The organism is Spiribacter salinus M19-40, assembly GCF_000319575.2.
Taxonomy (GTDB): Bacteria; Pseudomonadota; Gammaproteobacteria; order Nitrococcales; family Nitrococcaceae; genus Spiribacter; species Spiribacter salinus.
In genome coordinates this window covers 1,188,324-1,413,289 of sequence record NC_021291.1, presented here as the reverse complement: position 1 = coordinate 1,413,289, position 224,966 = coordinate 1,188,324, and the positions used below count along the sequence as shown (strand labels likewise).

Sequence of the window (224,966 nt, the reverse complement as noted above, 5' to 3'; positions counted from 1 at the left end):
TCGATCTTTGCGGGCATGGCACCGGCAGATGACCCGCGGTTTGTTGCCGTGGTCAGCCTGGATGAGCCAAGCGGTGACCAGTATTACGCCGGGCCGGTTGCGGGTCCGGTCTTCCGGTCGGTGATGGAAAGTGCCCTGCGCCTGTACAACGTACCGCCGGATGACATGATAGATGGCGAGACCCTGACCGCTGCGCGGGAGGTGCGCCAGTGAGCGGCGCCAGGTCAGCAAAGGCGCTTCTAGCGCCCTGGGTGGATTCCGCCGGGCTGGACGAGACTGCGCTCGCAGGCCTCACGATGACCTCGGGTGAGGTGGTTAACGGTGGCCTTTTCATGGCGGTTGCGGGGTCGGTGGGTCACGGCCTCGACTACGTGGATGAAGCCATTGCCAAAGGCGCAGCCCTGATTGCCTGGGAGCCCACGGATGATCTGGAAACGACCCAGGCGATTCGGCAGTGCGAGGCCGCTGGTGTATCGATGGTGGCCGTGCCAGAGCTCGCCCGCCACGCTGGCGCGATTGCGGCCCGCTACTACGACGAGCCGGCAGCGTCACTGCACATCATCGGTGTCACGGGGACGGACGGAAAGACCTCGGTGGCCCATGGCATCGCCACCGTGCTGGAGACCTTGGGTGTGCCCGCGGCGTTGATGGGCACCCTGGGCTGGGGCCGCGTGGGGCAGCTTACGACCGATAGCCTGACCACCGCTGATGCGGTAACGCTGCAGCGGCGATTTGCCATGTTACGAGAGGCTGGCGTGCGCGCGGTGGCGATGGAGGTGTCCTCGCACGCACTCGCCCAGCACCGAGTGGATGCGGTGCCCTTCGATACCGCGGTGTTAACGCATGTCGGCCGAGATCATCTGGATTATCACGGCAGCGTCGCGGCGTATCGGGCGGCCAAGCGGCGCCTGTTCACCCGGCCCGGCCTGCGACGTCAGATTTTGAATATCGATGATGATCTGGGCGCAGAGTTGGCGACCGCGGCGGACGCCCCGGGCGATCGCCTGACCTATGGCCGCACGGAGGCAGCGGATCTCCAGCTGCTGTCGGCCGAGCCGCGCCCCAGTGGCCTGATGCTGACGTTGCGGATTCACGGGCTTTGCCGGACCAGCGAGCTCGGCTTGATCGGCCCGTTTAATGCCATGAACGCCCTGGCGACGCTCGGTGCCGTACTCGATGGACAGCCTGCGGAGACCGCACTTGAGGCGCTGGCCCGCTTGCAGCCGGTGCCCGGACGAATGGAGCGATTCATTGCGCCCGGACGCCCCTTGGTCGTCGTGGACTATGCCCACACGCCAGGCGCGCTCGAAGCCGCTCTGCAAGGCGTGCGGCCGCACACGCGCGGTCGACTGATTTGTGTTTTTGGTTGCGGCGGTGACCGGGACCGCGGCAAGCGCGCACTGATGGGAGACATCGCCAGTCGACTCGCGGACGAGGTCAGATTGACCAATGACAATCCGCGCGGCGAGTCGCCAGACGCGATTATCGCGGAAATTCAGGCGGGATGCCGATCAGGTACCCCTTGCCAGGTGGAGAAAGACCGCCATACAGCGATCCAGCAGGCCATTGAGGCCGCCAAGCCCGGGGACACGGTCCTGGTGGCGGGTAAGGGCCATGAAGAGACTCAAGTGATCGGGCAACGGGTGTCGCGTTTCAGTGACCGTGAATCGGTGGGTGCGCTGCTGACGGGGGAGGCGGGCTGATGCGGCCGGTCAAGCTCCAGGCTCTGGCCAGTGAGATGGGCGGGCGCGTGACCCGGGGAGATGTCTCGGTGAGCGGCGTTGTTCTGGACTCGCGTCGCGTCCGGCCTGGTGATCTGTTTGTGGCGCTGCCTGGCCATCACGCTGATGGCCACGATTTTCTGGAGGCCGCCGCAGCGGCCGGCGCAAGCGCGGCACTGGTCACGCGTTTTACCGAGGTTGATCTGCCGCAATGGTGTGTGAGCGATCCCCGCCGCGTCCTGGTTGAACTGGCGTGTCAGGTCCGGTCGACGACCCACGCCGCTGTGGTGGGTGTCACCGGCAGTAACGGCAAGACAACGGTCAAGGAAATGCTCGCCGGCATCCTGGCGCATAGGGGTGCATGCCAGGCGACCGTCGGTAATTTGAATAACGAACTGGGGGTGCCGCTCACCCTTTGCAGTCTGGCCCCGGAAGATCGCTTTGCTGTGGTTGAAATGGGGTGCGGCCGGCCAGGGGACATCAATCTGCTGTCGAGCTGGGCACGGCCCGTTATTGGGCTGGTGACCAATGTTGGCCCTGCGCACTTGGGCGAGTTCGGCAGTCTGGAGGCCATTGCGCGCTGCAAGGGTGAGCTGTTTGCGGCGCTGCCGGCCGATGGCTGGGCCGTCATTAATGCCGATGATCCCTTTGCGGATACCTGGGAGCAGCAGGCCGCCCATTGCCACATCCTGCGATTCAGTCTGACCGGTCAGTCAGCGGACATTACCGGAACGGTTCGGGCCCCGGGCGTTCTGGCGATTGAACTGCCAGACATGGCCTCTCTCGAGGTTCATGTCCCGCTGCCGGGCCGACATAACCTGGCCAACGCCCTTGCGGCAGCGGCCGCGGCCTATGCGGCCGGCGCGACACCGGACGCTATCGTTGCTGGGTTGGAAGGGTTAACCCCCACCGCAGGTCGACTGCACACCCGCGCGGGTCGAGCGGGCAGTGTTTTGATCGACGACAGTTATAACGCGAATCCAGCCTCGTTGAGGGCAGCGCTGGAGACAGCCGCCGCTGAGTCGGGGCCACTCTGGCTGGTGCTGGGCGACATGGGAGAGCTGGGTGAGGCGGCACCTGACTACCATGCTGAGGCCGGGGCGCTGGCGCGTGATCTTGGCGTGGCCCGCTTGTATGCCACCGGCGCACTCAGTGCACTGGCGGCCGAAGCGTTTGGTGAAGGCGGTCAGACCTTCGCCAGTCGCACTGAGCTGATTGAGACGATTCGCCCGGATCTGACCGCGGGCTTACGCGTGCTGATCAAGGGCTCACGATCCGCCCAAATGGATGAGGTGGTTCAGGGCCTGGCCGCTGACCCGGAGCCGGGAGGTGCGCCATGCTGCTGATGCTTGCCGAGTATCTCGCTGGTTTTTACACCGCGTTCAACGTCTTCCAGTACCTGACGTTCCGGGCCATTCTCGGCACGCTGACAGCGCTTGGTATCGGGTTGATGGTGGGGCCATGGCTCATCCGGCGTCTGGAACGCTCTCAGGTGGGCCAGCAAATCCGTGAGGATGGCCCGGTTAGCCATTACTCCAAGGCGGGAACGCCCACAATGGGTGGCTCGCTCATGCTCGTCGGGATTGCGGTCGCTACGCTGTTGTGGGGCGATCTGGCGAGCCGACACGTTTGGGTGGTTTTGCTCACCACACTCGCGTTTGGTGCCATTGGTGGTGCCGATGACTGGCTGAAACTAACGCGTGGCAGCAGCGAGGGGTTGCGGGCGCGGACCAAATTCCTGTGGCAGACCCTCGCGGGACTGATGGCCGGGACTGCTTTGTACGTCACGGCCGTGACGCCGGTCGAGACCATGCTGATCCTGCCCTTGATCAAGGACTTCGCGATCCCGTTGGGCCTGTTGTTCATCCCCCTGACCTGGCTGGTTGTGGTGGGTGCCTCGAACGCGGTCAATCTCACGGATGGCCTGGACGGCCTGGCCATCATGCCGACCGTTCTGGTGGCCGGTGCCCTGGGCGTCTTTGCCTACGCGAGCGGCAATGTCAATTTCGCGGAATACCTTGGTATCCCCTATGTCGCCGGGGTTGGCGAGTTGATCGTCTTTGTGGGCGCGCTGGTAGGCGCCGGTCTGGCCTTCCTCTGGTTTAACACTTATCCCGCTCAGGTTTTCATGGGCGATGTGGGTGCGCTCGCACTCGGCGCGGCACTTGGCATGATCGCCATGGTGGTCCGCCAGGAGGTGGTGCTATTCATTATGGGTGGCGTGTTCGTTGCCGAGACCGTCTCGGTCATGCTGCAGGTCATCTGGTACAAGCAAACGGGACGGCGAATCTTTCGCATGGCGCCGCTTCACCACCATTTCGAGCTCAAGGGCTGGCCGGAGCCCCGGGTCATCGTCCGCTTCTGGATTATCTCGGTGGTCCTCGTCCTGGTCGGATTGGCGACGTTGAAGCTGCGGTGATGGAGGTGCATGCCATGGCCAAAACACCGGATAGGGCACTCGACGCGGTCGTCGTTGGGCTCGGCACGTCCGGTCTGGCTTGTGTGCGCCACCTGTCGGCCGCGGGCCATCGGGTGGCGGCGACGGACACCCGAGCTGAGGCTCCGCACGCCATGACCGTCCGTGAGGCGCATCCGGAGGTAGACCTCTCACTGGGTGGGCTCGACGAGACACTCCTGGAGCGGGCTGAAGAGATTGTCCTGAGCCCCGGTGTTGATGCCCGCCTGCCTGCCTTGAAGCGGGCCGCGGCGCGTCGCCAGCCCATCATCAGTGAGATTGAATTGTTCGCCCGGTCGGTCACGGCACCGGTGGTGGCGATTACCGGCTCGAACGGCAAGAGCACAGTCACGCGGATGGTTGGCGCCATGGCTGAGGCCGCGGGTGTCGAGGCCGCGGTGGGTGGCAACCTCGGCCAGCCAGCACTTGATCTTCTGGCGACCTATCCTGCGGCGCCGCTGTTCATCCTTGAACTCTCGAGCTTTCAACTCGAGCACACCGACTCGCTCACGCCGGTCGCCGCTGCCGTGCTCAATCTCAGCCCTGATCACCTGGATCGGTATGACGACATGGCCGCCTATGGCGCGGCGAAGGCCCGCATTCTCAAGGGGGCGGATCGCGCCATCCTCAATGTCAACGACGCGGCGGTCCGAGCCATGGCGCAGCGCGAGCAGACCACGGTCTGGTTTAGCGACCAGCCCGGTGATGCGCGTGCGAGCTGGGCGATTGAGCAGCGCGCGGGCGAGGCCTGGCTGTGCCGTTCAGGTGAGGGTTTAATGGCCCAGGCTGACTTGCCGCTCGCCGGACGGCACAACGCCATCAATGCGCTCGCCGCCCTGGCGCTCGGCGATGCGGCTGGCCTGCCGATCACCGCCATGGTGAGGGCGCTCCGTGGATTCTCGGGGCTGCCGCATCGCGGTGAGACGGTGGTCCAGCGCCAAGGCCGTACCTGGATTAACGACTCCAAGGCCACCAACGTCGCGGCCGCCGTTGCGGCGGTCAGCGGCATGGCCGAGCCGGTTGTGCTGATGGCGGGCGGTGATGCCAAGGGCCAGTCCTTCGAGCCCCTGACTGCTGCCATGGCATCGGCTGGCCGCGCGGCTGTCGTCTTCGGGCAGGATGCTGCCGCGGTGGCCGAGGCCCTGGCCGACGTGGTGCCGGTAGCGGTTGTGGCTGATCTCGACGCTGCGGTTGAGCGCGCGCTCGCGCTGTCTCGGCCGGGTGATGTGGTCTTGTTATCGCCCGGGTGCGCGAGTCTGGATCAGTTCACGGATTACCGGGCCCGCGGCGAGCGGTTCCGAGCGCTGGTGGAGGGACTGGCTGATGGCTGAAGTCATGCTCCGTCCGCGGCTGGAGGCCCTGCTGGGTCATCGAGGGAGTTGGTGGGCCGATCTCGATCGCTCCCTGCTCGCCGCGCTCGCGCTGATTCTCTCGCTGGGCCTGGTCATGCTGGCCTCCGCCTCGGTCTCCGTGGCTGAGGAGGCCGGTGCCGGGCCCCTGCATTTTCTTACCCGCCAACTGATCTTCCTGCCAGTGGCCCTCACCGGCGCGCTCATCGCGCTGCGCATACCGCTCGAGCGCGTTCAGGCGCTCGCCACACCGTTGATGCTGTTTGCCGTGTTCCTGCTCACGCTGGTATTGGTTCCCGGGGTGGGACACGAGGCCAATGGGGCGACCCGCTGGCTGCCCATCGGGCTTTTCAACGTGCAGGTCTCCGAAGTGGCCCGCGTGTTGCTGCTGGTCTATGTAGCGGCACAGATCCAGCGTCACATTGTGGAGCTCCAGCAGTCCCCGCGGCCGCTGATTGGCTTGGCACTGGTCCTGGTGGTGGTGGGCCTGTTGCTGCTCGCACAGCCCGATTTCGGTTCACTCGCCATCCTGATCGCGACCGTTGGGACGATGGTGTTCATCGCCGGTACGCCCCTGCTCGTGTTGATGTTGCTGGCCAGCGCAGGCGGCGTGGGCGCGGCCGCCTTGATCGTCTCATCGCCCTACCGCCTGGAGCGTTTGATCGCCTTCCGCGACCCCTGGGCGGATCCGTTCGATACCGGCTTTCAGCTCACCCAGTCGCTGATCGCTGTGGGGCGCGGCGAGTGGCTGGGCGTGGGCCTGGGCAATAGCGTGCAGAAGCTTTACTACCTGCCAGAAGCACACACCGATTTCCTGTTTGCCGTGCTCGCCGAGGAACTGGGTTTTGTCGGGATGGCCGCGGTGATTGCGCTGTTTGCCTTCGTGGTCTGGCGGGCCTGCCTGATTGGCGCGCGTGCCCTGCGCGGCGATGACGTATTTGCCGGTCTGCTGGCCTATGGCGTGGGGGTGTGGCTTGCGCTGCAGACCTTCGTGAACATGGGCGTGAATCTCGGCCTGCTTCCCACCAAAGGTCTCACGCTGCCTTTGATGAGTTATGGCGGCAGCAGTCTGGTCATGAATGCCCTTGCTCTGGGGCTGTTATTGCGGGTCGATTTCGAGCAGCGCAGAGCGGCGCGGTCGGCGAGCCGGATGCCGCGGCGGGGGGTGCCCACATGAGTGTCACGCCGGTCATGATCGTCGCGGGCGGCACCGGTGGGCATGTGTTTCCTGCCCTGGCCGTGGCGCGTGAGCTGGAACGGCGCGGTACGCCGGTCATCTGGCTTGGAACGCCAGGCGGCCTGGAAGCGCGTGTGGTGCCCGAGGCGGGCATTGCCATGGAAACCACCACGGTCCGCGGGTTGCGGGGCAACGGGTTGCGCGGGTGGCTGATGGCCCCGTGGATGATCCTGTTGGCTGTCCTGCAGTGTCGCGCCGTGATCCGTCGCCATCAGCCACGCTCGATGCTGGGAATGGGTGGTTACGTGACGGGCCCTGCGGGCCTGGCTGCGCGATGGCTCGGCTGCCCGCTGGTGATTCATGAACAAAATGCGATCGCCGGGTTGACCAATCGTCTCCTCGCGCGGCTGGCCAGCCGGGTGCTGACGGGGCTCGAGGCCGAGTTCAGTCATCGCGTGGCCGCAGAGTTCACTGGTAACCCGGTGCGTGAGGCCATTGCGGCCTTGCCGGCACCGACAACGCGTTATGCCGAGCGCCAGGGTCCCATGCGGCTGCTGGTCATGGGTGGCAGTCTCGGTGCGCTGACCCTGAACCGGATTGTGCCGGCTGCGCTGGCAAGGCTCCCGGGCGACCAGCGCCCCGAGGTGCGCCATCAGGCGGGGCCGCGCACGCTCGAGACAGCGCGCCAGGCTTATGCCGATGCCCGGGTGGAGGCCACGGTCAGCGCGTTTATCGACGATATGGCCGAGGCGTATGGCTGGTGTGATCTTGTGATCTGCCGGGCGGGCGCGCTCACGGTCTCCGAACTTGCCACCGCCGGGGTGCCTGCGATTCTCGTGCCGTATCCCCATGCGGTGGATGATCATCAAAGCGCGAACGCGCGCCGTCTGGTCGAAGCGGGGGGTGCGGAGCTGATCGCTGATGATCAGCTGGAGGCGGATCGCCTGGCAGTGCGCCTTGAACGGCTCCTGAGCGATCGCCGGGTACTGGCCCACATGGGGGAAGCGGCAGGCGCCTTTGGTCGGCCTGATGCCGCCACGCGGGTTGCCGATGTGTGTCTGGAGGTGGCGGCATGACGGCCGAGTGGACCGGTCTTGCCGCGGGTGGCCCCGGCGCCATGGGCCAAGTGCGGCAATTGCATTTTGTCGGCATCGGCGGAGCCGGCATGGGTGGCATTGCGGAGGTGCTGCTCAACCTGGGTTATCGGGTCAGTGGTTCCGATCTGCGCGAGAACGCCGTGATCCACCACCTCAAGGCCCTTGGCGCGGAGGTCAGAATCGGGCATGACGCCGCTCATGTGGCGGCAGCCGATGCGGTGGTCACCTCTAGCGCCGTCACTGCAGATAATCCCGAGGTACTTGCGGCACGGGCCCGGCGCCTGCCCGTGGTACCCCGTGCCGAGATGCTGGCTGAGTTGATGCGCTTCCGGTTCGGCATTGCCGTGGCCGGCACACATGGCAAAACCACAACGACCAGCCTGGTGGCCAGCATCCTCGCCGAGGATGCCCTCGATCCAACCTTTGTGATTGGCGGGCGTCTGAACAGCGCGGCCAGTCATGCGCGCCTTGGAGCCGGTCGGTACCTGGTGGCGGAGGCGGATGAGAGTGATGCCTCGTTCCTCTACCTCAGCCCCATGATGGCCGTGCTCACGAATATCGACGAGGATCACCTCGGCACCTATGGCGGTGATTTCGAGCGCCTGCGCAACGCCTTTATCGAGTTCATTCACCATCTGCCGTTCTACGGACTCGCGGTGTTGTGTGATGACGATCCCTATTTGCGGGGGCTGGTAAATGAGCTCGCTCGGCCGGTGCGCACCTATGGTTTCGAGGCAACCGCCGATGTGCAGGCCGTTGACGTGCGGGCCGATGCCGGCCGTAGCCATTTCACGGTCACGGGTACGAGCACCGAGCCACTCCCGATTACCCTGAATTTACCGGGGCGCCACAACGTCCTGAACGCACTGGGTGCCATCACCGTAGCGAACGCGCTGGGTGTGTCAGATGCCGCTATCCAGCGGGCACTGCAGGGGTTCTCGGGGATCGGCCGGCGCTTTCAGCAGCTGGGCGCGTTACCTGTGGCCGGGGGTGAGGCGCTGTTGATGGATGATTACGCCCATCACCCTCGAGAGATTGCCGCCGTCCTTGAGGCGCTGCGTAGTGGCTGGCCCGATCATCGACTGGTCATCGCCTTTCAGCCCCATCGCTACAGCCGCACCCGGGATCTGTTCGAAGACTTTGCCCGGGTACTCAGCGACGCCGATGTGCTTCTCGTGACGGAGGTGTATCCGGCTGGCGAGACCGCGCTGCCCGGGGCGGATGCGCGCAGCCTGTGTCGTGCCATTCGCCAGCGTGGGCAGGTCGATCCGGTGTTTGTGGAAGGCATCGATGAGTTGTGCGCGATCCTGCCCTCGCAGCTCCAGGCCGACGACATCCTGATCACGCTGGGCGCGGGCAGCATTGGCGGCGCCCTGCCGCGGCTACTGAACGGGGAGGCGGGCGAATGACGACGCTACGTGGACGCCTTCGCCACGACGTGCCCATGGCGCGCTACACCACCTGGCGCGTCGGTGGGCCGGCAGAGACCGTCTATGAGCCGGCCGATGCTGCTGATCTGGCGTGCTTCATGACGAGTGATCAGCGCCGCGAGCCCATGCTTTGGCTGGGGCTTGGCAGCAATCTGCTGGTTCGGGACGGCGGCGTGCGTGGCTCGGTGATTCGGCTGCATCGCGGGTTGAGTGACATCGAGGATCTGGGTGCTGGGCGGGTTCGTGTGGGGGCCGGTGTCCCGTGCGCCAAACTGGCGCGCTGGTGCGCAAAGCACGGCTATGCCGGGGGCGCTTTTTTCGCCGGTATCCCGGGCACGGTCGGCGGCGCCCTCGCGATGAATGCCGGCGCTTGGGGCGGAGAGACCTGGGCACAGGTAACCGCCGTGCAAACGGTGGATCCCCAGGGTGAGCTGCGCGAGCGAGGGCTTGAGGATTTTCAGACCGGTTATCGGACCACGCAGGGTCCGGCCGATGAGTGGTTTACCGCGGCATGGCTTGCGTTCGTACCCGGCGGTGACCCGGATACCCTGCAGGCGGAGATGCGCGGCCTGCTGGGTGAGCGCGCCGAAACGCAGCCGACGGGTCTGCCGAGCGGCGGGTCGGTCTTTCGTAACCCCCCTGGCGATCATGCAGCACGGCTCATTGAGGCGGCCGGTTTGAAGGGCACGCAAGAGGGCGGCGCCTGGGTCTCGGACAAGCACGCGAATTTCATCGTCCATCGTGGCGAGGCGCGGGCGGCGGATATCGAGCGCTTGATTCGCCGGGTGCAGCGGGTGGTCGAGGAGACCGCCGGCGTCGCGCTCGTGCCAGAGGTCCGCATTGTCGGGGAGGCCAGTGATGACATCTGAACACCGTCATCCAGAGGCTGCCGAGCTCGGTCGCGTCGCCGTGCTCATGGGCGGGAGCTCCGCCGAGCGATCCATTTCGCTGGCGAGTGGGGCGGAGTGCTTGGCTGCCTTGCAGAGTCGAGGCGTGCGGGCCGAGGCCTACGACCCGGCAAGCAATGGCCTGAACGGCTTGGGCGACTATGACCGGGCATTTATTGCGCTGCATGGGCCAGGGGGTGAGGACGGCGTGATTCAGGGCGCGCTGGACGCCTTGGGTGTGCCGTACACCGGCGCGGGTGTGCTCGGCTCGGCGCTTGGCATGGACAAGTTACGCAGTAAGCAGATCTGGCGGGCCATGGGGCTTGCCACCCCGGATTTTCGGGTTCCGCAAACGGCCGAGGCCTTGCCGGAGGTTGCCGAGGCGCTGGGTCTGCCCTTGTTTGTTAAACCGCTTCGGGAAGGCTCGAGTTTGGGGACGACCCGTGTGCGGGTCCTGGACGAGCTCGAGCCAGCCTGGCGGGCGGCACGGGCATTTGGCGATGACGTGCTCATTGAGCGCTGCATCGAGGGCAATGAATACACCGTCGGGATTCTGGATGGGGAAGCCCTACCCACCATCCGCATCGACGTGGTGACCGACTTTTACGATTTCGAGGCGAAGTATCGCTCCGAAGCAACCCGAATGGCCATTCCAAGCGGTTTGCCCGCGGTGGCTGAGGAGCGGCTGGCGGCGCTGGCACTGGAGGCCTTTGCAGCGATCGGCGCCAGCGGCTGGGGACGCGTTGATGTGATGACCGATGCCGCCGGCGAGCACTGGCTGCTCGAGGTCAACACCGTACCGGGCATGACCGATCACTCCCTGGTGCCCGCTGCGGCCAAAGCCCGGGGCATCGAGTTCGATGAATTGGTCTGGCGAATTCTGCTGACCAGCTGGAGGCATGGTGAAACACGGTGAGTGGCGGAATCTTTCAAGGTCGGCGGTTGCTGATGGTCCTCGCGCTGGGCATCGCTTTGACGGCGGCAGGCTCATTGGCGCTGGATCATTGGCCGCAGGAGGCACCGCTGCCACTGGAGACGGTGCGCTTCGATGGCGATCTCAACCGGGTACAGGAGGGCGACCTGCGCGAAGCCTTGGCGGATCAGCTGGACGGTGGGCTGCTCGGTGTGGATGTCGGGGGGGTACGGCGAGCTGTCGAGTCCCTTGCCTGGGTGGAGAGCGCGGCCGTTCGGCGGGTCTGGCCGGACACCCTGCGGATTACGGTCACCGAGCAGACCCCCGTGGCGCAATGGGGGGGTGCGGCGCTCATGAATGCGGAGGCGCAGGTCTTTCGCCCACGGACGCTGCCGGAGGGGCTGCCCTCGCTGTCCGGACCACCGGGCAGCGCAGCGCGGGTGCTCGCGAAGTATCAGCGCCTTCGGATCGATTTGGCGCCGCTGGGGCTTACCCCGTCGGGGCTCACCCTCGACGAGCGTCGGGCCTGGACGGTATCGCTCAAGGACGGCGGCACGCTTCGGCTTGGCCGCGAAGAGACCGAAGCGCGGATGGCCCGGCTGATCAACGCCTGGCCCCGCATGAAACAGGCGCAGTCGCGGTCCGTGGCCGTGGTGGATCTGCGCTATCCCAATGGCTTTGCGCTGCGCTGGCAGGACGAGGAATGAAACGATGACACGGAAAACCGAACGCAACCTGCTGGTTGGCCTGGACATAGGCACATCCAAGGTCGTGGCAATCGTCGGGGAGATGCAAAGTGATGGCGACGTGGAGGTCATCGGCATTGGTTCGCATCCCTCGCGGGGCCTGAAAAAGGGTGTGGTGGTCAATATCGAATCCACGGTGCAGTCGATCCAGCGTGCGGTGGAGGAGGCCGAGCTGATGGCCGGTTGCGAGATCCACTCGGTCTACGTGGGAATCGCCGGCAGCCATGTCCGTTCGCTGAATTCCCACGGCATCGTCGCGATCAAGGAAAAGGAGGTCACCCAGGGGGATATCGAGCGCGTACTGGATGCCGCTCGGGCCGTGGCCATCCCGGCTGATCAGGAGATCCTGCACACCCTGCCTCAGGAGTACATCATCGATAGCCAGGAGGGTGTCCGCGAGCCGATCGGGATGTCCGGTGTTCGCCTGGAGGCCAAGGTGCATATGGTGACCGGCGCGGTCAGCGCGGCCCAGAACATCGTCAAGTGCATTCGGCGCTGTGGACTCGAGGTCGATGATGTCATTCTGGAGCAGCTCGCTTCGAGCTACGCGGTGCTCACTGACGATGAAAAGGAGCTGGGGGTCTGCCTCGTCGACATCGGCGGGGGCACCACGGACCTTGCCGTATTCACCGACGGTGCCATTCGGCACACCGCCGTTATTCCGATTGCCGGAGACCAGGTCACCAACGACATTGCCGTTGCCCTGCGCACCCCCACTCAGCATGCCGAGGAGATCAAGATGCGCTACGCCTGCGCGCTCTCCCAGCTGGCGAGCACCGAGGAGACCATTGAGGTGCCCTCGGTGGGGGATCGGTCGCCGCGGCGGCTCGCGCGTCAGACCCTCGCCGAGGTGGTTGAGCCCCGCTATGAGGAGCTCATGACGTTGGTCCAGGCCGAGCTGCGGCGCAGTGGCTTCGAGGATCTGATTGCTGCCGGCGTCGTCCTGACGGGCGGCAGCGCAAAGATGGAAGGCGCCGTTGACCTTGCTGAGGAGGTCTTTCATTCACCAGTGCGGCTTGGCATGCCGCAGCACATGACCGGACTCACGGATGTGGTCCGCAATCCGATTTACGCCACGGGGGTTGGCTTGCTGCATTGCGGCCATCTCCATCGCGGCGAGCGTCATCCGGATTTCTCCTCGAACAGCCGAGGCTTTGCCTCGGTGTGGAGCCGGATGAAGGACTGGTTCAAGGGTAATTTCTGATTCGCATAGGAGGTCCAGCGATGTTTGAGCTAATGGATTCTTTCAACCAGAACGCGGTGATCAAGGTCATCGGAGTGGGTGGCGGCGGTGGTAACGCCGTCCAGCATATGGTCTCGGCCGACGTGGATGGGGTGGATTTTATCTGCGCCAATACCGACGCCCAGGCCCTGAAAAACAGCTCGGCGCGCACCGCGTTGCAGCTGGGTCAGGAGATCACTAAGGGGTTGGGCGCCGGCGCAAACCCCTCCGTCGGACGGGATGCCGCCGAGGATGATCGGGAGCGCATCAGCGAAGTGCTCGACGGCGCGGATATGGTCTTCATCACCGCCGGGATGGGCGGTGGAACCGGCACAGGTGCAGCTCCGGTCGTTGCACAGATTGCCCGCGAGATGGGGGTGCTGACCGTGGCCGTGGTCACCAAGCCGTTCCCCTTTGAGGGCAAGAAGCGAATGACCATTGCCGAAGAGGGTATCCGTGAGCTGGAGCGGGAAGTGGATTCATTGATCACGATTCCCAATGAAAAGCTGCTCGCGGTCCTGGGCAAGGACTTGACCCTGCTGAATGCCTTCAAGTCCGCCAACGACGTGCTGCTGGGTGCCGTCAAGGGCATTGCCGAGCTGATTACCCGACCGGGCCTGATCAACGTCGACTTTGCGGACGTGCGGACCGTGATGTCGGAGATGGGAATGGCCGTTATGGGCTCTGGTGAGGCCGGCGGCGAGCATCGGGCGCGGGAAGCGGCTGAACGCGCGATCGCGTGTCCGCTGCTGGAAGACGTCAACATCGCCGGTGCACACGGCATTCTGGTGAATGTCACCGCGGGTCTGGATCTGTCGATCGGTGAGTTCGACGAGGTGGGTAACGCCGTGAAGGAGTTCGCCTCCGAGGATGCCACGGTGGTCGTCGGTACGGTGATCGATCCGGAGCTCGAAGGTGAGTTGCGGGTAACGGTGGTCGCCACCGGCCTGGCGGCAACGAAGACAGAGGCCGAACCGGTCGCTGCGCCCAGGCTGGTGACGCGAACGGCGAATGGCGAGGTCGATTACGACGCCCTTGAACGGCCGGCCGTTGCGCGTAAGCGGGCAGCTGCTGGCGGTGGTGCGTCCGAGTCAGAAGGCGACATGGAGTATCTCGACATTCCCGCGTTCCTTCGGCGCCAGGCGGACTAGCACCACGCCGTGTCACTTAACATGATGTTTCTGTTACACTGGCGTGATAACTTTTGGGGGCGTAACCGCGGGACTGGCTGAGCATGATTCGACAACGCACGCTGAAGAACAGCATTCGGGCGACCGGTGTCGGCCTGCATACCGGTGAGAAAGTCTATCTCACCCTGCGACCGGCACCGGCCAATACCGGCATCCGCTTCTGCCGCCTGGATCTTGATCCTGTGGTGGAAATTGCCGCCCATCCCGAAAACGTTGGCGATACCGTGCTTTCCACTTGCCTGGTCAAAGATGGGGTGCGCGTTGCGACGGTTGAGCATCTTCTCTCCGCCATGGCGGGGCTGGGTATCGATAATGCCTATGTGGATCTCTCAGCGCCGGAAGTGCCGATCATGGATGGCAGTGCTGGCCCGTTCGTTTTTCTGATCCGATCCGCAGGCACCCAGGAGCAGGAGGCGCCGAAGCGCTTTGTGCGGATCACCCGCAAGCTCCTCATAGAAGATGCGGACGGCAAGTCGGTCAGCTTCGAGCCGCATGACGGGTTCAAGGTAGGCTATACGCTCGATTTCGACCATCCGGTCTTTAAATCGGGTGCCCGCACAGCAGAAGTCGATTTCTCATCGACGTCCTTTGTGAAAGAAGTGAGTCGCGCTCGAACCTTTGGTTTCATGCGTGACATCGAACAGCTCCGACAGAACAACCTTGCGTTGGGCGGCAGTCTGGATAACGCGATCGTCGTCGATGACTTCCGGGTCCTGAATGAGGATGGCCTGCGTTATCAGGACGAATTTGCCAAGCACAAGATCCTGGATGCGATCGGTGATCTCTATCAGCTCAACCGGAGCCTGATCGGCGCATTCCATGGCTACAAGTCGGGCCATGAGATGAACAACCGGCTGCTGCTGGCACTGCTTGAAAATGCGGATGCCTGGGAAGAGGTGACGTTCGAGAATGAAGCGGACGTGCCCATCGCCTACGACCAGCCCCTGCCGGTGACCTGAAGGCTATTGCCGGCGGCGTGTCGCTAGCCGGCGTAATGCTTCCGCCAGTCGCGGGTCATCACAGGCCCGGGCGGTTTCCTCCAAATTGTCTACAGCGCTTTCGCTTAACACCTGTTGGCGGGATGCCGGACGGTCGGGTGATCGCGGCGTCAGGATCCGGATCTGGATTCGCTTCGGCCGCTGGCCTCGCAGTTCGCCGGCCGCTTCAAGCAGCGCCTCCTGATGGCCACGCAGCGCTGTCGCCCAAACCGGGCTGTCTACAGCCAGCACCAGGGCGTCGGCGGATAGCGCGGCGACCCGCCAATGACCCTGCAGTCGATCAGGCAGCACGGCCGTCAGGGCCTGCATAGCACGGTCCAGCTCGCGGGTCTGGCGCCGAAGCCTGGCCAGATCCCCGCGCTGACTGTCGAGCAGTCTGCGAACCGGTGCGGGTCCACTCCGCTTGTCATCTGCCATGGCGCGTCCTGATTTTCAGCAGGTCAATGCGCTATAGTAACGCGTCATTCACCAGCGCCAATCGGACACCTCATGCTGAGCGGAATCGCAAAAAAGGTCTTCGGCAGCCGCAATGACCGTCTGGTCAAGAAGCTGCGCCGTCAGGTCGGTCGTATCAATGAACTTGAGCCCCGGATGCAGGCGCTCGATGATGAGGCGCTGCAGGCCCTTACGCCGGCGCTGCGCGAGCGGGTCGCCAACGGTGAAACCCTCGACGCCATTCTTCCGGAGGCATTCGCGGCCGTGCGCGAGGCGGCGAATCGCACGCTCGGTCTGCGTCACTTCGATGTTCAGCTGATCGGTGGCATGGTCCTGCATCACGGCCAAATTGCCGAGATGAAAACCGGTGAGGGTAAAACGCTCGTCGCCACGCTGGCCGCGTACCTCAATGCCCTCTCAGGGGAAGGGGTGCACATCATCACGGTCAACGACTATCTGGCCCGACGTGACTCGGAATGGATGGGACGGGTATTTCGGTTCCTCGGCCTCGAGGTAGGTGTCGTCGTGCCTGGCATGGATGGCGAGACCAAGCGCGCGGCCTACCAGGCGGATATTACCTACGGCACCAACAACGAGTTCGGGTTTGACTACCTCCGCGACAACATGGCCCTGCGTGCGGAAGATCGCATGCAGCGGGGCCGCCATTTCGCGATTGTCGATGAGGTGGACTCGATCCTGATCGACGAGGCCCGGACGCCGCTCATCATTTCGGGTAAAGCCGAGCAGTCGAGCGAGCTCTATCTCAGCATGAACCGGGTTGTGCCAGCGCTCGAGCGCCAGGAAGAAGAGAACGGACCCGGCGATTATTATCTCGACGAGCAGGCTCGGCAGGCCTTTCTGACCGAGTCGGGTCAGGAGCGTGCAGAGGTCCTGCTGCAAGATGCGGGCCTACTCGGCGAGGGCGAGAGCCTGTATGACGCGCGCAACATTGCTATGGTGCACCACCTCAATGCCGCGCTGCGGGCGCATACCCTGTTCCAGCGCGATGTGCACTACCTGGTGCGCGATGGCCAGATTGTCATTGTGGATGAGTTCACGGGGCGGGCGATGCCGGGCCGGCGCTGGTCAGAGGGCCTCCATCAGGCCATCGAGGCCAAGGAAGGTGTCGACATTCAGGCCGAGAACCAGACGCTGGCCTCCATCACCTTCCAGAATTACTTCCGGATGTACAACAAGCTCTCGGGCATGACCGGCACGGCGGACACGGAGGCCTACGAGTTCCAGCATATCTATGGCCTCGAGGTGGCGGTCATTCCGACGCATCGGCCAATGGTCAGGGCCGACCACCATGACCTGGTGTTCCTCAACCAAGACGACAAATACGCGGCCATCATCGACGACATCAAAGACTGCAACAGCCGGGGGCAGCCGGTGTTGGTGGGCACGACGTCCATTGAGAGTTCGGAGTTGATCTCCAGCGCCCTGTCCGAGGCGAAGATTCATCACGAGGTGCTGAATGCCAAACAGCACGAGCGTGAGGCCGGGATTATCGCCCAGGCCGGTCAGCCTGGCGCAGTCACCATCGCAACGAATATGGCCGGACGCGGGACGGACATCGTGCTGGGTGGCAATTTTGATGTGGAACTGGCGGATCTCGGTGACGCCACCGATGCCCAGATCGCCGCGCGGCGCGAAGACTGGCAGCAACGGCATGATGCCGTCCTCGAAGCCGGGGGACTGCACGTGATCGGTACCGAGCGGCATGAATCGCGGCGTATTGATAACCAGCTGCGGGGTCGCTCGGGTCGCCAGGGTGATCCGGGCTCCACCCGCTTTTTCCTGTCTCTGGATGACAGCCTGCTGCGGATTTTCGCCTCCGAGCGGGTCTCGGGCATGATGCAGCGCCTGGGTATGCAGGAGGGCGAGGCGATCGAGAGTGGCATGGTCTCGCGGGTGATCGAAAACGCCCAGCGCAAGGTCGAGGCGCACAACTTTGATATCCGCAAGCACCTGCTGGATTTCGATGACGTCGCCAACGATCAGCGCCGGGTGATTTACGCCCAGCGCAACGAACTGCTGGAGTCTGATGATATCTCCGGCACGATCGTTGACATGCAAAATGACGTGCTCGCCGGTCTGATTAATGCGCACATGCCCCCCGGCACGATCGAGGATCAGTGGGATGTCCCGGCGCTGGAGGAGGCTGTCCAGGCCCAGTTCGGCGTCGACGTCCCGGTCTGTCAGTGGCTGGATGACGATGAGGAGCTCGATCCGGAAGGCGTGCGCGAGCGCCTGGAGCAGGCGGTAGCAGCGCATTACGAAGACAAGGAGCGCTCAGTTGAGGCCATCGGCGTCGATATGCGCGAGGTGGAGAAGAGCTTCTTGCTGCAGGTCCTCGATAACCAGTGGAAAGAACATCTGGCCGCCATGGACTTCATGCGCCAGGGCATTGGCCTGCGTGGGATGGCACAGCGCAATCCGAAGCAGGAGTTCAAGAAAGAAGCCTTCCAGATGTTTCAGGAAATGCTGGAGGGGATTAAGCGCGAGACCGTGCGCATCCTGTTCAATGTGAATGTCCGCTCCCAGGAAGACGCCCAGGCGGCGGAGGCGCAACGGGAGCAGGAGCGAGCCCGGGCGATGCAGTTCCAGCATGCCGAGAGCAATGCGCTGGAGGGTGGTGGCACGTCCGAGGCCTCGGGCGCCGGTCGCGAGACCGAGCGTCAGCCGTTTGTGCGCGGCGAGCGCAAGGTGGGGCGTAACGAGGCCTGCCCCTGCGGCTCAGGCAAAAAATACAAGCACTGCCATGGCCGGCTGGATGGCTAGCGAGCGACCGCATGGCAGTGGGTGACGCGGCACGCCCAGTGCTTCACCCCGTCGCGGGTGTCCGGCTGGGGACGGTGTCAGCAGGCATTCGCCGCCCGGGTGAGCGGGATCTTGTCCTGATCGAATGTACCGGATCGGTTCGCATCGCCGGGGTGTTTACCCGTAATCAGTTTCGTGCGGCGCCCGTTCGCGCGGCCGAGGCCCACCTGGCCAGTGACCAACCCCGCTATCTGCTGATCAACACCGGCAATGCCAATGCGGGGACCGGTGCGGCTGGCGAGGCCGCCGTGCAGAGCAACTGCCAGGCACTGGCCGATACGATCGGCTGTCGACCAACGGAAGTTCTCCCCTACTCCACAGGCGTGATCGGGGAGCCGCTGCCTGCCGCCACGATCAATGCTGCACTGCCCGCGGTCCAGGCGGCGCTTGATGAAAATGGTTGGGCATTAGCGGCGGATGGGATCCGCACGACCGATACGCGGCCAAAGGGGCGCAGTCAGCAGATCGCGTTATCCGGCGGCACGGTGACCTTGACGGGGATTGCCAAGGGCTCGGGGATGATCCGCCCGGACATGGCGACCATGCTCGCGTTTATCGCAACCGATGCCGACATCGAGGCAGGGCTGCTGCGCCAGCTGCTGCGTGAGGCAACCGCTGTGAGCTTTAACCGAATCACCGTCGATGGCGATACCTCAACCAACGACGCCTGCACCCTGATCGCCACGGGCCAAAGTGATGTCGCGGTGGATTCGGATAGCGCAGACCGCGCGCGGTTTACCGAGGCATTGCAGGATTTATGTCAGGCGTTAGCGCGGGAAATCGTCGCGGACGGGGAAGGGGCAACCCGGCTCGTCAGTGTGGAGGTGATCGGTGCAAAGCGCGTCGCCGAGGCTGAGCGTGTGGCATTTACCGTTGCGGAATCGCCATTGGTTAAAACCGCGGTGTTTGCGGGCGATCCGAACTGGGGCCGCATCCTCGCGGCGGTGGGCCGGGCCGGTGTGGATGACCTGCAGGTAGACGGCGTTGCCATAGCTATCGATGGTCTGCCGATTGCCGATCAGGGCGGCGTGAGTCCGCGCTACGACGAAGCGCTCACCTGTGCGCGTATGCGTGCCGATGCCTTCACGATCACCATTGATCTTGGCCGCGGTGAGCAATCAGCGACGGTCTGGACCTGTGATCTGTCTTACGAATACATCCGCATCAATGCCGAATACCGGAGCTGAGGGGGTTAGCGGCGACGCCCTGCAGGTGGCGGTTGGCGTGGTTCGGGATGCGGCTGATCGTGTGTTGATCGCCCAACGCGCGCCGGCGCGGCATCAAGGCGGATACTGGGAGTTCCCAGGCGGAAAGATTGAGCCCAACGAGACCGCGGAAAGCGCGCTGACGCGTGAGCTTGCCGAGGAGTTGGGTATCACCGTTCAGGCGACGCGGCCGTTGATCTGTGTCCCGCATGATTACGGCGATCGCCGGGTTTATCTGAATGTCCTTGAGGTGCTCGATTACACCGGGGTGCCCGCTGGCCTTGAAGAACAACCCCTGCGCTGGCTTACAACGGATGCGTTGGATCCGGCGGCGTTTCCGGCGGCCAATCGCGCGATTATCAGCGCGCTCCAGTTGCCACTGCATTACGTGATCAGCCCGGACTGTACCGACCCGAGCGCCTGGCTTGCCGGCCTGCAAGCCGCACTTCAACGCGGTGAGCGGCTCATTCAGTTTCGCGTGCGAGCCCTGGCGGGCAGCGACCGGTCTGCGCTGGCCGCTGAAGCGCTCCGTCGATGCCATGCGCATGGCGCGCGACTGCTGATCAATGGTGATGCGGCGCTAGCGCGCAGCATTGGCGCTGAAGGGGTGCATTGGACGGCGGCACAACTGCAGCAGTTGTCGCGGCAGGACGTGCTGGCTGCCGGCGTGTCGGGCGGGTCCTGTCATTCACCGGCCGAGCTTGCCCTCGCCGAGTCACTCGGCCTGGATTTCGCTGTGCTGAGCCCCGTTGCGGCGACCCGGAGTCATCCGGAGGCGACCCCCTTGGGGTGGGGCCAATTCACACAATGGGTATCCGAGACCGCCTTGCCAGTGTATGCGCTGGGTGGCATGCGCCCGGATGATTGGGACCAGGCGCGCGCCGCGGGTGCGCAAGGCGTCGCCGGGATCAGTGGGTTCTGAGTTTAATCCGAGTCCTCGTCCGGTAGCTCGGCAGGCTCACCGGGAATGTGGTGGGCCTCCTCAAACCATTCCCCCAGATCGATCAGCCGGCAGCGCCGCGAGCAGAACGGTCGCTCGGGTGCCGCCTCACTCCAGGTCACCGTCGTGCCGCACTGTGGGCACGGGACCGTCGGTTTCGATTTAGATGACGCAGCGCTCAAGTGTGAAGGTGACATCGCGACTGACCTGTTGGGGACGTTCGCCCTTCTGGGGCTGGGTGAGGAAGCGGATATTCAGGTAGTGGCGGTTGCCGCTGATTTCGGGATAGCACTGACTCTGCTGATCCAGCAGGACGCGAAGCAACTGATAGGGAGTCGACTTATCCAGCGTGGTCTGGAAAGAACCGCCCTCGGCCAATTGCTCGACCGGGTCTGCGCTGCCTCTGAGCAGGCGCAGGACGAGCTCGGTCCCCTCGTCGATGAGCTGAAACGCATCATGCCAATCCCGAAGCAGGGCGCGGCGCTCCGCGAGCGGCGATTCCAGCCACAGGTGATAGGTGGGTAGATCGAAGGCACAAGTGCCACCGAGTACCCCCGCACGCTGCTCAATCGCCGTGAGGAAATCGTTTTCGCGCACGATGGCAGGAATGCCCGTGGGGGCCTCACGCAGGCGCTGGCTGACACTGTCGCACTCGCTGAGCACTGGGGTGAGCAAATGCTCGTCCACACCGGGTTTGGCCTGCAGGTTCTCGAGACTCGACTGCATACGATCGAGTTCTTTTTGCAGCTCGGAGCGAATGTCGCTTCGCTCCAGCAGCGCCTTCAGGCTGAGCAGCGCATCGACGGCGCAGCGCGTGTGCCAGGCTGAGCCGCCCTCCATACCAAAGCGCAGCTGGGCAAAGAAGAATTCAAGACGCAGGAACGTACGCATCCGCTCATTCAGCGGGTGCTCGTAGTTCAGGGTCTTTAGCCCTTGATCGTCCGCGTGCATGCAGGCCCCGTGTCCATCTACCTCCAGCATTGTCTATCACGAGAGGTAATGGCAGCAAATTACCGGTTTTTGTCGGCGATTGCTCGGTATTGGCGGTCGAGGGCGCTGACGGCATCATCCAGCGCCTCAGGCGTGGCGGTGTTGTCGATGACCTCGTCGGCGATGGCCAGGCGCTGTTCGCGACTGGCCTGACTCGCCAGCCTACGGGCGGCCTGGTCTGCGTCGATTTGTTCGCGTTGCATGAGTCGGGCGCGCTGTAATGAGGCCGGCGCGTCGACAACGAGCACGCGATCGGCCAGGTCCTGCCACCCGGTTTCGGCGAGCAGCGGGATAACGACCAGGGCATAGGGGGCCTCCAGCTCCCGCAAAGCGGCGCTGACGCGAGCACGAATCCGCGGGTGTGTGATGGCCTCGAGCTTTCTCCGGGCGTCCGCATCGGAGAAGATCTGTTCACTCAACGCCTGACGATTGGCGGTACCGTCGGCGTTCATGATGGCCTCGCCGAAGGTCGATCGCACGGCCGCGAGTCCTTCGGTGCCGGGCACGATGACCTCTCGCGCTAGCTGATCCGTATCGATGACGGGGACGCCGCGTGCGGCAAAGCGATCGCTGACCTGCGTTTTCCCGGCCGCGATACCGCCGGTGAGTGCGACGACCAGTGGCTGATGCGCGGATGAGTCAGTCAACGCTGGCGGCCTCCTGGTCGGTGCTCACGTGGATTACTCAACACGCGACACCGTAGCGCGATCCGCGGTGCCAGGCGAGTGTCTAGAGTGCCTGGCCCAGCCGGAAGACCGGCAGATACATCGCAAGGACCAGGCCACCGATCAGCAACCCCAGCAGGATCATGATCAGTGGCTCCATGGCGCTGGTCAGGGCCCGAGCTGCCTGCTCGGCTGCGGCCTCCTCACGATCGGCGATGCGCATGAGCATCCTCTCGAGCTGTCCGGACTCTTCACCGATAGCCACCATGCGCGCCATGGTCTCGGGGAAGCAGTGGCTGCGGCTCAGGGCGGTTTCCAGTCGCTGACCATCACGCAGCGACTCGCCCACGTGGTAAACCGCTTCTCGATAGGCGAGGTTGCCCATGGCCTGCGCAATCGCGGGCAGTGCTTCGGTGAGGGGGACGCCGGCGCTCGTCATGATGGCGAGCGTCCGGGCGAAACGGGCGGTCAGCAGGCGGCGCAGGACGCTGCCCGCAATGGGCATGCGCACGAGGGTGTGGTCTCGTAAGCGTCGCAGAGGCTGATAGTGCATGCCGAGCCATGCCATGACGCCAATCGCCGCAAGGAGCGTGGGCACCAGGAGCCAGCCGCCGCCACGCAGCCAGCCGGCCAGGCGGATGAGTTTACGTGTTAGGACAGGTAACTCGGCCCCAAAACTGGCGAACATCGACTCAAAGCGCGGCACCACCAAACCGATCAGCGTGACGCTGACCACGAGCGCGACCAGCAGGATCGTCGAGGGATAGACCATCGCTCGGCGCAGTTGCTGTCGGGCGCTAGCCGAGCGCGCGTGGTGCTCGGCAATGCGCGCCATCAGAGTGCTCAGCGCGCTGGCCTGTTCTCCGGCCCGAACCATGGCGCAGGTCAGTGGATCAAACAGCTGCGGATGACTGGCCAGTGCACGTGACAAGGCCGTTCCGGCCGCCACGTCTGCCCGAATGGTGCCCATTGCCCGCCGCAGTGGCCCGTTGCGGATTGCCCCAGCGGTCATCTCAAGGGCCTGCACCAACGGGATGCCAGCCTCGGTCAGCGTGGCCAGCTCGCTGAATAAATCCGCCAGCGCGGGTGCGGTTCCGCGTGGCAGCGACAGCATGACCAGTCGCTCGAGCCAAGCCGGAAGTGCGCTGGCCTCCTCAAGGGCAATCTCGCGTTCACGTAAATCACCGCGGAGCTGATGGACATCCAGGCTGGCCATGATGCCGCGACGGGGGCGGCCCTCCTGATCAATCCCGCGCCACAGAAACCGTTGCATGGCCACTAAAGACGGGTGACCCGATCAATCTCGGCGAGGCTAGTGGCGCCGGCGCAGACCTTTTCCAGGCCGGCAGTTCGCAGGTTAGCCAGGCCGCGTCGATGCGCCGCTGCCGTGATGTCTGCAGTGGAAGCGCCTTTGACAATCTGATCCGCGAGCGACGCGTCGATCGGTAGCACCTCATGAATCCCGATACGGCCGCTGTAGCCCTCAATACACCGTGAGCAACCAACCGGTTCATACACGGTGATGGGGTCCTGAATCGTGGCGGCCGCCGGCAGGCCAGCCGCCTCCGCGGCGCGGCGCGACAGGGTCAACGGCCGACGACAGCCAGGACAGAGCCGACGCACGAGGCGCTGGGCCACGATGAGACTGATGGAGGCGGCAATGTTCCAGGCCGGGATGCCCATGTTCAAAAGCCGGGTCACCGCGCTCGGCGCGTCGTTGGTGTGCAGGGTTGATAAAACCAGGTGGCCGGTCTGTGCGGCCTTGATCGCAATTTCTGCGGTTTCCCGGTCACGGATTTCGCCCACCATGATTACGTCCGGATCCTGACGCAGGAAGGCGCGCAATGCCTGAGGAAAGTCAAAGCCAATCCGTGGATTCGTCGAGATTTGATTGACGCCCGGCAGGTTGATCTCGACAGGGTCTTCCACCGTCAGCACATTGCGCGGCTCGGTATTGAGTTGCTGGAGGGCGCTGTAGAGCGTGACCGTTTTTCCCGAGCCGGTTGGCCCGGTGACCAGCACCATGCCGTGCGGCCGCTCAATGGCCGCCTGATAATGCTCGAGTTGGTCCTGACTGAAGCCCAGTTGCGTTGGGCAGAGGGCGGCCTGAGCCGTATCAAGAAGCCGAAGGACCAGTTTTTCACCATGCAGTGTTGGACAGACACTGACGCGGAAGTCCACGGCCTCGCCGTCCGGGGTGTGCAGCCTGAGCCGGCCATCCTGGGGCAGGCGGCGCTCTGCGATGTCCAGCCGGGCCATGACTTTCAGGCGTGCGCTGAGCCGGCCGGCCATACGCCCGGGTGGAGAGGCCACCTCATGCAGCAGGCCATCCCGGCGAAAACGGATACGGCACTGGTCATCAAAGGGCTCGACATGGATATCCGAGGCCTTTTCGCGGATGGCACGCAGGAGCAACCGGTTAATGGTGCGCACCACGGGTGTATCCGTGTCACCCGCGGGCGCGGCATCACGCACCTCGAGGGCTTCACTGGCCTCGTTCAGATCATGGTCTACGGCGCCGGCGAGCCGATTGATCTGCTCGCGCAGGGCGTCGTCTTCGGCCAGCACGGGTGTCGTGGGTAGGCCGGTGTGGAAACGGATCTCATCGAGGGCGGCGACGTTGGCGGGATCGGAGATGGCGACAGCCAGGGTGTCGCCGTCCTGCCGGAGTGGCAGGGCATGGTGGCGTCTCAGCAGCTCTGGCTCGAGGCGGGCGAGCGCTGCTGAGTCAGGGCGGAGCACTGTGGCATCAACCAAAGGCAATCCGAACTCCTCAGCGAGCAGGGCGGCCATGTCAGCGGGCGGGATGAGGCCGCTGTCGAGGAGATGTTGAACCAACGAGGTCCCGTTGGCCCGGGCGGTCGTGACGGCCTGGTCGATCGCGGCCGGGGTGGCCAGCGACTGGTTGATCAGCCGTCGGGCTAAGGTGGGACGGGCGGGTTGGCCTGACATCGAAGCTCCGACATGTGGAATGGGAGCTATCAGGAGACCATTGGGTGGGCAATCGCCGCCGTGAGCTGCGTCACGAAATGGACGGCCAATGGTGGAAGGACTTCGTCAATAATTGGTCGGGGTGGCGAGATTCGAACTCACGGCCCCTGCCTCCCGAAGACAGTGCTCTACCAAGCTGAGCTACACCCCGATTTGCCGACTCAGTGGTTGCGGCCGATCGAAAACCGCGCAAGCTCACTGAGTGCCGAGCGAAAGTCGCTGTCGGGAAAGGCCTGAAGGGCGGCTTCAGCCGCCTCGGCTTCCTGCTCGGCAAGCCCGCGAGTATAGGCAATCGACCCGGTCTGCGCAATCAGCTGAGTGACGGCCTCGATGTCGTCGCGGCCACCGTTTTCTACCGCCTCACGCAGGGTTCCAACGCTCGCGTGGTCAGCGTTCGCCAGGCAATGAATCAATGGCAGCGTCGGCTTGCCCTCCGCCAGGTCATCGCCGATGTTTTTGCCAATGGTCGCCGCGTCGCCATCGTAGTCGAGGGCGTCATCCGCCAGCTGAAAAGCGATGCCGAGGTGACGGCCGTAGGCAGCGCCTGCGTCCATCATGGCCTTGTCCCCATCCGTGGCGAGCATGGCGGCCAGTCGACAGCCGGCTTCAAACAGCACGGCAGTCTTCCGATAGATCACCTCGTGATAGCGCGCTTCGGTCACATCCGGGTCGTGGACATGCATGAGCTGCATGACCTCGCCTTCGGCGATGCGATTCGTGGTGCGCGAGAAGATACCCATGGTGGGCATATCATCCATCTCAACCATCATCTCAAAGGCCCGCGTATACAGAAAATCGCCAACGAGCACACTGGCCTCATTACCCCAGATCTGGTTGGCCGTCTCCCGGCCACGTCGCACGGCCGATTCGTCGACGACGTCATCGTGGAGAAGGGTCGCTGTGTGGATGAGCTCGACGGTCGCGCCCAGCAGGGCATGGCGGTCATCCTGGGGGTCGTGGCCGGCTGCGCGCGCCATGAGCACAGTAACCATGGGTCGCAGGCGCTTGCCGCCACCACCGATAATGTAATGACCCAGCTGGTTGATCAATGCGACGTCGGAGCGCAGGCGCGATTGGACGATGCGGTCGACCGCCGTCATGTCGGCGCTGATGCGCTCGCGAATCCGGGCAATATCCATCGGGAGTGTGCATCCCCTGGTGGGTGAGAACGGCATGCTAGAAAGGGGGGTGTGGGGTGTCAAGGACTTAACTCTGCTCTGGCAAGCGGAATTCGTTGACCCGCCGGGGGATTGTCGCTATCCTTTCGCGGCTTTGGATCAACCCTCTGGAGTTTTCGATGTACGCGGTAATCAAGTCAGGTGGCAAGCAGTATCGGGTCGCCGAGGGCGATGTTCTGCGCATCGAGAAACTGAGCGCAGAGACCGGTGAGACCATCAAATTCGATGAGGTCCTGCTTGTCGCCGACGGCGATAAAGTGCAAGTGGGTACGCCGCGCCTCGACGGCGGCAGCGTATCGGCAGAGGTCCTCGAGCAAGGACGGGCCCGGAAAATCGAGGTGGTCAAGTTCAAGCGCCGCAAGGACTATGAGCGCCACGACGGTCATCGCCAGCAGTACACCGAAGTCCGCATCACCGGCATCAAGGCCGGCTGATTCCGGCGCAACGAACGCGGAGACAGCACTCATGGCACATAAAAAGGCAGGCGGCAGTACACGGAACGGTCGCGACTCGCAATCCAAGCGGTTGGGCGTGAAGCGTTTCGGCGGCCAGGCAGTGGTTGCCGGCAACATTCTGATTCGTCAGCGCGGCACGCATTTCCACGCCGGTGAGAATGTTGGCGTCGGTAACGACCACACCCTGTTCGCCAAGGTGGACGGGCAGGTCGTCTTTGCGCGCAAGGGCCCGCACAAGCGGCGCTTTGTGAGCGTGCAGCCGGCGGGCTGACGCTGCACCCAGCGCCCCGAACCAGCCCCGCCCTCGAGCGGGGCTTTTTGATTGCGGCGGTACCCAGTCCATGAAGTTTGTTGACGAAGCCTCCATCAAGGTAACCGCGGGTGACGGTGGGAGCGGCTGTGTCAGCTTTCGGCGCGAGAAATACATTCCGCATGGTGGGCCGGATGGTGGTGACGGCGGCGATGGCGGTAGTGTCTGGCTTGAGGCCGACTCGGGTCTGAATACCTTGGCTGATTTTCGGCACCGTCGTCAGTTTGCCGCTGAACGCGGACGCGGGGGCCAGGGCCGGCAGATGGCTGGGCGGGCCGGTGAGGACGTGGTGATCGGGGTGCCCATCGGCACCCTGGTGCGTGACCGCGGGACAGACGAGGTCATGGGTGATCTCACCCGCCACGGCGATCGGCTGTGTGTGGCGCGGGGCGGCCGCGGCGGGATCGGCAATACCCACTTCAAAAGCTCCACCAATCGCGCGCCTCGGCAATCGATTCCCGGCACGCCGGGTGAGCGGCGTGAGCTGGCGCTCGAGTTACAGTTACTCGCGGATGTTGGCCTGTTGGGGCTGCCGAACGCGGGCAAGTCCACTTTGCTTCGCGCTGTCTCCTCGGCGCGCCCTCGGGTGGCCGATTATCCCTTTACCACATTGCATCCCGGGCTGGGTGTTGTGCGCATCGGGGTCGGCAGTAGTTTTACCGTGGCAGATATTCCCGGGCTGATTGAAGGAGCGGCCGAGGGCGCCGGTCTGGGAACACAGTTTCTGCGTCATCTCTCCCGCACGCGCTTACTGCTGCATCTGGTGGACGCGGCTGGCCTGTACGAGGATCGTGATCTTGCCGCGGAAGTGCGCAGTGTGTTGAAAGAGCTGGCCGCCTATAGCGAGTCGCTGGTCGCGCGCGAGCGCTGGCTGGTGCTGAACAAGGCTGATCTATTTCCGGAGGATGCACAGGCCGAGGTTCTGGAGAGTCTGCGCCAGGCCCTGGACTGGGCCGGGCCGGTTTTCTTTATCTCCGCGGAGACCGGCTCGGGCACTGAATCGCTCTGTCAGGCGGTGATGCGACGTCTCACTGAGATGGCGGAAGATGAGCAAGACCGCCCGGAGGGCAGAACATGAGCGTGCGAAAAACACTCACTGATGATCGCCGCTGGGTGATTAAGGTGGGCAGTGCGCTGGTGACCGACAACGGCCAGGGGCTGGACCACGAACGCATCCGTGATTGGGTACGCCAAATGGTGGCTGCCCGGGAGCGGGGGGTCGAGCTGGTGATGGTCTCTTCCGGCTCCGTCGCCGAGGGTGTCCAGCGGCTTGGCTGGCCGGAGCGGCCGAGTGCGCTCCATCAGCTGCAAGCGGCGGCCGCGGTGGGTCAAATGGGGCTGGTGCAAGCCTACGAGTCAGAGTTTCAGCGCTATGGCCTCAAAACCGCTCAGGTCCTGCTAACCCACGAGGATCTGGCCGATCGGCAGCGCTATCTCAATGCGCGGGTGACGCTGCGCGCGCTGCTCGAGCTCGGGGTCATCCCGGTGGTGAATGAGAACGACACGGTGGCAACCGAAGAAATCCGCTTTGGCGACAATGACACGCTCGCCGCGTTGGTCAGCAATCTCATCGAGGCGGATCTGCTGGTGATCCTGACCGATCAGCCGGGGCTGTTCGATCGCGATCCGCGCGCATTCCCGGAGGCCACCCTGGTTGATGAGGCGGCGGCGGACGATGCCGGTTTGCTTGCCATGTGCTCGGATGCCCCGGGCGTGCTGGGCAGCGGTGGCATGCGGGCCAAGGTGTTGGCTGCACGCCGGGCGGCTCGAGCGGGCGCGGCAACATTGATTGCCTCTGGGCGGGATACGGGCGTGCTGGAAGCGATCGCCACAGGTCATGCGCCGGGTACCCTGTTAACGCCTTCTCGTGAGCGTCTGGTGGCCCGAAAACAGTGGATTGCCGGGCAGCTTCAGGTGCAGGGGAAGCTGTGGCTGGATGCCGGTGCCGTCGCTGTATTGCGTGACCAAGGGCGCAGCTTGCTGGCTGTTGGCGTGACGGGTGTCGAGGGGGTGTTCGGCCGGGGCGACCTGGTGGCCTGCCTGGATCCGCAGGGCCAGGAAGTGGCCCGGGGTTTGGTCAACTACGACTCGTCCGCGGCACGGACGCTGGCCGGATCATCCAGCGATCAGATCGAAGCGCTGCTCGGGTACGTCACGGAGCCTGAATTGGTTCACCGTGACAACCTGGTGCTCACCGCTTAGCTAAGGCCCTTGATCTGCTGGGCAAGCCGGCTCTTGTGTCGGGCGGCCTTGTTTTTGTGAATCACGCCGCGGGTGGCCATGCGGTCCAGTACCGGGACGGCCTCGCCATACGCGGCTTCAGCAGCGGCGCGATCACCCTTGGCAATGGCCTCGGTGACCAGCTTGAGCTTGCTGCGCATCATGGAGCGACGCGCCTGATTGTGGCGACGCTGATTTTCGGCCTGACGGGCGCGTTTTCTGGCAGAGGCAATGTTTGCCAACGGGCTGCTCCTGTTGAATAGCTGGGTCGCGGAGAAAAGAGCGGTAATATGCGAAGCTTGCGACGAAATGTCAACTCTGACCGGTCTCAAAGCCGGCGTCGGGCATAGGGGTAGGGGACTTGCGCACCGGGTTGCTGCGCTCTGTAACGACTTTTGGCGGCTGGACGCTCGTCTCCCGCGTGCTGGGGCTCGCGCGGGATATTGTGCTGGGCGTGGTCTTTGGGCCATCTGCCGCGACCGATGCCTTTTTCGTGGCGTTCAAAATTCCGAACTTCCTGCGTCGTCTCTTTGCTGAAGGGGCCTTCCAGCAGGCATTCGTGCCGGTCCTCTCCGAAGCCAGGCAGGCCGGGGGTGATGCCGCCGTGCGCCAGCTTTTCGCGCGGGTCAGTGGCTGTCTGGCACTGGTCCTGCTGGCATTAACGCTCGTGGCCATGCTGGGCTCGCCTGGGCTGATCCGCGTCTTTGCGCCTGGTTTCGCGGATAACGCGGCGCAGTTAACGCTTGCAGGGGATCTGCTGCGCCTGACCTTCCCGTACTTACTGCTGGTGGCGCTCACCGCAGCGGCGGCGGCGGTACTGAATACCTATGAGAGTTTCGGCCCGCCAGCTTTTGCGCCGGTGCTGCTCAACCTGTGCCTGATCGGGGCGGCGGTGTGGCTCGCGCCAGCGCTTGAGACCGGCGTCATGGCCCTGGCCCTGGCCGTGCCCGTGGCGGGCGCGTTGCAGCTCGCGCTGCAGCTGCCCTTTCTCTGGAAGCGCGGGCTGCTGGCCTGGCCTCGGCCTAACTGGCAGGACCCCAGGGTACGACGCATTCTGCGGTTAATGGGGCCGACCTTGTTCAGCACGTCGGTTCAGCAAATTAATCTGCTGCTCGACACGATCCTGGCCTCTTTTCTCATCGTTGGCTCCATCAGCTGGCTTTACTGGTCGGATCGGCTCATGGAGTTTCCCCTGGGTGTTTTCGGGATCGCCCTCGGGACCGTGATTTTGCCGCGCCTATCCGGTGACTATGCCGCGGCCGGTCGTGAGCGCTTCAGCGCGACCCTCGACTGGGCGTTGCGCGTTACGCTGATTATTATCCTGCCAGCCACGGCGGGGCTCATCGTATTGGCCGAGCCGCTGCTCACCACGCTTTTCCAGTACGGACGCTTTACGGCAATGGATGTGGAGGCCGCCAGCTGGAGTCTGATGGCCTATGGTGTCGGCCTGTTTGGATTCGTGCTGGTGAAGGTGCTCGTACCAGGGTATTTCTCCCGTCAGGACACGCGCGGCCCGGTGCGCTGTGCGATCTCCGCCATGCTGGTCAACATGGGGCTGAGCGTGAGCCTGGTTCTGCTCCTGTTCGGTACGGGGGTTGCCCACGCCGGACTGGCCCTGGCGACGGGGATTGCGGCCTGGGTCAACGCGGGTCTGCTGTACCGGGGCCTTCGCCGCGATGGCGTGTATGTGCCGGGCCCGGGCTGGCGCGTGTTGATGACCCAGGCGCTGATCGCGGTCGCGGTCATGATGGCCGTGTTGGTTTGGCCGGCTCAACAGCAGGCGTTCTGGCTTGAGCAAGGGGTCGCTGGCCGCGTGATCGCGCTTGGCGGGCTGATCCTTGGGGGCGCGGTCGCGTATTTTGGGGTGCTGTTTGCCCTCGGGCTGCGCCCGCAGCACTTGCGGGAGCCGGAGGGCGAGCATGGCTGAACCCTGTGTGGCTGCCGTATACTGGGGGTTTAAAGTCTCGGCGCGATGGAGTTCTGCATGGAGCTGATACGGGGTGCCCATAACCTGCTGGCTCACCACCGCCCCTGCGTGGCCACCATCGGCAACTTTGACGGTATCCACCGAGGCCACCAGGCGGTAATCGAAGCCCTGCACGAGGCAAGTCGACGACTGGGCCTACCGGCCACCGTGGTGCTCTTCGAGCCACAGCCGCGAGAGTTCTTTGCGCCGGATCGCTCCCCAGGCCGGATCACTCGTTTGCGCGAGAAACTGCAGGTGTTGGAGGGGCTTGGCGTGGAGCGCGTGCTCTGTCTGCACTTCAACGCCCACTTGGCCCATCAGTCCGCGGAGGATTTTATTCAGTCGCTGATCATCGACGGGCTGGGTGTGCAATTCCTGATGGTAGGCGATGACTTTCGTTTCGGGCATCAGCGACGGGGCGATTACACCATGCTTCAGTCGGCCTCGGAGGCGAACGGCTTCGAGTTACAGCGGATGCCCACCGTGAGTCATGCTGGCGCCCGGGTAAGCAGCACCCGCGTAAGACAGGCCCTTGCGGATGGCGACCTGGCGCTTGCCGAGGCGTTGCTGGGTCGTCGTGTTCAAATCTCCGGGCGCATCGTTCGTGGCGAGGCGCTGGGGCGTCAGCTGGGTTGGCCCACGGCGAATCTGCGCTTTGGGCCGTATCCACCGCCCATGCGCGGTATTTTCAATGTCCTCGTCCACGGGCTGGGGACACCCTGGCCCGGCGTCGCCAGTTTGGGGACGCGGCCGACGGTGAATGGCATTGAGACACTGCTTGAGACTTACCTCATCGATTTCGAGGGCAATTTGTATGGCCGTCATGTCGATGTCGAGCTGCTGGCTTTTCAGCGCCCGGAGCAGCATTTCGATGGCCTGGAGGCCCTGACTCGTCAGATTGCCGCGGATGTTGCCGCGGCCCGTTCGTGGTTTGAGGACCACGGTCACTTAACTGCCAGCAATGCAGGATGAACCCGTGAGCGATTACAAGGACACCCTGAATCTGCCGAAGACCGACTTCCCCATGCGCGCCGGTCTCGCCAAAAGTGAGCCGGCGCGACTGGCCCGTTGGCGTGAGGAGGGGGTTTACCAGCGCATTCGCGAGGCTCGGGCAGGCCGCGAGCGCTACATCCTGCATGACGGCCCGCCGTATGCGAACGGCGACATTCACATCGGCCATGCCGTCAACAAGATCCTCAAGGACATTATCGTCAAAACACAGGGCCTGAACGGCTATGACGCGGTTTATGTGCCGGGCTGGGACTGCCATGGGCTGCCCATTGAGCACAAGGTAGAGCAGGACATCGGTAAAGCGGGTGACCAAGTCTCGCCGCGGGCGTTCCGAGATGCCTGCCGGGCCTTCGCTACCGAACAGGTCGCCGGACAGACTGAAGATTTCCAGCGTCTGGGCGTGCTCGGTGACTGGGATAACCCCTACCTGACGATGCGCCCGCAAACCGAGGCCAATATCCTTCGTGCGCTCGGTGAGATCGTGCGCAATGGTCATCTCAAGCGTGGCTTCAAGCCGGTGCATTGGTGCACGGACTGTGGCTCGGCGCTGGCGGAGGCCGAAGTGGAGTACGAGGATCACACCTCGCCGGCGGTTGATGTGCGCTTCGAGGCCCTTGATGCCGAGGGGATCGCCAGGCGCTGCGGTGCCACGGTGAGTGCCGATGATCAGCCGCTGTCGCTGGTGATCTGGACCACGACCCCCTGGACCATTCCGGCTAACCGGGGGGTCGCTCTGCATCCGGATCTCGACTATGTGCTGGTGTCAGTCGAGCACGGTCGCGAGTTACTGTTGCTGGCAGAGGCGCTGCACGAGACAGCGCTCGAGCGCTACGGGATCGAGCATTACGGCATTGTCGGGCGCTGTCTTGGCCGCCATCTCGAGGGCTTCAGTCTCAAGCACCCCTGGCTGGATCGCCAGGTCCCCGTCATTCTCGGCGAGCATGTCACCACGGAGGCGGGCACGGGGGCCGTGCACACGGCCCCGGCGCATGGCGTGGATGACTTTCATGTAGGCCAGCAATATGACCTTCCGCTCGATAATCCGCTGGACGATGACGGCCGATTCCTGCATGGGGATTTCAAAGGTCAGTTCGCTTTCACGGCGAACCGCGACATCGTCAAGCGCCTGGAGTCTGAGGGTGCTCTCATTCACCACGCGCCCTATCAGCACAGTTATCCCCATTGCTGGCGTCATAAAACACCGATTCTCTTCCGGGCCACACCGCAGTGGTTTCTCAACCTGGAGGCAGGTCAGGTTCGTGAAAAGACCCTTGCCGCCCTGCCGGGGGTTGAGTGGATTCCGGCCTGGGGTGAGGAGCGCATGGCGGCGATGGTGCGTAATCGCCCGGAGTGGTGTATCTCACGGCAAAGAAACTGGGGCGTGCCAATCGCCTTGTTTGTGGATCGCGAGACCGGCGAGCCGCACCCGAATACCGATGAGCTGATCGAAGCGGTCGCAAAGCGCATGGAAGTCGAGGGCATTGATGCCTGGTTCGATCTCGACCCGGCTGATCTGCTGGGCGAGGACGCGAGTCGCTACCAGAAGGTCACGGACATCCTGGATGTCTGGTTCGATTCGGGGACGACCCATGCCACCGTGTTACGGGATCGCGATGATCTGGGCTGGCCGGCGGATCTCTATCTGGAGGGCAGTGACCAGTACCGCGGCTGGTTCCAGTCATCGCTGCTGACCTCGATGATGATCAACGGCAAACCGCCTTACCGGAGCGTGCTCACGCACGGTTTCACCGTCGATGAGCAGGGCCGGAAGATGTCCAAATCGCGTGGGAATGTGATTGCGCCCCAGGAGGTCATGAATGTACTGGGGGCGGATATTTTGCGGTTGTGGGTCGCCTCTTCGGACTACTCCGGGGAGATCGCCGTCTCTGATGACATTCTCAAGCGCACGGCAGATGCCTATCGCCGCCTTCGGAACACGGCCCGGTTCCTGTTGGGTAATCTGAACGGCTTCGATCCGGCCACTAACGCAGTGTCACCCGAGGACATGCTGCCTCTGGATCGCTGGGCTGTTGATCGCGCCCGCCAGTTACAGGCGGTGATCCGTGAGGATGGTGACCGCCACGATTTCCTGCAGCTCTACCAGCGCGTGCATCATTTTTGTGTGTTCGAGTTGGGTGGCTTTTACCTGGATGTTATTAAGGACCGCCAGTACACCACGCCGGCAGACAGCCTCGCCCGGCGTTCTGCCCAGACGGCGATGTGGCACATTGCCGAGGCGCTGGTGCGCTGGCTTATGCCGGTTTTGTCGTTCACGGCCGATGAAATCTGGGAGCATCTGCCGGGTGAGCGCAACGGCCCCGTCTTTGCCGCCGAGTGGTATGACGGGCTCTCCAGCCTGGGTGAAGAGACGCTTGATCACGACTTCTGGGAAGAGATCCTGCAGTTGCGCGAGGTGATCGCCAAGCGCATCGAAGGCCTGCGTAACGAGCAGATGCTCGGCTCGACGCTGGAGGCCGAGGTCGATCTTTACTGCAGCGAGCCCTTGGCAACGCGCTGGGGTCTGCTGGGCGAAGAGCTGCGGTTTTTGTTGATTACCTCTGATGTGCGCGTCCACGCCCTGGAGGCGGCGGGTCCCGACGCGGAGTCAGGCCAACTTGAGGATGGCACGCGATTTCGCTTCCAGGTGCAGCCGAGCTCGCACGCAAAGTGCGAGCGCTGTTGGCACCGCCGGGCGGATGTGGGTGCAGACCCAGACCACCCGGCATTGTGTGGGCGATGCGTGACCAATGTGGCCGGCGATGGCGAGCAGCGACGGTTTGCCTGAAACGGCCCGGGCGCCCTCTGCCCTGTGGCCAGGCGTGAGCCTGGCCGGTACGGTGGTCATTGCCGATCAGCTGACGAAATGGCTGGCCCTGGCGCAGCTGGCCCCATATCAGCCGGTCGCCGTTGCCCCGGGGCTGAATGTCACGCTCGCCTTCAACCCGGGCGCCGCGTTTAGTTTTCTTGCCGCAAGCGGCGGTTGGCAGCGCTGGCTGCTGAGTGGGCTTGCCCTCGCCATCAGTGCTTATCTGGTGTACTGGCTGGCGGGTGTATCGCGCCGCGACCGACTCCAGATGCTGGGGCTGGCCGGGGTCCTCGGCGGTGCCATCGGCAATCTGATTGATCGGCTGTATCTGGGCGCGGTAGTCGATTTCATCGATGTCTACTACGGTGAGTGGCACTGGCCTGCCTTCAATCTGGCGGATTCCGCTATTACGCTGGGGGTCATCGCCATTTTATTGAGCGTATTAAGAGATTCGAGATCATGCAGGAAATAAGACTCGCCAACCCTCGCGGCTTCTGCGCCGGTGTGGACCGGGCGATCAGCATCGTCGAGCAGGCGCTTGAGGCATTTGGCCAGCCCATCTATGTCCGCCATGAGGTGGTGCATAACCGCACGGTGGTCGACGAGCTGCGGGACAAGGGCGCGATCTTCGTTGAAGCGCTGGATGATGTGCCGGAAGGCTCAACGTTGATCTTCTCGGCCCACGGCGTTAGCCAGACGGTACGGGATGAGGCTGTCGAACGTGGCCTGCATGTGTTTGATGCCACCTGTCCGCTGGTCACCAAGGTGCATATGGAAGTGCGCAAGCATGCCCGGGCGGGTCGCGAGGTGATCCTGATCGGGCACGACGGGCATCCGGAGGTCGAGGGCACGCTGGGTCAGTACGTTGGTGAGAAGGCCGCCCAAGGGGGCATCTATCTGGTGGAAACGCCCGAGGATGCGCGCGCGCTCAAGGTGCGTGACGAGGGTAACCTGGCCTTTGTCAGTCAGACGACCTTGTCCATGGACGATACGGCAACGGTGATTGAGGCGCTTAAAGCCCGCTTCCCGGCCATCGAGGCACCGCGTAAGGATGACATCTGCTATGCCACGCAAAACCGCCAGGATGCCGTGCGTGAATTAGCGGAGGATGTGGATGTGATGCTGGTGGTTGGCTCCCGCAACAGCTCGAATACTCGACGTCTCACCGAACTGGCGGACCGCATGGGCGTCGCGGCCTATCAAGTCGACCTCGCCGAAGAGATTGATCGTGACTGGGTTGCACAGGCCGATCGGATCGGTGTGACCGCTGGCGCATCCGCACCGGAGTCACTGGTCCGGGCCGTGATTGATCAGCTGGCAGCATGGGGTGCCCAACGCCCGGATCTGTCGGGCAGTTACACCGAAGACGTCGTGTTTTCCATGCCGCGAGATCTCTTGCGAGCCATTCCAAAGCGCGGCGAGATCAAGTCGGCGGTGGAGTCGTCTTAACACGGTGACCCATCCAGGTGATCGGATGATGGACTGATTCGGGCCCGTCCTGTTGCGCTCACCACCAGCGTAACGGCGTGTCCTGGGGTGGCGGTGCCGCCGCCATCACAGAGCAGCCAGGTTCCCATTTGTAACCCACCATTCGGCCGCTCGCTGCGACCGTCGCCACGATAGCCGATGGCCCTGCCAATCCCGGCGTTAGTGGATAGCGCAAAGCCTGGCGGGAGCGCTGGGGCATCCCGCAGCAGTGACTCGCCCGTCTCGCGTTGGCGGTTATGGTTCGTATCCACGAATACCGTCCAGCCATGATCCCAACCCGCCGGATGGGCGACCAGGGCCACCGGTTGTCCGCGCTGAATCGCCTGGGCCCGCGCATGGGTGAGGTCGCGATACAGCCGCTCACTGGTCTGCGTCAGGCGGTCTTTTTGTACCAGCCCGGAAAAACTCGGTAGCGCCATAGCCGTTAATAAGGCCATAAGGGCGACGGCTAGCAGGAGTTCCGTCAATGTGGTGCCATGCTGTGCCATGCGATGCTCTGTGCCGGAGGCCTTCTGTCGCATAATCTAGCGCAGCGATCGGGTGGGGTCGGCGCCTGTCTGATGAATGGCGGCAGGCTCTGGGCATGCGCAGGCTCGCTCGTTCATCCGCCGGTTTCACACTCATCGAGTTAATGCTCGCCCTGGGTATTCTTGCCTTGCTGGTGACGCTGGCCGTGCCGGCCTATCGGGCACCCATTGAGCGCGCCGAGCGCGCCCAGGCTGCGGCCTGCCTGATTAACCTGGGGGTGCTGCTGGAGCGTCATGCTGCCGTGACCGGGAGTTACGAGGACTTCTGGCCTGGCAAAGCCGAACTGGATTGTCGCTCGGCGCTGACGGATCGCTATCGTTTCGAGGCAGGCGTACCGGGGACAGCCACCTGGGCTGCGCAAACGCAAGCCGCGAATCGCTGGCAGCTAAGGGCTCGACGCCTGACCAGCGCGCCGGGCGATGTCTGCACGATTCTGGTGTATCAGGATGTGGGTCGCCGGGGTGCGATGACCGCATCGGGACAGGCCATCGAGGACCCCGATCGCCTCAATCGCTGCTGGCGGTAGCGCTTGTCTGCCCCGGGCGGCTCGTCTAACATTGCCTCTTTGCGGCCGGCGTAGCTCAGTTGGTAGAGCAACGCATTCGTAATGCGTAGGTCCGCGGTTCGAATCCGTGCGCCGGCACCACATCCCGCCTTTTTGCTCGGTACGGGCCTATCGGCCGAAGCCAAAGACCAACAGCAGCGCGAGTACCACGGCTGTCCACAGGGCCATTGAGCCGGTCGGCCAGCTACGCAGTGGCCAGCCACTGACGCGCATGGCCTGCGCGCGTTGTTCAGCGTGTCGCAGGATGCGCATCACCGCCTCGCGGCTCCCTTGATTGACGGCGCTGAACTGGTCGCGCGCGGCGCGCAGCCCGTGCAAACCCGGCACACGATAGAACCAGTCAAGGTCCAGGCTGATTTTCTCTTTCCCACCGAGTACGCGGATGAAGAGGAAAAACCCGAGGCCTGTGAACAGCAGCAGCTGCATTTCCTTGAGCAGGTGGCTCGCGGTGTAGGCGTCATAGTCCACCGCATAAGGCAGGATCGCGTAGAGCGGGCCGGGGACAATGCCGATCAAAAAGCACAGTAGCGCGGCGATGCCCATGGCAAGGCGCATGTTCAGTGGCGCTTCGGGCGGTCGCAGGCCGGCATCCCGGCCGAGGAAAGTGAAATACGGCAGCTTGAGCGTGGTGCTCATGAAGGTCCCCACGCCGGCGAGCATCATCAGCAAAAAGACCACGCCGCGGCCATCGACGGCTGCGGCCTCGATGATCATTGTCTTGCTGACAAACCCGCTGAACAGTGGGAACGCGGAAATCGACAGGCCGCCGACCATATAGAGCAGGAACGTGACCGGCATGCTGCGATACAGCCCGCCAAGTTCGGTGAGCCGGCTGCGCCCGGTCATCTGCAGCACGGCCCCGGCGCCCATCAGCAACAAGGCCTTATACAAGATATGAGTAAATGCATGGGCTGCGGTCCCGCTGATGGCGAGCGTGCTGCCAATGCCAACCCCCGCCACCATGTAACCGACCTGGCTCATGATGTGGTAGGAGAGCAACCGTCGGATGTCGTTGACGAGAAACGCGTAGGTGACGCCGTAAAGCGTCATGCCGACGCCCAGCCAAACCAGGAACTCGGTTCCAGGGAAGCCCCGGGCGAGCACGTAGACCGCGGTCTTGGTGGTAAAAGCACTCAAAAAGACCGTGCCGGTGACCGTGGCCTCGGGGTAGGCGTCGGGTAGCCAGGCATGGAGCGGCGGCGCCGCGGCGTTAATCAGGAATGCCGCCAGGATGAGGTAAAAGGCCACGCCCGCGTTGTCGATGGGCTCAAAGGCCAGACTGCCGGTGTGCAGGTAATAGGCGATCACGCCGACAAAGAGCAGCATCCCGCCGAGTGCATGGACGATGAGGTAGCGAAAGCCCGCGTCATACGCTGCCTGCTGGCGCCGGCGCCAGATGAGCCACACCGAGGCGATCACCATGACTTCCCAGAAAACATACAGGGTGACGAGATCGCCGGCGAGGACGGCGCCCAGTGCGGAGGCAGCGTAGAGCGTTGCCGCGACATGCTGTGCGGCATCGTCGACTTGCAGGGCGAAGAGGTTCCCGATGAGTAGGATGAGCGCGAAGATATAGGCAAATACGAGGCTGAGGCCGTCTACGCGCAGCGGCGTCAATTCCAGCCCGGCCAGGGTGAGGGTGGTGCGGGTACCCGACTCGAGACCGATCACCACAAAGAGCACCACGAGGGGCAGCGCCAGCTGCCAGACCTGGCGGGCGCGCCCTTGCAGCACGGCAAAGGGCAGCGCACCAAACGCCAGCAGCAAAGCCGGATGTAACCACGCGCCGATCATGTTGACGCCCCGTCGTCGTCACCTGTCTTGCGATAATAATCCGGTGACCGGTAGACCAGACCGAAGCCGATCGCCTTGTACACCCCAATGAGCACCAAGGCCCCCAGGAAGGCATACCCTGCGGTAAAGCCCGGGATCGTATCCCAGAAAAAGCGGCTGTAGGGACTGGGCTTGAAAAAATCGATCACCACCACGGTCACCATCAAGCCCACCATGAGCCATCGCAGTGCGCGTGCCCGACGAATGATCGCTTCCAGTAGGCGAGCGGTCGCGTTAACCCCAGTCATGAGGAAATCCCCATCTTCAGCATTTGAAGGGCAGGGTCAGCCAGTACAAAGAGCACAAGCGTGCCCGCTGCTGTCACCAGAAGCGGAATTAGACACAGCGCGGGGGCCTCCTGAATCCGGACAGGGGCTGCTGAATCTCCCTCGGGTAGCGGTTTCAGGAAGGCCCGCATGACCGGTGGGAGCAGATACGCGATATTGAGCAATGTGCTCAGCACGAAAGCCGCCACGATGACGTAATGCTCAGCGAGCCAGGCGCCGTTCACCAGATACCACTTGCTCCAGAAGCCCCCGGTCGGTGGTAGCCCAATGACGCAGAGCGCACCGATAAAAAAGGCAAGCATGGTCAGCGGCATGCGCCGGGCGAGCCCATTCATGCCACTCACGGTGTTGATGCCACTGGCCACATAGATCGCGCCGGCGCAGAAAAACAGGGTGATCTTGCCAAAGCCGTGCATGAGCATGTGCAGGCCGCCGCCGAGGGCCGAGAGCTCGGTAGCCAGCAAAGTGCCAGTGACGATATACGCCAGTTGACTCACCGTCGAATAGGCCAGCCGCGACTTGAGGTTGTCCTGATGGAGGGCAACGAGTGAGGCGGCGATCATGGTGAACACCGCGAGGTAGAGCATCACCGGCTGGGTGACGAGTGTGACGACGTAATCCAGTCCGAAAATGTAGAGCACGACGGTCAACACGCTGAACACACCGGCCTTGACAACCGCCACCGCGTGCAGGAGGGCAGAGACGGGGGTTGGCGCCACCATCGCGGCGGGCAGCCAGCGGTGAAATGGCATCAGTGCGGCCTTGCCGATGCCGTAGAGCAGGATGACCAGAAGGGCGGCGCCGGCACCCGGTCCGACTTGACCGGCGAGGATGCCACCGCTGGTGAAGCTCAGCGTTCCGGCGGCTTGCCAGATCCAGATCATGGCCGGGAGCATGAGCCCCACGCTGGTGACCAGCAGCAGGGCAATGTAGGTTCGGGCGCCGGCGCGTGCCTTGTCTGTTCCGGTGTGGGCGACCAGCGGGTACGTCGAGATCGACAGGATCTCGTAGAACACATAGAGCGTGAGCAGGTTCTCGGCAAAGGCGATACCCATCGTGGCGCCCAGGGCAATGGCATAACACGCCATGAACCGACCCAGGTGGTCATAGCCGCCTGCCCGCATGTAACCGATGGCATAGGGCGTAGCGGCCAGATAGAGCGTGGCGGCAAGGAGTGCGAACGTCAGGCCCAGGGGCTGAACGGCGAGTGTGATCGCAAGACCGGGTACCAGCTCGATGAGCGGCTGGATCATCGGGTCACCCAGGCCCAGGCGGATGATCGCGACGCTGACGACGGTCAGGAACAGAGGGATTGGCAGCAAAAAGCTCAGGGTATCGCGCAGGCGTGGCTGGCCGGCGGCCACCGCAATCGCCAGGGCCCCGAGAAACGGGATGATGACCGCTATGACCGGGCTCATGGCAGCGGCGCTCCGCCGGTTAGGGCCTGTGCGGCAGCGCTGGCGGCACCCACGGTGAGGCGCGTATCAATGCCGAAGTAAAAGTTCGCGGCCACGAGCATCCAGACCGGGACAAGAAGCCCCCACGGGACCTCTTTAACCACCGGTGCCCCCTCGGGGCGGGGCTGCAGCCAGACGATCTCAATGATCCGCGCGATGTAGATCAGCGCCATCAACGAGGTCACCAGAATCAGCACGACCAGCCAGAGCTGATCAGCCTCGATCGCGGCACTGATCAGATACCACTTGCTGATGAAGCCGGCCGTGGGCGGCACGCCGACAAGACTGACCCCGGCCAGGGCGAAAGCGGTCAGCGTCCAGGGCATCTGGCGGCCGATTCCGCGTAGCGCGTCCATGCGCAGGCTGCCGGTGCGATAGAGGATCAATCCCGCACTGGCAAAGAGGGCGGCTTTCATTAAGCCGTGATTGAACAGGTGCAGGAAAGCGGCCATCAGTCCGGCGACGGTGACCAGGCTCACGCCCAGCACCATGTAGCCCACCTGAGCGACTGAGGAGTAAGCCAGCATGCGCTTCAGGTTGTTCTGGAAGATCGCCAGCCATGAGCCCGCGAACATCCCAGCCAGTGCCAGCACCATGAAGCCGGTACTCAGTGGCAGGGCCATGAAGCTGTAGGCCGGCCCAAAAATATCGAAAATAAAGCGCAGCATCACATAGAGCGCGACCTTGGTGGCCGTCGCGGCCAGGAAGGTGCTGATCAGCGTGGGCGCATAGGTATAGGCGTTGGGTAGCCAGTGATGCAGGGGGAAAAGCGCGAGTTTGATGGACAGCCCGACCACGATGAACCCCAGGCCTACTTGCAGCGCACGGGATCCCTCGCCGACCGGCAGGCGCTCGGCCAAATCCACCATGTTGAGCGACCCGGTCAGGATGTACATAAAGGCGATACCGATCAGCAGAAAGGTCGCGCCGACCGTGCCCATGACGAGGTAACGAAAGGCGGCCAGCAGCGCGCGCCGGTCACGGCCGTGGGCGATCAGGCCGTAGGTGGCCAGCGAGGAAATCTCCAGAAACACAAAGACGTTGAAGACATCGCCAGTGAGCGTGATGCCCAGCAGCCCGGCGAGGGCGATGAGAAAGAGCCCGTAAAAGCTGCCCTGGCGCTCAGGGACTTCGTCATCCACCAGCGCCTTGCCCCAGGGAAGCAGTATCGCGGCCATGCCGGTGATCAACAGCGCGACGAAGGCATTGGCGGCATCGACCCGGTATTCGATACCGATGGGCGGTGCCCAGTCACCGAAGGCATAGCGCAGGGTTTCGCCATGGAAGACGGCGCCGAGGGTCATCGCGGCCAGCACAAAGGCTACGCTGGCACTGATCGTGGCGAGTGCCCAGGGTAGGCCACGGCCGGGCAGCAGCGCGCAGATCGGCCCGGCAATCAGCGGGACCAGAACAATGAACGGCATCATCTCGGTGATGGTGTCGATCATTCGGCGTCGTCCTTTTGCGCGGCATCGAGATCGTCGTCATCGATGCTGCCGAATGCCTCACGAATACGCACGGTGAGGGCCAGGCCCACCGCCGTTGTGGCAATACCCACTACAATGGCGGTCAGGATCAGGACATGGGGCAGGGGGTTGGAGTAGATGCTGACCCCGTCGCGCAGGATGGGCGTGGAGCCACCCAGAACCTTGCCCGCCGAGATAAACAGGATAAACACGGAGGTTTGGAAAATGCCCAGGCCGATGATCTTCTTGATCATATTCCCGCGGACGATCACGCAGTAGTAGCCGATCATCATCAGTACGACGACCGCCCAGTAGTTGAACAGGCTGAGGACGGTCATCGCTCGGGGTCCTCCGCCTCAGCATCGGGGTCAAGGCCCGCGGCAATGACCTCGCTGCGGCGCCGGGCGAACATCACGAAGAACAACATGACCACGGTGGCAACGGTCACGCCTACCCCGAACTCGACCAGAATAATGCCAGCCTGCTGGGCCGCATGGGGTGAGTCGAGCAGGGGGTCGAAGTCCAGAAACCGCCCACCCATGACCACGCCGAGGACACCCATCAGGCAGTAAAGCAGGACGCCGAGGCAGGCGAGGGTATAGATCAGCCGCTCGGGGATGATGCGCAGGCCGGTCTCGAGGCCGTAGATAAAGACGAACAGAATCCAGCCCGCCGCGAAGATGACGCCGGCCTGGAAGCCGCCACCGGGGGAGTACTCCCCGTGAAATTGCACATAGAGCCCGAAGAGCATGACCAGTGGGATCACGAAGCGGGCGACAACGACCAGAATGGCATTGTCTTTCATGAATCCCGCTCCTGATCGCGGCGACGACGCCGGGGTGGCACCGAGAGCAGCGCATAAACCGCGATGCCTGCGGTAAGAATGACGACCGCCTCACCCATCGTATCGATTGAGCGGTAACTCGCGAGCACCGCGGCCACCATGTTCGGTATGCCCATGTCCGAATAGGTCTGTTCAATGAAATACGGCCCCACGTGCTGATGCACCGGGTTATTGAAATCACCGAACTCCGGGAGATCGAAGGTGGCATAAATCAGAGCGGCCCCGGTGATCGTGACGATGATGAGCGCGGGAATGCTGTGGCCGGCGTGACGGTGTTCACGGCGCGGGACCAGGGTGAGGACGGCGAGAATGAGTACGGTGCTGATACCCGCGCCAACAGCGGCCTCGGTCAGGGCGACGTCACCGGCATCAAGCGTCGCAAACAACCCGGCGATGATCAGCGAGTAAATCGCGAACAGCATCGTCGCCTTCAGCAGGTCTCGTGTGAGGACAACGGAGACCGCAACAACGATCAGAAAGAGCAGCAGGACGATATCGATCAGGTGCTCGATGACGGGCCTCCTGAGGCAGCTGAATCCTCATGGGTGACCGGTTTCAGGCCGGCTGCCATCGCCGCCCGCGCAGTGGCGTGGGAAGCCGTCGGTGTCGTGAACAACAAAAAGAGCAAAATCAGCAGCAGCTTGAACGACAGCACGCTGATGCCGGATTGCAGCAGCAGGCCACCCATAATGAGCAGCGGTGCCAGCGTATCCGTGATGCCCCCGGCATGCAGGCGCGTGTAGACATCCGGAAAGCGCACAAGCCCAACGCCTCCGATCACGGCGAACGCCCCTCCACCGAGTAGCATGAGCGCGCTGGCGACATTCAGAATGCCCTCAGTCATGGCTGCCTTCTCCACTCGCGGCCAGATCGCCGCGCCGCACCAGTTTAAGAATGGCCACCACAGCGATGAAATTAATCAGCGCGTAGACAAGGGCCACATCGATCAAATCAGCATGGCCGGTAAAGTGGGTAATGAGCGCGATGAGCAGAACGGTCTTCGTGCCAACGACATTGACCCCCACGATGGTGTCGTAGACCGACGGCCCCTGAATGGCGCGCCAAACGCCAAAAGCCATCGTGGCGAAGATAGCCAGGATGGTGGCGAGGATGACGGCCTCCATTATTGCTGGCCCTCGAGCCAGCAGACACGGCGCGCCATCGCGCCGCCTCGCAGATCTTCAGCGGCCTCCGGCAGGAGTGCGTGCACCTCCAGGCGGTCGTCATCACTGCGCAGCCGTGTGGTGACGGTGCCCGGCGTCAGCGTGATGGAGTTACCGTACGTTACCCGCCCCACGCGCGTGCGCTGAGTGGCCTGTACTTCAAACATGCCGGGACGGATGCGCCCGGGCTGCAAAACCGCACGCGCGACCATCAGATTGGCGATCACGACCTGCCAGAGCAACCACCCCCAGTAGACCGGCAGGCGCCAGGACAGCGTGCCGGGGTCGTGCTCGGCACCCAGCACTTCCATCCGCTCCGTCAGCCAGACGACTAGCCCGACGGAGCCTGCTCCCAGGATGAATAACAAAGGCTTGTAGACCCCTGACAGGCCAAGCCAGAGAATCACCAGCATCAGGGTGAGCGAGATGAAATAGCGCATCCGCTGAAATCTACCAATCAACGGCGCCTGCCGCCAGCCATGACCACTCTGTCACCATTTCGCAATATAATCGCCGCTAAAGTGACATCGCTTTTTTTATAGGGAGTGGCAACGTGGCAAGCATTCTGCTGGTGGAGGACGAAGAGGCGATCCGGGAGATGATTGCAATGTCCCTGGAGCGGGCGGGCTATCGCGTGCGTCACGCCGAGTCAGCGGAGGATGCCGACGCGGCGATTCGACTGAGCCAGCCGGATCTGATTCTGCTGGACTGGATGTTGCCGGGCGAAAACGGTATCGATTTTGCGCGTCGTCTCAAGCGCGACCGGGCCACGCGGGATCTGCCGATCATTATGCTCACGGCTCGGGATGCCGAAGCGGATCGCGTCAAGGGACTGGATATTGGCGCGGATGACTACGTCGCGAAGCCGTTCTCACCCAAGGAGCTCCTTGCACGAATCAAGGCTGTGCTGCGGCGTGCCCAGCCGGCAGCCGGTGACCAACCGGTCGAAATCCGTGGCCTGCGGCTTGATCCCGTCAGTCATCGCATTGCGGCAGACGGACGGGCCGTTACGCTGGGGCCTACGGAGTACCGCCTGTTGCACTTCCTGATGACCCACCCGGATCGTGTATTCAATCGGGCGCAGCTTCTCGATAATGTATGGGGAGCGAACGTTTACGTTGAGGAGCGAACCGTCGATGTTCATGTCCGCAGGCTGCGCAAAGGGTTGGCGCCGACGGGTCACGACGATCTGGTGCAGACGGTGCGTGGGGCCGGGTACCGCTTCTCTGCCGAATAGAGGCGCCCTGCCATGTTGAGCAGTAATCCCTGGCCCGCGGCGCTGGCCCGGCTGCTGTTCGGCGGCGCCTTCTTTTTACTGGCCGGGCTGGTCACGGGTCATCTGCTCGCCAGCTTGCTGCTGGGTGCTGCCAGCCTACTGGTCTATAACGGCATACAGCTTTATCGACTCGAATACTGGCTGCGCCGGACGCGCAAACAGGCGCCGCCGGGTGCCGAAGGCGTCTGGGGTGATGTCTTTGAGGGGCTGAACCGCCAGCAGCAACGTCATCGACTACGGCGTCGCCGGCTCGCGATGCTCTTGCGGCGCTTTCGGGAAAGCGCCAATGCCCTGCCGGACGGCGCGATCGTGCTCAATGAATACGGCGAGATGCAGTGGTGGAATCAGATCGCGGCCCGCTATCTGCCGCTGAACTGGCCGCAGGATCAAGGCCAGCGCATTGCCAACCTTGTCCGTCACCCGGACTTTGCCGCCTATCTGGTCCGAGCAGACTGGAGCGAACCGGTCAAAATCCCGGCCCCGCAGGACTCGGATCGCACGCTTGAGATACGGATGGTGCCCTACGGCAACGATCAACAGCTGCTGTTGGCACGCGATGTCTCGCAGGTCCATCGCCTCGAGACAATGCGCCGCGACTTCGTGGGCAACATTAGCCATGAGCTGCGCACGCCGCTGACCGTGTTGCGGGGGATGAGCGAGCAAATGGCGGAAATGGCGTTGCCCGAGGCTGATGCACTGGAGCGACCGCTCGGCCTCATGGAACAGCAGATCGAGCGCATGAGCCGGTTGGTGGACGACTTGTTGATGCTCTCGCGCCTGGAGACTGAAGCCCCCGAGGCTGAGCACATGGCCCTGGATATGTCCGATCTGCTAAGCGGGGTCGCTGATGAGGCGCGCACGCTGAGTGACGGACGCCACGCCATTACGCTGACGGTCGATGAGGCGCTGACCATTCGCGGCGATCGGGACGAGCTGCGGAGCGCGTTTTCAAACCTGCTCACCAATGCGATTAAGTACACGGAACCGGGTGGGCGGATCGACGTGCGCTGGTTTGAGGCGGCGGGCGTTGCTTGCCTGGCCATTGCAGATACGGGTCGGGGTATCGCACCCCAGCACCTACCTCGTCTCACCGAGCGGTTTTATCGCGTAGACAGTGGTCGATCGACACGAGACGGGGGGACCGGGCTCGGCCTGGCTATCGTCAAACATGTGCTCTCGCGCCATAACGCCCGGTTGGAGGTAAACAGCGAACCCGGGGTGGGGAGCACCTTCTCGTGCATCTTCCCCGACCCGGTTCGTGAGGCCCAGCCCGCCTCCCGGGCGGATGACCGCGGCGCTTGAAGCATGGCTGCTCCTGCGGTCATGATGCTGTCATATTTCTTGCCTAGCCTCCTCGGAGCACTAACCTGAAGCACTACGAGGAGCGACCTCATGAAGACTTGGAAGACTACAGCCCTTGCCACTGCGGCTGCCGCACTGACCGGCATGACCTCCGTGGCCGTTGCCCAGGAGCGCGATCAGATTCGGATCGTTGGTTCCAGCACCGTCTACCCGTTCGCCAGCTACGTCGTCGAAGAGTTCGGCGCCACCACGAACTTCCCGACCCCGGTGATCGAGTCCACGGGCTCCGGCGGTGGTCTGCAGCTGTTCTGTGAGGGCGTTGGCGTCAGCACCCCGGATATCACCAACGCTTCCCGCCGCATGAAGCCCAGTGAGTTCGATCGCTGCCAGGACAATGGCGTGACCGAGATCACCGAGGCGCTGATCGGCTCGGACGGCATCGTCATTGCCCACAGCGCAGATAACGAACCGCTGGCCCTGACCCGTGAGCAGATCCTGCTGGCCGTGGCGGCCGAGGTGCCGCAGAACGGCGAGTTGGTTGAGAATCCGTACGACAGCTGGAACGAGATTGACTCCAGCCTCCCCAACGCTGAGATCGAAGTCCTGGGCCCGCCCACGACTTCCGGTACGCGTGATGCATTCGAGGAGCTGGTCATGGAGGGTGCCAGTGAGGCTGCCGGCTACCCGGAAGAGTATACCGACATTCGCTCCGACGGCGGTTACGTGGATTCCGGTGAGAACGACAACCTGATCGTTCAGCGGATCACCGAGAACAAGGATGCCGTGGGTATCTTTGGTTTCAGTTTCCTCGAGGAGAACAGCGACGTCGTTCAGGCCGCGACGGTTGACGGTGTCGAGCCGACCACGGAGTCCATCTCCACTGAGGACTATCCGGTGGCCCGGAGCCTCTGGTTCTACATCAAGGAAGCCCACGAGGGTGTCGTGCCGGGCATCGACGAGTACGTCAGCCTGTTCATGGACGACATCATGATCGGTACCGATGGCCTGCTCATCGAAGAGGGCCTGATCCCGCTGCCTGCCAGCCAGAGCGCCGAATGGCGTGAGCGGGTCGAGAACCGGGTTGATCTCCAGCGGAGTGATTTGGAGGGCTAAGGTGTCGCGACGCTCACAGGGAGTTGTGAGCACTTGACGCCGATTTCGTCGCTGTCCTGCTCAAGTGGGGCAGCGACGTCCTAACTCGAAGACCGGGGAATACGAGGACGCGTTTTGGGCATTGGAACCACCACATTGCTGTTGCTGCTCGCGCTTGCGCCGCTTGGCTTACTGGCCTTCCGTCTTGGACGCGGCAAGGCCATCGCGAAGATGGCTGCAGGGATCAGCATGCATTCCCGGCCACAGCAGTATGGCTGGTATTCAGTAGTGTGGATGGGCGTGCCGGCACTTGGTGTCGCCCTTGCTGCCGCGATTCTCAGTCTTTTCGGTGTGATTTCACCGGCGCGTGAGCTGGTGTTGATCGTTAGCGTTGCCGTGGCCGCGATTGGGCTTGCCCATGGCCTTCGGGCGATTCGCCCGGAGGTTCGCGCCCGTAACGTACTTGATAACACTGTCCGTTTCCTGCTCATGGGTGCGGCGTTGATCTCGATCATGACAACGATCGCCATCGTGCTGTCGATTGTCTTTGAGGCGATGCGTTTCTTTCGCGAGGTGAGCGTTTGGGAGTTTGTGACCGGCACGGTCTGGGCACCCGGGGATACGTTCCTCGAGGCCGCTGGCCGGGGCGACGAAGTTGAAGAAGGGACCTCCTTCTTTGGTTCGGTGCCGCTGTTTGCGGGCACCTTCATGGTCACAGCGATTGCTATGGCGACTGCCCTACCTATCGGGCTGCTTTCGGCGATTTTTATGTCCGAGTATGCCACGCGCACCCAACGCGGTATTGCCAAGCCGGTGCTCGAGATCCTGGCGGGCATCCCGACGGTGGTTTACGGCTTCTTCGCCGCCATCACGGTGACGCCCATCGTTGTCGATATCGCGGGCTTTTTCGGACTGGATGCGTCCTACAGCAATATCCTCTCTCCGGGTATCGTGATGGGCATCATGATCATCCCGTTCATTTCCTCGCTGTCGGACGATGTGATCAACAGTATCCCGCAGAGCCTGCGTGAGGGTGCCTACGCGCTTGGCACGACGCATTCGGAGACGATCAAGCAGGTGATCCTGCCGGCGGCGCTGCCTGGGGTGATCTCGGCCTTCCTGCTGGGGGTATCCCGCGCACTCGGCGAGACAATGATTGTCGTTATGGCCGCGGGGGTGCGCCCCAATCTCACCTGGAACCCGTTAGAGGATATGACCACGGTCACCGTGAATATTGTCTATGCCCTCACGGGTGATCAGGCATTTGACAGCCCCAAGACATTGGCGGCGTTCGCCTTGGGTCTGGTGCTGTTCATCGTGACACTCATGTTGAACCTGGTTTCCACCTACCTGGTGCGCCGGTTCAAGCAGAAATACGACTAGACGGGGCCTGGGATGCAGAGACGACTCACTGGATCAGCCAACGACCCGCGTATCCGGTCCCGTTACCGGACCGAATCGCGATTCAAGGCCTATACGATTACAGCGCTCTTCGTGGCGTTCGCTATCATCCTGGCGTTTTTTGCCGACATCATTACCCAGGGCTATAGCGCGTTCTGGCGCAGCGAAATTCAGGTCACGCTGGATTATAACGAGCGCGCCGAGCGAATCGGACGCTTTGCAATTCAGGAAGAGTTGCGGGAGGTCGTCTCCCGCGGCGCGGTTCGGTCCATTCCGCTGGAGATTCGCAACAACCCAGAGCTGGCGGGAAGCACGCGTGAGGTCTGGGTGCCGGTCTACAGCCGCGTCGATCAGTACCTGAAAGGAAACGAAGAGCTTGATCCAGAATTGGCACCCATTGTTGATCGGCTGGCGGAGGAAGATCGCATCCGCAATGTCTTCAACTGGGCATTCTTTACGTCGGGTGACTCGAAGCTCCCGGAGATGGCGGGTATCTTCTCGGCCGCCGTTGGGTCGATCCTGGTGCTGTTCGTCACCCTGGTTTTTGCCTTCCCCATTGGCGTGATGTCAGCGATCTATCTTGAGGAGTTTGCGCCGGACAACAAGCTCACGCAGCTCATCGAGGTCAATATCAATAATCTGGCGGCGGTGCCGTCGATCATCTTCGGCCTCCTGGGCCTGGCGGTGTTCATCAATACGTTCGGGGTGCCGCGATCGTCGGCGCTGGTCGGCGGATTGACCCTGGGCCTGATGACTTTGCCCATTATCATTATCAGCACCCGAGCCGCGTTGCGCGCCGTGCCCGACCCCATTCGCCTGGGGGCGTTTGCGATGGGCTGTTCGCGCTGGCAGGTGGTTCGGGATCATGTGCTGCCACTCTCGCTGCCCGGCATCCTGACCGGTACCATCATCGGCCTGGCGCAGGCCATGGGTGAGACAGCGCCGCTGATTATCGTGGGCATGATCGCTTACATTCCGGATGCGCCAACCAGTATCTTCGATTCGGCCACGGTGCTGCCCGCGCAGGTGTTCACCTGGGCGAGTGAGCCCCGCAAGGCATTTGTCGAGAAGACGGGTGCCGGCATCATGGTGCTGTTGGCCATTCTGCTTACACTCAACGCAACGGCCGTATTCCTGCGGCGGCGGTTTGAACGTCGCTGGTAGCGACTCGCGAGGACTTCATGGAAACTAAGAGCGAAAATGTGACGGCGGCGGAGACGCAGACCATGGCCGAGAACAACGACGCCACCACGCCTGAGCGCGCCAACGCGCCCGAGGTGAAGATGCGCGCTCGCGATTTAAACCTGTGGTATGGCGATACCCAGGCCCTGCATGACATTAGCCTGGACATGTACGCTCGCGAGGTGACGGCGCTCATTGGTCCGTCTGGCTGTGGTAAGTCGACATTCCTGCGCTGCCTCAACCGCATGAATGATTTGATTCCGCAGGTCCGCATCCAGGGTGATGTCACCCTGGATGACGAGGATATCTACGACGCCAGCGTTGATGTGGTGCAGCTACGTACCTTCGTCGGCATGGTGTTTCAGAAACCAAACCCGTTCCCGAAGAGCATCTACGAAAACATCGCTTATGCACCGCGCCTGCATGGCACCGGCACGTCACGCTCGGAGCTGGATGGCCTCGTTGAATCATCGCTCAAGCGTGCCGGCCTCTGGAACGAGGTGGCTGACCGCCTGCACACACCGGGCACGGAGCTTTCCGGAGGGCAGCAGCAGCGCCTGTGCATTGCTCGGGCCATCGCCGTGAACCCCGAGGTGATCCTGATGGACGAGCCGGCCTCGGCACTCGATCCACTCGCCACGGCGACGGTCGAAGAGCTCATTCACGAGCTCAAAGACAACTACACCATTGTCATTGTTACCCATAATCTGCAGCAGGCCGCCCGCGTCGCTGGCTACACGGCGTTTTTCCACATGGGCCAGATTGCGGAGTTTAACGACACGGATACGTTGTTCACCAATCCGCGCGAGCAGCGCACCGAAGACTACATTACCGGCCGATTCGGCTGAGCCCGCAGGAGCGGTACGCGACATGGACAAGAAAGGTTTTTCCCAGCACATCTCCCGGCAGTACAACGAGGATCTCGAGCAGATCGTCACCCGGGTCATGACCATGGGTGGGCTCGTGGAGCAGCAGCTGGAGGCGGCGCTGGAGGCGTTGGTCTCTGGTGACCAGGAAAAGGGTGAGCAGGTGGTCACGTCGGACTACCGCATCAATGCCATGGAGGTCGAGCTGGATGAGGCCTGCACGAACGTGCTCGCCCGTCGTCAGCCGGCCGCGAGTGACCTGCGCCTCGTCGTTGCTGTCATCAAGGCCATTACGGACCTCGAGCGCATTGGTGACGAGGCGGAGCGGGTCGGGCGGATGGCCCTGCACCTGCTGGATGAGGATCGCCGTCGCAGCCCCATGAGCGAGATTGGGGCGCTTGGCGAGCAGGTGAAAAACATGGTGCGTGGTGCCCTGGATGCCTTCGCGCGCATGGATGCCGAGCAGGCGGTGCGCGTGGCCCAGGAGGACATCAAGGCCGATGCGCAGTACGACGCCATCATCCGCAACCTGGTGAAATACCTCGAGGATAATCCGAAGTCAGTCCCCCCGGTGCTGGACATCGTCTGGGCCACCCGTTCGCTGGAGCGGATTGGCGACCGCTCCCGGAATATCTGCGAGTACGTGATCTACTTCGTGCGGGGCAAGGACGTGCGCCACACCAGCTTCGAGCAAATGGCCGAAGAGGCGACGGGCGACCGGCACTAGGCCAGCGCCCTCATGCGGTGCCGGCGATTAACCACTCCAGCAGGGCTTTCTGGGCGTGGAGTCGGTTCTCGGCTTCCTCCCACACCACACTCTGTGGGCCGTCGATGACCGCGGCGCTGACCTCTTCTCCTCGATGGGCTGGCAGGCAGTGCATGAAAAGCGCATCGTCTGCAGCCTCTGCCATGATGGCTTCATTGACCTGGTAGGGCCGGAAGGCGGCCAGACGGGTCGCCTGCTCCTCTTCCATTCCCATGCTCGCCCAGACATCGGTGACGACCAGATCGACGCCCTTCACGGCTTCTTCGGGGTCGATGATATGCCGCGTTGCCGGATAGGCGTCGAGGTCGGCCGGTATGTAGTCGGCTGGACAGCCAATGTGGAGCTGAAACCCCATGCGCTCAGCCGCCTGCATCCACGACCGACACATGTTGTTTCCATCCCCCATCCAGGCCACGGTGCGTCCGGTGATTGCGCCGCGATGCGCCTGCCAGGTTTGCAGATCGGCCAGGAGCTGACATGGATGATGGTCGTCGGTCAGCCCGTTGATTACCGGCACTCGGCAGGCGCTGGCGAACCGCTCGACGTTCTCGTGGGCAAACGTCCGGATCATCACCGCATCGACCATGCTGCACAGGACCCGTGCGGTGTCTTCGATGGGCTCGCCGCGGCCGAGTTGGCTGTCACGCGGTGACAGGAAGATCGCACTGCCCCCTAGCTGGGCCATACCGGCCTCGAATGCCACCCGGGTGCGTGTCGACGATTTCTCGAAGATCATGCCGAGCACTCGGCCCCGGAGGGGTTCATGGAGCGAGCCGGCATGATGCAGGGCGCGGAGCTCCGCAGCCCGGCGGAGCAGGGCTTCCAGCTCAGTTGAGTCCAGATCGGCCAGGGTCAGGAAATGACGGGCTGCCATGGGGAATGCTCCGGGTTGCGGTCAGGCGCCGGCAACAGCCGGGCTATCAGTTTCACGGGCCACCGCCAGAATCATGGGGGCGAGTGTGGAAACCAGCTGGTCGGCTTCTGCATCGCTCATGATCAGGGGGGGTAGCAGGCGAACCACCTGGCCGGCGGTCACGTTGATGAGTAGCCCGGCCGCCAGCGCCTGCGCCACGAGTTGAGGGCACGGGTGGGCCAGTTCGATGCCGATCATCAGGCCACGGCCCCGGATCTCGCGAACGCCGGGCTCGCCCGCCAGCCTATCCCGAAATCCCTCGCGTATTCGTGTGCCCAGGGTGGCCGCCCGTGCAGCCAGGCCGTCCGCCTCAATGACATCGAGGACGGCCAGCGCGGCGCGGGTGGCGAGGGGGTTGCCGCCGAACGTGGTGCCGTGGCTGCCAGGGCCGAGCACGCCGGTGGCTGCACCGCCGGCAATGCACGCCCCGATGGGTACGCCATTGGCGAGGGCCTTGGCCAGCGTGACCACGTCGGGGCGAATGCCGGCGTGGGCATGGGCGAACCACTGCCCGGTTCGGGCGACCCCGGACTGCACCTCGTCGAGCATCAACAGCCAGCCACGGTCATCGCAGATGCGCCGCAGTGCCGCCAGGTAGTCGTCATCAGGTACGACAATGCCGCCTTCGCCCTGAATCGGCTCGACGAACACGGCGGCGGTCTGCTCCGTGCCTGCGGCCTCGACAGCGGCCGGGTCGTTGTACGGCACACGGACGAAACCGGCAGGCAGCGGCCCAAAGCCGGTCTGTGCCTTGGCATTGCCCGTTGCCGCCAACGCACCGAGTGTTCGTCCATGAAAGGCATTCTCGGCCACGATGATCTCCGGCTGCTCGATGCCGCGGCGATGGCCATAAAGCCGGGCAAGCTTGATGGCGGCCTCTGCCGCTTCCGCCCCGCTATTGGCAAAAAACACCTGATCGAGTCCGGACAGCGCACACAGTCGCTCGCCGAGGGCGTTCTGATGCGGAATATCGTAGAGGTTGGAGGTATGCACCAGCGTTGCGGCCTGGTCGGCGAGTGCGGCGGCCACTGCCGGATGGCCGTGGCCCAGGCCGCAGACAGCAATACCGGTGAGGGCATCCAGATACTGCCGACCGGTCGTGTCTTCCAGCCACGCGCCCTGGCCGCGCTGGAAGGCGACGGGCAGGCGTGCGTAGGTGGGCATGAGGGCCGCTGACATGGCAATGACCTCCGAAAAACAAACGGCAGCCTGCGGCTGCCGAGCCGTTCATTATAGGATGGGGGGCACAGCGCCACAAGATTGCTCGCCATGTCCGTCAGCCCCATCGATCTTCACATGCATAGTACCGCTTCGGATGGCCGTTTAACGCCGGAGGACCTGGTCGCTCGGGTGGCCGCCGCGGGTGTCCGCATGATGGCACTCACCGATCATGACACGCTCGATGGCCTAACGCGCGCCGACGCGGCAGCGCGCGAGGCCGATGTGACCTTTGTACCGGGGATTGAGCTCTCGGCCCGCTGGGCGCGTGGCGTGGTGCACATCGTGGGCCTGGGCATCGATCCCACCGAGGCGGGGTTAATGGCTGGGGTCGCGCAGCAGCAGGCGGAGCGCCATCGTCGGGCGACTCGGATCGCGGAGCGGCTGGAGCAAGCGGGTGTCGAGGGCATTGCTGCGCGGGTGGAGGCCCTGGTCGGTGCGGGCGTGCCGGGCCGGGCGCACTTCGCCCGCGACCTGATGGAAACCGGGCATGCACGGACGATTCAGAAGGCCTTCGATCGCTATCTCCAGCGGGGTCGTCCGGGTTATGCCCCGGTGGAGTGGGCCGCTATCGATCAGGTGGTGCAATGGATTCACGGCGCGGGCGGCGTCGCGGTCTTCGCCCATCCGTTGCGCTACCGGCTCAGCCGGGGTGCTCTGCGCGCGGCGGTGAAAGCGTTTGTGGAGGCCGGTGGCGGGGCGATCGAGGTCAGCAATGGCGGTGGCGGCCGTGACGATGTCGTTGCAGCCGCGGCACTCGCCCGTCGCTTTGGCCTGGAGGCCTCCATGGGGTCGGACTTCCATGATCCCGATTTTCCATGGATTCGTATTGGTGGGTTTGGCCCGCCCCCGGTGGATCTGACACCGGTGTGGCCGCGCTGGGAGACCGCCGCGTGAGCGCCAGCCATCCGTTTTCCGAACTGGGGCCGAGTCTGCTGCTGGACATGCTTGAGTCCACCGGTCTGCACCCGGATGGGCGCCTGTTGGCATTGAACAGCTACGAAAATCGGGTCTATCAACTGGGTGTCGAGGAGGCAGATCCGGTCATCCTGAAGGTCTATCGGCCCGGGCGCTGGCCAAAAGACGCGCTCAGTGAAGAACATGCGTTTGCCGAAGAGCTGGCGGCGCATGACATTCCCATGGTCCCGCCGCTGGCGTTTGACGGACACACGGTGGGGACGCATGCGGGATTTTACTTCGCGGTCTACCCGCGCCGCGGTGGCCATGCACCCCCGCTTGATGATGCGGATACCCGTGAGTGGCTGGGGCGGCTGCTGGGCCGAGCCCATGCCGTCGGTCATGCCCGGGCATTTGCGCATCGCCCGGCTATGGACCCGCAGTCGATGGGGACGGGGAGCCGCGATTTCCTACTGGGCGAGGGCTGGATCCCCGGGCATTTGGCGAGTGCCTATGCCTCGCTGACGGATGACCTCCTGGTGGATATCAACGCCGCCTTTGATCGGGCCGGTGGTTGGTCGCCGATTCGCCTGCATGGGGATTTTCATCCCGGCAACATTCTCTGGACAGACGCGGGCCCCCACCTGGTGGATCTGGATGACTGTCTGACGGGTCCGGCCGTTCAGGATTTGTGGATGCTGCTCTCCGGCGATCGCACCGAGCGCACCCTCCAGCTGGGGGATTTGCTGGCTGGATATGAGGATTTTCATGTCTTTGATCCGCGGGAACTGGTTTTGCTGGAGGCGCTGCGAACGCTGCGGATGATGCGCTATGCCGCCTGGTTGGCCCAGCGCTGGCATGACCCGGCTTTTCCCAGCACGTTCACGTGGTTTAACACCGACCGTTACTGGGAGGACCACGTGCTCGCCCTGCGCGAGCAGGCCGCTGCCATGCAGGAGCCGGCGCTGAGCGTATGATGCAGACGGCGTCGAACACACCGCCATGGAAGAGGAGACAGGCATGAACCTGATCATTCTGGGGGCCGGCCCGGTGGGCAGCCGACTCGTTGAACGCGCCCTGGCGGGTGGACATGACGTTGTCCTGGTCGAGCCGGATGAGACCCTGGCCGAGGCCGCCGCCCGTGAGTACGACGTGCGCGTTCTGGCCATGGGCGTTGGGGATGATCGTTTCCCGGAGGAAAGTCGGCTCGACGATGCTGAGGCGCTGATCGCCACCACGACCGATGACTCGGTGAATATCATGGCGATGTTGCTGGGCCAGGAGGCGGGGGTTGCCACGCTGACCAGCACGGTGAATCAGCCTGGTCATGTGAATCTCTTCCGACGCCTCGGCGTGCGGGTGCTGGCCGACCCCGAGCGGCTGGTGGCGCAGCATTTGCTGGATATTACGCTGCTGCCTGAAGCCAGCGACGTGACCACCCTGCGAGATGGCCAGCAGATCATCGAGCTGCAGGTGGATGCGGCCTCCCCGCTGACCGGGCGGACCGCGGAGCAGATTCATGCTGATGGCGTGCTCGATGAAACGTTGGAGATCATCGCTCGCGTTCGTGAGGGTGAAACGCAGCTGCTCAAGCCGGATGAGCCGCTGGCTGCTGGGGACGGGCTCGTGCTTTTTGCAACGCAACGGTTACGGGGCCGGCGGCGGCGCCTGTTCCGCGAGTCCACGGGAGAAGGCTAGGCTTTGCGCGAGGTCCTGCGCGGTACCGGGTTTTTGCTGCATGTCCCGGGCATCATGGCGCTTTTGTCGATGCCCGTGGCCTGGTGGGCAGACGAGCGCTGGGGCCTGGTGGGTCTCGGCTGGACCGCGGGGCTCGCCTTGTTCGGTGGGCAGGGGCTGGTCTGGATGGGTCGGCACGCGGGCGCGTTCCAGCGCTATCAGTCAATGCAGATCGCGGCGATCAGTTGGCTGCTGATTGCGCTTCTGGGTGCCTTGCCCTTTATTGCGTCGGCGCGGTTAGCCCCGGATGGCTCAGCGATGGCCCTGGCGCTCGCAGTGTTCCAGTTCCCCGTCTATGCGATTTTCGAGTCCGTGTCGGGGTTTACCTCGACGGGTCTGACCGTGGTGGCCACGGCCTCGGAGCTGCCGGCGCACATCCAGTGGTGGCGCTCGTTCAGTGAGTGGGTGGGAGGCATTGGCGTCATCCTGCTGCTCATTGCCGTGTTACCGGCTGACCGGGGCGCGCTTAATCTGTATTTCTCCGAGGCCCGGGAGGAGAAGATCCTGCCCACGGTCAAATCGACCGTGCGGGCCATCTGGGTGATTTATCTGGGCTATACCATCGCGGGCATCGGCCTGCTCTGGCTTGCCGGGGAGCCCCTCTGGCGCGCGATCAATCACGGCATGACCGCCATTGCCACCGGCGGGTTCTCAATAACGGATGACAGCCTCATGCAGGCCTCGGGGGCCGTCCAGCTGGCTTACATTCCCGTGATGCTGGCAGGCGCGGTGAGCTTTCTCGTGCACTACCGGCTGATTGTGGAGCGGCGCCCCCTGCCGAGTGTCTGGCGCACCGACGAGCTACGGCTGCTGGTCTGGCTTACCGTTGGTGGGCTTGTGTTGCTGTGGCTGGAGCGCTGGCTCGCCATGGGCGACTGGGGGGGTGTGTCGACCGCGTTTCTCTGGGTTTCTGCCCTGACCACCGCCGGTTTTACCAGCGTTGATCTGGCCAGTTGGGGCGATGCCGCACTGCTGCTGGTGCTGGTGGCCGTGATCACCGGTGGCATGGCCGGATCCACGAGCGGGGGGATTAAGCTGCTGCGGGTCAACGTGTTGCTGCGAGATCTGCTGGGGCAGTTACGCGAGTTGCGCGCGAGTCCCCACGAGGTGGTCATCCTCCCGCATGACGGCGAACGGGTGACACCCGGTCAGTTCGCCCGGCTGGGGCGAATCGCCGCGCGCCTTGTCGGCATCTTTATGCTGCTCTGGTTGCTTGGGGTGTTCCTGGTGCTGCATACCCTGCCGGAGGAAGCCCGGCTTGCGCATGTGTTCTTCGACACGGCCTCAGCGTTGTTCAACTCGGGGTTGTCCACCGGGATTGCCGGGCCTGACATGCCGTGGGCAACGGCGGGGCTGATGAGCCTGTTGATGCTGCTGGGGCGGCTGGAAATCTTCCCCTTGCTGGTGCTGGCCGCCTGGGCGCTGGCGCGCTGACTCGACAAGCTGTCTTGAGTCGCGGATCATAGGTGTTTTGCCCGGCGACCGGGCTTCTCCAGCCAAGAGCACTCAGCACCCGTGATCGAGAATCTACGCAACATCGCCATTATCGCCCACGTCGATCATGGCAAGACCACCCTCGTCGACCAGCTCCTCCAGCAATCCGGTACGCTTGCCGCCCGCGGCGAGATGCAGGAGCGCGTCATGGACTCCAACGATCTGGAGCGTGAGCGCGGCATCACGATCCTGTCCAAGAACACCGCCATTGAGTGGCAGGACCTGCGCGTCAACATTGTGGATACGCCGGGCCACGCTGACTTCGGTGGCGAAGTTGAGCGTGTGCTCTCGATGGTCGACTCCGTGCTGTTATTGGTGGACGCGGTCGACGGGCCCATGCCGCAGACGCGGTTTGTCACCCAGAAAGCCCTGTCCAAAGGGCTCAAGCCGATTGTGGTCGTCAACAAGGTCGACCGGGACGGCGCGCGCCCGGATTGGGTCGTCGACAAGACCTTTGATTTGTTCGATAACCTCGGCGCGAGCGACGAGCAGCTCGACTTTCCCGTCATCTACGCCTCGGCGCTGAATGGCTACGCCGGGCTGGATTCGGATGTCCGCTCGGGCGACATGACACCGCTGCTGGAGTTGATTCGCGACGCCGTTCCGCCGCCCAAGGTGGATGCCGACGGCGCGTTTCGAACCCAGGTGATTTCGCTTGATTACAACAGCTACGTCGGTGTGATCGGGATCGGTCGCATCGAGCGTGGCCAGGTGAAGAGCGGCCAGAGCCTGGTCTGTGTGGATCGTGATGGCAAGCGGCGCCAGGTCAGGCTGCTGCAGGTGTTGGGGTTTATGGGGCTGGAGCGCGTTGAGGTGCCCGAGGCGAGCGCGGGCGACATCATTGCCTTTACCGGCATTGATGGCATCAATATCTCCGACACGCTCTGTGACCCGGCGGCCGTTGAGCCGCTGCCGGCGCTGACCGTTGATGAGCCAACGGTGTCCATGACATTCCAGGTCAACACCTCGCCATTTGTCGGCCGTGAGGGCAAATTCGTGACCTCCCGGCAGCTGCGGGATCGTCTGATGCGAGAGCTGCAGCATAACGTGGCGCTGCGCGTCGAAGACACGGAAGACCCCGAGAAATTCCGGGTATCCGGTCGTGGCGAGTTGCACCTCGGTATTCTCATCGAGAACATGCGCCGCGAAGGCTATGAGCTGGGCGTCTCCCGGCCGGAGGTGATCACCCGGGAAGTGGATGGTCGCCTGGAAGAGCCCTACGAGCAGCTCACGGTGGATGTTGAGGAAGACTACCAGGGCGCGGTCATGCAGCGACTGGGCGAGCGGGGCGGTGAGCTCAGCGACATGCTGCCGGATGGTCGTGGCCGCGTGCGGCTCGATTACATGATCCCCGCTCGCGGGCTGATCGGTTTTCGCACCGAGTTTTTGACGGCTACGTCAGGGACCGGGCTGATGTATCACGTCTTCGATCATTACGGCCCGACAAAAGCCGGTGATTACGGTCAGCGTAATAATGGCGTGATGATTGCCATGGCAGCCGGCAAGGCGCTCGCCTACGCCCTGTTCAATCTTCAGGATCGGGGCAAGCTCTTTATCGGCCATGGTGACGAGGTCTACGAGGGCATGGTCATTGGCCTGCACAGCCGGGATAACGATCTGGTGGTCAACCCACTCAAGGCGAAGCAGCTGACCAATGTGCGCGCGGCTGGATCGGACGAAAATATCGTCCTCACGCCACCCCAGCGCCTCACCCTGGAGCAGGCGCTCGAGTTCATCGACGATGATGAACTTGTTGAGGTGACCCCGGCGGCCATTCGGGTGCGCAAGAAATACCTGCTCGAGCACGAACGTAAACGCGCCGCGAAGGCGGGCAGCTAACGCCGGGTTTAGTGCTCGCGCTCGACGATATAGTTCGCGAGGGCGCGCATGGTGTCCGCTTCCGCGCCAAATCCGTCCAGGGCACTGATGGCTTCGTCGCGTAGTTCCATGGCAAACCGCTTGGCCTCAGCAAGCCCGAGTAAGCCGGGATAGCTCGGTTTGTCGCGGCGCGCGTCCGCCCCACTGACCTTGCCAAGCGTCGCGGGATCGCCGCTGACATCGAGGATGTCGTCCTGCACTTGAAAGGCCAGGCCGATACAGCGGCCGTAGCGGTCTAGCTGTTCCCGCGCCGCGGCACCGCCGAGGCCGGTGCACAGACTCCCGAGCCGAAGACTGGCCAGAATGAGCGCGCCGGTTTTGTGGATATGCATGTCTTCAAGCTCGGCGGCGTCGAGTCGCTCGCCGACCGCACCGAGATCCATCGCCTGGCCGCCCACCATCCCCCGCGAGCCAATGGCCTGACTGAGCGTTTCGATCATGGCCAGACGGCTTGCGATATCGGGCACCTCCGCACCCGCGATCAATCGGAATGCGAGGGCCTGCAGGGCATCACCGACCAGAATGGCAGTTGCCTCGTCATACGCGCGATGACAAGTGGGCTGCCCCCGACGCAGGTCGTCGTCGTCCATGGCCGGTAGATCGTCGTGGACGAGGGAGTAGGCGTGGACCAGTTCAACGGCGCAGGCGGGTGCATCAAGGGCGCTCCCCGTTTCACCAAACAGCGCACCGGCCTGGTACACCAGAAAGGGACGGAGCCGCTTCCCGCCACCCAGCACGGCATAGCGCATGGCCTCATGCAGGGTGACCGGTGTGAGGGCCGGATCGGGCAGCGCGTGCTGGAGTGCCGCCTCGACGCGCTGCTGGCCTTCGGTTAGCGCATCAGTCAGCGGATTCATCACCCGCCTCACCAAACGGTTCGGGTTCGGCGTCGGCGTCCTTGCCCAGCAGAATGTCCACGCGCTGCTCGGCCTCATCCAGGGCCTTCTGGCACTCCCGGGTCAGACGGATGCCTTGCTCAAAACACTGCAGCGATTGCTCAAGGCTGAGCTCGCCGCGCTCCATCTGCTCCACCAGGCCTTCCAGCGTCTTGAGGGCGCCTTCGAAATCGGGGGTCTCTTTTGAATCATTCATGGAGCGGGAGTTTACCGCGACGCTCCCAATCGCGCACTCGCCGGTCCTGTCGCCACGCGGTACACTGCCGCGATTCTTCATCGCGATGCATCGACCCTGGAGGTAACAACCCGGACCATGAGCGACCGCTACGATTCTGCCGCGATCGAGGTGCTGACGGGCCTCGACCCGGTTCGCCGCCGCCCGGGCATGTACACCGACACCACCCGGCCCAATCACCTGGCTCAGGAAGTTGTCGACAACAGTGTCGATGAGGCGATCGCCGGCCATTGCCAGTCCATCGACGTGGTTCTGCATCGCGACGGCTCACTCTCGGTTACCGACGATGGTCGCGGCATGCCAGTCGATCTGCATGTGGGCGAGGGAGCGCCAGGCGTGGAGGTCATCCTGAGTCGCCTGCATGCCGGCGGGAAGTTCTCGCGCGAGAGCTATCAGTTCTCGGGCGGGCTCCACGGTGTAGGTGTCTCGGTGGTGAATGCCCTGTCCACCCGGTTAGAGGTCACGATTCGTCGCGACGGCCGCGAGTGGGAGATGGCCTTTGCCGATGGTGAAAAGGTTCGTGATCTGGCGCCGGTGGGTGAGGTTGGCAAGCGCAACACCGGCACCCGGCTGCACTTTTGGCCCGATGCACGTTATTTCGATTCCGTAAAGTTTTCGTTGCCGCGTCTGCGCCACGTGCTACGGGCTAAAGCGGTGCTCTGCCCCGGTCTGCGGGTGCAGCTAACCGAGGAGGCCAGCGGCGAGGCAACGGTTTGGCACTACGAAAAGGGCCTGGCGGATTACCTTGCCAGTGAGCTCGTGGAGCTGGAGCGGGTGCCCGACCCGGCCTTTACTGGCGATTTCAGTGCCGCCCATGAGGCCGTTGAATGGGCCGTGACGTGGTTGCCGGAGGCCGGTGAGGGTGTGCAGGAGAGCTACGTCAACCTGATCCCGACGCTGCAGGGCGGGACGCACGTGAATGGCTTGCGGACCGGCCTGACCGAGGCGCTGCGAGAGTTCTGCGAGTTTCGTAATCTGCTGCCCCGTGGCGTGCGCATTGCCCCTGAGGATGTGTGGGAGCGCGTCACCTACGTGCTGTCGGTAAAACTCGAGGAGCCGCAGTTCTCCGGGCAGACCAAAGAGCGGTTGTCCTCTCGCGAATGTGCGACCTTCGTCTCGGGTGTCGTCAAGGATGCCTTCAGTCTGTGGCTGAACGAGCACACCAGCGAGGCGGAAAAGCTCGTCGAACTGGTCCTGGCCAATGCACAACGGCGGATGCGGGCTGCGCGCAAGGTGACGCGCAAGCGCGTGACCCAGGGCCCGGCATTGCCCGGCAAATTGGCGGACTGCAGCACCCAGGACCCAGCGCGTAGCGAGCTGTTTCTGGTCGAGGGCGACTCGGCTGGCGGCTCGGCGAAGCAAGCGCGCGACCGTGACTTCCAGGCGGTGATGCCCCTGCGGGGCAAGATCCTGAACACCTGGGAGGTGGATCCTGGCGAGGTCATGGCCTCACAGGAGGTGCATGATATTGCCGTTGCGCTTGGTATCGAGCCGGGTTCCGAGGATCTCTCCGGCCTGCGCTACGCCAAGGTTTGCGTTCTGGCCGACGCCGACCCGGATGGCGCGCATATCGCAACGTTGCTGTGCGCCCTGTTTCTGAAGCATTTCCCGGCGCTGGTGCGTGCCGGGCATGTGTTCATGGCGATGCCGCCGCTGTATCGCGTGGATGTGGGCAAGGAGACCTGGTATGCCCTCGACGAGCAGGAGCGTCAGGGCATTCTTGATCGAATCGCCGCTGAGTCGCGCAAGGGCAAGGTTTCCACAACGCGCTTTAAGGGGCTGGGCGAGATGAATCCGCTGCAGTTGCGCGAGACCACCATGGCCCCGGATACCCGGCGCCTGGTGCAGCTGACGGTGGATGCACCGGAAGAGACCGAGCGCCTCATGGCCATGCTGCTCGGCAAACGCGCCGCGTCACAACGGCGGGCCTGGCTTGAGGACAAGGGTGATTTGGCCGAGGTCCTCGTCTGAATGAACGCGAGCGCAGAGATAACGTAATGAGTGACACCAACGACGCAATGGCCCCGGACTTCGAGCAGCGCCCGCTGCACGAATTCACGGAAAAGGCGTACCTCGATTATTCGATGTACGTCATCCTTGATCGGGCGCTGCCCCATGTGGGGGATGGGCTTAAGCCGGTGCAACGCCGCATCGTCTATGCGATGTCGGAGCTGGGGTTATCTGCGGCATCCAAGCACAAGAAATCGGCCCGCACGGTGGGGGATGTGCTGGGCAAATATCACCCGCACGGAGACTCGGCCTGCTACGAGGCGATGGTCCTTATGGCTCAGCCTTTCTCCTATCGTTACACGCTGGTGGATGGCCAGGGTAACTGGGGCTCGGCGGATGACCCGAAGTCGTTTGCGGCCATGCGCTATACCGAGGCGCGACTTGCCCCCTACGCCCAGCTTTTGCTCGCTGAGCTGGGCCAGGGGACGGTGGACTGGCAGCCCAACTTCGATGGCAGTCTCGACGAACCGGTGACGTTACCCGCCCGGGTACCCAATGTGCTGCTCAATGGCGGCACGGGCATCGCTGTGGGAATGGCCACGGATATCCCGCCGCATAACCTTCGTGAGGTCGTGTCCGCCTGCATTCACTTGCTGGATGAGCCAGATGCCGACATTGCGGCGCTGTGTGAGCACATCCAGGGCCCGGACTTCCCGACGGAAGCCGAGGTCATTACGCCGATTGAGGATATCCGCCGGCTTTATGAGACGGGCAATGGCGGGCTGCGGCTTCGGGCATGCTGGCGTCAGGATGGCCGCGACGTGGTCGTGACGGCGCTGCCCTTCCAGGTCTCCGGTAGCCGACTGCTCGAGCAGATTGCCGCGCAGATGCAGGCCAAAAAACTGCCCATGGTCGAGGACCTGCGCGATGAGTCGGATCATGAAAATCCGACCCGACTGATCATTACTTTGCGCTCCAACCGGGTGGATGCCGAAGAGGTCATGCAGCATCTCTTCGCGACAACCGATCTGGAGAAAACCTATCGCGTGAATCTGAACGTGATTGGCCTCGATGGTCGCCCCCGGGTTCGGAACCTGCGCGAGCTACTCACAGAGTGGTTGACCTATCGCCGCGATACGCTCCGTCGCCGTCTGGAGTGGCGGCTGGAGAAAGTCGAGGCGCGGCTGCACATCCTTGAAGGCCTGCTGATCGCCTATCTGAATATCGATGAGGTGATTGCGATTATTCGCGAGGCAGACGAACCCAAGCCGGCGCTCGTCGAGCGGTTCGCCCTGACGGAGACTCAGGCCGAGGCCATCCTCGAGCTGCGCCTGCGGCATCTGGCCCGTCTTGAGGAGATGAAGATCCGCGCAGAGCAGGATGAGCTTGCCGCCGAACGTGATCAGCTGCAGAAAACCCTGGGCTCGAAGACGCGGATGACCCGGTTGATTCAGTCAGAGCTGAAGGCCGATGCCGAGAAATACGGGGATGACCGGCGCTCGCCGCTCGTGACCCGCAGCAGTGCCCGAGCGCTGAGTGAGAGTGACCTGATCCCGAGTGAGCCGGTCACCCTGGTGCTTTCGCGCAAGGGCTGGGCCCGGGCGGCAAAGGGCCATGATGTGGACCCAGAGCGCCTGTCCTACCGCGCCGGAGATGGTTTTGCCGACGCAGCACCAGGTCGGAGCAACCAGCTGGCCGTGTTCATGGATGATCATGGCCGCAGCTACACCCTGCCGGCGCATACGCTGCCATCGGCCCGGGGCCAGGGCGAACCGTTGACCGGTCGGCTGCAGCCACCGGATGGCGGCCGGTTTATCCATGTGCTGTGCGGCGATCCAGATGATCGTGTCTTGCTGGCCAGTGATATGGGGTATGGCTTTATCACCCAGCTGGGACAGCTCCACGGGCGCCAGAAGGCGGGCAAGGCCGTCCTGAATCTGTCACCCGGCAGCCGCATGCTGGCGCCAGTGACGCTGTCACCGGGCGTAGCCCAGGTCGCTGTCGCCACCAGTGCCGGTCGTCTGCTGGCCTTTCCCCTGGAGCAGCTACCCGCGCTTGCCCGGGGTAAGGGCAATAAGCTCATCGATATCCCGGCGGCGCGGCGTAAGGATGGCAGTGAGCGGGTTGCGGGGCTCTGTGTGCTGGATGCCGATGACCCGCTGGTCGTTCAGGCCGGGAAGCGGACCTTGACGCTCAAAGCCGACGAGTTCGAGGGTTATGTGGGCGAGCGTGGTCGACGCGGCCGCGCGCTGCCCCGGGGGTTTCAGCGTGTGGACGGGCTGTCGCCCCTGATAAAGGCGTAGTGCAATGAAACGGATTCTGCTTTTTCTGGGCACCAACATTGCGATCATCATCGTACTGGGGACGGTGTTGCGTCTGCTCGGTGTTGATCGCCTGCTCGAGGCCGACGGCGGTGCGCTTGACTACCGCGCGTTGCTCATCTTTGCCGCTGTGTTTGGCATGGGCGGGAGTTTCCTGTCGCTCGCGATCTCGAAGTGGATGGCCAAGCGCGCCATGGGGGTCCGGATCATCGAGCGGCCGGCGAACGAAGGCGAGCAGTGGCTGATCGATACCGTCCGTCACCAGGCGCGTCAGGCGGGCGTGGGTATGCCCGAGGTGGGCATTTACGACTCGCCCCAGGTCAATGCCTTTGCAACCGGCATGAGCCGAAACAACGCCCTGGTGGCCGTCAGTAGCGGCCTGCTACAGACCATGACACGAGATGAGGCCGAGGCCGTGCTGGCGCATGAGGTCATGCACGTGCAAAACGGCGACATGATTACGCTGGCGTTGATCCAGGGTGTGGTGAATACCTTCGTTATCTTCTTCGCCCGTGTGATCGGGCATTTCGTCGACCGAGTGATCTTTAAAAACGAGCGGGGTCACGGGGTAGGTTTCTGGGTCGTAACGATCGTGGCTGAAATCGTGCTCGCTGTGTTGGCATCCGTCATTGTGATGTGGTTCAGCCGCCAGCGGGAATTCCGGGCGGATGCGGGTGCGGCGGATCTGGCAGGGCGGGAGAAGATGATCGCGGCACTCCAGCGCCTCGGTGGCACACCGCCCGCCGAGGATCTGCCGGATCAGATGGAGGCCTTTGGCATCTCGGGGCGGATCGCCCGGGGTGGGCTGAAGCGCTATTTCATGTCCCACCCACCCATCGAGGTACGCATCGAGGCTTTACGGCGGCGATAGCGGCGGCAACGGACTTTTTCTGACAGATACCAACATTTCACACACAAACGCGTGAGTTGCGCTAGCCTCTCGGTATGGGCACAACACTCGATGTACTGGTGATTGAGGATGAAGCCGACATCCGCGACGCGGTGGTCGGCTTTCTCTCGCAGATGGGGTATTCAGCCGCGGGCGTTGGATCGGTGGAGGCGGCCGAGGCCTGGTTCGAGCGTCATGACGCGATGGTCCTCGTCCTTGATCTCGGGCTGCCGGGCGAATCCGGCCTGGACTGGCTCCAGCGACGTTCTGATCTCCGGGACAAGGGCATCATCATCGAGACCGCCGCGGGTAGCGAGTCGGAGCGAATTACCGGCCGGGTGGCCGGCGCTGACGGGTATTTCGTGAAGCCGGTTAATCTCGTCGAGTTGAGCATCAGTGTGAAAAATCTGCTGGACCGTCTGCAACCAGGAGATCAGTGGCAGCTCGACTCGCTGGCCTGGGTGCTTCGTTCCCCCGCAGGTAAAAACGTCAAGCTGACGGCATCGGAGCTCGCTTTGCTGGAGTGCCTGGCGATCCGGCCCGGTTCGATTGTCGAGCGTGCCACCATCATTCGCCGACTGGGCGCTGATCCAGACACTTACGACATCCGGCGTATGGAGGTCATGCTGCGGCGCCTTCGGGTCAAGATTGCTGAGCAACTGGGGGTCGAGGCCCCCATCTCGACGGTACGGGCCACGGGGTACGCGTTCACCGCGCCGCTGGAATGGTTCGGTGATCAGGTAGTCTGATCCGTGTCGACGGATTGCCAGGGCAACCACAGGATGAAGGTGCTGCCCCGGCCGGGCTCGCTATCCAGGGTCACACGGCCCCCATGGGCCTTCATGACCTCGGCGACGAAGTACAGACCCAGTCCCAGCCCCCGGCGGCTGGGGTTGTCTGCCGCCCGGTGATGCTTCTCGAAGATGCGGGTCCGCTCTGCGGGGGGAACGCCCGGGCCGTGGTCCGTGACGGCAATGCCGATCCATTCCGCTGTCGTGCGCGTCTCGACCTCAATGGCCTGGTTGGCCGGTGAATATTTGGCGGCGTTGTCGACCAGGTTATGCAGGGCGGTGCCGAGCAGGGCCTCGTCGGCCAACACCGTCAGCCTGTCGGCTCGGAGCAGCTTGACGTCATGGGTCACCCGAAGATCGCCGCTGTCGAGCATGATCGGCAGCCATTCCGCGAGGTTTATCGGTTGGGGATTCAGCGCGTCGATGTTGTCTTTAAGCCGGTCGCTCTTCAACCACTGATCAAACAGGTGCTGAAGCCGTTCGGCAGCGCGTCCGATGGTCCGTAGACGCGCCGCGGACGGTTTCGATGAGCGTGCCTGCTCGAGTTCTGCCAGTTGGGTCTGATTGGAGATGATGGCCAGCGGGTTGCGGAATTCATGGGCAATCAGGGCTCCGAATTCGATGTACCGATTCAGGGTGTCCCGTTCGCGGGCCAGCGCTGATTCCAGGGCCTCGGTCCGCTCTTGCACTTTCTGCTCGAGTTCTCTTTCCGAATCTTTCAGCCCTGAGACAAGCTGCGCCTGGGCTTCCAGCGCCGTCGCCTGTGCATGCTCCCGGGCCCGACGCTCGGCCTGAATGCGGTCAGCCAGGGCGAACGAGAGCAGCAGCATGTCCAGCAGGGAGCCAATCTGGAGCAGGTTGAGGGTGAGGGCGTTGGTGGGAATCAGATCAAAATTGCGCGCCGTCTGGATGCTGACGGCAACCAGCATGACCGCCCAGGCGGCAAGCAGGAATCGGGCGCTCTGATTCCCCTGCCGCCAGCTGATGAGCGTGACCGCGATCACCAGCGGTCCGGTGATGACGCCCAGTGTACTCAGGAGGCCGACGCCAATGCGGACCGGGGTCTCCACCACGGGGAGCGCCGCGATAAAGATAAACGCCCCGACCAGGATCTGGAGGGCGCGATCCATCTGCGGCATTTCCTGGCGGGTTGACAGAAAACCGCGCAGGAAGCAGACCGCAAACACGCCGGCGAGAGAGAAAAACGTGTTTGTGCCGATGGTCCGCGGCCAGTTCAGCGGTGCTAACGTGTAGGCGCCGAACCCATTCATGACGAACATGCTGGCCGCGGTAAAAAACAGGAAGCCGCAGTAGAGCAGGTAATTTCGATCCCGCAGCGAGACATACAGTAAGAAGTTGTAGACCAGAAGCGCAAGTGCGGCACCGTAATAGGTGGCCACCCAGAGATAGTTGATCTGCACATGCTGGGCGAAAGCGTCCGGGCGCCAGAGTGTCAGCGGTGCGGTGATCGATCCCACCGAGGCAACCCGCAGGTAATAGGTTTGTTCCTTGGCGGTGGTCAGTTTGACTGGAAAGACCAGGTGGCGGTGGGGCCATGGACGTGCCGAGGCTGGCTGATGCTGACCGGTCTCCATCACCCGGCCATCCGGATGAAAGAGCCGGACATCGGTGAGCGCGTAAAAACCCACTTCCAATAGGTAGCGCTGCGGCTGCATGGCCTCGCCGGCCAGCGTGAATCGAAGCCAGAAAGCCGAGGACGACAGCCCGAAATTGACGGCATCGGCGCTTTGGTGGGGCTCGAAGGCGCCGCTGGCGTCGGCCGCCCGGACCTCGTCCAGCGTCATGGTAGCGGTCGGGTCCTCGAGATAATGGACAGCGGCATTGATCGGGGTGCTGCTGGCCTCCGGCCGCACGGTCTGTGCCAGGAGCACCGTCGGCAACAAGCTGATGATGAGAGCAGATAACCGCCACATGATGGCAAGTCTGACACTCCCTCGGCGCGAGGACCACTTGCCGGGGTGGCGTGCCACCAATGCCGCTAGACCGGAATGGGTACCTTGGCGGGCTCGCCGGGCACTTCCCTGACGAGGCGGGGCAGGAGGTAACCCGGCAGCCGGGCCGTGATCTGGCGCATCAGCGTGGTGGCCTCGGTCTCGTACACCTCGAAATGCGCGGCGCCCTCCACCCGGTCCAGCAGGTGCAGGTAGTAAGGTTGCACGCCAATGGTGAATAACCGCTCACTCAGTCCGGCGAGCGTGTCCGCGTGATCATTCACACCCCGGAGCAGGACCGCCTGATTGAATAGCCGCACGCCACGGTCGGCCAGCCGTTGCATGGCCTCGGCCACGTCTTCGCCCAGCTCGTTGGGGTGATTGGCATGAATGACCATAACCGGCTGGAGGTGATGCCCAGTCAGCCAATCGAGGAGTGCCTCATCGACTCGGTTGGGGAGCACCACCGGCAGTCGGGAGTGAATGCGCAGACGCCGGAGGTGCGGAATGGCAGCGAGGCCTTCAGCGAGTTGCGACAGCCGGCGGTCATTGAGACTCAGTGGGTCGCCGCCGCTCAGGATGACTTCCTCAATGCTCGGGTCGGCACGCAGGTAAGCCAGCGCCTCTCGCCATTGCCCGGTGCTGGCGTTGGCCTCGGCATAGGGGAAGTGGCGGCGAAAACAGTAACGGCAGTTGATCGCGCAGGCCCCCGTGGCAATCAGCAATGCCCGGCCGTGGTACTTGTGGATAACGCCGCCCGCGTGGAGGCTTGCGCCATCGCCTACCGGATCATCCGTAAATCCCGGTGTGTCTTCGGTCTCGGTACCCAGGGGGAGGACCTGGCGAAGTAGCGGGTCATGAGGGTCGCCGGGTCGCATCCGGGCGAGATAGGCCTGGGGCACGCGCAGAGTGAATAGCCTGGCGGCCTGGTGAGCTGGCTCGAGCAGGGCCGGATCAAGCCCCAGCGTGTCAATCAGCGTGGCTGGGTCGGTGATGCTCGACTGCCATTCCCGCTGCCACTGCGGTGTGCTCATGTGTCATCCCTTCGTCTTTTCCGTTAGCATGCTGCGCCATTGATGGCCGCTGGCGCGGCGGTGAGCCCAACGGAGAACCCATGGCGACGTATACCACCAACCAGTTCAAGTCGGGACTGAAACTGCTGCTCGACGGCGAACCCTACAGCATTGTCGAGAACGAATTCGTCAAGCCGGGTAAGGGCCAGGCCTTTAATCGGGTGAAGGTCCGTAACCTCAAGACTGGTAAGGTCATCGACCGGACCTTCAAATCCGGCGAGAGCGTCGAGGCCGCCGACGTTATGGAAACCGAGATGCAGTATCTCTACCACGACGGCGAGTTCTATCACTTCATGGCGCCAGAGAGCTTTGAGCAGCATGCCGCGCCGCCCGAGGTGGTAGGCGATGCGGGCAAGTGGCTGAAAGAGCAAGATATCTGCAACGTCACGCTGTACAACGGTGAGCCGTTGTCGGTCGAGCCACCGCCCCATGTCACGCTAACGGTTACGCAGACTGATCCGGGCCTGAAAGGCGATACCAGCAGCGGCGGCAGCAAGCCCGCGACCCTTGAGACAGGGGCCGTGGTGCAGGTGCCGCTGTTCATCCAGGAAGGCGAACTGCTCAAAGTGGACACCCGGACCGGTGAGTACGTCTCCCGGGCCAAGGACTGATCGCACGCGGTGAATGACGATTGGCGGCCCGCCGCCCCGATTGCGGTGCTGCATCGACGGGCCGACACCCTCGCAGACATCCGACAGTTCTTTACAGACCGCGGTGTTCGGGAGGTGGAAACCCCCTTGTTGTTGGCTTCGGGGGTGACTGACCGGCACATCGATAGCCTGCGCGAGCAGGCCACCGGCCGCTGGCTCCAGACTTCTCCCGAATACGCAATGAAACGGCTTCTGGCTGCCGGGTTCGGTGATTGCTACCAAATCACTCGGGCCTTTCGCGGCGGGGAACAGGGGCGCTGGCACAACCCCGAGTTCTCCATTCTGGAGTGGTACCGAACCGGCTTTGACGGGCCAGCGCTGAGGGGGGAAATAGCGGATCTGGTGGACGGAGTCCTCGGTCCCGCCCCTGTCGAGACCCGTTCCTACGCCGAGGCGTTCATGGACCAGGGGCTGCCCGATCCGCTGAGCGCTCGCGATGATGAGGTGCTGGCCGCCGCGGCCCACTGGTTGCCCGAGCCGCTGCCGCCCGAACTGGATCGGGAGGGCAGCCTGGATCTTTTGTTGAGCACCTGCGTGGTGCCGAACCTCCCCTCGCGCTGTTTTCTGACGGATTATCCGGCCAGCCAGGCCGTGCTGGCGCGCCTGAATCCATCGGATCCACGCGTGGCCGAACGCTTTGAATTGTTCTGTTCGGGTGTCGAGATCGCCAATGGTTTTGTTGAGCTCACGGATGCCACAGCGCTGCGGGCACGGTTCGCCGACGATCAGGCGGCCAGGGAGGCCCAGGGGCGGCCGGTCCCCGCGATGGATGAACGGCTGCTGGCGGCGATGGAGGCAGGCCTGCCCGCCTGCGCCGGCGTGGCCATCGGGCTGGATCGGTTGATCATGCTGCGTGAGGGGGCGGCGTCACTCGAGGCCGTCATGGCTTTCCCCTGGAATCGCGCCTGAGTCCGCCTCGGCGTCAGCGAGCTCGGCCATGGGCTGGCCGAGACGAACGGGCGCTTCCAGGGCGATTGTCTCGTGCCAGGTGACGTTGGCGTCGGGTGGCAACAGCAGGATGACGCTTGAGCCCAGGTTGAAGCGCCCCATTTCCTCACCCGCTGCCAGCTCGATTGCCTGGTTGCGCATATCCCAGCTTCGAATGCGTTGTCCGCGAGGTGGTGTGACCTCACCGGCCCAGACGGTTTCGATGCTGCCCACACCGATGGCCCCCACCAAGATGACAGCGAGGGGGCCGGCGTCTGTCTCGAACAGGCTGATCACCCGCTCGTTGCGGGCATATAGCCGCGGGACTTGCGCAACCAGCGGGGTGGAGACACCAAAAAGCCGACCGGGGACATGCAGCATGCGCTGTAGCGTTCCCGCGCAGGGCATGTGAACCCGGTGGTAATCCCGTGGCGACAGATACAGCGTTGCAAAGCGGCCCTCGGTAAACGCTGCCGTGAGCGACGGATCGCCCCCGAGCAGCGCATCGAGGGTGTAGTGTCGGCCCTTGGCTTGAATCAGGCGGCCGGATTCGATGGTGCCGAACTGGCTGACCGCGCCGTCGACCGGGCTCAGGATGGTCCCCAGATCCGTTTTGATGGGCCGCTTACCGGGCGCTAACGCTCGGGTGAAGAAGGCATTAAAGCTGGCGTAGCTGTCGGGCTCGGTGCTCACCGCCTCGCCCATATTGATGTGATAGGCCTTGATGAAGCCGCGGATCAGGGCGTTTTTCCATGGCCGCCAACGCCACCGGGCAAGCCGGTGAACAAGCCGAGAGAGGCCGTGTTGCGGCAGTACGGTCATCAGAGCCGCAAACAGGCGTGCCCGAATCATCCGCCTGACTCACTAAACCGGGCGCGGATGGCACGAAACTCGTCGGCCAGAACCCGCCGGCCGTGCGGGGGGCTCCAGACCGCTCGCAGGGCGCCTTGTGGGTCAATCAACAGAATGGCTGCACTGTGGTCCACCGCGTAATCCCCCTGTGCGTCTGGCTCGTGAAGCGTATAGCTGATGCCCAGAGACGCCGTGAGCGTGTCGATGGCCTCGCGCTCGCCAGTGACCCCGACAAACGCGTCGTGAAAGTGCCCCACATAGGTCTCAAGGATGTCGGGCGTGTCGCGCCCTGGATCCACGGAGACGAAGACCACCTCCGGCAGGGGGCGCGTATCGGTGTCTTCCAGGCGTTGCAGCGTTCCCGCCAGATCGGCCAGCGTCATCGGGCACACGTCCGGGCAGTGGGTGAACCCGAAGAACACGAACTGCCAGTTGCCCTCGAAGTCAGCCGTTGTCCAGGTGGCGCCGTTATCGGCCGTCAGCGTGACGGGCGGCAGGGGCCGGGCCTCGGGTAAAACCGTTCCCACTTCGACGGACGCACGCCGATCGCCGTTCTGACCCGACCACCAGAGTGTGACCACAGCGGCCGTGACGCCGGCAACCAGCGCGGCCAGCAAGGGTAAAAGCAGGGCGGTGCGCAAATTCATGGGTGTATTATGCCAGTCGCTGCTAAAATCGGGGCATGACAACGCACGAAAGCGATGCTCTGATCACCATTGGCGATTTTATTCGCTGGGCGGCCAGTCGGTTTCAGGCGGACGGCCTGCATTTCGGCCATGGCACGGATAACGCGCTCGATGAGGCCGCGGCCCTGGTGCTCGGCACCCTCCATTTGCCGCCGGATTTGCATGCAGCCTATCTCGCCTGTCGGGTCACCGATGCGGAACGGGCGACGCTGCAACAGCATATCGACCGCCGCCGGGCTGAGCGACTGCCTGTGCCTTACCTGCTTGGCGAGGCCTGGTTCTGCGGGCTTGCCTTCAAGGTGAATGAGGATGTGCTGATACCTCGCTCACCCATTGCCGAGCTCATCGAGGCGCGGTTTGAACCCTGGGTGGATGCTGAGGCGGTCATGCGCATCGCCGATGTCGGCACTGGCAGTGGCTGCATCGCGATCGCCGCTGCCATGGCCTTTCCAGGCGCGGATGTCGTCGCCCTTGATAATGCGCCAGCGGCGGTGGCCCTCGCCGCCGACAACGCGCGCCGTCACGGCGTCGGCCAGCAGGTGGATGTGCGGCATTCGGATTTGTTGGAGGCCGTCCCAGAGTCGCCTTTGCTTGACCTGATCGTCAGCAACCCGCCGTATGTGGATGGCCAGGCGATGGCGGATCTGCCCGCGGAATACCGTCACGAGCCTCAGGCCGCGCTGGCGGCCGGCGACGATGGCCTCGAGGTTGTGCGTCGTCTTCTGCCTCAGGCGGCGCGCCGCCTGTCGGATCAGGGTGTGCTGGTTTGTGAGGTCGGTCATGGCGCTGAGGTGTTCGAAGCGGCATTTCCGGCGCTTCCGGTGACGTGGGTAGAATTGGCCCATGGCGGCGCCGGTGTTTTTGTTGTGGATGCCCTGACGCTTCGCGAGGCCTTCCCGGCTGCGCAATCGCCCATTGTCAACGGAGTGGATTGACCCCGATGTCTGGAAATACCTTTGGCCGCCTGTTCACGGTCACCACCTTTGGCGAGAGCCACGGCCCGGCCCTTGGCGCTGTGGTCGACGGATGTCCGCCGGGGCTTGCGTTGAGCGAGGCTGACCTGCAGGGCGATCTGGATCGGCGTAAGCCCGGCACGTCCCGCCATACCTCACAACGTCGCGAGGGTGACGAGGTGCGCATCCTCTCCGGCGTCTTTGAGGGTGTGACCACGGGCGCGCCCGTCGCGCTGCTCATCGAAAACATGGATCAGCGCTCCAAGGACTACTCGAACATCGCCGAATTGTTCCGTCCGGGTCACGCCGATTACACGTACTGGCAGAAATACGGCATTCGCGATTATCGCGGCGGCGGCCGCTCCTCGGCCCGGGAAACCGCCGTGCGGGTGGCCGCAGGCGGTATCGCGCGGAAGTATCTGCAGGATCACCTCGGCGTGCGCATTCGCGGCTGGCTTGCCCAACTCGGGCCCATTGAGCTGGCACTCGATGACTGGGACGCGGTGGATACCAACCCCTTTTTCTGTGCCGAGCCGGGCCGTCTGTCGGAGCTCGAGGATTACATGGATGCCCTGCGCAAGGAGGGAGACTCCATCGGCGCCACGGTGGGCGTGTTGGCCCGTGGCTTACCGCCGGGGCTGGGTGAGCCCGTCTTTGATCGGCTGGACGCGGATGTGGCGCATGGTTTGATGAGCATCAATGCCGTGCGCGGGGTGGAAATCGGGGCGGGTTTTGCCAGCGCGAGCCAGAAGGGCACCGAGCATCGTGACGAAATCACCCCGGCGGGCTTTCTGTCGAATAATGCCGGCGGCACGCTCGGCGGGATCTCGACCGGCCAGGACCTCGTTGCGCGCATGGCGCTCAAGCCCACCTCAAGTATCCGTATTCCAGGCCAGTCGGTGGATATCCATGGCGAGCCGGCTGAGGTGGTCACCACCGGCCGTCATGACCCCTGCGTGGGCATTCGGGCGACCCCGATTGCCGAGGCGATGCTGGCGCTGGTGCTAATGGATCACTACTTGCGTCATCGTGGGCAGAATGCCGACGTTGACTCGGGGACCCCGCCGATCCCGGCCACGCCTGATCACTGACGCCCGGCTGATGCCACTGGGCCTGCCTTACACGCGCCTTGCCGCGTTCTATTTTGCGTTTTTCGGGGTCCTCGGCGTGCTCTCCCCGTACTGGGGGCCTTATCTGCGTGGCCGGGGGTTCGATGCCGCCGAAATCGGGATCCTGGTCGCTTTGCTGCACGCCACCAAGATCATTGCGCCCAATCTGTGGGGGTGGGTTGCCGATCATACGGGCCAGCGCATGGGGGTCATCCGGCTGGCTTGCCTGGTTGCCCTGGTGGCCTTCACGGGCGTGCTCCTACCCGGAGGCTTTCTCTGGATGGCCCTGGTGATGGTGGGCTTCAGTTTTTTCTGGAATGCGGCGCTGCCTCAGTTCGAAGCCAATACCCTGCGCCACCTGGGTGAGCACACCGACTTCTACCCGCGCATCCGGCTCTGGGGAACCGTGGGATTCATGGTGGCGGTGCTGGTGGTCGGTGAGGGGATTGACCGCTACGGCACCGACATTGTGCCAACGGTGCTACTCGCACTGTTTTTGATACTGGCCACCGTCAGTTTGACTGTGCCTCAGGCGGCCCCGCGCGCCCATGATCATGCCGGCGGCCATCTGTTGGGTGTCTTGCGACAGCCGCGGGTGATCGGGCTATTGCTGGCCTGTTTTTTCCTGCAGGCCAGCCACGGCCCTTTTTATGCGCTCTACAGCATCTACCTGCAGGATTACGGGTACTCTGGCTCGGCCATTGGTGGGCTTTGGGCGATCGCGTTGATCGCGGAGATAGGCGTGTTTCTGCTCATGCCCCGGTGGCTGCCGCGTTTCGGGCACCGTCATCTGCTCGCGCTTGCAATGGGCCTTGGTGTTTTGCGCTGGATTCTGGTGGGCGCCTTTCCCGCGCTGATGCCGGTGCAAGCCCTCGCACAACTCATGCATGCGGCAACCTACGGGGTGTACCACGCCGCCGCGATTTCGCTGATCGACCAGTATTTCACCGGCGGGTTGCAGGGACGGGGTCAGGCGCTTTACAGCAGCATGACCTTTGGTGCCGGCGTTGCCTTAGGCAGCCTGGTCAGTGGCTGGTTGTGGGAGGGCATTGGCCCCGCGCAGACCTTTTATGTGGCGGCGGGTGTTGCCAGTCTTGCCCTGATCACCATTCTGTTATCCGTACCCCGTCGCACGGCCGGTGCGCCGGCTGCGGCTTAACCCCTGGCGGCCCAACGCGTATAATCCGAATGTTGCCTACTGGCACCGTGACATGGCGAGGAACCCCCATGAGTGGAAAGACACTCTACGACAGGCTTTGGGAAGCGCACGTCGTCCGCGACAACGGCGACGGGACGGCGCTGTTGTATATCGATCGGCAGCTGGTGCACGAGGTGACTTCGCCCCAGGCCTTTGAGGGGCTGCGTCTGGCCAATCGCCCACTCTGGCGGGTGGACGCCAACCTGGCTGTGGTTGATCACAATGTGCCGACCACGGGTCGCGCCCAGGGTATCGCTGACCCGGTCTCGGCCCTGCAGGTCGAGACGCTGACCCGGAACTGCCAGGAATATGGCATCACCCAGTTTGGTCTGCTCGATCGGCGTCAGGGCATCGTGCACATCATCGGGCCTGAACAGGGCGCCACCCAACCCGGGATGACGGTGGTATGCGGCGACTCGCACACCTCAACCCATGGTGCGCTGGGAGCCCTGGCGTTTGGTATCGGCACGTCAGAAGTCGAGCACGCCCTGGCAACGCAAACGGTGGTCCAGTCACGGTCGAAGCGCATGCTGATTCGAGTGGATGGTCAGGCGGGCCCTGGTGTCACTGCCAAGGACATCATGCTCGCGATTATCGGCAAGATTGGCACCGCGGGTGGTACGGGTTATGCCGTGGAATATGGTGGCGAGGCGATTCGTGCCTTGCCCATGTCGGGTCGGATGACCATCTGCAACATGTCCATCGAGGCGGGGGCTCGCTGCGGCATGGTCGCCGTGGACGAGACCACCATTGAATACCTGCGCGGCCGTCCCTATGCGCCGACCGGCGAGATGTGGGACCGCGCGGTGGCGTACTGGCGGTCGCTGGTCAGCGACGAGGATGCCGAATTTGATCGGGTAGTCACGCTGGATGCCGCCGAGATCAAGCCCCAGGTCTCCTGGGGAACCTCGCCGGAGATGGTGGTGCCGGTCGACGGTGTCGTGCCCGATCCCGCTGTCGAGCAGGATGAGACCAAGCGCGCTGGCATGCTGCGCGCGTTGGAATACATGGGCCTTGAGCCCGGTACCCCGATTCGGGAGATCTGCCCGGAAAAAGTGTTCATCGGCTCCTGCACCAATGCGCGGATTGAGGACCTGCGGGCGGCCGCTCGCGTATTGCGGGGCAAGCGCATTGCCGCCGGGATTCGTGAGGCGATGGTCGTTCCCGGCTCGGGCCTGGTGAAGTGGCAGGCCGAGCAGGAGGGACTCGATCAGGTGTTCAAGGCCGCCGGCTTCCAGTGGCGGGATGCCGGATGCTCGATGTGTCTGGGCATGAACCCCGATCGGCTCAGTCCGGGCGAGCGCTGCGCGTCCACCTCTAATCGCAACTTCGAGGGTCGCCAGGGCGCAGGCGGACGCACTCATCTGGTGAGCCCGGAAATGGCGGCCGCCGCTGCCGTGGCGGGGCATTTCGTGGATGTCAGCGAGGTGGAAGCATGAGCATGGAACCATTGACCCAGGTCGAAGGCCTGGTCGCGCCGCTGGATCGCTCCAATGTCGACACCGACGCGATCATTCCGAAGCAGTTCCTGAAGTCCATTCATCGCACGGGATTCGGGCCGAACCTCTTTGATGAATGGCGTTATCTGGATGAGGGGCAGCCGGGACAGGATTGCAGCGACCGCCCGCTCAACCCAGACTTCGTTCTTAACCAGCCGCGCTATCAGGGGGCAAGCATTCTGCTGGCCCGTGAGAACTTTGGCTGCGGCTCGTCGCGCGAGCATGCCCCCTGGGCGCTCGCCGGTTTTGGCTTTCGGGTGCTGATTGCCCCGAGCTTTGCGGATATTTTCTATAACAACTGCTCGAAGAACGGCATTCTCGCCCTCAGCTTGCCGGCTGACTCAGTGCAGGCGTTGTTCGAAGCAACCTGGGCCAACGAAGGGTACACACTGACGGTGGACCTCCCGGCCCAGCAGGTCGTGACACCCGAAGGCGCCGTGCATTCATTCGATATCGATCCCCACCGCAAGCACATGCTGGTGGAGGGTCTCGATGAAATCGGGCTGACGCTCAACCACGCCGACGAGATTCGCGCCTACGAGGCCCAGCGACGGAACGTCACGCCCTGGTTGTTCGCTGATCAGGCCGGCGCATGACCCATCGCGTGCTGATGCTGCCGGGCGATCACATTGGCCCGGAAATCGTGGCGGAAGCCGATAAGGTGCTTCGCTGTCTTGCGGATGCCTTCGGTCTGGCGGTCGAACTCGAGTATGCCAACCTGGGCGGCTGTGCCGTGGACGCTGAGGGCACGCCGCTGCCGGCGTCAACGCTTGGCCTGGCGCGTCAGGCCGATGCGGCCTTGCTGGGGGCTGTCGGGGGGCCTGAGTGGGATGGTCTGGCGCGTGAACGCCGCCCGGAGCGTGGCTTGCTCGCGATCCGCGCAGAGCTCGGCCTTTTCGCCAACCTGCGCCCCGCCATCCTGTTTCCCGAACTGGCTGGCGCGTCCAGCCTTCGTCCGGAGGTGGTTTCCGGTCTTGATATTCTGATCGTCCGTGAACTCACGGGCGGCATTTATTTCGGCGATCCCCGCGGCATTCGCGAGCGCACGGACGGGGTGCGCGAAGGCTTTAACACCCTGGTTTACGGCGCGGACGAAATCGCCCGGATTGGCCAGGTGGCCTTTGCCGCCGCCGAGCGGCGGGGAGGGCAGCTCTGCTCGGTCGACAAGGCGAACGTGCTGGAATCCAGTGAGCTCTGGCGCGAGGTGATGACGGGGCTGGCACCGAGTCATCCGGGCGTCGAGCTCAGCCACATGTATGTCGACAACGCGGCGATGCAGCTGGTGCGTGCGCCTCGTCAGTTCGACGTGATGGTGACCGGCAACCTGTTCGGCGACATCCTTTCGGACTGTGCGGCCATGCTCACTGGCTCGATCGGGATGCTGCCGTCCGCTTCTCTCGACGAGCAGGGTTTTGGCCTCTATGAGCCGGTGCATGGCTCGGCACCGGATATTGCCGGGCAGGGCAAGGCCAATCCGCTGGCGACGCTGTTGTCTGTCGCCATGATGTTGCGGCATAGCCTGGATGAGGGTGATCTCGCCGATCGCGTTGAGCGAGCTGTCGCCCGCGTACTTGCAAGCGGGCTTCGCACCGCGGATCTGGCCGCACCCGGCGACTCGGTCACACCGACGGCCGCCATGGGGGATGCCGTGGTCGAGGCGCTGAGGGCCGAGGCGGGCTGAACACCGACCCATTCGCATTCGATTCCAGAGGTTGTCATGAAAAAAGTAGGTTTTGTCGGCTGGCGCGGCATGGTCGGTTCGGTGCTAATGGACCGTATGCGTGCCGAGAATGATTTTGCTGACATCGAGCCGGTCTTCTTTTCCACGTCACAGACAGGATTGCCCGGGCCTGAAGTCGGCAAGCCGGTGCCGACACTGGCGGATGCCCATGATCTCGACGCCCTTAGCGCGATGGATGCCATCGTGACCTGTCAGGGGGGTGATTACACCGCGGCGGTTTATGACGCGCTGCGCAAGGCGGGTTGGCAAGGCTTCTGGATTGATGCGGCCTCAACCCTGCGAATGCAGGATGACAGCGTCATCGTGCTGGATCCGGTGAATGCAGGCGTCATTCGTCAGGCCCTGGCGGAGGGCACTCGGACCTTCGTCGGCGGCAATTGCACCGTCAGCCTCATGCTCATGGCCATCGGTGGGTTGTTCGAGCATGACCTCGTTGAGTGGATCACGCCCATGACCTATCAGGCGGCCTCCGGGTCCGGCGCTCAGCACATGCGAGAGCTGCTGCGCCAGATGGGTTACTTGCGGGATGCCGCTGGTGATCGGCTGGATGAAGCGGCCGGCGCCATCCTCGAGATCGATCAGGGCGTGACGGCCGCGCTGAACAGTGCCGCGTACCCCGCCGAGCAGTTCGGCGTACCGCTGGCAGGTAGCCTCATCCCGTGGATCGATAAGCCGATGGACTCCGGACAGAGCCGCGAGGAATGGAAAGCGGGCGTCGAGACCAACAAGATCCTCGGCCGCTACCACGAGCCGATTCCTATTGACGGAATTTGCGTTCGGATCGGTGCCATGCGCTCTCATGCGCAGGCCCTCACCATTAAATTGCGCCGAGATGCGCCCCTGGCAGATATTGAGCAGATGCTGGCCGAGGCCAATGAGTCGGTGCATGTCGTGCCCAACGAGCCCACGCCGAGTCAGCAGCAGCTCACCCCCGCGGCCGTGAGCGGGTCGCTGGACATCCCGGTTGGGCGCCTGCGCAAGCTGAGCATGGGCCCGGAGTATCTGGCGGCGTTCACCGTGGGCGATCAGCTGCTCTGGGGCGCGGCAGAGCCGCTCCGGCGCATGCTGCGCCTGGTTGTTGCCGACTGATGCGCTGCAATCTGTCGCGTGAGGATCCTTCGCTCTCACCGCGGGGCTAGCCGTGCCGCGCATCGCTTTGGGTCTGGAATACGATGGCAGCGCCTATCGGGGCTGGCAGACCCAGGCGCATGCAGTCGCCGTGCAGTCCGAGCTGGAGGCGGCCCTGGCAGAGATTGCCGGTCATCCGGTGCGGGTCACCGCTGCCGGGCGGACTGATGCGGGTGTCCATGCCTGTTCCCAAGTGGTGCATTTTGACACGGAGGCCGAGCGCCCGGATCGGGCCTGGGTGCGGGGCGTTAATACCCACCTGCCAGCGGATATCGGGGTGCGCTGGGTAGCCCACCCAGGCAAGAGATTTGATGCGCGGCGTAGCGGTGTCGCCCGGCGGTATCGCTACCTGCTTCAGTCAAGCGCACTCGCCCCGGTTCTCATGCGCAACCGAGTGGGCTGGACATGGAAGGCCCTGGACCTCGAGCCCATGCAGGCCGCGGCGGGCTGTCTGCTGGGTGAGCACGATTTCAGCAGCTTTCGTGCCGCGGGTTGTCAGGCGCGGCATCCCGTTCGAACGGTGACCGAGGTGTCGCTGGCGCGCCGCGGGGCACTGATTGCCTTGGAGATTGAGGCCAATGCCTTTTTGCACCATATGGTGCGCAACGTGGTGGGGTCTTTGATGGTGATCGGATCCGGTGAGCGTCCGTCTGGCTGGCTGGCGGATGTCCTGCAGGCACGGGATCGGCGCGTCGCCGGTGTTACGGCGCCGGCAGCCGGGTTGTATCTGCTTGGGGTTCGTTATCCGGCGCCCTTCGATTTGCCAGGGCCAGCGACGACGCCGGCTTTTGCGTCCATTCCGACCGGCGAGTAAGCTAACGAAGTGCGTACGCGAATCAAGATCTGCGGGATTACGCGGCCCGACGACGGGGTTTTCGCGGCTGAAGCGGGCGCGGATGCCATTGGGCTTGTCTTTCACGAAGCGAGTCCGCGTGCGGTGTCACCGCATCAGGCAGCGCAGATTATCGCTGCGCTACCACCCCTGGTGGTCGCTGTGGGGCTCTTTCTGGATGCCGAACCGCAGGCGGTTCGTGAGATCCTGGCGGTCGTGCCACTGGATGTGCTGCAATTTCATGGCAGTGAGCCAGCGGATTACTGCACCAGTTTTGGCCGGCGCTACATGAAATCCGTTGGTATGGCTGGCGGAGATCCCTGGGCGGTGGCCGCTGCGCACCCCCGGGCATCTGCTTTGTTGCTGGATGGCCACGCGCCGGGCGCCGCTGGCGGCAGCGGTGAGTCCTTCGACTGGGGGCAGGCATTGCCCGACAGTCATCGTATAATTATCGCCGGTGGTCTTGGCCCGGATAATGTCGCCGAGGCCGTCCGCAAGACACGACCCTGGGGCGTTGACTGCAGTAGTGCGGTTGAATCGGCCCCGGGCATCAAGGATGACCATCAGGTCGCCGCCTTTACAGAAGAGGTCTACCGTGTCCAACGTCATACAGGCCATTGAAACGGCCGTTGATTACGGCCAGTTCCCCGATCCCGCCGGCCACTTCGGCCCCTATGGCGGGCGGTTTGTGCCAGAGCTGCTGATTGCCCCACTTGAGGAGCTCTCCGCGGCCTATGCGCGCTATCGGGATGACGCCGAGTTCCGCGCCCAGCTCGACTCGGATTTGAAGTACTACGTGGGCCGCCCGACCCCGCTCTATCTTGCCGAGCGCTGGTCGAACAACGTCGGTGGGGCGCGCATCTACCTGAAGCGCGAGGACCTGGATCATACGGGCGCGCACAAGATCAACAACACCATGGGGCAGGCCTTGCTGGCTGTGCGCATGGGGAAAAAGCGAATCGTTGCGGAAACGGGCGCGGGCCAGCATGGCGTGGCCACAGCGGCGGTGTGCGCCCGGCTTGGGCTGGAGTGCATTGTTTACATGGGCGCCGAGGATGTTCGTCGGCAGTCGGTGAACGTCTATCGGATGCGGCTGATGGGGGCCAAGGTGGTGCCGGTGGACTCCGGTACGCGGACGCTGAAAGACGCCCTGAACGAGGCGTTCCGCGACTGGGCAGCCAATGTGGATAGTACCTTCTACATCATTGGTACCGTCGCTGGCCCGCACCCGTATCCGGAGATGGTGCGCGACTTCCAGTCGGTCATTGGCCGGGAAACGCGTGAGCAGTGCCTCGCCGAACATGGGCGCCTGCCTGATGCGGTGGTGGCCTGCGTGGGTGGTGGATCGAATGCCATCGGTATTTTCCATCCGTTTCTGGAAGATCGCGAGGTCGCCATTTACGGTGTCGAGGCGGGCGGTGACGGCGTGGAGACCGGACGCCACGCCGCGCCTCTGTCGGCCGGCCGGCCCGGGGTGCTGCATGGCAACCGCACTTACCTGATGGAGAATGAGGACGGCCAGATCATGCCAACGCATTCTGTATCAGCCGGACTCGATTATCCCGGTGTGGGCCCAGAGCATGCCTGGCTCAAGGACGGTGGCCGGGTGAACTACATCGCGGTCAACGACGATGCAGCGCTGGCGGCCTTTCACTCGCTGGCGCAGACCGAGGGGATTATCCCGGCACTGGAAACCGCCCATGCCATTGCTTACGCCGAGGATCTGGCGCGCGAGATGCGGCCGGATCAGACCATTGTGGTTAACTGCTCCGGGCGTGGCGACAAGGATATCAACACCGTGGCGGAAGTTGAGGGGATGACCCTATGAGCCGGATCGAGCATCGGTTTGCCCAGCGACGCGCCGAAGGGCGCCGCACGCTGGTGACGTACCTTACGGGCGGCGACCCGCATCCTGAGGCGACGGTGCCCATGATGCATGAGCTGGTGGCTGCCGGGGCAGACGTGATTGAGGTCGGTATGCCGTTCTCGGATCCGATGGCGGACGGGCCAGTGATTCAGGCGGCCTGCGATCGCGCCTTGGCACATGGCACCGGTATCAATGGCGTCCTTGAGATGATTCGCGCCTTCCGGCGTGAAGACCAGGATACCCCCGTGGTGCTGATGGGCTATCTCAATCCCATCGAGCAGACCGGTTATCTCGACTTTGCTCGGTCGGCGGCTGCGGCCGGCGTCGATGGCGTCCTGACCGTTGATTTGCCGCCTGAGGAGGGGCACGACCTGGTCGGCGCACTGGCCGAGCATGATCTTGATCCCATCTGGCTGATTGCACCCACCACGGGCATCGAGCGGATCCAGTCGATTTGCGATCATGCGCGCGGATTCGTCTATTACATCTCGCTCAAGGGCGTGACTGGCGCGGCCACATTGGATGTCGACAGCGTGGCGAGCCACGTGGATGCAATCCGTCAGGCGACGCAGCTGCCCGTTGGGGTGGGATTTGGCGTGCGCGATGGTGCCGATGCCGGCCGCCTGGGTCAGGTGGCTGATGCCGTGGTGGTCGGGAGTGCGATTGTCTCGCGGATTGCGGACAACGCGGAGGATTTGAATGCCATGCGCGCCGAGGTGGGTGCATTCACCCGCAGTCTGCGTGCGGGACTGGATGGAACACCGTTGGAGACGGCCTCTTGAGTTGGTTTGAGAAACTGATGCCCTCGCGCATTCGCACTGAGGGCGGATCGCGTGGCAGTAGTGTGCCAGAAGGCTTGTGGGCCAAATGCGAGGACTGCGGCGCCGTCCTGTATCGCCCGGAAGTCGAGCGTAACCTCGACGTTTGTCCGAAGTGCGACGCCCAGATGCGCATCGGCGCCCGTCGTCGGCTCGAGGTGTTCCTCGATGCCGACAGTGGCGAGGAAATCGCCCCCGACCTCCAGCCTGTGGATATCTTGCGATTCAAGGATTCGCGCCGATATCGCGAACGCCTGGGTCAGGCACAGAAAGCCACGGGTGAGCGGGACGCCCTTGTGGCCATGGCCGGCAAGGTGCAGGGCGTGGCCGTGGTCGCGGTGGCGTTCGAGTTCCGTTTCATGGGTGGGTCCATGGGCGCGGTGGTGGGTGAGCGCTTTGTGCGCGCAGTCGATCATGCACGCGCCACCGGCGCGCCACTGGTGTGCTTTAGCGCCAGTGGCGGCGCCCGCATGCAGGAAGCCCTGTTCTCCCTGATGCAGATGGCAAAAACCAGCGCGGCGCTGGCGAAACTCTCCGAGTCCGGTGTGCCGTTTGTCAGTGTCCTGACCGATCCCACCATGGGCGGTGTCTCGGCCAGTCTGGCCATGCTGGGCGATGTCATTGTGGCAGAGCCAGGTGCGCTGATCGGGTTTGCCGGCCCACGCGTGATTGAGCAGACGGTGCGTGAAACGCTGCCAGAGGGCTTTCAGCGCAGTGAGTTCCTGCTGGAGCATGGCGCGATTGATTTGATCGTCGACCGCCGCGAGCAGCGCGACCGCATCGCGGCGCTCCTGGCCATGCTGACCCAGGCGACATCACCCCTTGAGCGATCCGGCCGCACGCCGGATGCCGTCGCCTGACCACGCAGTGACCCAAAGCCCACTCGAGGACTGGCTCCGCTGGCTCGAGGGCGTGCATCCTCAAGAGATTGATCTCGGCCTCGCCCGCGTTGGCGCGGTCGCCGACCGGCTCGGGCTTCGCGACGTGGGCACGCCCATCATTACGGTCGCGGGGACGAACGGTAAGGGCAGCACCGTGGCCTGTCTCGAGGCCATGTATACGGCGGCGGGTCAGCAGCCCGGCAGCTACACCTCACCCCATATCCTGCGTTACAACGAACGGATTCGGATCGGGGGTGTTCCGGTTGATGATGCCCTCATCCTGGCGGCTTTCGAGGCGATCGAGGCCGCGCGTGCCGAGATCACACTGACCTATTTCGAGTTTGCAACGCTGGCCGCTGCGTGGTGCTTTCGCGCGCGCCATGCCGCGCCGTGGATTCTGGAAGTGGGCCTGGGTGGACGACTGGATGCCACGAACTGCTTTGATGCTGATTTGGCCGTCGTGACGGCCATCGATCTGGATCACATGGAGTGGCTGGGGGATAACCGGGAAGCCATCGCGGGCGAGAAGATGGGAATCGCTCGCCCGGGGCGTCCCGTCGTTTGCTCTGATCCGCAACCGCCCCGGCGCATTGCCGAGCTGGCTGAAGCGATTGGCGCCCCGCTATGGCAGGTCGGCAGCCACTATGACCTGACGGCTGCCGACGCGTGCTGGAATTGGCGCCATGCATCACAAGCGTTAGATGATCTGCCACGGCCTGCCTGGCTGCCCGACGCGGCCCTCACGAATGCCGCCGGCGCTGTTATGGCCGTGCGGGGTGCGCACGCTGATCTGGCCCTCGACGAGGCGGCGTTACGGGCTGGGCTGGCTCGTGCGCAACTCGCCGGACGTCAGGAGCGGGTGAGCGCGCCGGATGGAGACTGGTTGCTTGATGTTGGGCATAACCCGGCGGCGATTGCGCTGCTGGCGGATCGGCTTGCGACCCACCGGCATCAAGGTCAGGTTCGTCTGGCCTTTGCGCTGATGGCGCGCAAGCCATTGGAGCCGTTAATAACGCAGTTACATCCCGGGGTGACCGAGTGGTTCGTGCTCGATGTTGATGACCCGGCCAGTCATTCGGCCGAAGCAGTGACGGCGGCGCTTCATGCCATCGGTGCCGAGGTTGTGGGGTCGGGTGATGCTGCGGATGCCCGTCGTGTCCTGGGTAGCCGTTGGCAATCGGGCGATTTGAACGTGGCAGCCGGGTCGTTCCGAGTGGTTGAGGCATTCATGCGAACGCAGGAGAGCGCTTGCAACACATCGGGACCCGTCGGACACTTGGGCCTGGATTGACGGGAGGAAGCCGGCTTTGGATCAGCGTTTCAAACAGCGGTTGATTGGCGCCATTGTTCTGGTCGCCCTGGCCATTATTTTCGTGCCGATGCTGCTCAGTGGCCCGGTACAGCAGACCCGGGTGGACATCGAGCTGGACATGCCTGATGCCCCAGAGCGAGAGGAAGTGCCAGCACTGCCTGAGGCCGATCTGCTGGAAGACCCGCCAGAAGAGCTGCCAGAAGACGCGGCGCCTGAGGATGTGGTGACCAGTGAGCCTGTCCCGGAGACTGATGAGTCCGTGCCTGAGGCAGAGCCCGCCTTCTTTGTGCAGGTGGGGGCCTTCGGCAGTCGGGAGAATGCCGAAGGCTTGGCAGCCCGTCTTCGTGATGATGGTTTTGGCATGCGGCTCGTCGAGGAGGGCGGAGACGGCCAGGTGAGCTATCGCGTCCAGGCCGGCCCGTATGATGACCGCGCCGAGGCGGAAGAGCAGGCGCAGGCCCTGGCCGATCAGCACGAACTGCCTGGCTTTATCATCGAGCCATGAGGGTGGCGGCTGATACACTGAACTCGGCGAGATGGCGATGAACTGGCTGGATTACACATTGCTTGGCGTGATCGGCATTTCGGTGCTGATTGGTGTAATCCGGGGTTTTGTCCGCGAAGTGATCTCGGTGGTCTCCTGGGTGGCGGCGTTTATGGTGGCGGTCCGTTACAGCGGCACCGGCGCCGAAGAGTTGGCGCCATGGATCGACTCCCCCATGTTGAGAACGGTGATCGCATTCGCGGCCCTTTTCATCGCAACGCTGCTCGTCGGTGCGCTGATTGGCTACATCGCGCGGGGTTTGGTTGGTCGCACCGGCCTGAGTGGCACGGATCGGCTACTGGGCATTGTGTTCGGGGGCGTGCGCGGCAGCCTGCTCGTGGGCTTGATGATTCTGGCCGCCGGCCTGACTGCGTTGCCTGAAGAAGCATGGTGGCAGGACTCGGTCATTGCCGACGCCTATCAGCCATGGGTCTGCCATCAGCAGATCGGTGGCTGGCTTGGGGCGGCGGAAGCGTATGAGCCGCTGACCCAGGCACCAATGAATGGCTCGGCCGCCTTCGCTTACTGGGAAGCGTTCTGCGGTCACGGTGAGACAACAGACAACGGCAAGGGCTAGGACTTTATGTGTGGCGTGATCGGCATGGTGGCGAAATCGCCAGTGAATCAGGCGCTGTATGACGGCCTGACAGTGCTCCAGCATCGCGGTCAGGACGCAGCGGGGATCATGACCTTCGAGCATGGCCGGCTGCATCTGCGCAAGGACAACGGCCTTGTCCGGGATGTGTTTAGCGCCCAGGACATGATGCAGCTCCAGGGGAATGTCGGGATCGGCCATTGCCGGTATCCGACGGCAGGCTGCTCCAGTTCAGCGGAATCTCAGCCGTTCTACGTGAACTCGCCCTACGGCATCAGCCTGGCGCATAACGGTAACCTCACCAACGCCGACGCCATCAAGCGCGATCTGTTCCTCGAGGATCTGCGCCACATTAACACCAGTTCTGACTCGGAAATCCTCCTCAATGTGTTCGCGCACAAGCTCGGCGAGCTCGGCAAGCTGAGAATTACCGAGGAAGATATCTTTGGCGCGGTCAGTGGCATTCATGAGCGTTGCCGTGGCGGCTATGCGGCGATTGCCATGATCAACGGCTACGGCGTACTGGGCTTTCGCGACCCCAATGGCATTCGCCCGCTGTGTTTCGGCAGTCGCGAGACCGACGCCGGCACGGAATACATGATTGCCTCGGAAAGCGTTGCCCTGAGCGTGCTGGGCTTTACGCTTATCCGTGACGTGGCCCCGGGCGAGGCGGTGTTCATTGACCTCGATGGCCACCTCTACACCCGCCAGTGTGCGGTCGCGCCGCGTCTGGCGCCGTGCATCTTCGAATATGTTTACCTTGCCCGACCGGACTCCATGCTCGATGACGTCTCCGTGTATAAATCACGTTTGCGCATGGGCCGGATGCTGGCGGGCAAGATTCAGCGCGAGTGGGCGCGCCATGATATCGATGTGGTGATCCCGATACCGGATACCAGCCGCACGGCGGCGCTCGATCTGGCGAATGATCTCAATATCACCTATCGCGAGGGCTTCATTAAGAACCGCTATATTGGCCGGACGTTCATCATGCCGGGCCAGGCGGTACGCAAGAAGTCCGTGCGCCAGAAGCTCAACCCGATCGAGCTGGAGTTCCGCGGCAAGAACGTCCTCTTGCTGGATGATTCCATCGTGCGTGGAACGACCTCCGAGCAGATCATCGAAATGGCGCGGGATGCCGGCGCCAACAAGGTGTACTTCGCCTCAGCGGCACCCCCGGTTCGCTACCCGAATGTCTACGGGATCGACATGCCGGCGGCGCGCGAGCTGCTCGCCCATGATCGCGAGGTGAATGACATCCGCCGCCTGATCGGCGCCGATGACATGATTTACCAGGATTTGGGTGATCTGATGGAGGCGGTCCGCGAGGGGAACGAGGCTATCGAGACGTTCGACTGCTCCTGTTTTGATGGCCAGTATGTGACCGGCGACATCAGCGCCGAGTATCTTCTCGCCCTCGAGCAGGCCCGCGCGGATGAGGTGATGAACCGCCCCGCCGTGGCACCCGTCAATGACCTCGGTCGGATGCAGTCATGAGCTGGGGCGCTGACACCACCGGGCTCCGGGGTGGCTGGGAGCGCACGGGCGAGCAGGAACACTCGGAAGCGATTTTCCCCACCTCGAGTTTCAGTTTTGCGAGCGCGGCCGAGGCGGCCGCCCGCTTCTCTGGTGACGAGCCGGGCAATATCTACTCACGCTTCACGAATCCGACGGTGCGGGCGTTTGAAAACCGCCTGGCTGCCATGGAGGGGGGTGAGCGGGCGATTGGAATGGCCTCGGGGATGGCCGCTATCCTCGCCACCTGTCTGTCGCTCTTACGGATGGGCGACCACGTGATCTGCTCGCTGGGCGTCTTCGGGACGACGGCGTCGCTTTTTGCCAATCAGCTCAGTCGCTTCGGGATTACGACGGATTTCGTCTCGCCGACTGACCCCGCGGCCTGGGCGGCCGCGGTACGCCCGGAAACGCGCATGCTTTTCCTGGAGACGCCGTCGAACCCGCTCACGGAGGTTGCCGACATCCAGGCGCTGGCGGATCTGGCGCATGAGAATGACGCCTGGCTGGTGGTGGACAACTGTTTTTGCACCCCTGCGCTGCAGCGCCCGCTCGACTTCGGCGCCGATCTGGTGACGCATTCAGCCACCAAGTACCTGGATGGGCAGGGCCGCTGCGTTGGCGGTGCGGTGGTTGGCGATGCGAAAACGCTGGATGAACAGATCTTTCCCTTTTTGCGCACCGCTGGGCCGAGCATGAGTCCGTTCAATGCGTGGGTGTTCTTAAAGGGGCTGGAAACCCTCGGTGTGCGTATGCGCGCGCATAGCGAACAGGCGCAAGCGCTGGCGCATTGGTTGGTTGATCATCCGCAGGTCGAGCGCGTGTTCTACACCGGGCTGCCAGATCATCCGCAGCGCGACCTGGCGGCTCGGCAGCAGAAGGCCTTCGGTGGCGTTGTCTCCTTTGAAGTGGCTGGCGGGCGTGAGGCGGCCTGGCGTGTCGTGGACGCCACGCAGATGCTGTCCATCACCGCGAACCTTGGCGATGTCCGCACCACGATTACGCATCCAGCCAGCACGACACACGGGCGGGTGCCCGCGGAACAGCGTTTGGCCATGGGGATTCATGAGGGTCTGGTGCGGATCTCCGTAGGCCTCGAAGACCTGGAAGACATTCAGGCTGATCTCGACCGTGGGCTATCCGGATCCGCGTGAGGCCTTGCGGGGCTTCCATCGAGCGGGCATCGTTGCTGTCGAGGGGCGTGCCGCAGTCGCCCGGGCACTGAACGAGCCCTCGGCTATCCCCCATGGCCCATTTCATTTGCTAGCGATTGGCAAGGCGGCCGTCGCGATGGCACACGGTGTGGCCGATCAGCGCGCTGATGATGTCCTTGGCGGGCGAGTCGTTACCCGATGTGGCTATGCTGATGCGGATTTGACCCGGCGTCTCCCGGTCGAGGTCTTGACGGCGCCGCATCCCGTTCCGGATGAACGCAGCCTGGCGGCCGGCCAGGCGCTGGTTGATTATCTTGACGACACGCCAAACGATGCACGCTTTGTTTGTCTGATCTCTGGTGGTGCCTCCAGCCTGGTCGAGCAGCTGGCCGACGGCGCTGACCCCCAGGCGTTGTCAGTGCTCAACGAATGGTTGCTGGGCAGCGGGCTGGATATCGGCCAGATGAACCGAATTCGCACCGCGGTTTCAGGCATCAAGGGCGGTCGACTGGGCGCTCGGTTGCGTGGCCGCCGCGCCGATGTGTTGCTCATCTCGGACGTCCCCGGTGATGATCCGGCGGTGATTGGCTCCGGGCTTTTCTTCGGGCAGAACACCCCGGATGACCCCGCAGAGGTGATCCGGGACTTGCCGGTACAGTTGCCCTTGCCGCCACCCCCGCCCGCTGTGAACAACCCGGCGCTTGTCCGGGTGCACCCCTCGATCATTGCCAGTAACCGCCTCGCCCGCGAGGCAGTGGCGCAGGCCGCGCAGGCCGCGGGGTGGGCGGTATCCTGCTCGGATCAGTTCATTGAGGGAGAGGCCAGTGTGGCTGGCCGGGCGCTCGCCGAGGCCGTTGTCAGTGGCCCACCCGGCATCACGATCTGGGGTGGTGAGCCCACCGTCACACTCCCGGCCAATCCGGGTCGAGGGGGGCGGATGCAGACGCTGGCGCTGGCCGCCGCCTCGGTCATGGCGGATACCGCATGTTGCCTGCTGGCGGCTGGTACGGATGGGGCGGACGGTCCCGGTGAGGATGCCGGCGCCGTGATCGACGGGGGCACGCTCCAGCGAGGCATGGCAAATGGCGATGATCCGGTTACCGCGCTGGCTGCTGCCGATGCGGGCCACTTTCTGGCCGCCAGCGGCGATCTCGTTCAGACCGGGCCAACCGGCACCAATGTCATGGATCTGGTCATCGGCCTGAAATCCTGAGATCCCGTCATAATGGGCTCGGGTGTTCAATCCCTGTTGGCGACGGGGCGGGGCGGGTTGCAAGCCGGTCCGATGACTCCTAGCCTGATGGGTCCCGTGGCCGCTATCGGACGGTATGAGACCGCAGAAAAAGCCTTCCTCCTCACACCGGATGCATCCCGGACGCCCCGCCCATCGTATCGGCGCAACCCCACCACTGAGTCCAGCGGATCGGGGGACAAAATGAGCGCCAAAATCACCGTCGAGCAGCTCTACAAAGTCTTCGGGCCAAACCCTGATGAGGGCATGCGTCTGCTCGAAGAAGGCCTGGACAAGGACGAGATCTTCGAGCGCACCGGGAACACCGTGGGTGTGCGCGACGCCTCGTTCGCCATCGAAGAGGGCGAGATCTTTGTCGTGATGGGCCTGTCGGGTTCAGGTAAGTCCACGATCGTGCGCATGCTCAACCGCCTCATCGATGCCACGGCAGGCCGGGTGCTGATCGACGGCAATGATGTGAACCGCATGTCACGCGATGAGCTCATACAGCTGCGTCGCCAGGATATGAGCATGGTCTTCCAGTCCTTTGCGCTCATGCCCCATAAAACGGTGCTGCAAAACGCCGCCTTTGGCCTGGAGGTCTCCGGCGTCGAGCAGGCCTCGCGGGAAGAGCGCGCCATGAAAGCCCTGGAGCAGGTCGGGCTGAAAGCAAACGCGCGCAGCTATCCCGAGGAGCTCTCGGGAGGCATGCAGCAGCGGGTTGGCCTGGCCCGCGGGTTGGCCGTGGACCCGTCGATCATGCTGATGGATGAGGCCTTTTCTGCGCTGGACCCGTTGATCCGCACGGAGATGCAGGACGAGCTGGTCGCCCTTCAGCGCGAGCATCGCCGGACCATTGTGTTTATCTCCCACGACCTCGATGAAGCGATGCGCATTGGGGATCGGATCGCGATCATGCAGGGCGGCACCGTTGTGCAAGTTGGGACACCGGAAGAAATTGTGGCCAATCCGGCCAACGAATATGTCCGGTCATTTTTCTATGGCGTGGACGTCACCCGGGTCTTCACCGCCGCGGATATTGCCGATCGGCGCCAAGTCACGGTTTTCGAGCGCCCCGGCGTGAAACTGCGCTCAGCGCTCGAGCGCCTGCATGCCAATAACCGTGACCTCGGCGTCGTGCTGGATCAGGACCAGAAGTACCTGGGGACGGTGACGGCTGAGTCGCTGGCCAAGCAGATGGATCAGTCGGGCGAACCGCGCTATGCAGACGCCTTCGTTGCTGATCTCGAGCCGGTGAGCGCTCAGATGCCCCTGGCGGAAGTGGTCACGCGATCCGCCTCGAGCCATCACCCGCTGCCCGTCACCGATGACGACGGGACCTACCTTGGCAGCATCACGAGATCAGCGGTCCTGAAGACGCTGGATCGCTCGGGAGAATCATAATGGCCAAGAATCTCAGAGACTGGATTGATCTGCCTGTGGGAGACGTCGTCGAAGGCGGCGTGGACTGGGTGCGCAATAATCTCGAGGGCCCACTCGACGGCTTCGCCGCCGGGGTGGGGTTCCTGGCCGAGGGCCTCGAGTCCATGCTGCTCTTTCTGCCCGACTGGGTGCTCGGGCCGATCATCATTGCCTTTGCCTGGTGGCGTGTGGGCTGGCGGTTCGGCGCCTTCACCGCGCTGGCCATGCTGCTGATCGCGGCGATGGGGCTCTGGCAGGAGACCATGCAGACCCTGGCGCTGGTGATTGGTGCCAGCATCATCGCGCTGGCAGCCGGGTTGCCCCTGGGTGTCGCCATGGCGCGTCGAAATGGGGTCGCAGCAGTCATCCGCCCGGTGCTGGATTTCATGCAGACCATGCCACCCTTCGTTTATTTGATCCCGGCGGCGATCTTCTTTGGCCTCGGTAAGGTGCCTGGCACGATTGCCACCGTGATCTTTGCCATGCCGCCGGCGGTGCGGCTGACCAATCTCGGCATTCGCCAGGTCAGCCAGGAGAACGTGGAGGCGGGCCTCGCCTTCGGCTGCACCAGCCGCCAGCTCCTCTATAAAGTCCAGATCCCGTTGGCGATGCCATCGATCATGGCGGGCATCAACCAGACCATCATGCTGGCGCTGTCGATGGTGGTCATCGCCTCGATGATTGGCGCGGGTGGCCTCGGTAATACGGTGCTGACAGGGATCCAGCGTCTCGACGTCGGCCTGGGATTTGAAGGGGGCCTCGGCGTGGTGGTCCTGGCCATCCTCCTTGACCGGATGACGCAGAGTTTCGGCACTCGCCGACGACGTGACTGAATTTTCGCGCAAGCGATAATGCCCCCCGTACGCGGGGATAATCTGAAGCGAAGAAGGAGAATCCTGATGTTGAATAAAACATCGCGCATGCTAATGACCGGTGCACTCGGCCTTGCCGTTGCCGGCGGAGCCACTGCACAGGATGACACCGTCGAATTCGGGTGGACCGCCTGGTCGGACGCGGAATTCGTGACCAAACTCGCTGCCCGCCTTATTAACGAGCGTACGGACGTCGAGGCGGAACTGACGCAGACGGATATCGCACCGCAGTACCAGGGCGTGGCTGAGGGCGATATTGACGCCATGATGATGGCCTGGCTCCCGGCGACCCACGGCGACTATTACGAGGAAGTGGCCGCGGACGTCGAGAACCTGGGTGTGCTCTACAACGGCGCCCGTCTTGGCTGGGTTGTGCCGGATTATATTCCGGAAGATCAGCTCTCGAGCCTTGCCGATCTGAACGATCCCGATGTTCAGGACAAGCTTGATGGCACCATCACCGGGATCGACCCGGGTGCAGGCCTGACCTCGCTGTCCGAAGAGGCCCTGGAGACTTACGAACTGGGTGGTTACAACCTCCAGACCTCCAGTGGTGCCGGGATGACGGCCGCGCTGGAGCGGGCCGTAGGCCGTGACGAATGGCTGGTTGCCACGGGCTGGAGCCCGCACTGGAAGTTTGGCGCTTATGAACTGCGGTATCTGGAAGATCCGGAAGGGGCGCTGGGCGGCCCGGAGCGGGTCCATACCCTGGCGCGTTCAGGCTTCTCGGCCGAGCAGCCTGAGATTGCGGCGATGCTGAGCCGGATGTATATCCCGATCGATCAGCTGCAGAAATACATGTTCGAGGCGCGGGAGACGTCCTATGAAGAGGCCATTGGTGCCTTTATCGAGGAGAATCCGGATCGCATCGATTACTGGCTAACTGGCGATGTCTGATCGCTGAACCACGGTAGACACTGAGCCGTGATGTAACGCCCCGCCTTGTGCGGGGCGTTTTGTTTTATCCTCTGCAGTGATGTTGCCCTGGCACCGAAGAAAGCCGGATATCCACGCTAAAGACCCCGCGCTTCGGCGTGCGGCGATTAGTGCGGATCTTGCAGGCCAGAACGCGCTGCGCCGACTGCTGGCCGCGGACCCTGATGCCGGCGTACGTGAGGCGGCGGCCCGGCGCTTGTCTGACCTCGTGCTGCTGCGCCAGGCACTCGAGTCGGACGCGGATGAGCGTGTGCGCGAGGCCGCACGGGCCCGCTACCGCCAGCTACTGGCGGGCGGTGATGACCTGGATCTTGACTATCGCCTGGCAGCGCTCGCGGCGTGCTGCAATGGGCAGATCATTGCGCATGTCGCCCGGAGTGCCCGGGAGCCGGTTTTGCGAGAGGCCGCGATACCGCGACTGACTGACCGGCAGCTGCTCGGTGAGGTGGCAGCCCATGATGAAAACGCGAGCGTGAGGGCCAGTGCAGAGCAACGTCTTCGGGCCCTGAATCGCCGTGGTCAGGCTGATGAGGGGACGAGCGGCGTCGATTCCAGCTGATACCGGCCCTCGTCCACCCGCAACACACTGGCTTGTTCGAACCAGTCGCCGAGGACAATCCGCTCACATGGTGTGGCGGCCACCGTGAGGGCATGGCGGCCAGGCCGATGGGTGTGTCCGTGAATCAGGCGCTTTGCCTGCCACGATGCAAGGCGTTGCTGCACCGCCTGGCTGTTGACGTCCATAATGGCGTCCGCTTTGCCGGCGGTGTCGCTGCCGCTTTGGATACGGGCGCCGCGGGCCTGCTCCAGGCGGGCCTCAGGCGTTAATGCAAGAAACTCCGCCTGCCATGCCGGGTCGCGCACCTGGCGGCGAAATGCCTGATAGGTTTCGTCATCCGTGCATAGCGCATCGCCATGCTCCAGCAACACGGGCTCGTTATCCACTTCGATGCGGGTCGGCTCTTCGAGCAACGTCGCGCCCGCGGCGCTGGTAAACGCCTCACCGATGAGAAAATCCCGATTGCCATGCATGAGAAAGACGTCGGTGCCGGCGGCTGCGAGCGCAGCGAGTGCGGGCGCGACGGGTTCATCTTCCGGGCGCGCATCGTCCCCGATCCAGGCCTCGAACAGGTCGCCGAGGATAAAAAGCGCGCTGGCGGTCCGTGCCGGCCCAGCAACAAAGCCGAGGAACGATCGGATCGCCTCGGGGCGGGCGGGGTCGAGGTGCAAATCGGCGATGAAAAGCACCGGTGCTTTGTGCGAGTTGAAATTCATTGGCGTCATGCGGTGAAGGATCACTGCGACGACGGCTGCATGCAAGCGGGGCATCCATTAACATGCCCAGCCATGACCACAACGTCCGTCAAGACCCGTTTCGCACCCAGTCCAACCGGTTTGCTGCACGCGGGCAACCTGCGCACGGCCCTGTTCAACGCCCTGATGGCCTGGCGCCATGACGGGACGTTTCTGCTGCGCATCGAGGATAGCGATACTGAGCGCACGGATCCTCATGCCCTCGAGGCGATTCAGGCTGACCTGCACTGGCTCGGCCTGCACTGGGACGAAGGCCCTGGCGCGGCATCACCTCCCGTACAGTGGCAGCAGTCGGCGCGGGCGGCCGACTATTCACGCGCGGTAGCGGGGCTGCTTGAGACCGGCGCGGCGTACCCGTGTTTTTGTTCCGCTGAACGGCTGGCAGCGCTGCGAGATCAGCAGCGAGCCGCGGGAGCGCCGATTCGCTACGACGGTTGCTGCGCGCGGATCGATGCGGCGGACGCGCGCCAGCGCCAGGCAGCCGGCGAGCCGGCCGTGATCCGGTTGCGACTGCCGGATGGCGACACGGTCGCCTTTGAGGATCTTGTGCGGGGGCATCAGTCTTTTGCCCTGGATGCGCTCGGTGATCCCGTCGTCCAGCGCGCCGACGGACGGGTGTCATTTCTACTCGCGAACGCCATCGATGATGCCCTGATGGGCGTAACCCATGTGCTCCGGGGTGAGGATCACCTCAGCAATACGCCGCGCCAGCTCGTGCTGCTGAACGCGCTCGATCTCCCGACGCCGCAATACGGCCATGTGGGACTGGTGGTGGAGGACGATGGGGCACCCTTGTCCAAGCGCACCGGCGCGCCCGGTGTCGGCGAGCTACGCCGCGCGGGTTATTTACCCGAAGCCGTTGTGAATTATCTCGCGCGGCTTGGTAACTCGGGGCCGGGTGACGGGCTGGAGACATTGGATACCCTGGCCGCCCGCTTCGAGCCTGAGCGACTGGGGCGGGGGCCCGCTCGGTATGACGCGGCACAGCTCGACCACTGGCAGGCCGAGGCCATGGCCACGCTGCCCGAGGCGCGGTTGCTGGAGGCCGTCGAACCGGCGTGGGTGCCTGCGGAAAAGCGGGCCGACTTTGTTCGATTGGTGCGTGCCAATCTGAAAACGCTGGGTGATCTGCAGGATTGGGCAGAGCGTCTTTGTGCCCCCGCACCGGCTTTTACGGAGGCCGCCACCGCAGCGGTGACGGGCGCTGATCCCGAGTTCTTCCGTGCCGCAATACAGACGCTGGAGACAGCGGATGACATGGACTGGGCTGTGCTGCGGCCTGCGCTCGAGTCGGCAACGGGTTGCCGCGGTGGACAGCTGATGAAGCCGCTGCGCTTTGCGTTAACCGGTTTGGGCTATGGGCCGGGGTTGGGTGATGTGATCGCATTCATGCCGGCGGATATCCGTCGGACCCGTTTAAACAAGGCAGCCGAACAGGCCGCCGGAGCGCAGCCAAATGCTTGAGATCCATAACAGTCTGACGGGGCAGCAGGCGGTTTTCCGGCCTGCCAATCCGCCCCAGGTCAGGCTCTATGTCTGCGGTATGACGGTGTATGACTACTGTCATCTTGGTCACGCCCGAGCCATGGTGGTCTTCGACATGGTGGTGCGTTACCTGCGCTATTGCGGCTATGACGTGCGCTACATCCGCAACATCACTGACATCGATGACAAGATTATCGAGCGCGCGGCAGCGGTTAACGAGCCCATCGACGCCCTGACGGCGCGGTTTATTGAGGCGATGCACGAGGATGCCGATGCGCTCGGGTGCCTGCGTCCAGACGACGAACCCCGGGCAACGGCCCATATGGACGCGATCATTGCCATGATCGAGCAGTTGATTGCCAGTGGGCATGCTTATGCATCGGGCGGTGATGTCTACTACGCCGTTGATCGTTTTCCGGATTACGGACGCCTGTCGGGCAAACGCCTGGATGAACTGCGTGCGGGGGCCCGCATTGAGCCCGGCGAGCGTAAACGCGACCCTGCCGATTTTGTGCTCTGGAAGGCCGCGCGTGAGGGCGAGCCGAGTTGGCCATCGCCGTGGGGGGCGGGTCGGCCAGGCTGGCATATTGAGTGCTCCGCCATGTCGACCCGGTGCTTAGGGAATCACTTCGACATTCATGGTGGCGGGCTTGATCTGAAATTTCCGCACCACGAAAACGAGATCGCGCAGTCTGAAGCCGCCACGGGCGAGCATTTTGTCAATTACTGGATGCATAACGGCCATGTCCGTATTCAGGACGAAAAGATGTCGAAGTCGCTCGGTAACTTCACAACGGTTCGGGACGTCCTGGCAGTGCACCATCCCGAGGTGGTCCGTCAGTTTCTTCTGTCGAGTCATTATCGCAGTCCGCTCAACTACAATGACGATGCGCTGGACAACGCCCGTGCAGGGCTGTCGCGTTTGTACACGGCGTTACGGGGTCTCGAGGGTGACGGCGCCATCGATGTCGACTGGGTAGCGCGGTTCCAGGCGGCGATGGATGATGACTTCAATACGCCGGAAGCCCTTGCCGTACTGTTTGATCTGGCGCGGGCGCTCAACCGCGCGCGCGAAGCGGGCGAGGAATTGCAGGCTGAAGGCCTTGGTGCGACGTTGAAATCGCTCGGCGGTGTGCTCGGGTTGCTTGGCAGTGACCCTGCCGCCTTTCTTCAGGGCGGCGACGATGCAGCGCTTGAAGACACCCGACGCATCGAGCAATTGATTGAAGCCCGCGCGGCAGCCCGTGCCGAGCGTGACTTCGCCCGGGCGGATGAGATTCGTGACGCGTTGCTGGCCGAGGGCATCCTCCTCGAGGACAAGGCCGGTGAGACACTGTGGCGGCGCCAGAGCTAGTCTTCGTGTTTCGGCTGTTTGGCCCGGGGTTTGATGCGCGGGGATAACCGCGCCACTTTCACCCGGTTTTCCTCGGTCTGGAGAACGGTGACGGGGTGTTCATCGATGAGCAGCGCCGTGCCGGGCTCGGGAATGGTTTCGAGGTGCTCCAGAATCAGGCCGTTCAGCGTCTTGGGGCCGTCAGCCGGTAGCTCCCAGTCAACCAGGCGTTTGAGATCGCGCACACTCGCGCTGCCGGCCGCCAAATAGCTGCCGTCAGGCTGGGGGTGGATATCCCGGATGGATTCCGCGGGGTCTGTGGTGAACTCGCCAACAATTTCCTCAAGAATGTCCTCTAGCGTGACCAGGCCCAGGATTTCGCCGTATTCATCCACCACCAGTCCGATGCGCCGTCGCAGTGTTTGGAAATTGCGCATCTGTACGTGGAGATGTGTGCCTTCCGGTACAAAGTACGGATCCCGCATATGCTCGAGGAGCCGTTCGCGAGTGAGCTCGCTGTCGAGCATCGCAGTCAGAACGCGACGCACATGCAGGATGCCGCGGATCTTTTCGATACTGCCCTCGTAGACGGGCAATCGGGTGTATTCCGACTCAGCAATCTGGCTGCGGATGCGATTCCAGTCGTCCTCAAGATCAATGCCCACGACTTCGTTACGCGGCACCATGATGTCTTCCACGGTGGCCTGATCGAGATCGAGGATGCTGAGCAGCATGCTTTGGTGGCGCTGAGGAATCATGGCGCCGGCCTCGTTGACCACCGTTCGGAGCTCTTCGCGGCTGAGGGCGGACTGTCCGCCTTCAGTGGGCTGGACTCCAAGGACGCGGAGGAGGCTATTGGAGATGCTGTTCGTGAGCCAGACCAACGGGTAGAGCAGCTTCAGCAGCGGGCCGAGGATATACGAGGCGGGAAATGCGATGTGCTCCGGGCGCAGCGCGGCGAGCGTTTTTGGCGCCACTTCCGAGAAGATCAGGATGACCAGGGTGAGTAGGCCCGTTGCTGCGGCGAGCGTGCCCTCACCGCCGAGGCGCAATGCGATCAGTGTGGCCACCGACGAGGCCGCAATGTTCACGAAGTTGTTACCGAGGAGAATGATTCCGATCAGCCGGTCGGGGCGGCCGAGGAGTTTTTCGGCGCGCCGCGCCCCCGGATGACCATCCCGCGCAAGGTGACGCAGCCGGTATCGGTTCAGCGTCATCAGGGCGGTTTCGGAGCTCGAAAAACAACCTGACAGCACGATGAGCACGCCGAGGATGGTGAACAGCAGGGGTAAGGGAATCGTATCCACGGTGGTTGGCTTAGCGGCCCAGAATGACTTCAAGCACGACTTTGCTGCCGAAATACGCAAGCGCAAGCAGCACAAAGCCGGTCAGCGTCCAGCGAATGGCCGTCCGCCCGCGCCAGCCTGCGCGGTAGCGCCCGATCAAAAGCGCCGCAAAGACAAACCAGGCCACGCCGGAGAGGACGGTTTTATGGACGAGATCCTGGGCAAGCAGGTTCTCGACAAAGAGCCATCCGGTCAGCAAGGCAATGGATAGCAGGACAAAACCGCTGGCGAGCAGCTGAAAGAGCAAGGCCTCCATGCTGCGTAACGGCGGCAGGATGCCGATCACCGCACCAGGTCGGCGGTGGCGCAGCGTGTGTTCCTGCCAGGCCAGCAACAGGGCTTGCGCGGTCGCAAGCCCGAGCACAGCGTAAGCGATGACCGAGGAGATCACGTGGATTTCGACCGGGGCGCCGAGTGGGACCAATGTCCGCGCGGGCACGCCAAACAGACCCGCTGCCAGTAGGGTCAGTGCGGCAAACGGGAAGATGACCAGACCCAGGCTTTGAATAGGCTGACGAGGGGCAGCGAGCAGCAGCATGACGGCCATGAGCCAGCCCAGCAGCGAGGCCGCGTTAAGCACGGACAGGTTGAGTCCCGCAGCAGTATAACTGCTCTGCCAGAGCAGGATGGCGTGGACCACGACGGCTGGGATCGCCAGACGCATGCCAAAGCGCTCGCTTCGGGCGATCAGCACACGGTCGCGTAGCCCGGCGAGCAGAGCAATCAGAGCGGCGGCATACAGTGCAACCGCCAGGGTCATGAGAAGGGCATGCATGATTGGGTGGATGATGGCATAGAACCCGGGTCTGTTCGAGTCGCTCCCCTGTTATACTTCAGGGTCATTTCCGGTATCGACCGCGGGGGTCGTCGACACGATGTTCAGCAATCTCAGCGACCGGCTCGAGGCCATTGGCAAGCGAATCAAGGGCAAGGGCCGCCTGACCGAGGACAACATTCAGGAGACTTTGCGCGAGGTCCGCATGGCGCTGCTGGAGGCCGATGTCGCTCTCCCGGTGGTCAAGGACTTCATCGCGCAGGTGCGCGAGCGCGCGCTGGGCGCCGAGGTCATGAAGAGTCTCACACCCGGTCAGGCATTCGTGAAAATCGTCCACGGCGAGCTGGTGCAGCTCATGGGCGAGGAAAACGACGCACTCGATCTCAGTACCCGTCCGCCGGCCGTGGTCATGCTGGCGGGGCTGCAGGGCTCGGGTAAGACCACCAGTATTGCCAAACTTGGCCGCTTGCTCCGCGAGCGTGAGAAAAAGAAGGTGCTGGCGGTCTCGCTGGATGTCTATCGACCGGCGGCCATTGACCAGCTTCAGCGCCTGGCGGATGAGGTCGGGATGGATTTTCATCCGACCGACCCCGAAGCCGATCCGATCAAGACCGCGAAGGCGGCAAAAGAGGCCGCGCGAAAGGGTTATTACGACGTCCTGCTCGTGGATACCGCCGGGCGGCTGTCCGTTGACGAGGCGATGATGAGCGAGGCAAGCCGGGTCCACGCCGCAGTGGAACCCGTGGAGACCTTGTTCGTGGTCGACAGTATGACCGGTCAGGATGCGGCGAGCACGGCCCGCGCTTTCGATGAGGCGCTTCCGCTGACCGGCCTGGTATTGACCAAGACCGATGGCGATGCGCGCGGCGGCGCGGCGCTGTCCATTCGCCAGGTGACCGGCAAGCCCATCAAGTTTCTTGGTGTCGGTGAAAAAACCGATGCCTTGGAGCCGTTTCATCCCGATCGGGTCGCATCCCGGATTCTCGGCATGGGCGATGTGCTCAGTTTTGTCGAGAACATGGAGCGCAATGTTGATCAAGCGCAGGCCGAGCGAATGGCCGGCAAGCTCAAAAAGGGCAAGGGGTTTGACCTGGAAGACATGCGCGAGCAGATGCAGCAGATTACCAAGATGGGGGGTATGGACGGTCTGATGGACAAGCTGCCCGGTATGGGCCAGATGGGCAGTCAGGTCAGCCAGCAGATGGATGATCAGCAGGTCCGCCGGCAGATCGCCATGATCAACGCGATGACGCCGGGCGAGCGGCGCAAACCGGAGGTGATCAACGGATCGCGGAAGCGGCGTATTGCGGTGGGCAGTGGTCTGCAAGTCCAGGAAGTGAACCGGCTGCTGAAACAACACAAGCAAATGCAGAAAATGATGAAGCAATTCCGCAAGGGCGGTATGAAAAAGATGATGCGCCAGCTCGGTGGCGGTGGCGGAATGCCGCCGGGGGGCATGCCGCCCGGGGGTGGGTTACCACCGGGGCTTGGCGGGCGGTAGGCGCCCGGGTACAATCGCGGGTTGATCAATTGACCGGATAATTCAGGGACAAGCATGGTTACCATTCGACTGGCGCGCACAGGTGCCAAGAAACGGCCGTTCTACCACGTGGTGGTGACTGACCGCCGTAACGCTCGCGACGGGCGATTCATTGAGCGTCTGGGGTTCTTCAACCCGGTCGCGGCAGGGCAGGAAGTGCCGCTGCGGCTTGACCTTGAGGGTGTGGATCGCTGGATTGCCAAGGGGGCACAGCCCAGTGAGCGCGTGGTGCAGCTCATTCGTCAGGCACGGCGCGGTGCAGCCGCAGAGGCCGAAAGCGCCTGATCAGCCCATAGTCGCCGATCCGCACGGGGGCGAGTCGCCCGCGGATGTTGTGCTCGGCGAAGTGGTGGGAGTGCATGGCGTGCTCGGCGCCGTCAAAGTCTATTCAGCGACGCGGCCGCGCGAAAACATTTTTGACTATCCGGTCTGGACGCTCGTTTTGAACGGGCAAAGCCGGGACTACGCTGTCCTCGGATCGAGACAGCAGGGGAAAGGCCTGATCGCCACGCTGGCTGGCGTGTCCGACCGGGACAGTGCCATGGCGCTGCGAGGCCACGAGATCAGAGTGCCCCGGCAGCAGTTGCCCGCCGCCGAACCCGGCGAGGTGTACTGGGCCGATTTGCAGGGGCTTGAAGTCATTAACGTCGACGGATCGCGTCTGGGCGTGGTGACAGGATTAATGGAGACCGGCGCGAATGATGTGCTGGTGGTGGATGGAGACCGGGAGCGTCTCATTCCGTATGTGCCCGATCGGCACGTACTCGAAGTCGACCTGACAGCCGGGCAGCTTCGAGTGGATTGGGATCCCGAGTTTTGAGCCGCGATGCGTTTTGACGTCATCACGCTCTTTCCGGACATGGTGGATGCCGTGATGGGTCATGGCGTCCTCGGCCGCGCGGCGGAGCAGGGGCTGGTTGAACTGGTGACCTGGAATCCGCGGGATTACGCCACGGACCGGCATCGGACGGTGGATGATCGGCCGTACGGTGGCGGTCCCGGCATGGTGATGAAGGTCGAGCCCGTGAGGGCGGCTATTCAGGCAGCCCGGGCCGCAGGTGAGCCTGCTTCGGTGGTGTATCTCACACCCGAGGGCCAAAAGCTGGATGGTGCCGGGGTGGCGGCCCTGGCAGACTGCGGGCGGATTATTCTGTTATGCGGTCGCTACGAAGGGATCGACGAGCGGCTGATTGAGCTTGAGGTCGATCAGGAAATCTCCATTGGCGATTATGTCGTCAGTGGTGGGGAGTTGCCGGCCATGGTCATGATGGATGCCGTGGCCCGCCTGCTGCCTGGCGTGCTGGGTCATGCAGATTCGGCGGCACAGGACGCGTTCGCCGAGGGGCTGCTAGACTGCCCGCATTACACCCGCCCCGAGGTGGTGGCGGGCCAGGGCGTGCCGGATGTGCTGCTTAGCGGCGACCATCAGGCGGTTGCCCGCTGGCGTCATCGAGAGGCGCTTGGAAGAACCTGGCGAAAACGCCCTGATCTGCTTGAGCAGCGCGGGCTAAGCCACGAAGAACAGACACTGCTCGAAGACTATCGTCGCGAGCAGGATTATTGACAGGACAGGGGATGCAGTCATGAGCAACATCATCGAGGACCTGGAGCGTGAGCAGGTCGAGTCCACCGGGCGCTCGCTCGATGGGATCAACCCGGGCGATACCGTCTTGGTTAACGTCTGGGTGCGCGAGGGCAATCGCGAGCGGACGCAGCCATTCGAAGGCGTTGTTATTGCACGGCGTAATCGGGGGCTGAACTCCTCTTTTACACTCCGCAAGGTCTCACACGGCGAGGGTGTGGAGCGGGTCTTCCAGCTGCATAGCCCCCTGATTGAGAGCGTGCAGGTGAAACGCCGGGGTGACGTTCGTCGCGCGAAGCTCTACTTCCTGCGCGATCGCCGTGGTAAGGCAGCGCGCATTAAGGAAAAGGTTCGCGCCAAGGGCAGCGCCAAGGCCTGAACTCGGGCGTGAGAGCCCCCGCTGGTATCAGTGGGGGCTTTCTGCGTCGTTCATCCCCATGAGATAGAGCACACCGTCCAGGCCGATGGTTGAGATGGCCTGGCGGGCATTGCGCTGAACGAGCGGTTTGGCGTGAAACGCGATGCCCAAGCCAGCCGAGCGCAGCATCGGCAGATCGTTAGCACCATCCCCGACTGCAATGACCTGCGACTGCTCGATGCCCAGTTCATCAGCGAGTGACTGCAGCAGCGTCGCTTTGCGCTCACCATCAATGATGTCACCCACCAGCTTGCCGGTCAGTCGGCCCGACTCAATCTCAAGCTGATTGGCATGCACGGTATCCAGGCCAAGCCGGCTTTGGAGATGATGGCCGAAATAATCGAATCCGCCTGAGATGACAGCTGTGCGGTAGCCAAGCAGGCGCAGCGTTTTAAGCAGCCGCTCGGCACCTTCGGTGAGCGTCAGGCGGTCAGCCACGCGTTGCAGTACCGCCTCGTCGAGTCCCTCCAGCAGCGCGACGCGCTTGATCAGACTCTCGCGGAAATCCATGTCGCCGCGCATTGCCGCCTCGGTAATCGCCGCCACCTCGTCCCCGGCGCCTGCTTCCAGCGCCAGCTCGTCGATAACCTCTTCACGGATCAGCGTGGAGTCCATGTCAAAGACCACCAGGCGGCGGTTACGGCGATAGAAGTTGTCCTCCTGGAAAGAGATATCAATGTCCATTTCCCGGGAGATGGACAGAAACGCCGCTTTCATGGCGTCGGCGTCATCGGGCTCGCCGCGCAGGCTGAGCTCGAGGCAGGCCCGTGTCTCGGTATCGTCATCATGCAGCGCGCTGCGAGCCGACAGCCGGCCGATGTCCTCGATGTTGAGGCCGTGGGCGGTCGTGACGCCGGCGATGCGGGCAATTTGGGCGGCGGTGACTCGCCGGCCGAGCAGGGTCAGGACATACCGGGACTGGTGTTCACCCACGACCCAGTGCTGATATTCGTCGCGGCTGACTGGCTGGAAGCGGACTCGCAGATCCAGTTGATGCGCCTCGAATAGCAGGTCTTTCAGCACCGATGCTGACGCGCTGAGTGCGGGGAACTTGACCAGGATGCCGAGGGCGAGATTTTCATGGACCATGGCCTGGCTGATATCGAGGACGCGGACGTCATACTCGGAAAGGATGCCCATTAGCGCCGCCGTGACCCCGGGTCGGTCACTGCCAGAGATGTTAATCAGAATAATCTCGCTGTCACGCTCGGCCATGGTGCTCGCTCATCAGTAAAGACGCGCGTTATTGTAGGACAAACCTGAAAGAGGCGCTGACCATGACGACAGAGCAATCCCTATCAGACATTGACTGGCGCTCCCGCCTGACCCCTGAGCAATATCGCGTGGCGCGCGAAAAGGGTACGGAGCCCCCGTTTTCTGGCGAGTACAATGCGTTGAAGGCCGATGGGGTCTTTCATTGCATCTGCTGTGATGCGCCGCTGTTTGACAGCGAGCAGAAGTACGATTCGGGCACTGGCTGGCCCAGCTTCTGGGCGCCGCTGGACGACCAGGCGGTTGCCACGGAATCAGACAACACGCTGGGCATGCGCCGCACGGAGGCGCTATGCCGGGCCTGTGATGCCCACCTCGGGCATGTCTTCCCGGATGGGCCAGCGCCAACCGGATTGCGCTACTGCATCAATTCCGTATCGCTGCAGTTCCGGCCCCGTCAGGCCGCGGGTTGACGCTTGTCGCTGGCTACATCGCACCGGTATGCTTAACTACTGGAAATAACTGACTGTTTTAGGGACAAGAATATGGACGACGCCGCCCTCCCGAGCAAAGCCGAAACGGCTGACGCACCGGCCCAGACACCGGCAACCCATCCCCGCGCTGGCGAGCAGCTGAGTGGCGCGGAAATGGTCGTCGAGGTGCTGGCGCAGGAGGGTGTCGACACGGTGTTCGGTTATAGCGGGGGCGCCATCCTGCCAACCTATGACGCCGTGTTCCGCTACAACGAGCGCGAGCGGGCGGACGCCGACGTCGACCCGATGAAGCTCGTTGTGCCGGCGAACGAGCAGGGCGCGGGTTTCATGGCGGCGGGATACGCCCGCAGCAGCGGTAAGGTGGGCGTGTTTCTGGTGACCTCCGGGCCCGGGGCCACGAACACGGTGACGCCGATTCGTGACTGCATGGCCGACTCTGTGCCGGTGGTGCTGATTACCGGCCAGGTGGCACGGGGCGCGATGGGCACGGATGCGTTTCAGGAAGCGCCCATCGTTAACATCATGGGGAACTGTGCAAAGCACGTGTTCCTGGTGACCCAGCCTGAGCGACTTGAGGAGACCATTCGCACGGCGTTCGAGGTCGCCCGATCCGGTCGCCCTGGCCCGGTGGTGGTGGATTTGCCGAAAGATGTCCAGAACTGGGTCGGCGAGTTCAAGGGCACGGGCCTACTCGGAATTCGGGGCTATCGCCAGCGCATGGAGGCGCTTCGTCAAACCGAGGTCACCGAACCGAAGGCCGAGGCATTTTTCGAGATGCTGGGTAGCGCAAGCCGCCCGTTGCTCTATGTCGGCGGCGGTGCCATCCATGGGGAGGGCGCCGAAGCCGTTTCGGCGTTTGCCCGTGAATACGGGATTCCGAGCGTCAGCACGGTCATGGGCCTGGGTGCAGTGGACACCACGGATGACCTGCACCTGCATATGCTCGGTATGCACGGCACCGCTTATGCGAACTATGCAGTGGAAGACTGTGATTTCATCATTGCGGTCGGCTCGCGATTTGATGACCGCGTGGCCGCCAAGGCCGAGCTCTTTGCCCCATTGGCCGAACATATCGCTCATATCGATATCGACGCAGCAGAAATCGGCAAGGTCAAAGGCGTGGACTGGTCGCACGTGGGTGAAGCGGGCCATGCCATGCACTCGCTGCTGGCGCATGGGCGCCGAGTCGGCTTCCAGCGCGACTTCTCGCGCTGGGGGCAACACTGTACGACCCTGCGGGAAAAGCACCCCATGGGGTTCAAGGAAGACGGTGACTGGATTCAGCCCCAGGGGGTCATGCGCGCACTCAACGACATCACTGGCGGCGAGGCGATCGTGAGCACCGGAGTCGGGCAGCATCAGATGTGGGCCGCGCAATACCTTGATTTTCGTCTGCCCCGGCTCTGGATGACGTCAGGCTCGATGGGCACCATGGGATTCGGGCTGCCGGCGGCGATTGGTGCTCAGTTCGCCAATCCCGAAGCACTGGTCATTGACGTTGATGGTGACGGCAGCCTGCGCATGAATCTTGGCGAAATGGAGACCGTGACCACCTACGGTTTGCCTATCAAGATCCTGCTGCTGAACAACAACGGCGATGGCATGGTGCGCCAGTGGCAGAAGCTTTATTTTGACGACCGCTTCTCGGGCAGCGATAAATCGCTGCACCGGAAAGACTTTATCAAGGCGGCGGAAGCGGATGGTTTCGAGTTTGCCCGTCGCTGCAGTGACCGTGAAGCGCTGCCCGAGGTGATTCGCGCCTTTGTGGAGTACCCCGGGCCGGCCTTCCTGGAAGTGATGATTGATCCTGATGCCGGTGTCTATCCCATGGTGGGGCCGGGCATGGGCTACAAACAGATGGTGACCGGGGAGCATATCCCGAGTCGCGAAATTCCTGAAATTGGCCGTGGGGGTCGTGTGGACCCCTCGGAGGCGTTCTGAAGTCTGAATGATGAGCGAAACGAAAACCCCGGAGACATTCGAATTTCAGGCCGAGGTCCGGCAGTTGCTGGATCTCATGATCCACTCCCTCTACAGCAACCGCGAGATTTTCCTTCGCGAACTCGTCTCCAACGCAGCGGATGCCGCCGATCGTCTGCGCTTCGAGGCCCTGCAGGACGCTGCGCTGTTCGAGGACGATCCTGAGCCTGAGGTGCGGATCGTAGTCGATGAGTCCGCGCGCACCATTACCATTTCGGACAATGGCATCGGCATGAATCGCACGGATGTCATCGATAACCTCGGCACGATCGCGCGCTCGGGTACCCGGCGCTTTCTCGATGCGCTCACCGGGGATCAAAAGCAGGACTCGCAGTTGATTGGTCAGTTTGGTGTGGGCTTCTACTCGGCCTTCATCGTGGCGGACTCGGTGACGGTGCATACGCGCCGAGCCGGAGAGTCAGCCGATGCGGGCGTGCGCTGGCAGTCTGATGGCAAGGGCGAGTTTTCTCTGGAGGCGAGCCCTCGGGCGCGCCGCGGCACGGATGTAACCGTGCATCTTGCCGAGGGCCAGGACGAATTCTTGAGCCGCGACCGCCTGCGTCAGGTCATTCGCCGCTATTCCGATCACATTGCGATTCCGATCCGACTGCTGGATGACCAGGATGAGGCTGAAACCGTTAATCAGGCCTCGGCCCTTTGGATGCGTCCGAAAAGTGAGCTGTCAGACGAAGACTATCAGCAGTTCTATCAGCAGCTGAGCTTCGACACGGAACCCCCGCTGCGCTGGATGCACAACAAGGTGGAGGGTGATCAGTCCTTCACAACCCTGCTGTTCATTCCCGCTCAGCGTCCCTTCGACTTGTTCGAGCCGGAGTCGGGTCACGGGCTTCGGCTGTACGTTCGGCGTGTCTTCATCATGGAGGACCGCGAGCACCGGTTGTTGCCGCGCTATCTGCGCTTTGTGCGCGGGGTGGTCGACTCGGATGACCTGCCGCTTAACGTCTCTCGGGAGCTGCTTCAGCACAATCGGCTGATTGACCGGATTCGCGCGGCATCGGTCAAGCGGGTCCTGGACACACTGGAGCGTCTGGCCAAAGACGATGCGGCGGTCTACCAGCGGTTCTGGAGCGCCTTTGGCACCGTGCTCAAGGAAGGCCCGATTGAAGACCCCGGCAATGCAGAAAAGGTTGCCGGGCTTTTGCGGTTCCATTCGACCCAGGATGAAGAAGAGCAGCGCGTCTCGCTTGCCGATTACCTGGAGCGGATGAAAGAGGGGCAAAAGGCGATCTACTACCTGACCGGAGAGAGTCTGGCAGCGGTACGCAACAGCCCGCACCTGGAGGTTTTTCGCAAGCGTGGCGTGGAAGTGCTGCTGCTTGCAGAGCCCGTTGATGAATGGCTGGTGGCGCATTTGTCCAAATACAAGGACACACCGCTGCGGGCGGTCGGCAAGGGTGAGCTTGAGCTGGATGATCTGGGTGAAGACACGGCAGAAAAGCCCGAGTCGGTGGAACCCAGCGCGTCGGTCAAAACCCTGCTGGAGCGACTGCAGTCCGAGCTCGGCGAGCAGGTGGAGGATGTCCGCGCCAGCAGCCGACTGACGGACTCACCCGCATGCATTGTTGTCTCCGAGCACGATTTCGGCATCAATATGCAACGGATGCTGAAGGCAGCGGGGCATGAATTGCCTGCCCAGAAGCCGGTGCTCGAGATCAACCCGGACCATCCGATCATCCAGCGGCTGGCAGCGGATGAACAGGCGCCGCTGAATGACTGGGCGTCGTTGCTCTACGAACAGGCGGTGCTGATGGATGGCGGCCGTCTGGACGACCCCGCCGGCTTCGTGCGCCGCATGAACCGACTCCTCGACTGACATGGCAGTCCATCTCGGCGAATCCGCGGCCTTTGAGATCAAGGGACGCATGGCCACGCTCAGCGTGCTGCAGGTGCTAAGCGCCGACCCGGATCACGTACTGGCTCAGCTGGACGCCCGGCTGGCGCAGGCGCCGGGATTCTTTACTGGTATGCCGCTGGTGATCACCGCGTCGACTGAGCTCGACCTGAGCGGAAACGCCCTGCAGGCATTGACTGATGGCCTTCGCGCCCGGGATCTGCTGCCGGTGGGGGTGAGTGATTTGCCCGCTGATTCGGCCGCTCAGGCCGGGCTCGGCGTGGTCAGGAATCTGGGCGGTGAGCGGGCAACTGAGCCCCGTCAGGCCACGGCCCGCGTGGTGACGCAGCCGGTACGCTCAGGGCAGCAGATCTACGCCCGAGGCGGTGATCTGGTGGTTGCAGCCCCCGTCAGTGCGGGCGCGGAGGTGATGGCCGACGGCCATATCCATATTTATGGCAGTCTCCGGGGCCGCGCGCTGGCTGGCGTGCAGGGAGGGCAGGATGCGCGTATCTTCTGTCAGGCGCTGGAGGCAGAGCTGGTGGCCGTCGCTGGTGAGTATCAGCTCAGCGATCAGATGGATCCCTCGCTGCGCGGCAGCGCGGCAATGGTCTCTCTGCAGGGCGACGCCCTGACAGTGACACCGCTTTAGGTTCAGGAGGTTAATGTGGCAAGAATCGTGGTGGTGACATCGGGCAAGGGAGGCGTTGGCAAAACCACGACCAGCGCTGCATTCGCCGCAGGCCTGGCGAAAGCGGGGCACCGCACGGTGGTGATCGATTTCGACGTGGGCCTGCGCAATCTTGACCTGATCATGGGGTGTGAGCGGCGGGTGGTTTACGACTTCGTCAACGTCATCAATGGCGAGGCGAATCTCAACCAGGCGTTGATTCGTGACAAGCGAGTCGACGGCCTTGAGATCCTGCCGGCCTCACAAACCCGCGACAAGGATGCACTCACCTTTGAAGGGGTTCAGTCGGTGCTCGAGGCATTGGCGGAGACACATGATTACATCGTCTGTGACTCGCCGGCGGGCATTGAGCGCGGGGCGCACCTGGCGATGTATTTCGCAGATGATGCGCTGGTGGTGACCAATCCAGAGGTTTCGTCTGTTCGGGATTCGGACCGAGTCCTTGGTTTACTGGCCAGTAAGACCCGGCGCGCGGAGCAGGGCGAGGCCGCAGTCACCGAGCACCTGGTCGTGACGCGTTACGCGCCCTCGCGGGTGGGCAAGGGGGAGATGCTCAGCGTGGAAGATATCCACGACATCCTGTCCATCGACCTCCTTGGCGTGATCCCGGAATCGCCGGCTGTTCTGAACGCTTCGAATGCCGGTATTCCGGTGATTCTTGAAGACAAAACGGATGCCGGGCAGGCGTACGACGATGTTGTCGCACGGTATTTAGGTGAGACGCGGGAACACCGGTTCCTGAGTGAGAAAAAAGGCCTGTTCGGCCGACTGCTCAAGGGCTAGGCCAATGGGTTTTCTGGACTACTTTCGATCCGAGAAAAAACAAAGTGCATCGCTGGCCAAGGAGCGTTTGCAGGTGATCGTTGCCCGGGAGCGCACGCATCGAGGTGGCCCCGATTATCTGCCCGCCCTGCAGCAGGATATCCTTGCGGTCATTCGGCGCTACATTGCCGTGGAGGATGATGCGGTGCGCATTCAGGTCGAGCGCGAGGGGGATTGTGAAGTCCTCGAGCTGAATGTCACTTTGCCCGAGGATGACTGAACCACATCAGTTGGCTTGAGCGGTGACATCCACCTCCATCTCCAGGCGCTGGCCTGGCTGCAGATAGCCGCCCTCGCGCAGGTTATTCCACTGCCGCAGATCGGCAACACCCACGCCAAAACGCTGAGCAATCAAATACAGCGAATCGCCTTCGCGGACCGTGTAAGTCACTGCCTGTAACCGCTCCAGCGGGGTGGAGCGCTGCATCTTGGACTCATCGGTCCAGACCGCCAGCTGCTCACCAACGGACAGTATGTCCTTGGGTGCCATGTTGTTCCAGCGCGCAAGCTGCCGGACGCTCACGCCATAGCGCTGTGCAATGGACCAGAAGCTGTCTCCGGCTTGAACCACGTGATTGGTCCGCTCTCGCCCCGCGCGCTGCGTGTCCTGCGTCGCCGTTTGTCGTGCGCTCACCGTGCGCGAATAAGCACTGTCGGGCCGGCTGGCCATCGGCACCATCAGGTGGCCACCCGCGCGAATGATATGCGTATCGAGGCTGTTAGCCTCCTGAAGGGTGGAGACGGTGACGTGGTAGCGGTCAGCGATCTGCCCAAGCGTTTCTCCGGCGGCGATTTCATGGCGTTGCCAGCGCATCCAGTCCGTCGAGGGGATCTCCGCGAGCCGGGTTCGGAAATCCGCTGCACGCGCCTGCGGCAACAGCAGGCGATGCGGCCCATCCGGTGCGGTGGCCCAGCGGTTAAACCCGGGGTTGAGGGCATACAGGGTTTCCATATCAATATCGGCGAGCTCAGTGACGAGCGCCAGATCAATCTGCTTGTCGAGATCGACCACCTCGACCGCGGGCCGATTGGGGATCGGTGTCAGGGCGATACCGTGCGTGCCCGGCGCAGCAACCAGTTCGCTGATGGCCAGCAGCCGGGGGACGTAGGCCATGGTTTCGCGTGGTAGATCGAGCGACCAGTAATCGGTGGGCTTACCGGCATTGCGGTTGCGCCGAATCGCCCGGGAGACGGTGCCCTCGCCGGCGTTATAGGCGGCCAGTGCGAGTAGCCAGTCACCATCGAACATCTCGTTGAGATAAGTCAGATAGGTCAAGGCGGCATCGGTGGCTGCCAGGACATCGCGTCGGCCGTCGTACCACCAGTTTTGATCGAGGCCGTAGTGCCGGCCAGTGGCGGGCACGAATTGCCAGATGCCTGCCGCGCGGCCGTGTGAATACGCAAATGGCTGAAAACCACTCTCCACAATGGGCAGCAGCGCGAGCTCAAGGGGCATGTCCCGCGCTTCAACCTGTTCGACGATATGAAAGAGATACGGGGTTGCCCGCTCAGAGACTCGAGCCCAGTAATCTGTCAGCCTCGCATACTGCCGTAGCTCGGCGGTAACCCGGGCATTCTCATGGCCGGGGATATCGTAGCCATTGCGAATACGCTGCCAGACATCCTCGACGGGCTCGTTGGCTTCGCCGTCTGTTGTTGTCACCGCATCGGCCAGGCCAGCCCTCGCTTTCGCGTGGTCTTGAGAGGGGGGATCCGGCTCGACGGTGGCGCATCCGGCGATAAAGACAGCCACAAGCAGCAGCCAGGTTCGAGTCATCTGCACGAGGGGGTCGCTCCTTCTAGAATCGATCTTTCCATGCCCGCAAAGCGGCGAAGACGTCGACAGGGTCGCTAAGCGCGTGCCCGGCTTGCGCCTCGGCACTCTGGATCACGGCCTCGACATCCCAGCGCAGGAACGGGTTGGTCGCGCATTCCTCGGCAAGCGTGGAGGGGAGGGTGATGGCACCGCGGGCGTGTTGCTGCTCAATCTGCGCATGACGCGCCTGGAGCGCAACATTGTCGGGCTCAACGGCCAGCGCGAATGTCAGGTTGGCCAAGGTGTACTCGTGACCGCAGTAGAGCCGCGTTTCACCCGGCAGTTTTCTCAGCTCGCTGAGGTACACCTGCATCTGCGCGGGTGTGCCCTCAAACATCCGCCCGCAGCCACCCGCGAACAACGCATCGCCCGCAAACAGCAGTCCATCGCCGAAAAACGCAAGATGATCGAGGGTGTGACCCGGTACACCAAGCACATCAAACGTTGGCCCGAGGCCCGGTGGTGTCAGGGTCTCGCCCGGTTTGACCGGATCGCTGATAAAGGGGATCGGGCTGTCAGCCGGTCCGTAGACGGGTAGCCCGTTACCGATAAGCCCCTCAATGCCAGCGATATGATCGGTGTGGTGATGGGTGATCATGATCGCCGCTAGCTTAACGCCCATTGCCTCAAGGGCTTTCGCGACTGGCGCCGCCTCTCCCGGATCCACAACCACCGCGGTGTCACCCTGTGGCGCGCGCAGCAGCCAGGTATAATTATCGCTGAGCACTGGGATTGGCGTGACTTCGAGCATCCGCGCATGCTACCCCGTGCGCCCTTGAGCCTCAAATGGCTGGACCGGTTCAAAATGAGGAGAGCGCCCTGATGCACAAACTCCGCGCATGGTTTGCCACCCGGGCCGGGCAGGAGCTGGCCGAGCGGGAGTCCCGGCTTCTGTCTCGCCGACTGGCCGGTCTGTATGCGCGGCGCGTGCTCCAGGTTGGTGCCTATGGGGGCGGGCGCTGCCCCACGGTCTACGGTGATGCCCGTCAATGGGTGCTGGATGACTGGCCTGGCGGGCCAATCGACCTGCAGGCCCAGAGTGAGGTCTTACCACTCGCATCGAGCAGCGTGGACGTGGTGGTCCTCATTCATCAGCTGGAGTTCACGGACCGGCCTCACCAGGTGATTCGAGAGGCGGCACGCGTTCTGGCGCCTGAGGGCCATATGCTGGTCATGGGGTTCAATCCCCTGAGTCTTTGGGGGTTGCGGCGCCTGATGGCGCCGAAAGGGGCGCAGCCGCCCTGGGGCGGTCGTTATCTTGGCCCCTGGCGGGTCGCTGACTGGATGCAGCTGCTGGGGCTGACGCCGCGCCCGCATGAGGGCCTCGCGCTGCTCCCCCCAGTCCCCGATCGGCTGCGGCGACGTCAGGCGCCCTCCCGGGTCGTGTATGGTCAAAGTTTGGGTGCTGGACTGCGCTGGCTAGCTGGCGTGAATTTGGTGATGGGTCAAAAGCGAGTGGGGGGTGTGGCACCACCGGCTGCGCGCTGGCATCAGCGACTGGAGCTTATCCCCGGCGGGCTGACCGAGGCCGGGGCACGACATGCACGACGGGATCAATGGCATGACGCAGGTTGAAATTTACACCGACGGTGCCTGTCGCGGTAATCCGGGACCGGGTGGCTGGGGCGCGCTGCTGCGCACCGGTGAGGCCGAGCGCGAACTGCACGGTGGCGAGCACGAGACCACCAATAACCGAATGGAGTTAATGGCGGCCATTGCCGCGCTCGAAACGCTGACCCGGCCGTGTCGGGTCGAGCTGACAACGGATTCTCAGTACCTGCGCAAAGGCGTGACGGAGTGGATGGCAGCATGGAAGCGTCGCGGTTGGCGGACCGCCTCAAAAAAACCGGTTAAAAATCGGGATCTTTGGGAGCGTCTGGATACCCTGACCGCACAGCACGAGATTCAATGGCACTGGGTGCGAGGCCATACCGGGCATGCCGAGAACGAGCGGGTGGACGCCCTCGCCAACCAGGGCATCGACGAACTTCAAGGGGTAACGGATTGATGCGACAGATCATTCTGGATACAGAGACGACCGGCCTTGAGCCTGCGGATGGCCATCGCGTCATTGAAATCGGTTGCTATGAGCTGGAGCAGCGCCGGCCGACCGGCCGGACGTTTCATGAATACCTCAACCCTGGTCGGCCCGTGGATCCGGAAGCGGCCGCCGTGCACGGTATCAGCGATGCATTCCTGTCAGACAAGCCACGATTTGCCGATGTAGCCCAGGACTTCATCGCGTTTGTGGGCGGGGCTGAGGTCGTCATTCACAACGCGCCGTTTGATGTGGGTTTCCTTGACCACGAGCTCGCTCGTCTGGGGGAGGCGTGGGGCTGTCTCACCGATCATTGCCAGATTCTGGATAGCCTCGAGCTCGCCCGTCGCCGTCATCCCGGGCAGCGCAACAGCCTGGATGCGCTATGTCGTCGCTACAGCGTCGATAACAGCAGTCGGGCGTTGCACGGGGCGCTGCTGGATGCCGAGATCCTGGCCGACGTCTATCTGGCGATGACCGGCGGGCAGGTTGGCCTGGGGCTGGGTGCCGAGGAAACCACCGGCGCTGCGCTAACCGCTGAGGCGATCCGTCCGGTGACGACGCAGCGACCCGCCTTGCCTGTGATTGAGCCGAATGAGGCCGAGCGCGAGGCGCATGAGGCCTGGCTTGAGCGCCTGGATCAGACGGCAGGGGGTGCCTGTGTCTGGCGCACGCTGCCCGCCGAGGAGCGCGCATGATCCCGCGTCCGCTTGAGGCGCCTGTGCGCGCCGTGACCTTTGATCTGGATTTCACGCTCTGGGACCTGACCGGGGTCCTGCATCATGCGGAGTCGGTCTGTCAGGGCTTTCTTGAGCAGCGTTATCCCGCGGTGGCGGCCCGATTCGATCGGGACGGGCTCGGCACACTGCGTGGTCAGATCGCTGAGACACGGCCTGACATCGCGCATGATGTCACGGCGTTGCGGCGTGCCGCGTTTGACGAGGCAGGGCGCCTGGCAGGCTACACCGGGGCAGCGCTTGACGCCCTCGTTGAGGAGGCCTTTGAGGTGTTCCTTGATGCACGCCATGCGGTGCGCGTGTATGACGATGCCCTGCCACTGTTACGCGCGCTTCAGGGGCGTGTGCGCATCGGGGCGTTGACCAATGGCAACGCCGAGGTCCGACGCCTCGAGCTGGGGCAGTACTTCGATTTTGCCTTGTCGGCGGTGGAGTTGGGTGCGGCGAAGCCCTCGCATTTGGTATTCGAGACGGCCGCGAACCGGGCGGGTGTCCCAGCCGGAGAAATCGTTCATGTGGGCGATGATGTCCATAGTGATGTCTCTGGCGCCGCTGCATTCGGCATGCAGGCCGTCTGGCTCAATCGCGATGGCGCCGGCTGGCCGGCGGATGTGGCGCCTGCTGCGCATCACGAGGTACGGGACCTTGCCGAACTGCAGGGGATGCTGCTCGGGTTAATTGGAGCGGATGCATGACGGGCGCTCAGACACCCGGGTTCGGGCTGATCGTGATCGGCGACGAGCTCCTGTCCGGTAAGCGACAAGACCGTCATTTCCCCCACCTGTCCGGTCTGCTGGCCGAACGTGGTCTGGAGCTGCGCTGGGTCCGGTTTATCAGTGATGAGGCTGCGCTGATTACCCAGACGCTTCGGGATACGCTGGCCGGACCTGATATCGTTTTCAGTTGTGGTGGGATTGGCGCAACGCCGGATGATCGGACCCGGCAATGTGCGGCTGAGGCCGCTGGCCGGGCCCTGGCGTTTCATCCTGAGGGGGTCGCTGCGCTGGAGGCACGGTTTGGCCGGCCAGTGGAGCCCCAGCGGCGGCTTCGCCTTGTCGAATTTCCGGAGGGTGTGGCGCTGATTCCGAACCCGGTGAATCAGGTGCCAGGATTCAGCCTGGAGGATCATCATTTCATGCCCGGGTTTCCGAGCATGGCCTGGCCGATGATGGCCTGGGTGCTCGATGAGCGGTACGCCCATCTGCAGGACCCGAATCGCATCACTGAGGAGGCCATTGCCGTTGCCGGCGCGCGCGAGAGCGATGTCATTCCGCTGCTTGAGCACGTCGAGTCCGCCTACCCTGAATTACGGTTGTCCTGCCTACCCAGCATGCGCGCGGCGGATTTCTCGGTCGAGCTGGCGCTGCGGGGCGCGCCGGCGGGGGTAGCTCAGGCCATGCCAGAACTTTGCCGTGCGGTGGAGGCGCTTGGATTTGCGTGGGAATCGGTCACGCTGAGCCGAGCGACTGATCATGACTGAGCACACCAGTCTCGGTTCAGCGGTTCGCCAGGCGGGTTTTATCGTCCTTGCAGTGATAGTGGCGCCGGCGCTGGGTCTTTGGCTGACAGGCGGTGATCCAACCGCTTTCCTGCGCTTCCCACCCCGGCCGCTGGAGGCTGCGCCGGGTAGTTTCACCCCGCCGGTGTTTGCGGTGTATCTGCTTGCGATTGTGGCCGTCCTTGGCCCCTTTATTGTGCGCGTTCTTCGCTCGTCGCCGGATCCGCAGGTCGGTGCAGCGCAAGCGCCGCGCCGCCGCTATCCGCGCTGGGGGTGGTGGGGCGTGGGTTTGCTGGCGGTCAGCTGGCTTATCGCCTGGGTGCCGATTCCCGGCCTTGAAGAGGCTCGACGCCTGAGTTTTACGCCCCTGTGGGTGGGGTACACCATCGCGATCAGCGCGTGGGTCGCGGCGCGTGGCGGACGCTGCCTTTTGCTGGAGGCGCCCAAGCGTTTTCTGGCGTTGTTCCCGGCCAGTGCCGTGTTCTGGTATCTGTTCGAGTACTTGAACCAGTTCACTGGTAACTGGATTTACGCGGGGACTGGCGTCGCTGACGGCGAGGCATTGAACTGGTTCCTGCGCTCAGCGCTGCCTTTCAGCACGGTGCTCCCGGCCGTACTGGTCACCCGTGATTGGTTTGCCACCTGGCCCCGGCTCTCAGCCGGCCTGGATCATTTTGCCCCGATTCGCCCGGTCAGGCCGCGCCGGGTTGCCCTGATTGCCTGGGTGGCGGGGTTCAGTGGGCTCGCCGCGGTGGCCGTCTGGCCGACGGCCTTGTACTCATTGCTCTGGACCGCGCCGCCGCTGCTGATGGTGGCCGGTCAGGCGCTCGCGGGCGAGCGGCAGGTCTTCTCTACCGTGGCTCGGGGTGACTGGCGCGGGCCGTGGCTGGCGGTGATGGCGGCCTTGTTCTGTGGCCTGTGCTGGGAGTTGTGGAATGTTTTCAGCCTGGCGCGATGGACCTACCATATTCCGCATGCCCAGGTGCTGCATGTTTTTGAAATGCCGCTCCTCGGGTACGCTGGCTATCTACCGTTTGGCATCACCTGCGTTGTTGCCGCGCAGCTGCTGACGGGCCAGTCGCCAGGATTGGAGAAGCGCTGATATGTCCGATGATCATCGCCGAGGGACAGTGACCCTTGCCTTGCTGGGCCTGGTGATTTTGCTGGCCTACATTGTTCCCTACGGCTTTTTGCAAAATATTGAGTCCTGGTATGGCGCCTTTTTGTTTTGGACGCTCTTTGGCGTTGTGGCGATCGGTCTGATCTTCCGTCTCGTCTGGAGCTGGCGGTCATGACGCTCGGCGTTAGCGTGGCCCTGATCGCCTACGCCTTGCTTGGCCTGGTTGTGGCGTTTGCGGCCCGGCGCGGGCTGGGGGCAGGCGCCGGGGAATACTTTCTGGCTGGCCGGCGGGCGGGGGGTGTGCTCTCAGCCCTGAGCTACGGGGCCACCACCTACAGTGCGTTCATGATGGTTGGGCTCGCGGGGTTGACCTACGCGGGTGGCGTGGGCGCGCTGGGGTTCGAGCTGGTCTATCTCGCGGGGCTGGGTCTGGTGGCGATTTTTGGTCCGCGGTTCTGGCTGGCGGGTCAACGCTTTGGCTACATTACGCCCGCCGAAATGCTTAGCCACCGTTACGATAATGCGCTTGTGGGTGGCGTGATGGCGGTCGCGGCCTGTGTGTTTCTGATTCCCTACAGCGCGGTGCAGCTGATGGGCATCGGTTATCTGCTCTCCGGGGTCAGCGATGGGGCCATCAGCTTTGAGGCGGGCATTCTGGTGGGAACGGCGCTGGCCCTGATCTGGACACTCGCGGCCGGACTGCGCTCGGTGCTGTGGACGGACGCGCTCCAGGTCGTGGTGATGCTCGTGACCAGTCTGGTGGCGGTCGGCTTTGTTGTGGCAGCCCTCGGCGGGCCGGGTGCATTCATGGCCTCGACGGCCGAAAATCGTGGGGAATGGCTTGCGGTTCCCGGGCCCGGGCTTTTCGGTTTTATGACTTTTGTCGGTCTGACCCTGCCCTGGTTTTTCTTCTCGATTAGCAACCCCCAGGTCAGCCAGCGCCTGTTTACCACCGAGTCCATTGGCGCCATGCGCGTCATGTTGCTGGGCTTTCTGGTGCTGGGGTTTGTCTACACGCTGGTGTCGGTTATCTGGGGCTTCTCTGCGCTGCAACTGCTCCCAGCCCTTGAGCGCGCGGACCTGGCGACGCCACAGCTGCTCTCCAGCGGCGCCATTCCCACGCTGGTGAGTATTATCCTTGTGGTGGGCATTGTGGCGGCGGCGGTTTCAACGGTGGACTCAATCCTACTCAGTCTGGCCTCCTTGGCTGCACGAGATCTCTACCGGCCGTTGGCCCCAACCGGTGCTCGAGAGATGCTGGCCGGGAAAGTGGTGATGCTACTCGTGGCGGTGCTCGCCGTGCTGTTCGCCCGGCTGCAGCTGGATTTGATTACCATTCTTTCCGTGGCCTCGTCCGCGGGGCTGCTCGTGACGGTGCCGGCCATCGTCGGTGCGTTTTTCTGGCGTGGTGGATCGGCACCTGGCGCACTCGTGAGCATGGTGGTGGCTGGCATAGCCGTTACCGTCTTGCAGGTCACTGGCACCGATCCCCTGGGTGTGCCGGCATCGATCTGGGGTGGGTTGACCGCCGTGATTCTGTTCGTTGTTGTCAGCTGGCTGACGACCGCCCCGCGGGCGCGTGCCGAGGAGTTTCTGGCGCCGGTCGAGGCCGGCCTGATCAAGCACCGAATCCGCTAGCGGGGGTGTTATTCGGTCCCCGCCAGCAAGTTATCCCGTAGCGTGCTGGATAGCGGGTCTTTTTCATCAAGCCAGATGGCAAAGTAGGCTCGCGCGAAGTCGCCTCCCTCAACCGTGCCGACCGGCTCGCCGTTAAATCGCAATTCGATGCCTTCACTCGGGGTGTAATCCATGCGGTAGCGATCGCCGGGGCTTACATCCGTGAAGAGGGCATGAAACCGCTCGACCTGTGACTCGAGCTGGGCGTGTTCATCCGCTGCCAACTGGTCATCGAGCTTGGTGTTGGCGGCTTCGATGATGTCTTCGGAGCTGATGTCATGAAAATACTCGATCTCCAGACGTCGCGGCGTATCCGCCTCCAGCACCTCAGCGCGGGCCGTTTGTGGCGGCACATAGAATGCGGCGGCATAGACGGTGAACACCACGCGATATTTCGCCACGCCTGTACCGGAGAGCGCTAGGTTTTCTCCGCCGAGCTCAATGGACGTCTCGAAGGTGGCGCCGTTTTCCTCAACCGTTGCCAGGGCGATGCCCGGCAGAGCGAGCAGCCCGCTGACGATGGCGGTGAGGAGCGCCTGGCGCCACCGCTCGGGAGTTCTCAAACGCCGCATCATGGCGCCAGTCCTTGCGCGTCGGCGCGTCTGAAGAACAGGGTAACGGTCCCGACCCGGAACCCGAATTTCGTGACTTCAGCCGTATTCAACAGGGTGTCCTCATCGACCAGGATCATCCAGTCATCGAACTGGAGATTCCACGTGCGATCACCAACATCAAGCGCCAGGGTGTAGGTCCAGTTGAGCGCATTGCCCTGGCGCTCGCCCTCGGCGGTACCGACAATGTCGCCTGCCTCGCCGGTATACGTGGTGTCATCGATGCGCTCGATTTCCCACACACGCCGGTCTGTCTCACCATCGTCGTAGACAAAACGCTCGTCCAGGGTGATCTGATCGCCTTCGACGGTGCCATCAATTTCAACAGTGAAACGGCGCTGCACCTCGCCGGTGCGAGACTGGAACATGCCCCAGGCCATGACCTTGCCGTCGAAATACTCCTCAATCCGGAATTCCGGTTCTTCGTCGGCGTAATCGTCTGGTGTAACACCGGCACAGGCAGCAAGGGCCAGCATGGCCAGTGCGCTGACAGCCAGCGCGTGAATTCGGGCCGCGATCATTCAGGTCTCCTTCTGTGCAATGACAGGGCTTTGGGTCGTCATCCATCTGACCCTATCATGCGGTGTGAATTCACCAACGGGAAAGCGCGATGACGGATGACAGTGAACTGCGCAAACTCGCCGGGAGCGCGGATGTGGTGGTATTCCATTCACCCGTCACTGACCTGGGCGGACTTGATGAGCGCCTGGAGCAATCCGGGCGGCACTGGCAGGCCATTGAAATGGGGATGGGGTCTAGCGAGAGCCGGGAGCAGTTTGCTCGACTCAAGGCCATGACCGGGCGCTCGACGTTGCCGCAGATCTTCGTGAACGGCCGTTTCGTGGGGGGGTTGCGTCAGGCTGAGGCCCAATTGCCGCTGACTGGACCGTATCCATCGGCAGCGGGCTGGATGGGCTACCTCGGGCTATTGCCGTTTCTGGCCGGTGCACTGGGTGTCTGGTTCGGGCCGGCTTGGCTTGCAGGTTGGTTGGCCGCCTATGGCGCCGTCATCCTCTCATTCGTCGGCGCGATTCACTGGGGGCTTGCCATGCACCGCCCAGCGGCTGCCCCCGAGGCCTTCTATGCGTCCGTTACCCCGGCGCTGGTGGGGTGGGTTGCCCTATTGCTGCCGCGGCTTATCGGGTTGCCCATTCTGGCGGCGGGGTTTATCGCCTGGCGGATATGGGAGCATCGCCAGCCCGGCGACGTCTTGCCGCGATGGTTCCGACGACTGCGGACCGTGTTGACCATTGGGGCCGTTAGCGCCCTGCTTATCGGCTGGTTTGCCTTGTTGCCGCTTACAGGTAGGGCGTAAACAGCCAGGCGATCGCGTCGCGAATTCGTGGGAGTAATGGGCGTGCGTCCAGCTCTTCCAGCGTGACGCGTTTGGCGGCCCGCCGACGCGCCTCGACGTGCGCCGCCATCTCGGCGCCGAATCGGGTGTCATAAACCTCGACGGTCACTTCGAAATTCAATCGAAGACTCCTTGGGTCAAGGTTAGCCGAGCCCACCTGGGTATATTGCCCGTCGACCACGAAAAGCTTTGTATGGTCGAAGATCCCCGGCTGGTAGTAGACCCGCACCCCCCATTTCACCAGCTCCCAGAGCATGTTGCGGGTCGCCCAATGCATGAAGGGCAGGTTGTTGCGGCCGGGCAGGATGATATCGACGCGTGTGCCGCGCACGGCAGCCGCTTGCAAAGCGGCAACCAGCTCGCGCGGCGGCAGGAAATAGGGCGTCATGATAACCACGTGTTCTCGGGCAGCGGCCACGGCGCCCACGAGCACCATGGTCAGTCGATGAAGGTCCTCGTTCGGCCCATCCAGCAGGGTTCGGCACAGCGCATCCCCTGGGTCGGGGGCGTCTGGGGTGGTCGCGGGCGTCTCCCGCTCGCCGGTGACGAACGCCCAGTCATCCAGGAAGACATCATCCAGCTGGGGCACGAGCGGGCCAGTAATGCGGAAGTGGATATCCCGAATCCCGGCGCGCGAGCCGGGCCGGTCGATCAGGTGGCGATCACCGATGTTCATGCCGCCTGTAAAGGCGATGGTGCTATCGACCAGCAATAACTTGCGGTGATTGCGCATATTGATCAGCGGGCTCGGCGGAATGAGGCGGGGTGGCAGGAATCGGGCGACCTCAAGACCGCGGCGCCGAAGTGCTCGACGGACGCGGGGCCAGCTGTACCACTCGCCCGCGCCATCAAGGAGCACACGGACGTCCACCCCGCGATCCTGGGCCATTGCGAGCGCATCGACGAACTGCTGGCCGCTGCGGTTGCTCTCGAAGATATAGGTCGACAGGAAAATGTGGCGCTGGGCCTGGTGAATGGCTTCGAGCATGGCTGGATAGGCGGCCTCACCACCGACGAGGCTCTCAATGGCATTGCCATGGGTGACCGGCAGACCGGCGACAGCGCTGGATATCTGGGCCTGTGTCCGGAAGGCAACGGGAATTTGATCAGGCAAGGTTTGCTGGGTTGTCGGTGTGCCGCCGGCGAGCTCGCCACGCAGTTGCAGGGCCCGCATGCGGACGCGGTTGATCCCGAACAGGTAGTAGAAGATCGGGCCGACGACGGGAAAGAGCAGGCAAAAGGCGATCCAGGCGAAGGCCGCGGCCGGTTCGCGCTTGTTCAAAAGCGCATGTAAGGCACTGCCAGTTGAGATGAGCAGCACCGCGACAAGGCCCAGCCATTGCACAGGTTGCATTGTCAGTGGCGGCCTCCGGGGCTAGTATCCAGATCCATAAGGGCTTCCGCCGTGCCAGGAGGTGGCATGATAACCCTCCATCGACATCTGTTGCTTGCCTTCGCTCTGGCTTGGTTGATGCTGGCGGGGTCGATTGGCCCTGCGCTGGCCCGCGATGCGCTCCCGCGTCCGGCTGAGCTCGAGCCCGCCATCGATTTCTGGACCCGCATCTATACCGAGATCCCGGTCGATCGCGGTCTGATCCACGACTCCAGTGATCCAATGACCGTCTATGGCGAGGTACCTATTGCCGAGCCCGGTGAATGGCGCATCCGGCGGCAACAGGTGCGTGCCGCGCTGGACCACTATCGGCAAGCGTTCACCTCGCTCGCTGAGCAATCCATGCGGGCGGAGTCCGCGCTCCAGGCCCGCTTGCTCGCAAGGCTTCCCGAGCATGCGGATGGCGACACGGCGCGCGCAACCGCAGAGCGGCTGCGTTTTCAGGGCGGATTGCGAGAGCGTTTTCGGCAGGGCCTCGAGCGCTCGGGCCGCTGGCGCGCGCACATTGAGGGCATCCTGGCCGATGCCGGGCTGCCGCCTGAGTTGGTCGCCTTGCCCCATGTGGAGTCCTCCTTTAATCCCGTCGCCCGTTCCCATGCCGGTGCGGCGGGTCTCTGGCAGTTCACGGTGGGCACCGGGCGGGAGTACATGACGGTTAATCGGGTGGTCGACGAGCGTCTCGATCCCTGGCGGAGCACAGAGGCGGCGGCCGCGTTGCTGACGCAGAACTACGAGCGACTGCAGAACTGGCCGATCGCGGTAACGGCGTATAACCACGGCCGCAACGGCATGCTGCGAGCCATTAAGGCCGTAGGGGATCGCGACTATGTGCGGATCCGTAGCGAATACACGGGGTCGCGGTTCGGGTTCGCCTCGCGCAACTTTTATCCGTCGTTGCTGGCGGCGGCTGACGTGGATGCGGATGCCGAGCGCTATTTTGGCGATATTGAGCGGGAGGCGCCGGTGCGCCCGATCCGTGTTGAGTTGCCGCATTTTACGCCCATGAAAACGCTACTGGCGGGCCTGGACGTCGATCTGGAGGCACTCGAAGCCCTCAATCCGTCACTGGGCCCCGCGGTTTGGGATGAGCGCAAGTTCATTCCCAAAGGCTTTCCGCTTGCGTTGCCGGCCGGGGACGAAGACTGGGCGGGTGCCGTGGCGGCATTGCCGGGGTCGGGGCTTTATCAGGGCCAGCGGCCTGACCGCCAGCATGCCATCGCGCGGGGAGAGACCTTGTCCGAGATTGCCAACCGCTATGGGGTGGGCGTCGAGACGTTGATGGCGAGTAACGGCATCGCGAATGCCAACCAGATTCGGGCCGGACAGCAGCTGCGGCTGCCCAGTGCTGGCGCGATGCCCACGCCGGTTGGTGGGCGCCATTACGAGGTTCGACCGGGCGACACGCTCGGTGCCATTGCTCAGCGTCATGGCATGGCCACCGATGACCTGAAAGCCCTGAATGCGCTTGATAATCCGGATCGGCTACAGGTGGGTCAGGAACTGCGCATCGATGGGGCGCCGCGTGTTGCGGCAGTCGACACCGGCGAGGACCTCTGATACAGAGACAGACATCCAGGCAATAAGGGATGAGCCCGGAAGATGATCGAGGCCATCAAGCGTTTCTACGAAAGTCACATGAGTCCCACCGCCGAGACAGAGGGGGCGCCAGCCCAGCATCGTCTGGAGCTCGCGACTTCCGCGCTGCTCATCGAAATGGCGCAAGCGGACAACCAGCGTCACAGCATGGAATTCCAGGCGATCCACGATGGCATCATGGAGGTCTTTGAACTGACCCCTGAAGAGACCGCGGAGGTCATCGAGCTGGCGGATCAGGAGGCCCATGAGGCCACGGATCATTTCGAATTCACGAATTTGATCAACGAGCAGTATGACTACGCGCTCAAGTGCCAGGTCGTCGAGCTGTTGTGGCGGGTCTGTTTGGCGGACTCGGAAATGGATCGTTACGAGGAGCAACTGGTTCGCAAGATCGCCGAGCTGCTGCATGTTGAGCACGGCGACTTTATTGCGGCCAAGCTTCGGGTCCAGCGCCAGTACAGCGCGAACGCCCACCTCGGCGACTATGAAGACTACGAATAATGGCGGTCTTTCGTGCCCGCCAGGTGGCCCGTATCCGGGAGGCCATCGCCAGTGGCCGACAGGCGGTGCGTCGGGCCGGCACGGCTGACCCTCGGGTATTCGCGCGTGCCTTCGTCGAAGCCGGGGGGGCGCAGGTGCCGGGCGATTCTTCCGCAGAGGCCTCGGCCGCGCTAGGGGAGCGTCTGCTTGCCAGCCTCGCCGCTGGAGACACCGGCTCAGACACGGATCCTGCGCTTAATCGAGAGCTTCAGAGAGCCCATGCGGAGGCGCACTGGGCGCTGGCACTCGATGACGATCGCATCGTGGGCTTTTTGCTCGATCTCCCCGCCGAAGCCCTGGAGACACCCACCGTCGAGGCCATGGCCCATCAGAGCCAAGGGCTGGGGCCTGGTGTCTTCCGCAAGGCGGACATCCTGGTCCTGCAGCCTGAGTGCGACGGGGCTCGCTTCATCCCTGTGACGGATCACGACATCGAGTGCTGATCCGGTCGAATAACCTTGCCAATCGGAGAGAAAACAACATGAAGGATCTGGGGCTGTTGCTGCTCGGCGTCTGGCTGCTTGTGCACGGCGCACAGGACCTGCTGGAACTCGATTTTCGTCATGACGACGTGATTCTGGCACTGCTGGGCATCGCCGCCGGCGTGCTCATTATTGTTCGACGTTGACGGTTGACTTGGGCTTATCTTGGCGTAATCTAGGGCCGTTCGCACAATATGTAGTGCCCGGGGGTGAATTGCCCGGGGATATGTTGTGGATAAATGATTACACCGCGCGTTGCCCGCGATCCGGGTGATGCGCTGAATGGCGCAAGGAGAAGCCCATGACGACTGCCACGAAATTGCGTGCGCTGCCGAAGGCCGTTGCCGAAATCCCGATCCAGCCCGCATCCGAAGATATCTGGGACAAAAAGTACCGCCTCAAGTCCAAAGACGGTGAGATTGTCGACGAGTCGGTTGATCAGACGTACCAGCGCGTAGCGCGTGCACTGGCCGACGTCGAGGCCAAAGCCGACCGTGATCATTGGTATGAGCAGTTTCTTTGGGCCCTGCGGCGCGGCGCGATCCCGGCTGGGCGAATCACATCTAACGCAGGCGCCTTGGCGCACAAGCCCGCCACCTCAACGATCAACTGCACCGTCTCGGCGACGGTTGGCGACTCGATGGACGATATCCTCGACAAGGTCCACGAGGCGGGCCTGACGCTGAAGGCCGGCTGCGGTATTGGTTACGAATTCTCCACGCTGCGCCCGAAAGGTGCGTACGTGACGGGTGCCGGCGCCTACACCTCCGGGCCACTGTCGTTTATGGATATCTACGACAAGATGTGCTTTACGGTGTCTTCTGCGGGCGGGCGCCGCGGTGCCCAGATGGCGACGTTCGATGTCGGCCATCCGGATGTCATGGACTTTATCCGGGCGAAGCGAGAGGACGGCCGGCTCCGGCAGTTCAACCTGTCCCTGCTGATCACGGATGGCTTCATGCAGGCCGTCGAGAACGGCGATGAGTGGCCGTTGGCCTTCCCCCTCAAGGCAGATGAAGCCGAGAGCGAGAACATCGATCTGAACGATACCGAGCAGGTGCTTTGGCGCGAATGGCCGAATCACAAGAGCGGCTATGTGACACGAGAGGACGGGTTGGTGGCCTGCCGGATCTATCGCTGGGTGAAGGCACAGCGGATCTGGGACATGATCATGACCTCCACCTACGACTATGCCGAGCCCGGGTTTGTGCTCATTGACCGCGTCAATGAGATGAACAACAACTGGTTCTGCGAGGACATCCGGGCGACCAACCCGTGTGGCGAGCAGCCCCTGCCGCCCCACGGCGCCTGCCTGCTCGGCTCGGTCAACCTGACCAAGTTCGTGCGTGAGCCGTTTACGGAGCGTGCGCATTTCGACTGGGATGAGTACCGTCAGGTCGTTGCGCTGTTTACCCGCATGCTCGACAACGTGGTGGAGATCAACGGTCTGCCGCTGGATCAGCAGCGTGCCGAAATCGAGCGCAAGCGCCGTCACGGCATGGGCTTTCTCGGGCTGGGATCGACCGTCACGATGCTGCGCATGAAATACGGTGATCCGGAGTCGCTCGCCTTCACCGAAGACGTGTCGCGCGAGATGGCGCTTGAGGGTTGGCGCGAAGCGTTGCGTCTGGCTGACGAAAAAGGCCCGGCCCCGATCATGGATGAGACTTTCACGGTGACCGAGCGGATGATGGCCTGGCGCCCCGAGTTGGCTGACGATGGTTACAGCGTTGGCGACGAGATCAAGGGCCGTGTGCTTTGGGGTCGGTACAGCCGCTACATGCAGCGTGTTGCCGAGGTCGAACCAGAGCTCGTGAGCGACCTGGTGGAAAAGGGCGCGCGCTTCACCCATCACACCTCGATTGCGCCCACTGGCACGATCAGCCTGTCTCTGGCGAACAACGCGTCGAATGGTATCGAGCCGAGTTTTGCTCACCATTACTTCCGCAACGTCATTCGGGAGGGCAAGAAGTCGAAGGAAAAGGTGGATGTGTTCAGCTTCGAGCTGCTGGCCTACCGTACGCTCATCGACGAAGGGGCCCTGCCCAGCACGGACCCGGAGACCCGCAATCTGCCCGATTACTTCATTGCGGCAGACGATGTGACACCCAAGCAGCACGTGGACATTCAGTCCGCTGCGCAGAAATGGGTGGACTCGAGCATCTCCAAGACGGCGAACGTGCCGACGAACTACGACTACGACGACTTCAAGGACATCTACCGTTACGCCTACCAAAACGGCCTGAAGGGATGCACGACGTTCCGCTTCAACCCGGAGGCATTCCAGGGCGTGCTCGTGAAGGAGTCCGATCTCGAGAACACGACCTATCGCTTCAAGCTGGATGACGGCCGAGTCGTTGAAGCGAAGGGCGGTGAAGAGGTCGAGTACGACGGCGAAGTTCATACCGCCGCCAACCTCTACGATGCCCTCAAGGAAGGGTACTACGGTAAGTTCTGAGGACATCTGACATGGCTGTGAAAATAGATACCAAAATCGTCGATTACGAAGTGGCCAAGGCCGACGCAGAGGCCAATGCGGCGGCGGCAAGCGAAGCGCCGAGCGCATCAGAGGCCGCGATCGAGCACATGCATGAGGAGCTCCAGCGTCCGGAGCGCCTCGAGGGGCAGACCTACAAGATCAAGACGCCCCTCTCCGAGCATGCGCTCTATGTCACCGTGAACGATCTCATTTTGAATGAGGGCACCGAGCACGAACTGCGTCGTCCGTTCGAGGTGTTCATCAATTCCAAGAACATGGACCACTTCCAGTGGATTGTGGCGCTCACGCGTATTGTCTCGGCGGTATTCCGTAAGGGCGGGGACTGCACGTTTCTGGTCGAGGAGCTGCGCAGTGTGTTTGACCCACGCGGGGGTTACTTCAAGAAAGGGGGGCGTTTCATGCCCTCGCTGGTCGCTGAAATTGGCGACGTGCTCGAGCAGCATCTTCGCTCGATCGGGATGATGGATTCCGAACCGCTTGATGAGCATCAGCGGCGCTTTATCGAGCAAAAGCGTGCGGAAGCGGAGGGCCGTGCAGCGGCTGAGCCGATCGAGGCAGACTGCGACGACAGCACGGGCGATTATCCGCCAGGCGCCGAGCTTTGCGGCAAGTGCCATACCAAAGCCATGGTGATCATGGACGGTTGCCTGACCTGCCTGAACTGCGGCGAGAGCAAATGCGGCTAGGCTGATCCGATGGCCGGCGGCCAATCGCCGCCAGGTGGCAGGGTGATCATGGGCATCACCCTGCTAATTTCTCCGCATGACCCGCGCCCGGCCCAATCGTTTACCCATCCAGCAGCGTGGCAGCACCTTGATCGAGGTGCTCGTCGCGCTGCTGGTGTTGGGTGTCGGACTGGGTGGGCTCGCGGTCAGCCAGACGCAGGCATTGACCAGCGCCCGGGCCACGCATTTTCACCTTCAAGCCGCACTACTCACCGAAGAGGTAGCGGAGTTGGCGCGGGCTTATGCGCCAGGGGCTGTTCCGATAGAGCAGCGCGAGGCTTGGCGAAAGAGGGTGGCGGCCCGGCTGCCGGACCCGTCGATCGCGCTGTCTTTGCCGGTGGGTTTCGAGTCGGGCCAGGTCACCCTCAGCTGGTCTGATCAACAGGTACACCGCCCATTTCATCCGTGAGCCATCAGCAAACCGGGTTTACGGTCCTGGAGCTGTTGATCGCCTCCAGCCTGGCTGTCGGCGTGATCTTGATGGCTGTGACCGGCTTGGGTACAGCCCGTCAGTCCGAGCAGATAGAACTGGCTTATCAGCGCCTGAATGAGAACGCCCGGCTTGCCACAGACCTCCTGCGACAAGGACTCCAGCGCGCAGGGCATCCGGGCTGCCATCCGAGCGTGCGCCGAAACCTCATCGCTGACGGGCATGACCCTGCCTGGCCGGCGGTGGAGGTCAGCGCTGAGGGTGCGCTGACGCTCACTGGCTTTCGGGCTGTGCTTGAGGCCAACATTCCCGATGAATCAGCCGGGGAGGCCATTCTTCCGCTGGGCCGTTCGCATGGCATTGCAACAGGCACGCCGGTGGTGGTGAGTGCCGCATCGGGTGATGCGTGTGCCCTGTTCATCCACACCGGGGAGGAACCGCAGGCGTTGAGCCGCGCGCCGGGGGGCGGCGCGAGTAACCGGTTGCCGGCGACGGCCTATCAGGCGCTCACGGGTGCGGTGACCGTCTTCACCCTGGAGCGCGTGATGTTTGAGGTTGGCCCGTCGTCGACGCACGCGGAACGGCGCAGTATGTTTCGCCGACGGGCATCGGCGCGCTATCGCCGCGAAGAGCTGGTAGTGGGCGTAGAGGCACTGTCCGTTCGCATGCTGAGTCATGATCAGACCGTCACGGCAGCGCCTGTCGGCGTGTCGCTCGCGCTGGAGGTGGCGAGCGGCCGCGCCGAAACGCTTGGGTCGGCGCCTTTGCGTCTACCGGTCGATCTGACGGTCGCGCTTCGCAACCGATGGCCATGATGAGCGGTCACCGCCAGCGTGGTGCGGCATTAATCGTCGTTCTGGCCGTGGTTCTGGTGGCGGCCATGATGGCTTTCGAGGGCCTTCAACGCAGTCTCCTCGCCGCGCGGGTTAGCGGCTTGGCAGCGGAGCGCGCGATCGCTTTTGAGGCGGCCGAATCGGCCTTGCGAAGGGGTGCCGCGCAGAGAGAGCGCCTCGCCCGTGCGCCGATGGTGCCAGATCCCCGAATGGATTCGGCGGCATGGCGAGCGGTGCTGTTGCGTGACGGGACGCCTGTGTCGCTTGAGGCGGATCATGCCCTTCACGAACCACCGCGGGTAGTGGTGGAGCGCACGCAATCAGGACATCGACTCACAGTGTTCGCACGAGGCCCGCGCGCGCGGGCGGAGGTCATCCTCCAGGTCCGCCTGGTTGACGACAGCCCCTCACGGCTCTGGCGTCGCCTGCGCTAGACTGCAGTTTTTGCGAAACAGGGGCGGGCCGTGTCGCGGATTGTGTATGTTAACGGGGCATTCCTCCCGGAATCCGAAGCTCGGGTGTCGGTCTTTGATCGGGGCTTTTTATTCGCGGATGCCGTGTATGAAGTCACGGCGGTCATAGAGGGGGCCCTGGTGGATTTCGACGCGCATCAGCGTCGCCTCGAGCGCAGTCTCGGCGAGCTGGGGATCGAGTTCGACGGTTCAGCGGTTGATCTGCGGGCGATCCATCGTGAGCTCCTGGCCCGCAACCAGCTGGATGAGGGATTGATTTACCTTCAGTTGACCCGCGGGTGCGCTGATCGCAGTTTTGTCCGGCCAGAGACAGCCACGCCATCGCTTGTGCTCTTCACCCAGTCGATGTCGCTGATCGATCATGCGGACGCGCGCCGTGGCCTGCGTGTGGTGACCCGGCCCGACCTGCGCTGGCATCGCCGCGATATCAAAACCACGCAGTTGCTTTACCCGTCGTTGATGAAGTCGGAAGCCGTGGCGGCCGGCGTGGATGACGTCTGGATGACCGAAGGGGGTTACGTGACCGAGGCAAGCTCGAGTAACGCCCATATCCTGACAACGGATGGCCGCCTGATAACCCGACCGTTGTCTAACGACATCTTGCACGGCATTACGCGGGCAGCGGTACTTGAGTACGCGCGCGAGTCTGGCGTGACCGTGGAGGAGCGGCCGTTCACCCCGGCGGAGGCGCTCACCGCCAAGGAGGCGTTCAACACCAGCGCAACGGCCTTCGTGACGCCGGTGATCGAACTCGATGGCCAGGCCATCGGCGAGGGCCAGCCGGGTGAGGCAACGGCGCGGCTGCGCGAACTCTACATCGATCAGAGTCGGGCACGCTTAACGCGCTGAGCCGTTATTCGGGGCGAGGGCCACCCATGACGGCGTCGAGGGTTTCATCGCGTGGCAGGCCCCGCGCCAAGGCAATCTCTCCGTCCTCGGTACGGTAGAAGACCGACGGGGTGCCGCGGATCCCGAGCTGGCTCATGAGCTCGTTGTTCTGCTGTACCTGAGTTTGCGCTTCGTCGGTCAGTGAATCAGCGGGTGTGACGCCGCCATTATCAAAATTGGCTTCATGCTGAGCCAGCGCCGTTGACGGATCGTCGGCAGACAACAGCGTGGCTGACTTGGGGAGGCTGTCTTCGCGCAGGACGCCCACCATGATATGCCGGATCTGGATCTGGCCGGATTCGACCCAGTCCCGGCTGTCTTCGTAGAAGCGATGGCAGAAGGGGCAATTGGGGTCCATGAACGCATAGACCACCCGGTCGGCGTCGGCCTCGCCGTCGGCAATCCAGTGAGCCTCAGAAAGGGCGTCCCATTCACTCTCTTGCCGCGCAGCATTCTCAGCCGACTCGATCACTGGCTGGGAGAGGTTGGTGCCCGCCTCGTCGAGCAGGGTCCCCACCAGGACATGAGTGCCATCTTCCGTGACGTAGGCGGCAAGGGTCTGGCCCTGAAAACTCACGGTATAGCCTGTCAGTCCGCCGGGTGCCTCGAAACGCTCACCAATGCTCGCGCCACGATCCTGCAGTGCCTTGATGGGCGGTGGGATGTCTTGGGCGAGCGCCGTCTGGCTGATGGCACCCAGGCTCAGGGCGAGGAGAAAGGCGCGGGTCAGGTGGCGCATGCACTCGGCTTCCAGTGGCTGAATTGGCTTTCGGTCCTCATTGGAGGATACCGAGCGCCCAGGGTTCTGACGAGGGCAAAAAAAACCCGCGCGTCAGCGTGTGAGCGCGGGTTGTAGGCGATGGTCTCGCCGTGGTGTCAGGAGGTGGCGACCCAGGCGCTGCACCAGCCATTGACGTTGACCGCCTTGCCAGGGAACGCCGTGCAGCCGCCCCACTCGGCGTCACCCTCACCGAGGTAAAGCCGGCAGTTGGCACAGTTTGCGCCCGATTCACGCATGTCGTCCTTGTCAGTAGCATCGTGCACGTAATTGAGCGCGACCGCCTGCGGATCGTCTTCCTCAAGCCGTGGCATATCCTGCGCCAGCACGTTTGAGCTGCGCACACCCATGTAGGCGAGCGGCGCGGCCGCGGCACCCAGCAGGGCCCCGCGCAGCAGGCGGCGGCGGTCATTCTGGAAAGTCTTGTCAGTCATGATGGTCCTCACGGATTACCAGAGTTAATTGCAATTGTTGTAATTTGATAGTGCAACTGTACGCACACCATGAAAACAGTAAAAGCCCTGGTCACCCTTCACATTGACCTGTGGCAATTCTCGGGTGTGCGCTGTGCTATCCCTCAGGTTGGCAGATCTGGCCATTAGCGGCTGCGCGGATCGTGAGGCCGATGAGCCAGCTGATCAGTACGGTAGTCAGTCCCAGCAGGACCGCGCCCAGCCACAGGAAGACGCCACTGCCGGTGAGTTCATGGTGGATGAGCGTTGCAATCGTCATGGCCGCCATCGGGAAGGAGTAGGCCCAGAACGATAAGAAAAACTGCAGCGAGGCGAAGCGGCGCGCCTGGACCAGTAGGAGCAGGGTGAGAAAGAGCCCGATGTTCACCAGGATCCGGGCAAACCCATCCAGACTACCTGCAAGCTGAATATAGGCCACGAAGCCCGCCGCCGGCGGGGCGACCATGATAAACAGCGTTGGCAGTAGACGCCCCGGCAAAGGGGCATGGAAGAACACTCGATAAAATACGATCTTCAGCAGCACCAGCCAGAACAGAATGCCGATGCTGAAGAAAAACCAGGACAGCGTTGCGTGTCCGAAGCCAACGCCAGCAATAGGCACGAGGATGTTGCCAACGGCTGGGATGAACCAGGTCGGGTTGATATGCGTGATTTCGAAGTGCGCCTGGTGCATCCACTGAGTCACGATGTACAGGGTGACCAGCAGATGCGCGGACGCACCGACTATCCATAGCCCGTAGGCGAGATCTGGTGACACCCCGCGCAATGCGGTCCCGAGCAGGACCAGGCTGATGCTGATCGCCGGGAAAAAACTCATTTTCACGGGGTGCCTGAGCTCTGCTGCGACCGCGGCAGGAAAGCGGACAAGCTTCGTCAGGTAGATGCCCACCAGCACAAGGAAAATCCCGGCCGTCGCGAGCACCAACGCGGTGCCCACCACGGCGGGTGTGTGCAGTACTTCTGCAGCTTTTTGCCAGGCGAGAGACAGCCCCGAGAGCCCCATGATCATGGCGAAAAAGGCGATGGGAAAATGCTCTATTCGGTGACTGTCTGTCATGGGTTTAGCCGGGTTTCCTCATCAGTAATTGAACGGGTGGATAGACCAGAATAGCGAAGGCAATGCCTAGGCCGATACCCGCGCCGATCACGGCGACGTAGTCCAGGAGACTGCTGAGCTGCGTGATACTGGCGCCCGTCCAGACTGGGAAATACAGAGCGGCACCGATTCCGCCGGCCACCCCCAGAACAGCCGACATCCGCAAAGCCGGGGCGATCCGTAGATGGCTGTGGCGGGCAATCACCCAGGCGTAAAGCAGGGCATCCGCGAGGATGACCAGCGCCAGCGGCAGTAGGACGGGGCGCAACAGCTCCAGGACGACTGCCAGAATGCCAAAAATTGAGAATTCCATTGTGTCTCTCCTTCAGACTCGGCCGCGCAGCATCGCGTTGTAGGCCGCGTGAAGCATCCGGTCCTTGAGGAACCACGGTGCCCACTGCGACTCCATCGGATCGATGAAGCTGAATGAAGGGGTCATGGCCAGATCGAAATCAAACTCCACCAGCATGGCCTGCCCTTTCTCGGTAATCAGGGGGCAAGAGGTGTAGCCATTCCAGGCGGCCGGGAATGCCTGGTCCTGGATTGCTGCCACAACGTTGTCGGCCACAACGGGGGCCTGCGCCTTGACGCTGGCTGCGGTCTTGCCTATGGGGGTACCCACGACATCGCCCGCGCCGAAAACATTGGGGTAGCGGCGGTGCTGCATGCTGTACTGGTCAACTTCAAGCCAACCCTGGAAGCTGCCGTCCTGCCAGCCGAGCTCACCGTGTCGGATCATGTCGGGTGCCGACATCGGCGGGACAACATGGATGAAGTCATAGTCCCGGGTGACTGGGCCATCCGGCGTGGTAAACGTGGCTTCCTGGCGTTCCGCGTCAATCGCGGTCAGCGGGTGGTTGTAGTCAATGGCGATGTCGCGCTTCGAGGGAAAGTAGTCTTTCAAAAACGCGTTGACATCGGGCTGCGAGAAAAGACCTTCCGCGGGGGGCAGATAATGCAGCTCGGCGTTGGCGCGATTGCCCTTATCCTGTAGGGCATCCTCGATGAGCATGGTGACCTTGAGCGGAGCACCGGCACACTTGATGGGCCCGGGTGGCCGTGTAAACAAGCCGACACCACCGGATTCGATGAAGGTGCTTGCGGCTTGCCAGGTTCGCTCGGCGTGGTCCGGTGATGCGTAGACACACCCGATGCCGTTGCGACCGATCAAATCCGTGTCCATGCCTTCGATCTCATCGAAGTTCAGCTGAAGTCCGGTGGTGATGACCAGATAGTCGTAGTCGAGGGTGTCTCCACCGGCAGTAGCCACTTGATCCTGATCGGGCATGAACTCGACGATATCGTCCTTCACCCACTCGACGCCCTCGGGAATGTAGCGCTGGTTCCGATCCTCTACGTGACCGGGCGTCCAGTTACCGGTCGCAACGAGGGTGAGGCCGGGCTGATACAGATGCACCTCGCGGCTATCGACCAGCGTAATGCGAGCGCCATCAAGCTGACGTGACAGGCGCGTCGCGATGGACAGACCGGCAGCGCCGGCACCGGCGATCAGAATACGGGCCTGTGTCTGGATGGCCCGCGCCGGTGGGCTGGCCATGAGCCCGCTAGCACCAAGACCGGTGGCCGTCGCACCGGCGACCGCGGCGGAGCCGGCTAGAAAACGGCGCCGGCTGGTGTTTTCAGGATGATTTTTCGTCATGTTGTACTCCTCCCCTCGTGGGTGGCACGGAAACGGTGCCTAACCCGTGAGTGTCCTGCCCGCGTCCAAGCGCATCAGTGACTTAGTCACCGATCATCGGTGTCGGGCCGGGTGGAGTGGTGCGGTGCGGGACCCGGCTGGCCGCCGGGGAGAGAATGGGCCAGCCGGGATCCACCGGCGAATGCGTCAGCCTTTCGAGGCGGAAGTCGGTGCGCTTTGCTGCGCCGAGCGCATCTGATCGAACCAGGTCCGCCAGAGTTGCCCGCGCATCTGCAAAGCGCCCCGTGAGACCTCCGACATCATGTCAACCACGCCATTGACGCCGGGGATTTCCCGGGTTCCCTTGCGCAGCTCATCGATGGCTTTTTCCTCAAGGCTCAGCGTTTTCTCCACCGCATCGCGTGTGGTTTCAATCTCCTGCTCAAGCATGCCGTTCAAGCCTGCCGAGTCGCTTTTCCCCGGACTCATCGCCTGCAGCGTGGAGAGCATGTAGTCACGCTGGATGGTCATCATCTCCTGGGCGAGGTTCATCATGTCAGTCGATTGCTGTTTTGCCATGGCATGGTCTCCTTGTCGGTTGATGTCTCCCCGTCCCCTGTTGCGGCAGTGTGACGACCGGGATGTTCCCGAAGCGACCTTTCGTCCCGCGATCATGTGCCGCAGAAGGTGGCAGCAATTTGCTCCTCTGGACGGGGCGGGGAGGCGAATGACTCGGCATCAGGTTGCGTCTCATACGGTCGCATCAGCACGCTCAGCAGCCGCTGCGCGGGCGCAATATCCCCTGATGCTGCCGCGGCCAATACGGCCTCGAGCTGATGATTACGGGGGATGAAGGCAGGGTTTGTGGTCAGCATGCGCGCCTGACGCTCAGAGGCGGTGGACTGACCTGCCATCTGGGCATCTTCACTGCGTAGTCGCTGCTGATAGGCCACCACCCAGTCATGCGCCTCGCGGGTATCGCCCAGCAGCGCGCAGAGGGTGTCCGCCGACGCCTGATTATCCAGGGGTGCGGTGCTGAGCTGCCGGAAGGTGTTGGTGAAGTCGGCACCCTGGCGCGCCATTAAGCCGAGCAATCGCTCGACGAGGACGTCGTCGCCGTCACGGACGTCGCTTAACCCGAGCTTGCGGGCCAGCATGGCCTGGTAGCGATCCTCAAAGCGCTGGCGGTAGGTGTCGAGCACCCGCTCCGCTGCAGACACGGCGCGGTCGCTGTCCTCATCGATGAGTGGCAATAGACACTCGGCCAGTCGAGCCAGATTCCAGTGACCGATGCGGGCCTGCTGATCGAAGGCATAACGGCCGCCATGATCGACGGAGCTGAAAAACTGCCCTGGTTCATAGGCGTCCATGAAAGCGCACGGGCCGTAATCGAGGGTTTCACCCGAGAGAGCCATGTTGTCGGTATTCATGACACCGTGAATAAAGCCCACTCGCAGCCATTCCACAATCAGGGCAGCGGTTTGATCGACCAGTGCATCGAGCAGGGCGAGCCAGCGATCAGGCGTCGGATGCGCATCGAGTGACGGGAAATGCCAGCTGATTGCGGTATCCGCCAATTGCCGCAGGGCAGCGACGTCACCGCGATGGGCGAAATACTCGAAACTGCCAAAGCGCAAATGGCTTGAGGCCACACGGGTGAGCACGGCCCCCGCTTCAGGCCCAAACGATCGGGCAATGCGCTCTCCGGTGGTAACGGCGGCCAGGGAACGCGTGGTCGGGATACTGAGGGCGTGCATGGCCTCGCTGACGATGTACTCCCGGAGCACCGGACCGATGCCAGCCCGTCCATCCCCCATGCGTGAGAAAGGCGTGGTGCCGGCGCCTTTTAACTGAAGGTCCCAGGTCGAGCCCTGGGTATCGAGCGCTTGGCCGATGATGACGGCTCGGCCATCGCCAAGCTGGGGCACCGGCTGGCCGAACTGATGACCGGCGTAGGCGAGGGCAATGGGGCGGCTGTCCGGTGGCAGCTGGTTGCCCGCCCAGCGCTGAGCAGCACTTTCGCCCTGCAGCCAATCCGGCGGCAGGCCGAGCTCTGCGCCCAATGTTTCGTTAACCAACAGCAGGGAAGGGGCCCGGACCGGGACAGGGGCCGTCTCGGCATAGCCGGATGACGGCAGCCAGTCCAGGTAGCGATTGCGTATCGTTGTCATCGTTTCAGCCTAACTGACGTGTCGGTCTGATCGCGAGACTGTGACCCGTTGCGCTGATCAGGGGTGGCGCGCGAGGGGAACCCCCGGCAGACTGCTCCCGCATGAATTTTTTCAATCAGTGGCTGAATCGTTCGCGGCCCATGAACGCGGCGCTGGGTGGGCTCTGTCTCGGGCTGGTGGTGATTGCTGTCGCCATTGAGGTTGGCCTGGGCATGGAGCCGTGCCCGCTGTGCATTTTCCAGCGCGTGGCGTTTGTGGCGATGGGCGTGGTGTTATGGCTCGGTATTGTCATACCCGGCTGGACGGTCGGGTTGCTGGCTGGGGGCGCGGCGTTGGCGGGCATTGCACTGGCGTGGCGCCACCTGTGGCTGCAATCGTTGCCCGCTGATGAGGTGCCTGCCTGTGGCCCGGGTCTCGACTATCTGGTTGATGCGTTTCCGCTTGCCGAGGTGGTCACGATGGTGCTGGCGGGGTCAGGAGAGTGTGCGGAGGTGGATCGAATCCTCGGTGTGAGTATCCCGCTGTGGACCTTGCTGGCGTTCGCGGTACTCGGCCTCGCTGCCGTGGCCATTAACGGGTTGGCTGCCGTGAAAGGTCGCTCATGAGCGAACTCGACGCGGCGGTGGCCGCCGCACTGAGTGCGGACGGCCATCTCGCGGATTTGCTCCCGGGCTATGCGCCGCGACCTGAGCAACAGGAAATGGCTGCGGCGGTGGCTGACGTCATCAACCAGGAGGAAACCCTGGTCGTTGAGGCGGGCACCGGGACGGGTAAAACGCTGGCCTATTTGCTGCCCGCGCTGCTCGCTGGCCGCCGCACGATTATCTCGACCGGTACCCGAACGCTGCAGGATCAGCTCTTTCATCGGGATCTACCCCTTGCCCGGCAAGCGGTGAATCGCCCGGTGCGCACCGCGCTCCTGAAGGGCCGGGGTAATTACCTGTGTCTTTATCGCATGGAGCGCACCCTCGAATCGGGTCGGTTGGAGAATCGGGCGCTCGCGGATGGGCTTCAGCAGGTACGCGCGTGGTCAGGACGCACGCGCAGTGGCGATCTTGCCGAAGCACCAGCCGCCGCCAGCGAACCGGCCCTGGTGCCCCGTATCACCTCCACCGCGGACAACTGTCTGGGTCAGGAGTGTCCGCTCTACAGTGAATGCTTTTTGATGGAGGCGCGGCGGCGGGCTCAGGAGGCCGAGGTCGTGGTCATCAATCACCACTTGCTGATGGCCGATTGGGCGCTGCGTGAGGGCGGCTTTGGAGAAGTCCTGCCCCAGGCTGATGTCTACATTCTGGACGAGGCCCATCAGTTGCCGGAGACCGCGGCACGTTTTTTTGGGCTAAGTGTCTCGAGTCGTCAGCTTTTTGACCTGGCCCGCGATATCCGGCTTGAGCAGCAACGTGAGGCGGGTGATGCGCCGGGCTTGTCCGAGCAGGCGGCGCGCCTGGAGCGGGCGACGGCCGACTTGCGTTTGGTGCTCGGCGATGGGATGCGCACGGCATGGCGCACGCTCGAACGGCCGGTGGGTGAGGCCGCCGAGGCGCTGGCGCATGCGCTGGCTGAAGGGATCGCAGCCTTGGCGCCTCAGGCACCTCGGGGGAAGGGCCTGGAGAGTTGTCATCGACGGGCCAATTCGCTGTATCAGGATCTCCAGCGCTTTCTCGCCGAGCCGGATGAGGGGGGGCAAGTGGGCTGGGTGGAGACACGCGGCCAGGGATTTTACCTGCGCCTGACCCCCTTGGACGTCTCTGAGCAAATGGCGGGTCAGCGGGCCCGGCATGGCCGTGCCTGGGTGCTGACCTCGGCGACACTGGCCGTTGACGGGCAATTCGGGCATTTTCTCGAGCGCCTCGGCCTGGATGATGCCCGCACACTCGCCCTCGACAGTCCGTTTGATTACCCCAACCATGCGCTGCTGTATTTGCCGGCGTCATTGCCAGAACCGAGCCACCCTGACTTTGCCGAGGCGTACTTGCAGGAGGCCCAAACCGTCCTCGAGGCAAGTCGTGGCCGGGCCTTTTTGCTGTTTACCAGTCACCGGGCGCTGCAAACCGCGGCGGACTGGCTGGCGCGGCGGGGGCATCATCAACTGCTGGTCCAGGGTGCGGCGCCGCAGCAGCAGCTGCTGGATCGCTTTCGAGAGGCCGGCGATGCCGTGCTCCTTGGCACCCAGTCCTTTTGGGAAGGCGTGGATGTCCGCGGGCCGGCGCTTTCCTGCGTGATGATCGATCGCCTGCCCTTCGGCTCACCGGCAGACCCCGTGCTTCAAGCGCGGATGGAATGGATGCGCGAGCAGGGTCGCAATCCCTTTGCCACCTATCAGCTCCCGGAAGCGGTGATCGGCCTGCGCCAGGGGGTCGGGCGTCTGATTCGGGATGCCAGCGACCGGGGCGTGCTCATGCTCGGGGATGTCCGGCTGGTGCAGCGCGGCTACGGGCGGCAGTTTCTTCACAGCCTGCCGCCCATGCCGTTGACTCGAGACCCCGCTCAGGTCAGGGCCTTTTTTGCGGATCAGTCCTCAACCAGCTCGTAGGAGCCGTCCGCATCGTGGGTCTCGCGGCCCGTCACCGGCGGGTTGAACGCACAGATCAGGCGCATGTCCTCGGTGCCACCGCGAAGGATGTGGCGGTCATGCTGGTCGAGGGCGTACAGAACACCATCATGGATGGCATGGACCTGCCCACTCGCGAGATCTTCAATGCTGCCGTTGCCGGCGACGCAATAGACGGCTTCCAGATGGTTTTTGTACCAGAGGGTCATTTCCGCGCCGGCGGGGATGATGGTCTCGTGAAACGAGAACCCCATGCCGTCACTTTTCAGCAGCAGTCGGCGGCTCGTCCAGCTCGGGCCTTCCACTTCGCGTTCGGAGCCGATGATGTCTTTCAGATCGACGATTTTCATGGGTTGAGCGTTCCTGTGTGGTGGTTGTTCCGGTGACTGGCGATTCAGGGTGCCAGGTGATTGAGCGCTGATGGCCGATACGGGCCAATGGTGAAGAGTTCTTCGGCCTCATGGCCTGCATCCGGGAAGTCATCGGCTGCAAAGCAGGGGGTGACCTCGCAATCGGTGTCGAGCTCTCGTGCGATTGAGCGAAACAGGGCCCGCGAGGCCTCGTTGTCAGGGCTGATGGTCGTTTCGAGCAGGCTGGCTCGGTCGGCGCCGGGTTGGCGCAGAAACGCCCCCACCAGGCGCTTGCCCAGGCCAGCCCCCTGAAAGGCGGGAACAATGCCGACCTGCCAGAGGAACAGAACCTCGGGACGCCGCGGTCGGCGGTAGCCGCTGGCAAACCCCACCACTTGGCCGTCGTGCTCGGCGATGACACAGGTGTCGGCAAAATCCCGGGCGAGCAGCAGGTACAGATAGCTGGAGTTGAGATCGAGTGTGCCGGTCTCTCGAGCGACTTCCCATAGGGCCGCGCCGTCACGGGGGCTGGGGGTGCGCAGGCGAATGCCCTGGTCGGGGATTTCCTCGTCGATCAATGTCCACTCCTGGCAGCGAAGCTGCGGTCAAAGCCGGATAGTAGCAACGCCTGACAGCTTGCCGCCAACAAATCCTTGGTCAGGCGTCACAGAGTGGACTATCCTCCGGGGTGTTGGCGGAGCGCCCGGTTTCGCCTGCGCGCGGATGTCTCCATGCAACATACTCTCTCGCCATTCATTACGCTGTTTACCTCCATCGGTCTGCTGCTGATCGGTAACGGGCTGCTGGGCACGCTATTGGGTGTGCGCATGTCCGAGGAGGCCTTCGCAACCGAGGTCATCGGTGTGGTCACGGCGTGCTATTCGGTGGGGTTCGTGCTCGCGACGCGTGTCTGCCCCGGCGTCATCGTCCGCTCGGGTCACATTCGCAGTTTTGCCGCGTTTGCGGCCCTGGCGGCGATCAGCACCCTGGCCTATCCGTTGTTGATCAATCCCTGGGCGTGGGCGGGTATGCGTCTGCTCTACGGTTTCAGCCTGGCCGGGCTGTACATGGTGACGGAGAGTTGGCTGAACGACCGCACACCCACAGAGCGGCGTGGCCAGGTGCTGGGTGTCTACAGCATTATTACCTATGTGGGACTGGGCGGTGGGCAGTTCCTGCTGCTGGTGGGCCGGCCTGGGGGCTTTGAGCTGTTCAGTCTGGCGGCCATGTTGATTGCGCTGGCTGTTGTGCCCCTGTCCATTACCCGGATCAGCTCGCCGGAGCTTCCGCTGACAGGGCGCATCCCGCTGCGTGATCTGCTGGCGGCCTCACCGCTTGGCCTGGTGGGCTCAGCCCTGTCGGGAACGATTGCGGCCTCTTTTCTTTACCTTGCCCCGGTTTATGCCCGGGATTCGGGGTTTTCGGACACCGGCATTGCCTTGCTGATGGGGTTGAGCATCCTGGGCGGGTTCCTGTTGCAGTGGCCGATTGGTCACTTGTCTGATCGGTTCAACCGGCGCGATGTCATGATGGGCGTGAGCCTCGCGGTGGCGCTGACCAGTCTGGGCATTGTGTATGCGACCGGCCGCAGCGAGACGGCGGTGGTCATGATGGCGGTTCTGTGGGGTGGTCTCGCCTTTACCCTCTATCCCATCGCGGTCTCGCTTGCGAATGATTTCCTGGATCCAAGCCAGTTTCTGGCGGCCAGTGCCGGTCTTTTGCTGGTGCATGGCCTGGGCATGATTGCTGGGCCACTGATCGCCACGCAGCTCATGGCGCTGATCGGCCCCTCGGGCTTGTTCTGGATGCTGGCCGGTGCCGGACTGGTGTTGGCCGGTTTTGCCTGGCTGCGTCAGCGTGTTGGGCCACCGATCCCCGTTGGCGAGCCTTCGACTTATCGAGTGGTGCCGCGAGAGAGCGTGTACGCGGGTGGGCTGGATCCGCGCTTCGAGGATCTGCAGCTTGAGCTGAGCCTGGATCTGGATGAATCACCCCCTGACCCGGAGACGGAACCGTGAGCAATCCCCCGGTGCTGATTGGCGTTGATGCGAGTACGGGCGCGAGTTCGGTCGCACTGGCGATCGGTGATCAGGTGCTAGCTCGGCAGAAGGCGGGGGTGCGCGCCACCTCTGGTTGGCTGTTGGACTCGGCTTCGGCGCTGCTGGCAGAGGCCGGGCTGGCGCGCAATGCGATTGATGCGGTGGTTGCGGCACGCGGGCCGGGGGGATTTACCGGGGTCCGGATCAGTGTGGGGGTGGCTCAGGGACTGGCGCTTGGTCTCGATCGGCCGACGATCGGTGTGTCTTCCCTTGAGGTGCTCGCCCATACGGCCTGGGTGCAGGCACCGGCGGCCGCAGGGTTCCTTGCGGTGCTGGATGCGCGGATGGGCGAGGTCTATACGGCGGCTTTCGAGCGGGTTGATGCGTCGGGCTCGCAGCCGCAGCTCGCCGTGTATCGGCATGAGGCGCTCATGGATCCGGCTGCGGTACCCGTGTGTGACCCGGGCTGGTGGGTAGCTGGGAGTGGCCTGGTCGCCTACCCGATGCTGCATCGCTGTGGCCCTGCCGGCGCACAGGCGCGTTGTGTGCCTGAGATCCGGGCCATAATGCCGGTCGCGCAGGCTCGCTTTGCCGCCGGCGAGCGCACAGCGGGTGCGGCGCTGCAGCCCGTGTATCTCCGGCATCGAGTCGCTGAGCGCCCCAGCGCCTGATGTGGGGGTTTCGCGTCGGCGGCGCTCAGCATAGGCTGACGCCATGAGTTCCGAGACGATAGACAGCGTCGTCAGTGCATTCCCTGGCAAAGGTCATGACCACGGTCGCTGCATCAGTGACGCGCTGGCCGAGGCCGAGCGTCTGTGCCTGGCGCGGGGCCGTCGGCTGACGGCCTTGCGCCGTCGTGTTCTTGAGCTGGTCTGGGAGAGCCATCAGCCGGTCAAGGCTTACGACCTGCTGGAGCGGCTGCGGGCGGATAGCGGGTCCGCGGCGCCGCCAACGGTCTATCGGGCGCTCGATTTTTTGCTGGCCGAACGGCTGATCCACCGTTTGGCTTCTTTAAACGCCTACGTTGGCTGTGCGCAGCCCGCCCATCAGCACGCTGGGCAGTTTCTGATCTGCCGCGCCTGTCAGGCGGTGGCTGAGCTCGATGATCTGGCGGTCAGCGAGCTGCTGACTGAGCGGGCGTCACAACTTGGCTTTGCGCTCACTGACCAGACCATTGAGCTTGAGGGGCTTTGCCCTCGCTGTCGGCGGCGTCCGGATGAGTGAGAGCGTCGATCCGAGGGAAATGGCCCATTACAACCGGCTGGCGGAGGCGTGGTGGGATCCAACGGGTCCGTTCTGGCCGCTGCACGGCCTGAATGCCTTTCGGGTGGTGTACCTACGAGCGCGTATGCGGGCGCATTTCGGCCTGGCGGATTCTGCCCGCCCGCTGGTTGGGTTGCGTGTGCTGGATATTGGCTGTGGCGGCGGGATTTTGAGCGAGTCGATGGCGGCGCTCGGTGCCACGGTGGTCGGCATCGATCCTGCTGAGCGAAATATTGCGATTGCGCAGGATCACGCGGCCGCTCAAGGGCTGACCATCGATTACCGCTGCGAGACCGTCGAGGCGCATTCGCCGGTGGAGGGGCCTTATGATGCGGTACTCAACATGGAAGTGGTCGAGCACGTGGAGGGTGTTGAGGATTTTCTCACCCACTGCGCCGGATTCGTCCGGGCGGGTGGCCTGATGTTCGTTGCCACCATCAATCGGACACCGCTCGCTGGGCTCACGGCCGTGTTCGCCGCGGAGGTCATTCTGCGCTGGCTGCCGCGCGGCACGCATCAGTACCGCAAGTTGCGCCGTCCGGCCGAGGTGCAGCGCCCGCTGGAGGCGGCCGGACTGCGGCCTGTGCACTGGACGGGGGTAGCGGTTAATCCTGTCACCCGGCGCTTTCGTTTCACCCGAAGCCTGGCGGTTAATTACATGCTGACGGCCGAGCGGCCAGAAACTGAACGGGAGTGGGGGTCATGACCAGGGGGTTCAGCTCGGTTCTTTTGCTCGTCGGATGGCTCTGTACGGCTGGGGCCGCCGCTCTGGAAATCAGCGGTCCGCGTCAGCAGGGTGGGCTATTGGAAGGGCGCGTGGCGCCCGGGACCCGTATCGAGGCCCTTGGGCAACCGGTGCCGGTGGATAACCAGGGACGTTTCCTGCTCGGACTGGATCGGGATGCCCCAGCTGACGTTGTGCTGACTGTGACATCGCCAGAGGGTGAGCGTGAGCGACATCGCCTGGACATTGCTCAGCGTGACTACGACATTCAACGGATTGATGGACTGCCGAATGAGCAGGTCAATCCCGACACCGAAACCCTGGCTCGTATTCGGCGTGAAGCCGCTCTGGTGCGGGAGGCAAGAGCCCGGCAGCGGCCTGAGCGGTTAATGGAGGGGACGTGGCGTTGGCCGGTGACAGGGCCTATTTCCGGTATCTATGGCAGTCAGCGCATCCTCAATGGTGAACCGCGACAGCCGCATTACGGAATCGACATCGCGCGGGCGACGGGTACGCCGGTGCGTGCACCTGCCAGCGGTATTGTCACCCTGGCCGAGCCGGATCTGTTTTTCTCTGGCGGGACGCTCATCGTCGATCATGGTCAGGGGCTCTCCTCTACGTTCCTGCATCTCGCCGAGATGGCCGTTGCGCCGGGCGACGTGGTGCGTCAGGGCGAGGTGATCGCTGAGGTTGGCGCCACCGGACGGGTCACCGGCGCGCACCTGGACTGGCGCATGAACTGGCTAGATCAGCGCATTGACCCCTCACTCCTTGTTCCACCGATGCCGGAGGCCACGCCCTGACGATGTCTGTTAATCGCCTGGTCGTTGTGCTGAATGATCAGCTCGACCGAGATAGCCCGCTTCTTGCAGACCTGGATGCCAGCCGGGATCTCGTCTGGATGGTGGAGGCGCCTGCCGAAACACGCCGGCCTGGCGCTCATCAGCAGCGCCTCGTTTTGCTGTTGTCGGCCATGCGGCATCTGCGCGATGAGCTGCAAGCCGGTGGCATGAGGGTGCATTACCGCGCCCTGGATGACGCCCCGGCAGACGCGCCGGCCCAGCCGGTCGCGTCCTATCTCGCGGCGGACATCGCGGAACTGGCACCCAATACGGTCGTGCTGATGGAGGCAGGTGACTGGGCGGTAGAGCAATCGCTGCTGGAGACGGTACGCGAGGCGGGCTGCGAACTTGAGTGGCATGAGGATACGCATTTCCTGGCCACTCGAGGGGCCTTCCAGCGTTGGGCTGAAGGCCGCAAGTCGCTGACAATGGAATATTTCTATCGCGGCATGCGCAAGCGCGACCATATCCTGGTAGCCGATGGCAAGCCCGTCGGTGGGGCCTGGAATTTCGACCAGGACAATCGGGCGGCTTTCGGCGCAGCGGGGCCGGGCGCCCTCCCTGCCCATCCCACTTTCCCGCCGGATCGGATAACCGAGCGGGTCATCGAGGCAATCGTCGACGGTCATGGCGATCACCCGGGGGATGCCCGCCAGTTCAATCAACCGGTCACCCCGGCACAGGCGCGACTGGCGCTGGATGATTTTATTGCTTACCGGCTGCCGTCATTCGGCACGTTTCAGGATGCGATCTGGCTCGGAGATCCCCTGCTTTATCATGCGCGACTGTCCGCGGCGCTCAATCTGCATTTGCTTGACCCCCGCGACTGCATCAATGCAGCGGTGACGGCCTGGGAGCGTGGTGACGCCCCGCTGAATGCCGTCGAAGGGTTCGTGCGCCAGATCCTGGGCTGGCGAGAGTTCATTCGGGGGGTCTACTGGTTGCGCATGCCGGAATACGCGCAGATGAATGCGCTTGGCCATGACGCCGCCTTGCCCGACTTTTACTGGGACGGACAGACCGATATGGCCTGCATGGCCGATGCCATGGCGGGGCTGTTGCGCCACGGTTACGCGCACCATATCCAGCGTCTGATGGTGTTGGGGTTGTTTGCGCAGCTCTATGGCGCGCACCCCTATGCGTTTCACGAGTGGCACATGGCCATGTATCTCGATGCCGCCGATTGGGTGAGTCTGCCCAATGCCCTGGGCATGAGTCAGTTTGGCGACGGCGGCGTGGTCGGGACAAAACCCTACTGCGCGAGCGGTGCGTATATCGACCGAATGAGTAACGCTTGCTCGAGCTGTCGCTATAATCCGCGTCAGGCAACGGGAGAGCATGCGTGTCCATTTACCACGTTGTACTGGGATTTTCTGGACCGTCACGAGGCGCAACTCAGCGGCAACCGGCGGTTGCAGTTCCAGTTCAAAAACCTGCAGCGCAAGTCCGACGCAGACCGCGCGGCGATTCGCGAGCAGGCAGCGGCGCTGCGCTCACGTATGACGCCGACGCACGCCTGATGATGCCGCTGGTGTGCGAATGAGCCGGATTGCCAACTGGCGGGCCGCGGCGGGTGTGTGGATTGACGCGCCCGGTCCGCGTAACGCCATTGTCGGGTTGATCGTGCTAAACGCCCTGCTGTTGGGACTGGCGACCTCCGAGCGGGCGATGGCGGTTGCGGGCCCATGGATTCTGGGTATTGAGGGCGCGGTTGTCGCTGTCTTTGCCGCCGAGATTGCCCTCAAGCTGTTTGCGCATGGTGGGCGATTCTTCCGTGGCGGCTGGAATGTCTTTGATTTCGTGATCGTCGCGATTTCGCTGGTGCCGGCCTCCGGGCCGTTCAGCATTCTTCGGGCGCTGCGCATCCTGCGCGTTCTGCGGCTGTTGTCGACGGTGCGGCGTTTGCGAGTGCTGATTGATGCGCTGGTTGCGGCGATTCCCAGTATTGGCTGGATCGTCTTTTTGCTGGCGCTGGTGTTCTATATTTTCGGAGTGATGGGGACCGAGCTCTTCGGCGAGCGCTTCCCGGCGTGGTTCGGCACGTTGGGTGCCTCGATGTTCACCCTTTTTCAGGTCATGACATTAGAGAGCTGGTCAATGGGCATCGCTCGCCCGGTAATGGAGGCCTACGCCTTCGCCTGGGTCTATTTCGTGACCTTCATCCTGGTTACGGCGTTTACCATCCTGAACCTTTTTATCGGTCTGATTGTCAATACGATGCAGTCAGCGCATTGGGAGACCGAAGACGCGCGACGGGCGGAGATGGAGGCGCAGGCCCATCAGGAGCGCGAAGAAATTCTTACGCTGCTCCGATCGACCGACGAACGCCTCTCGCGTCTTGAGCAAGGTCAACTTGTGCGCGAAAAGAACAGGTGATAGGCGTTCGCAGACTTGGTTCGGAAGCGAAAATTATTGCTATACTGCGACGCAACACAGGATTTACTGTCTCTCCTCCTCTTGGCCGACCTCTGCGTCGGCTTTTTTTTGTCTATCCAAGTCAATGACCTGGTCACCTGCGCACGCATAGCGTCGGCGATCGGGTGCCCGATCAATGGGGAGACCGCCGGTTAATCCACCGAATGCAGGCAGTACCAGGCCGGCATGCCCTGCCTGGATGAACGCGGGTAAGCGGAGTCGATCGCCGCCGCCATGTAAATAAACAACCGGATGCCAATGGCCAGCCAGCCAGGGGGTGTCCACGGCGTGGTCTGGTGGGTGGTGACGCAAGGAGAGCCCCCCCTCGGTCTCGCCCTCGATCTGCCATTCGAAGAGCTCGGCCAGTGGCGCGAGCTCGCGATCGTGATTGCCGATGATGGCCGTCATCACGCAACGGGCGTGACGCTGGCGCCAGGACTGAAGGTTTGCAATCAACGCCGGATCGTCCCCAGGCCGCGCGTGCACGCTGTCGCCGAGCAAAATGAGCCGTTTAACCGCGTGGCGATGGATAAGGGCGCTCAGTCGCGCCAGCGATTGCTCAGTATCCCCTTCCGGCACAGCGACGCCGGCACGTCGAAAGACGCCCGCTTTGCCCAGGTGCAGGTCAGCGACCAGCAAGGTCTGGCGCGCGGGCCAGAAAACGGCGCCTTCCGGCAGCAATGCCAGCGTCTGATCGCCCAATGTCAGTGACAAGGGCGTCATGACCGATCAGCCGCCCGTTCAAGCTGCTCCACCATGCGGGTGACCCGGTCCTGCCAGGTTTGCGTGGTCAGCCGGCTACGCTGGCGCTCGGCCCATAGCGGGAAGGCGAGGGGAGTGAACCGCTCGGGCTCTTTCAGTTGGATCGCCGCGTTGGCCAGTGTCTCCAGCGTTTCCTGAATGCGCCGAATCTCCAGGGCGTTCTCGAGTACTTCCCGACGCGCCTGGTCCAGCAATCGGTTGTCCGGGTCGTAGCGGCTGATGGTGTCAAAAAGCAGACCGCTGGAGGCCTGCAGCTGACGCGCGGTTTTCCCCCGGCCCGGGTAGCCCTGAAAGATCAGTCCTGCCACGCGGGCGATGTCGCGAAACTGGCGCCGAGCGAGTTCGCTGGCGTTCATGCTGGCAAACAGATCCTCGATCAGGTTTTCGGTGGCCAAGACGCGGCGCAGGTCCGAGGTGTCGAGCGGCGGAATCTCGCGGGATAGTAGCTCGAAGCCATAGTCATTGACCGCGATACTGAATGTCGCGGGGCTGATCTGTCCCAGGCGCCAGGCCGCCAGGGTGGCGAGACCCTCGTGGGCGAGTCGCCCGGCGAACGGAAAGATGAACAGGTGCTCACCCTCGCGGGAGCGAGTGCGCTCAACCAGTAGCTCACCTTGGCGAGGCAGTGCGGACCAGCTCGCCTGGGTCGCCAGCAGGGGCCGGATGGCGGCGAGCTCCGGTTCGGAAAAATCGCCATCGCGCGCCTCGGCCAAGAGCTCGAGAACGCGGCTGGCCAAGGCGCTGGATAGCGGTAACCGACCGCCTTGCCAACGCGGGACAGCCTGGCGCCGTCGGGTTGCCCGTCGGACGTAGGCGGTGAGATCGCGGACTCGGATCAGCTCCAGGCTCTTGCCACCGAACAAAAAGACATCCCCCGCGCGCAGCCGGGCAATAAAGCTCTCTTCGATGGTGCCGATGTAGCCGCCGCCCTGATACCGAACGGCGATGGCGGCATCGCTGGTAATGGTGCCAATGTGCATGCGATGTCGGCTGGCCTGGCGGCGATCCGCGATGCGGTAGCGTCCGTCCTGCCCGCACACCACCCGGTGGAAATCCGGGTAGGCCTCGAGCACGGGGCCGCCTTGCGTGACAAAGGCGAGCGTCCAGTTCCAGGCCGCATCGCTGAGCTCGGCGAACGCATGGGTCCTGCGAACTTCCTCACGCAGGAGATCGGCATCGAATCCGCCACCGGCGGCCAGCGTGACCAGGTGCTGAGCCAGCACATCCAGGCTCTGTCGCAGCGGCCGACGGGCCTCGACTTCGCCGGCTTGCCATGCGCGTCGTGCGGCCGCGATCTCGATCAACTCAAGGGCATGGGTTGGAACGCACAGAATGCCACTCTGGCCATCGGGTTGGTGACCACATCGCCCCGCCCGCTGGGCAAGTCGACCGATGCCCTTCGGGCTGCCAATTTGGACCACCCGGTCGACGGGGGCGAAATCCACCCCCAGGTCCAGACTGGAGGTGGCGACGACACAACGGAAATCACCCGCTCGCAGGCCATCTTCGATCCGCTCCCGCAGGCTACGGTCAATGGAGCCATGGTGTAGTCCCAGGCCTTCAAGCCAGTCGGATCGGGCGCGCAGCAGTGATTCAAACCAAAGCTCGGCTTGCGCTCGGGTATTGGTAAACAGCAAGCAACTTCCTGGTCCCTCAAGATGCGCGATGACACCCGACAGCAGGTGCGTGCCGAGATGACCGGCCCAGGGAAATCGGTCAGTGGCCGCCGGGAGGAGCGATTCGATGCGCAATGGCTTGGGTGCCGCCCCCTCGATCAGTGTCCCCCCGTGGATTGGTTCAGGCCCGAGCAGTGTGCCCATGGCCTCATCGAGATTGCCCAGTGTGGCGGACAGCCCCCAGGTACGAAGCGCCGGGTTGATCGCGCGAAGTCGGGCCAGACAGAGCTCCAGCTGCACCCCACGCTTGCTGCCGAGCAGCTCGTGCCATTCATCGACGATGACTGCCTGCAAGCCTTGAAACCGGGTGTCCGCATCGGCGTAGGACAACAGCAGGGAGAGACTCTCCGGGGTGGTGACTAAGGCCTGTGGGGGGCGTTGTCGCTGCCGTCGTCGGGCACTCGCGCCGGTATCCCCGGTGCGTTTCTCGACCTGCCAGTCAAGCCCTACCCCCGCCGCGGCTTGCTGCAGGCTCTCCAGGGTGTCGCCTGCGAGGGCGCGCAGCGGCGTAATCCAGAGCACTTTCAGGCCGGTAGCGGGGCGCCCACCTGCGGCTGCCTGATCGGCAAGTCCCGCCATGAGGGGGCCGCCCCAGGCCGCAAGCGATTTGCCAGAACCGGTGGCAGAGTGGATCAGGCCGCTTTGGCCTTCGGCATAGGCCTGCCAGGTTGCGATCTGAAAGGGGGCCGGCGTCCAGCCGGATGCCGTAAACCAGGCGTCAAGCGCGTGTCGAGGTGTGGTGCTCATGGCAGCAGGGCCCGAGCCTGCGTGAGCGTGTCCGCATCCTCGGGGCCGATGTCCTCACGCCAGCGGGCGATGCGTGGGAAGCGCAGGGCAACGCCGGATTTGTGGCGGTTGGAGGGCGCGATGCCTTCAAAGGCCAGTTCGAATACTTGAATGGGCTCGACCGCACGCACCGGTCCGAAACGCTCCCGGGTGTGGTGACGAATCCAGCGATCCAGCCGGCGAATGGTCGGGTCATCCAGGCCGGAATACGCTTTGGCGATCGGGACTAGGCGGTCACCATCGGGCAGCGCGAAGCTGTAATCCGTGTACAGGTTGGCACGGCGTCCATGCCCCGGTTGGGCATAGACCAGAATCGCATCGAGGGTGAGGGGGTTCAGCTTCCACTTCCACCATGGCCCGCGCGGCCGGCCGGTACCGTAGGCGGCGTCGCGGCGTTTGAGCATCAGACCCTCGACACCGCGTGATCGCGACTCATCCCGTCGCGCGGACAGAGACGGCCAGTCAGACACATTGACCTGGGGCGAGAGGGCAAGCGGTGGCTCGGGATCGGTGAGCAATCTCTCGAGTGCGGCACGTCGGGCGTCGAGCGGTCGTTCGCGGATATCCTCGCCCTCAGCCTCGAGCAGGTCATAGGCAAGCAGGCGCACCGGTACTTCATTCATGAAGCGCTGGGTGACGCGCTTGCGGCCAAGGCGCCGCTGGAGCTGGGCGAAGGGCATGACGCCGTCTTCATTCCAGGCCAGAATCTCTCCATCAAGCACCGTATCTGGCGGTAGCCAGGCGGCGCCGGCGGTGAGCTCCGGGAATGTCTCGGTGATCAGGGCCTCACCGCGCGACCACAAATGAATCCCATCTGCCCGCCGCACCAGCTGGGCCCGGATACCATCCCATTTCCATTCGATCTGCCAATCACCGATTTCGCCGAGGCTGTCCGCAGGGTCACCCTCGAGGGGGTGGGCCAGGAAAAAGGGGTAGGGGCGCGTCGCGTCCTCGTGGCTTGAGCGCGCCTCGAACAGGCCCTGGAAAAACGCCGCCGTCGGCGTCCACTGACCCATCAACCGGTGGGCGATCACGGGACGGGGCTGATCTGTCGCGCGGGCGAGGGCCCGCTCCACCAGGGTTTGGGAAACACCGACCCGGAGTGCGCCGGTGAGTAGCTTGCTGTAGAGGAATCGCCCGTCCTCGTCCAGTCGGGCCCAGGCATGCGTCACCCGCTGGCGGCGGGTCTCGTCATCCTGCGTCCGCAGTACCAGAATCTCCTCCTCGACCCAGTCCGCGAGCGTGCGGGTATCCGGCTCGGCACGGTGGATGGGGTCAGTCAGGAGCAGGGCGATGGTTTCAGCCAGATCGCCGACATGTTGGTGGGTTTCCTCGACGAGCCAGTCTGGCAGTTCACTGGCTTCGGCCAGCCATTGGCGGAGTTGGACCGGGCCGATCAGGCGTTTGATGCGGCGTCCACTCAGGAAATACACCGCCCAGGCGCCTTCCGCCGGATCCACGATGCGGAAATACGCGGCCATGGCCGCGACCTTGGCGTTGGTCCCGCGCTCCTGGTCGAGACGGCTGAAGAGCTCGGCAAAGCCTTTCATGCCTCTTCCTCGGGATCATCGCCATACAGGGTGGCCAGAGGCCGGGCCTGCAGTCCCCGCTCGGTCAGATAACGCACCAGTTCATCCGCGCGTCCGTGGGTGGTGAGGACCTGGCGGGCTCCGGTGTCTTCAATCGTCTGCAAAAGACCGGGCCAGTCCACATGGTCGGAGATAACAAAGCCACGATCATGGCCACGCCGGCGCCGATTGCCCCGAATCCGCATCCAGCCCGAGGCGAACCCGGTCAGCGGCCGGCGAAAGCGGCGCATCCAGGTTGAGCCAGCGGCGCTGGGAGGCGCAATGACGAGGCTGGTGCCATAGTCCTCATCGCTGGGTGCCTCACTCACCCGGCGGGTCGGTGGCAGCGTGACGCCGGCGGCGCGGTAGTCGTCGGTGAGCGGGGCGACCGCGCCGTGTAAATAGATCGGGCCCGGACCGGGCGTTGGCAGTTCTGCCAGCAAACGCTGCGCCTTGCCAAGCGCATAGCAGAAGAGCATCGTCGTGCAGCCAGCGGCGGCATTATCCTGCCACCAGGCATGAATGTCGCGGGCCACGTGCGCCACCGGCGGCCAGCGATAGACCGGCAGCGCGAACGTGGCCTCGGTAATGAAGGTGTCACAGGCGACAGGCTCGAACGCTGCACAGGTGGGGTCGGCATCGCGCTTGTAGTCGCCGGAGGCCACCCAAACTTCGTTGCCGTGCGCCACGCGAACCTGGGCTGAGCCAAGCACATGGCCGGCCGGATGCAGACTGACCTTCACCGGGCCAAATGATCGGGTCTCGCCGTAGTCCAGGCCAGTGATTTCGGCGCGTTGGCCCAGTCGCCGCCTGAGCAGGCCAAGGCTGTCACGGCTGGCCCAGTAGTGGTTGCTGCCACTGCGCGCATGATCGGCATGCGCATGGGTGATGACCGCGCGCTCCACTGGGCGCCACGGGTCGATATGGAAATCGCCGGCAGCGCAGTAAAGGCCCCGGTCAGTGGGTTGGATCAGCGGTGGGGTCATGGCGAAATTGTAACGCGAGCAGAGGGTGGGAAGGATGCAGAGCCTTAACGAGCAATCTCATGCGCTGGTGGTTGGTGCCAGCGGTGCCCTTGGCGCGGCGTTCGTGGAGCGGCTGCTGACGGATACGCCAATCGCCACGGTCTGGGCCGCTGCTCGCGATCCGAACGCAGTGGCCATTCAGGGCTTGATGGCGCAACATGGGTCGCGCGTTCGGCCAGTGGCTGTGGAGCTGACCGACGCGCGCGCCATCGCCGCCATGGCGGAGCAGGTTGGCCAGGAAACGCCTCAGCTGCATCTGCTGATTAATGCCTTTGGCCTGCTCCACGATGACAAGCACGGTATTTGGCCTGAGAAAAAGCTTGAGGATCTCTCTGTCGAGGGGCTGGAAGCCAATTTTCGAGTGAATGCCATGGCGCCAGCCCTCATCGCCCAGGCCTGCCTGCCGCTGCTGAATCATCGTGAGCGCGCAGTGTTTGCCAGCCTGTCCGCGCGTGTCGGGAGCATTTCGGACAACCGACTCGGTGGCTGGTACGCCTATCGCGCCAGTAAGGCAGCGCAGAACATGTTCACCCGGGGTCTTGCGATCGAGTGCAGCCGCCGCGCACGGCGGGTCATCTGCCTGGCGTTGCACCCGGGTACGACGGACTCTGGGCTCTCAGAGCCATTTCAGAAACGCGTGCCCGAGGGCAAGCTCTTTACCCCCGATTTTGCCGCCCGTCAGCTGCTCACCCGCATCGATGAGGCCACTATCGAAGATTCGGGCTGTTTCCTGGCCTGGGATGGCGCGCCGATCCCCTGGTAGCCGCCCTAGGTTTTGGTGGCCTGGGCGGCCAGGGCCTCCGCTACAACGCCGGTTAGTCGCCGGGCCATGGGCAAATGCAGGAACTCGTTGGGTCCATGGGCGTTTGAGCCGGGCCCGAGTACGCCGGTGACCAGGAAACGGGCCTCAGGAAACCGCGCGCCGAGCAGGTTCATGAGCGGGATGCTGCCGCCTTCGCCCATGAACACGGCCGATTGGCCGAACCAGGCCTGAGCGCTTGTCTCGAGGCTGTCGCCAAGCCAGCCGGCAAACGGGGGGGCGTTCCAGCCATTCGCCGAACCGCCAGCACGAAAGCTCACCGAGGCCTGCTGCGGCGGCTCACGCGTGAGCGCATCGGCCATGGCTTGAGTCGCGGTCTGGCCGTCCACCGTCGGCGGTAGGCGTAGTGACAGGCGCAGGGTGGTCTGTGGACGCAGGACATTGCCGGCTTCGGCGCTGGGGGGCAGATCGTCGGCGCCGATGACCTCCAGGGCGGGGCGCCAGGTGCGGTTGAGCACCAGCTCGCTTGGAGCGGAGGCGTTCGCCTGGGTCTCGCCTGCCCAGGGGTACTTGGCCGCCAGGGCATCACCGATGACCTCGGCGGCGCGGTGTGCCTGCTCACGACGCTCCTCGGGGATGTCTGCTGCCAACGCGGGCAGCTGGATCGTGCCGGTTGCCCCGTCCTCGATGCGCGCCAGTAGCTGGCGGGCGATCCGGAAGCTGGAGGGCACAACACCGCCTGCATCGCCGGAATGCACGCCTTGCTCGAGGACTTTCACGGTCAGATCACCGGCGGCCATGCCCCGCAGTGAGGTTGTCACCCAGAGGCGGTCATAGTCGGCACAGCCGGAATCCAGACAGACGACGAGGCCGGGGTTGCCGAGCCGTCCGGCGAGGTGATCGAGATAGGCGGGCAGATCCGGGCTACCGCTCTCCTCGGCGGTTTCAATCAGCAGCATGCAGCGCGGATGCGCGACGCCCTGATCATGGAGTAGACGGACCGCCTGCAAGGAAGCGAACAGGGCATAGCCGTCATCTGCAGCGCCCCGTCCATAGAGCCGGTCGCCCTCGATGACGGGCGTCCACGGGCCCTTGTCTGCGTCCCAGCCGGTAGCCTCTGGTTGTTTATCGAGATGGCCGTACAGCAGTGTCTCGCCGGGGCCTGTGCCCGGGATATCGATCCAGAGCACGGGCGTTCGCCCAGGCAGGCGAATCACCTCGATCGCGCTGCCTGGGGGCGCGGTCTGGCGACACCAATCTTCAGCGAGGGCGACGGCGGCGTCGAGTTGGCCATTGCGGGCCCAGTCCGGATCGAAGGCCGGTGATTTCGCCGGGATACGGATAAAGGCCTCGAGCGCCGGCAGGATGTCGTCTTGCCAGGCGGCGTCGACCGCGGCTTGGGCTTCGGTGAGGTTGAGCGTTTGCGTCATGACGGCTCCACGGCTGGTCTCGCTTGGCCATCCAGTGTGACGCGTGATTACTGCAGCGGCCAGACCTGCGGGATGATGGCGATGGCCAGGGCCATGACGAGCAGGTTGAGGGGCAGGCCGAAACGGACATAGTCCAGGAATCGGTAGCCACCCGGGCCATAGACCATCAGGTTGGTCTGATAACCAATCGGGGTGGCAAAGGCCGCTGAGGCCGCCACCATGATGGCCACGACAAAGGGCGTTGGGGAGACCCCGATCATCTCAGCCCCCGCGATGGCGACGGGGAAAATCAGCACTGCGGCCGCGTTGTTCGTGATGGCCTCCGTGGTCAAGGAGGTGAGCAAGTAGATACCAATGAGGGCGAGCAGTGGCTGGTCGGCAGCCAGTGCCATGATTTGCCCGCCAATAAGGGCTGCTGCCCCGCTGTTGCCCATGGCCTCGCCGATGCCCAGGGCGGCGCCAATGACCAGCAAAACGTTCCAGTTGACGTTGCGCACGGCCTCAGACAGATCCACGCACCGCGTCAGCACGAGCGCCACAGCAGCCAGGAGTGCGGCGTTGAGCATGCTGAGCCAGGGGCTGGCGGCCAGGACAACCATGACGGCCAGGATGGGCAGGGCGATGCCTGCTTTGTCATGCGCCGGCGGCGCAGAGTCTTCAATGCCGCTCACCAGATGAAAATCGCGGGCATCCCGCTGGCGCTCGACGAAACTCGCGTGCGTTTCGAGCAGCAAGGTGTCGCCAGGCCGCAGGACGATGTCACCGATCTTGCCGGGTAGTTGGCGTCCGCCACGAGACACCGCGATGACGGCAGCCTGATAGCGCTCCCGAAAGCGACCAGCCCGAATACTTCGGCCGACCAGCGGGCAAGCCTCTGCCACCACCGCTTCGACCAGGCAGCGCTCTCGACGTGGCGCGGTCAAATCGTCGGCGGCTCCGCTCGCCGGTTTGAGGCCGCGCATTCGGTGCAGATCCACCACCGATTCCAGAACGCCGGCAAACACCAGTCGATCGCCTCCCGCCAGTGTCTCGGACGGCGCGACCGCTGGCAGGACCTCGCCGTCGCGCTCGATCTCGGCGAGAAAGAGATCCGGCAGATGGCGAAGCCCAGCCTCCTCGATGGAGCGACCGACGAGTGGCCCATCCGCAGCGACTTCTACCTCAACGGTGTATCGACGCGGGTCCAGGCGCTCGGCTAGCGCGTCCCGCCGGTCCGGTAGAAGCCACGGAGAGGCAAGCAGAATATAGACAAGCCCAAGCACGGTGGCGGGCAGGCCAACCCAGGCCAGGTCGAACAATCCAAGCCCGGTGGATGCCCCGCTCGTGCGGAGCAGGTCATTGATGATCAGATTGGTGCTGGTGCCGATGAGCGTACAGGTACCCCCGAGGATGGCGGCGTAACTCAGCGGGAGATACAACCGCGAGGCTGGGATGCCCAATCGGCGGGCAAGATCGTTCACCACGGGCAGGAAGAGCGCAACGATCGGGGTGTTGTTTAGAAAGGCGCTCAGACCAGCGACCGGCGTCAACAATCGCCATTGCGCTGAGCGGAGTCCGTGGGAGCGATTAATGAGCGGATCGGCAATGCGTGCAATCGCGCCGGTACGGGTCAGCCCGGCCGCAACCACAAAGAGCAGGCCGACGGTCATTAATCCCGTGCTGCCGAAGCCGCTCACCGCTTCGGCGGGAGCGACCAATCGGTCGGTGCCGGTGATCGCGGCGGTCGTCATCAAGACCGCGAGACCCATGAACAGGATCCCCACAGGCGACGCTCTGCCGCTGGCCAGGGCCACCAGCACCAATCCGACCACCGTCAGCGTCAACCAGCCTTCCCAGGCCATGCGGTACTCCTTGTCCGGAACTAGGCGCGGCGCCAGTATCCGGGTGCGGGATCATTTCCGCCACCCTCAAGAATATGCGCCAGGATTTCGATGCCGGTGAAGACTGCGGGTCCGGGGCGACTGAAAAAGCGGTTACTGTCGAGTAAATATACCTCGCCGGCCTGAACTGCCGGTAAGTTTGGCCAGCCAGGGCGACGGGTCAGGGCTGACAGGTTTTGCGCGGCTTGATCCACGTCCATGCCACACGGCAGATGCAGGATGACCTCGGGCGCAAAGTCCAGAATGGACGGCCAGTCGAAGGTGACCGAGTGATCCCCTGGTTGATTCAGCGGCTCACCGCCTGCCTCGAGAATCATGTCGGGGACCCAATGACCGCCCAGATAGAGTGGTTCGGGCCATTCCACCGCCAGCACACGGGGTCTCTGCCTGGGAGAGCGGCGGGCTTGGTGACGTCGCTGCTGGAGGGCGAGTACTCGCTGATCTCCGCGCTCGGGCACGCCGGCGGCGTCGGCCACGGCCTTGATATCCGCCTGCAACCCGTCGAGGTCGCGACCATCCAGGGAGAGCACGGTTGCGTCCCCGATGGCCTCGGCGGTCAGGCTGCCGGGCGTGGCTGCACAAACATCACACAATGACTGCGACAGGATGAGGTCGGGTTGCAGATGGGCGAGTGCCTCGGCATCGGCGCGGAAAAGTGGCTGTCCGGCCGCGATCGTTTCCCGCACCGCGGTATCAATGCGGCCAGGATCGGTGTCACCCGGTTCAATGACGCCAAGGCTTACGCGCGGCCGGTCCATGACATTCGGTGGCTGATCGCATTCGCCCGAGATGCCAACGAGCTGATCGGCCAGCCCCAGGTCACAGACGATTTCTGTGGCCCCTGGCAGGAGCGAGACGATGCGTCTCGGTGATCTGCTGGTCAACGGCGCCGGCGCTGGGCGTCGTGATGGCTGTTGATCCATTCCTGACGATTAATGTGTGACTTGAGCTCCTGGCGCATTCTCGCCTCGAAGGCTCGGGCGTCTAGTTCGGTATCAATTTTCTGTCGCAGGGCGTCCAGGGCCTCACGACTCATTTCGGCTAGGTTGAATTCCCGCTCCACTGACTCGCTCTCGTGCGTTGTGGGTGAGGGGATTGTCCCCTCTATTGATTAAAGTGATCGGCCAGGCGCTGGATCTTTTCCTGGCGCCGTGCCTCAGCGGCCGCTTCTGCTTGCTGGCGCTTGCGCTCAGCAGCTCGGGCCTTCTGTTCTTCACGTCGGGCCTTGGCTACTTCGATGGCCGCGTCGGTGACAGGTTCAACTGGCTGGCCCGTGAGGTCGATGCGCTCGGCACCCGCAACCATGGCGTCGAGATAGGCAGGTGAGCCGGTGTAGCGTGCGAGCGCTTGACGAATGAGCCAGTTGGGTGTTTCGGCCGTTTCCGGGTCAGCATCCAACGCTTCGCGTAGGGCTTGCTGGATGCCGATCGCCAATGGCTTGACGGCTTTGCGCTGCGCCGCGAAGCAATCGGGGAATCTTTTTTGCAGATCCTTGAGAAAAGCCTGGGTGCGCTCTGCACGACGGCGCTTCTGATTCAGCGAATTCGACATAGCCGCTGTCACGACACTCCGCGGTGAAATACCCGAAATCGGATGATACCTCAAGCCTGCATGGGTCAACAGACCGCGCTTGCAGTTGTATGATGTAGGCAATGGCAATCGATCGCGTGGGAGGGATGCGATGGATATCGATTCGATGATCCCTAAAGAGCAGCTGCTGCAAATTCTCGAGGAGTCTCCCTTCGAGCATCTCACCAGCAGTGTCCATGTGATGGATAACGAGCAGGGCAGCGGCCAAGAGCTCGCTGGCGTGTCGATTTACTCCAATGCGCGGGGGTGGACTGCCCAAGTGAATTGGCGTGCGGTGGTCGACGCCGATGAAATTACGCTGCGCGTGGGCGATGGCGACAGCGGTGAACGGGCTTACGAGCTGCGTGATGAGTACCGCTCCCGCCTGAGTGTCGGCGACGAGGAAGGCGACCCCGTCAGCGCGGACGAGGTCTCGGCGCTGGTGGCGCGCTCGCCGTTGGCCAAGAGCTGGGAGGAGGACGTGGTCGGCGTGCTCAAGGAAACCCGGGAGCGGCAGGCGACGCTGCACTGACATGCGGGATCTGCCCGCCGAGCTTCAGGCGCGCTTTGAGGCAGCAGCCCATCAACTCCCCGGGCTGGATCACGCGGTCTACGAACAGGCGCAACGCGATCCACGATCACCGATTTTCGGCCTGGGCGCGGATGATGCAGCGATTGCCTTTTTCGGGCGCGATCCTGGGCGTGATGAGGTGCACGCCGGGGTGCCGTTCATCGGCACGGGCGGTCGACAGGTCCGACGGGTATTGCATCAGCGCCAGCACGGCGATGAGCTCACCGATCGCGCTGCGGCCATTGCAGCCGGTGAGCCGTATTTCTGGGCGAACACCGTGCCTTATAAACCCCTCGGCAATAAGGCGTGGTCAATGGCTATCAAGCGGCAATTCCAGCCGTTGGTGGCGACAGTACTGCATGACTGCTGGTCCGGCTCGCAGGTGATCACGCTCGGGCGTGAGGCGTTTTTCTGGTTTGGCATTGGCCAAACACCGGATGTGCGGGCTCGGCTCGAGGCACACTGGGCTGATCCGCAGCGGTTCGAGACCAGCCCGGCCATCTCGCATGCCGGCCCGGATGGGGTCGTCCGAACGCTCACCCTGCACCCACTTCCGCATCCATCGCCGCTGAATGCGACCTGGTTCAAGCGCTTTCCAGGGCTGCTTGCGGCCCGTCTCGAGACCCTGGAGGGCCTGTCATGAGCGTGATGAACTGGCGTGATCTCACAGCAGAAGCGCTGGCGAGCGAAGTGGATGCGCAGACGGTGGCTGTGCTGCCGCTGGGCGCGACAGAGCAGCATGGCCCGCATTTGCCTCTGGGCACGGATACCGTGATTGCGGACGGTCTGGTCGATTCGGCGCTGAAGGCGTTGCCGATGGGGTTGTCGGTGCTACGACTGCCCACGCTTTCGTTGGGTCAGAGCCTCGAGCACACGGCGTATCCCGGCACGTTAACGCTCTCCTCAACGACCTTTCAGGGCATGCTGAATGACCTGGGTGACGCCGTGGCCCGGGCGGGCTGTCGACGGCTGGTCTTGTTCTCAAGCCATGGCGGTAATCTGGCTGACGCGGAAACGATGGCGTTGGCGCTGCGGGCTCGGCATGCCATGTTGGTGGTGAAGGCCTGTTATTTTGATTTCCCTCCGCCCGCAACCGACCTCCTACCCGAGCGTGAGCAACGCGAGGGCCTTCACGGGGGCGCCCTGGAAACGGCCCTGATGCTGCACTACGCCCCGGAGCAGGTCATCACGGCTGAGGCCAGTCACTGGCCATCCGTGGACTATACGGCTCTGGCGGATTATCGCTGGCTGGGGGCAGAGTCGGGTGCTGGACGCTTCGCCTGGATGGCAGGGGATCTCAATGCCGCGGGCGTTAGCGGCAACGCGACACTCGCCACCGCGGCAATGGGCAAGGCCCTGGATGGGCACTATGCCGGCATTCTGGCGGAGCTCATCGGCGAAGCCGCCCGATTTCCCCTCAGTGCGTTGCGTGGGTCTGACCCCGAGTAGTCAGGCGCGGCCGTCGGGCCGGCCGTCGGCGAGTACTTCCTCCAGCCAGTGACCGGCGCGGTCGGCTTTGGCCGTGAGGTAGCGCACGTTATGACTGTTCAGGCGTCCATGCAGGGCCTCGCGCCCGGCAATCTGGATACCGGCGGCTTCGAGCGCGGCAATTTTGGCGGGGTTATTGGTCATTAGCCGAACCTGGCGGATGTCGAGATCGCGCAGCATGGCCGCAGCTGCCTCGTAGCGGCGTTCATCCTCGCCGAAGCCGAGCAGCTGGTCCGCATCGACCGTATCAAGGCCGGTATCCTGCAGCCCGTAGGCGCGTAGCTTGTTCGCCAGCCCAATGCCCCGGCCCTCCTGAGCCAGGTACAGCAATATGCCACCGCCTTCCTCGGCAATCGTGGCAGCAGCGCTGCGTAACTGCTCGCCGCAGTCACAGCGCAAGGAGCCAAATAAATCGCCGGTGAGGCAGGCCGAGTGCATCCGCAGGGCGGGGATGCCTGGCCAGGTCTCGGGCTCGCCGATCAGCACGGCGACATGTTCAAGCAGGCCGTCGCGTTCGCGGTACACGATGAATCGTGAGGATTCGGCATCCTCCAGAGGCACGTGGGCTTCACTAATTCGCTCGGGTGTATTCAAAGAGCCGGGCGCCAGGGCCGCGATATCGGGTGCATCCACGCAAAGGATCTCCCCGGTGTCGATTTGATCCCGCAGTTGAGGGGCGTCCGGGTCGGCGGCGATCGCCACGAGCGCTGGCATGAGCCCGGCATGCCGCGTCATTTCGATTGCGGCGTACTCGGCGGCCAGCACCGTGTCGGCGGCATCCAGCCCAGTCGGGTTTTTCATCGCGGCCATCAGCGCCTCCAGTGGTGCGCCGGTCTCCAGGCGGCCGAGGCTGAGCGTGACGGCATCGTCTTCCGGGCGGTCCATGCCAAGTGCGCGGGCGCGATGCCCGGTGATCAGCAGAGCAACGGGCTCGGTGGTCAGGCTACGGATGACACCCAGGCGCTCTTCGTTGAGGTTCTCGACAGCGATCACGAGGCGGCAGCCGCCCTCGCCAGTTACCAGCACCGGCTCTCCCCGTCGCAGGTCAATCAGTGCGCGCCGAATGCGCTGCATAGGAACTCCCTGTCATAAGCGTGTAGCGATAGACCACCAGAGACTGTAACAATTCCGCCATGGACAAACAGGTTTTCAACCCGCCGCTTCATCAGGACCCGCATGCGGCCTGGCGATGGCTGCGCTCCATTTGTCGGGGCGACCGCGATCACGATGCGGATCCCCCCGACGCCACGCCCGCGGACCTGGCGGATTACGAGCCGGCAGAGGCGGCGGGCGTGTTGTGCGATCGTTATGCGCCGCTTGTGGCGTGGCGTGGGTCGAGGCCCCTTGTCGTCGCGCAGCTTGGTCAGAGCCTGGATGGGCGGATTGCCACGGCCAACGGGCATTCGCATTTCGTGACCGGTCCAGCTGACCGAGTCCATTTGCACCGGCTGCGTGCCCTGTCCGATGGGGTCTTGGTGGGCGCAGGGACGGTCGTGGCCGACGATCCACAACTCACCGTGCGAAGCGTCCCTGGCCGTCACCCCGTTCGCATCGTGGTCTGCCCTCGGAATGGTTTGGACCCGACACATCGCGTCTTCACGGGTGGCGAGGCGCCGACCTGGATTATCACCGGCGAGGCGGGGCAGCCACCGTCGGCGGACCGTGTATTCCGCCCACCGGTTGGCGATCCACCTGCCATTCTCAATGCCCTGGCAGCGGCTGGCCTGCAGCGGCTGTTGATTGAGGGCGGTGCAAGAACCGTTTCCGCCTGGCTGGCCGCCGGCCTGATCGATGTGCTGTATCTTACCGTGGCCCCGATCATTATCGGGGCTGGACCGATGGGCCTGCAGCTGCCAGCGATTGATCATATGGACCAAGCCTTGCGCCCGCAGGTGCAGACCTTTCCGCTGGGTCGGGATCGACTCTATCGACTCGGGTTTAGCGCCGAAGCAGAACCATAACGCCGGGAACGCCGGCTAACAGTGAGATGGCACCGTAGAGAATAGCCGCCGCAACGCCCTCGGCAGCGGGCAATCCCGCCATGGGCCAAAGTAAGGCCGCGGCGCTCTCCCGGATGCCCCAGCCCGCAATACTGAGGGGAATCAGCATGGCAAAAAGCACTGGCGGGATCAGCGCGATCCAGAGCATGATGCCGCCGGCGGGGCCTAACGCCATGAGACAGCAGACAAACCCACCCACATAGCCCGCGGCCACGGTAAACGAAGCCATGAGCTGCAGGGGCAATACCCGTCGATTGAACAGACCGCGGGATAGCGCATCCCGCCAGTCTCGCATCCAGTCAGGCGCCGTGCGGGCCCGGCTTAGCCCGGCGCTGATAATCGCCACGAAGCCGATCAGGGCGAGCAACAGCAAAAGGCTCTGGCTGCGGGCGCCAGATGACGCCCAGGGGCTAGAGGCCCATGCCGCCAGCGCCAGAATACCCATGGCGATCTGACCGGACAGGCGCTCGATCACCACGGCCTGAAAGGCTGGGCCATGGCGCGGTAACTGGCGGCCATGGCGCCAGGCGCGTTGAGCATCTCCCAGCACGCCACCCGGCAATGTCTGGTTCACCAGGGTCGCCAGGTAGTACTCACCCAGGGCCACCCGTCTGGTGAGGGGGATGGCCAGATGACCCGCGGTGAATCGCCACCGCCAGGCTGACAGGGTGATCTGCGCGAATCCGAGTGCCAGCGCGGCGAGCAACCAGCGCGTATCGGCGGTTCGCAGCTGCTCGAGGAGTCCATCGCCGAACTGTGATGCCACCAGGGCCAGCAGGGCGATAGAGATGGCCAGGCGAATCAGCGTGGGCATGGCAGGGCAAGCAGATCCTGATGGCCGACGCGCAGCGCCTGGTCGGGCAGCCGCGCGCAACGCGCCTCGTACCAACGCCTGAGGCTTGCCTGGTGCGCTGGGTCCTGGGCTTGTGCCGCGTCCGCCCAGCCAGCCACCAAGGCCTGTTGTAGCGCGGCGTCCGATGGGCCAAGGCACCAGTCACTGGACGCGAGTGACACGCGGTAACCGGCGGCCTGGAAGGCCTCAGCGGCCGCCGCCGGCGCGTCCGGGCCCAGTGCCTGACCCATATCCTTGGTGCCGCGCTGGTGGGCGTTGATGGCCTCGCGAATCCAACCGTCGTCTGGCAGGGGGTCGGCAAACGCTGATCGCCCGTCAACGCTGAGGGCGATCAGCACCGCGACCTGTTGCTCGGCGCACCGATGCGCCAGTGATTCGAGCCACTCGCGACTGACGAGGTCCAGCAGGGCGGATGCCGTGACCAGGTCAACGCTTGGCAGCGAATGCGCGACCAACGTGTCGAGATCCTCGCAGTGCGTCTCAATGTGTGGGGCGGAGCCGGTGTGTGCTGATGGCCAATGCGCGCTGGCCTGAGCTAGGAGGTCGGGATCATGGTCAACCAGTCGCCAGTGCTGAGCCCCCGCCAGTCGCGGTGCCAGATAGCGCAGATTGCTCCCGGAGCCCGCTCCGAGGTCAAGAATACGCAGGCGGCGCTGCCCCGGGAGCGACGCTTGGAGTGCCCCAATCAGTGAGGCCGCGCGCGCGGCATGGTCTGCGGGTTCGCGGAGCGCGAGCCAGTCAGCGGCAAACTGCTCAGGCATCTTGGTTCATCTCCTGGACCAGGGCCATGACGGTGGCAATGGCGGGTTGCCAGTCAGCGAGTGTCTCCCGCGCGATGCGGGCGCCACGAGCCAGTTGGTCATGGCGGTGCGGGTCGGTGATGACCTGCCGCAAGGCGGTGGCCAGAGCGGTGGCATCACCCGGTGGCGTTGCCAGGCCGGCGGTCGGCGGAAGGGTGGTGGCGAGGGCGCCCCCGGTCGTTGTCACGATGGGTAACCCGTGGGCGATGGCTTCGGTGATCACCATGCCATAACCCTCGTAGTGCGAGGGCAGGACGAAGAGATCTGCTGCCTGATAGGCCTGCTCGAGGGCGTCGGCGGACAAGGCACCTGGCAGCGTGATCCGTTCGGTCAGACCATAGCGGCTAATCTGCGCCTTTACCTGTCGTGCAAACGTCGCATCCAGACGGGTATCGCCAATTAAATGGCATTGCCAGTCACAATCCGACAGCTGGTGAAGGGCCTCAACCAGAACATCCTGGCCCTTGCGGGGCGTTATCGACCCGATGCAGAGGAGCTGTACCAGGTCGCCATTCGGGCGGATTCGGACGACATCAGCCCGCTGGACGCCGGGTCGCGCGATGTGAATAGCCCCCCGGTAAAGCCCCAGTTCACGCAAACGGCCCGCGGTAAATTCACTGGTGGCGAGGACGGCGTTGACCGTGGCCAGTGCGGCGCGCTCTTGACGGAGCAGGGCGTCGGCCTGTGTGTGCGACAGACCGGTCTCCTCACCCAGCGGGTGATGAATCAGGGCAATCGTTGGCAGATGCTTCGACTCGGCGGCAAAGCACGCGGGCAGGGCACCGAGGACGAGGCCATCCACCACGATGGGTGTGCCAGGCGGAATCTGGCGGAGCGCTTCTGCGACGGCTGCTTCCGCCGCAGGATCGGCGCCCGGGTATTCACCCGCCAGCTCGTGGACAACAACGGGCTGGCCGGCTTGCCGAAGGCCCTCGACGATGGCGCGGTCGTAACGACTGCCACCGGTTGGGCGGTCGAGCGAACCCGGCACCAGAAAGTGGCAATGGTTCACCCTTTCAGCGATCGCTCATAGGCCGCTGAGGCGACGTGAGACTCGTGCAGGGTAATGCGCAAGCGATCGAGTGTGCGTGCGCTCTCCCCCAGTTCTCCTCGATCGATGGCCTGGGCAAGGGCATCGGCGATGTGCCGGGCGAGGAATTCCGTTGTCGTGTTCTCGCCCGCGAATTCAGGCAGTTCATCCAGATTTTTCAGATTGTAGCGGCCCAGCGTTGCCCGCAGCACCTCGGTAGCCAGTGCGATGTCGATGACAACCCCGTCCGCATCGAGTGCCTCACGGTAAAAGGTCGCGTCGGTGACGTAGGTGGCGCCGTGTAGCGCCTGCGCTGGCCCGAAGGTCTCGCCGCGAAAACTGTGGGCGATCATGAAGTGGTCTCGGACATTGATGCTGTACATGGTCATTCCTCATAACGAATGCGATGGCACAGGCCGTGGCCAGTCGCCACGCTGTCCATAGTGCGGGGCAGTGCCTCGAACGGGCTCTCGCCATCGATTAGCACCGCCCACTCGGAATGCGTGGCCAGCAGGTGTAGCGCAAGCCCCAGGCGGCGCCCGGTATCCCAGCGCGGGCGCATATCCGGGGCAATCTGGCCGACCTGGCTGGAGCGCAGAGTCAGACGGCGGGGGTGAAAATCGCTGCCTAGTGGCACGGAGACCGGCTGGTCGCCATACCAGCTGAGTTCGGTGATAGCCGCCTCATCACCGCCCAGGCGCAGCGCCAGATCAAGACCGGCCTCCGAGCCGCTTGCATGGATCACCTGGTCAACCCCTGGGGTGGCGGTTGCCGGCGTCACGAAAGGTAGACCCAGGGCGCGGGCTAACGACTCACGCTCGGGGTTGGTGTCGACGAGCTCCAGCTGAACGCCCGGTACGGCGTGGCAAAGCGCCGCGGTCAGGGTGCCGACCACGCCCGCCCCGATAACGGTGATGCGCTCGCCGATGCGCGGCATGGCATCCCAGCAGCCATTAATCGCGGTCTCGACATTGGCGGCCAGGACCGCACGCGCCGGGTCGAGTCCGGGGGGCAGCAGGTGGACCTGATCAAGGGGTGCCTGATAGCGGGTCTCATGCGGGTGCAGACAAAACACCGTCTGCCCAATCCATTGCCCTGGGCCCTTTTCGATGACCCCGACGTTGCTGTAGCCGTATTTGACGGGCCCGGGAAACTCCCCCATCTGGCGTGGAGCACGCATCCGGTCTGACTGGCTGGCGGGGACGCGTCCCTGCCATACAAGCGCCTCGGTCCCGCGGGAGATACCGCTGAATAGCGTTCTCACCTGCACCCACCCGGCGGGCAGGTCCGGCAAGGGGCTGGACTGGATTTCGCCGTGGCCTGGTTGGGTGATCCAGAAAGCCTGGCTCGTCGGCTCACTCATGAGTTGCTGATGTCCCGCTCCTGCTAGACTGGCGTCTTCCCGCTGTCGGATGATCGGAGGGTAGCATTGGTTCCCGGACAACCCCACGCCAGTCACCCCGCGATCCTCGTGGATTTGCTGCTCGGTGCCATCCTGCTTGCTGGCGCGGCCGGCGGCTTGCGCATTGGGCTTGGCTTGCCGGCTGGTGTGTTGCCCCTTTCCCTGGTGGCTTACGCCGTCTTGGCCGTTCTGTTGTGGCGCCAGCGCGCCGGCCGCGCAATCACGCAGGCGGATCGGGTGACGCTGGGTCGCGCGACGCTGGTGATGCTCCTGATCGGATTGTTGCCCGGCGCTGAGGCGATGGCAGTGGATCCAGCGCCGATTTTTGCCTTTGCCCTGGCTGCCGCGCTACTGGATGGGGTGGATGGGGCTGTCGCCAGACGGCTTCGTTGTGAGACGCAGGCCGGTGCGCGGTTTGATATGGAGGTGGATGCCGTCCTCCTGGCGGTGCTTGCCCTCTGGGTCTACGCCCTGGATCGTGCGGGCCTTTGGGTCATCCTGATCGGGCTGTGGCGTTATCTTTTTGTGCTGGCTGGATGGGTTCAGCCGGCGTTGGCGCGCCCGTTGCCCGCGTCGCAGCGCCGTCGCGTCATTTGTGGCATTCAGGCTGTCGGGCTCGCGCTGTGCACGGCACCCGGTCTGCCCGTCACGGTGGCCACGCCGACGGCGCTCGCGTTACTGCTGCTTGTGAGTTATTCGTTCATCATCGACGCTGTCACGCTGTGGCGAAATCCGAATCAAGGAGAGCAATAATGCCCTTTATCCGTTATGCCCGATCCGCCCTGCTGAGCACATCAGCATTGGCGATGGCCTTGTCTGCAACGCCGGTATCGGCAGAGCCTGAGCGATTTGTGCTCGATGAAAGCCATGTCAGTGTGGGTTTTCTGGTGGGTCATGCCCGGTTTGCCGACGTGCTTGGGCAGTTCACCGAGGTGTCTGGTGAGTTCCTGTACGACAGCGAATCACAGACCCTCGAGCGCGGTGAGGTGGAGATTGCCGCCGACAGTGTGTTCACCGGCCATGATGAGCGTGATGGTCACATCCGTGGTGGTGACTTCCTGGAAACGGGTGAATATTCGGCGATTCGCTTCAAGGCGAACCGCTACGAGGCAGAAGGCGAGAATACCGGCACGTTACACGGTGATCTCACCATCCGCGGTATCACGCAGCCCATTCGTCTCGAGGCCACGATTAACCGCCGAGATGATCACCCCATCGGCGGCGCTGATACCCTGGGTGCCTCGCTGCGCGGCAGCCTGATGCGCAGCGACTACGGCATGGACTACGCCCTGGAGGGTGATCTGGTCAGTGACCGGATTGAGCTCATCATTGAGTTCGAGGCGGTGCAGCAGGACGGCTGATGCGTTCAGAGCCTGCCCCCACGCACGGAAAAGTCGGCCTCGCACTCGGCGGCGGTGCCGCCCGTGGGTGGGCGCATCTCGGGGTGATTCAGGGCCTGCGGGAAGCGGGCATCAAACCGGATGTGGTGGCTGGCACGTCGGTCGGCGGGCTGGTTGGGGCCATGCTTTGTAGTGATCATCTGGATGCCTTTGAGGCGTGGGTCCGCTCGCTGACGCGCCGCGATGTGATTGGTTTCATGGACTTCGCGTTTGGCAATGGCGGTCTGCTCCAGGGGCGCCGGCTGCTTGCGCATTTCAATGACACCTTCTCGGCGCTTGATTTCGACGCGCTCAAAACACCGCTTGGGGTGGTGGCGACCGAGCTCTATGCCGGTCAGGAGCGCTGGCTGCGCGCGGGTGATCTGGCAACGGCCATGCGGGCGTCCATGGCGTTGCCGGGCGTGTTTACGCCGGTGCAGGTCGATGGCGAGTGGCTCGTCGACGGCGGCCTGGTGAACCCGGTGCCGGTGTCGTTATGCCACGCCATGGGTGCCGATCGGGTGATTGCCGTGAACCTGAGTGGTGGCCTGCTGGGTCGTCGGATTCAGCCGCCAGTCGAGGCAGCGCCCGCCGCCCCTAGCGATCCGGACGAGGCGCCGCACGGGTGGCTGGATCGGCTCAGTCATGGTTTTCGTGACCGGGCGGAGGCGTTGCAGGCGCAGTTTCAGCGGGGCAATGGCGAGACGACACCAGGCGTCTTTGATGTGATCGCCACGTCGGTCAACGTCATGCAGGATCGTATTACCCGCAGTCGGATGGCCGGTGATCCGCCCGATCTTCTGATCAGCCCGCGACTGGCTCATATCGGCTTGCTCGAGCTGCATCGCGGCGATGAGGCCATTGCCGAGGGTTACGATACGATCCAGCAGATGCAGCCGGCGATCGAGGCCTTTGCCCGGGGTGAAGCCGGCGGTGCCGGACCCAGCGTCTAGCGGGTTAATGCCGCCAGGTGGCTGAGGATGGGCCAGGCAATCAGCATCTGGGCAAAGCGCACTGTGGGTGTGCGGTCCGCCGCCGAGGGTGTGTCGCCCGCGGGTGAGTCGACCCCCGCGAAGGCACAGATCTCGCGCTCGAGGGTCTCCAGCGCGGCGGGTGGCATGTAGCCATCAACGTGGAGGACGTTGACGGTTTCGTCGCGAAACCGGCTCGGTACCGTCGCCAGCAAAAAGGGCATGGCCGCCTCGCGGGTCATGTTATTGAGATCGACCGGGAAGTAGAGCGCGGGCTGTTCGCCGGGCCGTGGTTTAACGATGACCTCCAAGTGATGGCAGCTCGGCCCCTCGGGCACTTCAAGACGCCCCAGTGCCAGATCGTCCAGCCCACTCGGGTGTATCCGCAGGATGACGTCGGCGTCCGCCTGCTGACCGGCGATCCAGCGGTCGTACTGGTCCGAGCGCCGTTTGATCTCCGCCTCCACTGCTTCGCCGGCGTATCCGCGCTCGCGCGTGTCGCGTTCGAACTTCCAGATCCGTTTGACGGCTGCGTCGGTGTCGACATAAAGGGCAAAATCCAGCAATTCCCGGAAGCCGCGGTAGAGCGTGTGCAAGCCCTCAACAACGATCACTGGGGTGGGCTCATGCCGACGCGCCGGCAGGAAGCACCCGCGCGTATGGTCGTAGACAGGAATGTCCACCGTTTGGCCGGCCTGTAATGCGCGCAGATGCTCCACTGCCTGGTCCAGGTGGTTCGCGTCGGGGTCAAGCGGGGTCCGGCCGGTCGTCTGACGGGTCGCGCGGTCCTCGCAGTGATAGCCATCGAGGCTGATCTGACTGACGATGTCTCTACCGAGCAGCCACTCAATGCCGCGCGTATAGGTGCTCTTGCCGCTGCCGCTGTCGCCGGCGACGCCAATCAGCAGGGGCTGGCGACGCTCGCGCAGTCGCTGCTCGAGCTGGCCGGCACCGGGAATGGGCTGCGCACGCGTCGCGGGCGTGGGGGGCATGTAGAGCACCTCATTAAAAGGACCCGAATGGGGTGGTGGTTGCGGTGGGTCATTCTCCCGGTCGGCCAGCCCCTGTCAAACCGGGACCAGGCACCCGGTTGCCCGATCGCGCCGAGACGGTTAGCTTTGCCAGGGAACAAAGGAGCTTTCGATGGCGATTAAAACCACCGATCTTTGTGATGAGCATGCCGAGGGGCTGCGGGTCATGGCGCCCCTGTTTGGTAACTACGGTGGCCGGCACGGATTTGCCGGACTGATAGAGACGGTCAAGACGTTCGAAGACAATAGCCGGGTCCGCGAGGTGCTGGAAACACCGGGTGAGGGCCGCGTACTGGTGGTCGATGGGGCGGGGTCGCTTCGGTGTGCGCTCATGGGCGACATGCTGGCGGCCCGGGCCCGGGATAATGGCTGGAGCGGATTGCTGATCTATGGCTGTGTCCGTGACGCTGCGGATCTTGCGGATCTGGATATCGGGATCAAGGCACTGAACACACACCCTTGTCGCAGTCACAAGGGCGGTGAGGGTGAGGTCGGCGTCGTGGTGACGTTTGCCGGGGTGACCGTCTCACCGGGTGAATGGCTCTGCGCGGATCGCGACGGTATTGTGGTGGCACAGGAGCCGCTTGCCTAAGGCGAGCGGATCACCCTGGAGGAGGAGCGTGATGCGTCGAACGGTGAAATCCCTGCTCGGGCCGCGGGCAGGCAATCTGCACGTGCTCGGGCCAGACCATACCGTCCGCGAAGCCGTCTCATTGATGAACCGGAAGAACATCGGGGCCATTCTGATCATGAACCCGGATGACGAGTTGCTGGGCGTGTTTACCGAGCGGGATGTGCTGCGACGCGTTCTCGAGGATCGCCTTGATCCAGACGCCACCGCGCTGGAGGCCGTCATGACCCGTGAGGTGTTCTGGATTGGTCCCGAGGGAACGGTTGAGGATGCAATGGCGCTGGTGAATGAGCACAACGTCCGGCATTTGCCGGTCATGGATGAAGCCCAGGTACTCGGCATGATCTCTGTGCGTGATCTGACCGCGGCCGTGGTGGAAAACCGGGAACTGGAGCTTGCAGATCTGACAAGCTATGTGCATGGCAGCTATGGGGGCCATGTCCAGCGCTGAGTCTGTCCGCCTCGATCGATGGCTCTGGGCGGCGCGTTTTTTCAAAACGCGTCGGCTGGCCATTGAGGCGGTTCGGAGTGGTCGGGTCAGTGTGGATGGCGTGCGGGCGAAGCCCGCGCGGGCACTGCGACCGGGCCAGCGCCTGAGCATCCGCAAAGGGGCTCAGGACTTCGAAGTGGATGTTCTTGATGTATCGGAACAGCGCGGGCCAGCGGCGGTGGCTGAGACGCTGTACCAGGAAACGCCGGAGAGCGCCGAGGCCCGCGAGGCACGCCGAGCCGAGTGGCGGCTGGCCGCGGCGGCTCAGCCAAGGCCCCACCACCGGCCCGAGCGCCGGAGTCGCCGCGAGCTGGCCGCCTTCAAACGCGGTGGCGGCCGCAGCGGCGAGGGTGACTAGTCCGGTGTATCGACACCGGCGCGGTAGCCTGCCGCCTCAATACCGGCAATGGCGCACTCTTCATCGGCGTCAGAGGTGTCACCGCTGACGCCAACGGCACCAATGGCTTCGCCGTTTTCGATGACCAATACCCCACCCGGAACCGGGATGAACTGACCATCCGATGCGGCTGCGACCCCGGCCATGAACGCGTCTCGGCCCTGATTGCGGGCGCCGACGGTGCGGCTGCCAACGCCAATGCCAAGCGCCCCCCAGGCCTTCCCGGCGGCGACCTGCTGGCGGACCACACCGGCGCCATCCTCTCGCTCCATGGCAATCATGTGTCCCCCGCTGTCCAGGACCACCACGGTGAGCGGCATGAACGCGCGCTCCCGGCCACGGCCCAGCGCGGCCTGAATGATCTGGCGGGCGCGGGCTAGCGGTAGGGGCGTATGGAGGCTGAAGACTTCACTTTTTGGCACGGGTCTCTCCTTTGGTTTGGAACAATTCAATGGTCATCCAGAAATTCCGACAGCATGCGGCCGCTGTGGGAATCCGGGTTGCGGCTTACCTGCTCGGGGGTGCCCTGAGCGACAATCTGTCCGCCATCGGCACCGCCTTCCGGGCCGAGGTCGATGAGCCAGTCGGCTTCGGTCAGCACATCCAGATTGTGCTCGATCACCACCACGCTATGGCCTGCGTCCGCGAGGCGGTGTAGCACGGCGATCAAGCGTTCGACATCGGCGATATGCAGACCCACGGTGGGCTCATCGAGAATATACAGCGTTCGCGGCTGGCGACCACGCCCGGTATCGGGCCGTGCTTTCGCCAGCTCGCTGACCAGTTTGATCCGTTGGGCCTCGCCACCGGAGAGCGTTGGACTGGGTTGCCCAAGGGTCAGATACCCCAGGCCGGTGTCGCGTAGGAGCCCGAGCGCATGATGCAGCTTCGAATGGGCCTCAAAAAACGTGACGGCCGTTTCGATGTCCATGTCGAGTACCTCGCCAATGGAGCGGCCACGCCAGGTGACTGCCAGCGTCTCTGGCGTGAAGCGCTGACCGCGACAGCTTTCACAGGGAACGGTGACATCCGGTAGAAAGTTCATTTCAATGCGTCGCATGCCCTGGCCCTCGCATTCCGGGCAGCGGCCTTCGCGTGTGTTGAACGAGAAGCGCCCGGGGCCATAGCCGCGAATGCGCGCCTCCTCGGTCTGCGCGAACAAGCGGCGGATATCATCATAAATGCCCACGTAGGTTGCCGGACACGAGCGCGGCGTTTTGCCAATCGGGGTCTGATCAACTTCAAGCACCCGATCCAGGCCCGCGTGGCCGACGAGCTTGCGACAGCCCGTGGCAGCCCGATTCGGGTCTGCGTGACGGTTGAGTTGCTGGCGCAGGTTGCCGTGCAGGACCTCACGGATCAGCGTGCTCTTGCCGGAACCGGAGACGCCGCTGACGACCGTCAGGCGCCCCAGTGGGATGTGCGCATTCAGGTCTTTGAGGTTGTTGGCCGAGGCGCCCTCAATGACCAGCACGGGTTCCGCATGCGGATCGCGGCGCTCACCGCGCAGCGGATGTGGCATCGGGTGGGCCAGGGCGCGACCGGTGACCGAATCGGGGTTGTCCAGCAGCGCGGGTAGCTGGCCTTCGGCAACGATCCGCCCACCGCGCACGCCGGCGCCGGGGCCGAGATCGATGACATGATCGGCACGCCGAATGGTGTCCTCGTCATGCTCGACAACGACCAGCGTGTTGCCCTTGCGCTCCAGCGCGCCGAGGGTGTCGAGCAGCATGCGATTATCCCGGGCGTGCAGGCCAATCGTGGGCTCGTCCAGGATGTAGCACACCCCCTGCAGATTTGAACCGAGTTGTGCGGCGAGTCGGATGCGTTGCGCCTCACCGCCGGAGAGCGTGGGCGCGGCGCGATCCAGCGTGAGGTAATCGAGCCCCACGGAGGAGAGGAAGCCCAGGCGGCTTCGCAGCTCGCTCAGGATGTCTCGGGCGACTTCGGCCTCGCGGCCCGACAGACGCATGTCATCAAAGAACGCGCGGGCCTCGCGAATGGAAAACTGCCCGTAATCGGCGATCCCGCGATCCATAAACCGCACGGCAAGGGCTTCGGGCCTTAATCGGTGACCGCCACAGGCTGGGCAGGTCACCGGATGCTCGTCCTCATCCGCCCGCCACTGCCGTTCCTCACCGGTCTGTTCCTCATCGAAGCCCGCGAGGACAACACCCGTGCCGAAACAGCGCGGGCACCAGCCATGGCGGGTGTTGTACGAGAAAAGCCGGGGATCCAGTTCAGCAAAGCTTCGCGCGCAGCCCGGGCAGGCGCGTTCGGTGGAGTAGAGGGGGTTCGTGCCATCTGGCGCTGCGACGCGGAGCTGACCGCGGCCATAGCCAAGGGCCCGATCCAGGGCGTCTTCAAGCACGGCCTCTTGCGTCGGGTCTGGCGTGAGTGTGGCCACCGGCAGATCGATGTCGTGTTCCTGGTAGCGATCAAGCCGAGGCCACTCGTCGGTGGGCCGATCGGTGCCGTCTACCCGCAGGACATCAAATCCTTTCCCGGCGGCCCACTGCGCCAGATCGGTGTAGTAGCCCTTACGGGCAATCACCAGCGGCGCCAGCAGGGTAATGGGCTCGCCGCGATGGTGTTCCAGCAGGTGGGCCGCAATCGCCTCGCGGCTTTGCTCGCTGATGGGACGATCGCAGTCCGGGCAGTACTGAGTGCCAAGCTTGACGAACAGCAGGCGCAAGAAGTGGTGAAGTTCGGTCAACGTCGCCACAGTACTTTTGTGTCCGCCACGACTGGTCCGCTGTTCAATCGCAACGGTCGGCGGAATGCCGTAGACGGCATCGACATCGGGTCGGGCAGCGGGCTGCATGAACTGCCGGGCGTAGGCGTTCAACGATTCCAGATAACGGCGCTGGCCTTCGTTGAATAGAATGTCAAAGGCCACGGTGCTTTTGCCCGAGCCTGACAGCCCCGTGATTACCGTCATGCCCTGTTCGGGGATGCGTACATCAATGCCCTTGAGGTTGTGCTCCCTGGCGTTGCGTACCCGGATAGCGCGCTCTCGCGCTGGCGCTGGCGCTGGCGCTGTGGCTGGTGCATCGGCCACGGCGAGCGCGGAGGGGGTGCCGTGATCGCGACTGGCCCGATAGCGCTTCAGGGCGGCCCCCGTGTGGCTGGCCTCACTGGCCATGACGGCACTGGGTGGGCCTTCAGCCAGGCGCTGACCCCCGGCATCGCCGCCCTCGGGGCCAAGATCGACGAGCCAGTCCGAGGCCAGCATGACGTCGAGGTTATGCTCGATCAGGATGACGGAATGGCCGTTGGCAATCAGACGTTCGAGGGCGGTGAGCAGCACGCTGATGTCCGCGAAATGCAGACCGGTGGTGGGTTCATCAAACAAGAATAGTTTGTGGCCGCCGCGGCGTCGGCCCGCCTTTGCCAGATGCCCGGCGAGTTTGAGGCGCTGCGCCTCGCCCCCCGATAGCGTCGGGACAGGCTGACCAAGCTGCATGTAGCCCAAGCCCACAGCGACAAGGGGCTCGAGGCCGCGGAGGATTTCCGGGTAATCGGCAAAGAAGGCGGTCGCCTCATCCACCGTCATCTCAAGACAATCGGCGATGGAGGCCGGGCCGCGCGCCAGGTCGTGAGCCGGCGGCAAGCGGACCTCAAGGACACTGTCGCGGAAGCGCCGGCCATCACAGGTCGGGCAGCGCAAGTAGACATCGGAGAGAAACTGCATCTCCACGTGTTCAAAACCGTTACCGCCGCAGGCCTGGCAGCGGCCATTGCCCGCATTAAAACTGAATGTGCCAGCCGTGTAGCCCCGCTCCTTCGCCAGCGGTTCACGCGCGAAGGCCTTGCGAATGGGGTCGAAGGCGCCAACGTAGCTCGCCGGGTTTGAGCGCGTGGTCCGGCCGATGGCTGATTGATCCACCATGACCACCTCATCGATGGTCTCAGCGCCCAGCAGCGCATCGTGGGCGCCGGGTGGATCGACCGCCTCGCCGAGTTGTTTTCGCAAGGCTCGGTACAGCACGGTCTCCAGCAACGTGGACTTGCCGGAACCCGATACACCCGTCAGACAGACCAGGCGATGCAGGGGCAGGCGGATGTCGATGCCCTGCAAATTGTGTTCTCGGGCGCCCCGAATCTCGAGCCAGGTCTCGGGCTCACCACGCGGTGTCCGGTCTTGGGCGGCCACGGTCTGGCTGCCGCGCAGATACGCCCCGGTCAGGGAGGTCTGGTCGGCGCGCAGTGCCGCTGGCGTGCCATTGAACACGATGTCGCCGCCGGCCCGGCCGGGCCCGGGGCCGATATCCAGGATGCGCTCGGCCGCCTGCATGATGTCCGGATCGTGCTCCACCACGACCAGCGTGTTGCCGGCATCCCGCAGGCGCTGCATAACGCCGGTGATCCGACCGATATCCCGCGGATGCAGGCCGATACTGGGTTCATCCAGTACAAAAAGCGTATTGACCAGTGATGTCCCGAGGGCCGTGGTCAGATTGATGCGCTGGACTTCCCCGCCCGAGAGCGTGCGGGACTGGCGGTCCAGAGTGAGGTAGCCCACGCCGACCTGTTCAAGAAACCCCAGCCGACTGCCGATGGCCTCCATGAGCACCGGGACGGCGTCATCCATTGGCGCAGGCAAGGCAACATCGGCAAAAAAGCGCGCGGTGCGATCAAGCGGCAGCGTCATCAGGTCGTAGACACACAACCCGGGCAGGCCCTGGAACGCCTCCTCTGACACTGTGGTGCCTCGGGGGCGATGCCGTTGGTCCGTGGGCAGCGCTGCCGCGGCTTCCGCATGCCCTCCCAGGCGCCAGAGCAGGGCCTCGGGCTTTAAGCGTGCGCCCTCACAATCAGGGCAGAGGTCGTAGCTGCGATATTTGGAGAGCAGGACCCGGACATGCATCTTGTAGCTCTTGGCCTCGAGCCAGTCGAAGAAGCCCTGGACGCCGTACCAGTCATCCCGGCGTTTCCCGTCGCCTTCCAGTACCCAGCGCCGATCGGCCTCGGGCAGATCTTCCCAGGCGATATCGACGGCCACGCCCTGGCGGCGCGCATGACGGAGGAGGTCTTTCTGGCATTCAGCGGATTTGCCGGACTGCCAGGGCCGGATGGCTCCGTCGCGCAGGCTAAGCCGCGGGTCGGGTATGACCAACCCATAATCGATGCCCATGACCCGGCCGAAGCCGCGGCAGGTCTCGCAGGCGCCAATCGGTGAGTTAAAGGAAAACAGGCTGGGCGTGGGCTCCTGATAATGGCGGTCGCAGTCCGGGCAGTGGAGATCGCTCGAGAAACGATGGGTGACCACGGGCGCCCGCTGGTCATCGAGCTCGACCACCACCAGGCGGCCGCGGCCATGGGTGAATGCCGCTTCGAGCGCCTCGATGATGCGATCACGGCGCTCGGCGGTGAGGCGCACGCGATCCTGAATCACCCGCAGCCCGCCATTGGGGCTGTCTTCGATGCGCGTATAGCCCTGGCGCTCAAGCAGTGCGCGAATCTCTGCGGCCTCGTACTGGGTCGGGATGGCCACATCAAAGGCGATGAGCACGCGCTTGCCTTCGCACCGGCCTTGCAGGCGCTCAAAGATGCCGTCTGCGGTGTCTCGCGTGACCTGCCGACCACAGCCACCGCAGTACAAACGGGCAGCCCGGGCAAAGAGCAATTTCAGATGGTCGTTGAGCTCGGTCATCGTGCCCACGGTGGAGCGTGAGGTGCGCACCGGGTTGGTCTGATCAATGGCGATCGCTGGTGGAATCCCCTCCACGCGATCGGTGGCAGGGCGGTCCATACGGTCCAGAAACTGCCGGGCATAGGGCGAGAATGTCTCGACGTAGCGGCGCTGCCCCTCGGCATACAACGTGTCGAAAGCCAGTGATGACTTGCCGGATCCGGATACACCGGTAATCACGGTGAACTCGCCGGTCGGCAGGTCCAGGTCCAGGTTGCGCAGGTTGTTCTGGCGGGCTCCGCGGATGCGGATGACCTCGTCACTCATGGATCACTCTCCAGCAATTGTTGCGCGATGCATCGCAGGCGGGCGAGTGCCTCGCGACGGCCCGTCACGCCTGCCGCGCTCGCAAGCGCCGCGCTGTCCTGAGGCGCGCGAATGGCCGTCGCCAGCAGGGCATCGTCTAAAGGCGACCACCCATTGTCGACGCCCTGCGCCCGTCGCGCCAGTGCGCCGTGGCTGTCCAGTAATGCACGGTAACCATAGGCAAAGGCGCGCAGATCGGCTTGATCGACGGATTCTGTTGGTGGGTGGGGCGGCAGGTGTCTGGATAGCCGCTCAAAGAGCGGCGTGGGCAGGTCGCAGAGGGCGTGCTGGCGCTGATCGGGCAGGTGCACGGCGACACGCTGCCGCGCCTGGGTGATCAACGACGTCCCCGCCGCGCTGAGTGCCCGCAGCATAATGACGGCGTGACTGGCGCTGCGGGGATCGCGTCGATTACCGACCCGCGCAACGTCCAGTCGACAGGCTCGCCAGAAATCGATGAGCGCTGGGCTGGCGGCAAAGCTTGTCCCCAACCAGTCACACCCGCTCTCACTGGCTGTGTTCGCCAGGGCGTCCACGAGTGCTTGACCGACCCGCTGGCGCTGCCAATCAGGGTGTACGGCGATCCGCTGGATACGCAGCCCCGATTGCCTGGCCGCTTCCCTGATGCCGGCGTGAAACGTCAGAGATTGAGCGATTAAATGACCTGCTGGCCGGCGTCTGCCAAGGTAAACCGCTTCAGCCAGATCAGCGTCCAGCCCCCCTTCCGGGCGGGCTGCCGCGATGCCAATGATCTGCCGGCCCGCGCGCGCGACGACGATCTGCATGGCTGGGTCATCCAGGAGCTGGCGGCAATCCCGCGGTCGGGTTTGATAGTGCCCGGCCACCAGTAGCCCGAAGGCATCGTGCAGATCCGTCTCGTTGCCCGCTAGCGCCTCGGCCGCCATGGGCTCGACGGTCACGGTGGCCCGGGCAGTGCGCGAGTCGGTGGGTTGGGGTTCAGCACTGAGCAGGAGGATGCGATCCGTGAGTGCCTCGAGCGGGTCGTTGAGCGGCCAACGGATCGGTTCGGTTAGATGCAGCCGCTGAAGCGGGCATCCGGCGTCCTCCAGGATCCGAGCCAGGCGCAGCGTCAAGCCGTGGCCGCTGCCCTCATAACCATGCACCGTGCCGGTCAGCACACACCGGGGGTTTTCTCTAACGCGTTGGGCGAGCAGCCCGAGGGGGAGAGCGGCGGCCTCGTCGACCATGAGCAGTCCGTCGTCGGCTGTCACGCGTTCAGGGGCGGTGAAACGGGGCGCAGCTGATCCGGCATGCGCAATCACGCGTTCCACGGCGGCCCGGGATGGCCCGGTTAATCGCACGCTCGGATCGCACAGGGCCTGGGCCGCCAATCCAAGCGCAGCGGATTTGCCCCGACCGCGATCGGCCGTAATCAGCAGCGTGGCCGGCAGGGGGGGCTCGGCTAATGCGGTGATCGCGGCGATGGCGGTCTGTTGATCGTGTGTGGTGACCGGCTGAGCGGTTGACGGTGGAGTTAAGGCGCGTGGGTGCCGGTTGGCCGTTGCAACATCAACGTGCGTGACCGCCGGATCGTCATTCAGGAGCCGGATCAGTCGGGCCAGGAAATGGCCCTGGAAATCGGTCAGGGTGAGGCCATGGGTGAGCAGGGGCTGAAGGGCGGGGTCAGGCTGTTCCGGCCACGCCTCAGCCGGTGGGCTCAGCAAGATGAGGGCACCGCCGCCGCTGATGGTGCCGCTGAGGGCGCCAAAGTCATCCGGATCAAAACCGGCATGGGCATCCAGTACACCGGCCGTCAGGGTTCGCCCGAGGAGCTGGCGGCCCTGCCCGGTGGGCACCACCGACCAGGCTGGTGGCCAGGGCGATGAGGGGGTGCCAATCCAGCCGACCGGCTGTTGATGCTGGGCCCGCAGACAGGCCTCGGCGTGGGCCCGGGTGGCCGCTGCCGCACCAGTGACCCAGATCAGTTCACGGCATGCCGTTGGGCTCACTGGTAGCCCGCCGCCTGTAGTTGGAACAGATGGGCATACTGGCCCTCTCGGGCTAGCAGGCTGTCATGACTGCCCCGCTCAATAATGCGCCCGCCATCGATGACGGCGATTTCATCGGCCATGCGCACGGTCGAGAAACGGTGGGAGATCAGGATGGCCATGCGGTCTCGGGTCAGCTCGCGGAAATGGGCGAAGATCTCCGCCTCTGCCGCCGCGTCCATGGCAGCTGTCGGCTCGTCGAGTACAAGCACGTCGGCCTCCTCACGCATGAACGCCCGCGCCACAGCGATTTTTTGCCACTGTCCGCCGGACAGTTCGCGGCCATCCTTGAACCAGCGTCCCAGCTGGGCGTGGTAGCCACCCGGGATCTCTTCAATGAAGGCATCAGCCAGACCCTGGCGGGCGGCCTGTTGCCAGCGCGCTTCGTCCTGAAAGTGGGTGACGTCGCCGGCACCGATGTTCTCGCCAACGGGGAGCTGGTAGCGCATGAAGTCCTGGAAAATGATTCCGATCCGCTGGCGCAGCGTGGTGCTATCCCAATCGCGAAGATCCGTGCCATCCAGTCGGATACACCCTGCGGAAGGGGTGTAGAGACCTGCCAGTAGCTTGATCAGCGTGGTTTTACCTGAGCCATTTGCGCCGACAAGGGCGAGGGTCTGGCCCGGGGCCAGGTGAAGGTCGATCGACTCGAGCGCGAATTGCTCACTGCCAGGATAGCGAAAGCTAACGCCCTCAAAGCGTAGGCCATCATTAGGGATGGCACCGGTGGTGGCCTCCCCGGTTCCGGTGCTCACCGGCTGTTCCAGGTATTCATACAGGTTGGACAGGTAGAGGTTGTCCTCGTACATGCCGCTAATGGCCGTGAGACTGGCGCTGACAGCGCTCTGGCCCTGGCGGAATACGGCCAGATACATCGTCATCTGCCCGAGCGTGATCGCACCGGCCACGGTGCTCATCACAATCCACGCATAGGTGGCGTAAAACGCCAGCGTCGCAATCAACCCCAGGCCAAAGCCCCACAAATCTCGGCGCAGTGTCAGGCTTCGGTCCTCGCGATAGAGTCGTTCGAAGATGTCGCGATAGCGCTGCAGCAGCAGCGGACCGAGTTGAAAGAGCTTGACCTCCTTGGCGCTGTCCTCTCGAGCAAGGACTGTCTCGAGGTACATCTGCTGACGGGTGTCAGGACTGCGCCAGCGAAAGAGCCGAAAGGCATCGCCGGAGAACTTGGCCTCGGAGAAGAATTGCGGGAGCCCGGCGAGCACGAGGATGGCGACCGCCCAGGGCGAAAACGCAAACAGGAGGCCGGCAAAGCTGGCAAGTGACAGGCCATTCTGGATGAGACCGAAAGTTCGGTTAACGAGGCTGAGAGGGCGGCTTGAGGCCTCGCGACGGGCGCGTGTGAGCTTGTCGTAGAACTCCGAGTCTTCGAAGTCTGCAAGCTGCAGCGTCTGCGCTTTTTCAAGAATCATGACGTTAACGCGCTGGCCGAGCTGCGCGCGCAACAGGGACTGCACGGTCTGGATCGCGCGCTGGCCACCGGCGATGCCCGCGATGATTCCCCCCTCCAGGGCGACGAGCCACAACAGCCGCTCGGGGATGCCGGCATCGGCCTCGATCGCGGCCACGACACCATCGACGATGAGCTGACCGACCCACGCGGCAGCGGCAGGGAGCAGGCCGGCCACGAGCGTTGCGATGGCCAGTATGAACGTGAGTGCGCGGCTCGTTTGCCAGACGAGCTCAATGGCTCGACGGCTATAGCGGAAAACCCCAAGGTATTGCCGCCATGAATGCGGGGATGTTGACATGGCCCCAGTCTACCGGATCGCTTGACTTCCCGATGCCGTTAACGGTTTACTCGGGCTATGTCGATGACAATCAACAATCTTGCACGACTGCTCCGCTCCCTGGGCCTTCTGGCTGGCCTGCTGCTGCGCCGCGCGCGCAGTTAAATAATCCCCCTCCAATCGTTGCTTTTCCCAATGACCGCCACCGGCGGCAGCAGACTCGTTTAATCACAGGGAGCGCGCCAGCATGCTCAAGGATCCTAGCCAGAAATATCAGCCCTACCGGCCCGTGCGGCTGAGCGACCGGCAATGGCCTGATCGCACCCTCACACGGCCGCCGATCTGGATGAGTACCGATCTGCGTGACGGTAATCAGGCTTTGTTCGAGCCGATGGATGTGCCGCGCAAGCGGGCCTTGTATGACTGCCTGATCGAGATCGGATTTCAGGAGATTGAGGTGGGTTTCCCCTCCGCCTCACAGGCTGATCACGACTTTGTCCGACATTTGATTGATACCGACGCGATTCCGGAGGGCGTGTGGATTGAGGTGCTGACGCAGGCACGGCCCGATCTGATTGCCCGGACGTTCGAGTCCGTCGCGGGCGCTCCACGGGTCATTGTGCATGTCTACAATGCGACCTCACCGGTATTTCGCGACGTCGTCTTTCGGCAGGCGGCAGAGGGCGTTCGCACCATGGCCGTCGAGGCTGCGGGCCATATCCAGGCCCTGGCCGATGAGAATCCGCAGACCGACTGGCGTTTTCAGTACAGCCCGGAGACCTTCAGTGCCACGGAGCCCGAGTTCGCCCTTGAGGTGGTCGATGCGGTCACGGCGGTTTGGCAGGCTGCGCCCGAACGCCCGGTTATCATCAACTTGCCGGCCACGGTTGAGATGTCCACGCCCAATGTCTACGCCGATCAAATCGAGTGGATGCATCGGCATCTGGCTCGGCGTGAGGGCATCGTGCTCAGTGTGCATCCGCACAACGATCGTGGGACGGGCGTGGCCGCGACCGAGCTGGCGCTGATGGCTGGTGCGGATCGGGTGGAGGGTTGCCTGTTCGGTAACGGTGAGCGCACCGGCAATGTGGATCTGGTGACCTTGGCGCTCAATCTCTACACGCAAGGTGTGTCCCCGGGCCTGGATCTCTCGCGGATTAACGAGGTTTTGCGCACCGTTGAGCAGTGCACGGAGATGCCCGTGCACCCGCGGCATCCGTATGTGGGCGATCTGGTCTTCACCGCGTTTTCAGGGTCGCACCAGGACGCCATTCGCAAGGGATTTGCCGTCCAGCCCGAGGACGGGGTCTGGCAAGTGCCCTATCTCACCATTGATCCGCGGGATATCGGCCGCAGCTACGAGTCGGTCATTCGGGTTAATAGCCAGTCAGGCAAAGGCGGGATCGCCTATCTCCTTGAGCGTGAGTACGGCGTCAGCCTGCCCCGGCGCCTCCAGGTGGAGTTCTCGCAGGTCGTTCAGGCACACACCGACGCGTCGGGCGGGACCGTCGCTGCAGACCAGCTTTGGGCCATTTTCGAGCGGGAGTATCTGACCCTTGATTCTCCTTTGCATTATCTCGGGCATGCACTGTTTGATGCCAATGACCGCCAGGGCATTCGTTTGCGCCTGGACCGCGGGGGCGAAGAGCAGGTGCTGACCGGATTCGGGAACGGCCCGATTGACGCCTTGCTGGATGCCCTGGGCAGCCCGGTCAAAGTGCAGCATTACGAGGAGCACTCACTGAGTCATGGGTCGGATGCCGGCGCGATTTGTTTTATGGAGCTGGCCGCGGCGCCCATTGAGGGTGATGTCTATGGCGTTGGCCTGGATGCCAACATCGTCACGGCGTCCATTCGGGCGGTGCTGAGCGGCCTGAACCGCATGGCCGTTCAGGCGCCTGAAGTGCTCGGGGAAGCCGCGAGCGCGGCTAGGAACGCCTCACCATAGCGGCTGAGCTTGTGTGCGCCGACCCCGGGCACATCGGCCATCTCGGCCAGATTACGCGGCTGCTGCTCGAGCATGGCCAGCAGGGTGGCGTCGTGAAAGATAATGTAAGGCGGCACGCCTTCTGCTTCAGCAAGCCGGCGCCGCTCGGCCCGCAGGGTGGCCCAAGTGTCCGGGTCGGCCGCCACGTCGGCTGCCTCGATGCGTTGGTGGGATGGGCGCTGGCGGGTTGGCAGCGCATCCTCACGCAGCTCGATTCGTGTCTCTCCCCGCAGAACCGGGCGACAGGCATCGGTGAGCTGCAGTCCCCCGTGCCCGTTCGGATCGGGGGCGAGCAGGCCGTGGGCCAGAAGCTGGCGGATAACGGACTGCCATAGTCCTGCGGCCAGATCCTGGCCAATGCCCCAGGTGGTTAACTGATCGTGGCCCAGTCGCCGAATCCGCTCATCATCAGCGCCCCGCAGGACGTCAATGACATGTTTGGCCCCAAAGCGCTGGCCCGTGCGGTAGACGCAGGACAGTACTCGGCGAGCCGCATCCGTGGCGTCCCAGGTAGCGGGCGGGGTAAGGCAGTTGTCGCAGTTGCCGCATTCACCGGCGTGCGTCTCACTGAAATGGCCAAGTAATGCCGGCCGCCGGCAACCGGTCGTCTCACAAAAACCCAGCAGGGCTTCAAGGCGCTGATGTTCCCGGCGTTTGTGATCATCGCCTGCGGTCGACTCGGCGCTCATCTGTCGAAGCCGGTAAATGTCCTGCAGGCCGTAAATCAGCCAGGCCTCCGCCGGCAGGCCATCGCGGCCAGCGCGCCCGGTCTCCTGGTAATAGGCCTCAAGGGTCTTGGGTAGATCCAGATGCGCGACAAAACGCACATCCGGCTTGTCGATACCCATGCCAAAGGCGACGGTGGCGACCATGACAAGGCCATCCTCGCGAAGGAATCGGCCCTGGTGTGCTTGGCGCTGCGCAGGGTCGATCCCGGCGTGATAGGCAAGCGCGGGGATATCCCGCGCGTTCAGCCAGTCGGCAATCTGCTCGGTCGCCCGGCGGGACATGCAGTAGACAATGCCGGATTCTCCGGCATGACGCTCGCGGATGAAGCGCAGTAATTGCTCTCGGGGTTTTTCTTTGACGCCGACGTGATAGCGAATGTTGGGGCGATCGAAGCTTGAGACGAAGACGCGGGCATCGGCGGGAAGCAGCTGGCGATGAATCTCCTCGCGGGTGCGGGTATCGGCGGTCGCGGTCAGCGCGACCCGGGGAACCGCGGGGAAGCGCTCCCCAAGAATGCCCAGCTGGAGATATTCGGGTCGGAAATCATGTCCCCATTGCGACACGCAGTGCGCCTCGTCGATGGCAAACAGTGCGACAGGTCGGCGCGAGAGCCGGTTAAGCAGATCGCCGGACAGCAGCCGTTCGGGAGCGACATAAAGCAGATCAAGGGTGCCGGCTTCAATCGCCTGTTCAACCTCGATGCGCTCCACCGGATCCAGACTGGAATTGAGCGCGGCGGCCCGCACGCCCTGCTGTCTCAGTGCGGTGACCTGGTCATGCATGAGTGCAATCAGCGGCGAGATCACGACCGCGAGCCCCGTTCGGACGAGGGCGGGGATTTGGTAGCACAACGACTTGCCCCCACCGGTGGGCATGAGCACCAGGGCATTGCCGCCTTCACTGACCCAATCGACAACCGCAGCTTGCTGACCACGAAAACTGCGGTAGCCGAAGATCCGCTCGAGAATGGCGCGTGGGGTCTGGCCGTTGTCTGATGGGGGCATTCGCCCATGATAAGGCGTTCGTCAGTGAAAATCCCGAGATCGCGTCTCCAGAGTGCCCAGAAGGTGGCTGTGGTCTTCCAGCCGGCCTGCAATGAGGTGTTCAACCTCGTCGCGGCGCTCCCAGATCCCCACGACACCCAGCAGACTCGCACCCACCAGAATCTGGCGCTGCCGCCGTGCAAGATCCTTCCAGACCACAACATTCACTGTGCCGGTCTCGTCCTCAAGCGTCAGGAATACGACACCCCCCGCTGCGCCGGGGCGCTGTCGGTTTGTGACCAGGCCTGCGCTGCGTGCGATGCGCCGATGGCCGCTCCGGGTCAGCTCACTGGCCGGGCGATAGCCGTGCCGGCGGAGCTGATCGCGGAGCAGGGCAATGGGGTGACGGCCCAGCGTCAGGCCAAGGCTGCGATAGTCGCCCAGCAGATTTTCAGCCTCGCTGGGGGCGCGCAGGGTTGTGGGCGATTCCTGATCCGGGGCGTTTTCGAGTAAGGGTCCATGGGCCTCAATGCCCAGCACATGCCACCAGGCCTGATGTCGGTGTCCCCCGAGTCCCGCGAGTGCCCCGGCATCGGCCAGGGCACGCAGATCGCCCCGGTCGAGCTGGGCTCGCCGGCCAAGGTCAGCGACATCGGCAAAGGCGTGTTCGTTATCCCGAGCCGCCATCAGACGCTCGGCAGCGGCCTGGCCAAAACCGCGAATCAACCGCAGACCCAGCCGCAAGGCCGGGCGTTGGTCCGTGTCTTGCTCCAGCGTGCAATCCCAGTCGCTAAAGCGGACATCCACACCGCGCACCTCTACGCCGTGGGCTCGGGCGTCGCGAACCAGCTGGGCTGGGGCATAAAAGCCCATGGGCTGGCTGTTTAACAGGGCGCAGACAAAGACCTCCGGGTAGTGGCATTTGATCCATGCCGAGACATAAACCAGCAGGGCAAAACTGGCGGCATGGGACTCCGGGAAGCCGTATTCACCAAAGCCGCAGATCTGCTCGAAAACCCGATGGGCAAATTCAGGCGCATAACCTCGCTCGGCCATGCCTTCGAGGAGCCGCTCGCGAAAAGGCCCCAGCCCACCCCGTTTTTTCCAGGCCGCCATGGCGCGTCTGAGTTGATCGGCTTCGCCTGGGCTGAAGCCAGCGGCGACCACGGCGAGCTGCATGACCTGCTCCTGGAAGATGGGCACACCGAGGGTTCGCTCCAGCACGCCGCGGACTTCGTCGCTGGGGTATTCCACGGCGTCTTCACCAGCCCGACGGCGGAGATAGGGGTGCACCATATCGCCCTGGATCGGTCCTGGGCGGACAATCGATATTTCGATGACCAGGTCATAGAAGGCCCGTGGTCGCAGGCGCGGCAGCATGGCCATCTGCGCCCGGGACTCAACCTGGAATACGCCCACTGTGTCAGCCCGGCAGAGCATGTCGTAGACCTGAGGGTCTTCTCGCGGGAGCGTATCCAGTGACAGTGGGCGGTTGTAGTGCAGGTTCAGCAGATCGAAGCTGCGCCGAATGGCGCTGAGCATGCCCAGGGCAAGGCAGTCGACTTTGAGCAGCCCCAGGGTTTCCAGGTCGTCCTTGTCCCACTGGATGATGCTGCGCCCCGCCATGGCGGCATTTTCAGTGGGAACGAGCTCGCTGAGCGGCCCGCGGCTGATGACGAACCCGCCGACGTGCTGCGACAGATGGCGAGGAAATCCGATCATGGTGCGCACCAGCGTCAGCAAGCGATGGATCACTGGGTTGTCCGGATCAAAGCCCGCCGCCTCAAGGCGCGCTCGTTCGATGTGCTGACCATCCCACCACTGCATGCTGCCAGTCAGACGCTGGAGCTGGTCGGCATCGAGGCCAAGCGCTCGGCCAGCATCCCGCAGTGCGCTGCGGGGGCGATAACAGATGACGGTTGCTGCGATGGCCGCTCGGTGACGGCCGTACTTGCGGTAGATGTACTGAATGACCTCTTCGCGGCGGTCATGCTCGAAATCGACATCGATATCCGGCGGCTCATTACGCTCGCGAGAGATGAAGCGCTCGAACAGCAGACTGGCGCGAGAGGGATCGACGGCGGTGATGCCCAGGCAGTAGCAGACCGTCGAGTTAGCCGCCGATCCGCGTCCCTGACACAGAATGCCGCGCTGGCGGGCGAATGCGACGACATCGTGTACGGTCAGGAAATAGGGTTCATAGGCCAGCTCGCTGATCAGGGCAAGCTCGTGTTCGATGGCGTGGCGAACACGTTCAGGGATGCCGGCTGGCCAGGTTGTGTGGGCACCGGTCTCTACGAGATGTCGTAACCAGCTCGCCGGGGTATGGCCCTCGGCCACCAGTTCTTCGGGGTATTCATAGCGCAGTTCATCAAGAGAGAAACGGCAGCGTCGAGCAATGCGCAGGGCTTCGGCCAGCATGTCTCGGGGGTAGTCCCGTGCCAGCCGGGCGCGGCTGCGAAGATGTCGCTCGCCATTGGCCGCCAGCGCGTGCCCCAGTGCGCTGATTGGTTGCTGCAGCCGGACCGCGGTGAGGGTGTCCTGCAAGGCGCGTCGGCTCCGCCGGTGCATTAGCGCCCCACTGCTGGCTGTCGCGCGCAGGCCATGGCGGCTCGCGAGCGCACGGCAGTGATCGAAACGCGCGGTATCGAGGCCATCACGCTGCACCGACGTGGTTAGCCAGGCACGACCCGGGAAAGTGCGGGCGACCCAGTGAGCCGAGTCATCGGCCGTGTTGGTGTCAGTGACCAGCAGGGCCAGGCAACCGGGGATGCCATCCTGCAGATCGCTCCGGGTGAGATGATAGGTGCCTTTGGTGGCCTGACTGCGGCCGAGCGCGATCAATGCCGAGAGCCGGCCGTAGGCGGCCCGATCCGGTGCCAGCAGGATCAGATGCAAGCCGTCTTCAAGATAGAACTCGCTGCCGATGATTAGATGAAGGTCATGCTGGCGGGCGGCGGCATGGGCCCGCACAACGCCAGCCAGAGAGCACTCGTCCGTGATGGCCAGGCTGCGGTAGCCCAGATCGGCTGCTCGTGCGACCAGTTCTTCGGGGTGGGAGGCACCGCGAAGAAAGGTGAAGTTGCTCAGACAGTGGAGTTCGGCGTAGGGCGGGGCATCACGTTTCATGGCCACCCCTCAGGCAAAAAGGCCATGCAGGTACCAGCCGCGTGCGCCACGACGCTCGCGGAAAATCCATAGCCGCTCACCGGTCGGGCTGGCAGCCAGGTAATAATCGCGGCTGACGTCCTGGCCATCCCACCACCCGGATTCGATGCGCTCAGGTCCATGCTCGAGGATGAGGCGGCCATGATAGTGAGGGCGGCCATCATGACTTTCCAGGACTGCTGGCTGGGGCAATAGCCAAGTTGGTCGCGGTGTCTGACCGCCATTGCCACGCCCCTGGCCCGGTTCGGCGTATTGCCATGCGTGCTCTGGTCGGTGTTCCTCACGCACTGACAGTGCCCGCACCCGACCTTGTCCCAGGCGGTTGTCCAGGTCTTCGACCAGTCGCTGCCAGGCCGCTGCGGTGTTGTTTTCGGTCGCATCTCCCAGCAGGTCCTGGCTCTGTCCAGTGAGCGGTTGCAGGCGACCGGCCTTCAGGCTGATGGCTTGTGCGCCGGTTGTGAGCTGGCACTGCGCCAGTTGCTGTTCGAGCAGTGCCATCAAGCGTTCCCTGTCACGACTCGGCGTCATGATGCCCACGCGCAGCGGTGTCGCGGGCCGATCGTTGTGGTGGAGTCGGAAGTGCAGACGCGTGATGCCGGCATCCAGGCGTTGTAAGTGCCCGCATAGCGCATCCACCAGATGGCTGAAGCCAGGTTGCAGTTGTTGCCTGTCGGTGGTCTCGGCAGGCAGTTCAATGCGTGCTCGAAACTGCGCTGGAGGCTTCCAGTCCATGCGTGGGTCGGCGCGCTCGCCATGGGCCCGCTGCAGGGTCTCGAGTAGCGCCTGGCCCAGGCGGCGGCGAAGGCCATCCCGTGGCATGGCCCGGAGATCCCCAATGGTTTGGCAGCCCAACCCTTTCAGCGCTTTCTGGATACGCGCTGGCAGATCAAGTCGGGTAACGGGCAGAGAGGCTAGCCGATCGGCAAGCGCGGAGGCGTCGGTGATGGGCGTTGTGTCGCCATGTCGGGCCAGCAGCCATGCCGCCGTCGGTGTTGGCGCAATGCCCGGCGCAGCCTGGTGGCCGAGGGTAGTGAGCGCATCATGAAGGCGCTGGCGAAGCGGTTCGAGGCCACCGAAATAATGAAGACTGGCCCCGATTTCCAACAGCAGCGACCGCGGCGCGAGCACACTGACGCGGGAGGTGAATTGACCGGCCCAGGTAGCGAGTTGCTCGAGCATGCGACGCTCGCGATCCGGGCAATGCGCCCACTCTCGCAACCCGATGGTCATTGCCCGAGCCGCTGCCACTGACATGCCATCGTGAATGCCGTCCTGTCGAGCCAGACGATTGCGCCTCATGATTCGGCCGGCCTCGGTGATCACGATGGGGTAATCCGCTGGCTCGGCACCACTCAGCGCTTCCATTGGTAGGTGGCGAAAGTGAAGACATAACCAGAGCATGGTGACGCATCCGCTCAGAGCCCGGTTTAGTGGGTCATGGCTAGCGGCATTTGCTGACCCGCCGCTGCCGTGGACCAGGTGTCGAGCTCGATGGCGCCAGCCGGTGTGCCGCGGCATTTGAGTACGCTGACGCCCAGGCGCTGACGGTCGCTTTGATCAAGCACAAGCCGGAGTGCGGCGGGTGAACGCACCTTGGCGGCAGCGTTTTCACGAAACAGCAGGCCGAGACTGTCGCCTGCTTCGGCCGCAAGCTGCAGGCGCCGCAGGCTGCGGTCATCACAGGTGCTGGGCCAGGCCAGCACCGCTGCGCAGGTTCCTGTGCGCAGGGCCTGCTCTATAGACCAAAGGGCCTGCGTGCCATTATCGGGATGTACGACCAGGACTCGGGACAGGTCAATGCCCTGTGCCGCCATGGCCGGCGCGTACGGCACAAAAGGTGGAGCGATCAGTGCAATCCACCGGCCGCCCCGGGAGAGTCGCGCGAGCGCGGGCATGACCAGCTGCAACTCACCAATGCCATGATGGGCATGGATGAGTTCGGTCAATGCGCCGGTGGGAAAACCGCCGCCAGGAAGTACCGCATCCAGTCCCGAAAACCCGCTGGGTACATGCGTGCCAGTGCGGGGCTCTGATGAAGGATGGCGGTCGCTGGCGCGCCAGATGCCAGGCTGTGCGAGCAGCTGATTAATCGCCTGATTCATGTTGTTTCTCCTGATTGTCTGGTGCTCAGAGCCCATCGCGAATCACGCCGACGCCCACCCCTTCGATGGTGAGCTCGTCATGGCGCAGATCCAGTTCAATAGGCTCGAAATCAGCGTTCTCCGGCAGGAGTCGGACCTGATGCCCGGCGCGGGAGAAGCGCTTGACGGTGACTTCGTTATCGATGCGAGCGACGACAATCTGCCCCTCCCGGACATCGGTGGTCCGATGGACAGCCAGCAGATCGCCGTCAAGGATGCCGGCATCCCGCATACTCATCCCCCGAACCTTGAGCAGGTAGTCGGCATCGGGAGAGAACAGACCGCTGCTGACCTGGCAGTAGCGGTCGATGTGCGACTCGGCGAGCAGGGGGCTGCCTGCTGCAACCTGCCCGACGACGGGCAGCCCCGTTTCGGCTTCCACTGGGGTATCGCTGACTTCGCAAAGGCGAATCCCGCGGGAGGCCCCCGGTTGAAGCGTAATGACGTTCTTGCGGGCCAGGGCCCGCAGGTGCTGCTCGGCGGCATTGGCGGAGCGAAAGCCCAGCTCGCTGGCAATTTCGCTGCGCGTAGGCGGATAGCCGGTGAGCGCCAGGAACTGCCGAATGAATTCGAGGATCTCTGCTTGGCGGGGAGTGAGGCCCTGCATGTCCTGCTCCGGTCCGTGAATGACACTGTTAATTTATACAGTACTGTATGGATATGCAATACCTGGGCGCGGTAAACTGACAGATATGATGCAAACGACGGACAGGACAGACGCGTCACGGCCCGCGGATCAGGGCTTTGAGGCGTGGCTGCATCAGCTGCCGAGGCTGCCAGCAAACGCCGAGCGCGACCGGCTAGCCCACGCCTGGGCTTTTGCTTGCGCATCCTGCGGACAGCAGCGCCGGAACACGGGCGACCGGTTCATCGATCATGCCGTGCGTGTGGCGACTGTGCTGGCCGAACTGGATCTGGACGTTGACTCCTTAATCGCCGGGCTGGTGCAAGAGCTGCCTGCCTGTAGCGACCTGGGTGTCGAGGCAATCGCCGAGGCCTGCGGTCAGGAGGTCGCGAGTCTGGTTGAGGGCAGCCTGCGCATGGAAAAGCTCGGCCACCTCCATGGCAGCGGCGTTTCAGGCGACGCCGGTGAACGCGCCGAAGCCCTTCGCAAGATGCTGCTGGCCATGGCCCGCGATATTCGTGTGGTGTTCCTTATTCTGGCTGACCGTCTGGATGATATGCGGGTGCTGCGACAGGTTGCCGACGCCGATCATGCGCGCATAGCCCGGGAGACCCTCGATCTCCACGCGCCACTCGCCAATCGTCTGGGTATCTGGCAGATCAAATGGGAACTGGAGGACCTGGCTTTCCGCTACCTCGATCCGTCGTCCTACCAGCGCATTGCCCGCCTGCTGGCGGAGAAGCGGGTGGATCGAGAGCGGTTCATCGACGCCATGAAGGCCCGGCTGGAGCGCAGCCTGGACGAGGCAGGCATCGAGGCCAATGTCTCCGGTCGGCCCAAACACTTGTACAGCATCTGGCGGAAGATGCAGCGCAAGGGCCTGGGCTTCCACGAGCTTTTTGATCTGCGCGCCTTCCGGATCCTCGTGGACACCGTTCCGCAGTGCTATGCCGCCCTTGGGGTCGTGCACAGCTTGTGGCAGCCGATTCCTGGTGAATTTGACGATTATATCGCCAGCCCCAAGGAGAATAATTACCAGTCGCTCCACACCGCAGTGGTCGGCACGGGTGGCCGGGCGGTCGAGGTTCAGATTCGCACACGTCAGATGCATGACCAGGCGGAGCTTGGTATCGCCGCCCACTGGCGCTACAAGGAAGGGCGTGGCGAAGATCCAGACTTTGACGCCCGCGTCGCGTGGCTGCGCAAGTTGCTGGAAGCCCCGGGTGATGGGGATGAGGACTTTCTTGACCGCTTCAAGGCCGAGGTCTTCGAGGACCGCGTCTACGTCATTACACCGCAAGGCGATGTGATCGATTTGCCGCGGGGCAGTACGCCCCTTGATTTCGCTTATACCGTGCATAGTCAGGTGGGTCATCGCTGCCGGGGCGCCCGCGTGAACGGACGGATCGTGCCGCTCACTCGGGCCCTTCAAAACGGGGACCAGGTGGAAATCCTGACCGCCCGTCAGGGTCAGCCAAGCCGCGATTGGCTGAATCCGGCGCTGGGCTACCTCACCTCACCCCGGGCGCGCTCCAAAGTCAGGGCGTGGTTTCGGCAGCAGGATCACGACAAGAATGTCGAGACGGGCCGGCACGTGCTCGAGCGAGAGCTCCATCGGCTGGGTCTTGAGGACGTGAACCTGGAAGCGCTGGCTGGTCGCTCGCGATTCCCTCGGCTGCCAGAGTTTCTGGCGGCGATTGGCCGCGGCGACATCACCGGCGGGCAGATTGCCGGGCTCCTGCGTGATCGGCTGCTGCCCGCGGACGATGATCCGGAACAGCTGAAACGCCACAGCCGCCGGCGTAAAACCGCTGGCCGGGGCGAGGAAGATATCCAGATCTATGGTGTCGGGAATCTGCTGACCCGGATCGCGCGCTGCTGTCAGCCCGCGCCAGGCGACTCGGTGATCGGCTTTATCACGCGCGGCGAGGGCGTCACGATTCACCGCCGTGACTGCCGGAATGTCCAGCGTCTCGAAGAGACCAGTCCACAACGCCTGATCGATGTGAGCTGGGCCGACGAGACGGCCCAGCTGTATGCCATCGATATCACGGTGGAGGCCTATGACCGGCGCGGCCTGATTCGGGATATCTCTTCGCTGCTGAACAACGAAGGGATTAATGTGACCGCGGTGAACACGCAGACTGACCCGACTGATGAGGTCGCCCGCATGGTGTTGAGTGTGGAAGTGGGCGACGTCGGCCAGTTAAGTCGGGTGGTGGACCGCATCGCGGGCCTGCGCAATGTTCGCGACGTGCATCGTGGTCATTAACCCGCAGCGATGGGTGCTTGGGCTCGCCCTGATCCTGCTGTCTTCAGCCGCAGTGGCAGGCGCGGGGCAATGCGGCGACCCGGGTACCACTGCCCTTGACCGAATCGCCGGCGTGGATGGCGCGCCACTCCCAGAGGGGCGTGAGGTGATCATCGAGGCGCCGGTTAGCGCCAGCTTTCCGGGGCAAAGCGGGTTAAACGGTTTTTTTGTGGAATCCGATATGCCCCGGGTGGGCTTGTTTGTGTATGCCCCGGACGTTACGCCGGGGGCTGCGCCAAAACCGGCTGAGCGCTGGCGCCTGCAAGCCCGGACCGGGCGTTACCGTGGTCGCATTCAGCTGGAGCGCCTGGAAGGACTTGTCCACTGTGGCGCGGAGCCAGTCAAACCGACAGCCGTGCCGGCCGATACGCTGGATGACCCGGCGGACTTTGCGAACCGCCTGATCCGGATCGACGGTCCGTTGACGGTTACGGACACCTATCAGCTCGGTCGCTACGGCAGTATGCGGCTGGCCCAAGGGGGGCGCGCCTTCGCCCGCAATACCGGCATCAAGGGCGGAACGCCGTTTCCGGTTGTGCTCGATGACGGCAGTTACCGACGGGACCCGCGGCCGGTGCCCTATCTCGATGAAACGGGCGTGCGACGCGCCGGGGATCGGCTGGCGTCCGTCACGGGGGTGGTCACACACGCATTTGGCGAATGGCGTATCCATCCGGTTGCGCCACCGGCGATCCGTTCCGCTAATCCACGCCCGGTTGATGCACCGCGCCGGCCTGCCGACAGTGCGTTGCGGGTGGTGCAATTCAACCTGCAGAACTACTTCATTGACCGGGGTGGGCGTGGACCCGCCACCGCAGCGGGCTTTCAGCGCCAGCGGACACGCTTGCGGGCGACCCTGCGGGCACTCGACGCAGACCTGCTCGTGCTCCATGAAATCCAGAACAAACCGGCGGCCGTTGATGACCTGCTGGACTGGCTGAATGAAGACCAGCCACCTGGACAACACTACCAAGCGACCCTGTCAGAGCGCAGCGCTGCGGTTATTCGTACCGTTATGTTGTTTCGCCCGTCGCGTCTGACGCAGAGGCGAGCGGCCCGCCACGCCGACGAGGCGCATGCCCGGGATCCGATCGCTGCGGTGTTTGAGGACGCACAGGGCGAGCCGCTGGTTGTCGCGGGGGCACATTTCAAATCACGAGGCGGCTGTCCTGAGCACGGCGATGTCGATCGGGGGGCGGGTTGCTGGGCCGAGCGGCGGGAGGCTGAGGCCGACGCACTGGCGCGTTGGCTGGACGACTGGGTCGAGGCGGATCAGCTGGCTGAGGCGCCAGTGCTGCTTCTGGCCGATCTCAACGCCTATGCCGAGGAGCAGCCGGTGCAGCGACTCGTGGAGGCGGGCTTGGTGGATCAGCTGGCGCAGCGGGTACCGGCACCCCAACGCTATGGCTATGTTTACCGCGGCCGCGCAGGCTATCTGGACCACGTGCTGGCGACAGATTCGATGGCTGCCCGAATTCAGGCGCTGACGTCGTGGGCGGTCAATGCCGACGAACCGGCTTACCTTGCACGTGAGGGCGAGGGCGTTTGGCGAGCCTCAGATCACGATCCGCTGATTATCGATTTGAAGTAATCATCGCCCCAACCCGCATCTTATTGACACGGCGTAGCCGCGGACTGGTAACTTGCAGATCTTCTAAGCAGGGCCAATGGGTCGTTGGAGCGAATGATGACAATGCTGAATAGCCGCGCAGGCCGAATGGTGAGCGTGGCAGCGCTAGGGTTACTGTTCGCACTGAGCAGTCAATCCTTCGCTCAGGACACAACAGATAGCCTGCAGAGCAAACGCCAGGAACTCCGTGAACTCCAGCAGACACTCTCCGAAATTCGCCAGACGGCGATGGAAGATCATCCCGAGCTCCAGCGCCAGCAGGACACGCTGCAGACCCAGGTGATGTCCCGCATGCGAGACGAGGGTGTTGAGCCACGCAAGTCCATTCGGCGGCTGCAGGACATCACGCGTGAGCTGCGAAGCGGCGAGGCTGCCGAAGAGGATCAGGCGGCCCTGATGCAGGAGTATCAGGAGACCCGTGAATCCGTTCTGGCCGCTCGCCGTGAGGCGCTGGATGATGACGGTGTGCGCGACGCGCAAGAGGCGCTGCAGTCTGACCTCGTTGATGCCATGACCGAGCAGGATCCCGCGGTTCCCGAGATGATCGAGCGCTTCGAGACCCTGCGCGAGGATGTCGCCGGCTCGCAGAGCAGCCTTGATATGGGAACGCAGCGCTAGTGGGGCGGATGAGCGGGAGGCCCTCATGGAACTGACGCTGGGCACGCCCTCGCTTTTGTTCCCGGCGGTCTCCCTGCTTTTGCTGGCCTACACCAATCGGTTTCTGGCACTTGCCTCGTTGATCCGCGATCTACAGGCGCAGTATGCCAGCACCCACCGCCGCAACCTGCTCGCGCAGATTGACAATCTCAAGCGCCGGGTGCGACTGATTCAGACCATGCAGGCCACCGGCGCCGGCAGTCTCCTGCTATGTGTGGGCAGCATGTTTTTACTGTTTGGTGGCCTGCCTGAAGCCGCTCGCTGGCTATTCGGGGCGAGTCTCGTGTTCATGATGCTCTCGCTTGCGCTCTCCGTTCGGGAGATCTGGATCTCCGTGACAGCGCTCAATATTCAGCTTGCTGAAATGGAGTCTGACCAGTGAACCTCCCCCTCGGTCCTGTTCTGCCCCAGGAAGACCCGCGGCAGTCGCTGCGGGTGCGCCGTTTTCTCATGGCCGCTCTGGTCTATCTGCTCGCTATCTTGCTGCTGGCACTGTATGTCCGTCAGGGGCTGCTCGCACTGCATGAATGGCGGTTCGCCGCGCTGGTTATTCTGCTGGTCAATGGTGCGCTTTTTGCGCTGTTGCGCAGTGGCCGGAACGAGCGGTTTGCCGACCCAAGCCTCACGGGCATCCAGATGATCGTTGTCTGCCTGGTGATGGGCATGACGATGTATCTGCTGGATGGCGGACGGGGCGGCATGCTGCTGCTGTTTCTGGTGTTGTTGATGTTTGGCGTGCTGCGCCTGAACGCCCGGCAGTTCACCGCCCTGGGCGGTTTTGCCCTGTTCTGTTATGCCACGGCGATTGCGGCGGTCTGGCAGCAGCGCCCGGAGGCCTTTAATCCCCAGGTGGAGTTTCTGCATCTGGCGGCCCTCAGCACACTGGTGCCCTGTGGCGGCTTTTTTGCGAGTCATGTCAGCAGCCTGCGACGAGCGCTACGAGAGCGCCAGATTGATTTGCAGCGCGCGCTCGAGGAAGTCCATGACCTGCGCTCCCTCGATCCACTGACCGGGATCAGCAATCGCAGTGCCACCATCGCGTTTCTCACCCAGGAGATGCAGCGTGCTGAGCGGCTGGACCAGCCCCTATCGGTGATCATGATCGACCTCGTGCGCTTCAAGCGGGTCAATCGCGAATACGGTCATCCGGCGGGCGACGAGGTGTTGCAGGGCGTCGCCGAGCGTCTCCGTCGAGGCGTACGGGATATTGACGGGTTAGGGCGCTACGGAGGGGAAGAATTCCTGGTGGTCCTCCCCGATACCCCGGAAGACGAGGCCAATCGAGTGGCCAGCCAGCTTCAGGACGCCATTCAGAATGGCCGGTTTCCGGGGCTGCCGGTGCAGTTCAGCGTGCAGTGCGCGATCGGCGTCGGTGAGCGGGTCGCGGGTGACGATGTCTGGCAGCTTATCGAGCGCGCACGCGGCGAGAGCGAGGTGGGCAGTGGCTGACCACGAGGAGAGTGAGGTCGCCGCGGTTGATCTTGGTTCGAACAGTTTTCACATGATCGTTGCCCGGCCTGAGCCTGATGGCTTGCGGGTGGTCGATCGTCTGCGTGAGTCGGTTCGGCTGGCCGCCGGACTGGATGCGGACAAAAACTTGGATGAGGCCGCGCGCGAGCGCGCCCTGGCCTGTCTGGAGCGCTTTGGCCAGCGCGTCCGCGAATTACCTCGAGGGGCGGTGCGAGCGGTTGGGACCAATACGCTCAGGCAGTCGCGAGATGCGCGCGCCTTCGTTGCCGAGGCGGAAGCGGCTTTGGGTCATCCCATTCAGGTTGTCTCTGGCTACGAAGAAGCGCGCCTGATCTATCTGGGCGTCGCCCACAGCATTGCGGATGACGATGACCGGCGTCTGGTGATGGACATTGGCGGTGGCAGTACCGAATTCATCATCGGCGAGCACTTTATCCCCAAGGAGATGGAGAGCCTTCATATGGGGTGCGTGAGTGCGACCCGGCAGCACTTTGCTGATGGGCGTATTACCGAAAAGCGGTTGCGGCGGGCAGAGGTTGCAGCCCGGCGTGAGCTTGAGCCGATTGCGGCGCGTTATCGTCGGTTGGGCTGGGAGCGCGCGATTGGGGCCTCCGGCACCATCAAGGCCATCGAGCGCTGCTTGCACGCCAATGGCTGGAGTGACACCGGCATTGATGCCGCTGGGCTGGCGCGACTGAAAACGGCGCTTATTGATGCGGGGCATGTCGACAAGCTGGCGCTATCCGGGGTAAGCGACGCGCGGGCGCAGGTGCTGCCGGGTGGGCTGGCCGTCTTGCTGGGTGCCTTTGATCAGCTCGGCCTCGAGCGCCTTGAAGCCGCCGATGGTGCCTTGCGAGAGGGGCTGCTCTTCGATTTGCTCGGGCGTATTCGTCATCAGGACGTTCGCACGGCAACGGTTATGGCCACCGCGGCCCGGTATCATGCCGATTCAGACCAGGCACAGCGCGTGGCTACAACGGCCGAGTTTCTTCGTGGGGAGGTGGCCCAGGCCTGGTCACTGGACGCGGAGTTTTTTGGCGACATGCTGGTCTGGGCGGCGAGAACCCACGAAATTGGCCTTGATGTCTCTCACAGCCAATATCACAAGCACGGCGATTACATTCTGCGACATGGCGATCTCGCCGGATTTTCGCGCGAAGAGCAGCAGGTCTTGGCAACGCTGGTTCGTGCGCATCGGCGAAAATTCCCCAAGGGCGTGTTCAAGGATCTGCCGGCTGACTGGCAGGATGCCGCGGCGCGGCTGGCCGTGTTGCTCAGGCTAGCCGTCATTCTGCATCGCGCGCGCAGCGATGAGCCTCTGCCCGTTGTGGACTGCCAAGCGGACGGCCCCACGCTTGAGCTGCGTTTCCCCAACGATTGGCTTGATGCGCGGCCCTTGCTCGCAACCGACCTTCAGGAAGAGGCCGAGTTACTCGCCAGCGCCGGCTTTCAGTTGCGCTCGGCGTAAGTCTCCAGCAGCGTAGTCTGCGCCGAGTAGGCCGCCTCGTCAGGGCCTGGGGCATCGCGTGTGTAGTGGCCGTCTGAGCCGAGCAACCACGCCTGGGTATTATCCTGTAAGTAGGCTTCCAGATCGTCGATAACGCGCTGGCGGAATTCGGGGTTGAGCAATGGGAATCCGGTCTCCACGCGCCGGAAAAAGTTGCGCTCCATCCAGTCTGCCGAGCTACAGAAGAGCTCTGGTTCGCCATGATTGGCAAAATAGAACACGCGGGTATGCTCGAGGAAGCGGCCGATAATCGAGCGGACTTCGATGTTGTCGCTGATGCCCTCGATACCGGGGCGAAGGCTGCACATGCCGCGGACAATCAAGTGAATCTGTACGCCAGCCATGGAGGCGCTATACAGCGCTCGGATGACCCGCGGCTCAACCAGGGAATTCACCTTGATGATGATTCGCGCCGGATGGCCGGCCTCGGCATGGGCCTGCTCGCGGGCAATCTTGTCGAGCATGCCCTGGTGCAGGGTGAATGGTGACTCGAGCAAATGCGTGAGCCGGGAGACCTTGCCGAGGCTCGTTAGCTGCAGAAAGACGCGGTGGACGTCTTCACCAATTGCCGGGTTGGCCGTTAACAGGCCGTAATCGGTGTAGAGCCGGGCCGTGCGAGAGTGATAATTGCCGGTGCCGAGGTGGACATAATGCCGCAGTTTCCCGCTCTCACGGCGAACGATCATCATCATTTTGGCATGCGTCTTGTGCCCGACCACGCCATAGACCACGTGCGCGCCGGCTTCCTGGAGCCGGTTGGCCAGGCCAATGTTCTCGGCCTCATCAAACCGCGCACGCAGTTCCACGACAACCGTCACTTCCTTGCCGGCCTGGGCTGCGGTGACGAGGTGGTCAACGATCGCTGAATCCGCACCGGTGCGGTACAGCGTCTGCTTGATCGCCAGGACCTCTGGGTCCTGCGAGGCCTGACGCAGCAGTTCCGCTACGGGCGCGAATGACTCGAAGGGGTGATGCAGCAGGATGTCCCGCCGCCGCATAACCTTCATCAGGTCGGTGCCATGAGGGAGCTCGGTGGGTAACCCGGGTGTAAACCCCGGGTATTTGAGATCCGGGCGATCGACCAGGTCGCAGACTGCCAGCAGTCGGTTGAGGTTGACGGGGCCATTGACCTGATAGAGGGCATCCGCATCGAGTTCGAACTCTTCTAACAGGAACTGCGACATGTGCTCCGGGCAGTTGGCGGCGACCTCCAGGCGCACGGCATCGCCGTATCGCCGCGACGGGAGCTCGCCTTCCATGGCGCGTAGGAGGTCATCGATCTCTTCCTCGTCGACGTACAGATCGCTGTTGCGCGTGACCCGGAACTGGTAGCAGCCGGTGGCATTCATGCCCGGGAACAGATCGTTGACGTGGGCATGAATGATCGAGGAGAGGAAAGCAAAGTCGTAGGGGCCATTGCCCTCAAGTGTTGCCGGTAGCTGAATGACTCGAGGCAGCGCCCGGGGCGCTTGGACAACCGCCATTCCACTATTGCGGCCAAACGCATCCCGACCCTCTAGCGCCACGATGAAGTTCAGGCTCTTGTTCAGAACCTGTGGGAATGGATGGGCAGGATCCAGTCCCAATGGGCTCAGGATCGGCAGCAGCTCGGTCTGGAAGTAATTCTGAATCCACGCCTGCTGTGCCGGCGTCCATTCGGTACGGCGTAGGAAGCGGATGCCGGACTCCGCAAGCGCCGGCGTGACTTCGTCATTCAGCAGCCGATATTGCTCATCGACCAGGGCGTGGGTCCGGTCGCTGATCTCGCGAAGGACCTGCTGGGGTGTGCGGTTATCCGGCCCACTTTGGCCGACGCCCATCTCCTGGGCCTGGCGTAGCCCGGACACCCGGATTTCGAAGAACTCATCCAGGTTGGAGCTGGCGATGCAGAGAAATTTCAATCGCTCCAGCAGCGGTGTGTCCGGGTCGGCCGCTTGCGCCACGACGCGTCGGTTGAACTCGAGCAGGCTGAGCTGGCGGTTGGTGTAGAGCTCGGGGTTGTTGAGATCGGGTGTATCCATGAGCGCATGCCTTTTTACTCGCCGGGACTCTGCATGATCATGATGACCATGCGATGACAGCGGCGGACGGCGTGGTGGCGCTACTGAACCCGGTTGTACCCGTTGAGCGCCGCCACCCGATAGCCCTCGGCCATCGTCGGGTAGTTGAATGTTGTGTTCATGAAATAGCGCAGGGTGTTATTCGGAGCCGGCTGCGCCATGATCGCCTGGCCGATATGCACGATTTCAGCCGCCTGATCACCGAAGCAGTGAATGCCGAGCAGCTCAAGCGTGTCGACATGGAACAGCAGCTTGAGCATGCCGGTGGTCTGCCCGGAAATCTGCGCTCGGGCGAGGTCCTTGAAAAAGGCATGGCCCACTTCATAGGGCACCTTCGCATCCGTGAGCTCCTCCTCGGTTCGGCCCACCGAGCTGATTTCCGGGATGGTGTAGATCCCGGTCGGCACGTCATGCGCGAGGCGGTAATCACATTGTCCTTCGAGGATATGGGTCGCGGCGTATCGGCCCTGGTCGTAGGCGGCACTCGCCAGTGAGGGGTAGCCGATGACATCGCCGATGGCATAAATATGCGGCTGTGCCGTCTGAAAGTCCTCGTTGACCTCGATCTGTCCGCGACCATTTGGCGGTACGTCCAGGGCTTCCAGCCCCATGTGATCGGTGTTGCCCGTGCGCCCATTGGCCCAGAGCAGGACGTCGCCGCGGATGGATTTGCCGGACTGCAGTGACAGCGTCACCCCGTCATCGTCCGCGGCAATGCCCGCGGTCTCCTCCCGGTGGCGAATCAACACCCCGTGTTCACGAAGATGGTAGGAAAGCGCATCGGAGATTTCATCATCGAGAAACGCCAGCATGCGCTCGCGGGTATTGATCAAATCGACCTTAACGCCAAGCCCACGAAAGATCGACGCATACTCACTGCCGATCACGCCAGCGCCGTAAATGATCATGTTCCGCGGGGTGTGATCCATCTCCAGGATCTGATCACTGTCCAGTATGCGGTCATGGCTGAAGTCGACGTCGGCGGGCCGGTAGGGCCGCGACCCTGTTGCCAGGACGAAGTGGTCTGCCGTGAGGCGCATCGTTCGGTCTTCGGGGGTTGCAAGTTCGATGGTGTGGGCATCCACGAACCGGGCATGTCCCCGCAGCACAGGCACATCGTTGCGCAGGTAAAAGCGACTGCGTAGCGAGACTTGCTGCGCAATAACCTGACGCGCGTGGGCCATCATCGTTTGGTATGACAGGTGCCGTGGCTCGCCCGCCTCCCGAAACAGCGCCGAGCTGTTGTACTCCATCAGTCGACGAATGTTGTGGCGGAGCGCCTTCGAGGGAATGGTCCCCCAATGCGTACAACCGCCGCCCACTTCATGGTGCCGTTCAATCATCACCACAGAGCGCCCGCTCTTCGCCAGCTTCATGGCGGCGCCTTCACCGCCCGGCCCACTGCCGAGAACGATGGCGTCGTAGTGGCTATTGTTCATGTCCTGCGCGTCCTGAAAGCTGCCTACTGCAGGCGAAAATCATACCAGTCAGCCGCGATCAGGAGGAGGCTCAGGCGTGCTGCGTCTTTATGGGGCGGGGTGTCTGGTTTATGTTACCCGTCTAATTATTTCCGGGAGAGAGTGAATCAATGACTGAGCGTGTACAGGTCGCGGGACTGCAGGTTGCTGCCCCCCTTCATGAACTGATCGTGGAAGAGGCCCTTCCAGGAACCGGCATAACGCCAGAGGTCTTCTGGACCGGGCTGGCTGCGATTGTCCGCGATTTGGGTCCGCGGAATCGGGCTCTGCTGGAGCAGCGTGACCGGTTCCAACGCCAGATTGATGAGTGGCACCGCGACAACCCGGGACGGCACAGCGACCCGGCATACAAGGCGTTCCTCACAGAGATTGGCTATCTTCAGCCCGAGCCCGAGGACTTTACGGTTTCGACCACCAACGTAGACCGGGAGATTGCCGAGGTGGCTGGCCCCCAGCTTGTGGTACCGGTCAACAACGCCCGCTATGCATTGAACGCCGCGAATGCTCGCTGGGGGAGCCTGTATGACGCGCTCTATGGCACTGACGTGATTCCGGATGCGGACGGCGCCGAGCGGGGCAGCGCCTTCAATCCTGAGCGTGCGAAGCGGGTGGTCGCCTGGGCCGCCGCCTTCCTCGATGCAACGTTCCCGCTGGCAGCGGGCAGTCACAGTGAGGTCACGGCTTATCGCGTTGATCAGTCCGGTTCACGCCATGACCTGCGGGTGCAACTGGGTGACGGGGGTGAGACTGGCCTGGCGGATCCGTCTCAGTTTGTTGGCTATGCGGCGGATGACCACCTGAGTGCGGTGCTGCTATGCAATCACGGATTGCATGCGGAGATCAGCATCGATCCGACGGATCCCATTGGACAGAATCACCCAGCGGGTGTGAAAGACCTCATTCTCGAGTCCGCGGTGACAGCGATTCAGGATTGCGAAGACTCCGTTGCCGCCGTGGACGGTGAAGACAAGGCTGGGGTTTACCGTAACTGGCTGGGGCTGATGCGCGGGGACCTCGAGGAGACCTTCACAAAGCAGGGCCGTCAGGTCGCTCGCACGCTGAACCCTGACCGGCTCTACACCGGCGTTGATGGCGAGACAACCAGTCGCCCGGGCCGCAGCCTGCTGCTCGTGCGCAATGTAGGCCATCTGATGACCACGCCGGCCGTTCTCGACGAGCAGGGTGAGCCGATCCCCGAGGGCTTTCTGGATGGTCTGTGCACCGCAATGATTGCCACGCACGATCTCCAGCGGCCATCTGGTAACAGCCGGGCCGGCAGTGTCTATATCGTCAAGCCGAAGATGCACGGGCCAGAGGAAGTCGCACTGACCGTTGAGCTTTTCTCCCGGGTTGAGGGCGTGCTTGGCCTCACAGCGAATACACTCAAGGTGGGCGTCATGGACGAGGAGCGCCGGACGACACTGAATCTGAAGGCCTGCATCCATGCCGCCCGTGAGCGGCTGATCTTTATCAACACGGGTTTCCTCGATCGCACCGGTGATGAGATTCACACGAGCATGGAAGCCGGCCCGATGATCCGAAAGGGCGCGATGAAGCAGTCTCGCTGGCTGACCGCCTACGAAGACTGGAACGTCGACATTGGCCTGGCCTGTGGGCTGCCTGATCACGCCCAGATCGGTAAAGGCATGTGGGCCATGCCCGATCGCATGGCCGATATGCTCAACGCCAAGATCGGTCATCCGCGCTCGGGCGCCAACTGCGCCTGGGTGCCCTCTCCGACAGCGGCAACGCTGCATGCAACCCATTATCACCAAGTCGATGTGCGTGCCGAGCAGCAAAAGCTTGCAGGCCAGCGCCGGGCGAGTCTGGATGACTTGCTGACGGTACCGGTGGAGGCCAACCCCACCTGGAGCGCCGAGGAGATTCGTGAGGAGCTCGAGAACAATTGCCAGGGCATTCTCGGGTATGTCGTTCGTTGGGTTGCCCAGGGCATCGGCTGCTCAAAAGTGCCTGATGTGAATGACATCGGCTTGATGGAGGACCGGGCGACGCTGCGTATCTCCAGTCAGCACATCGCGAACTGGCTGCACCACGGGATCGTCAGTGAAGCAGAGGTCATGGAGACGATGAAGCGCATGGCCAGCGTCGTGGATCGTCAGAATGCCAACGACCCGACCTATACGCCCATGGGCCCCGATTTCTCGGGCATCCCGTTCCAGGCGGCTTGCGACCTCGTCCTGAAAGGCCGAGAGCAGCCCAGCGGCTACACGGAGCCCCTGTTGCACGCCCACCGCCTGGCACTGAAGGCTGAGCATTAGGCCCCAGGTGCAAATGTGATTTGCTCGAAGGGCACAGATATGATCTATTTCGTGGACAGACCAATTATCGAGCCCTGCGGGGATCAATAATTGGTGCTGCCGATGCCCCGCGACAATGGGGTGCGTACCAACATTGAGGAGGAGAGCGCAGCATGACCGATTCCAAAGTGGACAACGTCAGTGCGAAGTCGACGGAGCCAGACGGTTCACGTCGCAAATTTCTAAAGGGCAGTCTCGCCGCAGCTGGTGGTGTCGCTGCTGCCGGAACGACGATCGTCGGTGCACCTTACGTGCATGCGCAGTCGCCAATTGTGCTGAAAATGCAGACCGCCTGGGGCGCCAGCAATATCTGGCAGGACTTCGCCCAGGAGTATGTTGATCGCGTCCACAGCATGTCCGGCGGCCGCATTCAGATCGACCTTCTGCCATCAGGCGCCGTGGTCGGAACCTTCCAGCTCATGGATGCGGTGAGCGATGGCCTTCTGGATATCGGCCATGATGTGCCGGTTTACTGGTATGGCAAGAACAAAGCGGCATCCTTGTTCGGTACTGGCCCGGTCTGGGGTGGCGATGCCAACAACATGATGTCGTGGTGGTACGCAGGCGGTGGTAAAGAGCTCTACCGCGAACTCGTTCAAGACATCATGGGCTTCAACGTTGAGGGTTATTTCGGCTTCCCGATGCCTTCTCAGCCATTCGGCTGGTTTAAAAATGACGATGTCACATCGGTGTCCGATATCGAGGGCCTCAAGTATCGAACCGTGGGCCTTGCTGCGGACCTCCTGCAGGAGATGGGCATGGCCGTCGCGCAGTTGCCGGGTGGCGAGATCGTTCCGGCCATGGAGCGTGGCGTCATCGACGCATTCGAGTTCAACAACCCGTCGTCCGATAGCGATTTCGGTGCTCAGGACGTGGCCAAGAACTACTACCTGGGGTCTTATCACCAGGCCAGTGAGTCGTTTGAGTGGTTGTTTAACCGGGATATGCTCGACAGTCTTGATGATGACCTGCGGGCCATCCTCATCCATGCCGTTGAGGCCGCGTCGACATCGAATACAGCCTCTGCACTCGACCGCTATTCGGCGGACCTGCAGGCACTTCAGACGGAGTCGGGTGTTACCGTTCATCGGACGTCCGACGAGATCCTCGCAGCACAGCTGGAGGCTTGGAGCACGCTCATTCCAACGCTTGAAGAGGATGAGTTCTCCCGTCGGTGCATGGAGAGCCAGAAGGAGTGGGTCGAGCGCACGGTATTCTACGAGCTCATGAACCAGCCGGACCTGCAGCTCGCCTACGAGCACTTCTTCCCAGGCCGGCTGAACATGTAAAGCGTGTTCGAGCCCAATGACCTGCCTCGGCCTTTTGGCCGGGGCAGTTTTTTTATGTCGGCTATCAAGAGCGCCCTATGCTTCAAACCATTCACTTTATCGACCGATTCACGACCTGGGTTGGGCGGAGCTTTGCCTGGCTGATTCTTCTGATGGCCTTTGGTATGGGCTACGAGGTGCTATCGCGTTACCTCTTTACTGCGCCAACGGCCTGGGCATATGACATGTCCTATATCCTGTACGGCACTTTGTTTATGGTTGGTGGCGCTTACACGCTTTCGCGGAATGCGCACGTTCGTGGCGATTTCCTTTATCGGCTTTGGAAGCCAAGAACCCAAGCCATTGTTGAGTTAATCCTTTATTTCCTTTTTTTCTTCCCGGGCGTTCTCGCGCTCGTCTTCGCAGGTGCCAGTTACGCAGCGCGTTCCTGGCGGTACATGGAAGTGAGCTCTTTTTCTCCAGCAGGCATCCCGATCTTTCACTTCAAAACGATGCTAGTGGTTGGAGGAGCGCTACTGCTCATCCAAGGGGTAGCCCAGGTCCTCCGTTGTATCGTCTGCATTCGATCAGGCGAATGGCCGCCTGATGTGAACGATGTTACGGAGCTGGAGGACCAGCTCCTTGAGCAGGGCTATCAAGAAGATCTGAATACACCGAATACCGGAGTGAGTAACCGATGAGCGATCCTCAAATCGGGATCCTGATGCTAGGGATCTTCATCCTCTTTATATTCCTCGGGTTTCCTATCGCGTTTACGCTGATGGCCCTGGGGATCGGGTTCGGCTACTACGCCTATTTTAATGCTGATCGGATGTGGATCGGTTATGAAAGGCTGGTTGAGCAGGGTGCCGAAGGGTTTGAGGTTTGGCTGGCCTATTTGAATGGCTTTTTAAACAGCCGGATTTTTGACTTGTTTGTTAACCAAACCTATTCGGTGATGGCAAACGAAGTGCTCACGGCGGTCCCGCTGTTTCTTTTCATGGGCTATATCGTTGAGCGGTCCAACATTGTCGAGCGTCTTTTTTCGACCTTGTATATTGCTGCGCGACGGGTGCCTGGGGCCATGGCCGTCGCCGCGCTCATCACCTGTACGTTATTTGCGACAGCGACCGGCATTGTGGGCGCGGTCGTGACGTTGATGGGTTTGCTGGCGCTGCCCGCGATGCTTAACGCCCGGTATAACCAGTCCTTCGCATCAGGCGTTATCTGTGCCGGTGGGACATTGGGCATCCTGATACCACCTTCGATCATGTTGATCGTGTATGCAGCGGCGTCGGGCACATCGATTGTGCGGCTTTATGCCGGTGCGCTTTTCCCGGGCCTTCTGCTCGCTGGGCTTTATGTCACTTACATTGTGGTACGAAGCATCCTCCAGCCGTCTGCAGCGCCGAAGCCAACGAATGAAGAAGTTGGCGATTTATCGTTCGGGAGGCTGATGTGGATGATGATTACGTCATTCGTGCCGCTTGCCGTGCTGATTATGGCAGTGCTCGGGTCGATCCTGTTTGGTCTGGCGACGCCAACTGAGGCTGCATCGGCTGGGGCTTTGGGTGGTTTGGCGTTGTCGGCTCTCTACCGAGCGCTCACTTGGGACAAGCTGCGAGAGTCGGTTTACCTCACACTCAAGACCACTGCGATGGTGTGTTGGCTGTTCGTTGGGTCCTGGACGTTCTCGTCTGTGTTCTCGTACCTGGGTGGCGAGCACTTGATCACCGAGTTCGTGGTCGGTCTGGACCTGAATACCATCACGTTCCTGATCCTTGCTCAGCTCATTATTTTCCTGCTGGGATGGCCGCTTGAGTGGTCCGAGATCATTATCATTTTTGTGCCGATTTTCCTGCCATTGCTGGATATCTTCGGCGTGGATCCATTGTTTTTCGGCATTCTCGTAGCGCTGAATCTCCAGACCTCCTTCCTGACACCGCCGATGGCCATGTCAGCGTACTACCTCAAAGGGATAGCGCCGCCCTCGGTGCAGTTGATTGAGATATTCAAGGGCTGTATGCCGTTCTTGCTGTTCGTCGTGGTGGCGATGGTTGTGCTCTACGTGTTCCCACAGATTGTCTTCTGGTTGCCAGATACGATTTATGGTTAAGCGTATTCCAACGGCTGATCCAGCCACCCTGACCGCCAGACAGCTGGTGCAACAGCTAGGCGACGGGGTTCTGTCAGCGGAGCAGGCAACCAATGCCTGTCTTGCGCGCATTGAGTCGATGGAGCCGGCGATCCATGCCTGGGCCCACTATGACGGCCAGCAGGCCCTTATGCAGGCCAAAGAAGCTGATCGCCGACGGGCACGAGGATTACCTTTGGGACCACTCCACGGGGTCCCGATCGGTCTTAAAGACATTATCGATGCGCGAGGCATGCCCACCGAGAATGGTACGGCCCTCGATGCCGGGAAAAGACCGCTGGAGGACGCGACACTCGTTCAGCGCCTGCGCAATGCAGGTGCGGTGATACTGGGTAAAACCGTTACGAGTGAGCTGGCGTATTTTCATCCGGGACCCACGACCAACCCCCACGATACGGCTCGCACGCCAGGTGGCTCTTCAAGCGGCTCAGCCGCTGCGGTTGCCTCGGGCATGGTGCCGTTCACGGTGGGTACGCAGACCAATGGTTCGGTCATACGCCCGGCGGCATTCTGCGGTGTGGTGGGATACAAGCCGAGTTTTGGTGCAGTCCCGAGGACAGGTGTTCTCAGCGCCGCTCAATCGCTCGATCAAGTTGGTTTTTTTGCCCGGAGTATCGACGATGTCGCATTGGCGGCAGCCGTGATGGGACCGGATGGTCGAGATGAGGGTTGTAACCTCAATCCCGGCCCGCTTCTCGATACCGCGCTATCCGCGCCGCCGGTCACGCCCGACATTGCGATGGTTCATACCCCGTTTAGTGAGCGACTTGAGCCGGCAACTGTTGAGGGGTTTTCCGAACTTATCGAGATGCTGGGTTCCCACGGGGTCGAGACGGCCTTGCCTGAGGTGTTTGGTCGGGGCGCTGGATGGCTCGCCACCATCATGGCCAGTGAAATGACTCGGAACCTGGGTCACTATGCTGAGCGGGATCCTGAGCAGGTGAGTGATGTTTTCAAATCACTCATGGCCCAAGGTCAGGCCATTCCGGCCGTTGATTATCTTGCCGCCCGGGACATGCAGCTTGTATTGCTCGAGGCATTGGAGCCCTTGTTCGAGCGCTTCGACGCGATCATTACGCCGGCCGCGCCAGGTGAAGCGCCTGCTGACTTGAGCACCACAGGTGACCCGATTTTTTGCACGCTGTGGACTTTGTGTGGGCTGCCAACGATCACATTACCGCTTCTAACGGGTGTTAACGGGTTGCCTGTCGGCGTTCAGCTTGTTGGCGCCCACGGACAAGACGCAAGATTACTCAGGACAGCACGGTGGCTGATGACACAGTGCACCTCGGATGAGGAGAACGAGACATGACTGATCGAATCATGGCCGTGATTGGCCTGTTGATGTTGGGCGCGTTCCTAATTGTGGTGCCCTTGTTTGTGCCTCACATCGACCTAATAATCGTCATTGGTGGTTGTGCAGCGTTGGCCACCTATGACACGTGGCGCCATATTGCGCTGAAGCGGAACTAGTACCAACGCGGCACGTCGTAAGAAATTCAGAAACAAAAAACCCGGCTCAGTGCCGGGTTTTTTGATGGGCATTTCTGCCCACGGTGGCGTTTGCGTCCTTTCAGGCTGCCGCCTGAGACCGATTCGCAAGCTCCCGCAATACATAGTGCAGGATGCCGCCGTTGCGGAAGTAGTCCCACTCGGTCGGGGTGTCCACCCGGACCTTCGCCTCGAAGCTTTTCACCTCGCCATCGGGTGTGACAGCCCGAACGGTAACCATGGTGGGCTCTGCTTCCAGGCTGCCGATGCTGAAGGTCTCCTCACCGGTCAGGCTCAGGGATTCGGCACTGTCGCCCTCATTGAACTGCAGGGGGACGACGCCAAAACCGACAAGGTTAGAGCGGTGAATCCGCTCATAACTCTCAGCGATCACCATGCGGACCCCCAGCAAGGCGGTGCCCTTCGCAGCCCAGTCACGGCTGGAGCCGGTTCCGTACTCCTTACCCGCGAGGACAACGAGCGGTGTGCCTTCCTGCTTGTAGCGCATCGCCGCATCGTAGATCGACGTCTGCTCGCCATTCGGGAAGTAGGTCGTCCAGCTGCCCTGTGTGCCAGGCGCAAGCTCGTTTTTGAGGCGCACGTTCGCGAACGTGCCACGCATCATGACCTCATGGTTGCCGCGCCGGGAGCCGTAGCTGTTGAAGTCCTGCGGCATAACGCCAAGATCCTGCAGGTACTGCCCGGCTGGACTGTCGGCTTTAATCGCACCGGCCGGTGAGATGTGATCGGTGGTGATGGAATCACCTACTTTCACAAGGCAGCGCGCCTGGCGAATCTCCGAGATCTCACTCGGCTCCAGCCCCATGCCTTCGAAGTAAGGGGGGTTGCGTACATAAGTGGAGTCGGGCCACTCATAGATCTCACCCTCGGGCGCCGGCAGTTTGCGCCAGGCCTCAGAGCCTTCGAACACATTGGCATACTGCTCGCGGTACATGTCCGAGTTGATGTGCTTCTCGATAATGTCCGCAATTTCCTTCTGGCTTGGCCACACGTCTTTCAGATAGACCGGCTCACCATTCGGGTCAGTGCCCAGCGGCTCGGTGGACAGGTCACGCGTGACGGTGCCAGCCAGGGCATAGGCCACAACCAGGGGCGGAGAGGCCAGGTAATTGGCTTGGACATCCGGGTGAATGCGGCCTTCAAAGTTGCGGTTGCCGGAGAGCACACCCGAGACCATCAGGTCGCCCTCACGGATCGCCTCACTGATCGTCTCCGGCAAGGGGCCGGAGTTACCGATACAGGTGGTGCAGCCAAAGCCGACCACATCAAATCCGAGATCTTCCAGCGGCTTCATGAGCCCGGCTTTGCCCAGATAGGCCGGGACGACCTGCGAGCCTGGAGCAAAGGAGGTCTTGACCCACGGTTTCGTGGTCAGCCCCCGCTCGTGGGCCTTCTGGGCCACGAGCCCCGCCGCCACCAGCACAGCTGGGTTAGACGTGTTGGTACACGAGGTGATGGCCGCGATCACAACATCGCCGTGCTTGAGCATCTGCTGCTCACCGTCCAGCTCGACGTTGACGGCACCGGCTTCGTGCCAGAACTGATTACCGGGTGCGGTGTCACCGCCTTCGCCCTCGAACCGTGCTTCATCGGCATTGGGCATCGTGCCCCGCGCCGTGAGCTCCTCTTCGAGGTAGTTCAGGAACGAGCGCTTCGCATCCGTGAGCGCAATGCGATCCTGAGGGCGCTTGGGCCCTGCGATGCTGGGCACCACCTCACTCAGATCGAGGGTGACGACATCGCTGTAGTCGGCATGGCGAGCGCCGGTCTCGCGCCACATGCCCTGCTCGCGGGCGTAGGCTTCCACCAGTTCGATGGTCTCTTCCTCGCGGCCAGAGCTGCGGAGGTATTCAACAGTCTCAGCGTCGATCGGGAAGATGCCGCAGGTCGCGCCGTATTCCGGCGCCATATTGCCGATGGTGGCGCGATCAGCCAGGGGCAGATTATCCAGACCATCGCCGAAGAACTCGACGAACTTACCGACAACACCTTTTTTACGGAGCATTTCCGTAACCGTCAGTACCAGGTCGGTGGCCGTTGCGCCCTCGCGCAGAGAACCGCGGATTTCGAAGCCAATGACCTCAGGGATCAGCATGGTGATGGGCTGACCGAGCATCGCGGCCTCGGCCTCGATGCCACCGACGCCCCAGCCAAGCACGCCCAGGCCGTTTACCATCGTGGTGTGCGAGTCCGTCCCGACGAGCGTGTCCGGGTAGGCAAACGTTCCCTCACTGGTCTCCTTGGTGAATACCGCTTTCGAGAGGTATTCGAGGTTGACCTGATGGACGATGCCGGTGCCGGGCGGGACCACGCGGAAGTTTGAAAACGCCTTCTGGCCCCAGCGCAGGAACTTGTAACGCTCCTCATTGCGCTTGAACTCGATTTTGGAGTTTAGGTCGAGTGCGTTGGCCGTTCCGTAGTGGTCAACCATCACGGAATGGTCGATGACCAAATCCGCTGGCTCCAACGGGTTAATGAGCTCAGGGTCGCCACCCAGATTTTTCATGGCATCGCGCATGGCGGCCAGGTCAACAACCGCGGGTACGCCGGTGAAGTCCTGGAGCACCACACGGGCCGGCATGAACGAAATCTGATCGGTTGGACCTGATTTTGGATCCCAGTTGCAGAGCGCCTCGATCTGCTCGGTCGTGACGTTCTTGCCGTCTTCCTTGCGGAGCAAATTCTCCAGCAGGATTTTCAGTGAATAGGGGAGCCGATCGACGTCGTAGCGGTCGCGCAGCGCGTCCAGCGCGTAAATCTCATAGCGCTTACCGTTCACATCGAGCGTTTTCTGGGCGTTGTAACTGTTACTCATGCTTCCTCCGGGCGTTCAGCTTATCGATATTTTACATGACGCGATGCCGCAATGGCAGGTTGGCTGATCAGGTCTCACCCAGCTGCGCTCGGGCAGACTCCACAACCGCGCGCCGTTGCAGGACGAGCCGTATCCGGCCCCCGCCATTGGCCCGCCAGAGTCCCGCCGCGCGGATGGCCGACAGCAGCAGGCTACGGATCATGGCGGCGTTGCCCGCATCCTGTAGGTGTTGGGCGTGGCCCTGAACCACAATGCGTGGCCGGTGAGGGCTGATCTGCCGAGCGTAAATGTCGGCGAGATTGTCGATCACGTTGCTGTGGTCAACCGCGTCGAAGTACTGCGCCTGGCTCCGGGCACGATCGAGGTCGCTAATCAGCGCCTGGAGCCGCTGCTTATCTCGGGCCAGACGCCGCTCGAGCTGCATGATGGCGACCAGATAGCGCGTCAGCTGCAAATTTTGCGGCTGCGATAGATGTTCGACGAGGGTTTGCAGCCCCGTGCTCAATCCGTCAGCGCCGGCATACAGCTCGGAGACGGAGCCCTGATAGGCCCCCAGTAACCCCTGCAGGCACGGTCGGATTCGGCGGCTATCTCGGCGGCCGTGCTCGGCAATGCCGCGCACCTCGCTGAGCGCCTGAAAGAGCGCAGCGAGAGCCATCGTCTCCTGTGCATCAGGCCGCGCCAACAGCGCTCGCCTCCGGGACCGGGATACGCGTGTCGATGATCCCACCGCCAAGGCAGACTTCACCGTCATACAGAACCACGGACTGCCCCGGAGCGACGGCACGCTGGGGCGTATCGAAATCGACACGCCAGCGGCCCGCATTGACTGGGCGCAGCGTTGCCGGCTGATCGGGCTGGCGGTGACGCAGGCGGGCCGTGCAGCGTTTTTCGCCCATGGGACCCTGTCCATCCACCCAGTGCCAGTCGCTGGCAAACAATCCGATGTTCATGAGTGCGGGATGGTCGTGGCCCTGGGCAACCAGCAGGCGATTGTTTTCCAGATCTTTTTCCGCCACATACCATGGCAGTCCTGGTCGGTCGGCATGCCCCCCGAGGTGAAGCCCGCGACGCTGCCCAAGCGTGTAGAAGGCCAGTCCGACGTGCTCACCCAGTACCCCGCCATCGACACTCACAATGGGCCCGGGGGAGGTGCTGATGTATCGAGCGAGGAAGGCGCGGAAATCACGCTCACCAATAAAGCAGATGCCCGTGCTATCGGGCTTGTCGTAGTTGCCGAAGCCAGCGGAATCCGCCAGTCTGCGAACCTCGGGCTTGGCAAGATTGGCCAGCGGGAAGATCGCACGCGACAGTGGTTCCTGTCCGAGGGTGTACAGGAAGTAGGTCTGGTCCTTGTTACGATCGCTGGCCCGCAGGAGCTGGTGCGCACCGGCTGGGCCGCCGATGCCCGCATAATGGCCAGTCGCCACATAATCCGCGCCGAGCCGCTCGGCATACTCAAGGAAGGCCCGAAACTTGATACGCTGGTTGCACAGGATATCGGGGTTCGGTGTTCGGCCCGCCCGGAACTCGCCGAGGCAGTGCTCGAAGACCTCTTCCCGGTAGGCGGATGCAAAATTGGCGCGGTGCAACGGGATATCGAGGGTATCGGCAACCTGGCGGGCATCCGCGAAGTCTGCTTCGGCGTTGCAATGACTCGTCGAATCATCGTCTTCCCAGTTTTTCATGAACAGACCCTCGACGCGGTAGCCCTGCTCACGGAGCAACCACGCGCTCACGGCCGAATCGACACCGCCTGACAGCCCTACAATGACGCGAAACGCACTGTTCATAAGCGAGAGGATAACATTGGCGCAGCGGGTCGGACCTTTTAGAATCGGGTGTTCATCCCCATATCTTTTACTGACCGCGGCCAGGGCATATCGGCATGAGTGAAGAGAACGATCCGAAACGCGACGACGACCTGTCGGTCGAAGAAGCGAAGCCGCAGGTCAAGCAGCCGCCGCTCTATCGGGTCGTATTGCTTAACGACGACTACACGCCGATGGAATTTGTGGTAGAGGTGCTGCAATCGTTTTTTCGAATGGATCGAGAGCAGGCCACCCAGGTCATGCTGCATGTTCACACCCGGGGCAAAGGCGTCTGCGGTGTGTTCAGTCGAGACATAGCCGAGACTAAAGTCGATCAGGTCAATGACTACGCCCGTGAGCATGACCATCCGTTGATGTGCACGATGGAACCGGCCTAGACCGGAACCGGCCTGCCATTGGCGGGTCCAATACGCAGGATTTAGGTGAGAAGCGAATGCTAAGTAAAGAACTCGAGTTCACGTTGAACCTCGCTTTCAAGGAAGCCCGCGAGAAGCGACATGAGTTCCTGACCGTGGAGCACCTGCTGCTGGCGTTGACGGACAACCCGGCAGCCCTTGAGGTCTTGCGTGCTTGTGGCGCGGATCTTGATGCTCTGCGCAAGGAGCTGGAAGACTTCCTTGACGAGACGACGCCGCTGCTGCCGCCGAATGACAACCGCGAGACCCAGCCAACGCTGGGATTCCAGCGCGTTTTGCAGCGGGCGATCCTGCACGTGCAGTCCTCTGGCAAAAAAGAGGTCAGCGGCGCCAACGTGGTGGTGGCGATCTTCAGCGAGCAGGAGTCACAGGCGGTGTACTTCCTGCACAAGCAGAATATCTCCCGCCTCGATGCGGTGAATTTCCTCTCTCACGGCATTTCGAAAGTGGCGGGCGAGGAGGCGAGTGGCGAGCCGGATTCGTCCAGTGAACAGGGCGAGGCTGATGAGGAAGGCGGCAGTGCCAAACCCCTCGAGAGCTACGCCACCGATCTCAACGCGCGGGCTCGTCAGGGCAAGACCGATCCGCTGATCGGCCGCAAGCACGAGGTCGAGCGCACCATTCAGGTCCTTTGCCGGCGGCGCAAGAACAACCCGTTGTATGTTGGCGAAGCGGGTGTCGGCAAGACCGCAATTGCCGAGGGCCTGGCCAAGCTCATTGAAGACGGCGATGTGCCTGAGGTGCTCTCGGACGCCACGATTTACTCGCTGGACATGGGCGCGCTGGTGGCCGGCACCAAGTATCGGGGCGACTTTGAAAAGCGCCTGAAAGGCTTGCTGGCTCAGCTGAAGAAAGAAGAGCACGCCGTGCTGTTCATCGACGAAATCCACACCATTATCGGTGCGGGCTCGGCATCCGGTGGCGTGATGGACGCCTCCAACCTGCTCAAGCCCATGCTGGCGAGCGGCGAGCTGAAATGCATCGGCTCGACCACCTACCAAGAATATCGCAGCATTTTCGAGAAAGATCGGGCATTGGCTCGGCGCTTTCAGAAGATCGATGTCTCCGAGCCCACGGTTGATGAAACCGTGCAGATTCTGCGTGGCCTCAAGACCCGGTTCGAGTCGCATCATGGCGTGCGCTACACGAATCCGGCGCTGGAGTCGGCCGCGGAGTTGGCGGCGAAGTACATCACCGATCGCCATTTGCCGGATAAGGCCATCGATGTGATCGATGAAGCAGGTGCCAATCTGCGGCTGCTGCCGCCGTCCAAAAAGAAAAAGACGGTGGGTGTCGGCGATGTGGAAACGATTGTTGCCAAGATGGCGCGCATCCCACCGAAGCGGGTGTCCACCTCGGATATGCGTTTGCTTGAGACCATGGAAAAAGATCTCAAGCGCGGCATTTATGGGCAGGACGAGGCCATCGATACGCTGGCAGCGACCATTAAAATGTCGCGAGCCGGGTTACGGGACACCGAAAAGCCTGTGGGCAGCTTCCTTTTCGCAGGCCCAACCGGTGTGGGTAAAACCGAGGTCACGCGACAGCTGGCCGAGGTGATGGGGATCAACATGATCCGCTTCGACATGTCCGAGTACATGGAGCGGCACACGGTGTCACGCCTGATCGGGGCGCCGCCCGGCTATGTGGGCTTTGATCAGGGCGGATTGCTCACCGAGGAAGTGCTCAAGCACCCACATTCGGTGGTCTTGCTCGATGAGATCGAAAAGGCGCATCCGGATGTGTTCAACCTGCTGCTGCAGGTGATGGACCACGGCTCGCTTACCGATAACAACGGCCGCCATGCGGATTTCCGCAACGTGATCCTGGTGATGACGACCAACGCGGGTGCTGAAGAGCAGAACCGGCGCACGATCGGGTTTACGCCACAGGATCAGAGCAGTGATGCCCTTGAGGTCATTCGCAAGCAGTTCACGCCTGAGTTCCGTAATCGGCTGGATGCGATCATTCAGTTCAACGGCCTGGCGCCTGAGGTGATCCAGCGGGTGGCGGAGAAGTTCATCCGAGAGCTGCGTCATCAGCTTGCGGAGAAGCACGTCACCATTGAGGTCAGTGATGCAGCCCGGGCCTGGCTCGCCGAGCAGGGATTCGACCCGAAAATGGGCGCCCGGCCCATGGCTCGACTGATTCAGGATCGAGTGAAACGGCCATTGGCCGACGAGCTGTTATTCGGCAGGTTGTCGAACGGCGGTCATGTGCAGGTTGATCTGGACGACACCGGCGAGGCGCTCGCATTCAACATGGATACACCAGAACCGGTGGAGTAGGGGAACGCCCCGCCCGGGGCAACGTTGGCCGGGTGGGGGTTACCTCGCCCGGTAAACGATTCGGCCCTTGTTCAAGTCATAGGGCGTGAGCTCGACGGTGACATTGTCGCCGCGCAGGATGCGGATGTAGTGCTTTCGCATCTTCCCGGAGATATGTGCGGTCACGGTGTGGCCGTTCTCCAGTTCAACACGAAACATGGTGTTGGGCATGACTTCGGTAATCGTGCCCTGCATCCGGATGTTTTCTTCCTTCGACATCAAGCCTCTCTCTTAGGAATCCAAACCTGCCATTCTACCGGAGCACCAGGGGATCACCAAGCTGTTCAGCTGGCGGGAACCGGTTCCCAGCCCATGGAGGTCAGCCGTTCGTGGGGACGGAACCCCGCCTTGTAGGTCATCCCCGCCAGCCCCGCAATCCAGTAGCCGAGATAGAGCCACTCGCGCTGCCGCCGGCGAGCCTCCTCAATCTGCAGCAGAATGGCCAGCGTACCGAGACTCCGCCGCGGCAGGTCCGGGTCAAAAAACGTGTAAACCGCGGATAAGGCGCCGCCGGTGTCATCCGTCACGGCGACGCCAAGCAGTTGGCCTGCAAGGCGCATCTCCAGGAACTCGGTGGGACACCAACTGGCGGTCAGGTATTGCCAGTACAGGTCGGGATCGGCCTCATCCATGCCGCCCCCTGGATGCCGTGCGCGCACGTAGCGGTCGTAGAGGGCGAAATGCGCTGGGTCGAACCGAAAACCCACATTCACCAGGTCCACATCGGCATTGTCGCGCAGGCAGCGGCGATGGCGTCGGCGGGGTGTGAACTCACCAACGGGTATCCGCAGACTCTGACAGGCCTGACACCCGGGGCAGGCCGTCCGGTAGAGATGCTCGCCCCCGCGCCGAAACCCCTGGGTGAGCAGCTCGTCGTAGAGGGCCGGGGTGGGTGTCAGTCGGGGATCGACAAAGTCGAACTGCGAGGGCCGGTCATGCAGGTAGGGACAAGGTCTCAGGCCAGTACCGAATAATCGCAAATGCGCCTGGGAATCGGGCCTAGTCATGCCGATAGTCTTTCACATCCAGCGTCCACGGCCCAAGGTGCGTGGCATGGCGCTGGCTGGCGGCAAGGGCGAGCAGGAAGCGCCGTCTCGGCAGCGATTGCGCCCCCAGGCTGGACAGATGTTCGGTCGGCATCTGGCAGTCGAGGAAGTGGAACTCCCAGGCCCTGAGTTGGGCACAGAGCCAGGCCATGGCGATTTTGCTGCCGTTTGTGGCCCGGCTAAACATGGATTCCCCGAAAAATGCTCGACCCAGAGAGACGCCATACAGCCCCCCGATGAGCGCGCCATCGCGCCAGACCTCAATGGAATGAGCCAGTCCGACGGTATGTAAGCGGCTGTAGGCCGCCTGCATGTCGGGCGTGATCCAGGTGCCGGGCTGGTCGGCGCGCGGCGCGGCGCAGGCCTGCACCACGGCATCGAAGGCATGATCAAGGGTCACGGTATAGTCCAGGCGTCGTAAGGCACGATCGAGCGATCGGCTGATATGAAGGGTCCCCATCGCAATGATGGCGCGGGGGTCAGGACTCCACCAGAGGATCGGCTCACCCGGGGAGTACCAAGGAAAGATGCCAGCCCGGTAAGCGGCTTCCAGGCGCTGGGGAGACAGCGAAGCGCCGATGGCCAGCAACCCATTGGGTTCGGCAAGCGCGGTCTCTGGATCCGGCAGTGGCGTCGTCTCGTCATCAGCCGCCAGCCAGGGAATGGGCAGCGCCGCTTCAGTCACGGGGGAGTCGCTCCAGCACCTCGGCGCGATACGGGGCGTCCTGCTCCAGATCTCGTGCGAAGGCTTCTACCGCGGGGCGTTCACGCGCCAGAAAGTCACCCACAGCCGCTCGAAAGCGCTCATCCGCCAGATAATGCGCCGACCGGGTCAGCGTTGGCAGAAACCCACGGGTAACCTTGTGCTCGCCCTGGGCGCCGGGTTCAAACCGCGCCAGCCCCGTCTGGATGCAATATTCGATGCCCTGGTAATAACAGGTCTCGAAGTGCAGATCATCGTACTCTCGGGCACAGCCCCAGTAGCGGCCGTACAGCGTGTCTTCGCTGCGCAGGCAGATCGCACCGGCAACCGGCACGCCGTATTCCTCTGCAACGAAGAGCACGACCTGGCGACCCAGTTTTTCCCCGAGCTCGGCAAAGCAGGCGCGGGTGATGACGGGCAGATTGCCGTGCTCATGAAAGGTTTTGGTGTAGAAGCCATGCAGTGCGTCCCAGAGGGCGTCAGTCGCCTCATCACCGTGAACCACGCGCATCGACAGGCCTTGTTCGGCAACGCGACGACGCTCTCGCCGAATGTTTTTGCGCTTCTTCGAACTCATTCCGCTGAGGAAGTCCTCGAAATCGCTGTATCCGGCGTTCTGCCAGTGGTACTGACAGCCAAGGCGCACGTCGTGGTCAGCGGCCGATAAGGTGTCGATGTCCGCTGGGTTGGCGAACAACCAGTGCACGGAGCTCACCTCCATGGCTTCCATCATCTGCCGCGCACCATCCGCGAGGGTGTGCCGCAGGCCATCCGCTGGATAATCAGGGTTCAGCAGCATTCGGGGACCGTTCACCGGGCTGTAGGGGACTGCGATGACGAGCTTGGGGTAGTAATCGAGGCCGTTGCGCTCATAGGCATGTGCCCAGGCAAAATCAAAGACGAATTCCCCCCAGGAATTCCCCTTCAGGTACGCCGGTGCGGCGGCGGCCAGCGTTTGGTCATCCCAGAGCAGCAGGTGGTAGGGCACCCAGCCATTGTCTTCGGATACGGCGCCGTGGTGTTCAAGGGCCGCGAGAAACTCATGACGCAGGAACGGATTGTCCGCACCCGCCAGTGCATTCCAGCGCTCGGCATCGACGTCGCTGATCGAGGGGATTGCTCGGAGTTCCATGGCTTAATTGACCGTGATTGCGTGGCTGAAGTGCCGTGGCCGCCTGACGCTGCTAAAGGCCGGGAGCCTACTGTACACTGCGCCTCATGGCAGACAAGACGACAGCTCGCCAACCCCTGGCGCCGATCAGCCAGCAAATGGGCCGGATGCTCCGTGAGGCCGCCTTTTTGCTGTTGCTGGCGGTGGCCGGTTTCATGCTGCTCGCGCTTCTGAGTTACGACCCGGCGGACCCGGGCTGGAGTCAGGCGCGGCCAACCGCCGGCGTCAGTAATGCAGGCGGTCTCGTCGGGGCGTACTGGGCCGATCTCAGCTTGTATCTGTTCGGCTATCTCGGTTTTCTCTTTCCCATACTGATCGGTTTGCTGGGCGCGCTGTTGTTTCGCTGGCAGCGCCGGGACGGCAAAGTGCATTGGGGCATTGTTGGCGTGCGCGTGGCGGGCTTTGCCCTGACCTTGATTGCCGGCGCCGCCCTGGCGCGCCTGCACGTCGAGCCGATGGCCGGCACCGTCCCGCTGAGTTCCGGCGGCGTACTGGGTAACCTGGTTGGTGATCGCATCGAGCAGGCTTTCAGCTTCACTGGTGCGACGCTGCTGGCTCTGTCGGTCTTTCTGGCGGGCGTGACCCTGTTTACGGGGCTGTCCTGGATTGCCTTGATGGATCATCTGGGGCACTTCGTGTTGGCGCAAGGGCATTATCTGACGCTGGCCCGTAACAAGCTCCAGGACCTTCAGGCGGCGCGCCAGGCGCGCCAGCAGCGCCAAAGCGCGCGTCAGGAAGAAAAGCAGCGCGCACGCAAGCGCCCCAAACCGGCGATTGCGCCCCCCGCCGCTGATGCGCGACCGGGTGAGCGGGCCCGCAAGGAACAACAGATCCAGCTCTTTGAAACGCCGCCAACACCGGGTGAACTGCCACCGGTTTCGCTACTCGATCCGCCGAAAACCGAAAAACCCGGTTATACCCCGGACGCGCTGGAGGCCATGTCCCGGTTGGTGGAGCATAAGCTGCGCGACTTCGGTATTGAGGTTGAGGTGGTCGCGGTGCAGCCCGGCCCAGTCATCACGCGCTTTGAGCTCAAGCCAGCGGCTGGCGTTAAAGTCAGTCAGATCACCAACTTGGCCAAGGACCTGGCCCGCGCGCTTTCGGTGACGGCGGTGCGCGTTGTCGAGGTCATTCCCGGCAAGTCCGTGGTGGGCCTCGAGATCCCGAACGAGCATCGCCAGGTGATTGCCCTGTCCGAGATCGTGCGCTCGGAGGAGTTCGAGCAGAATGCCTCGCCGCTAACGCTTGCCATTGGCAAGGACATCGGCGGATACACCCAGGTCGTGGATCTCGGCAAGATGCCGCATCTGTTGGTTGCCGGTACCACGGGTTCAGGTAAGTCGGTGGGGATCAACGCGATGATTCTCAGCCTGCTCTACAAAAATGGCCCCGAGCAGGTCCGCACCATCATGATTGACCCGAAGATGCTGGAGCTCTCCGTGTATGACGGCATCCCGCATCTCCTCGCGCCGGTGGTGACCGACATGAAAGAGGCCGGCAATGCCCTGCGCTGGTGCGTTGCCGAGATGGAGCGCCGCTATCGGCTCATGGCGAGCTTGGGCGTGCGCAACATTGCTGGCGCCAATCGCAAGATCCGGGAGGCCAACGAGCGCGGTGAGCCGTTGACGGATCCCCTGTGGGCACCCCCGGATGACCGCATCGAGCCGACCCTCGACGGTGACGGCGAGGCACCGAGCGCGCCCGTGCTGGAGCCGATGCCCTACATTGTCGTGGTGGTTGATGAGTTTGCCGACATGATGATGATGGTGGGCAAGAAGGTGGAAGAGCTGATCGCCCGGCTGGCCCAGAAGGCGCGTGCCTCGGGTATCCACCTCATCCTGGCGACGCAGCGCCCCTCCGTGGATGTCATTACCGGGCTCATCAAGGCCAATATCCCTACCCGGATGGCCTTTCAGGTGTCCTCCCGTGTCGACTCCCGCACCATCCTCGATCAGATGGGGGCGGAGTCGTTACTGGGCCACGGTGACATGCTCTACCTCGGCCCGAGCAGCCGGGGCATTCCCGAGCGGGTCCATGGGGCGTTTGTCTCCGATGCCGAGGTCCACCGGGTGGCGGAACACCTCAAAAAGAGCGGCGAGCCGGCGTACATCGAGGGGCTCCTCGAGGAATCCGGTGCGGATGGCTCAATGCCAGGGCTCGCGGGCGACATGAATGCAGGCGGGGGCGAGGCCGATCCGCTCTATGATCAAGCCGTGCGGATTGTCACCGAGACCCGCAAGGCATCCATCTCCGGCGTGCAGCGGCGTTTGAAGATCGGCTATAACCGGGCTGCACGGCTGGTCGAAGAAATGGAAGCCGCGGGGATCGTCGGGCCGCTGCAGTCCAACGGCGGTCGCGAGGTCATCGCCCCACCGCCACCGAAGGACTGAGTCATGCGCAGGTTCATTGCCTTGTGTCTCCTGCTGCTGGCGCTGCCGGGTCATGCCGACGTCGAGCAGCTGGAGGCCTACTTCGAGCAGACCGACACACTGGTTGGTTCGTTCGTGCAAACCACCCGGGATGAGGCGGGCAATCTGGTCGAGGAGGCTGAAGGGGCGTTCTGGATTGCGCGCTCGCAGCGCTTTCGCTGGCATTACCGCACACCGTATGAGCAGATCATCGTCGCTGATGGTAAGCGTCTGTGGGTGCATGACGTCGATCTTGAACAGGTCGTTGTCCGGCCGTTGGATGATGCGATGGGTGCCGGTGCGGCGCAGTTGTTGAGCGGCGACATGGCCAATCTGCGCGACAACTTTCAGGTCACCGCGGGCGATGACGCCGGCCAGGTCGAACTTCAGCCCACCGATCCAGCCTGGGATTTCCAGCGTATCCAGCTGCAAAT

General features: G+C 63.2%; 215 protein-coding genes and 2 tRNA genes (2 of these 217 cut by a window edge). 137 read left to right on the top strand and 80 right to left on the bottom strand.

Features of this window, described 5'->3' with window-relative positions:
* The 14 genes from SPISAL_RS06965 to lpxC all read left to right on the top strand — a co-directional run.
* Positions 1-213: the final stretch of a peptidoglycan D,D-transpeptidase FtsI family protein gene (locus tag SPISAL_RS06965; protein ID WP_016353773.1), read on the top strand. The gene continues 1,512 nt to the left of window position 1, outside the view; only the last 213 of its 1,725 coding nucleotides appear in the window; its start codon lies beyond the left edge, outside the window; its stop codon occupies positions 211-213.
* Positions 210-1,703, top strand: coding sequence for a UDP-N-acetylmuramoyl-L-alanyl-D-glutamate--2,6-diaminopimelate ligase (locus tag SPISAL_RS06960; protein WP_016353772.1), 1,494 nt, complete (start codon positions 210-212; stop codon positions 1,701-1,703). Before SPISAL_RS06965 ends, SPISAL_RS06960 begins: the two co-directional genes overlap by 4 nt.
* A complete protein-coding gene (locus SPISAL_RS06955; protein ID WP_016353771.1) occupies positions 1,703-3,067 on the top strand; it encodes a UDP-N-acetylmuramoyl-tripeptide--D-alanyl-D-alanine ligase in 1,365 nt (454 codons plus the stop codon). The genes SPISAL_RS06960 and SPISAL_RS06955 overlap by 1 nt, the downstream gene beginning before the upstream one ends.
* On the top strand, positions 3,058-4,140 hold the full coding sequence (gene mraY, locus SPISAL_RS06950; protein WP_016353770.1) for a phospho-N-acetylmuramoyl-pentapeptide-transferase: 1,083 nt from the start codon (positions 3,058-3,060) through the stop codon (positions 4,138-4,140). Before SPISAL_RS06955 ends, mraY begins: the two co-directional genes overlap by 10 nt.
* A gap of 14 nt (positions 4,141-4,154) precedes the next feature.
* Positions 4,155-5,507, top strand: coding sequence for a UDP-N-acetylmuramoyl-L-alanine--D-glutamate ligase (murD, locus tag SPISAL_RS06945; protein ID WP_041389833.1), 1,353 nt, complete (start codon positions 4,155-4,157; stop codon positions 5,505-5,507).
* Positions 5,500-6,702: a putative lipid II flippase FtsW gene (gene ftsW, locus SPISAL_RS06940; protein ID WP_016353768.1), complete on the top strand. Its 1,203-nt coding sequence runs from the start codon at positions 5,500-5,502 to the stop codon at positions 6,700-6,702. The genes murD and ftsW overlap by 8 nt, the downstream gene beginning before the upstream one ends.
* Positions 6,699-7,778, top strand: coding sequence for an undecaprenyldiphospho-muramoylpentapeptide beta-N-acetylglucosaminyltransferase (murG, locus tag SPISAL_RS06935; RefSeq protein WP_016353767.1), 1,080 nt, complete (start codon positions 6,699-6,701; stop codon positions 7,776-7,778). The genes ftsW and murG overlap by 4 nt, the downstream gene beginning before the upstream one ends.
* Positions 7,775-9,208, top strand: a complete 1,434-nt coding sequence (gene murC / locus SPISAL_RS06930) for a UDP-N-acetylmuramate--L-alanine ligase (protein WP_016353766.1) — start codon at positions 7,775-7,777, stop codon at positions 9,206-9,208. The genes murG and murC overlap by 4 nt, the downstream gene beginning before the upstream one ends.
* The gene (gene murB / locus SPISAL_RS06925; protein ID WP_016353765.1) at positions 9,205-10,098 is read left to right on the top strand and encodes a UDP-N-acetylmuramate dehydrogenase; all 894 of its coding nucleotides are present in this window, start codon (positions 9,205-9,207) and stop codon (positions 10,096-10,098) included. The genes murC and murB overlap by 4 nt, the downstream gene beginning before the upstream one ends.
* Positions 10,088-11,032: a D-alanine--D-alanine ligase gene (locus SPISAL_RS06920; protein ID WP_016353764.1), complete on the top strand. Its 945-nt coding sequence runs from the start codon at positions 10,088-10,090 to the stop codon at positions 11,030-11,032. The genes murB and SPISAL_RS06920 overlap by 11 nt, the downstream gene beginning before the upstream one ends.
* Complete coding sequence (locus SPISAL_RS06915) at positions 11,029-11,736, top strand: cell division protein FtsQ/DivIB (protein ID WP_016353763.1); 708 nt, start codon at positions 11,029-11,031, stop codon at positions 11,734-11,736. Before SPISAL_RS06920 ends, SPISAL_RS06915 begins: the two co-directional genes overlap by 4 nt.
* A 4-nt stretch (positions 11,737-11,740) precedes the next feature.
* Complete coding sequence (gene ftsA, locus SPISAL_RS06910; RefSeq protein WP_016353762.1) at positions 11,741-12,979, top strand: cell division protein FtsA; 1,239 nt, start codon at positions 11,741-11,743, stop codon at positions 12,977-12,979.
* Between the two features lie 20 nt (positions 12,980-12,999).
* A complete protein-coding gene (ftsZ, locus tag SPISAL_RS06905; RefSeq protein ID WP_016353761.1) occupies positions 13,000-14,148 on the top strand; it encodes a cell division protein FtsZ in 1,149 nt (382 codons plus the stop codon).
* Between the two features lie 83 nt (positions 14,149-14,231).
* Positions 14,232-15,146: a UDP-3-O-acyl-N-acetylglucosamine deacetylase gene (gene lpxC, locus SPISAL_RS06900; RefSeq protein ID WP_016353760.1), complete on the top strand. Its 915-nt coding sequence runs from the start codon at positions 14,232-14,234 to the stop codon at positions 15,144-15,146.
* Between the two features lie 3 nt (positions 15,147-15,149).
* Here lpxC and SPISAL_RS06895 read toward each other — a convergent pair whose 3' ends face one another.
* Entirely contained in the window at positions 15,150-15,602 is a 453-nt protein-coding gene (locus SPISAL_RS06895) for a DciA family protein (protein ID WP_016353759.1), read from the bottom strand.
* A 72-nt stretch (positions 15,603-15,674) separates the two neighbouring features.
* On the opposite strand from SPISAL_RS06895, the gene secA reads away from it, so the two are divergent.
* The 3 genes from secA to SPISAL_RS06880 are packed head-to-tail and all read left to right on the top strand — an operon-like array spanning position 15,675 to position 20,570.
* Positions 15,675-18,404, top strand: a complete 2,730-nt coding sequence (secA, locus tag SPISAL_RS06890; protein ID WP_016353758.1) for a preprotein translocase subunit SecA — start codon at positions 15,675-15,677, stop codon at positions 18,402-18,404.
* Between the two features lie 11 nt (positions 18,405-18,415).
* Positions 18,416-19,630, top strand: a complete 1,215-nt coding sequence (argJ, locus tag SPISAL_RS06885) for a bifunctional glutamate N-acetyltransferase/amino-acid acetyltransferase ArgJ (protein WP_016353757.1) — start codon at positions 18,416-18,418, stop codon at positions 19,628-19,630.
* Positions 19,611-20,570 (top strand): Nudix family hydrolase, encoded by a 960-nt coding sequence (locus tag SPISAL_RS06880; RefSeq protein ID WP_016353756.1) that lies wholly within the window; start codon positions 19,611-19,613, stop codon positions 20,568-20,570. The genes argJ and SPISAL_RS06880 overlap by 20 nt, the downstream gene beginning before the upstream one ends.
* A gap of 2 nt (positions 20,571-20,572) precedes the next feature.
* Here the strand turns inward: SPISAL_RS06880 and SPISAL_RS06875 are convergent, their stop codons facing one another.
* The 7 genes from SPISAL_RS06875 to SPISAL_RS06845 form a co-directional block, all read right to left on the bottom strand.
* Complete coding sequence (locus tag SPISAL_RS06875; RefSeq protein ID WP_051111931.1) at positions 20,573-20,785, bottom strand: DNA gyrase inhibitor YacG; 213 nt, start codon at positions 20,783-20,785, stop codon at positions 20,573-20,575.
* On the bottom strand, positions 20,751-21,539 hold the full coding sequence (zapD, locus tag SPISAL_RS06870; RefSeq protein ID WP_016353754.1) for a cell division protein ZapD: 789 nt from the start codon (positions 21,537-21,539) through the stop codon (positions 20,751-20,753). The genes SPISAL_RS06875 and zapD overlap by 35 nt, the downstream gene beginning before the upstream one ends.
* A gap of 59 nt (positions 21,540-21,598) precedes the next feature.
* The gene (coaE, locus tag SPISAL_RS06865; protein WP_016353753.1) at positions 21,599-22,225 is read right to left on the bottom strand and encodes a dephospho-CoA kinase; all 627 of its coding nucleotides are present in this window, start codon (positions 22,223-22,225) and stop codon (positions 21,599-21,601) included.
* 82 nt (positions 22,226-22,307) lie between these two features.
* Positions 22,308-23,516 carry a type II secretion system F family protein gene (locus SPISAL_RS06860; RefSeq protein WP_051111899.1) on the bottom strand — a complete coding sequence of 403 codons (1,209 nt, stop codon included), beginning with the start codon at positions 23,514-23,516 and terminating at the stop codon, positions 22,308-22,310.
* A gap of 5 nt (positions 23,517-23,521) precedes the next feature.
* Positions 23,522-25,195, bottom strand: coding sequence for a type IV-A pilus assembly ATPase PilB (gene pilB / locus SPISAL_RS06855; RefSeq protein ID WP_016353751.1), 1,674 nt, complete (start codon positions 25,193-25,195; stop codon positions 23,522-23,524).
* Between the two features lie 113 nt (positions 25,196-25,308).
* A tRNA-Pro gene (locus SPISAL_RS06850) sits at positions 25,309-25,385 on the bottom strand.
* A 10-nt stretch (positions 25,386-25,395) separates the two neighbouring features.
* Positions 25,396-26,373, bottom strand: coding sequence for a polyprenyl synthetase family protein (locus SPISAL_RS06845; RefSeq protein ID WP_016353750.1), 978 nt, complete (start codon positions 26,371-26,373; stop codon positions 25,396-25,398).
* 158 nt (positions 26,374-26,531) lie between these two features.
* On the opposite strand from SPISAL_RS06845, the gene rplU reads away from it, so the two are divergent.
* The 4 genes from rplU (at position 26,532) to proB (ending at position 29,379) form a co-directional block, all read left to right on the top strand.
* Positions 26,532-26,846 carry a 50S ribosomal protein L21 gene (gene rplU / locus SPISAL_RS06840; RefSeq protein ID WP_016353749.1) on the top strand — a complete coding sequence of 105 codons (315 nt, stop codon included), beginning with the start codon at positions 26,532-26,534 and terminating at the stop codon, positions 26,844-26,846.
* A gap of 31 nt (positions 26,847-26,877) precedes the next feature.
* Positions 26,878-27,138 carry a 50S ribosomal protein L27 gene (gene rpmA / locus SPISAL_RS06835; protein ID WP_016353748.1) on the top strand — a complete coding sequence of 87 codons (261 nt, stop codon included), beginning with the start codon at positions 26,878-26,880 and terminating at the stop codon, positions 27,136-27,138.
* 70 nt (positions 27,139-27,208) lie between these two features.
* Positions 27,209-28,255, top strand: a complete 1,047-nt coding sequence (gene cgtA / locus SPISAL_RS06830; protein ID WP_016353747.1) for an Obg family GTPase CgtA — start codon at positions 27,209-27,211, stop codon at positions 28,253-28,255.
* On the top strand, positions 28,252-29,379 hold the full coding sequence (gene proB / locus SPISAL_RS06825) for a glutamate 5-kinase (protein WP_041389286.1): 1,128 nt from the start codon (positions 28,252-28,254) through the stop codon (positions 29,377-29,379). The genes cgtA and proB overlap by 4 nt, the downstream gene beginning before the upstream one ends.
* Here proB and rpsT read toward each other — a convergent pair.
* Positions 29,376-29,639, bottom strand: a complete 264-nt coding sequence (rpsT, locus tag SPISAL_RS06820; protein ID WP_016353745.1) for a 30S ribosomal protein S20 — start codon at positions 29,637-29,639, stop codon at positions 29,376-29,378. The two genes, proB and rpsT, sit on opposite strands and share 4 nt — an antisense overlap.
* A 119-nt stretch (positions 29,640-29,758) precedes the next feature.
* On the opposite strand from rpsT, the gene murJ reads away from it, so the two are divergent.
* The 5 genes from murJ to ispH are packed head-to-tail and all read left to right on the top strand — an operon-like array spanning position 29,759 to position 36,629.
* Positions 29,759-31,324, top strand: a complete 1,566-nt coding sequence (gene murJ, locus SPISAL_RS06815) for a murein biosynthesis integral membrane protein MurJ (protein WP_016353744.1) — start codon at positions 29,759-29,761, stop codon at positions 31,322-31,324.
* Between the two features lie 57 nt (positions 31,325-31,381).
* Positions 31,382-32,335 carry a bifunctional riboflavin kinase/FAD synthetase gene (gene ribF, locus SPISAL_RS06810; RefSeq protein WP_016353743.1) on the top strand — a complete coding sequence of 318 codons (954 nt, stop codon included), beginning with the start codon at positions 31,382-31,384 and terminating at the stop codon, positions 32,333-32,335.
* A gap of 4 nt (positions 32,336-32,339) precedes the next feature.
* Entirely contained in the window at positions 32,340-35,159 is a 2,820-nt protein-coding gene (ileS, locus tag SPISAL_RS06805) for an isoleucine--tRNA ligase (protein ID WP_041389821.1), read from the top strand.
* Positions 35,134-35,652 carry a signal peptidase II gene (gene lspA, locus SPISAL_RS06800; RefSeq protein WP_051111930.1) on the top strand — a complete coding sequence of 173 codons (519 nt, stop codon included), beginning with the start codon at positions 35,134-35,136 and terminating at the stop codon, positions 35,650-35,652. The genes ileS and lspA overlap by 26 nt, the downstream gene beginning before the upstream one ends.
* Entirely contained in the window at positions 35,640-36,629 is a 990-nt protein-coding gene (gene ispH / locus SPISAL_RS06795; RefSeq protein ID WP_016353740.1) for a 4-hydroxy-3-methylbut-2-enyl diphosphate reductase, read from the top strand. The genes lspA and ispH overlap by 13 nt, the downstream gene beginning before the upstream one ends.
* Here ispH and SPISAL_RS06790 read toward each other — a convergent pair.
* Positions 36,626-37,156, bottom strand: coding sequence for a GspH/FimT family protein (locus tag SPISAL_RS06790; RefSeq protein ID WP_187287963.1), 531 nt, complete (start codon positions 37,154-37,156; stop codon positions 36,626-36,628). The two genes, ispH and SPISAL_RS06790, sit on opposite strands and share 4 nt — an antisense overlap.
* Positions 37,157-37,251: 95 nt before the next feature.
* Here SPISAL_RS06790 and SPISAL_RS08705 point away from each other — a divergent pair, with 95 nt between their 5' ends.
* On the top strand, positions 37,252-37,722 hold the full coding sequence (locus tag SPISAL_RS08705) for a type IV pilin protein (RefSeq protein ID WP_016353738.1): 471 nt from the start codon (positions 37,252-37,254) through the stop codon (positions 37,720-37,722).
* A gap of 44 nt (positions 37,723-37,766) precedes the next feature.
* A tRNA-Thr gene (locus SPISAL_RS06780) sits at positions 37,767-37,842 on the top strand.
* Between the two features lie 27 nt (positions 37,843-37,869).
* Here the strand turns inward: SPISAL_RS06780 and SPISAL_RS06775 are convergent.
* Genes SPISAL_RS06775 through SPISAL_RS06730 form a run of 10 tightly spaced genes read right to left on the bottom strand, consistent with a single transcriptional unit; the run spans position 37,870 to position 45,251 of the window.
* Positions 37,870-39,555, bottom strand: a complete 1,686-nt coding sequence (locus SPISAL_RS06775; protein ID WP_016353737.1) for a Na(+)/H(+) antiporter subunit D — start codon at positions 39,553-39,555, stop codon at positions 37,870-37,872.
* Positions 39,552-39,842 (bottom strand): hypothetical protein, encoded by a 291-nt coding sequence (locus SPISAL_RS06770; protein ID WP_016353736.1) that lies wholly within the window; start codon positions 39,840-39,842, stop codon positions 39,552-39,554. Before SPISAL_RS06770 ends, SPISAL_RS06775 begins: the two co-directional genes overlap by 4 nt.
* Complete coding sequence (locus tag SPISAL_RS06765) at positions 39,839-41,299, bottom strand: proton-conducting transporter transmembrane domain-containing protein (protein ID WP_016353735.1); 1,461 nt, start codon at positions 41,297-41,299, stop codon at positions 39,839-39,841. Before SPISAL_RS06765 ends, SPISAL_RS06770 begins: the two co-directional genes overlap by 4 nt.
* Positions 41,296-42,786 (bottom strand): monovalent cation/H+ antiporter subunit D family protein, encoded by a 1,491-nt coding sequence (locus SPISAL_RS06760; protein ID WP_016353734.1) that lies wholly within the window; start codon positions 42,784-42,786, stop codon positions 41,296-41,298. Before SPISAL_RS06760 ends, SPISAL_RS06765 begins: the two co-directional genes overlap by 4 nt.
* Positions 42,783-43,142, bottom strand: a complete 360-nt coding sequence (locus SPISAL_RS06755; RefSeq protein WP_016353733.1) for a cation:proton antiporter subunit C — start codon at positions 43,140-43,142, stop codon at positions 42,783-42,785. Before SPISAL_RS06755 ends, SPISAL_RS06760 begins: the two co-directional genes overlap by 4 nt.
* Positions 43,139-43,609 (bottom strand): Na(+)/H(+) antiporter subunit B, encoded by a 471-nt coding sequence (locus SPISAL_RS06750; protein WP_016353732.1) that lies wholly within the window; start codon positions 43,607-43,609, stop codon positions 43,139-43,141. Before SPISAL_RS06750 ends, SPISAL_RS06755 begins: the two co-directional genes overlap by 4 nt.
* Positions 43,606-44,121, bottom strand: coding sequence for a DUF4040 domain-containing protein (locus tag SPISAL_RS06745; protein ID WP_245539918.1), 516 nt, complete (start codon positions 44,119-44,121; stop codon positions 43,606-43,608). The genes SPISAL_RS06750 and SPISAL_RS06745 overlap by 4 nt, the downstream gene beginning before the upstream one ends.
* A 26-nt stretch (positions 44,122-44,147) precedes the next feature.
* Positions 44,148-44,492, bottom strand: coding sequence for a monovalent cation/H(+) antiporter subunit G (gene mnhG / locus SPISAL_RS06740; protein WP_016353730.1), 345 nt, complete (start codon positions 44,490-44,492; stop codon positions 44,148-44,150).
* Positions 44,485-44,772 carry an MrpF/PhaF family protein gene (locus tag SPISAL_RS06735; protein WP_016353729.1) on the bottom strand — a complete coding sequence of 96 codons (288 nt, stop codon included), beginning with the start codon at positions 44,770-44,772 and terminating at the stop codon, positions 44,485-44,487. Before SPISAL_RS06735 ends, mnhG begins: the two co-directional genes overlap by 8 nt.
* Positions 44,772-45,251, bottom strand: coding sequence for a Na+/H+ antiporter subunit E (locus tag SPISAL_RS06730; RefSeq protein ID WP_016353728.1), 480 nt, complete (start codon positions 45,249-45,251; stop codon positions 44,772-44,774). The genes SPISAL_RS06735 and SPISAL_RS06730 overlap by 1 nt, the downstream gene beginning before the upstream one ends.
* 113 nt (positions 45,252-45,364) lie before the next feature.
* Between SPISAL_RS06730 and phoB the strand changes: the two genes are divergently transcribed.
* The 7 genes from phoB to phoU all read left to right on the top strand — a co-directional run bounded on the left by phoB (position 45,365) and on the right by phoU (position 52,657).
* Positions 45,365-46,048, top strand: coding sequence for a phosphate regulon transcriptional regulator PhoB (phoB, locus tag SPISAL_RS06725; protein WP_016353727.1), 684 nt, complete (start codon positions 45,365-45,367; stop codon positions 46,046-46,048).
* A gap of 12 nt (positions 46,049-46,060) precedes the next feature.
* Entirely contained in the window at positions 46,061-47,389 is a 1,329-nt protein-coding gene (gene phoR / locus SPISAL_RS06720) for a phosphate regulon sensor histidine kinase PhoR (protein ID WP_016353726.1), read from the top strand.
* Between the two features lie 90 nt (positions 47,390-47,479).
* Complete coding sequence (locus SPISAL_RS06715) at positions 47,480-48,502, top strand: substrate-binding domain-containing protein (protein WP_016353725.1); 1,023 nt, start codon at positions 47,480-47,482, stop codon at positions 48,500-48,502.
* A gap of 114 nt (positions 48,503-48,616) precedes the next feature.
* The gene (gene pstC, locus SPISAL_RS06710; RefSeq protein ID WP_016353724.1) at positions 48,617-49,864 is read left to right on the top strand and encodes a phosphate ABC transporter permease subunit PstC; all 1,248 of its coding nucleotides are present in this window, start codon (positions 48,617-48,619) and stop codon (positions 49,862-49,864) included.
* 12 nt (positions 49,865-49,876) lie between these two features.
* Positions 49,877-51,046, top strand: a complete 1,170-nt coding sequence (pstA, locus tag SPISAL_RS06705) for a phosphate ABC transporter permease PstA (RefSeq protein ID WP_016353723.1) — start codon at positions 49,877-49,879, stop codon at positions 51,044-51,046.
* Positions 51,047-51,063: 17 nt separating this feature from the next.
* The gene (gene pstB / locus SPISAL_RS06700; RefSeq protein ID WP_016353722.1) at positions 51,064-51,912 is read left to right on the top strand and encodes a phosphate ABC transporter ATP-binding protein PstB; all 849 of its coding nucleotides are present in this window, start codon (positions 51,064-51,066) and stop codon (positions 51,910-51,912) included.
* A gap of 22 nt (positions 51,913-51,934) precedes the next feature.
* Positions 51,935-52,657: a phosphate signaling complex protein PhoU gene (phoU, locus tag SPISAL_RS06695; protein WP_016353721.1), complete on the top strand. Its 723-nt coding sequence runs from the start codon at positions 51,935-51,937 to the stop codon at positions 52,655-52,657.
* A gap of 10 nt (positions 52,658-52,667) precedes the next feature.
* On the opposite strand, the gene argF is transcribed toward phoU, so the two are convergent.
* Entirely contained in the window at positions 52,668-53,570 is a 903-nt protein-coding gene (argF, locus tag SPISAL_RS06690) for an ornithine carbamoyltransferase (RefSeq protein ID WP_016353720.1), read from the bottom strand.
* 21 nt (positions 53,571-53,591) lie between these two features.
* Positions 53,592-54,788 (bottom strand): acetylornithine transaminase, encoded by a 1,197-nt coding sequence (locus tag SPISAL_RS06685; protein WP_016353719.1) that lies wholly within the window; start codon positions 54,786-54,788, stop codon positions 53,592-53,594.
* Positions 54,789-54,878: 90 nt separating this feature from the next.
* Here SPISAL_RS06685 and SPISAL_RS06680 point away from each other — a divergent pair, with 90 nt between their 5' ends.
* From SPISAL_RS06680 to typA, 5 genes are all read left to right on the top strand, one after another.
* Complete coding sequence (locus SPISAL_RS06680) at positions 54,879-55,724, top strand: PHP domain-containing protein (RefSeq protein WP_016353718.1); 846 nt, start codon at positions 54,879-54,881, stop codon at positions 55,722-55,724.
* The gene (locus tag SPISAL_RS06675; RefSeq protein ID WP_016353717.1) at positions 55,721-56,701 is read left to right on the top strand and encodes a serine/threonine protein kinase; all 981 of its coding nucleotides are present in this window, start codon (positions 55,721-55,723) and stop codon (positions 56,699-56,701) included. Before SPISAL_RS06680 ends, SPISAL_RS06675 begins: the two co-directional genes overlap by 4 nt.
* Positions 56,702-56,744: 43 nt before the next feature.
* Positions 56,745-57,422 carry a potassium channel family protein gene (locus SPISAL_RS06670; protein WP_016353716.1) on the top strand — a complete coding sequence of 226 codons (678 nt, stop codon included), beginning with the start codon at positions 56,745-56,747 and terminating at the stop codon, positions 57,420-57,422.
* 3 nt (positions 57,423-57,425) lie between these two features.
* Entirely contained in the window at positions 57,426-58,895 is a 1,470-nt protein-coding gene (locus SPISAL_RS06665) for a TrkH family potassium uptake protein (protein WP_016353715.1), read from the top strand.
* 81 nt (positions 58,896-58,976) lie between these two features.
* Complete coding sequence (gene typA / locus SPISAL_RS06660) at positions 58,977-60,794, top strand: translational GTPase TypA (RefSeq protein ID WP_016353714.1); 1,818 nt, start codon at positions 58,977-58,979, stop codon at positions 60,792-60,794.
* An 8-nt stretch (positions 60,795-60,802) separates the two neighbouring features.
* Here the strand turns inward: typA and ispA are convergent, their stop codons facing one another.
* Together ispA and SPISAL_RS06650 are read right to left on the bottom strand one after the other, a co-directional pair.
* Entirely contained in the window at positions 60,803-61,690 is an 888-nt protein-coding gene (ispA, locus tag SPISAL_RS06655; protein WP_016353713.1) for a (2E,6E)-farnesyl diphosphate synthase, read from the bottom strand.
* Entirely contained in the window at positions 61,674-61,925 is a 252-nt protein-coding gene (locus SPISAL_RS06650) for an exodeoxyribonuclease VII small subunit (protein WP_016353712.1), read from the bottom strand. The genes ispA and SPISAL_RS06650 overlap by 17 nt, the downstream gene beginning before the upstream one ends.
* A 117-nt stretch (positions 61,926-62,042) precedes the next feature.
* Here SPISAL_RS06650 and parE point away from each other — a divergent pair, with 117 nt between their 5' ends.
* From parE to SPISAL_RS06630, 4 genes are all read left to right on the top strand, one after another.
* Positions 62,043-63,935, top strand: coding sequence for a DNA topoisomerase IV subunit B (gene parE / locus SPISAL_RS06645; RefSeq protein WP_016353711.1), 1,893 nt, complete (start codon positions 62,043-62,045; stop codon positions 63,933-63,935).
* 26 nt (positions 63,936-63,961) lie between these two features.
* Positions 63,962-66,217 carry a DNA topoisomerase IV subunit A gene (gene parC / locus SPISAL_RS06640; protein ID WP_016353710.1) on the top strand — a complete coding sequence of 752 codons (2,256 nt, stop codon included), beginning with the start codon at positions 63,962-63,964 and terminating at the stop codon, positions 66,215-66,217.
* 4 nt (positions 66,218-66,221) lie between these two features.
* Positions 66,222-67,106: a protease HtpX gene (gene htpX, locus SPISAL_RS06635; protein WP_016353709.1), complete on the top strand. Its 885-nt coding sequence runs from the start codon at positions 66,222-66,224 to the stop codon at positions 67,104-67,106.
* 74 nt (positions 67,107-67,180) lie between these two features.
* Positions 67,181-67,873: a response regulator transcription factor gene (locus tag SPISAL_RS06630; RefSeq protein WP_016353708.1), complete on the top strand. Its 693-nt coding sequence runs from the start codon at positions 67,181-67,183 to the stop codon at positions 67,871-67,873.
* Here the strand turns inward: SPISAL_RS06630 and SPISAL_RS06625 are convergent.
* Both SPISAL_RS06625 and epmB read right to left on the bottom strand, forming a co-directional pair.
* A complete protein-coding gene (locus SPISAL_RS06625; RefSeq protein ID WP_016353707.1) occupies positions 67,861-69,849 on the bottom strand; it encodes a sensor histidine kinase in 1,989 nt (662 codons plus the stop codon). The two genes, SPISAL_RS06630 and SPISAL_RS06625, sit on opposite strands and share 13 nt — an antisense overlap.
* Before the next feature lie 65 nt (positions 69,850-69,914).
* Positions 69,915-70,901 carry an EF-P beta-lysylation protein EpmB gene (epmB, locus tag SPISAL_RS06620; protein WP_016353706.1) on the bottom strand — a complete coding sequence of 329 codons (987 nt, stop codon included), beginning with the start codon at positions 70,899-70,901 and terminating at the stop codon, positions 69,915-69,917.
* A gap of 80 nt (positions 70,902-70,981) precedes the next feature.
* On the opposite strand from epmB, the gene efp reads away from it, so the two are divergent.
* A complete protein-coding gene (gene efp, locus SPISAL_RS06615; protein WP_016353705.1) occupies positions 70,982-71,551 on the top strand; it encodes an elongation factor P in 570 nt (189 codons plus the stop codon).
* Between the two features lie 9 nt (positions 71,552-71,560).
* Complete coding sequence (gene epmA, locus SPISAL_RS06610) at positions 71,561-72,499, top strand: EF-P lysine aminoacylase EpmA (RefSeq protein ID WP_016353704.1); 939 nt, start codon at positions 71,561-71,563, stop codon at positions 72,497-72,499.
* On the opposite strand, the gene asd (SPISAL_RS06605) is transcribed toward epmA, so the two are convergent.
* Together asd (SPISAL_RS06605) and SPISAL_RS06600 are read right to left on the bottom strand one after the other, a co-directional pair.
* Entirely contained in the window at positions 72,458-73,369 is a 912-nt protein-coding gene (gene asd / locus SPISAL_RS06605) for an archaetidylserine decarboxylase (RefSeq protein WP_016353703.1), read from the bottom strand. The two genes, epmA and asd (SPISAL_RS06605), sit on opposite strands and share 42 nt — an antisense overlap.
* Positions 73,366-74,016, bottom strand: a complete 651-nt coding sequence (locus tag SPISAL_RS06600; RefSeq protein ID WP_016353702.1) for an SCO family protein — start codon at positions 74,014-74,016, stop codon at positions 73,366-73,368. The genes asd (SPISAL_RS06605) and SPISAL_RS06600 overlap by 4 nt, the downstream gene beginning before the upstream one ends.
* Before the next feature lie 35 nt (positions 74,017-74,051).
* Between SPISAL_RS06600 and prmB the strand changes: the two genes are divergently transcribed.
* From prmB to SPISAL_RS06490, 22 genes are all read left to right on the top strand, one after another.
* Complete coding sequence (gene prmB, locus SPISAL_RS06595; protein WP_016353701.1) at positions 74,052-74,990, top strand: 50S ribosomal protein L3 N(5)-glutamine methyltransferase; 939 nt, start codon at positions 74,052-74,054, stop codon at positions 74,988-74,990.
* Between the two features lie 5 nt (positions 74,991-74,995).
* A complete protein-coding gene (gene aroC / locus SPISAL_RS06590; RefSeq protein ID WP_016353700.1) occupies positions 74,996-76,099 on the top strand; it encodes a chorismate synthase in 1,104 nt (367 codons plus the stop codon).
* Between the two features lie 10 nt (positions 76,100-76,109).
* On the top strand, positions 76,110-77,276 hold the full coding sequence (locus SPISAL_RS06585) for an MFS transporter (protein WP_016353699.1): 1,167 nt from the start codon (positions 76,110-76,112) through the stop codon (positions 77,274-77,276).
* Between the two features lie 68 nt (positions 77,277-77,344).
* Entirely contained in the window at positions 77,345-78,754 is a 1,410-nt protein-coding gene (gene leuC / locus SPISAL_RS06580; RefSeq protein ID WP_016353698.1) for a 3-isopropylmalate dehydratase large subunit, read from the top strand.
* 2 nt (positions 78,755-78,756) lie between these two features.
* Positions 78,757-79,410 (top strand): 3-isopropylmalate dehydratase small subunit, encoded by a 654-nt coding sequence (gene leuD, locus SPISAL_RS06575; RefSeq protein WP_016353697.1) that lies wholly within the window; start codon positions 78,757-78,759, stop codon positions 79,408-79,410.
* Positions 79,407-80,495, top strand: coding sequence for a 3-isopropylmalate dehydrogenase (gene leuB, locus SPISAL_RS06570; protein ID WP_016353696.1), 1,089 nt, complete (start codon positions 79,407-79,409; stop codon positions 80,493-80,495). The genes leuD and leuB overlap by 4 nt, the downstream gene beginning before the upstream one ends.
* A gap of 36 nt (positions 80,496-80,531) precedes the next feature.
* On the top strand, positions 80,532-81,644 hold the full coding sequence (asd, locus tag SPISAL_RS06565) for an aspartate-semialdehyde dehydrogenase (protein WP_016353695.1): 1,113 nt from the start codon (positions 80,532-80,534) through the stop codon (positions 81,642-81,644).
* A gap of 52 nt (positions 81,645-81,696) precedes the next feature.
* Entirely contained in the window at positions 81,697-82,497 is an 801-nt protein-coding gene (truA, locus tag SPISAL_RS06560; protein ID WP_016353694.1) for a tRNA pseudouridine(38-40) synthase TruA, read from the top strand.
* A gap of 9 nt (positions 82,498-82,506) precedes the next feature.
* Entirely contained in the window at positions 82,507-83,136 is a 630-nt protein-coding gene (locus SPISAL_RS06555; protein ID WP_016353693.1) for a phosphoribosylanthranilate isomerase, read from the top strand.
* A complete protein-coding gene (trpB, locus tag SPISAL_RS06550) occupies positions 83,111-84,343 on the top strand; it encodes a tryptophan synthase subunit beta (RefSeq protein WP_016353692.1) in 1,233 nt (410 codons plus the stop codon). The genes SPISAL_RS06555 and trpB overlap by 26 nt, the downstream gene beginning before the upstream one ends.
* Entirely contained in the window at positions 84,340-85,164 is an 825-nt protein-coding gene (gene trpA / locus SPISAL_RS06545) for a tryptophan synthase subunit alpha (RefSeq protein ID WP_016353691.1), read from the top strand. The genes trpB and trpA overlap by 4 nt, the downstream gene beginning before the upstream one ends.
* The gene (gene accD, locus SPISAL_RS06540) at positions 85,161-86,060 is read left to right on the top strand and encodes an acetyl-CoA carboxylase, carboxyltransferase subunit beta (RefSeq protein ID WP_016353690.1); all 900 of its coding nucleotides are present in this window, start codon (positions 85,161-85,163) and stop codon (positions 86,058-86,060) included. Before trpA ends, accD begins: the two co-directional genes overlap by 4 nt.
* The gene (locus SPISAL_RS06535; RefSeq protein WP_016353689.1) at positions 86,023-87,372 is read left to right on the top strand and encodes a bifunctional folylpolyglutamate synthase/dihydrofolate synthase; all 1,350 of its coding nucleotides are present in this window, start codon (positions 86,023-86,025) and stop codon (positions 87,370-87,372) included. Before accD ends, SPISAL_RS06535 begins: the two co-directional genes overlap by 38 nt.
* Positions 87,373-87,388: 16 nt before the next feature.
* The gene (locus SPISAL_RS06530; RefSeq protein WP_016353688.1) at positions 87,389-87,898 is read left to right on the top strand and encodes an SPOR domain-containing protein; all 510 of its coding nucleotides are present in this window, start codon (positions 87,389-87,391) and stop codon (positions 87,896-87,898) included.
* A gap of 37 nt (positions 87,899-87,935) precedes the next feature.
* Positions 87,936-88,514, top strand: coding sequence for a CvpA family protein (locus SPISAL_RS06525; protein ID WP_016353687.1), 579 nt, complete (start codon positions 87,936-87,938; stop codon positions 88,512-88,514).
* Between the two features lie 6 nt (positions 88,515-88,520).
* A complete protein-coding gene (gene purF / locus SPISAL_RS06520; RefSeq protein ID WP_016353686.1) occupies positions 88,521-90,029 on the top strand; it encodes an amidophosphoribosyltransferase in 1,509 nt (502 codons plus the stop codon).
* A complete protein-coding gene (locus tag SPISAL_RS06515) occupies positions 90,026-91,201 on the top strand; it encodes an O-succinylhomoserine sulfhydrylase (protein WP_016353685.1) in 1,176 nt (391 codons plus the stop codon). The genes purF and SPISAL_RS06515 overlap by 4 nt, the downstream gene beginning before the upstream one ends.
* Positions 91,179-92,414: a DUF4147 domain-containing protein gene (locus SPISAL_RS06510; protein ID WP_016353684.1), complete on the top strand. Its 1,236-nt coding sequence runs from the start codon at positions 91,179-91,181 to the stop codon at positions 92,412-92,414. Before SPISAL_RS06515 ends, SPISAL_RS06510 begins: the two co-directional genes overlap by 23 nt.
* A gap of 222 nt (positions 92,415-92,636) precedes the next feature.
* The gene (gene proV, locus SPISAL_RS06505; RefSeq protein WP_016353683.1) at positions 92,637-93,836 is read left to right on the top strand and encodes a glycine betaine/L-proline ABC transporter ATP-binding protein ProV; all 1,200 of its coding nucleotides are present in this window, start codon (positions 92,637-92,639) and stop codon (positions 93,834-93,836) included.
* Entirely contained in the window at positions 93,836-94,687 is an 852-nt protein-coding gene (locus SPISAL_RS06500) for an ABC transporter permease (RefSeq protein ID WP_016353682.1), read from the top strand. The genes proV and SPISAL_RS06500 overlap by 1 nt, the downstream gene beginning before the upstream one ends.
* Before the next feature lie 69 nt (positions 94,688-94,756).
* On the top strand, positions 94,757-95,623 hold the full coding sequence (locus SPISAL_RS06495) for a glycine betaine ABC transporter substrate-binding protein (RefSeq protein WP_041389796.1): 867 nt from the start codon (positions 94,757-94,759) through the stop codon (positions 95,621-95,623).
* A gap of 79 nt (positions 95,624-95,702) precedes the next feature.
* Complete coding sequence (locus SPISAL_RS06490) at positions 95,703-96,221, top strand: hypothetical protein (protein WP_016353680.1); 519 nt, start codon at positions 95,703-95,705, stop codon at positions 96,219-96,221.
* On the opposite strand, the gene SPISAL_RS06485 is transcribed toward SPISAL_RS06490, so the two are convergent.
* On the bottom strand, positions 96,182-96,937 hold the full coding sequence (locus SPISAL_RS06485; protein WP_041389794.1) for a UDP-2,3-diacylglucosamine diphosphatase: 756 nt from the start codon (positions 96,935-96,937) through the stop codon (positions 96,182-96,184). The two genes, SPISAL_RS06490 and SPISAL_RS06485, sit on opposite strands and share 40 nt — an antisense overlap.
* A 72-nt stretch (positions 96,938-97,009) precedes the next feature.
* On the opposite strand from SPISAL_RS06485, the gene gltX reads away from it, so the two are divergent.
* Positions 97,010-98,440: a glutamate--tRNA ligase gene (gltX, locus tag SPISAL_RS06480; protein WP_016353678.1), complete on the top strand. Its 1,431-nt coding sequence runs from the start codon at positions 97,010-97,012 to the stop codon at positions 98,438-98,440.
* Complete coding sequence (gene cysS, locus SPISAL_RS06475) at positions 98,433-99,815, top strand: cysteine--tRNA ligase (protein ID WP_016353677.1); 1,383 nt, start codon at positions 98,433-98,435, stop codon at positions 99,813-99,815. The genes gltX and cysS overlap by 8 nt, the downstream gene beginning before the upstream one ends.
* Here the strand turns inward: cysS and SPISAL_RS06470 are convergent.
* Both SPISAL_RS06470 and SPISAL_RS06465 read right to left on the bottom strand, forming a co-directional pair.
* A complete protein-coding gene (locus tag SPISAL_RS06470) occupies positions 99,812-101,134 on the bottom strand; it encodes an HlyC/CorC family transporter (RefSeq protein ID WP_016353676.1) in 1,323 nt (440 codons plus the stop codon). The genes cysS and SPISAL_RS06470 overlap by 4 nt on opposite strands.
* On the bottom strand, positions 101,112-101,900 hold the full coding sequence (locus SPISAL_RS06465; RefSeq protein WP_245539893.1) for a cytochrome C assembly family protein: 789 nt from the start codon (positions 101,898-101,900) through the stop codon (positions 101,112-101,114). The genes SPISAL_RS06470 and SPISAL_RS06465 overlap by 23 nt, the downstream gene beginning before the upstream one ends.
* A 115-nt stretch (positions 101,901-102,015) precedes the next feature.
* Between SPISAL_RS06465 and ffh the strand changes: the two genes are divergently transcribed.
* From ffh to rplS, 5 genes are all read left to right on the top strand, one after another.
* Complete coding sequence (gene ffh / locus SPISAL_RS06460; protein ID WP_016353674.1) at positions 102,016-103,416, top strand: signal recognition particle protein; 1,401 nt, start codon at positions 102,016-102,018, stop codon at positions 103,414-103,416.
* Between the two features lie 54 nt (positions 103,417-103,470).
* Complete coding sequence (gene rpsP / locus SPISAL_RS06455; RefSeq protein ID WP_016353673.1) at positions 103,471-103,740, top strand: 30S ribosomal protein S16; 270 nt, start codon at positions 103,471-103,473, stop codon at positions 103,738-103,740.
* A 79-nt stretch (positions 103,741-103,819) separates the two neighbouring features.
* A complete protein-coding gene (gene rimM / locus SPISAL_RS06450; RefSeq protein WP_016353672.1) occupies positions 103,820-104,275 on the top strand; it encodes a ribosome maturation factor RimM in 456 nt (151 codons plus the stop codon).
* Positions 104,276-104,281: 6 nt separating this feature from the next.
* Complete coding sequence (gene trmD / locus SPISAL_RS06445) at positions 104,282-105,019, top strand: tRNA (guanosine(37)-N1)-methyltransferase TrmD (RefSeq protein WP_016353671.1); 738 nt, start codon at positions 104,282-104,284, stop codon at positions 105,017-105,019.
* Positions 105,020-105,038: 19 nt separating this feature from the next.
* Entirely contained in the window at positions 105,039-105,416 is a 378-nt protein-coding gene (gene rplS, locus SPISAL_RS06440) for a 50S ribosomal protein L19 (RefSeq protein ID WP_016353670.1), read from the top strand.
* 27 nt (positions 105,417-105,443) lie between these two features.
* On the opposite strand, the gene serB is transcribed toward rplS, so the two are convergent.
* Entirely contained in the window at positions 105,444-106,670 is a 1,227-nt protein-coding gene (gene serB / locus SPISAL_RS06435) for a phosphoserine phosphatase SerB (protein WP_016353669.1), read from the bottom strand.
* A 62-nt stretch (positions 106,671-106,732) separates the two neighbouring features.
* Between serB and msrB the strand changes: the two genes are divergently transcribed.
* The 6 genes from msrB to minE all read left to right on the top strand — a co-directional run bounded on the left by msrB (position 106,733) and on the right by minE (position 112,726).
* Positions 106,733-107,140, top strand: coding sequence for a peptide-methionine (R)-S-oxide reductase MsrB (msrB, locus tag SPISAL_RS06430; RefSeq protein WP_016353668.1), 408 nt, complete (start codon positions 106,733-106,735; stop codon positions 107,138-107,140).
* Between the two features lie 72 nt (positions 107,141-107,212).
* A complete protein-coding gene (ilvB, locus tag SPISAL_RS06425; protein ID WP_016353667.1) occupies positions 107,213-109,102 on the top strand; it encodes a biosynthetic-type acetolactate synthase large subunit in 1,890 nt (629 codons plus the stop codon).
* A gap of 10 nt (positions 109,103-109,112) precedes the next feature.
* The gene (htpG, locus tag SPISAL_RS06420; RefSeq protein ID WP_016353666.1) at positions 109,113-110,975 is read left to right on the top strand and encodes a molecular chaperone HtpG; all 1,863 of its coding nucleotides are present in this window, start codon (positions 109,113-109,115) and stop codon (positions 110,973-110,975) included.
* Position 110,976: 1 nt separating this feature from the next.
* Positions 110,977-111,645, top strand: coding sequence for a septum site-determining protein MinC (gene minC / locus SPISAL_RS06415; RefSeq protein WP_016353665.1), 669 nt, complete (start codon positions 110,977-110,979; stop codon positions 111,643-111,645).
* Positions 111,646-111,660: 15 nt separating this feature from the next.
* Complete coding sequence (gene minD, locus SPISAL_RS06410) at positions 111,661-112,467, top strand: septum site-determining protein MinD (protein ID WP_016353664.1); 807 nt, start codon at positions 111,661-111,663, stop codon at positions 112,465-112,467.
* Between the two features lie 4 nt (positions 112,468-112,471).
* Complete coding sequence (gene minE, locus SPISAL_RS06405; RefSeq protein WP_016353663.1) at positions 112,472-112,726, top strand: cell division topological specificity factor MinE; 255 nt, start codon at positions 112,472-112,474, stop codon at positions 112,724-112,726.
* Between the two features lie 6 nt (positions 112,727-112,732).
* Here minE and SPISAL_RS06400 read toward each other — a convergent pair whose 3' ends face one another.
* Positions 112,733-114,283, bottom strand: coding sequence for a LysM peptidoglycan-binding domain-containing protein (locus SPISAL_RS06400; protein WP_144060448.1), 1,551 nt, complete (start codon positions 114,281-114,283; stop codon positions 112,733-112,735).
* Positions 114,284-114,305: 22 nt separating this feature from the next.
* Entirely contained in the window at positions 114,306-115,073 is a 768-nt protein-coding gene (gene gloB / locus SPISAL_RS06395; RefSeq protein ID WP_016353661.1) for a hydroxyacylglutathione hydrolase, read from the bottom strand.
* Positions 115,074-115,144: 71 nt separating this feature from the next.
* On the opposite strand from gloB, the gene SPISAL_RS06390 reads away from it, so the two are divergent.
* From SPISAL_RS06390 to SPISAL_RS06355, 8 genes are read left to right on the top strand one after another with little or no spacing between them, the layout of a single operon-like run.
* On the top strand, positions 115,145-115,897 hold the full coding sequence (locus SPISAL_RS06390) for a class I SAM-dependent methyltransferase (RefSeq protein WP_016353660.1): 753 nt from the start codon (positions 115,145-115,147) through the stop codon (positions 115,895-115,897).
* A complete protein-coding gene (gene rnhA / locus SPISAL_RS06385) occupies positions 115,884-116,330 on the top strand; it encodes a ribonuclease HI (protein ID WP_016353659.1) in 447 nt (148 codons plus the stop codon). Before SPISAL_RS06390 ends, rnhA begins: the two co-directional genes overlap by 14 nt.
* On the top strand, positions 116,330-117,058 hold the full coding sequence (gene dnaQ / locus SPISAL_RS06380; protein ID WP_016353658.1) for a DNA polymerase III subunit epsilon: 729 nt from the start codon (positions 116,330-116,332) through the stop codon (positions 117,056-117,058). The genes rnhA and dnaQ overlap by 1 nt, the downstream gene beginning before the upstream one ends.
* Complete coding sequence (locus SPISAL_RS06375) at positions 117,055-117,792, top strand: HAD family hydrolase (protein ID WP_016353657.1); 738 nt, start codon at positions 117,055-117,057, stop codon at positions 117,790-117,792. Before dnaQ ends, SPISAL_RS06375 begins: the two co-directional genes overlap by 4 nt.
* Complete coding sequence (locus SPISAL_RS06370; RefSeq protein ID WP_016353656.1) at positions 117,789-118,577, top strand: competence/damage-inducible protein A; 789 nt, start codon at positions 117,789-117,791, stop codon at positions 118,575-118,577. Before SPISAL_RS06375 ends, SPISAL_RS06370 begins: the two co-directional genes overlap by 4 nt.
* Complete coding sequence (locus SPISAL_RS06365) at positions 118,570-119,697, top strand: hypothetical protein (protein ID WP_016353655.1); 1,128 nt, start codon at positions 118,570-118,572, stop codon at positions 119,695-119,697. The genes SPISAL_RS06370 and SPISAL_RS06365 overlap by 8 nt, the downstream gene beginning before the upstream one ends.
* A 1-nt stretch (position 119,698) precedes the next feature.
* On the top strand, positions 119,699-119,890 hold the full coding sequence (locus SPISAL_RS06360; RefSeq protein ID WP_016353654.1) for a hypothetical protein: 192 nt from the start codon (positions 119,699-119,701) through the stop codon (positions 119,888-119,890).
* Entirely contained in the window at positions 119,887-121,353 is a 1,467-nt protein-coding gene (locus tag SPISAL_RS06355) for a sodium:solute symporter family protein (protein WP_016353653.1), read from the top strand. The genes SPISAL_RS06360 and SPISAL_RS06355 overlap by 4 nt, the downstream gene beginning before the upstream one ends.
* A gap of 8 nt (positions 121,354-121,361) precedes the next feature.
* Here SPISAL_RS06355 and SPISAL_RS06350 read toward each other — a convergent pair whose 3' ends face one another.
* Positions 121,362-121,967 carry a chalcone isomerase family protein gene (locus SPISAL_RS06350; RefSeq protein ID WP_016353652.1) on the bottom strand — a complete coding sequence of 202 codons (606 nt, stop codon included), beginning with the start codon at positions 121,965-121,967 and terminating at the stop codon, positions 121,362-121,364.
* Positions 121,964-122,524, bottom strand: a complete 561-nt coding sequence (locus tag SPISAL_RS06345; RefSeq protein ID WP_016353651.1) for a DUF3833 domain-containing protein — start codon at positions 122,522-122,524, stop codon at positions 121,964-121,966. Before SPISAL_RS06345 ends, SPISAL_RS06350 begins: the two co-directional genes overlap by 4 nt.
* 89 nt (positions 122,525-122,613) lie before the next feature.
* Between SPISAL_RS06345 and SPISAL_RS06340 the strand changes: the two genes are divergently transcribed.
* Positions 122,614-123,318 (top strand): DUF3429 family protein, encoded by a 705-nt coding sequence (locus SPISAL_RS06340; protein WP_016353650.1) that lies wholly within the window; start codon positions 122,614-122,616, stop codon positions 123,316-123,318.
* On the opposite strand, the gene SPISAL_RS06335 is transcribed toward SPISAL_RS06340, so the two are convergent.
* Positions 123,302-124,711: a phospholipase D-like domain-containing protein gene (locus tag SPISAL_RS06335; protein WP_016353649.1), complete on the bottom strand. Its 1,410-nt coding sequence runs from the start codon at positions 124,709-124,711 to the stop codon at positions 123,302-123,304. The two genes, SPISAL_RS06340 and SPISAL_RS06335, sit on opposite strands and share 17 nt — an antisense overlap.
* A 66-nt stretch (positions 124,712-124,777) precedes the next feature.
* Here SPISAL_RS06335 and SPISAL_RS06330 point away from each other — a divergent pair, with 66 nt between their 5' ends.
* The 10 genes from SPISAL_RS06330 to SPISAL_RS06290 all read left to right on the top strand — a co-directional run bounded on the left by SPISAL_RS06330 (position 124,778) and on the right by SPISAL_RS06290 (position 133,178).
* Positions 124,778-126,307, top strand: coding sequence for a LysM peptidoglycan-binding domain-containing protein (locus SPISAL_RS06330; protein WP_016353648.1), 1,530 nt, complete (start codon positions 124,778-124,780; stop codon positions 126,305-126,307).
* Between the two features lie 42 nt (positions 126,308-126,349).
* Positions 126,350-126,847: a tellurite resistance TerB family protein gene (locus tag SPISAL_RS06325; protein WP_016353647.1), complete on the top strand. Its 498-nt coding sequence runs from the start codon at positions 126,350-126,352 to the stop codon at positions 126,845-126,847.
* Positions 126,847-127,329, top strand: a complete 483-nt coding sequence (locus SPISAL_RS06320; RefSeq protein WP_016353646.1) for a hypothetical protein — start codon at positions 126,847-126,849, stop codon at positions 127,327-127,329. The genes SPISAL_RS06325 and SPISAL_RS06320 overlap by 1 nt, the downstream gene beginning before the upstream one ends.
* 38 nt (positions 127,330-127,367) lie before the next feature.
* Entirely contained in the window at positions 127,368-127,514 is a 147-nt protein-coding gene (locus SPISAL_RS08945) for a hypothetical protein (protein ID WP_187287962.1), read from the top strand.
* 155 nt (positions 127,515-127,669) lie between these two features.
* Positions 127,670-129,826, top strand: a complete 2,157-nt coding sequence (locus tag SPISAL_RS06315) for an adenosylcobalamin-dependent ribonucleoside-diphosphate reductase (RefSeq protein WP_016353645.1) — start codon at positions 127,670-127,672, stop codon at positions 129,824-129,826.
* A gap of 11 nt (positions 129,827-129,837) precedes the next feature.
* A complete protein-coding gene (locus SPISAL_RS06310; RefSeq protein WP_016353644.1) occupies positions 129,838-130,554 on the top strand; it encodes a TSCPD domain-containing protein in 717 nt (238 codons plus the stop codon).
* Positions 130,555-130,630: 76 nt separating this feature from the next.
* A complete protein-coding gene (locus tag SPISAL_RS08700) occupies positions 130,631-131,002 on the top strand; it encodes a prepilin-type N-terminal cleavage/methylation domain-containing protein (protein WP_016353643.1) in 372 nt (123 codons plus the stop codon).
* Positions 130,999-131,838 (top strand): PilW family protein, encoded by an 840-nt coding sequence (locus tag SPISAL_RS06300; RefSeq protein WP_016353642.1) that lies wholly within the window; start codon positions 130,999-131,001, stop codon positions 131,836-131,838. Before SPISAL_RS08700 ends, SPISAL_RS06300 begins: the two co-directional genes overlap by 4 nt.
* Positions 131,835-132,290 carry a hypothetical protein gene (locus SPISAL_RS06295; RefSeq protein ID WP_144060400.1) on the top strand — a complete coding sequence of 152 codons (456 nt, stop codon included), beginning with the start codon at positions 131,835-131,837 and terminating at the stop codon, positions 132,288-132,290. Before SPISAL_RS06300 ends, SPISAL_RS06295 begins: the two co-directional genes overlap by 4 nt.
* 30 nt (positions 132,291-132,320) lie before the next feature.
* Positions 132,321-133,178: a D-amino-acid transaminase gene (locus SPISAL_RS06290; RefSeq protein ID WP_041389273.1), complete on the top strand. Its 858-nt coding sequence runs from the start codon at positions 132,321-132,323 to the stop codon at positions 133,176-133,178.
* A gap of 4 nt (positions 133,179-133,182) precedes the next feature.
* On the opposite strand, the gene dsbG is transcribed toward SPISAL_RS06290, so the two are convergent.
* The 7 genes from dsbG to SPISAL_RS06255 all read right to left on the bottom strand — a co-directional run bounded on the left by dsbG (position 133,183) and on the right by SPISAL_RS06255 (position 139,374).
* Positions 133,183-133,956 (bottom strand): thiol:disulfide interchange protein DsbG, encoded by a 774-nt coding sequence (gene dsbG / locus SPISAL_RS06285; RefSeq protein WP_016353639.1) that lies wholly within the window; start codon positions 133,954-133,956, stop codon positions 133,183-133,185.
* A 137-nt stretch (positions 133,957-134,093) separates the two neighbouring features.
* On the bottom strand, positions 134,094-134,429 hold the full coding sequence (locus SPISAL_RS06280) for a high-potential iron-sulfur protein (protein WP_016353638.1): 336 nt from the start codon (positions 134,427-134,429) through the stop codon (positions 134,094-134,096).
* A gap of 136 nt (positions 134,430-134,565) precedes the next feature.
* Positions 134,566-135,525: an SLAC1 anion channel family protein gene (locus tag SPISAL_RS06275; RefSeq protein ID WP_016353637.1), complete on the bottom strand. Its 960-nt coding sequence runs from the start codon at positions 135,523-135,525 to the stop codon at positions 134,566-134,568.
* A 4-nt stretch (positions 135,526-135,529) separates the two neighbouring features.
* Positions 135,530-135,877 (bottom strand): DUF5368 family protein, encoded by a 348-nt coding sequence (locus SPISAL_RS06270; RefSeq protein WP_016353636.1) that lies wholly within the window; start codon positions 135,875-135,877, stop codon positions 135,530-135,532.
* 12 nt (positions 135,878-135,889) lie between these two features.
* Positions 135,890-137,224, bottom strand: a complete 1,335-nt coding sequence (locus SPISAL_RS06265; RefSeq protein WP_016353635.1) for an NAD(P)/FAD-dependent oxidoreductase — start codon at positions 137,222-137,224, stop codon at positions 135,890-135,892.
* Positions 137,225-137,410: 186 nt separating this feature from the next.
* A complete protein-coding gene (locus SPISAL_RS06260) occupies positions 137,411-137,782 on the bottom strand; it encodes a hypothetical protein (protein WP_016353634.1) in 372 nt (123 codons plus the stop codon).
* A gap of 92 nt (positions 137,783-137,874) precedes the next feature.
* Positions 137,875-139,374 carry a protein adenylyltransferase SelO gene (locus SPISAL_RS06255; protein ID WP_016353633.1) on the bottom strand — a complete coding sequence of 500 codons (1,500 nt, stop codon included), beginning with the start codon at positions 139,372-139,374 and terminating at the stop codon, positions 137,875-137,877.
* Positions 139,375-139,475: 101 nt separating this feature from the next.
* Here SPISAL_RS06255 and SPISAL_RS06250 point away from each other — a divergent pair, with 101 nt between their 5' ends.
* Both SPISAL_RS06250 and yoaA read left to right on the top strand, forming a co-directional pair.
* The gene (locus tag SPISAL_RS06250) at positions 139,476-139,979 is read left to right on the top strand and encodes a disulfide bond formation protein B (protein ID WP_016353632.1); all 504 of its coding nucleotides are present in this window, start codon (positions 139,476-139,478) and stop codon (positions 139,977-139,979) included.
* Entirely contained in the window at positions 139,976-141,907 is a 1,932-nt protein-coding gene (gene yoaA, locus SPISAL_RS06245; protein ID WP_016353631.1) for a DNA repair helicase YoaA, read from the top strand. Before SPISAL_RS06250 ends, yoaA begins: the two co-directional genes overlap by 4 nt.
* Here the strand turns inward: yoaA and SPISAL_RS06240 are convergent.
* On the bottom strand, positions 141,886-142,275 hold the full coding sequence (locus tag SPISAL_RS06240; RefSeq protein ID WP_016353630.1) for an ectoine synthase: 390 nt from the start codon (positions 142,273-142,275) through the stop codon (positions 141,886-141,888). The genes yoaA and SPISAL_RS06240 overlap by 22 nt on opposite strands.
* Positions 142,276-142,319: 44 nt before the next feature.
* Positions 142,320-142,853 carry a diaminobutyrate acetyltransferase gene (ectA, locus tag SPISAL_RS06235; RefSeq protein WP_016353629.1) on the bottom strand — a complete coding sequence of 178 codons (534 nt, stop codon included), beginning with the start codon at positions 142,851-142,853 and terminating at the stop codon, positions 142,320-142,322.
* Between the two features lie 153 nt (positions 142,854-143,006).
* Here ectA and SPISAL_RS06230 point away from each other — a divergent pair, with 153 nt between their 5' ends.
* From SPISAL_RS06230 to SPISAL_RS06200, 7 genes are read left to right on the top strand one after another with little or no spacing between them, the layout of a single operon-like run.
* Positions 143,007-144,293, top strand: a complete 1,287-nt coding sequence (locus SPISAL_RS06230) for an MFS transporter (protein WP_016353628.1) — start codon at positions 143,007-143,009, stop codon at positions 144,291-144,293.
* Complete coding sequence (tsaB, locus tag SPISAL_RS06225; protein WP_016353627.1) at positions 144,290-144,985, top strand: tRNA (adenosine(37)-N6)-threonylcarbamoyltransferase complex dimerization subunit type 1 TsaB; 696 nt, start codon at positions 144,290-144,292, stop codon at positions 144,983-144,985. Before SPISAL_RS06230 ends, tsaB begins: the two co-directional genes overlap by 4 nt.
* Before the next feature lie 43 nt (positions 144,986-145,028).
* Positions 145,029-145,538 (top strand): Fur family transcriptional regulator, encoded by a 510-nt coding sequence (locus SPISAL_RS06220; protein WP_016353626.1) that lies wholly within the window; start codon positions 145,029-145,031, stop codon positions 145,536-145,538.
* A complete protein-coding gene (gene ubiG / locus SPISAL_RS06215; RefSeq protein ID WP_041389271.1) occupies positions 145,531-146,283 on the top strand; it encodes a bifunctional 2-polyprenyl-6-hydroxyphenol methylase/3-demethylubiquinol 3-O-methyltransferase UbiG in 753 nt (250 codons plus the stop codon). The genes SPISAL_RS06220 and ubiG overlap by 8 nt, the downstream gene beginning before the upstream one ends.
* Complete coding sequence (locus tag SPISAL_RS06210) at positions 146,280-147,104, top strand: M23 family metallopeptidase (RefSeq protein ID WP_016353624.1); 825 nt, start codon at positions 146,280-146,282, stop codon at positions 147,102-147,104. Before ubiG ends, SPISAL_RS06210 begins: the two co-directional genes overlap by 4 nt.
* A 2-nt stretch (positions 147,105-147,106) precedes the next feature.
* Entirely contained in the window at positions 147,107-148,663 is a 1,557-nt protein-coding gene (locus tag SPISAL_RS06205; protein WP_016353623.1) for a cryptochrome/photolyase family protein, read from the top strand.
* A 19-nt stretch (positions 148,664-148,682) separates the two neighbouring features.
* Positions 148,683-149,519 carry an ion transporter gene (locus SPISAL_RS06200; protein WP_016353622.1) on the top strand — a complete coding sequence of 279 codons (837 nt, stop codon included), beginning with the start codon at positions 148,683-148,685 and terminating at the stop codon, positions 149,517-149,519.
* A gap of 63 nt (positions 149,520-149,582) precedes the next feature.
* Here the strand turns inward: SPISAL_RS06200 and pdeM are convergent, their stop codons facing one another.
* The 4 genes from pdeM to SPISAL_RS06180 are packed head-to-tail and all read right to left on the bottom strand — an operon-like array spanning position 149,583 to position 155,336.
* Positions 149,583-150,281 (bottom strand): ligase-associated DNA damage response endonuclease PdeM, encoded by a 699-nt coding sequence (gene pdeM / locus SPISAL_RS06195; RefSeq protein WP_016353621.1) that lies wholly within the window; start codon positions 150,279-150,281, stop codon positions 149,583-149,585.
* Positions 150,278-152,743 (bottom strand): ligase-associated DNA damage response DEXH box helicase, encoded by a 2,466-nt coding sequence (locus tag SPISAL_RS06190; RefSeq protein WP_016353620.1) that lies wholly within the window; start codon positions 152,741-152,743, stop codon positions 150,278-150,280. Before SPISAL_RS06190 ends, pdeM begins: the two co-directional genes overlap by 4 nt.
* Complete coding sequence (locus SPISAL_RS06185; protein WP_016353619.1) at positions 152,740-154,332, bottom strand: ATP-dependent DNA ligase; 1,593 nt, start codon at positions 154,330-154,332, stop codon at positions 152,740-152,742. Before SPISAL_RS06185 ends, SPISAL_RS06190 begins: the two co-directional genes overlap by 4 nt.
* Entirely contained in the window at positions 154,329-155,336 is a 1,008-nt protein-coding gene (locus tag SPISAL_RS06180) for a ligase-associated DNA damage response exonuclease (protein WP_016353618.1), read from the bottom strand. Before SPISAL_RS06180 ends, SPISAL_RS06185 begins: the two co-directional genes overlap by 4 nt.
* Before the next feature lie 34 nt (positions 155,337-155,370).
* On the opposite strand from SPISAL_RS06180, the gene SPISAL_RS06175 reads away from it, so the two are divergent.
* Positions 155,371-156,138, top strand: a complete 768-nt coding sequence (locus tag SPISAL_RS06175) for an SDR family NAD(P)-dependent oxidoreductase (protein ID WP_016353617.1) — start codon at positions 155,371-155,373, stop codon at positions 156,136-156,138.
* A gap of 5 nt (positions 156,139-156,143) precedes the next feature.
* On the opposite strand, the gene SPISAL_RS06170 is transcribed toward SPISAL_RS06175, so the two are convergent.
* From SPISAL_RS06170 to SPISAL_RS06155, 5 genes are read right to left on the bottom strand one after another with little or no spacing between them, the layout of a single operon-like run.
* The gene (locus tag SPISAL_RS06170; RefSeq protein WP_016353616.1) at positions 156,144-157,565 is read right to left on the bottom strand and encodes a M20/M25/M40 family metallo-hydrolase; all 1,422 of its coding nucleotides are present in this window, start codon (positions 157,563-157,565) and stop codon (positions 156,144-156,146) included.
* A gap of 47 nt (positions 157,566-157,612) precedes the next feature.
* Positions 157,613-159,406: an SLC13 family permease gene (locus SPISAL_RS06165; RefSeq protein ID WP_016353615.1), complete on the bottom strand. Its 1,794-nt coding sequence runs from the start codon at positions 159,404-159,406 to the stop codon at positions 157,613-157,615.
* 20 nt (positions 159,407-159,426) lie between these two features.
* On the bottom strand, positions 159,427-160,329 hold the full coding sequence (locus SPISAL_RS06160) for an ABC transporter substrate-binding protein (protein WP_016353614.1): 903 nt from the start codon (positions 160,327-160,329) through the stop codon (positions 159,427-159,429).
* Positions 160,326-160,508, bottom strand: a complete 183-nt coding sequence (locus SPISAL_RS08940) for a hypothetical protein (RefSeq protein WP_016353613.1) — start codon at positions 160,506-160,508, stop codon at positions 160,326-160,328. The genes SPISAL_RS06160 and SPISAL_RS08940 overlap by 4 nt, the downstream gene beginning before the upstream one ends.
* Before the next feature lie 41 nt (positions 160,509-160,549).
* Positions 160,550-160,996, bottom strand: a complete 447-nt coding sequence (locus SPISAL_RS06155; RefSeq protein ID WP_016353612.1) for a ProQ/FINO family protein — start codon at positions 160,994-160,996, stop codon at positions 160,550-160,552.
* Between the two features lie 130 nt (positions 160,997-161,126).
* On the opposite strand from SPISAL_RS06155, the gene SPISAL_RS06150 reads away from it, so the two are divergent.
* From SPISAL_RS06150 to SPISAL_RS06140, 3 genes are read left to right on the top strand one after another with little or no spacing between them, the layout of a single operon-like run.
* Entirely contained in the window at positions 161,127-161,546 is a 420-nt protein-coding gene (locus SPISAL_RS06150) for a hypothetical protein (RefSeq protein ID WP_016353611.1), read from the top strand.
* A gap of 1 nt (position 161,547) precedes the next feature.
* A complete protein-coding gene (locus SPISAL_RS06145; RefSeq protein ID WP_016353610.1) occupies positions 161,548-162,228 on the top strand; it encodes a uracil-DNA glycosylase family protein in 681 nt (226 codons plus the stop codon).
* A complete protein-coding gene (locus tag SPISAL_RS06140; protein WP_016353609.1) occupies positions 162,225-163,034 on the top strand; it encodes a creatininase family protein in 810 nt (269 codons plus the stop codon). Before SPISAL_RS06145 ends, SPISAL_RS06140 begins: the two co-directional genes overlap by 4 nt.
* Here SPISAL_RS06140 and SPISAL_RS06135 read toward each other — a convergent pair whose 3' ends face one another.
* On the bottom strand, positions 163,035-164,147 hold the full coding sequence (locus SPISAL_RS06135) for a GTP cyclohydrolase II (RefSeq protein WP_016353608.1): 1,113 nt from the start codon (positions 164,145-164,147) through the stop codon (positions 163,035-163,037).
* Positions 164,148-164,206: 59 nt separating this feature from the next.
* Between SPISAL_RS06135 and SPISAL_RS06130 the strand changes: the two genes are divergently transcribed.
* Positions 164,207-165,034, top strand: a complete 828-nt coding sequence (locus SPISAL_RS06130; protein WP_016353607.1) for a RibD family protein — start codon at positions 164,207-164,209, stop codon at positions 165,032-165,034.
* Here the strand turns inward: SPISAL_RS06130 and SPISAL_RS06125 are convergent.
* From SPISAL_RS06125 to SPISAL_RS06105, 5 genes are read right to left on the bottom strand one after another with little or no spacing between them, the layout of a single operon-like run.
* Entirely contained in the window at positions 165,012-165,887 is an 876-nt protein-coding gene (locus SPISAL_RS06125) for a lysylphosphatidylglycerol synthase transmembrane domain-containing protein (protein WP_016353606.1), read from the bottom strand. The genes SPISAL_RS06130 and SPISAL_RS06125 overlap by 23 nt on opposite strands.
* Positions 165,875-166,687, bottom strand: coding sequence for a class I SAM-dependent methyltransferase (locus SPISAL_RS06120; RefSeq protein ID WP_016353605.1), 813 nt, complete (start codon positions 166,685-166,687; stop codon positions 165,875-165,877). The genes SPISAL_RS06125 and SPISAL_RS06120 overlap by 13 nt, the downstream gene beginning before the upstream one ends.
* Positions 166,680-167,738, bottom strand: coding sequence for a glycosyltransferase family 4 protein (locus SPISAL_RS06115; protein ID WP_016353604.1), 1,059 nt, complete (start codon positions 167,736-167,738; stop codon positions 166,680-166,682). The genes SPISAL_RS06120 and SPISAL_RS06115 overlap by 8 nt, the downstream gene beginning before the upstream one ends.
* Positions 167,735-168,139, bottom strand: coding sequence for a 6-pyruvoyl trahydropterin synthase family protein (locus tag SPISAL_RS06110; RefSeq protein WP_016353603.1), 405 nt, complete (start codon positions 168,137-168,139; stop codon positions 167,735-167,737). Before SPISAL_RS06110 ends, SPISAL_RS06115 begins: the two co-directional genes overlap by 4 nt.
* Before the next feature lie 2 nt (positions 168,140-168,141).
* Complete coding sequence (locus SPISAL_RS06105; protein WP_016353602.1) at positions 168,142-169,119, bottom strand: zinc-dependent alcohol dehydrogenase; 978 nt, start codon at positions 169,117-169,119, stop codon at positions 168,142-168,144.
* Positions 169,120-169,185: 66 nt separating this feature from the next.
* Here SPISAL_RS06105 and SPISAL_RS06100 point away from each other — a divergent pair, with 66 nt between their 5' ends.
* The 3 genes from SPISAL_RS06100 to rssA are packed head-to-tail and all read left to right on the top strand — an operon-like array spanning position 169,186 to position 171,490.
* On the top strand, positions 169,186-169,911 hold the full coding sequence (locus SPISAL_RS06100) for a CDP-alcohol phosphatidyltransferase family protein (protein WP_016353601.1): 726 nt from the start codon (positions 169,186-169,188) through the stop codon (positions 169,909-169,911).
* On the top strand, positions 169,911-170,519 hold the full coding sequence (locus SPISAL_RS06095; protein ID WP_016353600.1) for a YceI family protein: 609 nt from the start codon (positions 169,911-169,913) through the stop codon (positions 170,517-170,519). Before SPISAL_RS06100 ends, SPISAL_RS06095 begins: the two co-directional genes overlap by 1 nt.
* Positions 170,519-171,490 carry a patatin-like phospholipase RssA gene (gene rssA, locus SPISAL_RS06090; RefSeq protein WP_016353599.1) on the top strand — a complete coding sequence of 324 codons (972 nt, stop codon included), beginning with the start codon at positions 170,519-170,521 and terminating at the stop codon, positions 171,488-171,490. Before SPISAL_RS06095 ends, rssA begins: the two co-directional genes overlap by 1 nt.
* On the opposite strand, the gene SPISAL_RS08695 is transcribed toward rssA, so the two are convergent.
* Positions 171,487-172,500, bottom strand: coding sequence for a phosphoribulokinase (locus SPISAL_RS08695; protein ID WP_016353598.1), 1,014 nt, complete (start codon positions 172,498-172,500; stop codon positions 171,487-171,489). The genes rssA and SPISAL_RS08695 overlap by 4 nt on opposite strands.
* A 151-nt stretch (positions 172,501-172,651) precedes the next feature.
* Here SPISAL_RS08695 and rraA point away from each other — a divergent pair, with 151 nt between their 5' ends.
* The 3 genes from rraA to SPISAL_RS06070 are packed head-to-tail and all read left to right on the top strand — an operon-like array spanning position 172,652 to position 174,018.
* Positions 172,652-173,131: a ribonuclease E activity regulator RraA gene (gene rraA / locus SPISAL_RS06080; RefSeq protein WP_016353597.1), complete on the top strand. Its 480-nt coding sequence runs from the start codon at positions 172,652-172,654 to the stop codon at positions 173,129-173,131.
* 31 nt (positions 173,132-173,162) lie between these two features.
* Complete coding sequence (locus SPISAL_RS06075; protein ID WP_016353596.1) at positions 173,163-173,621, top strand: CBS domain-containing protein; 459 nt, start codon at positions 173,163-173,165, stop codon at positions 173,619-173,621.
* Entirely contained in the window at positions 173,599-174,018 is a 420-nt protein-coding gene (locus SPISAL_RS06070; protein ID WP_016353595.1) for an RNA-binding S4 domain-containing protein, read from the top strand. The genes SPISAL_RS06075 and SPISAL_RS06070 overlap by 23 nt, the downstream gene beginning before the upstream one ends.
* On the opposite strand, the gene SPISAL_RS06065 is transcribed toward SPISAL_RS06070, so the two are convergent.
* The 4 genes from SPISAL_RS06065 to SPISAL_RS06050 are packed head-to-tail and all read right to left on the bottom strand — an operon-like array spanning position 174,015 to position 183,836.
* Positions 174,015-174,479: a GlcG/HbpS family heme-binding protein gene (locus SPISAL_RS06065; protein ID WP_016353594.1), complete on the bottom strand. Its 465-nt coding sequence runs from the start codon at positions 174,477-174,479 to the stop codon at positions 174,015-174,017. The two genes, SPISAL_RS06070 and SPISAL_RS06065, sit on opposite strands and share 4 nt — an antisense overlap.
* 26 nt (positions 174,480-174,505) lie before the next feature.
* The gene (gene uvrA / locus SPISAL_RS06060) at positions 174,506-180,019 is read right to left on the bottom strand and encodes an excinuclease ABC subunit UvrA (protein ID WP_016353593.1); all 5,514 of its coding nucleotides are present in this window, start codon (positions 180,017-180,019) and stop codon (positions 174,506-174,508) included.
* Positions 180,016-182,028: a GNAT family N-acetyltransferase gene (locus SPISAL_RS06055; protein ID WP_016353592.1), complete on the bottom strand. Its 2,013-nt coding sequence runs from the start codon at positions 182,026-182,028 to the stop codon at positions 180,016-180,018. Before SPISAL_RS06055 ends, uvrA begins: the two co-directional genes overlap by 4 nt.
* A complete protein-coding gene (locus tag SPISAL_RS06050) occupies positions 182,025-183,836 on the bottom strand; it encodes an ABC transporter ATP-binding protein (RefSeq protein ID WP_016353591.1) in 1,812 nt (603 codons plus the stop codon). Before SPISAL_RS06050 ends, SPISAL_RS06055 begins: the two co-directional genes overlap by 4 nt.
* Before the next feature lie 226 nt (positions 183,837-184,062).
* On the opposite strand from SPISAL_RS06050, the gene leuA reads away from it, so the two are divergent.
* Positions 184,063-185,763 carry a 2-isopropylmalate synthase gene (gene leuA, locus SPISAL_RS06045; RefSeq protein WP_016353590.1) on the top strand — a complete coding sequence of 567 codons (1,701 nt, stop codon included), beginning with the start codon at positions 184,063-184,065 and terminating at the stop codon, positions 185,761-185,763.
* Here the strand turns inward: leuA and recQ are convergent.
* From recQ to lexA, 5 genes are read right to left on the bottom strand one after another with little or no spacing between them, the layout of a single operon-like run.
* Positions 185,706-187,535 carry a DNA helicase RecQ gene (gene recQ, locus SPISAL_RS06040; protein ID WP_041389265.1) on the bottom strand — a complete coding sequence of 610 codons (1,830 nt, stop codon included), beginning with the start codon at positions 187,533-187,535 and terminating at the stop codon, positions 185,706-185,708. The genes leuA and recQ overlap by 58 nt on opposite strands.
* Positions 187,536-187,556: 21 nt before the next feature.
* Positions 187,557-190,643 (bottom strand): error-prone DNA polymerase, encoded by a 3,087-nt coding sequence (locus tag SPISAL_RS06035; RefSeq protein ID WP_016353588.1) that lies wholly within the window; start codon positions 190,641-190,643, stop codon positions 187,557-187,559.
* 9 nt (positions 190,644-190,652) lie between these two features.
* On the bottom strand, positions 190,653-192,083 hold the full coding sequence (locus SPISAL_RS06030; RefSeq protein ID WP_016353587.1) for a Y-family DNA polymerase: 1,431 nt from the start codon (positions 192,081-192,083) through the stop codon (positions 190,653-190,655).
* A 26-nt stretch (positions 192,084-192,109) separates the two neighbouring features.
* Positions 192,110-192,784, bottom strand: a complete 675-nt coding sequence (gene imuA, locus SPISAL_RS06025; RefSeq protein WP_016353586.1) for a translesion DNA synthesis-associated protein ImuA — start codon at positions 192,782-192,784, stop codon at positions 192,110-192,112.
* A gap of 25 nt (positions 192,785-192,809) precedes the next feature.
* Positions 192,810-193,430: a transcriptional repressor LexA gene (gene lexA, locus SPISAL_RS06020; protein WP_016353585.1), complete on the bottom strand. Its 621-nt coding sequence runs from the start codon at positions 193,428-193,430 to the stop codon at positions 192,810-192,812.
* Between the two features lie 85 nt (positions 193,431-193,515).
* On the opposite strand from lexA, the gene relA reads away from it, so the two are divergent.
* The 6 genes from relA to ppx all read left to right on the top strand — a co-directional run bounded on the left by relA (position 193,516) and on the right by ppx (position 200,984).
* Positions 193,516-195,720, top strand: a complete 2,205-nt coding sequence (gene relA / locus SPISAL_RS06015) for a GTP diphosphokinase (RefSeq protein WP_016353584.1) — start codon at positions 193,516-193,518, stop codon at positions 195,718-195,720.
* Positions 195,692-197,350, top strand: a complete 1,659-nt coding sequence (locus SPISAL_RS06010; protein WP_016353583.1) for an ExeM/NucH family extracellular endonuclease — start codon at positions 195,692-195,694, stop codon at positions 197,348-197,350. The genes relA and SPISAL_RS06010 overlap by 29 nt, the downstream gene beginning before the upstream one ends.
* 96 nt (positions 197,351-197,446) lie before the next feature.
* A complete protein-coding gene (locus tag SPISAL_RS06005) occupies positions 197,447-198,007 on the top strand; it encodes a hypothetical protein (RefSeq protein WP_041389260.1) in 561 nt (186 codons plus the stop codon).
* A 25-nt stretch (positions 198,008-198,032) separates the two neighbouring features.
* Positions 198,033-198,428, top strand: a complete 396-nt coding sequence (locus SPISAL_RS06000) for a DUF2721 domain-containing protein (protein WP_016353581.1) — start codon at positions 198,033-198,035, stop codon at positions 198,426-198,428.
* Positions 198,425-199,495, top strand: coding sequence for a GGDEF domain-containing protein (locus SPISAL_RS05995; RefSeq protein ID WP_016353580.1), 1,071 nt, complete (start codon positions 198,425-198,427; stop codon positions 199,493-199,495). Before SPISAL_RS06000 ends, SPISAL_RS05995 begins: the two co-directional genes overlap by 4 nt.
* Positions 199,488-200,984 carry an exopolyphosphatase gene (gene ppx, locus SPISAL_RS05990; RefSeq protein WP_016353579.1) on the top strand — a complete coding sequence of 499 codons (1,497 nt, stop codon included), beginning with the start codon at positions 199,488-199,490 and terminating at the stop codon, positions 200,982-200,984. The genes SPISAL_RS05995 and ppx overlap by 8 nt, the downstream gene beginning before the upstream one ends.
* On the opposite strand, the gene ppk1 is transcribed toward ppx, so the two are convergent.
* Both ppk1 and sthA read right to left on the bottom strand, forming a co-directional pair.
* Complete coding sequence (ppk1, locus tag SPISAL_RS05985; protein ID WP_016353578.1) at positions 200,966-203,044, bottom strand: polyphosphate kinase 1; 2,079 nt, start codon at positions 203,042-203,044, stop codon at positions 200,966-200,968. The genes ppx and ppk1 overlap by 19 nt on opposite strands.
* Before the next feature lie 80 nt (positions 203,045-203,124).
* Complete coding sequence (sthA, locus tag SPISAL_RS05980; RefSeq protein ID WP_016353577.1) at positions 203,125-204,522, bottom strand: Si-specific NAD(P)(+) transhydrogenase; 1,398 nt, start codon at positions 204,520-204,522, stop codon at positions 203,125-203,127.
* 149 nt (positions 204,523-204,671) lie between these two features.
* On the opposite strand from sthA, the gene SPISAL_RS05975 reads away from it, so the two are divergent.
* The 6 genes from SPISAL_RS05975 to SPISAL_RS08935 all read left to right on the top strand — a co-directional run bounded on the left by SPISAL_RS05975 (position 204,672) and on the right by SPISAL_RS08935 (position 211,775).
* Positions 204,672-206,840, top strand: a complete 2,169-nt coding sequence (locus tag SPISAL_RS05975; protein ID WP_016353576.1) for a malate synthase G — start codon at positions 204,672-204,674, stop codon at positions 206,838-206,840.
* 152 nt (positions 206,841-206,992) lie between these two features.
* On the top strand, positions 206,993-208,168 hold the full coding sequence (locus tag SPISAL_RS05970) for a TRAP transporter substrate-binding protein (RefSeq protein WP_016353575.1): 1,176 nt from the start codon (positions 206,993-206,995) through the stop codon (positions 208,166-208,168).
* Positions 208,169-208,245: 77 nt separating this feature from the next.
* On the top strand, positions 208,246-208,848 hold the full coding sequence (locus SPISAL_RS05965) for a TRAP transporter small permease subunit (RefSeq protein ID WP_016353574.1): 603 nt from the start codon (positions 208,246-208,248) through the stop codon (positions 208,846-208,848).
* Positions 208,845-210,263: a TRAP transporter large permease gene (locus tag SPISAL_RS05960; protein WP_016353573.1), complete on the top strand. Its 1,419-nt coding sequence runs from the start codon at positions 208,845-208,847 to the stop codon at positions 210,261-210,263. Before SPISAL_RS05965 ends, SPISAL_RS05960 begins: the two co-directional genes overlap by 4 nt.
* Positions 210,256-211,614 (top strand): amidase, encoded by a 1,359-nt coding sequence (locus SPISAL_RS05955; protein WP_016353572.1) that lies wholly within the window; start codon positions 210,256-210,258, stop codon positions 211,612-211,614. The genes SPISAL_RS05960 and SPISAL_RS05955 overlap by 8 nt, the downstream gene beginning before the upstream one ends.
* Positions 211,611-211,775 (top strand): hypothetical protein, encoded by a 165-nt coding sequence (locus tag SPISAL_RS08935; RefSeq protein WP_187287961.1) that lies wholly within the window; start codon positions 211,611-211,613, stop codon positions 211,773-211,775. The genes SPISAL_RS05955 and SPISAL_RS08935 overlap by 4 nt, the downstream gene beginning before the upstream one ends.
* Before the next feature lie 100 nt (positions 211,776-211,875).
* Here the strand turns inward: SPISAL_RS08935 and acnA are convergent, their stop codons facing one another.
* The 3 genes from acnA to mnmA all read right to left on the bottom strand — a co-directional run bounded on the left by acnA (position 211,876) and on the right by mnmA (position 216,422).
* A complete protein-coding gene (acnA, locus tag SPISAL_RS05950) occupies positions 211,876-214,629 on the bottom strand; it encodes an aconitate hydratase AcnA (RefSeq protein WP_016353571.1) in 2,754 nt (917 codons plus the stop codon).
* 67 nt (positions 214,630-214,696) lie between these two features.
* Positions 214,697-215,314 carry a high frequency lysogenization protein HflD gene (gene hflD, locus SPISAL_RS05945; RefSeq protein WP_016353570.1) on the bottom strand — a complete coding sequence of 206 codons (618 nt, stop codon included), beginning with the start codon at positions 215,312-215,314 and terminating at the stop codon, positions 214,697-214,699.
* The gene (mnmA, locus tag SPISAL_RS05940; protein WP_016353569.1) at positions 215,301-216,422 is read right to left on the bottom strand and encodes a tRNA 2-thiouridine(34) synthase MnmA; all 1,122 of its coding nucleotides are present in this window, start codon (positions 216,420-216,422) and stop codon (positions 215,301-215,303) included. Before mnmA ends, hflD begins: the two co-directional genes overlap by 14 nt.
* A gap of 95 nt (positions 216,423-216,517) precedes the next feature.
* Between mnmA and clpS the strand changes: the two genes are divergently transcribed.
* Both clpS and clpA read left to right on the top strand, forming a co-directional pair.
* The gene (gene clpS, locus SPISAL_RS05935; protein ID WP_016353568.1) at positions 216,518-216,838 is read left to right on the top strand and encodes an ATP-dependent Clp protease adapter ClpS; all 321 of its coding nucleotides are present in this window, start codon (positions 216,518-216,520) and stop codon (positions 216,836-216,838) included.
* Between the two features lie 56 nt (positions 216,839-216,894).
* Entirely contained in the window at positions 216,895-219,165 is a 2,271-nt protein-coding gene (gene clpA / locus SPISAL_RS05930) for an ATP-dependent Clp protease ATP-binding subunit ClpA (protein WP_016353567.1), read from the top strand.
* Positions 219,166-219,204: 39 nt separating this feature from the next.
* Here the strand turns inward: clpA and infA are convergent, their stop codons facing one another.
* The 4 genes from infA to SPISAL_RS05910 form a co-directional block, all read right to left on the bottom strand.
* A complete protein-coding gene (infA, locus tag SPISAL_RS05925; protein ID WP_016353566.1) occupies positions 219,205-219,423 on the bottom strand; it encodes a translation initiation factor IF-1 in 219 nt (72 codons plus the stop codon).
* A 65-nt stretch (positions 219,424-219,488) separates the two neighbouring features.
* Positions 219,489-220,211 (bottom strand): arginyltransferase, encoded by a 723-nt coding sequence (locus SPISAL_RS05920; RefSeq protein WP_041389257.1) that lies wholly within the window; start codon positions 220,209-220,211, stop codon positions 219,489-219,491.
* On the bottom strand, positions 220,204-220,935 hold the full coding sequence (aat, locus tag SPISAL_RS05915) for a leucyl/phenylalanyl-tRNA--protein transferase (RefSeq protein WP_016353564.1): 732 nt from the start codon (positions 220,933-220,935) through the stop codon (positions 220,204-220,206). Before aat ends, SPISAL_RS05920 begins: the two co-directional genes overlap by 8 nt.
* Positions 220,928-222,085: a GNAT family N-acetyltransferase gene (locus tag SPISAL_RS05910; RefSeq protein ID WP_016353563.1), complete on the bottom strand. Its 1,158-nt coding sequence runs from the start codon at positions 222,083-222,085 to the stop codon at positions 220,928-220,930. The genes aat and SPISAL_RS05910 overlap by 8 nt, the downstream gene beginning before the upstream one ends.
* A gap of 86 nt (positions 222,086-222,171) precedes the next feature.
* Between SPISAL_RS05910 and SPISAL_RS05905 the strand changes: the two genes are divergently transcribed.
* Both SPISAL_RS05905 and lolA read left to right on the top strand, forming a co-directional pair.
* The gene (locus SPISAL_RS05905; RefSeq protein ID WP_016353562.1) at positions 222,172-224,514 is read left to right on the top strand and encodes a DNA translocase FtsK; all 2,343 of its coding nucleotides are present in this window, start codon (positions 222,172-222,174) and stop codon (positions 224,512-224,514) included.
* A gap of 3 nt (positions 224,515-224,517) precedes the next feature.
* Positions 224,518-224,966, top strand: the 5' portion of a protein-coding gene (gene lolA / locus SPISAL_RS05900; RefSeq protein ID WP_016353561.1) for an outer membrane lipoprotein periplasmic chaperone LolA. Its footprint extends 154 nt past the window's final position; the window shows 449 of its 603 coding nt (coding positions 1-449); it begins with the start codon at positions 224,518-224,520; the stop codon falls past the right edge of the window.

Excerpts from the sequence above, each read along its gene's own strand:
- SPISAL_RS06955 (WP_016353771.1), top strand. The coding sequence starts at position 1,703 with ATGCGGCCGGTCAAGCTCCAGGCTCTGGCCAGTGAGATGGGCGGGCGC.
- mraY (WP_016353770.1), top strand. The coding sequence starts at position 3,058 with ATGCTGCTGATGCTTGCCGAGTATCTCGCTGGTTTTTACACCGCGTTC.
- murD (WP_041389833.1), top strand. The coding sequence starts at position 4,155 with ATGGCCAAAACACCGGATAGGGCACTCGACGCGGTCGTCGTTGGGCTC.
- ftsW (WP_016353768.1), top strand. The coding sequence starts at position 5,500 with ATGGCTGAAGTCATGCTCCGTCCGCGGCTGGAGGCCCTGCTGGGTCAT.
- murG (WP_016353767.1), top strand. The coding sequence starts at position 6,699 with ATGAGTGTCACGCCGGTCATGATCGTCGCGGGCGGCACCGGTGGGCAT.
- murC (WP_016353766.1), top strand. The coding sequence starts at position 7,775 with ATGACGGCCGAGTGGACCGGTCTTGCCGCGGGTGGCCCCGGCGCCATG.
- murB (WP_016353765.1), top strand. The coding sequence starts at position 9,205 with ATGACGACGCTACGTGGACGCCTTCGCCACGACGTGCCCATGGCGCGC.
- SPISAL_RS06920 (WP_016353764.1), top strand. The coding sequence starts at position 10,088 with ATGACATCTGAACACCGTCATCCAGAGGCTGCCGAGCTCGGTCGCGTC.
- ftsA (WP_016353762.1), top strand. The coding sequence starts at position 11,741 with ATGACACGGAAAACCGAACGCAACCTGCTGGTTGGCCTGGACATAGGC.
- ftsZ (WP_016353761.1), top strand. The coding sequence starts at position 13,000 with ATGTTTGAGCTAATGGATTCTTTCAACCAGAACGCGGTGATCAAGGTC.
- lpxC (WP_016353760.1), top strand. The coding sequence starts at position 14,232 with ATGATTCGACAACGCACGCTGAAGAACAGCATTCGGGCGACCGGTGTC.
- SPISAL_RS06895 (WP_016353759.1), bottom strand. The coding sequence starts at position 15,602 with ATGGCAGATGACAAGCGGAGTGGACCCGCACCGGTTCGCAGACTGCTC.
- secA (WP_016353758.1), top strand. The coding sequence starts at position 15,675 with ATGCTGAGCGGAATCGCAAAAAAGGTCTTCGGCAGCCGCAATGACCGT.
- argJ (WP_016353757.1), top strand. The coding sequence starts at position 18,416 with ATGGCAGTGGGTGACGCGGCACGCCCAGTGCTTCACCCCGTCGCGGGT.
- SPISAL_RS06880 (WP_016353756.1), top strand. The coding sequence starts at position 19,611 with ATGCCGAATACCGGAGCTGAGGGGGTTAGCGGCGACGCCCTGCAGGTG.
- SPISAL_RS06875 (WP_051111931.1), bottom strand. The coding sequence starts at position 20,785 with ATGTCACCTTCACACTTGAGCGCTGCGTCATCTAAATCGAAACCGACG.
- zapD (WP_016353754.1), bottom strand. The coding sequence starts at position 21,539 with ATGCACGCGGACGATCAAGGGCTAAAGACCCTGAACTACGAGCACCCG.
- SPISAL_RS06860 (WP_051111899.1), bottom strand. The coding sequence starts at position 23,516 with ATGCAACGGTTTCTGTGGCGCGGGATTGATCAGGAGGGCCGCCCCCGT.
- pilB (WP_016353751.1), bottom strand. The coding sequence starts at position 25,195 with ATGTCAGGCCAACCCGCCCGTCCCACCTTAGCCCGACGGCTGATCAAC.
- SPISAL_RS06845 (WP_016353750.1), bottom strand. The coding sequence starts at position 26,373 with ATGGATATTGCCCGGATTCGCGAGCGCATCAGCGCCGACATGACGGCG.
- rplU (WP_016353749.1), top strand. The coding sequence starts at position 26,532 with ATGTACGCGGTAATCAAGTCAGGTGGCAAGCAGTATCGGGTCGCCGAG.
- rpmA (WP_016353748.1), top strand. The coding sequence starts at position 26,878 with ATGGCACATAAAAAGGCAGGCGGCAGTACACGGAACGGTCGCGACTCG.
- cgtA (WP_016353747.1), top strand. The coding sequence starts at position 27,209 with ATGAAGTTTGTTGACGAAGCCTCCATCAAGGTAACCGCGGGTGACGGT.
- proB (WP_041389286.1), top strand. The coding sequence starts at position 28,252 with ATGAGCGTGCGAAAAACACTCACTGATGATCGCCGCTGGGTGATTAAG.
- ribF (WP_016353743.1), top strand. The coding sequence starts at position 31,382 with ATGGAGCTGATACGGGGTGCCCATAACCTGCTGGCTCACCACCGCCCC.
- lspA (WP_051111930.1), top strand. The coding sequence starts at position 35,134 with ATGGCGAGCAGCGACGGTTTGCCTGAAACGGCCCGGGCGCCCTCTGCC.
- ispH (WP_016353740.1), top strand. The coding sequence starts at position 35,640 with ATGCAGGAAATAAGACTCGCCAACCCTCGCGGCTTCTGCGCCGGTGTG.
- SPISAL_RS06790 (WP_187287963.1), bottom strand. The coding sequence starts at position 37,156 with ATGGCACAGCATGGCACCACATTGACGGAACTCCTGCTAGCCGTCGCC.
- SPISAL_RS08705 (WP_016353738.1), top strand. The coding sequence starts at position 37,252 with ATGCGCAGGCTCGCTCGTTCATCCGCCGGTTTCACACTCATCGAGTTA.
- SPISAL_RS06775 (WP_016353737.1), bottom strand. The coding sequence starts at position 39,555 with ATGATCGGCGCGTGGTTACATCCGGCTTTGCTGCTGGCGTTTGGTGCG.
- SPISAL_RS06770 (WP_016353736.1), bottom strand. The coding sequence starts at position 39,842 with ATGACTGGGGTTAACGCGACCGCTCGCCTACTGGAAGCGATCATTCGT.
- SPISAL_RS06765 (WP_016353735.1), bottom strand. The coding sequence starts at position 41,299 with ATGAGCCCGGTCATAGCGGTCATCATCCCGTTTCTCGGGGCCCTGGCG.
- SPISAL_RS06760 (WP_016353734.1), bottom strand. The coding sequence starts at position 42,786 with ATGATCGACACCATCACCGAGATGATGCCGTTCATTGTTCTGGTCCCG.
- SPISAL_RS06755 (WP_016353733.1), bottom strand. The coding sequence starts at position 43,142 with ATGACCGTCCTCAGCCTGTTCAACTACTGGGCGGTCGTCGTACTGATG.
- SPISAL_RS06750 (WP_016353732.1), bottom strand. The coding sequence starts at position 43,609 with ATGAAAGACAATGCCATTCTGGTCGTTGTCGCCCGCTTCGTGATCCCA.
- mnhG (WP_016353730.1), bottom strand. The coding sequence starts at position 44,492 with ATGACTGAGGGCATTCTGAATGTCGCCAGCGCGCTCATGCTACTCGGT.
- SPISAL_RS06735 (WP_016353729.1), bottom strand. The coding sequence starts at position 44,772 with ATGGAGGCCGTCATCCTCGCCACCATCCTGGCTATCTTCGCCACGATG.
- SPISAL_RS06730 (WP_016353728.1), bottom strand. The coding sequence starts at position 45,251 with ATGCGCTATTTCATCTCGCTCACCCTGATGCTGGTGATTCTCTGGCTT.
- phoR (WP_016353726.1), top strand. The coding sequence starts at position 46,061 with ATGTTGAGCAGTAATCCCTGGCCCGCGGCGCTGGCCCGGCTGCTGTTC.
- SPISAL_RS06715 (WP_016353725.1), top strand. The coding sequence starts at position 47,480 with ATGAAGACTTGGAAGACTACAGCCCTTGCCACTGCGGCTGCCGCACTG.
- pstA (WP_016353723.1), top strand. The coding sequence starts at position 49,877 with ATGCAGAGACGACTCACTGGATCAGCCAACGACCCGCGTATCCGGTCC.
- pstB (WP_016353722.1), top strand. The coding sequence starts at position 51,064 with ATGGAAACTAAGAGCGAAAATGTGACGGCGGCGGAGACGCAGACCATG.
- phoU (WP_016353721.1), top strand. The coding sequence starts at position 51,935 with ATGGACAAGAAAGGTTTTTCCCAGCACATCTCCCGGCAGTACAACGAG.
- argF (WP_016353720.1), bottom strand. The coding sequence starts at position 53,570 with ATGGCAGCCCGTCATTTCCTGACCCTGGCCGATCTGGACTCAACTGAG.
- SPISAL_RS06685 (WP_016353719.1), bottom strand. The coding sequence starts at position 54,788 with ATGTCAGCGGCCCTCATGCCCACCTACGCACGCCTGCCCGTCGCCTTC.
- SPISAL_RS06680 (WP_016353718.1), top strand. The coding sequence starts at position 54,879 with ATGTCCGTCAGCCCCATCGATCTTCACATGCATAGTACCGCTTCGGAT.
- SPISAL_RS06670 (WP_016353716.1), top strand. The coding sequence starts at position 56,745 with ATGAACCTGATCATTCTGGGGGCCGGCCCGGTGGGCAGCCGACTCGTT.
- ispA (WP_016353713.1), bottom strand. The coding sequence starts at position 61,690 with ATGAATCCGCTGACTGATGCGCTAACCGAAGGCCAGCAGCGCGTCGAG.
- SPISAL_RS06650 (WP_016353712.1), bottom strand. The coding sequence starts at position 61,925 with ATGAATGATTCAAAAGAGACCCCCGATTTCGAAGGCGCCCTCAAGACG.
- parE (WP_016353711.1), top strand. The coding sequence starts at position 62,043 with ATGAGCGACCGCTACGATTCTGCCGCGATCGAGGTGCTGACGGGCCTC.
- parC (WP_016353710.1), top strand. The coding sequence starts at position 63,962 with ATGAGTGACACCAACGACGCAATGGCCCCGGACTTCGAGCAGCGCCCG.
- htpX (WP_016353709.1), top strand. The coding sequence starts at position 66,222 with ATGAAACGGATTCTGCTTTTTCTGGGCACCAACATTGCGATCATCATC.
- SPISAL_RS06630 (WP_016353708.1), top strand. The coding sequence starts at position 67,181 with ATGGGCACAACACTCGATGTACTGGTGATTGAGGATGAAGCCGACATC.
- SPISAL_RS06625 (WP_016353707.1), bottom strand. The coding sequence starts at position 69,849 with ATGTGGCGGTTATCTGCTCTCATCATCAGCTTGTTGCCGACGGTGCTC.
- epmB (WP_016353706.1), bottom strand. The coding sequence starts at position 70,901 with ATGAGCACACCGCAGTGGCAGCGGGAATGGCAGTCGAGCATCACCGAC.
- efp (WP_016353705.1), top strand. The coding sequence starts at position 70,982 with ATGGCGACGTATACCACCAACCAGTTCAAGTCGGGACTGAAACTGCTG.
- asd (WP_016353703.1), bottom strand. The coding sequence starts at position 73,369 with ATGATTCGGGCACGCCTGTTTGCGGCTCTGATGACCGTACTGCCGCAA.
- SPISAL_RS06600 (WP_016353702.1), bottom strand. The coding sequence starts at position 74,016 with ATGAATTTGCGCACCGCCCTGCTTTTACCCTTGCTGGCCGCGCTGGTT.
- prmB (WP_016353701.1), top strand. The coding sequence starts at position 74,052 with ATGACAACGCACGAAAGCGATGCTCTGATCACCATTGGCGATTTTATT.
- aroC (WP_016353700.1), top strand. The coding sequence starts at position 74,996 with ATGTCTGGAAATACCTTTGGCCGCCTGTTCACGGTCACCACCTTTGGC.
- SPISAL_RS06585 (WP_016353699.1), top strand. The coding sequence starts at position 76,110 with ATGCCACTGGGCCTGCCTTACACGCGCCTTGCCGCGTTCTATTTTGCG.
- leuC (WP_016353698.1), top strand. The coding sequence starts at position 77,345 with ATGAGTGGAAAGACACTCTACGACAGGCTTTGGGAAGCGCACGTCGTC.
- leuD (WP_016353697.1), top strand. The coding sequence starts at position 78,757 with ATGGAACCATTGACCCAGGTCGAAGGCCTGGTCGCGCCGCTGGATCGC.
- leuB (WP_016353696.1), top strand. The coding sequence starts at position 79,407 with ATGACCCATCGCGTGCTGATGCTGCCGGGCGATCACATTGGCCCGGAA.
- asd (WP_016353695.1), top strand. The coding sequence starts at position 80,532 with ATGAAAAAAGTAGGTTTTGTCGGCTGGCGCGGCATGGTCGGTTCGGTG.
- trpA (WP_016353691.1), top strand. The coding sequence starts at position 84,340 with ATGAGCCGGATCGAGCATCGGTTTGCCCAGCGACGCGCCGAAGGGCGC.
- SPISAL_RS06525 (WP_016353687.1), top strand. The coding sequence starts at position 87,936 with ATGAACTGGCTGGATTACACATTGCTTGGCGTGATCGGCATTTCGGTG.
- purF (WP_016353686.1), top strand. The coding sequence starts at position 88,521 with ATGTGTGGCGTGATCGGCATGGTGGCGAAATCGCCAGTGAATCAGGCG.
- SPISAL_RS06515 (WP_016353685.1), top strand. The coding sequence starts at position 90,026 with ATGAGCTGGGGCGCTGACACCACCGGGCTCCGGGGTGGCTGGGAGCGC.
- proV (WP_016353683.1), top strand. The coding sequence starts at position 92,637 with ATGAGCGCCAAAATCACCGTCGAGCAGCTCTACAAAGTCTTCGGGCCA.
- SPISAL_RS06500 (WP_016353682.1), top strand. The coding sequence starts at position 93,836 with ATGGCCAAGAATCTCAGAGACTGGATTGATCTGCCTGTGGGAGACGTC.
- SPISAL_RS06490 (WP_016353680.1), top strand. The coding sequence starts at position 95,703 with ATGTTGCCCTGGCACCGAAGAAAGCCGGATATCCACGCTAAAGACCCC.
- SPISAL_RS06485 (WP_041389794.1), bottom strand. The coding sequence starts at position 96,937 with ATGAATTTCAACTCGCACAAAGCACCGGTGCTTTTCATCGCCGATTTG.
- gltX (WP_016353678.1), top strand. The coding sequence starts at position 97,010 with ATGACCACAACGTCCGTCAAGACCCGTTTCGCACCCAGTCCAACCGGT.
- cysS (WP_016353677.1), top strand. The coding sequence starts at position 98,433 with ATGCTTGAGATCCATAACAGTCTGACGGGGCAGCAGGCGGTTTTCCGG.
- SPISAL_RS06465 (WP_245539893.1), bottom strand. The coding sequence starts at position 101,900 with ATGACCCTGGCGGTTGCACTGTATGCCGCCGCTCTGATTGCTCTGCTC.
- ffh (WP_016353674.1), top strand. The coding sequence starts at position 102,016 with ATGTTCAGCAATCTCAGCGACCGGCTCGAGGCCATTGGCAAGCGAATC.
- rpsP (WP_016353673.1), top strand. The coding sequence starts at position 103,471 with ATGGTTACCATTCGACTGGCGCGCACAGGTGCCAAGAAACGGCCGTTC.
- trmD (WP_016353671.1), top strand. The coding sequence starts at position 104,282 with ATGCGTTTTGACGTCATCACGCTCTTTCCGGACATGGTGGATGCCGTG.
- rplS (WP_016353670.1), top strand. The coding sequence starts at position 105,039 with ATGAGCAACATCATCGAGGACCTGGAGCGTGAGCAGGTCGAGTCCACC.
- serB (WP_016353669.1), bottom strand. The coding sequence starts at position 106,670 with ATGGCCGAGCGTGACAGCGAGATTATTCTGATTAACATCTCTGGCAGT.
- msrB (WP_016353668.1), top strand. The coding sequence starts at position 106,733 with ATGACGACAGAGCAATCCCTATCAGACATTGACTGGCGCTCCCGCCTG.
- ilvB (WP_016353667.1), top strand. The coding sequence starts at position 107,213 with ATGGACGACGCCGCCCTCCCGAGCAAAGCCGAAACGGCTGACGCACCG.
- htpG (WP_016353666.1), top strand. The coding sequence starts at position 109,113 with ATGAGCGAAACGAAAACCCCGGAGACATTCGAATTTCAGGCCGAGGTC.
- minC (WP_016353665.1), top strand. The coding sequence starts at position 110,977 with ATGGCAGTCCATCTCGGCGAATCCGCGGCCTTTGAGATCAAGGGACGC.
- minE (WP_016353663.1), top strand. The coding sequence starts at position 112,472 with ATGGGTTTTCTGGACTACTTTCGATCCGAGAAAAAACAAAGTGCATCG.
- SPISAL_RS06400 (WP_144060448.1), bottom strand. The coding sequence starts at position 114,283 with ATGACTCGAACCTGGCTGCTGCTTGTGGCTGTCTTTATCGCCGGATGC.
- gloB (WP_016353661.1), bottom strand. The coding sequence starts at position 115,073 with ATGCTCGAAGTCACGCCAATCCCAGTGCTCAGCGATAATTATACCTGG.
- SPISAL_RS06390 (WP_016353660.1), top strand. The coding sequence starts at position 115,145 with ATGCACAAACTCCGCGCATGGTTTGCCACCCGGGCCGGGCAGGAGCTG.
- rnhA (WP_016353659.1), top strand. The coding sequence starts at position 115,884 with ATGACGCAGGTTGAAATTTACACCGACGGTGCCTGTCGCGGTAATCCG.
- dnaQ (WP_016353658.1), top strand. The coding sequence starts at position 116,330 with ATGCGACAGATCATTCTGGATACAGAGACGACCGGCCTTGAGCCTGCG.
- SPISAL_RS06375 (WP_016353657.1), top strand. The coding sequence starts at position 117,055 with ATGATCCCGCGTCCGCTTGAGGCGCCTGTGCGCGCCGTGACCTTTGAT.
- SPISAL_RS06370 (WP_016353656.1), top strand. The coding sequence starts at position 117,789 with ATGACGGGCGCTCAGACACCCGGGTTCGGGCTGATCGTGATCGGCGAC.
- SPISAL_RS06365 (WP_016353655.1), top strand. The coding sequence starts at position 118,570 with ATGACTGAGCACACCAGTCTCGGTTCAGCGGTTCGCCAGGCGGGTTTT.
- SPISAL_RS06360 (WP_016353654.1), top strand. The coding sequence starts at position 119,699 with ATGTCCGATGATCATCGCCGAGGGACAGTGACCCTTGCCTTGCTGGGC.
- SPISAL_RS06355 (WP_016353653.1), top strand. The coding sequence starts at position 119,887 with ATGACGCTCGGCGTTAGCGTGGCCCTGATCGCCTACGCCTTGCTTGGC.
- SPISAL_RS06350 (WP_016353652.1), bottom strand. The coding sequence starts at position 121,967 with ATGATGCGGCGTTTGAGAACTCCCGAGCGGTGGCGCCAGGCGCTCCTC.
- SPISAL_RS06345 (WP_016353651.1), bottom strand. The coding sequence starts at position 122,524 with ATGATCGCGGCCCGAATTCACGCGCTGGCTGTCAGCGCACTGGCCATG.
- SPISAL_RS06340 (WP_016353650.1), top strand. The coding sequence starts at position 122,614 with ATGACGGATGACAGTGAACTGCGCAAACTCGCCGGGAGCGCGGATGTG.
- SPISAL_RS06335 (WP_016353649.1), bottom strand. The coding sequence starts at position 124,711 with ATGCAACCTGTGCAATGGCTGGGCCTTGTCGCGGTGCTGCTCATCTCA.
- SPISAL_RS06330 (WP_016353648.1), top strand. The coding sequence starts at position 124,778 with ATGATAACCCTCCATCGACATCTGTTGCTTGCCTTCGCTCTGGCTTGG.
- SPISAL_RS06325 (WP_016353647.1), top strand. The coding sequence starts at position 126,350 with ATGATCGAGGCCATCAAGCGTTTCTACGAAAGTCACATGAGTCCCACC.
- SPISAL_RS06320 (WP_016353646.1), top strand. The coding sequence starts at position 126,847 with ATGGCGGTCTTTCGTGCCCGCCAGGTGGCCCGTATCCGGGAGGCCATC.
- SPISAL_RS08945 (WP_187287962.1), top strand. The coding sequence starts at position 127,368 with ATGAAGGATCTGGGGCTGTTGCTGCTCGGCGTCTGGCTGCTTGTGCAC.
- SPISAL_RS06315 (WP_016353645.1), top strand. The coding sequence starts at position 127,670 with ATGACGACTGCCACGAAATTGCGTGCGCTGCCGAAGGCCGTTGCCGAA.
- SPISAL_RS06310 (WP_016353644.1), top strand. The coding sequence starts at position 129,838 with ATGGCTGTGAAAATAGATACCAAAATCGTCGATTACGAAGTGGCCAAG.
- SPISAL_RS08700 (WP_016353643.1), top strand. The coding sequence starts at position 130,631 with ATGACCCGCGCCCGGCCCAATCGTTTACCCATCCAGCAGCGTGGCAGC.
- SPISAL_RS06295 (WP_144060400.1), top strand. The coding sequence starts at position 131,835 with ATGATGAGCGGTCACCGCCAGCGTGGTGCGGCATTAATCGTCGTTCTG.
- dsbG (WP_016353639.1), bottom strand. The coding sequence starts at position 133,956 with ATGCGCCACCTGACCCGCGCCTTTCTCCTCGCCCTGAGCCTGGGTGCC.
- SPISAL_RS06280 (WP_016353638.1), bottom strand. The coding sequence starts at position 134,429 with ATGACTGACAAGACTTTCCAGAATGACCGCCGCCGCCTGCTGCGCGGG.
- SPISAL_RS06275 (WP_016353637.1), bottom strand. The coding sequence starts at position 135,525 with ATGACAGACAGTCACCGAATAGAGCATTTTCCCATCGCCTTTTTCGCC.
- SPISAL_RS06270 (WP_016353636.1), bottom strand. The coding sequence starts at position 135,877 with ATGGAATTCTCAATTTTTGGCATTCTGGCAGTCGTCCTGGAGCTGTTG.
- SPISAL_RS06265 (WP_016353635.1), bottom strand. The coding sequence starts at position 137,224 with ATGACGAAAAATCATCCTGAAAACACCAGCCGGCGCCGTTTTCTAGCC.
- SPISAL_RS06260 (WP_016353634.1), bottom strand. The coding sequence starts at position 137,782 with ATGGCAAAACAGCAATCGACTGACATGATGAACCTCGCCCAGGAGATG.
- SPISAL_RS06255 (WP_016353633.1), bottom strand. The coding sequence starts at position 139,374 with ATGACAACGATACGCAATCGCTACCTGGACTGGCTGCCGTCATCCGGC.
- SPISAL_RS06250 (WP_016353632.1), top strand. The coding sequence starts at position 139,476 with ATGAATTTTTTCAATCAGTGGCTGAATCGTTCGCGGCCCATGAACGCG.
- yoaA (WP_016353631.1), top strand. The coding sequence starts at position 139,976 with ATGAGCGAACTCGACGCGGCGGTGGCCGCCGCACTGAGTGCGGACGGC.
- SPISAL_RS06240 (WP_016353630.1), bottom strand. The coding sequence starts at position 142,275 with ATGAAAATCGTCGATCTGAAAGACATCATCGGCTCCGAACGCGAAGTG.
- SPISAL_RS06230 (WP_016353628.1), top strand. The coding sequence starts at position 143,007 with ATGCAACATACTCTCTCGCCATTCATTACGCTGTTTACCTCCATCGGT.
- SPISAL_RS06220 (WP_016353626.1), top strand. The coding sequence starts at position 145,029 with ATGAGTTCCGAGACGATAGACAGCGTCGTCAGTGCATTCCCTGGCAAA.
- ubiG (WP_041389271.1), top strand. The coding sequence starts at position 145,531 with ATGAGTGAGAGCGTCGATCCGAGGGAAATGGCCCATTACAACCGGCTG.
- SPISAL_RS06210 (WP_016353624.1), top strand. The coding sequence starts at position 146,280 with ATGACCAGGGGGTTCAGCTCGGTTCTTTTGCTCGTCGGATGGCTCTGT.
- SPISAL_RS06205 (WP_016353623.1), top strand. The coding sequence starts at position 147,107 with ATGTCTGTTAATCGCCTGGTCGTTGTGCTGAATGATCAGCTCGACCGA.
- SPISAL_RS06200 (WP_016353622.1), top strand. The coding sequence starts at position 148,683 with ATGAGCCGGATTGCCAACTGGCGGGCCGCGGCGGGTGTGTGGATTGAC.
- pdeM (WP_016353621.1), bottom strand. The coding sequence starts at position 150,281 with ATGACGCCCTTGTCACTGACATTGGGCGATCAGACGCTGGCATTGCTG.
- SPISAL_RS06190 (WP_016353620.1), bottom strand. The coding sequence starts at position 152,743 with ATGAGCACCACACCTCGACACGCGCTTGACGCCTGGTTTACGGCATCC.
- SPISAL_RS06185 (WP_016353619.1), bottom strand. The coding sequence starts at position 154,332 with ATGAAAGGCTTTGCCGAGCTCTTCAGCCGTCTCGACCAGGAGCGCGGG.
- SPISAL_RS06180 (WP_016353618.1), bottom strand. The coding sequence starts at position 155,336 with ATGACCCCACCGCTGATCCAACCCACTGACCGGGGCCTTTACTGCGCT.
- SPISAL_RS06175 (WP_016353617.1), top strand. The coding sequence starts at position 155,371 with ATGCAGAGCCTTAACGAGCAATCTCATGCGCTGGTGGTTGGTGCCAGC.
- SPISAL_RS06170 (WP_016353616.1), bottom strand. The coding sequence starts at position 157,565 with ATGACGCAAACGCTCAACCTCACCGAAGCCCAAGCCGCGGTCGACGCC.
- SPISAL_RS06165 (WP_016353615.1), bottom strand. The coding sequence starts at position 159,406 with ATGGCCTGGGAAGGCTGGTTGACGCTGACGGTGGTCGGATTGGTGCTG.
- SPISAL_RS06155 (WP_016353612.1), bottom strand. The coding sequence starts at position 160,996 with ATGTCGAATTCGCTGAATCAGAAGCGCCGTCGTGCAGAGCGCACCCAG.
- SPISAL_RS06150 (WP_016353611.1), top strand. The coding sequence starts at position 161,127 with ATGGATATCGATTCGATGATCCCTAAAGAGCAGCTGCTGCAAATTCTC.
- SPISAL_RS06145 (WP_016353610.1), top strand. The coding sequence starts at position 161,548 with ATGCGGGATCTGCCCGCCGAGCTTCAGGCGCGCTTTGAGGCAGCAGCC.
- SPISAL_RS06140 (WP_016353609.1), top strand. The coding sequence starts at position 162,225 with ATGAGCGTGATGAACTGGCGTGATCTCACAGCAGAAGCGCTGGCGAGC.
- SPISAL_RS06135 (WP_016353608.1), bottom strand. The coding sequence starts at position 164,147 with ATGCAGCGCATTCGGCGCGCACTGATTGACCTGCGACGGGGAGAGCCG.
- SPISAL_RS06130 (WP_016353607.1), top strand. The coding sequence starts at position 164,207 with ATGGACAAACAGGTTTTCAACCCGCCGCTTCATCAGGACCCGCATGCG.
- SPISAL_RS06125 (WP_016353606.1), bottom strand. The coding sequence starts at position 165,887 with ATGCCCACGCTGATTCGCCTGGCCATCTCTATCGCCCTGCTGGCCCTG.
- SPISAL_RS06120 (WP_016353605.1), bottom strand. The coding sequence starts at position 166,687 with ATGCCTGAGCAGTTTGCCGCTGACTGGCTCGCGCTCCGCGAACCCGCA.
- SPISAL_RS06110 (WP_016353603.1), bottom strand. The coding sequence starts at position 168,139 with ATGTACAGCATCAATGTCCGAGACCACTTCATGATCGCCCACAGTTTT.
- SPISAL_RS06105 (WP_016353602.1), bottom strand. The coding sequence starts at position 169,119 with ATGAGTGAGCCGACGAGCCAGGCTTTCTGGATCACCCAACCAGGCCAC.
- SPISAL_RS06095 (WP_016353600.1), top strand. The coding sequence starts at position 169,911 with ATGCCCTTTATCCGTTATGCCCGATCCGCCCTGCTGAGCACATCAGCA.
- rssA (WP_016353599.1), top strand. The coding sequence starts at position 170,519 with ATGCGTTCAGAGCCTGCCCCCACGCACGGAAAAGTCGGCCTCGCACTC.
- SPISAL_RS08695 (WP_016353598.1), bottom strand. The coding sequence starts at position 172,500 with ATGCCCCCCACGCCCGCGACGCGTGCGCAGCCCATTCCCGGTGCCGGC.
- rraA (WP_016353597.1), top strand. The coding sequence starts at position 172,652 with ATGGCGATTAAAACCACCGATCTTTGTGATGAGCATGCCGAGGGGCTG.
- SPISAL_RS06075 (WP_016353596.1), top strand. The coding sequence starts at position 173,163 with ATGCGTCGAACGGTGAAATCCCTGCTCGGGCCGCGGGCAGGCAATCTG.
- SPISAL_RS06070 (WP_016353595.1), top strand. The coding sequence starts at position 173,599 with ATGGGGGCCATGTCCAGCGCTGAGTCTGTCCGCCTCGATCGATGGCTC.
- uvrA (WP_016353593.1), bottom strand. The coding sequence starts at position 180,019 with ATGAGTGACGAGGTCATCCGCATCCGCGGAGCCCGCCAGAACAACCTG.
- SPISAL_RS06050 (WP_016353591.1), bottom strand. The coding sequence starts at position 183,836 with ATGTCAACATCCCCGCATTCATGGCGGCAATACCTTGGGGTTTTCCGC.
- leuA (WP_016353590.1), top strand. The coding sequence starts at position 184,063 with ATGCTCAAGGATCCTAGCCAGAAATATCAGCCCTACCGGCCCGTGCGG.
- recQ (WP_041389265.1), bottom strand. The coding sequence starts at position 187,535 with ATGCCCCCATCAGACAACGGCCAGACCCCACGCGCCATTCTCGAGCGG.
- SPISAL_RS06035 (WP_016353588.1), bottom strand. The coding sequence starts at position 190,643 with ATGAAACGTGATGCCCCGCCCTACGCCGAACTCCACTGTCTGAGCAAC.
- SPISAL_RS06030 (WP_016353587.1), bottom strand. The coding sequence starts at position 192,083 with ATGCTCTGGTTATGTCTTCACTTTCGCCACCTACCAATGGAAGCGCTG.
- imuA (WP_016353586.1), bottom strand. The coding sequence starts at position 192,784 with ATGAATCAGGCGATTAATCAGCTGCTCGCACAGCCTGGCATCTGGCGC.
- lexA (WP_016353585.1), bottom strand. The coding sequence starts at position 193,430 with ATGCAGGGCCTCACTCCCCGCCAAGCAGAGATCCTCGAATTCATTCGG.
- relA (WP_016353584.1), top strand. The coding sequence starts at position 193,516 with ATGATGCAAACGACGGACAGGACAGACGCGTCACGGCCCGCGGATCAG.
- SPISAL_RS06010 (WP_016353583.1), top strand. The coding sequence starts at position 195,692 with ATGTTCGCGACGTGCATCGTGGTCATTAACCCGCAGCGATGGGTGCTT.
- SPISAL_RS06005 (WP_041389260.1), top strand. The coding sequence starts at position 197,447 with ATGACAATGCTGAATAGCCGCGCAGGCCGAATGGTGAGCGTGGCAGCG.
- SPISAL_RS06000 (WP_016353581.1), top strand. The coding sequence starts at position 198,033 with ATGGAACTGACGCTGGGCACGCCCTCGCTTTTGTTCCCGGCGGTCTCC.
- ppk1 (WP_016353578.1), bottom strand. The coding sequence starts at position 203,044 with ATGGATACACCCGATCTCAACAACCCCGAGCTCTACACCAACCGCCAG.
- sthA (WP_016353577.1), bottom strand. The coding sequence starts at position 204,522 with ATGAACAATAGCCACTACGACGCCATCGTTCTCGGCAGTGGGCCGGGC.
- SPISAL_RS05975 (WP_016353576.1), top strand. The coding sequence starts at position 204,672 with ATGACTGAGCGTGTACAGGTCGCGGGACTGCAGGTTGCTGCCCCCCTT.
- SPISAL_RS05970 (WP_016353575.1), top strand. The coding sequence starts at position 206,993 with ATGACCGATTCCAAAGTGGACAACGTCAGTGCGAAGTCGACGGAGCCA.
- SPISAL_RS05965 (WP_016353574.1), top strand. The coding sequence starts at position 208,246 with ATGCTTCAAACCATTCACTTTATCGACCGATTCACGACCTGGGTTGGG.
- SPISAL_RS05960 (WP_016353573.1), top strand. The coding sequence starts at position 208,845 with ATGAGCGATCCTCAAATCGGGATCCTGATGCTAGGGATCTTCATCCTC.
- SPISAL_RS05955 (WP_016353572.1), top strand. The coding sequence starts at position 210,256 with ATGGTTAAGCGTATTCCAACGGCTGATCCAGCCACCCTGACCGCCAGA.
- SPISAL_RS08935 (WP_187287961.1), top strand. The coding sequence starts at position 211,611 with ATGACTGATCGAATCATGGCCGTGATTGGCCTGTTGATGTTGGGCGCG.
- acnA (WP_016353571.1), bottom strand. The coding sequence starts at position 214,629 with ATGAGTAACAGTTACAACGCCCAGAAAACGCTCGATGTGAACGGTAAG.
- mnmA (WP_016353569.1), bottom strand. The coding sequence starts at position 216,422 with ATGAACAGTGCGTTTCGCGTCATTGTAGGGCTGTCAGGCGGTGTCGAT.
- clpS (WP_016353568.1), top strand. The coding sequence starts at position 216,518 with ATGAGTGAAGAGAACGATCCGAAACGCGACGACGACCTGTCGGTCGAA.
- clpA (WP_016353567.1), top strand. The coding sequence starts at position 216,895 with ATGCTAAGTAAAGAACTCGAGTTCACGTTGAACCTCGCTTTCAAGGAA.
- infA (WP_016353566.1), bottom strand. The coding sequence starts at position 219,423 with ATGTCGAAGGAAGAAAACATCCGGATGCAGGGCACGATTACCGAAGTC.
- SPISAL_RS05920 (WP_041389257.1), bottom strand. The coding sequence starts at position 220,211 with ATGACTAGGCCCGATTCCCAGGCGCATTTGCGATTATTCGGTACTGGC.
- SPISAL_RS05910 (WP_016353563.1), bottom strand. The coding sequence starts at position 222,085 with ATGGAACTCCGAGCAATCCCCTCGATCAGCGACGTCGATGCCGAGCGC.
- SPISAL_RS05905 (WP_016353562.1), top strand. The coding sequence starts at position 222,172 with ATGGCAGACAAGACGACAGCTCGCCAACCCCTGGCGCCGATCAGCCAG.